General features: G+C 37.7%; 187 protein-coding genes and 1 tRNA gene (2 of these 188 only partly in view). 59 read left to right on the forward strand and 129 right to left on the reverse strand.

Going from position 1 to position 230,686, the window contains the following annotated elements:
- The 8 genes from U9K52_RS06480 to U9K52_RS06515 form a co-directional block, all read right to left on the reverse strand.
- Positions 1-107, reverse strand: the 5' portion of a protein-coding gene (locus U9K52_RS06480; RefSeq protein WP_072882970.1) for a response regulator. The gene continues 256 nt to the left of window position 1, outside the view; 107 of the gene's 363 nt are visible here — the first part of the coding sequence; its start codon is at positions 105-107; its stop codon lies off the left edge, out of view.
- 38 nt (positions 108-145) lie between these two features.
- Positions 146-724 carry a chemotaxis protein CheB gene (locus tag U9K52_RS06485; protein WP_248393278.1) on the reverse strand — a complete coding sequence of 193 codons (579 nt, stop codon included), beginning with the start codon at positions 722-724 and terminating at the stop codon, positions 146-148.
- A complete protein-coding gene (locus U9K52_RS06490) occupies positions 724-1,554 on the reverse strand; it encodes a CheR family methyltransferase (protein ID WP_263603173.1) in 831 nt (276 codons plus the stop codon). The genes U9K52_RS06485 and U9K52_RS06490 overlap by 1 nt, the downstream gene beginning before the upstream one ends.
- Positions 1,554-1,919 carry a response regulator gene (locus U9K52_RS06495; RefSeq protein ID WP_322925693.1) on the reverse strand — a complete coding sequence of 122 codons (366 nt, stop codon included), beginning with the start codon at positions 1,917-1,919 and terminating at the stop codon, positions 1,554-1,556. Before U9K52_RS06495 ends, U9K52_RS06490 begins: the two co-directional genes overlap by 1 nt.
- Before the next feature lie 15 nt (positions 1,920-1,934).
- Positions 1,935-5,552, reverse strand: a complete 3,618-nt coding sequence (locus U9K52_RS06500; RefSeq protein ID WP_263603175.1) for a response regulator — start codon at positions 5,550-5,552, stop codon at positions 1,935-1,937.
- Positions 5,553-5,558: 6 nt separating this feature from the next.
- Complete coding sequence (locus U9K52_RS06505) at positions 5,559-7,034, reverse strand: ATP-binding protein (RefSeq protein ID WP_248393273.1); 1,476 nt, start codon at positions 7,032-7,034, stop codon at positions 5,559-5,561.
- A gap of 385 nt (positions 7,035-7,419) precedes the next feature.
- Positions 7,420-8,253, reverse strand: coding sequence for a cyanophycinase (locus tag U9K52_RS06510; RefSeq protein ID WP_322925694.1), 834 nt, complete (start codon positions 8,251-8,253; stop codon positions 7,420-7,422).
- 133 nt (positions 8,254-8,386) lie between these two features.
- Positions 8,387-8,545 carry a hypothetical protein gene (locus U9K52_RS06515; protein ID WP_322925695.1) on the reverse strand — a complete coding sequence of 53 codons (159 nt, stop codon included), beginning with the start codon at positions 8,543-8,545 and terminating at the stop codon, positions 8,387-8,389.
- Between the two features lie 248 nt (positions 8,546-8,793).
- Here U9K52_RS06515 and U9K52_RS06520 point away from each other — a divergent pair, with 248 nt between their 5' ends.
- On the forward strand, positions 8,794-9,390 hold the full coding sequence (locus tag U9K52_RS06520; RefSeq protein ID WP_248393266.1) for a Crp/Fnr family transcriptional regulator: 597 nt from the start codon (positions 8,794-8,796) through the stop codon (positions 9,388-9,390).
- Positions 9,391-9,437: 47 nt separating this feature from the next.
- Entirely contained in the window at positions 9,438-9,767 is a 330-nt protein-coding gene (locus U9K52_RS06525; RefSeq protein WP_322925696.1) for a multidrug efflux SMR transporter, read from the forward strand.
- A 127-nt stretch (positions 9,768-9,894) separates the two neighbouring features.
- On the opposite strand, the gene U9K52_RS06530 is transcribed toward U9K52_RS06525, so the two are convergent.
- From U9K52_RS06530 to gpmI, 5 genes are all read right to left on the reverse strand, one after another.
- The gene (locus U9K52_RS06530; protein WP_323673783.1) at positions 9,895-10,662 is read right to left on the reverse strand and encodes a class I SAM-dependent methyltransferase; all 768 of its coding nucleotides are present in this window, start codon (positions 10,660-10,662) and stop codon (positions 9,895-9,897) included.
- A complete protein-coding gene (gene map / locus U9K52_RS06535; protein WP_322925698.1) occupies positions 10,663-11,472 on the reverse strand; it encodes a type I methionyl aminopeptidase in 810 nt (269 codons plus the stop codon).
- A gap of 96 nt (positions 11,473-11,568) precedes the next feature.
- Positions 11,569-11,997, reverse strand: coding sequence for a BT0820 family HAD-type phosphatase (locus U9K52_RS06540; RefSeq protein WP_072882997.1), 429 nt, complete (start codon positions 11,995-11,997; stop codon positions 11,569-11,571).
- Between the two features lie 91 nt (positions 11,998-12,088).
- The gene (locus U9K52_RS06545; protein ID WP_248393257.1) at positions 12,089-13,069 is read right to left on the reverse strand and encodes an acyl-ACP desaturase; all 981 of its coding nucleotides are present in this window, start codon (positions 13,067-13,069) and stop codon (positions 12,089-12,091) included.
- A gap of 141 nt (positions 13,070-13,210) precedes the next feature.
- The gene (gene gpmI, locus U9K52_RS06550) at positions 13,211-14,752 is read right to left on the reverse strand and encodes a 2,3-bisphosphoglycerate-independent phosphoglycerate mutase (protein ID WP_322925699.1); all 1,542 of its coding nucleotides are present in this window, start codon (positions 14,750-14,752) and stop codon (positions 13,211-13,213) included.
- 153 nt (positions 14,753-14,905) lie between these two features.
- Between gpmI and U9K52_RS06555 the strand changes: the two genes are divergently transcribed.
- Positions 14,906-15,229, forward strand: a complete 324-nt coding sequence (locus U9K52_RS06555) for a translation initiation factor (RefSeq protein ID WP_248393254.1) — start codon at positions 14,906-14,908, stop codon at positions 15,227-15,229.
- 140 nt (positions 15,230-15,369) lie between these two features.
- On the opposite strand, the gene U9K52_RS06560 is transcribed toward U9K52_RS06555, so the two are convergent.
- From U9K52_RS06560 to U9K52_RS06570, 3 genes are all read right to left on the reverse strand, one after another.
- Positions 15,370-16,269, reverse strand: a complete 900-nt coding sequence (locus tag U9K52_RS06560; RefSeq protein WP_322925700.1) for a leucine-rich repeat domain-containing protein — start codon at positions 16,267-16,269, stop codon at positions 15,370-15,372.
- Between the two features lie 60 nt (positions 16,270-16,329).
- Positions 16,330-18,474 (reverse strand): alkaline phosphatase PhoX, encoded by a 2,145-nt coding sequence (locus U9K52_RS06565; protein ID WP_322925701.1) that lies wholly within the window; start codon positions 18,472-18,474, stop codon positions 16,330-16,332.
- Between the two features lie 357 nt (positions 18,475-18,831).
- Positions 18,832-20,658, reverse strand: coding sequence for a cytochrome-c peroxidase (locus U9K52_RS06570; protein ID WP_322925702.1), 1,827 nt, complete (start codon positions 20,656-20,658; stop codon positions 18,832-18,834).
- A 224-nt stretch (positions 20,659-20,882) separates the two neighbouring features.
- Between U9K52_RS06570 and U9K52_RS06575 the strand changes: the two genes are divergently transcribed.
- Entirely contained in the window at positions 20,883-21,737 is an 855-nt protein-coding gene (locus U9K52_RS06575) for a nucleoside phosphorylase (protein ID WP_263603184.1), read from the forward strand.
- A 38-nt stretch (positions 21,738-21,775) separates the two neighbouring features.
- Here the strand turns inward: U9K52_RS06575 and U9K52_RS06580 are convergent, their stop codons facing one another.
- Together U9K52_RS06580 and U9K52_RS06585 are read right to left on the reverse strand one after the other, a co-directional pair.
- Positions 21,776-22,600: a hypothetical protein gene (locus U9K52_RS06580; RefSeq protein WP_263603185.1), complete on the reverse strand. Its 825-nt coding sequence runs from the start codon at positions 22,598-22,600 to the stop codon at positions 21,776-21,778.
- Between the two features lie 213 nt (positions 22,601-22,813).
- Complete coding sequence (locus U9K52_RS06585) at positions 22,814-23,968, reverse strand: hypothetical protein (RefSeq protein ID WP_263603186.1); 1,155 nt, start codon at positions 23,966-23,968, stop codon at positions 22,814-22,816.
- A gap of 171 nt (positions 23,969-24,139) precedes the next feature.
- Here U9K52_RS06585 and U9K52_RS06590 point away from each other — a divergent pair, with 171 nt between their 5' ends.
- The 3 genes from U9K52_RS06590 (at position 24,140) to U9K52_RS06600 (ending at position 26,515) form a co-directional block, all read left to right on the forward strand.
- Complete coding sequence (locus tag U9K52_RS06590) at positions 24,140-24,439, forward strand: hypothetical protein (RefSeq protein WP_248393229.1); 300 nt, start codon at positions 24,140-24,142, stop codon at positions 24,437-24,439.
- 116 nt (positions 24,440-24,555) lie between these two features.
- On the forward strand, positions 24,556-25,368 hold the full coding sequence (locus U9K52_RS06595; RefSeq protein ID WP_248393225.1) for an enoyl-ACP reductase FabI: 813 nt from the start codon (positions 24,556-24,558) through the stop codon (positions 25,366-25,368).
- 64 nt (positions 25,369-25,432) lie between these two features.
- Positions 25,433-26,515, forward strand: coding sequence for a hypothetical protein (locus U9K52_RS06600; RefSeq protein ID WP_322925703.1), 1,083 nt, complete (start codon positions 25,433-25,435; stop codon positions 26,513-26,515).
- Between the two features lie 77 nt (positions 26,516-26,592).
- On the opposite strand, the gene U9K52_RS06605 is transcribed toward U9K52_RS06600, so the two are convergent.
- The 7 genes from U9K52_RS06605 to U9K52_RS06635 form a co-directional block, all read right to left on the reverse strand.
- Positions 26,593-28,032: a glycoside hydrolase family 30 protein gene (locus tag U9K52_RS06605; protein ID WP_263603188.1), complete on the reverse strand. Its 1,440-nt coding sequence runs from the start codon at positions 28,030-28,032 to the stop codon at positions 26,593-26,595.
- 60 nt (positions 28,033-28,092) lie between these two features.
- Positions 28,093-28,899 carry a family 16 glycosylhydrolase gene (locus U9K52_RS06610; protein ID WP_169230433.1) on the reverse strand — a complete coding sequence of 269 codons (807 nt, stop codon included), beginning with the start codon at positions 28,897-28,899 and terminating at the stop codon, positions 28,093-28,095.
- 79 nt (positions 28,900-28,978) lie between these two features.
- A complete protein-coding gene (locus U9K52_RS06615; RefSeq protein ID WP_322925704.1) occupies positions 28,979-31,201 on the reverse strand; it encodes a glycoside hydrolase family 3 N-terminal domain-containing protein in 2,223 nt (740 codons plus the stop codon).
- Positions 31,202-31,340: 139 nt separating this feature from the next.
- Complete coding sequence (locus U9K52_RS06620) at positions 31,341-32,810, reverse strand: glycoside hydrolase family 30 protein (RefSeq protein ID WP_322925705.1); 1,470 nt, start codon at positions 32,808-32,810, stop codon at positions 31,341-31,343.
- 19 nt (positions 32,811-32,829) lie between these two features.
- The gene (locus U9K52_RS06625; RefSeq protein ID WP_263603191.1) at positions 32,830-33,690 is read right to left on the reverse strand and encodes a hypothetical protein; all 861 of its coding nucleotides are present in this window, start codon (positions 33,688-33,690) and stop codon (positions 32,830-32,832) included.
- An 18-nt stretch (positions 33,691-33,708) separates the two neighbouring features.
- Positions 33,709-35,229, reverse strand: a complete 1,521-nt coding sequence (locus U9K52_RS06630) for a RagB/SusD family nutrient uptake outer membrane protein (protein ID WP_312172869.1) — start codon at positions 35,227-35,229, stop codon at positions 33,709-33,711.
- Positions 35,230-35,241: 12 nt separating this feature from the next.
- The gene (locus U9K52_RS06635; protein ID WP_322925706.1) at positions 35,242-38,142 is read right to left on the reverse strand and encodes a TonB-dependent receptor; all 2,901 of its coding nucleotides are present in this window, start codon (positions 38,140-38,142) and stop codon (positions 35,242-35,244) included.
- A 177-nt stretch (positions 38,143-38,319) separates the two neighbouring features.
- Between U9K52_RS06635 and U9K52_RS06640 the strand changes: the two genes are divergently transcribed.
- The 3 genes from U9K52_RS06640 to U9K52_RS06650 all read left to right on the forward strand — a co-directional run bounded on the left by U9K52_RS06640 (position 38,320) and on the right by U9K52_RS06650 (position 41,620).
- Complete coding sequence (locus U9K52_RS06640) at positions 38,320-39,507, forward strand: MFS transporter (protein ID WP_248393207.1); 1,188 nt, start codon at positions 38,320-38,322, stop codon at positions 39,505-39,507.
- 29 nt (positions 39,508-39,536) lie between these two features.
- Complete coding sequence (locus U9K52_RS06645; protein ID WP_248393204.1) at positions 39,537-40,322, forward strand: NUDIX hydrolase; 786 nt, start codon at positions 39,537-39,539, stop codon at positions 40,320-40,322.
- Positions 40,323-40,441: 119 nt separating this feature from the next.
- Positions 40,442-41,620 (forward strand): acyl-CoA dehydrogenase family protein, encoded by a 1,179-nt coding sequence (locus U9K52_RS06650; protein WP_322925707.1) that lies wholly within the window; start codon positions 40,442-40,444, stop codon positions 41,618-41,620.
- 42 nt (positions 41,621-41,662) lie between these two features.
- On the opposite strand, the gene U9K52_RS06655 is transcribed toward U9K52_RS06650, so the two are convergent.
- The 5 genes from U9K52_RS06655 to U9K52_RS06675 form a co-directional block, all read right to left on the reverse strand.
- Positions 41,663-44,356, reverse strand: coding sequence for a PD-(D/E)XK nuclease family protein (locus tag U9K52_RS06655; RefSeq protein ID WP_322925708.1), 2,694 nt, complete (start codon positions 44,354-44,356; stop codon positions 41,663-41,665).
- The gene (locus tag U9K52_RS06660; protein ID WP_322925709.1) at positions 44,353-44,889 is read right to left on the reverse strand and encodes a hypothetical protein; all 537 of its coding nucleotides are present in this window, start codon (positions 44,887-44,889) and stop codon (positions 44,353-44,355) included. Before U9K52_RS06660 ends, U9K52_RS06655 begins: the two co-directional genes overlap by 4 nt.
- 4 nt (positions 44,890-44,893) lie before the next feature.
- Positions 44,894-45,292, reverse strand: a complete 399-nt coding sequence (locus U9K52_RS06665) for a hypothetical protein (protein ID WP_248393184.1) — start codon at positions 45,290-45,292, stop codon at positions 44,894-44,896.
- A gap of 62 nt (positions 45,293-45,354) precedes the next feature.
- Entirely contained in the window at positions 45,355-45,990 is a 636-nt protein-coding gene (gene rsmG, locus U9K52_RS06670; protein ID WP_322925710.1) for a 16S rRNA (guanine(527)-N(7))-methyltransferase RsmG, read from the reverse strand.
- Positions 45,991-46,079: 89 nt separating this feature from the next.
- A complete protein-coding gene (locus tag U9K52_RS06675; protein WP_322925711.1) occupies positions 46,080-46,901 on the reverse strand; it encodes a GLPGLI family protein in 822 nt (273 codons plus the stop codon).
- A 142-nt stretch (positions 46,902-47,043) separates the two neighbouring features.
- On the opposite strand from U9K52_RS06675, the gene U9K52_RS06680 reads away from it, so the two are divergent.
- The 5 genes from U9K52_RS06680 to U9K52_RS06700 all read left to right on the forward strand — a co-directional run bounded on the left by U9K52_RS06680 (position 47,044) and on the right by U9K52_RS06700 (position 52,684).
- Positions 47,044-48,237, forward strand: a complete 1,194-nt coding sequence (locus tag U9K52_RS06680; protein ID WP_322925712.1) for a pyridoxal phosphate-dependent aminotransferase — start codon at positions 47,044-47,046, stop codon at positions 48,235-48,237.
- Positions 48,238-48,273: 36 nt separating this feature from the next.
- Positions 48,274-51,213, forward strand: coding sequence for a M16 family metallopeptidase (locus U9K52_RS06685; protein WP_312172849.1), 2,940 nt, complete (start codon positions 48,274-48,276; stop codon positions 51,211-51,213).
- 158 nt (positions 51,214-51,371) lie between these two features.
- Positions 51,372-52,004 carry a peroxiredoxin gene (locus tag U9K52_RS06690; protein WP_248393166.1) on the forward strand — a complete coding sequence of 211 codons (633 nt, stop codon included), beginning with the start codon at positions 51,372-51,374 and terminating at the stop codon, positions 52,002-52,004.
- Positions 52,005-52,130: 126 nt separating this feature from the next.
- The gene (locus U9K52_RS06695) at positions 52,131-52,436 is read left to right on the forward strand and encodes a thioredoxin family protein (RefSeq protein WP_072883076.1); all 306 of its coding nucleotides are present in this window, start codon (positions 52,131-52,133) and stop codon (positions 52,434-52,436) included.
- Complete coding sequence (locus U9K52_RS06700) at positions 52,436-52,684, forward strand: DUF6952 family protein (RefSeq protein WP_248393165.1); 249 nt, start codon at positions 52,436-52,438, stop codon at positions 52,682-52,684. The genes U9K52_RS06695 and U9K52_RS06700 overlap by 1 nt, the downstream gene beginning before the upstream one ends.
- A gap of 166 nt (positions 52,685-52,850) precedes the next feature.
- On the opposite strand, the gene U9K52_RS06705 is transcribed toward U9K52_RS06700, so the two are convergent.
- From U9K52_RS06705 to U9K52_RS06715, 3 genes are read right to left on the reverse strand one after another with little or no spacing between them, the layout of a single operon-like run.
- Positions 52,851-53,537, reverse strand: coding sequence for a Bax inhibitor-1 family protein (locus tag U9K52_RS06705; protein ID WP_263603201.1), 687 nt, complete (start codon positions 53,535-53,537; stop codon positions 52,851-52,853).
- Positions 53,538-53,587: 50 nt separating this feature from the next.
- Positions 53,588-54,037 (reverse strand): hypothetical protein, encoded by a 450-nt coding sequence (locus U9K52_RS06710; RefSeq protein ID WP_322925713.1) that lies wholly within the window; start codon positions 54,035-54,037, stop codon positions 53,588-53,590.
- Positions 54,038-54,074: 37 nt separating this feature from the next.
- Entirely contained in the window at positions 54,075-55,109 is a 1,035-nt protein-coding gene (locus U9K52_RS06715) for an acyl-CoA reductase (protein ID WP_322925714.1), read from the reverse strand.
- Between the two features lie 59 nt (positions 55,110-55,168).
- On the opposite strand from U9K52_RS06715, the gene U9K52_RS06720 reads away from it, so the two are divergent.
- From U9K52_RS06720 to U9K52_RS06750, 7 genes are all read left to right on the forward strand, one after another.
- Positions 55,169-55,519, forward strand: coding sequence for a 4Fe-4S binding protein (locus U9K52_RS06720; protein WP_034682968.1), 351 nt, complete (start codon positions 55,169-55,171; stop codon positions 55,517-55,519).
- 118 nt (positions 55,520-55,637) lie between these two features.
- The gene (gene serC / locus U9K52_RS06725; RefSeq protein WP_322925715.1) at positions 55,638-56,702 is read left to right on the forward strand and encodes a 3-phosphoserine/phosphohydroxythreonine transaminase; all 1,065 of its coding nucleotides are present in this window, start codon (positions 55,638-55,640) and stop codon (positions 56,700-56,702) included.
- Positions 56,703-56,822: 120 nt separating this feature from the next.
- A complete protein-coding gene (locus U9K52_RS06730; protein WP_263603204.1) occupies positions 56,823-57,785 on the forward strand; it encodes a D-2-hydroxyacid dehydrogenase in 963 nt (320 codons plus the stop codon).
- 3 nt (positions 57,786-57,788) lie between these two features.
- Positions 57,789-59,033 carry a DUF1015 domain-containing protein gene (locus tag U9K52_RS06735; RefSeq protein WP_312172818.1) on the forward strand — a complete coding sequence of 415 codons (1,245 nt, stop codon included), beginning with the start codon at positions 57,789-57,791 and terminating at the stop codon, positions 59,031-59,033.
- A 52-nt stretch (positions 59,034-59,085) separates the two neighbouring features.
- Entirely contained in the window at positions 59,086-60,492 is a 1,407-nt protein-coding gene (locus U9K52_RS06740) for a M28 family peptidase (protein WP_322925716.1), read from the forward strand.
- 130 nt (positions 60,493-60,622) lie between these two features.
- Entirely contained in the window at positions 60,623-61,087 is a 465-nt protein-coding gene (locus U9K52_RS06745) for a hypothetical protein (protein ID WP_312172812.1), read from the forward strand.
- Between the two features lie 161 nt (positions 61,088-61,248).
- A complete protein-coding gene (locus tag U9K52_RS06750; RefSeq protein ID WP_322925717.1) occupies positions 61,249-62,604 on the forward strand; it encodes a M28 family peptidase in 1,356 nt (451 codons plus the stop codon).
- 48 nt (positions 62,605-62,652) lie between these two features.
- Here U9K52_RS06750 and U9K52_RS06755 read toward each other — a convergent pair whose 3' ends face one another.
- The 7 genes from U9K52_RS06755 to U9K52_RS06785 form a co-directional block, all read right to left on the reverse strand.
- Positions 62,653-62,865, reverse strand: a complete 213-nt coding sequence (locus U9K52_RS06755; protein ID WP_322925718.1) for a hypothetical protein — start codon at positions 62,863-62,865, stop codon at positions 62,653-62,655.
- A 1,878-nt stretch (positions 62,866-64,743) separates the two neighbouring features.
- A complete protein-coding gene (locus U9K52_RS06760; protein WP_322925719.1) occupies positions 64,744-65,907 on the reverse strand; it encodes a retropepsin-like aspartic protease in 1,164 nt (387 codons plus the stop codon).
- 135 nt (positions 65,908-66,042) lie between these two features.
- On the reverse strand, positions 66,043-66,618 hold the full coding sequence (locus U9K52_RS06765; RefSeq protein ID WP_322925720.1) for a hypothetical protein: 576 nt from the start codon (positions 66,616-66,618) through the stop codon (positions 66,043-66,045).
- 179 nt (positions 66,619-66,797) lie between these two features.
- Positions 66,798-68,210 (reverse strand): FG-GAP repeat domain-containing protein, encoded by a 1,413-nt coding sequence (locus U9K52_RS06770; protein ID WP_322925721.1) that lies wholly within the window; start codon positions 68,208-68,210, stop codon positions 66,798-66,800.
- A gap of 75 nt (positions 68,211-68,285) precedes the next feature.
- The gene (locus U9K52_RS06775; RefSeq protein WP_322925722.1) at positions 68,286-69,323 is read right to left on the reverse strand and encodes a peptidylprolyl isomerase; all 1,038 of its coding nucleotides are present in this window, start codon (positions 69,321-69,323) and stop codon (positions 68,286-68,288) included.
- A gap of 81 nt (positions 69,324-69,404) precedes the next feature.
- Positions 69,405-69,914: an FKBP-type peptidyl-prolyl cis-trans isomerase gene (locus U9K52_RS06780; RefSeq protein ID WP_248393131.1), complete on the reverse strand. Its 510-nt coding sequence runs from the start codon at positions 69,912-69,914 to the stop codon at positions 69,405-69,407.
- Positions 69,915-70,684: 770 nt separating this feature from the next.
- Entirely contained in the window at positions 70,685-71,755 is a 1,071-nt protein-coding gene (locus U9K52_RS06785) for a branched-chain amino acid aminotransferase (protein WP_248393130.1), read from the reverse strand.
- Between the two features lie 84 nt (positions 71,756-71,839).
- Here U9K52_RS06785 and mnmD point away from each other — a divergent pair, with 84 nt between their 5' ends.
- Positions 71,840-72,514, forward strand: coding sequence for a tRNA (5-methylaminomethyl-2-thiouridine)(34)-methyltransferase MnmD (mnmD, locus tag U9K52_RS06790; RefSeq protein ID WP_322925723.1), 675 nt, complete (start codon positions 71,840-71,842; stop codon positions 72,512-72,514).
- Between the two features lie 87 nt (positions 72,515-72,601).
- On the opposite strand, the gene U9K52_RS06795 is transcribed toward mnmD, so the two are convergent.
- Genes U9K52_RS06795 through egtD form a run of 3 tightly spaced genes read right to left on the reverse strand, consistent with a single transcriptional unit; the run spans position 72,602 to position 75,262 of the window.
- Positions 72,602-73,084 carry a DUF4385 domain-containing protein gene (locus U9K52_RS06795; RefSeq protein WP_322925724.1) on the reverse strand — a complete coding sequence of 161 codons (483 nt, stop codon included), beginning with the start codon at positions 73,082-73,084 and terminating at the stop codon, positions 72,602-72,604.
- A 2-nt stretch (positions 73,085-73,086) separates the two neighbouring features.
- Entirely contained in the window at positions 73,087-74,259 is a 1,173-nt protein-coding gene (egtB, locus tag U9K52_RS06800) for an ergothioneine biosynthesis protein EgtB (protein ID WP_322925725.1), read from the reverse strand.
- 10 nt (positions 74,260-74,269) lie between these two features.
- Positions 74,270-75,262 (reverse strand): L-histidine N(alpha)-methyltransferase, encoded by a 993-nt coding sequence (gene egtD / locus U9K52_RS06805; protein ID WP_322925726.1) that lies wholly within the window; start codon positions 75,260-75,262, stop codon positions 74,270-74,272.
- 215 nt (positions 75,263-75,477) lie between these two features.
- Here egtD and U9K52_RS06810 point away from each other — a divergent pair, with 215 nt between their 5' ends.
- Both U9K52_RS06810 and U9K52_RS06815 read left to right on the forward strand, forming a co-directional pair.
- Positions 75,478-76,482, forward strand: coding sequence for an SDR family oxidoreductase (locus U9K52_RS06810; protein WP_248393120.1), 1,005 nt, complete (start codon positions 75,478-75,480; stop codon positions 76,480-76,482).
- Positions 76,483-76,517: 35 nt separating this feature from the next.
- Positions 76,518-76,838 (forward strand): hypothetical protein, encoded by a 321-nt coding sequence (locus U9K52_RS06815; protein ID WP_248393119.1) that lies wholly within the window; start codon positions 76,518-76,520, stop codon positions 76,836-76,838.
- 87 nt (positions 76,839-76,925) lie between these two features.
- Here U9K52_RS06815 and U9K52_RS06820 read toward each other — a convergent pair whose 3' ends face one another.
- Positions 76,926-79,079: a glycoside hydrolase family 97 protein gene (locus U9K52_RS06820; protein WP_322925727.1), complete on the reverse strand. Its 2,154-nt coding sequence runs from the start codon at positions 79,077-79,079 to the stop codon at positions 76,926-76,928.
- A gap of 170 nt (positions 79,080-79,249) precedes the next feature.
- Here U9K52_RS06820 and U9K52_RS06825 point away from each other — a divergent pair, with 170 nt between their 5' ends.
- Entirely contained in the window at positions 79,250-79,756 is a 507-nt protein-coding gene (locus U9K52_RS06825; RefSeq protein ID WP_322925728.1) for a hypothetical protein, read from the forward strand.
- A 211-nt stretch (positions 79,757-79,967) separates the two neighbouring features.
- Here U9K52_RS06825 and U9K52_RS06830 read toward each other — a convergent pair whose 3' ends face one another.
- A complete protein-coding gene (locus U9K52_RS06830) occupies positions 79,968-80,129 on the reverse strand; it encodes a hypothetical protein (protein WP_248393111.1) in 162 nt (53 codons plus the stop codon).
- 138 nt (positions 80,130-80,267) lie between these two features.
- Positions 80,268-81,032, reverse strand: coding sequence for a hypothetical protein (locus U9K52_RS06835; RefSeq protein WP_322925730.1), 765 nt, complete (start codon positions 81,030-81,032; stop codon positions 80,268-80,270).
- 237 nt (positions 81,033-81,269) lie between these two features.
- Here U9K52_RS06835 and U9K52_RS06840 point away from each other — a divergent pair, with 237 nt between their 5' ends.
- Positions 81,270-82,769: a PAS domain-containing protein gene (locus U9K52_RS06840; protein WP_322925731.1), complete on the forward strand. Its 1,500-nt coding sequence runs from the start codon at positions 81,270-81,272 to the stop codon at positions 82,767-82,769.
- A gap of 2 nt (positions 82,770-82,771) precedes the next feature.
- Positions 82,772-83,140: a response regulator transcription factor gene (locus U9K52_RS06845; RefSeq protein ID WP_248393105.1), complete on the forward strand. Its 369-nt coding sequence runs from the start codon at positions 82,772-82,774 to the stop codon at positions 83,138-83,140.
- Between the two features lie 71 nt (positions 83,141-83,211).
- Here the strand turns inward: U9K52_RS06845 and U9K52_RS06850 are convergent, their stop codons facing one another.
- Positions 83,212-84,063, reverse strand: a complete 852-nt coding sequence (locus U9K52_RS06850; protein ID WP_322925732.1) for a cyanophycinase — start codon at positions 84,061-84,063, stop codon at positions 83,212-83,214.
- Positions 84,064-84,304: 241 nt separating this feature from the next.
- Between U9K52_RS06850 and U9K52_RS06855 the strand changes: the two genes are divergently transcribed.
- Together U9K52_RS06855 and U9K52_RS06860 are read left to right on the forward strand one after the other, a co-directional pair.
- Positions 84,305-84,901: a Crp/Fnr family transcriptional regulator gene (locus U9K52_RS06855; protein WP_322925733.1), complete on the forward strand. Its 597-nt coding sequence runs from the start codon at positions 84,305-84,307 to the stop codon at positions 84,899-84,901.
- Between the two features lie 39 nt (positions 84,902-84,940).
- Positions 84,941-85,540 (forward strand): DNA-3-methyladenine glycosylase, encoded by a 600-nt coding sequence (locus tag U9K52_RS06860; protein WP_322925734.1) that lies wholly within the window; start codon positions 84,941-84,943, stop codon positions 85,538-85,540.
- Between the two features lie 86 nt (positions 85,541-85,626).
- On the opposite strand, the gene U9K52_RS06865 is transcribed toward U9K52_RS06860, so the two are convergent.
- Positions 85,627-86,244 (reverse strand): DUF4142 domain-containing protein, encoded by a 618-nt coding sequence (locus U9K52_RS06865; RefSeq protein WP_322925735.1) that lies wholly within the window; start codon positions 86,242-86,244, stop codon positions 85,627-85,629.
- A 194-nt stretch (positions 86,245-86,438) separates the two neighbouring features.
- On the opposite strand from U9K52_RS06865, the gene xth reads away from it, so the two are divergent.
- From xth to U9K52_RS06895, 6 genes are all read left to right on the forward strand, one after another.
- Positions 86,439-87,209: an exodeoxyribonuclease III gene (gene xth, locus U9K52_RS06870; RefSeq protein ID WP_263603227.1), complete on the forward strand. Its 771-nt coding sequence runs from the start codon at positions 86,439-86,441 to the stop codon at positions 87,207-87,209.
- Positions 87,210-87,355: 146 nt separating this feature from the next.
- The gene (locus U9K52_RS06875) at positions 87,356-87,745 is read left to right on the forward strand and encodes a Fur family transcriptional regulator (protein ID WP_322925736.1); all 390 of its coding nucleotides are present in this window, start codon (positions 87,356-87,358) and stop codon (positions 87,743-87,745) included.
- A 91-nt stretch (positions 87,746-87,836) separates the two neighbouring features.
- The gene (locus U9K52_RS06880; RefSeq protein WP_248393087.1) at positions 87,837-88,202 is read left to right on the forward strand and encodes a response regulator transcription factor; all 366 of its coding nucleotides are present in this window, start codon (positions 87,837-87,839) and stop codon (positions 88,200-88,202) included.
- A gap of 142 nt (positions 88,203-88,344) precedes the next feature.
- A tRNA-Ser gene (locus U9K52_RS06885) sits at positions 88,345-88,432 on the forward strand.
- 749 nt (positions 88,433-89,181) lie between these two features.
- Entirely contained in the window at positions 89,182-91,302 is a 2,121-nt protein-coding gene (locus tag U9K52_RS06890) for a patatin-like phospholipase family protein (RefSeq protein WP_322925737.1), read from the forward strand.
- Positions 91,303-91,312: 10 nt separating this feature from the next.
- Entirely contained in the window at positions 91,313-91,981 is a 669-nt protein-coding gene (locus U9K52_RS06895; protein ID WP_322925738.1) for a hypothetical protein, read from the forward strand.
- 162 nt (positions 91,982-92,143) lie between these two features.
- On the opposite strand, the gene U9K52_RS06900 is transcribed toward U9K52_RS06895, so the two are convergent.
- From U9K52_RS06900 to U9K52_RS06925, 6 genes are all read right to left on the reverse strand, one after another.
- Entirely contained in the window at positions 92,144-93,943 is a 1,800-nt protein-coding gene (locus U9K52_RS06900; RefSeq protein ID WP_322925739.1) for a hypothetical protein, read from the reverse strand.
- A gap of 203 nt (positions 93,944-94,146) precedes the next feature.
- Complete coding sequence (locus U9K52_RS06905; RefSeq protein WP_322925740.1) at positions 94,147-95,142, reverse strand: SDR family oxidoreductase; 996 nt, start codon at positions 95,140-95,142, stop codon at positions 94,147-94,149.
- A gap of 103 nt (positions 95,143-95,245) precedes the next feature.
- Positions 95,246-95,476 carry a glutathione synthase gene (locus tag U9K52_RS06910; RefSeq protein ID WP_263603232.1) on the reverse strand — a complete coding sequence of 77 codons (231 nt, stop codon included), beginning with the start codon at positions 95,474-95,476 and terminating at the stop codon, positions 95,246-95,248.
- A gap of 380 nt (positions 95,477-95,856) precedes the next feature.
- On the reverse strand, positions 95,857-96,075 hold the full coding sequence (locus U9K52_RS06915) for a hypothetical protein (RefSeq protein WP_248393081.1): 219 nt from the start codon (positions 96,073-96,075) through the stop codon (positions 95,857-95,859).
- A gap of 124 nt (positions 96,076-96,199) precedes the next feature.
- On the reverse strand, positions 96,200-96,811 hold the full coding sequence (locus U9K52_RS06920; RefSeq protein ID WP_322925741.1) for an alpha-ketoglutarate-dependent dioxygenase AlkB family protein: 612 nt from the start codon (positions 96,809-96,811) through the stop codon (positions 96,200-96,202).
- Between the two features lies 1 nt (position 96,812).
- Positions 96,813-99,704 carry an AsmA-like C-terminal region-containing protein gene (locus U9K52_RS06925; RefSeq protein ID WP_322925742.1) on the reverse strand — a complete coding sequence of 964 codons (2,892 nt, stop codon included), beginning with the start codon at positions 99,702-99,704 and terminating at the stop codon, positions 96,813-96,815.
- Between the two features lie 154 nt (positions 99,705-99,858).
- On the opposite strand from U9K52_RS06925, the gene U9K52_RS06930 reads away from it, so the two are divergent.
- Complete coding sequence (locus U9K52_RS06930; RefSeq protein ID WP_248393075.1) at positions 99,859-100,089, forward strand: hypothetical protein; 231 nt, start codon at positions 99,859-99,861, stop codon at positions 100,087-100,089.
- 10 nt (positions 100,090-100,099) lie between these two features.
- On the opposite strand, the gene U9K52_RS06935 is transcribed toward U9K52_RS06930, so the two are convergent.
- The 3 genes from U9K52_RS06935 to U9K52_RS06945 form a co-directional block, all read right to left on the reverse strand.
- Complete coding sequence (locus tag U9K52_RS06935) at positions 100,100-100,561, reverse strand: NUDIX hydrolase (RefSeq protein WP_322925743.1); 462 nt, start codon at positions 100,559-100,561, stop codon at positions 100,100-100,102.
- A gap of 5 nt (positions 100,562-100,566) precedes the next feature.
- Complete coding sequence (locus U9K52_RS06940) at positions 100,567-101,316, reverse strand: NUDIX hydrolase (protein ID WP_322925744.1); 750 nt, start codon at positions 101,314-101,316, stop codon at positions 100,567-100,569.
- 302 nt (positions 101,317-101,618) lie between these two features.
- Positions 101,619-101,777: a hypothetical protein gene (locus U9K52_RS06945; protein WP_248393069.1), complete on the reverse strand. Its 159-nt coding sequence runs from the start codon at positions 101,775-101,777 to the stop codon at positions 101,619-101,621.
- Positions 101,778-101,858: 81 nt separating this feature from the next.
- Between U9K52_RS06945 and U9K52_RS06950 the strand changes: the two genes are divergently transcribed.
- The 6 genes from U9K52_RS06950 to U9K52_RS06975 all read left to right on the forward strand — a co-directional run bounded on the left by U9K52_RS06950 (position 101,859) and on the right by U9K52_RS06975 (position 113,235).
- Positions 101,859-104,123, forward strand: coding sequence for a hypothetical protein (locus U9K52_RS06950; RefSeq protein WP_322925745.1), 2,265 nt, complete (start codon positions 101,859-101,861; stop codon positions 104,121-104,123).
- Positions 104,124-104,133: 10 nt separating this feature from the next.
- A complete protein-coding gene (locus U9K52_RS06955) occupies positions 104,134-106,425 on the forward strand; it encodes a glycoside hydrolase family 3 protein (RefSeq protein WP_322925747.1) in 2,292 nt (763 codons plus the stop codon).
- A 266-nt stretch (positions 106,426-106,691) separates the two neighbouring features.
- A complete protein-coding gene (locus U9K52_RS06960) occupies positions 106,692-107,858 on the forward strand; it encodes an esterase (RefSeq protein WP_322925748.1) in 1,167 nt (388 codons plus the stop codon).
- 235 nt (positions 107,859-108,093) lie between these two features.
- Positions 108,094-108,972: an alpha/beta hydrolase gene (locus U9K52_RS06965; protein WP_322925749.1), complete on the forward strand. Its 879-nt coding sequence runs from the start codon at positions 108,094-108,096 to the stop codon at positions 108,970-108,972.
- 177 nt (positions 108,973-109,149) lie between these two features.
- A complete protein-coding gene (locus tag U9K52_RS06970; protein ID WP_322925750.1) occupies positions 109,150-111,606 on the forward strand; it encodes a glycoside hydrolase family 3 C-terminal domain-containing protein in 2,457 nt (818 codons plus the stop codon).
- 207 nt (positions 111,607-111,813) lie between these two features.
- Positions 111,814-113,235, forward strand: a complete 1,422-nt coding sequence (locus tag U9K52_RS06975) for a sugar MFS transporter (RefSeq protein WP_322925751.1) — start codon at positions 111,814-111,816, stop codon at positions 113,233-113,235.
- A gap of 67 nt (positions 113,236-113,302) precedes the next feature.
- Here the strand turns inward: U9K52_RS06975 and U9K52_RS06980 are convergent, their stop codons facing one another.
- Together U9K52_RS06980 and U9K52_RS06985 are read right to left on the reverse strand one after the other, a co-directional pair.
- Positions 113,303-113,653, reverse strand: a complete 351-nt coding sequence (locus U9K52_RS06980) for a hypothetical protein (RefSeq protein WP_322925752.1) — start codon at positions 113,651-113,653, stop codon at positions 113,303-113,305.
- A 182-nt stretch (positions 113,654-113,835) separates the two neighbouring features.
- On the reverse strand, positions 113,836-114,387 hold the full coding sequence (locus U9K52_RS06985) for an REP-associated tyrosine transposase (RefSeq protein WP_248393057.1): 552 nt from the start codon (positions 114,385-114,387) through the stop codon (positions 113,836-113,838).
- 579 nt (positions 114,388-114,966) lie between these two features.
- On the opposite strand from U9K52_RS06985, the gene U9K52_RS06990 reads away from it, so the two are divergent.
- Both U9K52_RS06990 and U9K52_RS06995 read left to right on the forward strand, forming a co-directional pair.
- Complete coding sequence (locus U9K52_RS06990) at positions 114,967-115,650, forward strand: DUF6261 family protein (RefSeq protein WP_322925753.1); 684 nt, start codon at positions 114,967-114,969, stop codon at positions 115,648-115,650.
- Positions 115,651-115,861: 211 nt separating this feature from the next.
- Entirely contained in the window at positions 115,862-117,448 is a 1,587-nt protein-coding gene (locus U9K52_RS06995) for a sigma-54 interaction domain-containing protein (RefSeq protein WP_322925754.1), read from the forward strand.
- Positions 117,449-117,460: 12 nt separating this feature from the next.
- Here U9K52_RS06995 and U9K52_RS07000 read toward each other — a convergent pair whose 3' ends face one another.
- From U9K52_RS07000 to U9K52_RS07075, 16 genes are all read right to left on the reverse strand, one after another.
- A complete protein-coding gene (locus U9K52_RS07000; RefSeq protein WP_322925755.1) occupies positions 117,461-118,099 on the reverse strand; it encodes a TMEM175 family protein in 639 nt (212 codons plus the stop codon).
- Positions 118,100-118,255: 156 nt separating this feature from the next.
- Positions 118,256-119,608 carry a sigma-54-dependent transcriptional regulator gene (locus U9K52_RS07005; protein WP_263603246.1) on the reverse strand — a complete coding sequence of 451 codons (1,353 nt, stop codon included), beginning with the start codon at positions 119,606-119,608 and terminating at the stop codon, positions 118,256-118,258.
- The gene (locus tag U9K52_RS07010; protein WP_322925756.1) at positions 119,608-121,896 is read right to left on the reverse strand and encodes a histidine kinase dimerization/phosphoacceptor domain -containing protein; all 2,289 of its coding nucleotides are present in this window, start codon (positions 121,894-121,896) and stop codon (positions 119,608-119,610) included. The genes U9K52_RS07005 and U9K52_RS07010 overlap by 1 nt, the downstream gene beginning before the upstream one ends.
- A 31-nt stretch (positions 121,897-121,927) precedes the next feature.
- Positions 121,928-122,608 carry a YoaK family protein gene (locus tag U9K52_RS07015; protein WP_263603248.1) on the reverse strand — a complete coding sequence of 227 codons (681 nt, stop codon included), beginning with the start codon at positions 122,606-122,608 and terminating at the stop codon, positions 121,928-121,930.
- Positions 122,609-122,612: 4 nt separating this feature from the next.
- On the reverse strand, positions 122,613-123,086 hold the full coding sequence (locus tag U9K52_RS07020; protein WP_263603249.1) for a Dps family protein: 474 nt from the start codon (positions 123,084-123,086) through the stop codon (positions 122,613-122,615).
- Between the two features lie 4 nt (positions 123,087-123,090).
- Entirely contained in the window at positions 123,091-123,516 is a 426-nt protein-coding gene (locus U9K52_RS07025) for a DoxX family protein (protein ID WP_263603250.1), read from the reverse strand.
- A gap of 9 nt (positions 123,517-123,525) precedes the next feature.
- Positions 123,526-125,415 carry an amidohydrolase gene (locus U9K52_RS07030; RefSeq protein WP_322925757.1) on the reverse strand — a complete coding sequence of 630 codons (1,890 nt, stop codon included), beginning with the start codon at positions 125,413-125,415 and terminating at the stop codon, positions 123,526-123,528.
- 2 nt (positions 125,416-125,417) lie between these two features.
- Positions 125,418-126,164, reverse strand: a complete 747-nt coding sequence (locus U9K52_RS07035; RefSeq protein ID WP_322925758.1) for a M17 family peptidase N-terminal domain-containing protein — start codon at positions 126,162-126,164, stop codon at positions 125,418-125,420.
- 170 nt (positions 126,165-126,334) lie between these two features.
- Positions 126,335-127,720: an alginate export family protein gene (locus U9K52_RS07040; RefSeq protein ID WP_322925759.1), complete on the reverse strand. Its 1,386-nt coding sequence runs from the start codon at positions 127,718-127,720 to the stop codon at positions 126,335-126,337.
- Positions 127,721-127,734: 14 nt separating this feature from the next.
- Positions 127,735-128,367 (reverse strand): hydrolase, encoded by a 633-nt coding sequence (locus tag U9K52_RS07045; protein WP_322925760.1) that lies wholly within the window; start codon positions 128,365-128,367, stop codon positions 127,735-127,737.
- An 80-nt stretch (positions 128,368-128,447) separates the two neighbouring features.
- Positions 128,448-129,386 carry an alpha/beta hydrolase gene (locus U9K52_RS07050; RefSeq protein ID WP_322925761.1) on the reverse strand — a complete coding sequence of 313 codons (939 nt, stop codon included), beginning with the start codon at positions 129,384-129,386 and terminating at the stop codon, positions 128,448-128,450.
- Positions 129,387-130,377: 991 nt separating this feature from the next.
- Entirely contained in the window at positions 130,378-131,091 is a 714-nt protein-coding gene (locus U9K52_RS07055; protein ID WP_322925762.1) for a lycopene cyclase domain-containing protein, read from the reverse strand.
- A complete protein-coding gene (locus tag U9K52_RS07060; protein ID WP_248393024.1) occupies positions 131,092-131,547 on the reverse strand; it encodes a sterol desaturase family protein in 456 nt (151 codons plus the stop codon).
- Between the two features lie 21 nt (positions 131,548-131,568).
- A complete protein-coding gene (locus U9K52_RS07065) occupies positions 131,569-132,405 on the reverse strand; it encodes a phytoene/squalene synthase family protein (RefSeq protein ID WP_248393023.1) in 837 nt (278 codons plus the stop codon).
- Positions 132,406-132,410: 5 nt separating this feature from the next.
- Positions 132,411-133,880, reverse strand: coding sequence for a phytoene desaturase family protein (locus U9K52_RS07070; protein ID WP_322925763.1), 1,470 nt, complete (start codon positions 133,878-133,880; stop codon positions 132,411-132,413).
- 2 nt (positions 133,881-133,882) lie between these two features.
- Positions 133,883-134,551: a MarR family winged helix-turn-helix transcriptional regulator gene (locus U9K52_RS07075; protein ID WP_248393020.1), complete on the reverse strand. Its 669-nt coding sequence runs from the start codon at positions 134,549-134,551 to the stop codon at positions 133,883-133,885.
- Between the two features lie 162 nt (positions 134,552-134,713).
- Between U9K52_RS07075 and U9K52_RS07080 the strand changes: the two genes are divergently transcribed.
- Complete coding sequence (locus U9K52_RS07080) at positions 134,714-135,163, forward strand: PA2169 family four-helix-bundle protein (RefSeq protein WP_263603259.1); 450 nt, start codon at positions 134,714-134,716, stop codon at positions 135,161-135,163.
- 158 nt (positions 135,164-135,321) lie between these two features.
- On the opposite strand, the gene U9K52_RS07085 is transcribed toward U9K52_RS07080, so the two are convergent.
- The 3 genes from U9K52_RS07085 to U9K52_RS07095 form a co-directional block, all read right to left on the reverse strand.
- Entirely contained in the window at positions 135,322-136,374 is a 1,053-nt protein-coding gene (locus tag U9K52_RS07085) for a UDP-glucose--hexose-1-phosphate uridylyltransferase (RefSeq protein ID WP_322925765.1), read from the reverse strand.
- Positions 136,358-137,548: a galactokinase gene (gene galK / locus U9K52_RS07090; protein ID WP_322925766.1), complete on the reverse strand. Its 1,191-nt coding sequence runs from the start codon at positions 137,546-137,548 to the stop codon at positions 136,358-136,360. Before galK ends, U9K52_RS07085 begins: the two co-directional genes overlap by 17 nt.
- A 79-nt stretch (positions 137,549-137,627) precedes the next feature.
- Positions 137,628-138,500 carry an AraC family transcriptional regulator gene (locus tag U9K52_RS07095; protein WP_263603262.1) on the reverse strand — a complete coding sequence of 291 codons (873 nt, stop codon included), beginning with the start codon at positions 138,498-138,500 and terminating at the stop codon, positions 137,628-137,630.
- 161 nt (positions 138,501-138,661) lie between these two features.
- Here U9K52_RS07095 and U9K52_RS07100 point away from each other — a divergent pair, with 161 nt between their 5' ends.
- Positions 138,662-139,258, forward strand: coding sequence for a hypothetical protein (locus U9K52_RS07100; RefSeq protein WP_248393011.1), 597 nt, complete (start codon positions 138,662-138,664; stop codon positions 139,256-139,258).
- A 140-nt stretch (positions 139,259-139,398) separates the two neighbouring features.
- Here the strand turns inward: U9K52_RS07100 and U9K52_RS07105 are convergent, their stop codons facing one another.
- From U9K52_RS07105 to U9K52_RS07130, 6 genes are all read right to left on the reverse strand, one after another.
- Positions 139,399-141,432 carry an alpha-glucuronidase gene (locus U9K52_RS07105; RefSeq protein WP_322925767.1) on the reverse strand — a complete coding sequence of 678 codons (2,034 nt, stop codon included), beginning with the start codon at positions 141,430-141,432 and terminating at the stop codon, positions 139,399-139,401.
- Between the two features lie 136 nt (positions 141,433-141,568).
- Complete coding sequence (locus U9K52_RS07110) at positions 141,569-142,543, reverse strand: glycoside hydrolase family 43 protein (RefSeq protein ID WP_322925768.1); 975 nt, start codon at positions 142,541-142,543, stop codon at positions 141,569-141,571.
- A 172-nt stretch (positions 142,544-142,715) separates the two neighbouring features.
- Positions 142,716-143,834, reverse strand: coding sequence for an endo-1,4-beta-xylanase (locus tag U9K52_RS07115; protein WP_322925769.1), 1,119 nt, complete (start codon positions 143,832-143,834; stop codon positions 142,716-142,718).
- A 7-nt stretch (positions 143,835-143,841) separates the two neighbouring features.
- On the reverse strand, positions 143,842-145,287 hold the full coding sequence (locus tag U9K52_RS07120) for an MFS transporter (protein ID WP_322925770.1): 1,446 nt from the start codon (positions 145,285-145,287) through the stop codon (positions 143,842-143,844).
- Between the two features lie 122 nt (positions 145,288-145,409).
- Positions 145,410-147,317, reverse strand: coding sequence for a sialate O-acetylesterase (locus tag U9K52_RS07125; protein WP_322925771.1), 1,908 nt, complete (start codon positions 147,315-147,317; stop codon positions 145,410-145,412).
- Between the two features lie 10 nt (positions 147,318-147,327).
- Entirely contained in the window at positions 147,328-149,715 is a 2,388-nt protein-coding gene (locus U9K52_RS07130) for a glycoside hydrolase family 127 protein (protein WP_322925772.1), read from the reverse strand.
- Positions 149,716-150,238: 523 nt separating this feature from the next.
- Between U9K52_RS07130 and U9K52_RS07135 the strand changes: the two genes are divergently transcribed.
- Entirely contained in the window at positions 150,239-150,925 is a 687-nt protein-coding gene (locus U9K52_RS07135) for an NUDIX hydrolase (protein ID WP_248392996.1), read from the forward strand.
- A gap of 3 nt (positions 150,926-150,928) precedes the next feature.
- Here U9K52_RS07135 and U9K52_RS07140 read toward each other — a convergent pair whose 3' ends face one another.
- From U9K52_RS07140 to U9K52_RS07290, 31 genes are all read right to left on the reverse strand, one after another.
- On the reverse strand, positions 150,929-151,285 hold the full coding sequence (locus U9K52_RS07140; protein ID WP_263603269.1) for a DUF4260 domain-containing protein: 357 nt from the start codon (positions 151,283-151,285) through the stop codon (positions 150,929-150,931).
- Positions 151,286-151,342: 57 nt separating this feature from the next.
- Positions 151,343-151,924 carry a Crp/Fnr family transcriptional regulator gene (locus U9K52_RS07145; protein WP_322925773.1) on the reverse strand — a complete coding sequence of 194 codons (582 nt, stop codon included), beginning with the start codon at positions 151,922-151,924 and terminating at the stop codon, positions 151,343-151,345.
- 38 nt (positions 151,925-151,962) lie between these two features.
- Positions 151,963-152,553 carry a hypothetical protein gene (locus U9K52_RS07150; protein WP_248392990.1) on the reverse strand — a complete coding sequence of 197 codons (591 nt, stop codon included), beginning with the start codon at positions 152,551-152,553 and terminating at the stop codon, positions 151,963-151,965.
- Positions 152,554-152,685: 132 nt separating this feature from the next.
- Entirely contained in the window at positions 152,686-154,413 is a 1,728-nt protein-coding gene (locus U9K52_RS07155; protein WP_322925774.1) for a sodium:solute symporter family transporter, read from the reverse strand.
- A gap of 3 nt (positions 154,414-154,416) precedes the next feature.
- The gene (locus tag U9K52_RS07160; RefSeq protein ID WP_322925775.1) at positions 154,417-155,577 is read right to left on the reverse strand and encodes an aldose epimerase family protein; all 1,161 of its coding nucleotides are present in this window, start codon (positions 155,575-155,577) and stop codon (positions 154,417-154,419) included.
- Between the two features lie 21 nt (positions 155,578-155,598).
- Complete coding sequence (gene araA, locus U9K52_RS07165) at positions 155,599-157,095, reverse strand: L-arabinose isomerase (RefSeq protein WP_322925776.1); 1,497 nt, start codon at positions 157,093-157,095, stop codon at positions 155,599-155,601.
- 144 nt (positions 157,096-157,239) lie between these two features.
- Positions 157,240-157,938, reverse strand: a complete 699-nt coding sequence (locus U9K52_RS07170; RefSeq protein ID WP_100375308.1) for an L-ribulose-5-phosphate 4-epimerase — start codon at positions 157,936-157,938, stop codon at positions 157,240-157,242.
- A 223-nt stretch (positions 157,939-158,161) separates the two neighbouring features.
- Positions 158,162-159,859, reverse strand: coding sequence for a ribulokinase (locus U9K52_RS07175; RefSeq protein WP_322925778.1), 1,698 nt, complete (start codon positions 159,857-159,859; stop codon positions 158,162-158,164).
- Positions 159,860-160,077: 218 nt separating this feature from the next.
- Complete coding sequence (locus U9K52_RS07180) at positions 160,078-162,060, reverse strand: alpha-L-arabinofuranosidase C-terminal domain-containing protein (protein WP_322925779.1); 1,983 nt, start codon at positions 162,058-162,060, stop codon at positions 160,078-160,080.
- 167 nt (positions 162,061-162,227) lie between these two features.
- Positions 162,228-164,855, reverse strand: a complete 2,628-nt coding sequence (locus tag U9K52_RS07185) for a glycoside hydrolase family 3 C-terminal domain-containing protein (RefSeq protein WP_322925780.1) — start codon at positions 164,853-164,855, stop codon at positions 162,228-162,230.
- Between the two features lie 229 nt (positions 164,856-165,084).
- Positions 165,085-166,059 carry an aldo/keto reductase gene (locus tag U9K52_RS07190; protein WP_322925781.1) on the reverse strand — a complete coding sequence of 325 codons (975 nt, stop codon included), beginning with the start codon at positions 166,057-166,059 and terminating at the stop codon, positions 165,085-165,087.
- Positions 166,060-166,140: 81 nt separating this feature from the next.
- Positions 166,141-166,710 (reverse strand): Crp/Fnr family transcriptional regulator, encoded by a 570-nt coding sequence (locus U9K52_RS07195; protein WP_322925782.1) that lies wholly within the window; start codon positions 166,708-166,710, stop codon positions 166,141-166,143.
- Positions 166,711-166,901: 191 nt separating this feature from the next.
- Positions 166,902-169,622: a T9SS type A sorting domain-containing protein gene (locus U9K52_RS07200; protein WP_322925783.1), complete on the reverse strand. Its 2,721-nt coding sequence runs from the start codon at positions 169,620-169,622 to the stop codon at positions 166,902-166,904.
- 251 nt (positions 169,623-169,873) lie between these two features.
- Positions 169,874-172,396, reverse strand: coding sequence for a glycosyl hydrolase 115 family protein (locus tag U9K52_RS07205; protein WP_322925784.1), 2,523 nt, complete (start codon positions 172,394-172,396; stop codon positions 169,874-169,876).
- A gap of 85 nt (positions 172,397-172,481) precedes the next feature.
- Entirely contained in the window at positions 172,482-174,425 is a 1,944-nt protein-coding gene (locus U9K52_RS07210; protein WP_322925785.1) for a glycoside hydrolase family 97 protein, read from the reverse strand.
- Between the two features lie 2 nt (positions 174,426-174,427).
- Positions 174,428-175,801 (reverse strand): glycoside hydrolase family 43 protein, encoded by a 1,374-nt coding sequence (locus tag U9K52_RS07215; RefSeq protein ID WP_322925786.1) that lies wholly within the window; start codon positions 175,799-175,801, stop codon positions 174,428-174,430.
- Positions 175,802-176,005: 204 nt separating this feature from the next.
- A complete protein-coding gene (locus U9K52_RS07220; protein WP_322925787.1) occupies positions 176,006-177,412 on the reverse strand; it encodes a glycoside hydrolase family 43 protein in 1,407 nt (468 codons plus the stop codon).
- Between the two features lie 8 nt (positions 177,413-177,420).
- Positions 177,421-179,445: an NPCBM/NEW2 domain-containing protein gene (locus tag U9K52_RS07225; protein ID WP_322925788.1), complete on the reverse strand. Its 2,025-nt coding sequence runs from the start codon at positions 179,443-179,445 to the stop codon at positions 177,421-177,423.
- Positions 179,446-179,454: 9 nt separating this feature from the next.
- Positions 179,455-180,828 (reverse strand): glycoside hydrolase family 43 protein, encoded by a 1,374-nt coding sequence (locus U9K52_RS07230; RefSeq protein WP_322925789.1) that lies wholly within the window; start codon positions 180,826-180,828, stop codon positions 179,455-179,457.
- Positions 180,829-180,844: 16 nt separating this feature from the next.
- Complete coding sequence (locus U9K52_RS07235) at positions 180,845-183,289, reverse strand: TIM-barrel domain-containing protein (RefSeq protein WP_322925790.1); 2,445 nt, start codon at positions 183,287-183,289, stop codon at positions 180,845-180,847.
- Positions 183,290-183,396: 107 nt separating this feature from the next.
- The gene (locus U9K52_RS07240) at positions 183,397-185,331 is read right to left on the reverse strand and encodes an alpha/beta hydrolase-fold protein (RefSeq protein WP_322925791.1); all 1,935 of its coding nucleotides are present in this window, start codon (positions 185,329-185,331) and stop codon (positions 183,397-183,399) included.
- A 59-nt stretch (positions 185,332-185,390) separates the two neighbouring features.
- Positions 185,391-186,998: a glycoside hydrolase 43 family protein gene (locus tag U9K52_RS07245; RefSeq protein ID WP_322925792.1), complete on the reverse strand. Its 1,608-nt coding sequence runs from the start codon at positions 186,996-186,998 to the stop codon at positions 185,391-185,393.
- Between the two features lie 65 nt (positions 186,999-187,063).
- Positions 187,064-188,767 (reverse strand): glycoside hydrolase family 43 protein, encoded by a 1,704-nt coding sequence (locus tag U9K52_RS07250; RefSeq protein ID WP_322925793.1) that lies wholly within the window; start codon positions 188,765-188,767, stop codon positions 187,064-187,066.
- 177 nt (positions 188,768-188,944) lie between these two features.
- The gene (locus U9K52_RS07255) at positions 188,945-191,407 is read right to left on the reverse strand and encodes a glycoside hydrolase family 95 protein (protein WP_322925794.1); all 2,463 of its coding nucleotides are present in this window, start codon (positions 191,405-191,407) and stop codon (positions 188,945-188,947) included.
- A 144-nt stretch (positions 191,408-191,551) separates the two neighbouring features.
- Entirely contained in the window at positions 191,552-192,367 is an 816-nt protein-coding gene (locus U9K52_RS07260; protein ID WP_322925795.1) for an SDR family oxidoreductase, read from the reverse strand.
- An 81-nt stretch (positions 192,368-192,448) separates the two neighbouring features.
- On the reverse strand, positions 192,449-193,627 hold the full coding sequence (gene uxuA / locus U9K52_RS07265) for a mannonate dehydratase (protein ID WP_248392947.1): 1,179 nt from the start codon (positions 193,625-193,627) through the stop codon (positions 192,449-192,451).
- A 91-nt stretch (positions 193,628-193,718) separates the two neighbouring features.
- Positions 193,719-195,674 carry a RagB/SusD family nutrient uptake outer membrane protein gene (locus U9K52_RS07270; protein WP_248392944.1) on the reverse strand — a complete coding sequence of 652 codons (1,956 nt, stop codon included), beginning with the start codon at positions 195,672-195,674 and terminating at the stop codon, positions 193,719-193,721.
- A gap of 12 nt (positions 195,675-195,686) precedes the next feature.
- Positions 195,687-198,581, reverse strand: coding sequence for a SusC/RagA family TonB-linked outer membrane protein (locus tag U9K52_RS07275; RefSeq protein WP_248392941.1), 2,895 nt, complete (start codon positions 198,579-198,581; stop codon positions 195,687-195,689).
- A gap of 96 nt (positions 198,582-198,677) precedes the next feature.
- Positions 198,678-200,006 carry a xylose isomerase gene (xylA, locus tag U9K52_RS07280; RefSeq protein ID WP_263603295.1) on the reverse strand — a complete coding sequence of 443 codons (1,329 nt, stop codon included), beginning with the start codon at positions 200,004-200,006 and terminating at the stop codon, positions 198,678-198,680.
- Between the two features lie 96 nt (positions 200,007-200,102).
- Complete coding sequence (locus U9K52_RS07285; protein WP_322925796.1) at positions 200,103-201,587, reverse strand: xylulokinase; 1,485 nt, start codon at positions 201,585-201,587, stop codon at positions 200,103-200,105.
- Between the two features lie 18 nt (positions 201,588-201,605).
- Complete coding sequence (locus tag U9K52_RS07290; protein ID WP_066438240.1) at positions 201,606-202,331, reverse strand: NUDIX hydrolase; 726 nt, start codon at positions 202,329-202,331, stop codon at positions 201,606-201,608.
- 602 nt (positions 202,332-202,933) lie between these two features.
- On the opposite strand from U9K52_RS07290, the gene U9K52_RS07295 reads away from it, so the two are divergent.
- On the forward strand, positions 202,934-203,362 hold the full coding sequence (locus U9K52_RS07295; RefSeq protein ID WP_248392936.1) for a hypothetical protein: 429 nt from the start codon (positions 202,934-202,936) through the stop codon (positions 203,360-203,362).
- Positions 203,363-203,445: 83 nt separating this feature from the next.
- Here the strand turns inward: U9K52_RS07295 and U9K52_RS07300 are convergent, their stop codons facing one another.
- The 14 genes from U9K52_RS07300 to U9K52_RS07365 form a co-directional block, all read right to left on the reverse strand.
- Positions 203,446-204,609: a DegT/DnrJ/EryC1/StrS family aminotransferase gene (locus U9K52_RS07300; RefSeq protein WP_322925797.1), complete on the reverse strand. Its 1,164-nt coding sequence runs from the start codon at positions 204,607-204,609 to the stop codon at positions 203,446-203,448.
- Between the two features lie 400 nt (positions 204,610-205,009).
- Positions 205,010-205,615, reverse strand: coding sequence for a sugar transferase (locus tag U9K52_RS07305; RefSeq protein ID WP_248392933.1), 606 nt, complete (start codon positions 205,613-205,615; stop codon positions 205,010-205,012).
- Positions 205,608-206,786: a glycosyltransferase family 4 protein gene (locus U9K52_RS07310; RefSeq protein WP_322925798.1), complete on the reverse strand. Its 1,179-nt coding sequence runs from the start codon at positions 206,784-206,786 to the stop codon at positions 205,608-205,610. Before U9K52_RS07310 ends, U9K52_RS07305 begins: the two co-directional genes overlap by 8 nt.
- Entirely contained in the window at positions 206,776-207,831 is a 1,056-nt protein-coding gene (locus U9K52_RS07315; RefSeq protein ID WP_263603300.1) for a glycosyltransferase family 4 protein, read from the reverse strand. Before U9K52_RS07315 ends, U9K52_RS07310 begins: the two co-directional genes overlap by 11 nt.
- A complete protein-coding gene (locus U9K52_RS07320) occupies positions 207,806-209,020 on the reverse strand; it encodes a hypothetical protein (protein WP_263603301.1) in 1,215 nt (404 codons plus the stop codon). The genes U9K52_RS07315 and U9K52_RS07320 overlap by 26 nt, the downstream gene beginning before the upstream one ends.
- Before the next feature lies 1 nt (position 209,021).
- Positions 209,022-210,083 (reverse strand): right-handed parallel beta-helix repeat-containing protein, encoded by a 1,062-nt coding sequence (locus U9K52_RS07325; RefSeq protein ID WP_263603302.1) that lies wholly within the window; start codon positions 210,081-210,083, stop codon positions 209,022-209,024.
- Positions 210,080-210,934: a glycosyltransferase family 2 protein gene (locus tag U9K52_RS07330; protein WP_248392922.1), complete on the reverse strand. Its 855-nt coding sequence runs from the start codon at positions 210,932-210,934 to the stop codon at positions 210,080-210,082. Before U9K52_RS07330 ends, U9K52_RS07325 begins: the two co-directional genes overlap by 4 nt.
- Positions 210,931-212,040: a polysaccharide pyruvyl transferase family protein gene (locus U9K52_RS07335; protein ID WP_248392920.1), complete on the reverse strand. Its 1,110-nt coding sequence runs from the start codon at positions 212,038-212,040 to the stop codon at positions 210,931-210,933. Before U9K52_RS07335 ends, U9K52_RS07330 begins: the two co-directional genes overlap by 4 nt.
- Entirely contained in the window at positions 212,024-212,590 is a 567-nt protein-coding gene (locus tag U9K52_RS07340) for an acyltransferase (protein WP_282569132.1), read from the reverse strand. The genes U9K52_RS07335 and U9K52_RS07340 overlap by 17 nt, the downstream gene beginning before the upstream one ends.
- Positions 212,572-214,038, reverse strand: coding sequence for an oligosaccharide flippase family protein (locus U9K52_RS07345; RefSeq protein WP_263603303.1), 1,467 nt, complete (start codon positions 214,036-214,038; stop codon positions 212,572-212,574). Before U9K52_RS07345 ends, U9K52_RS07340 begins: the two co-directional genes overlap by 19 nt.
- A gap of 30 nt (positions 214,039-214,068) precedes the next feature.
- A complete protein-coding gene (locus tag U9K52_RS07350) occupies positions 214,069-215,361 on the reverse strand; it encodes a nucleotide sugar dehydrogenase (RefSeq protein ID WP_322925799.1) in 1,293 nt (430 codons plus the stop codon).
- Positions 215,362-215,380: 19 nt separating this feature from the next.
- Positions 215,381-216,349 (reverse strand): SDR family oxidoreductase, encoded by a 969-nt coding sequence (locus U9K52_RS07355; RefSeq protein ID WP_248392916.1) that lies wholly within the window; start codon positions 216,347-216,349, stop codon positions 215,381-215,383.
- Positions 216,350-216,351: 2 nt separating this feature from the next.
- Positions 216,352-218,691, reverse strand: coding sequence for a GumC family protein (locus U9K52_RS07360; protein ID WP_322925800.1), 2,340 nt, complete (start codon positions 218,689-218,691; stop codon positions 216,352-216,354).
- An 8-nt stretch (positions 218,692-218,699) separates the two neighbouring features.
- On the reverse strand, positions 218,700-219,488 hold the full coding sequence (locus tag U9K52_RS07365) for a polysaccharide biosynthesis/export family protein (protein ID WP_263603305.1): 789 nt from the start codon (positions 219,486-219,488) through the stop codon (positions 218,700-218,702).
- Between the two features lie 1,016 nt (positions 219,489-220,504).
- Here U9K52_RS07365 and U9K52_RS07370 point away from each other — a divergent pair.
- From U9K52_RS07370 to U9K52_RS07415, 10 genes are all read left to right on the forward strand, one after another.
- Positions 220,505-221,335 (forward strand): helix-turn-helix domain-containing protein, encoded by an 831-nt coding sequence (locus U9K52_RS07370; protein WP_322925801.1) that lies wholly within the window; start codon positions 220,505-220,507, stop codon positions 221,333-221,335.
- 53 nt (positions 221,336-221,388) lie between these two features.
- Complete coding sequence (locus U9K52_RS07375; protein ID WP_322925802.1) at positions 221,389-221,808, forward strand: hypothetical protein; 420 nt, start codon at positions 221,389-221,391, stop codon at positions 221,806-221,808.
- Positions 221,809-222,101: 293 nt separating this feature from the next.
- Positions 222,102-222,626 carry a hypothetical protein gene (locus U9K52_RS07380; RefSeq protein ID WP_322925803.1) on the forward strand — a complete coding sequence of 175 codons (525 nt, stop codon included), beginning with the start codon at positions 222,102-222,104 and terminating at the stop codon, positions 222,624-222,626.
- A 78-nt stretch (positions 222,627-222,704) separates the two neighbouring features.
- Positions 222,705-223,520: a hypothetical protein gene (locus U9K52_RS07385; RefSeq protein WP_322925804.1), complete on the forward strand. Its 816-nt coding sequence runs from the start codon at positions 222,705-222,707 to the stop codon at positions 223,518-223,520.
- Complete coding sequence (locus U9K52_RS07390; protein WP_322925805.1) at positions 223,513-224,538, forward strand: hypothetical protein; 1,026 nt, start codon at positions 223,513-223,515, stop codon at positions 224,536-224,538. The genes U9K52_RS07385 and U9K52_RS07390 overlap by 8 nt, the downstream gene beginning before the upstream one ends.
- A gap of 6 nt (positions 224,539-224,544) precedes the next feature.
- Positions 224,545-227,343, forward strand: a complete 2,799-nt coding sequence (locus tag U9K52_RS07395) for a hypothetical protein (RefSeq protein WP_322925806.1) — start codon at positions 224,545-224,547, stop codon at positions 227,341-227,343.
- Positions 227,344-227,461: 118 nt separating this feature from the next.
- Positions 227,462-227,821 carry a prevent-host-death protein gene (locus U9K52_RS07400; RefSeq protein ID WP_248392899.1) on the forward strand — a complete coding sequence of 120 codons (360 nt, stop codon included), beginning with the start codon at positions 227,462-227,464 and terminating at the stop codon, positions 227,819-227,821.
- A 367-nt stretch (positions 227,822-228,188) separates the two neighbouring features.
- Positions 228,189-229,235, forward strand: a complete 1,047-nt coding sequence (locus U9K52_RS07405; RefSeq protein WP_322925807.1) for a linear amide C-N hydrolase — start codon at positions 228,189-228,191, stop codon at positions 229,233-229,235.
- A gap of 33 nt (positions 229,236-229,268) precedes the next feature.
- Positions 229,269-230,420: a porin gene (locus U9K52_RS07410; RefSeq protein ID WP_322925808.1), complete on the forward strand. Its 1,152-nt coding sequence runs from the start codon at positions 229,269-229,271 to the stop codon at positions 230,418-230,420.
- A 15-nt stretch (positions 230,421-230,435) separates the two neighbouring features.
- Positions 230,436-230,686, forward strand: the 5' portion of a protein-coding gene (locus U9K52_RS07415; RefSeq protein ID WP_322925809.1) for an anion permease. 1,180 nt of this gene lie beyond the right edge of the window; 251 of the gene's 1,431 nt are visible here — the first part of the coding sequence; the start codon lies at positions 230,436-230,438; its stop codon lies off the right edge, out of view.

Raw genomic sequence — 230,686 nt, forward strand, 5'->3', positions numbered from 1 at the left:
GAAGTTTCGGAAATTTCCACCTGATAACCATTTTCTTCAAAAATGATGCTGATCACCTCAAGAATCGTAGTGTCATCATCAAAAATCAGGATTTTCTTTTTGTTCATATTCTTACTTAGTTGTTAGGGATTACTTTTTATATTTATTATAACTGATTGATATATTCGGATAGATTTTCGGGTTTTATAATTTTGTCATACGGTACTGCTTCTATGGCATGCCTGGGCATATAATCAACCTCTGCTGTTTCCGGATCCTGAATCCATACTTTCCCCCTGTTTTTTTTGATATAAGATAAACCTTCCACACCATCGGCATTGGCGCCCGACAAAAGTACACCGATTAGATGCTCACCATAAATTTCAGCAGCAGATTTAAAGGTTACATCAATAGACGGACGGGAATAGTTCATTTTTTCCGAGCTGTCCAGCGACATCACTTTTTTATCCTCAAAAAGGACATGATAATCTGCGGGGGTAATATATATTTTATTGTTTTCAATCTCTGTTTTATCATCTATCTCTACAACATCCAGCGGCGATAACTGCTGCAGTAATGCCTGAAGAATATTGGTAGAATGTGCTTTCCGGTGAAGCACCAGCAAAACAGGAACAGATATTACATCATTTAGTTTTTTAATCATATCAAGAATAACCTTGAGGCTTCCTGCGGAACCTCCTATAATTACTAATTCTGTTTTTATATTTTCGTTATTCAATATCATTAATTATGATCTAATTTTTTCCAGATTCTCTGATCGTCAACCTGATGATAATTTTCATCTAATTTAGAAAATCTTAGGGTTTCTTTCGCACCTAATGCTAAAAAACCTAAATTTTCCAGACTATTATCAAATAAACGGAAAACTCTTTCCTGCAAACCCCGGTCAAAATAAATCAGCACATTTCTGCATATAATCAGCTGAAAACTGTTAAAAGAGCTGTCTGAAACCAGGTTATGAGTTGAAAGAATTAATTTTTCCTGTAAACTTTTATCAAATTTTACACTGTCGTAATTCGCTGTATAATAATCCGAAAAATCCTTTTTTCCTCCTGATAATATGTAATTTTCAGAATATAATTTCATCTGCTGCAGCGGGAAAACTCCCGATCTTGCCTTTTCAAGTACTGAGGGATTCAGATCTGTTCCGTAAATAAGGGATTTGTGGTAAAGATTGGCTTCTTTCAGAAGAATCGCGATTGAATAGGCTTCCTCTCCCGTAGAGCATCCTGCCACCCAGATTCTTATCAGCGGATATGTTCCCAGCTGGGGCAATATTTTTTCCCTTAATGCTTTAAAAAATAACGGATCCCGAAACATTTCCGTAACGTTTACGGTAATTTCTTCGATGAAGCGCTTCAGATATTCCGGATCATTCAGAATGGTATAGCGCAGTTCGGCAAAACTGGTAAAACGGTCTATTAAACAGATACGGTTTACCCTGCGTTTAAAAGACGCCCTGCTATACTCTGAAAAGTCGTAGCCATACATATCATAAACATCTTTAATCAAGTATTCTACCTCTTCATCTTTTATGATACTAGGTTCCAGCATTATGGTAATTTTTCAATGGCATTTATTAACTGATCCACATCAATCGGTTTTGATATGTAATGATTGGCTCCTGCATCAATACATTTCTGACGGTCTTCCGGCATAGCCTGAGCCGTAACGGCAATCACCGATACTTCACTGATGGCGGGCGTGCTTCTGATGATCCTGGTGGCTTCATAACCGTCCATCTCCGGCATCATCATATCCATAAGTACAGCAGAAAACTGATTGTCTTTTTTAAGAATATTAATAGCTTCCTGAGCCATGGTACAGCTTTCTATCTGATACCCCCTGGATTTCAGGGTCAGTTTCAGGGCAAATATGTTTCGCGGATCATCGTCCACAATCAAAATTTTTTTATTCATCAGAATTTTAGCTGTTTACATTTCATATAACCAAACTCTAAGTAAGGATAATAACTGATCAATATCTACCGGTTTCGAAATATAGTCCGAAGCACCGGCAGTGATGCATTTTTCACGTTCCCCGATCATTGATTTTGCGGTAATGGCAATTATCGGCAACCTTGTATACATCGGCATTTTTCTAATCTGCTTTATCGTTTCGTAGCCATCCATTTCCGGCATCATCATATCCATCAGAATAACATCTACATCAGGATGTTCCTTGATCTGCTGCAAGGCGTGTTTTCCGTCCATTGCCACAACTACTTCCACTTTATATTTTTCCAGTGCTTTTGTTAAAGAGAAAATATTTCGTACATCATCATCGGTAATCAGTATTTTTTTACCGCTTAATACTTCAGTTAAAGATCCCAGTGTTTTACTTCTTACGGTTTCAAGAGAATTATTTTTTTCTTCAACCAAATGCAGGAACAATCCTACTTCGTCCAGAATTCTCTGGTAAGAGTGTGCCGTTTTTACAACGATAGAATCTGCATATTGCTTTATTTTCAGTTCTTCTGACTTAGACAAATTCCGTTCCGTAAATATGATAATCGGAAGATTTTCCAGACCGTCATAGCTCTTTATGGATTCAATAATCTGGTATTCATCTCCTTTTGAAGATCCGATATCTAAAATTACACAATCTACATGACTGGCGGTAAGTGCTTTTACACTATCTTCCACATTCGTCTGCACCGATAACGAGATATTAAAATTGCTTAAGAAATACGAAAGTGCACTCGCATGCTTCGCATTTTCTTCAACAATAAGTACTTTCTGCGGAGATTTGCTGAGTACTTCTTCAATCTTTCTGAACACTTCAGTCATCTGATCTAATGCAACCGGCTTGTTGATGAAATCAATAGCTCCTTTCATCAGACTTTCCTTTTTTACATGCAGCACAGACATCATATGTACCGGAATATGTCTGGTTTCAGGGTTGGACTTCAGTTCATCCATTACCTGCCATCCGTCTTTTACCGGTAGCTGAACATCAAGGAGAATCGCGTGCGGACGATATTTCAATGCCGCAGAAATACCGTGATCTCCCCTTACCACTACAACAGCTTTATATTTCTGCATCCGGGCATATTTTAAAAGCGCTTTGGCAAAATTGGTGTCATCTTCAATAATAAGAATTACTTTGTCACCATCCTGGATACTCTCTCTGTCATCAGCTACATCTTCCGGAATTTCCAGGGAATTGATGGCGTTATAATACTCTTCTTCTCCGTCATCCAGAATGTTTTTTATTTCCTCCACATCTTCTCGGATGATCTCTACAAGATCCTGATCAGTTTCCATTGGTGCTATTTCAGATTCAGTTATTGCGCTTACCGGAATACTAAGACAGAATTCGCTTCCTTCATTTACTTTGCTTTCCAGGGTGAGTTCACCACCTAAAAGCCTTGCAATTTCTCTGCTGATGGACAAACCGAGACCTGTACCTCCAAATTTTCTTCTTGTGGAACCATCTGCCTGCTGGAATGCTTCGAAGATAATTTTCTGCTTGTCTTCTGCAATACCTATTCCCGTATCTTTTACAGAGAAAACAATAAAGTCTTTCTTCTTATTATCTTTTTTAATATTTAAATTGATACTTCCTTCTGTGGTAAATTTCAGAGCGTTTGACAATAAATTCCTTAATACCTGATCTACTCTTAAACGGTCAGTTTCAATGGTATTGTTCAGCTCCCTGTCAATCTGTACGTTAAACTGAAGCTTTTTCTCCTGGAAGACCGGGTTAAAGAGGTTCTTTAAATCTTTAACGATATCATTAATTTCCACATCCTGATATTCCAGTGTCATTTTTCCGGATTCTATTTTTGCAAGATCAAGAATCTCATCAATCAGCGTCAGAAGGCTGCTTCCTGAGCTTTGAATTACTTTAGCCGATTCAATCTGATCTTCATTCAGGTTTTCTTCCGGATTTTCTGCCATCAAACGGGATAAAAGCAGAATTGAATTAAGCGGTGTACGTAATTCGTGAGACATATTTGCAAGAAATTCAGATTTATATTTTGTGCTTAAAGCCAATTCTTCTACTTTTTTCTGAATTTCACTGTTACGTTCTGCAATCAGATGATTTTTTTCTTCCAGCAATCTTGATCTTTCTTCCAGCTCTGCATTGGCCTGCATCAGCTCTTCCTGCTGCACTTTCAGTTCTTCTTCAGAAGCCTGCAGCTTTTGGGTTTGTGCTTCAAGTTCCGTATTCAGGTTTTCAAGTTCCGAATGCTGCACCTGTAATTCTTCGGACTGTGCCTGTGTTTCTTCCAGAAGCTGCTGTTCTTTTTCGCGGCTTTTCGCAGCGTTGAGCGCAACCCCGATATTTCTTGTACATTCAATGAAATAATCAATTCTGCTTTCATCAAAATTATTGGTAGATCCCAGTTCCAGCACCCCGATAATGTTGCCGTCTGCAAAAACCGGCAGTAGTAATATTCCGTAAATTTTTATGGTACTGCTGGCAAAGGTTACTACAAAATCTTCTTCATGAAGATTATTATAAACCTGTGTTTTTTTGCTAATGAAAGTTTGTCCTACCATTCCTTCTCCGGGTTCAAAAACTTTTTTCATATTGTTTTCCAGTCCGAAAGCAGCTTTCAATTTCAGCATTCCTTCATCATAAAGATAAATTGATCCGTTGATGCATTTTCCATATTCAATGATCTGTTTCAGGGCATTATCTGAGACTTCCTGTACCGATTTGTTCCCCATAAGAGATTCATTAAGCAAAGCAAGACCTTTCTGGCGCCAGTCGCTGGCATTAATTTTATCGAAAGAAATTTTCAATGATTCGGTCATGTGATTAAGTGACTCGGCAAGATCTCCAAGATCGTCCTGGGAGTTATCTGTCGCCCTTTGGTTATAATCTCCGTTGGCAACCCTGTTGGCAATTTCACGGATTGCACTTACTCTTTTGCTGATTTCAATATCTTTAGCCTGAAGCGCCCTTTCAAGCTTGTCCCTGCGAATAAGGTCTGCCCGTAATTTCAGATAAAAGAATGTGGTTACTACAATGGCAGCAATGGCAGAAAAGATGATGAATAAAACCGTAGTGTTGGATGATCTGGTAAGGTCTTTGTTTTTGATAGCGAGCTGTGACTCTTCGGTTTGTACAAATTCCTGAACAATTTTCCGGCATCTGTCCATATATGATTTACTCATAAGAACCTGCTCCTGGCTCATGACAATGCCTTTTTTCCTGTTGTCTACAAAATGTTTCAGATTTGAAATGTTCGTGTTAACATTTCGTTCAAGCTCATGTAAAAGTTTCACCTGATTTTCATCGGTAATATCAAGGTTTTTTGCCCGCTCTATTGCTTTTGGAAATTCAATAAGGCTGCGATTGAAAGGATCGAGGAAATTTTCCCGGCCGGTAAGCTGATATCCCCGGCTCCCGGTTTCAGCATCCAGTAAAGAAATCAAAACATCTTTAACGGCAGTGATGGATCTCCGGCTTTTTGAAAGGCTTTCCCGATTTTCCATCTGTTTTTGTATGCTTACATAAGAGGCAATTGAACTCGCAATCAGTATCACTAAAGAGAGTCCTACTCCAAACTGAAGATTTCTTATAATTTTTTTCGGCATTGAAAATTAGTTTAATGGTAATGTGAAATAAAACGTAGATCCTTCATCTACTTTACTGGAAACACCAATACTTCCATGATGCTGCTTAATGATTTCAGAGCATATGAATAATCCTATCCCCATCCCCTGAAACTGGAGGGAAGATTCTTCAACACGATAAAACTTCCTGAAAACAGCTTCCTGCTTGAAATCCGGAATACCGATTCCAAAATCGGTGACATTTACCTTTACTTCCTGCTCTTCTTCATCTACGAAAGTGGTAACAATTACCTGATTGTTTTTAGGAGAATATTTAATAGCGTTCGTTAAAAAATTGATGAGGACCTGCTCAATGCGGATTTCATCAAGCGGAATAAGAATATCGGGCTTCACGCCGTCGCGTTTTATTTTCACACGATTTTCATCATGAGTCTGAAGAATGGTATCGATCGCATTGCTGATAACACTTTCCAGATTGGTTGGTTTTTTATTAATTTTAAGCTTACCGTTTTCTATTTTGGAAACATCAAGCAAATCGGTAATAAGGGTATTAAGTTTTTCGATCTGGTCCTGAACTTTAGTCACGAAACCTGCTTCGGCACTTTCCTTATCAAGCTTAAGTTTCCTTTCAAGAAGCTGAACATATGCTTTGATACTTGTTAAAGGAGTTTTGAGTTCGTGGCTGGCAATACTCAGGAATTCATCTTTTTCCTTTTCTACTTTCTTCTGATCGTCGATATCCGTAAAAGTTCCCACCCAGTTTTTGATTGAGTCTCCGTCATAGACAGGAGTTACCCTAAGAAGATGATAACGATACTTACCGGATTCCATTTTCTTGATTCTGACTTCAAGTTCTAAGGCGGTTCCTTTTTTTCTGCAACGCTTTAATTCTTCTTTGATATTGAAATCATCAGGATGGGTCTCGGGAAATTGTTTTTCAGATTGGGAATATTCGTACCACTTGCCATTTACAAAATCTATGACTCCTTCTTCATTTAATGTAAAAGCGATCTGCGGAAGTGATTCCAGCATCAGATGAAAATGATCGATCTGTGACTTCATGGTAACCTGGGATTCCCTTCTGCCTTTTACTTCAAGCTCCAGGCTTTGCTGCGCTTTCTTCATCGCGAGATTCTGTTCCTGAAGACTGTAGAACGTTTTCACCTTCAGCATAAGAATTTCGGGGTCTACCGGTTTTGTCACGTAGTCTTTACCTCCTGAAGCGTAACCCCGTGTAATAAATCTTTTCTCAGTATTTACCGCAGACAAAAATATAATAGGTACTTCTTTGGTTTTGCTATAACCGGCAAGTGTTTCGGCCACTTCAAAACCATCCATATCGGGCATCTGTACGTCTAAAATAATTAATGCATAATCATTCTTCAGTGCTTTTCCCAACGCTACTTCACCGGAGTCAGCCGTATCCACCTGAAAATCTTTTGATTCCAGTAGTTTTTTCAGGGAATAAAGGTTGCTCTGGTTATCATCAACAATTAAGATCATAGAAATATAAAATCAATAATTAATTATATTTAGTTCAACATCAAAAATACTCACAATATTCCGAAAAACAGTAATGTTTTAGCGATTATAGTTGTAGGTACCACATTACTGTGAATATTATTTAACATTAAAAAAATTGTAAAGGACGAAGCAATATTTATTCCACTGAATCAATATTTTAGAAATATTTTTAATTTAAAATGAAATAAACTTAGAAAATTTTCCTTTAAAATTATAATTCACGGCACAGTGTTTGAATATTGACTGGCAACACTTTTTCACTTAAATATATACTTTCAAATTATAAACCCCTGTATTATCAGGGGTTTATTGTTTTTCAAGTGTGATTATAACCTACGGTACATATTCTTCTATACCTGTAAGTTTACTCTGCGCCTTTAAAAATTTTCTCGTTAAAATCAAACATACAATTGTCTGTTAAGATATGTACTTTAAGATTTTCAGCATAAATAGGCGATCCTTTTTTCACCGTATCAATATTTGTTTGTCCAATATTTTCAGCGTTTAGCAGCCAAACCATACCAGATCCGCGACACGTTGCTTTATATCCTTCCTCAATAAGCAGTGCCGTATCTTCACCTAGACCAATTCCCCAGCAATGCTGATGAAGGATAACAGCGTGCGCAAGCCTTCCGAACCTGGCGCGATGCACGAAATGAGTATCTATAATGCAGTTATCAATAAAGCCCAATCCGGAATTCAGTTCAATGTCATGTTCAAGCATTGCTTCACCATTTACGGCTTCCATAATGATGATTTCCGGAATACACATGGCGCCGGCACTGGTACCTGCAATGGTGAAATCTTTCTCATTGGTGTATTTTTCCTTAAGTAAATATTTCAATGCAGAATCTTTTAATTTTTCATAAATCCTGCGTTGATCTCCACCCGTAAAAAATACTGTTTTTGCTGCTGAGACTCTTTTAAACTGATAATCAGTATGCAATTGATCATCGCAGAGATCCAGAAAGTCAAAATTAGTATATCCAATTTCAATAAATGTTTTGGTATAGGTCTCCCGAATACTTTCCGGCTCGGAGCTTGCGATTGTAATAACCTCAATCCTCTCATCTTTTGAAGCAGTGAGAAGCTTTAAAATTTCATGTGGTGAAAAATCTTTGTTTTTTTTCTCCATTTCGGAGTCGTTCCCGTTTTTATCTTCCTTCCCTCCTATGATTAACAATCTTCCTTTTGCCATATTATACTATTCTGCAGTTGGTGTAAAGTATTTTATTTATGTACGTATTCAGAACTTCCCCGTTTTTCAGCGGACAGCCTCAAGAATATTACCTTTAAGGTTTCCACGAATAGGATGTTCATTTCTTAAATTGTTATTCATTATCCGTCGGTACATTCTTAAGATTATCATGGTTCTGCAGCGTGTCAGAGCGTTGCTCAAGGGTATTAATGGTGTCAGATTGGCGGTTGTTAACGGTTTCCCCTTTGTTTTCCTGATCAGTATACTGCGTTTCTGATTTTGTGCAGCCCATAGTGACTGTAAAAATAAACACTGTGAAAATTATTTTTTTCATATTTAAAAATTTGGTATTCTCAAACTTATTGAATAATCGATGAGCTTTTTATGACGGTAATCACAATCTAATAATGGTGAAATTTCTATAACCTTATCAAAATATAACTGTATATTTATGATCAGGATCATAATTGAAACGTTTTTCAATTTGATAAATTTAAAAATGTGGTATACCCCTAATTCCAATTAAAGAAGATTATTATTATGTTAATTGAAGAACAACTCTTACTGTCTTACGGTGCAGAAATTGAAGACCTCGATTCTTCGTATGTCATTTTCGAGGAAGGCAGCACACCGAAATTTTATTACCAGATCATAAAAGGCAGAATAAAACTCAATCACTACGATGAAGACGGAAAAGAGCTTATTCTTGCGATCCTAAGTAAAGGACTGAGCGTGTGTGAGCTTCTTTTATTTATTGATGAGAAATATCCCGTTAATGCCATTACTTTCGAAGAAACCAGTGTACTGAAACTTCCTAAAAGTGATTTTATCAGACTCCTGGATGAAAATGTCCAGATTTCCAGGGATATCAATAAATTTTTATCCGAACGCCTTTATTTCAAATATATCATGCTGGAAAACAATACTTCCCTGAGGCCTGATGTCCGCATAAAAGGTGCCCTTAATTATCAGAAAAGTTTCAGTGATAATCAGGAACAATTTTCATTTGAAGTTCCGCTTACAAGAAAAGATATCGCATCCATAACCGCTTTACGGGTTGAAACAGTGATTCGCACCATTAAGAAACTCGAAAAAGAAGGTTTTTTGAAAATTATTAACAGAAAAATATTTATTTAAAGCAAAATTGCTTTTTAATGCTGAAATTTGCAGAAGAAACTTAAAAAATGAATTGGATCATCTTAATTATTGCAGGATTATTTGAAGTTGCTTTTGCGTCATGTCTGGGAAAGGTAAAAGAAACAAGCGGAACCACTATGTACGTTTGGTTCGGGGGTTTTCTGATCTCTCTTACCATAAGTATGCTGTTGCTCATTAAGGCTACCCAAACCCTTCCTATCGGAACGGCATACGCCGTGTGGACAGGTATTGGCGCAGTGGGAACGGTATTAATGGGGATTTTCTTTTTTAAAGACCCGGTAAGCTTCTGGAGAATCTTTTTTATTGTAACACTAATCGGTTCTGTTGTAGGTCTTAAAGCAGTTTCTTCTCATTAAACTTTATTAAAAAATAGGTATGAGCTTAAATAATTTAAATCTATTTAAATATTACTGAACCCAAGCGGAAAAACCCCTGAAATTTATTAAAGAATAAATAACTAAAAACGTCTCCGGTTTGGAGACGTTATTTTTTATAAACGATGGGTAAAATTTCACTTTTCCTGAGTCCGTATTTTTCAATTTCTTCATCTGAAAAACGCTGGGAATAGAAATTGGCATCTGTTTCAAAGCCTGCTTTCTGAAGCCTTTCGAAATAATCCATCCCGTACCAGCGTACGTGGTCATACTGCCCGAAATGTTTTTGTCGTTCTTTGGGATCCGTGATGGTAAAATCTTCATACGTTTTTTGCAACGTGTTTTTCATCGGAACCTGTAATATTCCCCATCCTCCTGGTCTTAGCACCCTGTATAATTCGCTCATTGCTTTAGCATCATCAGCAATATGCTCCAGTACATGATTACAGAAAATGATATCGAAACTTTCATCTGCAAACGGAAGGTCGAGAATATCCGCTTTTACGTCCACAATGGGAGAAAAAAGATCCGCCGAAATATAATCCAGATTACTCATCCTTTTGAATTTTCTTAGAAATTCCTGTTCGGGAGCAATATGCAAAACTTTATGGTTTTTAATAAAAAAATCCGTTTCATTCTGGAGATACAGCCACATCTGGCGATGTCTTTCGAGACTTAAAGTCCCTGGCGATAAAGCATTTTCTCTTTGTTTACCATATCCGTAAGGAAGAAACTTCCTGTAGGACCGTCCATCGATAGGATCAACAAACCGGTCTCCTTTAAACAGCTGGTAAATAAGCGGCCTCGCCCAAATGCTTAACCTAATAAGCATAGGACGCGGAATTTTATTTAATAAAAATTTGGCTGCCTTTTTCATTTAAAAATCCAGTTGAAAAGCTTTCTCTTCATCACTTTCAATACCCAGGGCATCGTAAATATACTGGAAGGTGGAAAGCAATACAGGTTTTCCGTTGATCACGGCAACATCATGCTCAAAATGTGCGGATGGCTGATTGTCAAGAGTAGTGACTGTCCAGCCATCATTATGGAATTTTACTTTTTCCGTACCGAGATTAATCATGGGTTCAATGGCAATTGTAAGTCCGTCTTTGATTACTTTTCCGCTACCCTGTCTTCCGTAATTGGGAACCTGAGGATCTTCATGCATCTGTCTTCCGACACCATGTCCCACAAGCTCTCTTACAACACCATATCCCTCTTTTTCACAGTGCGATTGTATGGCATGAGAAATATCTCCGATTCTTTTTCCCCTGACACACTGCTCAATTCCTTTGTAAAGAGATTCTTTAGCAACTTTCAGAAGCTTTTTGGTTTCCGGTTTTACTTCACCGATTTCAAAAGTGTAAGCATGATCGCCTACAAAACCATTCAAAACAGCACCACAATCTACGGAAAGCACATCGCCTTCTTTGATTTCTTCTTTGCTGGGGAAACCGTGAACCACCTGTTCGTTTGGTGAAATACAAAGGGAATACGGAAATCCTCCATATCCTAAAAATGCAGGCTCCGCGCCATGATCTTTAATAAAATCATGTGCCAGTTTATCCAAATATAAAGTGGTAATTCCCGGTTTGATTTCTTTTGCCAGCATTCCTAATGTTCTGGAAACCAATCGGGCACTTTCTTTCATAAGACGAAGCTCGTCTATTGTTTTTAATTGAATCATTTTTTAATTATAAAATGTAACAATATAACAGTGTATCAGTGTAACAATGTTCTGATTGGTAGATTGTTATATTGGTAAATTGTTACATCGGATATTCTACCAGAACAATCCTTTTTTCTTTTCTTTTTTAAGCTTTGAATAAGCCAGGACTTCTTTTCCTTCAACCCGGAATTCTATTCTCTCCTGAATAATATTGTAGATTTCACCCCAACCCGGAAATCCTCCCAGATTTCTGTCATCTATGAACCAATCCGCATCAATTTTTCTGGATTGATTTTCGGAATCAAAAACTTCTCCTTCAAAGCTGGAATTTACCGCATAAAACTCAACACCGTTTTTCATACAGAATTCTACGGCTTCATCCAATGCTCTTCCGTGACGGTAAGTCCAAAGGATAAGTCTGTATCCTTCCGACTGAAGTTTTTTTAGTGTTTCAAAAGCAAAAATCTTCGGTTTGCCAATCGCGGGATAAGCATCATCAACAATAGTTCCGTCAAAGTCAACTGCAATTTTTTTATTATTCATTCTGTGAATTTGTTTTTAAAAATGCAAAGATACAAAAAAGAACGCCCAAGTATACTCCGGCGCTCTTACTTTTATAATTTAATAATATAGATTAACTTTTTACCCAGCTGAACTGGAACTGCAGATCCGGAGTTGATATTCTGTCCGTAATTTTCTGAAGTCTTGCCGGAAGCTTCATCAGGTATTCCTGAGCTTTTTCGGCTTTTTCATTAAGACCTTTAACGTGTTCTATTTTCCATTCGTCAAGAAGTTCTTTCATAATGTTGATGTAATCCTGACCTGTGTACACCATACATCTTTGTGCCGCATCTGAAAAATGTCCCCAAAGTTCACCGGCTTTTTGTCCGGACTGTCTCATCATGTGAGCAGGCATTACAATTTTCTTGCGCATCATATCTTCAAAAGCAAGGATCATTTCCGAAGGATCGATTTCCAGGATCTTTGCCACAAAATGCTTGTAAGCTTTGGCATGTCTTGCCTCATCGGCGGCAATAACGCCACACATTTTAGCCAGCTTCCCGTTTCCGGATTGTTTTGCCAGCGTCCCTACTCTTCTGTGAGAAATATTAGTGGCTGTTTCCTGAAAACTTGTGTAGATAAAGTTTCTGTACGGATCCATACTTGTTCCCAAATCAAAACCGTCATTAATCAGGTATTGGGTGGTTACTTCCACTTCTCTCATATTTACTCTTCCGCACAGATAAAGATATTTGCTCAAAAGATCACCGTGTCTGTTTTCTTCAGCAGTCCATGCTCTTACCCAGTGTGCCCAGCCTACTTCTCTTTGCTCCTGATCTACACCGTCTACGCCCATCAGCCAGGATTCGTAGGAAGGTAAAGCTTCTTCCGTAATACAGTCTCCGATAAGGGTTACAAAAAGATCATAAGGCATTTCTCTTGCGAACGTCTGAATTTCTTCAAGATCATATTTAAATTCTGAGCTTGAAGGATCCGGAAGATAATCAGAAGGTTGCCAGATCTTCTCGATTGGCGTTAAAAATTTATCCAGAAAAGAGCCTACTTCCTTTTCCAAAATTCCCATTACTTCTTTCCTAACAAGCTTTTGATACATTTTATAAATTTAGGTTTAATTTGCAAATTTAAGTTTTTATTTATTATTTAGAACATAATAAACTGTTAATTGTTCTAATATTAATCATAAAAATGCCGCTATACATAATTATAACGGCAATTTATCTCTTATATTATTATTTTAGCTTACTAATATATCTCCGGTCATTATTTGTGGTATTTCCACACCCATTACTTTTAAAATGGTAGGTGCCACATCACCAAGCTTGCCAGGTTTCAGATTCCAGGTATGGTCTTTATCCATCACGATAAAAGGAACCAGATTGGTTGAATGCTGCGTGTTTGGTGATCCGTCCGGGTTAATCATAACATCCGAATTCCCGTGGTCGGCAAGAATGAAAACTGCATAGCCATGATCATACGCTGTAGTCGCTACTTTTTCAATACATTGATCCACTGTTTCCGCTGCTTTTACAGCCGCTGAAAATACACCTGTATGACCTACCATATCGGTATTGGCAAAATTTAAACATATAAAATCCGCAGTCTCATTTTCAAGTTCCGGAAGAATGGCATTGGTAATATCGTAGGCTGACATTTCCGGTTTAAGATCGTAAGTAGGAACATCTTTAGGACTCGGGCAAAGCAGTCTTTTCTCTCCGTTAAAAGGTTCTTCCCTTCCTCCTGAAAAGAAGAATGTTACGTGAGGGTATTTCTCAGTCTCTGCAATCCTGATCTGTGTTTTATGATTTCTTTCCAGGATTTCACCCATCGTTTCATGCAATACTTCTTCATCAAAAACCACGTGTACGTTTTGGAAGGTTTTATCATAATTCGTAAGTGTCACATAATACAATGGCAACTTTCTCATGAAATATTCCGGGTTATCATGCTGTGTAAGCACTTCTGTGATTTCACGGCCTCTGTCTGTACGGAAATTGAAACAAATAACAACATCATGATCTGTGATTTTAGCCACCGGAACCACATTTCCAATTGCGGTGGAATCAATCATGATAATCGGTTTCATGAATTCGTCGGTAATATTTTCGTCGTAGGATTTTTGAATTTCCAGCAAAGCATTGGTTGTCTGCGCTCCTACACCTTCCACCATTGCATCGTAAGCAATTTTTACACGTTCCCATCGTTTATCTCTGTCCATCGCGTAATATCTTCCTACAACAGAAGCAAGCTTGCCTACCGTTTTTATCATATGTTCCTGAAGATCTTCAATAAAACCTTTTCCGGAATGCGGATCGCAGTCGCGCCCATCTGTGAAAGCATGAACAAATACATTTTCACGTAGTCCGAATTCGTGTGCCGCCGTAAGAAGTCCTTTAAGGTGATTGATATGGGAATGCACACCTCCATCTGAAACCAGACCGATAAAGTGTACTTTCTTATTTTCTCTTTTAGCATATTCAAATGCATCCTGAATAACTTTCTGCTGGCCTAGAGAACCATTTTCCACCGCCATATTCAGCTTTACCAGATTCTGATATACCACTCTTCCCGCACCAAGATTCATATGTCCTACTTCGGAATTTCCCATTTGTCCCGCCGGTAATCCTACCGCCAGACCGCTTGCTTCGAGGGTTGTATGCGGAAAGTTTTTAAGGCAGTTATCTATAAATGGTGTATTGGCTTTATCAATGGCTGAAACATCAGGATTCATTCCCAATCCCCATCCGTCAAGGATTGCTAATATTGCTTTTTTCGACATTTTGTATAAACTTTTGTATTACAAATTTATTTATTTTGAAATGAATTGAAGAATTGAAGGACTTAAAATTTATTTAAAATTGTTTTATCTAAACCTTGAAGGTTTGAATGGGCTGGTATTTTTCTGCCTTAAATATTTTATTAATTTTGCCTTATGGATTTAAGAGATCAACTGAAAAACCTTTTTCCTGATCATGATGAGCAGGATTTTGAAATGCCTGAAGAGAAATTTAAGCAGAAAGAACCTCTGGTATGTAAATTTGAGAAGAAAGGCAGAAATGGCAAGCCTGTGACCGTCATTGAGGGCTGGGAAGGTACCGAAGAAGAACTGAAGAAAATTTCAAAAAAAATAAAAACCACCTTGGGAATCGGTGGCTCTGAAAAGGATGGAACGATCATCATTCAGGGGGATAACCGTGATAAAATAATGGATATCCTTAAAGAAATGGGATATAAGACCAAAAGAGTCGGCGGATAGTTTGCAATTTTTAAATACTTCAAACGCTATGACCGCAAAAAGTTTTTTAATTAAACTTGAAAACATTTTTTGTTCGCAATGGCGCTTCACTCAGCTAAGACTTTTGTGCATATTTCGCTAAAAATATTTTAATTTTCCTTTTAAAAGTAAATCTGCGTTTGCGGAATCATTTTCTTTAGTTTTTCAAGGATTGATTTTTTTATCGGATTGCCCGTTAATATTAAAGTTTTAAGATTTTTCAACTCAGAAAATTCCGGAGGCAGATCAGTAAGTTGATTATTGGCCAGATTCATACTTACCATATTTTTTAGCCCTTTGACTTTAGGGGAAATTTCCCTGATGTTGTTCTGGCTTAGATTTAAAAATTCCAGTTGCTTAGATTTAAATAAACCCTCGGGCAACTGAGCAATAGAATTTTGTTGTAATTCAAGATATTTCAACTGTTGCGGAAATTCCAGTTTTCCCAGATCATTAATCTGATTGGAAGATAAATTCAATGATCTCATGTTTTTAATTTTATCTAAATCTTTAGCAATGAAGCTGATCTGGTTTCCCTGAAGGTTAATTTCTTCCAGTCCCGGAATTTGCAGTAATGCTTCCGGAAAAACGTTCAGATTATTGGCATCAAGATGAATGGTTTTTAACTTTTTAAGCTTACCTAAATTTGGATTGATACTGGTCAGATTATTTAAATTAATGGAAAAACTTTCAAGTTTCTGAAGTTCTGCAATTTCATCGGGAATATATTTGATGCTGTTTTCATTGAGGTTCAAAATCGTAAGTTCTTTCAGTTTAAAGATAGATTCGTCCATTTTCTCAAATTTATTTTCCATCAGATTCAGAAAGAAAACAGAATCGAACTTCTGAATTTCAACAGGAAGATTAAACATTGTTTTCCCCCGAAAACTCATGCTGTAAACTGTTTTTCCACTTTTCAACGCATCATCTATATTGGTGTATGTTGGGTATTTTACAGGATCAATCTGTGCTTTTGCCTGTAAAAAAATGATTAACGGAACAGAAAAAAATAACTTTTTCATAAACTAAAAAAACTACCGGCAACCCATGGATTACCGGCAGTTGTGTAAAATATTAATAATTTATTTTTTCAGCAATTTTACGGTCTGCTGGAATCCTCCTTCCGCTTCAATGTTCAGAATTAAAACTCTTGAAGTATTAAGCTGATTGGTAAAATCAAGGTCTAAAACTTTGTTTAATCCTGAATATTTCTGGGTGAAAACAATTTTACCATCAATACTGTAAGCTGTTACCATAATGTTTTTCAGTCCTTTTGGAGAATTGATTTTTACGATTCCTGAAGTAGGGTTCGGAGCAACGGTTATTGTGTTTTCCGGCTGTGTTTCGATGGTTCCAAGAGAACCTGCCGTACCCAGATTGTTTTTCAGGGCTACTACTATTGTTGCAGATTTCCCTCTGTAGTCAATCGTATTTCCGGTAGCGTCAACATCTGTAGAAATAGTAGAATCCGGATGCTGGATAGAGAAGAATCCGAATTTGTGATCTGGCGTGAAAGTAAGTCCGGTCGGTTCTGATCCTGCCGGCATGGATGCAAATAATTTCACTTTAGGATTTGCCTGCGTATGATCCGGAGCCACTACCCAGATATAATTTTTCCCACCATCCTGAAGAACCCACAGGTTCCCAAGCTCATCAAAAGTAAGGTTGTCGTTCCCGTCTCCCCAGGCTTCAGTTTTTGTTCCCTGTGCCGTGTCGAAAGAATAGTTAGTCGTAAGACCTCCCACGAAAGTTTCCACCTGAGAAGCGGTTGCTCCGTCGTCTTTTAACCGGTATACTTTATTCAATCCCTTTGCTGTAAAATATACTTTGCCATCAAGCGGACTGATTTCCACGTCTTCTATTCCATTGAAAGAAGTTCCACCAAGCGATTGCGCCAAAGATGACGTATTGTTCTGATCTGCTTTTGTTTTATTAGGCACCTGAACCCAGGTTGCAGTTGTCGCTACAGGATCCCCGCTGCTTAATCCCTGATCTAATTTCAATACATAAAGATTTCCTGAAGAAAGGTTATTCGGCGTATCCATTACATATTTGTACACCATATGTGTTCCGCCATCTTCACCATAATAGGCCACCGTTCCGGCATTGTTCACCACCACATTTTCGTGGTTCATGATTCCCATCTGCCAAAGTTTTCCTTTAGAACCGTCCGTATTCTGAGTAATTACCTGTGCAGTAACCGGATCAATTTCTACCAGCCAGCCATAATCCTTCATTCCATCGGCATTAACATCATTGGAAGTGGTCTGTTCTTCAGCTGTAATGATCGTTCCCCAAGGCGTTACTCCTCCTGAACAGTTTCTGATGGTCTGAACCAGGCTTGGTGCAGAGAAACTTACGGCTCTTGATCTTGTAAGCTGCCACAATTTGGTTGTTCCGTTATAATTGATTTCCGCCATTGTAACACCTCCAGGATTGGTTTCGTGGTTTACGGAAAGATAACCGTTCGTGCTGCTTGAATTTTTAGCCACGTATCCTGTGAAGTCATTCTGGCCTCCTACTAATCCTCCTCCTTCTGTATAGCTGTCTCCTTCTTTAAGGATCAATTGATATTTATGTTCTGTAGGAATGATTAATTTATTCGTTTGTGCTGTAGGAACAATGGATGTAAAGCAGCTGATATGAGTTGCGTTACAAGGTACGGGAGTTACCGTAGCTGTTGTTTTCAGATAAGCATCAATTCTTAAATCCGAACTTGAAGCGCCTCTGTTATGTAATTCGATGGAAATCCTGTTGTTTCCGTTTACAAATTTAGATTTTGGAATAGAGAATACGTTATATACGCTTTCTGCAGCTCCGTCTATGGTTGTTGAAGACAAAGTAGTGAAATCAATTGTTCCTGAAGGCATATTGTCTCTTACCACTTCTTCCCCATTCAGGTAAACTACAATTCCGTCATCTCTCATCACACCCAGTTCCATCGTTGAGGAAAGGTCGTTTAAATTAACCGTGAAATCTTTCGCAAAATAGGCGGTGATTAATCCTGTATTGGTTTGAGTGGTTACAGGATCTCCGTATCCTAACGGACCATTTCCCTGCTGCCATGCCGTAACATCATAGTTTGCATTTTTCCACTGGTCTGCCAACGCGGTGTTGGTATCATTGTACTTCCATGAAGAATTTTTGTTGAAGATAAAAGTCTGGGCATTCAACAGCGTACCCGAAACCATTGCAAGAGCTGCAACTGTTAGTAGTTTTCTTTTCATTTTAAATTTCGATTTATTAGACTCTGCAAATCTATTTTATTGCTGTGAAGAGCCTATTAATAGGAGTTTAAATAATTCTTTCGAAATATTAATTAATGGAAAATTTAATGTTAATCAGGTTAAGGAAATGTTACATTAATTTTTAACCGCAAAAAAACAAAGAGTATTTAAACTATAAGCTGAAATACAAGATTGCCGCTAAAAAATCGCAACATGTAATATCTCAAGATAAAAATCTGCGAAATCCGTGCAATCAGCGGGAGGAAAAATTTAACCGCAAAAAGGAATAAAGATTATATATATCAGCCTAAATTATCATGACGTTGAGATTTTCCAGAATGACAAAAGGATGCTTTTTTATTTATTGCTGATATCCGTTAAAGAATTAAGAAAAGCAATAACCTGTTTGATTTCGGTTTGAGTGAGATTTAATTTATCCGGAGCAAGCGTCTGGTTTTTCATTTTTAATCCTAATCCTTCTCCACCTCCTTCATTATAGAACTCAAGAACTTCTTCCAGGCTGTTGAAAGCGCCGTTGTGAAAGTAGGGTTTGGTTAGGGCAATATTTCTTACGGTTACGGTTTTGAAAGAATTTTCGTAAATCCATGAATTCTCTTTTTTCACCGGGCTGTTTACTCTTCCTTTATCTGCGTCAAGTTCAAGAGGTTTTTGATCAATCGGTTTTGCGGTTATTCCCAATACTTCAGATTCATTTTCATTAAAAAATGGCGGCACAAGACCTGAAAAGTTCGGTGCAAAATGGCAGGTTGCGCAATTGGCTTTTCCCATAAACAGGTTGAAACCCTTTTTTGCATCGTCAGAAATTTCTTTTTCACTTCTCATAAATTTATCAAAATCACTCTCGTAAGAATAGAGGGAAGCAACGTAAGAACTCAACGCTTTTGAAAAATTTTCCCGGTTGATATTTCCTTTTTTAAAAGCTTTTTTGAAGGCCTTCTTATATTCCGGATCTGCGTTTATTTTCTTAATAATATTATCATAACTGGTATTGAATTCGTCTTTGTTGTAAATAACATGTTCGGCCTGCTGCTCGAGGTAAAAAGCCCTTAAATCATAGAAAAATCTTTTGGCAAAAACAGCGTTGTAAAGTGTAGGAGAATTCCTCAGTACTGTTTTTCCGTCTACATTGCTTGGCGACTTGGATTTAAGATCCGTGAATGCATTTTCGGGAAGATGACATGTAGCACAACTCATTTTACCGTTGCCGCTTACATTCTGATCATAGAAAATTTGTTTGCCCAGCTTTCTTAACGCTTCATTATCTTCATCCTTTTTCAGCAAAGTATAAAAATAAGGATCAAGAAAATCGCTGCTGAAAAAATCTTTGCTTCCGGGATTCCATCCGGAAAATTCTTTCAGATCATCCGTTCTTCCGTCCCAGCTTCCCAGTTCCCGGTATAAAGGCTGAATATATTTTTTGTAAAACTCTATCCTGTCGAAAGTTTCAAATTCTTTATTTTCTGAAAGGTAAGTGATGCCTGCGGAAAACAACTGATCTGCTTTTTCCGTGTTGTAATTTTTAAAATAAGGATCATCCTGAATATACTTTTTCATTCCTGAAAAGGCATGCAGGGTTTCTTCGGAAATATTTAAAGAGCCCGGCGTATCAAAGCCTGTCACGCCGAGGCTATATATTCTGATGAGTTCAATTCTCAACGGCAATGTTTTATTGCTTCCTTTACTTAAACCGTTTTTCAGTGAGCTTAAATAGAAACTTGAATAACTGTTGAAAAGAAAATCGGCAATAGTCTTTATTTCTTCTTTTTTGGTTTCTGCTTCATCAGAAAACACCAGTTCATCCAGAACCTGAAGACCTTCCGGAGGAAGTGTATAAGAAGTTGTTCCAGCCGCTTCAATATGAAATAAAGGAGCAGCGTTAAGGTGTGTTTTTGTAAATTCAGGATAATGATAGGCTACATAAAACTCTATTTCTTTGAATGAATTTCTTGTTTCCTTTAAAGTTTTGCGCAAATCTTCAAGCGTTATTTTGTTTTCGGAAAAACCATAAGCATCGGATTTCAATTGGCTGAGTCTGGTTTTAAAATCTGATAAACCTTCATGGATCACAGAATTTTCATTTTTAAAACCTTTATGAGAAGGATTGAAAGACATTACAGCAAAACCTAACAACACAAACAGAACAATCAAAGAATAAAACTTCATTAATTTTTTTCTGCAAAACTACCGATAGGAAAAGCTTTACAGGTTATCCCAACTTTAAATTTGAATTAACTAATCTTTACATTTCAGATAATGGAATTTTTACTAATTTTAAATCCCGAAATCACATTCAGAACTAAACTAACGGTTTCTATACCGATGTTTTAATAATGAAGAGGATATTTGGGACAGATTTAATACAACTTTAATTCAAATAAAAACATATTATGCTCAATAAACTTGCTGCTTCAGAACTTGTTCTGAACGAAGACGGAAGTGTCTATCATCTGAATCTTTTACCTGAAGATATTGCTGAAAAGATTATTCTCGTTGGGGATCCCGATCGTGTTGCCAAAGTTTCAAAATATTTCGACACGGTGGAAATCCGCAAAAATAAAAGGGAATTTTATACCCATACCGGAACACTTCGTGGTGAAAGAATCACTGTAATGTCAACAGGAATCGGGACGGAGAATATTGATATCGTAATGAATGAGCTGGATGCTTTGGTGAACATTGACCTTAAACAAAAGGAATTCAAAACCGAACATACTTCTCTGAAGCTTTTCAGAATGGGAACCTGCGGAAGTGTAAATCCGGATGTTCAGGTGGATAATATGCTGGTAACACAAAATGTGGTTGGATTAGACGGTTTAATGCATTTTTACCAGGATTACCATTTTGAAAACGAATTTTCCAGAAACTTTTATAAAAAATTCCCGTATGAAAATATAAAACCGATGCTTTATTTTTCAGAATGGTCAGAAGAACTGGGTGAATTATATAAAGACGCGAAATACCACGGAAATACAGCGACATTTCCCGGCTTTTATGCACCTCAGGGCAGACAGCTTCGTTTAAAAGCTCTGGATGATCAATTCCTTGAAACATTGAATGATCTGGGCATCACGAATTTTGAAATGGAAACTTCCGCAATTTATGCGTTTTCAAAATTATTAGGGCATCAAGCCATTACCGTAAATAATGTCATTGCCAACAGAAGACGCGGCGAGTTTTCATCAGATCATCACGCTTCCGAAAAGAACCTCATTGAATGGGTTTTGGAAAGAATTATCAAATAAATTAAAAAAGGATTGCGTTTCCGCAATCCTTTATGTTTTTAGTACGGACAATTCTTTTCGTATTCTTTTATAATGCCGCCATAGAATTCCAGGTAAGCCTGAAGCATATAATCTCCGAGCAAATCCTGAGTTGCATTATGACCCAGTTTATTTTTTTTGCCTTCATCAAAAGCCTGTTTTCTGATATCTTTAAATTTCGTATTCAATGCTTTTTTGAAATCTTTATCTTGTAGTTTTGCCTCAAAAGTATTCATATATTTCTGGAATTCCGGGCAGTCGCGGCCTGCATACCTGAAGGCTTCCACCATTTTGTCATATAAAGAACCCGCAAACAAGCCCAACTTGTCATAATCTACAGGCATAACGGCAAAATCATCTTTAGCATTCCTGATATAAAGCTGAGAATAACCATAATTACAGATCGCAGTGCTGCACATTTTTATATTTGAACCATAGATCTGGATTTTCCCATCGTAAAGTAATGGCTGAAATGACCTCTTCTTTTTATCGCTGACTTTACCGTCTTTATCAACATATTTCATGTCGAGTCTGTTTATTTCATTTGTTACGTCGCCATATTCATCATATATTTTTACGGATTTTACTTCATCTGCACCAAATTTCTCATCTTCGGAACTTTTCGTTTTCTTATAAATGAAATTGTAGATATTATCTTTGTCAAAAAATGCAGGATATGTTCCGTTGGGATAAGTAAATCCCACAAAAAAACCATCGGCCTTGGAACCGTCCGTTAACAGAAACTCCACTTTAGGTAAATCTTTAGTACCTTGTTTTCCATAAGGTTGAGAAAATAATTTTGTACTTGTGATACAAATTAATAAAAGAAGTAATTTAAGTTTCATAAAGTATTATTAGTTTAATCTTTCGAAGCTCAAACATACTAAAATTTATTATATCTCAAAAATAAGTTAGAATTATTAAAAAATTACTATTGTGAAATCAATTTAGATCAAGAATATATTACAAATTCACTTTTGAAACTGAAAGACAGTAATTATTGTAAGACATTTGATTTTAATCTTGACAACATACGAAACAATAAAGCAATATATAATCTAAAATTCATTAATGGTAACATAAAAATGTGCTGAATTTAAGCTTTCGGCGCTACCTGCAATATTGGTAAGGTTAATGGTAATGTTTGAAACCGAGGTCAACCTGGGATTTGATATCGAGAAGGTAGAATTTCCTGCAAAATCATTTGCCGGTGTAACGACAATAGTTGCTCTTGTAGAAGTCATGACCAAAGCCGGCGGAACAGGAATATCCATCGTTGTAGTTTTTCCTGAGGGAAGGTTGGTAATAGACACCGAAGGAAATACTTCAAAACTGATTTGATTCTTTTGCACCGTTCCTTTATTTCCCAATTTATACTGTCCACTAACATCTAGTTTCGCTGCAGTATTGGGTGTACCGGTTCCGATACCCACATTTGCATTGATGTCTCCTAAAACAATTGCATTAGGTTGAGATGTTGAAGCGTTATAACCTATTGCCGTAGAATTCTGCCCACTTGCAGAAGCTCCGGAACCCAATGCCGTAGAGTTTTGTCCTGATGTAAGTGTATTATTGCCCACTGCTGTTTCGTTATTGCTGTTAGTTTTTGCTGCAAAACCTAAGGCAAGAGATCTATAGCCTCCTGAAAACGCATTTTTCCCCACTGCGGCAGCTTCGTTATTATCTGCAACAGCATTGTATCCGATAGCTGTTGACTGATATTTTGAGCTTGCCGAATTACCGAAGCTTATTGATCCATCTACACTTAATTTCCCAATATTAGAAGCGTTTACTTTAAAGATGAGGTCATCATAAGTTGCTGTTCCTATGGAAAGATTGGTAGCATTGCCACCATAATTTCCCGCATTATTTCCTGATGTGCTCCAGTTTCCCGAACTTGGTAAAACTGTAGAGACCGTAGCAATCTGGTTCCATTTTGAATTGCTCCAGAAATAAAATCCGGAAGGAGAAACACCGCCAAGGCCGTTGTTCCATATCAGTAAACCTTCTGCCGGCGATGATATTGTAGTAACATCTGTGGTTGACAGGAGAGTGATTCTTGGTATAAGAACTCCTTTGTTTCCGGAAGTGATATCCAGGATAGAAGAATTGGCAGGTGTGGTTGTACCTATTCCAACCTGAGTGAAGCCGTAAGTAGATTTAAATAATAATATACAAACAGATATTACTTTAAAATAAGTGCTTTTTTTCATCTTTTGTGTTTTTGTATTGAATCACAAATATAAATATTCTCAATAAATTACAAATCAACTATATGAAAATATTTATGAATAAATTTATTGTTTTTATGAAAAATTTAACAGTGTACCACTATTTTAGGAATAGTTATTGTTTTACTAGTAATATCACTAAAATATTTTATTATGAACAATTCAGAATACAACAAAGCAGAAAACGCAGTAGATAACACTGAAAACTCTTTAAAAAATGCAGCTGACAAAACAAAATGGAAAGTTGAGGAGTTTGCAGACAGAGCAAAAGATTATATCAACGAAAAAAGAGCCAATGATGAAGAGGCAAGACATGAAGACTGGCTGGACAGAGCAAAAAACAATGCTTCCGACGCTTGGGAAAATGTAAAAGACAAAGCTAATGAAGCATGGGAAAAAACCAAAGATGCAGCAGAAGATGTGAAGGCAGAATGGAATAAAAAAACAAATTAATTTCAGTCATATAAATATTTTCAAGAAAAACGGAGTCTTTTTACAAGAGGCTCCGTTTTTTATTATGTAATAAACACAAATATTGCTACATTTGTAAACTAATAAACATTAAAAATATGTCATACGGTTTACTTAAAGGCAAAAAGGGAATTATATTTGGAGCCCTTAATGAACAATCGATCGCTTGGAAGGTTGCAGAAAGATGTCATGAAGAAGGTGCTGAGTTTATTTTGTCTAATGCTCCTATCGCTATGAGAATGGGCGAACTGAACGCGTTAGCAGAAAAAACAGGATCTGAAGTAATAGGAGCTGATGCCACTTCCATTGAAGATTTAGAGAAACTTTTTGATGCCGCTGTTGCAAAATTTGGTAAAATCGATTTTATCCTTCACTCTATCGGAATGTCCGTGAATGTGAGAAAAGGAAAACATTATACGGAAATGAATTATGACTGGTTGGAAAAAGGCTGGGATGTATCCGCCGTTTCTTTCCATAAAGTAATGCGCGTGGCATGGGAAAAAGACTGTATGAATGAATGGGGAAGTATTTTGGCCCTTTCTTATATTGCAGCTCAGCGTACCTTCCCGGATTACAACGATATGTCTGATAACAAGGCTTATCTGGAAAGTATTGCAAGAACATTCGGAAATTACTGGGGTGAAAGAAAAGTTCGTGTAAACACGGTTTCACAGTCTCCTACTCCTACTACGGCGGGAAGCGGCGTGAAAGGCTTCGGAGGATTCCTTGGATATGCTGAAGACATGTCTCCTCTTGGAAATGCCACGGCTCTTGACTGTGCCAACTACTGTGTTACTTTATTCTCTGATCTTACGAAAAAAGTAACCATGCAGAATCTTTTCCACGACGGTGGATTCAGCAGTTCCGGCGTAACGCAGAAAGTAATCAATAAATATGATACTGAGCAATAATTAAATTATTTTAAATATATAAACCAAAGTATAATTTACTTTGGTTTTTTTATTGCAATCAACAATGAAAAATATAACACAAATACTTATTGGATCGGTAATTCTTGTATGCTGTACTAAAGAACAGAAAGTAATATCAGAACCGATTGTTCAAAAGGAAATCGTAGGTATTAAAAATTTAAAACATTTTCAGGTTGGGCTTGAAGAAAAGTTTGAAACGCTGCCCTTATTAGATTTTACAGAGATTACTAAAAATGAATATGATAATCTGAAAAATACGGCCCATATTATTACAGATTTACCACTCCAGGCCAGAAATGATAATTATGAATTAAAAATAAACGATAAAATTGTTCAGTTAAAAAAAGGAGACAATACATTAAAAGAAGGAGAAACCCAATATGATTATTTAGGATTTTATCCATCTTTAAATATGTACGCATTTTCTGCAAACAGTATAAGCGATAATTTAGGCTTTAGCGAACTTTACCTGATTAATGCAACGAATCCTTCTGTTTACAGCATTGTATCGCCGGGCGATGACAAAGTAGAAAATCCTGTTATTTCTCCTGACACAAAATATGTAGCATACTATTATAATTACGTTTACGGTACAAATGAAAGTTTTTTAGGTATCCTTAAAATTAACAGCAACAAGACATTCACTGAATTTCGGAGCTTTTCTTCAGATAATTTTAATATTAAAGATGTAGTCTGGTTCGGTGATGATTATATCGGAATAAAAGTTACCGATGATGATTCAAAAACGTTTAAATACTATAAAGCAAATCTGTCATTGAGTAACAATAATAAAAGTTCCAATCTTTCAGGTATTGACGGTAATTATAATATTCATGTAGAAACAGAAACTACCTCTACAGGAATGGCTTCCATCAGTTATTCATTTAAAATAAGAGGCAATGAAGCGATATTGGAAACAAATACTTATCATGAACCTATAAGATGTAACGGAAAATACCTTGTAAGAGAAAATAACAATATATTCGAATTATCTTACAATGATAAGGAAGACAACTGTACATCTTCTGGTATATTTTACCTAAAAAAAGATAGAGAAAAATATTATATTAAAGGAGTTGGAGGTGAAGCCACCGTACAGGATTGGCTGGAATTGAAGAAGGAATAATATTAATTCTGAAAAACAGAATCGGCGGCACCTTTGGTGCCGCCGATTCTTTAAAAATAATGTTAATATGAAGAGTTTTATAAAATTACGGTTTGTATAGAATGTGCCGGAGCAGATAGTTTTGCTGCCATTCCTTCAATCCAGAGATTGGTGTCAATATCAGTATCGGAGTCGTTCATGATTACCGTTACCAGCTGTCCGTTTTCATTCATAAATGTTGTGGAAGTAAGTGCCGCACGATTCGATGAGGTTCCGATGCGCTGTGCATTTGGCTTTATGAATTTAGAAACATGACCGATATAATAATATTCGTAAGTATAATGAACTTCACCGGTTTTGGTATCTGCAATGATAGGAGCAAAACAGAAATTACCGACATGGTTCGGGCCACCTGTTTCATCCAGGAGAACATTCCAGTCTGTCCATAAAGCTGTTCCTTTGTTGAAGTCGTTCAGCATATTTCTTCCGTAGAGTTCGCCCAGTTTCACATCATCGATTTTAGATAGGTCAAACTGTTCCTTACAGCCTTCCGTAAAGGCAAGAAATTTATCCGGAAAAGCCTTATGTGTTTCAGAAAGATTATCAAAAAGCTGCGTTTTGTTGTTCCAGGTTTCATACCAGTGATATCCGATTCCTGAAGCGTATTTTGAAGTTTCGGGATCGCTTAGCGTGGTAGTTGCTCTTTGGTAGATCAGGTCACGGTTATGATCCCAGATCATCACTTTTTTATCTTTATAGCCGTTTTTCCAGAGTGTCGGTCCCAGATTATTTTTAAGGAATTCGCCTTCCTCTTCTGCCGTGTAAATGCATGATTCCCAGGTCTGTGTAGCCATAGGCTCATTCTGCACTGTTAATCCCCAAACATTGATGCCTCTCTTTTCGTATTCTTTGATGAATTTAATATAATAATCTGCCCAGCTCTGGTAAAAAGCATTTTCAAGCCTTCCTCCTTTCAGCATACTTTTGTTGGATTTCATCCACGCCGGCGGGCTCCATGGTGAAAAATAAAAAGTGAAATCCTTACCGATCATTTTCTGAGCTTCCTTAATCATCGGAATTTTATATTTCTCGTCATGTGCCACGGTAAAAGTTTTCAACGCATTGTCGTTATCCTGCACGTAAGTATAAGAATCGCTTGAGAAATCACATGAATTCATATTGGCACGAACTACAGTGTAACCAAGTCCGTTTTTTCCATAATATGCTTCCAGAATTTCTTTCTGCTTATTCTTTGGAAGTTTGTACAGCGTCTCAGCGGATGCATCCGTAATTGCTCCTCCGATTCCTATTAATTTCTGATATCTGAAATCAGGATCCACGAAAATACAGGCATCCGTTTCTTTAGGCTGAGGCATTTTTTCAAACTTCACCATTCCCTTATCAACCATTTTTTCGTTGGTTTCAGAATGGGTAAAAATAACTTTTGCCGATTTTCCCGCATTCTTCTTCCAGTAGCTCTGTGCATTTATATTACAGGCAATTCCTATCACAAAACAACTTACAATTAGCTTTTTCATTTATTTCTTCTTCTTTATCTATTCACTTTTAAATTCTGAGAAATCTTTTCACTGAAGAATTTATTTATCCTGATATACCCTTACGTAATCGATTTCAAATTTTTGAGGGAAAACGGTATCATCAATACCTTTTAATCCACCCCAAAATCCTCCTACCGCAACATTCAGAATCAGAAAGTAAGGCTGGTCAAAAGGCCATGCGCCGTAGGTCTTTTCTTTGTTTTCGTAGGTGAAAAACTTTTTATCATCTACGTATACTTCAATTTTTTCCGGAGTCCAGTTTGCTTTATAGACATGAAATTTTTCGCTGACATCTTTTACAAAGATCGTATCGGTTTTCTGAGTATTGATCTTGTGATTGTAATTTTTGGTGTGTGCCGATGCATGGATAAATCCCTGATTATAACCTACATGTTCCATAATATCCAGCTCACCGTCGTCCGGCCAGGTTTTCATTTTTTCGCTCATCATCCAGATTGCGGGCCAAGTGCCGCGGCCTTTCGGAAGTTTGGCTCTTACTTCAACGGTTCCGTATTCAAATGAGAACTTTCCTTTTGTAAGAAGTCTTGCAGAAGTATATTTGCTTTCTTCCCAATTTTCTTTTTTAGCTTCAATGATGAGATTTCCTTTTTCTACCCTTGCATTTTCCAGTCGGTTTTTGGTATAAAACTGAGATTCCTCGTTTCCGAAACCATGTCCGCCAACATCATAATTCCACTTGGTGGAATCCGGCAGACCTTTATAATTAAACTCATCCGACCAGACCAGCTTTTTACCGGGATATTTGTTAGCCGTACAATTTACCATAGTAAAAGCGAGCGTTCCCCCGATAATAAAATTAAATATATATTGAAACGTAATTTTCATAGTATGATTTTGTAAAAACATTCAGTTTTATACTGCCAAAAGCGGGTTTTATCCCGCTCTTAGTAAGTAAACTATAGTATTATTTTAACCAATTAATTCTTTTCGTCTGAACATCCCGTGAATTTGTTCCTACCATGATATCAAATTCGCCGCCTTCCCAGTCAAAATTTAATTCATCATCATAGAATTTAAGATCTTCCGGAGTCAAAGTAAAACTGACGGTTTTGGTCTCTCCTTTTTTAATAAAAACTTTCTGGAATCCTTTCAGCTCTTTTACAGGTCGTACCACTTTTCCAAACAGATCTCTGATATACAGCTGAACCACTTCTTCGCCATCATAACTCCCATTATTGCTGATGTTGACACTGATTTTTAAAGTCTGATTTCCTTTAAGGTTCGTAGAACTTAAATTCATATCAGCATATTTAAACTGTGTATAGCTTAAACCATAACCAAATGGAAATTTTGGATCATTATCCAGATCAATATATGCCGAAACATAATTTCTGTCGGTATTGTTTTTTGCAGGTCTTCCGGTGTTATAATGATTATAATACACAGGAATCTGTCCTTCTGTTCTTGGGAAAGTCATTGGAAGTTTTCCTCCTGGATTTACTGTTCCGAAAAGTACGTCTGCAATAGAATTGCCGGCTTCCGTACCCAGCCACCAGGTGTATAAGATTGTCGGAATATTGTCTGCTGCCCAATCAAACACCAAAGGTCTGCCCGCATTGATCATTAAGACAATCGGTTTCCCGGTTTTGGCAACTTCTTTTAAAAGTTCTTCCTGAACTCCTGAAAAATGAATATTGCTTCGGCTTTTTGCTTCACCACTCATCGCATGGCCTTCACCTAATGTCATAATGACAACGTCCGCTTTTTTCGCAGTTTCCACTGCCTCTGCAAACATTGATCGGTCCTGATCATCAGCATTGGCGCCTTTTGCGTATAATAAGGTTGAATTTTTATCCAATTGATTTTTAATTCCGTCAAACTGCGTTACAATTCTTTGATTATCATCTTTAAATGCCACCGACCAGAATCCGTGATTGGCAGAAGTCTCTTTTCCGAAAGGCCCGATTAAAGCAATGGTTTTTGTTGATCTTGAAAGCGGAAGAATATTTTTTTCATTTTTCAGTAAGACAATACTTTTTGAACCGAATTCTCTTCCGAATTTCCTGTTTTCCTGATTATTCGTCTGCTCCTTTTGTCTTTTTTCGTCGCTGAAACGGTAAGGATCATCAAATAATCCCATCTCGAATTTTTTAACCAAAATCCTTCTCGCAGCATCATCAATAAACTTCGGATCCACTTTTCCTTCCTGAACCAGTTTTGGAAGTTCTGCCATGTAAGCACGGCTTTCCATATCCATATCGCTTCCTGCAAGAATAGCTTTTTCCGCAGCTTCTTTATTGTCTTTAGCGTAACCGTGAGGAACCATTTCTCCGATACTTCCCCAATCTGATACAACAAAACCTTTAAAATTCCACGATCCTTTTAATAAATCTCTTAAAATATATTTGTTGGCTGTAGCAGGAATTCCGTTAATATCATTAAAAGAGTTCATAAATGTGGCAACCCCGGCTTCTGCTGCAGCCTTGAAAGGAGGTAAATACGTTTCATTCAGCTGTCTCAAGCTCATATCTACCGAATTATAATCTCTTCCGCCCACTGCTGCTCCGTAAGCCGCAAAATGTTTCGCACAGGCCATGATGGCATCAAGATTTCCAAGACCTTTTCCCTGAAAACCATGGATTCTTGCCAAGCCGATCTGCGTTCCCAAATAGGTATCTTCTCCGGAACCTTCCATCACCCTTCCCCATCTCGGATCTCTGGCAATGTCTACCATGGGTGCAAAAGTCCAGTGAATTCCGTATGCGGAAGCTTCCGTTGCTGCAATTCTTTCTGATTTTTCGATTAATCCTAAATCCCAGCTTGCTGCCTGACCTAAATTTACCGGAAACGTTGTTCTGTATCCATGAATAACATCCTGCCCGAACAATAAAGGAATTTTTAACCTTGACTGTAAAGCTAATGCCTGAAACTTCCTGGTTTCACCGGCTCCGGCTACATTGAGCATAGAACCGACTTTACCTTGTTTTATTTCGTTTAAAACACTTGCAGAATTGGAATTCTGAGGCCCCGTTGCGTATTCAAAACCACTGTACTGAACCAATTGGCCAACTTTTTCTTCCAGCGTCATTTTAGATAACAGCTCAGAAACTTTCTGATCAATGGTCTTTTGCCCGAATGCATTCATTCCAAAGGCTGTAATTGCCAATAATAAATAAACTCTTTTCATTTATAATTATTTTTGACTATCTGTTTTTTGCTGTTTGTTTTAATGCAAAACCGCAAAGATTTTTAAACTAAATGCTTTTTCTACTTAATAAAGACACAAAGTTCTTATTCTTTACAAATTTCAGATAATCATATTAAACTTAAAAAATATAGGTCGCCGTTGAGCTTCCTGAAATGGTAACAGGAGCCGTTTTCTGATTATATTTAATATTAAATGCTTTATCCGTTGAATTGCCGTTCTGAACAATTAAAACCGTTTTTCCTGCCGGAGTTTTGAAAGCTGCGGTTGAGAGGTTATCCCCTTGCGTAGATTCAATTCTCTGAGAATTTGCAGGAACAAATTTCGAGGCGTGAGCAATAATATAATAGGCAACATTTTTATCATACGCTGCAGATCCGGTAATGGTAACCGCACCTTTACACTGCGTACAACCACCCGGTGTATGAGGCCCGAATGATGCATCATTGGCTACATTCCATTCCAAAGCTGTCCTGCTCCAGTTTCTCATAGATCCAATAATAATGTTTTTTGTGTGCCAATCCAAATCTCCGCCGAAATTTCCTGTAGAGCTTGTCCACTGTTCTGTAAAATAGACATTTTTATTAGGAAATAAATTGTGAACGGTTCCCAATGCTGAAATATCTCCGGCATATAAATGAAATGCAGATCCATCTACATAAGGATTTGCTGCAGCATCATTCAATATGGATAAAGGATAAGCCGGATTATCACAGTTGTGATCGTAAGCAATAATCTTTGTTGTAATATTTGCAGCCTGGAATGCCGGGCCTAAATTGTTTTTAATGAAAGTTGCCTGATCTCCCGCACTCATGTACATGCTGGGATTATTACCCGGGTGTAGAGGTTCATTCTGAGGAGTTATGGCATCAATCCTGATTCCCTGGGCCTGCATTGCCTGAATATATTTCACGAAATATTGTGCATACACCCCATAAAATTCAGGTTTTAAGCTTCCTCCCATGCTGTTTCCGTTATCTTTCATCCAAACCGGTGGCGACCACGGAGTAGCCAATATTTTAATATTCGGATTAATTACCAGAATGTCTTTTAACATCTGAATAACTGCCTGGTCTTTCGTAAGGCTAAACTGTGCCAATGTAGGATCTGTCTGTCCTGCCGGCATATCATCATAGGAAAAAACTTCACTGTTAAGGTCTGAAGCGCCGATGCTGATTCTTAAATAGCTGACTCCGATTCCCGAGCTGCTGAATAAATCGTTTAGAAGCTCCTGCTTTTTAGCAGCATTCAGCTGATTGATCACCTGCACACTTCCCCCGGTTAAGGTGTACCCAAAACCATCAACAGTCTGGAATACCTGTGAAGCATCAACTTCAATGGTTGTTCCCGAGTTTTGATTTCCTGAAAAGTAGGCGGTACTCTGTTGTTGTAATTTTACAGACTGGTCTCCTTTGGTAAGCCATACCTGTACAGGATCTCCCGTGGCACCTCCCCCTCCGTTGTTCCCGGAGTTATCATTATTATTTGCCAGATCCGAAGATGTGCTGCTACAGTTTAAAAAAGAAAGAAGCGCTACACCGCAAAGTGCAGCACTTCTGAATAAGAAACTATATGAATATTGTGAGTTCATATCAAATTTTTGGAAAAGTTTATTGTGTTCTTCTTAGTTCAACCTTATCAATACTCAGACCGTTGACTGTAGTTCCTCCGCATTTAATAACAAGATAAACTGTTCCGGTTGTTGTTGCTGTGTATATTCCTCCGTTTTTGTCACCGTTACATCCTATTGACGAAACTCTTCCTTTAAAAGCCGATTTTCCACATCCGTCCCATGTATTAATATTTCTGTACACTTTTCCGCTTACGTCCTGTCCCGCAGGAGGAATGCTGTTCAACATATACACCTCAAACCACGTATCTACCAGAGCAGAGTTGGATGATGCTACCATATCGATGGCATATTTCTGCCCTGCAACGACATTCACAGCCTGATAGATTGCCTGCTGATTTCCGCCGTTTGCTACGATAGTTGCTACGCCCGTACCATTTCCCATTATCCATTGAGCCCCCGAAGCACTTATGGGATGTATCGTCCATTTTGAAACATCATCCGCTGAATCAAATCTTCCGCCCTGAATAATGTTTCCGGCCACAGGATCATCTGCAGGAACGGTAATTGTCTGGCTGGCCGTACCTGCAAGGGTACCACCTATACCATATGCCTGATGCTGTATTACATAAGTTCCTTTATCCGGAAGAAAAATATCCTGAATGTTTTTTCCTATGTTGTATCCTTCATCATCTATATTCCATTTTGTGGTAATATAGTTATTGGCATTTGTTGTAAGTCTGTATCTGTTTTCAGCTGTTTTAGATACTTTAAAAGATGCATCCACACTGCCTTGAGTAAGTCCGTTTCCGTTATCATCCAAAGTATCCGGTGTACAACTTGCAAGAAATAATGCAGCTGCTCCTAATAAGAATGATTTACAAATATATTTAGTTGTCATGTTTATATAATTTTTAAATTAATATCCAGGATTTTGTTTTAGGATTGTTCCTGTAAGCTCTGTATAAGGAATTGGAAGGATTTCATTTTTACCTGTGATAAATCCTCTTGAACCTAATTTAGAAGATGCTTCTCCCCATCTTACCAGATCAAACCATCTGTGTCCTTCTCCTGCAAGTTCTCTTCTTCTTTCATCTTTTACCGCCTGTAAAGTTACCGGTACTGAAGACAGTCCTACTCTTGCTCTTACTGCATCAAGAAGAGCCTGTGCTCTTGCTCCCGTTCCGTTAAGTGCTTCAGCTTCCATTAGGTAAGTATCTGCTAATCTGATATAGATGTAGTTCTGGCGGTAATTTAGCTCTGAAGCTCCGGGTAATGTAGTCACTTCATCTTTTGTAGGCATAAACTTATTAAGGAAGTATCCTGAATCCATGTAAGCAGGTGAATAATCTGCTTTACCTTCCTGTTTCAACTGTTTTACATTTAATATAGTAGCACCCATTCTCGGATCCCCCAGCATGAAATTATAAAGATCCGGTGTAACAGGATTGAATGCCCAGCCGGCAACTACATCCGGAGCTGTTGTTGCAGATTTGCTGTATCCTCTTGGTGCAACCATAATATTAATAGAGTTTCCTTCATCATTTCCCTGTCCCCAGAAGCCCCAGTCCGAGTTTCCTTTATTGGTATGCATCACTTCGAAAATAGATTCTGACGTGAATTTATTATCGGTTACCCAAAGGCTGGCAAAGTCCGATACTAATTTGTACCCGTACTGGCTTGTTCCTCCCGGCGTTCCGTTTACTTCCGCAAATTGAGCTGCTGCCTCCGTTTTTTTATTCTCATATAAGTATACTTTTCCAAGTAAAGCTCTGGCTGCCCCCTGCGTAAATCTTCCTCTCTGATCTCCCGAAACAGTCATTGGAAGATCCGGAATAGCAGCAAGCAAATCTGCCTCTATCTGTGCGTAAACTGCCGTTTTTGCTGCCTGAGGAATATTATAATAATCGTCATTAGCTTTAATTTCATTAAGAATCAACGGAATATTACCAAACATTCTCACCAGTTCGAAATAATATAATGCCCTTAACGTTTTGGATTCTGCTACAAATCTTTTTTTAATGGCATCACTCATATTTGCCAGAGGAACCTTTTCAATCAAGACATTTGTTCTTGAAACACCCTGATAGTAATCTCTCCAATAGCTTGCAGGCATTGTATTAGGATTCAGCTGATAGTTTGATAATCCCTGAATTCCTGCCCCGTCTGTGGCACTTCCTCCTCCAGCGTAGAAATCATCGGAACCTGCGTTGAAAAAAGTAACCATATTTTCAAATCCTCCGGCATATTTTCTTACAGGATCATATGCTCCTACAAGAGCAAAGAAACATTCCTGTTCATTTCTGAAAAAATTATTGGTATCGAATGCACCCAGGTTTTTTACATCTTCAAGATTATCGGTAGTACAGGCAACATTGATAAGCCCTGTCCCTATTAATAATGATGCTGCTATACTTATTTTATATATTTTATTTTTCATTGTCAGTAAAATTTAGAATGTGATATTTGCTCCAAAAAGGAAAGTCTTTGCCTGTGGATAGTATGCCCTGTCAATACCAAAGCTGTCACCCGCAGCAATTTCAGGATCATATCCTGTATACTTTGTAAATGTGAAAAGATTTTCCGCAGTTATATAAAAACGCAGTTTGCTTACTCCGAAGTTTTGCGTCATTGTCTGTGGAAGAGTATATCCTACCTGAACTAATTTTATCCTTACATAATCTCCTTTTTGCAGATAGTAATCGGACATCCATGTATAGTTATGGTTGGTGTCATTAGTTGTTACTCTTGGTGTGGTGTTGGATGTACCTTCACCCGTCCATCGATCTAAGATAGCAGTCTGGTAGTTGGCATTTAAGATATCAAGACGTCTAAGTCCCTGGAAAATCTTATTACCAGCCTGTCCTTGTGCAAATACCATTAAATCCCAGTTTTTATAATTCATATTAACCGTCATACCGAAGGTATATTTCGGAACCGAATTTCCTAAATTTACTTTATCCAGATCAGTTATTTTCCCATCACCATTGGTATCTGCCCAGATGAAATCTCCAGGTTTCGCATCAGGAAGGATCAATTGGCCGCCTGCGTTTCTGTATGCATTAATCTGATCCTGGTTTTGGAAAATTCCTAATGTTTTATATCCATAGAAAGAACCGTATGATTCTCCTACCTGAATTCTGGAAACAGGTCCCATAGACTGGAAACCTGGTCCGTCGATATATAATCTTCCGGATTCCAAACTTGTAACCGTGTTTTTAAGGTATGCAAAGTTTCCGTTAACAGAAACACCAAAATCTGTCCAGTTTTTTTTGTATCCTAACTCAACTTCTACCCCTTCGTTTTCCATGTCACCAATATTGGCCGTAGGTGCAACCGTTACTCCCACATATCCCGGGATCTGAACCTGTCTTAAGATATCTGAAGTTTTCTTTTTATAATAATCAACTGTTAAATTAAAGTTATTCAGGAATTTAATATCCGCCGCAACGTTAAGCTGTGATGTTGATTCCCATTTCAGATCAGGATTTGCAAGTGTATTTGGGATATATCCCGGCATAATTACATTGTTTCCATTGGTATAATTCGCTCCCGGTACATAAAAGTTTGCAAAAAGGAAATCACCGATACCATCATTTCCTAATACCCCGTATCCTCCGCGTAATTTTAAGGTATTAACAATTTTATTTTCCGGCCAGAAATTTTCTTTATCTACATTCCAACCCAAAGAGAATGCAGGGAATGTCCCCCAATGATTATTTGACCCGAATTTAGATGATCCGTCACGTCTTATGGTTCCGGTGAATAAATATTTATTTGCATAATCATATACAACTCTACCAAAATAAGATGCTTTGTGAGTATTGATGTAATCCCATGCATTAACATTCTTTTGATCCTGAGGAATAAAATAATTAAAAGATGCATCTTCATAACTGCTGATAGGAAGATTGGTGTGCGTCACTGTTTGTCCGAATCCGATATTATATTCGTAATATCCGGTACCCGCCAAAACATTAAGGTTATGCTCTCCGAATCTCTTCTGCCAGTTTAATGTATTTTCAAAACTCCACTCCAGTTTTTGCTGGGTAGTTCTGCTTAAGCTGTTAAAATTTAGATTACTGTAGTTAGGGTTTAGATAAAAAAGCGGTGTAAAGCTCTGGTTGCCCCAGTATGCTTTTTTACCATTGATTGATGATTTAAATGTAAAATCTTTTAAAAACTTCACTTCTGCAAAAATATTGGCGATGAAATCATCAGACCATCCTGAATTTCCTAATTGCGTATATCTGAAAGCAAGCGGATTAGACATTTCCTGTCCCACCAATGTTGAAATACCGTAAGGATTTCCATAAGGATCTCTTACAATATTTGGATTTGAATAGGTGTTGCTGTTGGCTACAGCAGGATCTGTTACAACTACGGGTGTTGTAGGATCCAAATTTACGGCAGAGCTTAAAGGCCCTCCGAATTCACCGTTGGAATTAATTCCCTGAGACTTTGTATGCGTATAGGCAAAGGTCTGTCCTACCGTCAACCAGTCTGTTAATTTATGTGTTGAATTTAAACGTCCTGTTAATCTTTTGTAATAAGAAATGTCACTTAAAACAATCCCGGTCTGATCAAAATATCCGAATGAACCGTAGAATGTAGATTTTTCATTTCCTCCGCTGATGCTTACTTCGTGGTTTGATCTTTCTCCTGTACCAAAAATGACATTCTGCCAATCTGTTCCGCCACCCAATGATTGTGGATTCTGGAATACAGGGTTTTGCCCTCCGTTTACATAAGCTTCATTCAGGATTGTTGCATACTGTGTTGCATCTAAAAGGTCCAGCTTCCGTGATGCTCTCGCCGTACCGTAAGAACCATTATACGAAAGATTTAGTCTTCCTCTTCTTCCTTTTTTGGTTGTTACAAGAATAACTCCTCTTGCAGCTGAAACCCCGTAAATGGCAGAAGATGCACCGTCTTTCAGTACTTCCATGCTTTCAATGTCAGATTGATTCAGCCATCCGATACCATCCACAACAATACCGTCTACCACCCACAAAGGATCGTTATTGGAATAATAACTGGTAATACCTCTTACCCGAATCGTAGCTGATGATCCAGGCTGTCCTGAATTGGTGATTACATTTACCCCTGCAGCTCTACCCTGAAGTACCTGCTCAGGTTTTCCGGCAGGAATATTTTCGATATCACTTGCCTTGATACTTGAAATAGCACCGGTAACATTACTCTTCTTCTGAGTTCCATAACCGATCATTACAACCTCTTCGATTTTCTGCTCTTTCTCGAGGGTGTCATTCTTTGTGTTCTGGGCATTGAAATTGGCAGTAAAATAAAGCACTGCAACCATTCCCAAACTTCTAGATATTCTTACATTCATATACAGTTAGTTTTTTAATTCTCAAATTGAGACAATAAAAATATATTTTTTTTCTTTTATTTAACATTTTATTAATAATTATTTTAATTTTTCGTTTATTTTTGGGGGTTTAAAGGCATAATTTTTATCTTTAAAAAGCTGATTTTTGTTAAAATTTTAATGATAACCGTCCCCAAAATGACAACCAAACTTTCAAAAATTTCACTTCCGCTGCGACTTACTTTTCTAATTTTTTCGATGGTGCTGAATTGTATGGGTATCGTTATCCTCCAGCTTTCAGAGGCAAAAGTTACCTATGAAAAACTTGGTTTCTTAGAATCATTCAAGGATCTTCCGATTGCATTTATTTCACTTTTTGCAGTAAATTTTATCAGCAGATTCGGAACGAAAAAATCACTCATTCTGGCTTTAACAATTGTTGGGATCTGCTCGCTTATTTTACCATTTGTGGAAGTATTTTGGTTTTACCGGCTGTGGTTTGCAATCATCGGGGCCTGTTTTGCGATTGGCAAAATATGTGTTTTCGGGATTATCAGGAATAATATTTCAGAAGAAAAAGCACTCGCCAAAACCATGAACAGCGTAGAGGCGTCTTTTATGATAGGAATTTTTGTGGTGAATACAGGTTTCGGATGGCTTATTTCCAGTCAGTATTCACAATTCTGGAAATTCGGATTTTTATCAGTTTCCCTGCTATGTGCTGTTACGATCTTTTTATTTTCAAAACTTCCCGTTTCAGAGCCGGAAAGAATAAGGAAAGATAATATTATAAAAGATCTTGCGGAAATTTTTAATCCGATATTAATCATATTTTTGGCGGTTATTTTTTCTACCGTATTTCTTGAACAGAGTTTTAATTCCTGGCTGCCTTCTTTCTATAAGAAACATTTGAAAGTCAATTCTTTTTTTGCATTGCAGGCTTCATCATTTTTAGCACTATTTTCTTATTTGGGAAGAACAATTACGGCAAATATCATTCACAGATTTTCACTGTCAAGATATTATATTTTTTGTATATCACTTATCATAATGGTACTGATCATCATCATAGGAATACAGTTTTTTGACACCGAAGATTCAAGGGCGCTTTTGTTCCTGTTTCCTGTAATAGGATTATTTCTAGCCCCGCTCTACCCTGTTATCAATTCAAAAATGATTGCAAGGATAGATAAATCCAGAGCAAACCTTTTTACATCGCTTATTGTTATTTTTTCGTCTTTAGGAAGTTCTGTAAGTTCTATTATTATGGCCCTTTTATTCGGAAACGAACTGCTGTCTTTCTATCCGCTGTATATCTTATCTGCTGTTATTGTGATATTTATAATTAGTTTAATTTATTTTAGATTTGCAGATAAAGAAATTTAGAAAATAATTTTATTTTTACCACCATGAAAATGAATACCGAAAAAAATAAGGAAACACTCCGGGAACTTATTGATACAAAAGATTTTGTAGCACACGTATCTGTCGACTGCACCATATTCGGTTTTCATAACAATATTCTTAAAGTTTTGCTTTTAAAATACCATGATCTTGATTTGTGGTCTCTTCCGGGAGGTTTTGTATTCAATGATGAAGATCTTCGCGAAGCGGCAGAAAGGGTTTTACATGAAAGAACGCATCTTAAGGATATTTTTCTGAAACAGTTTCACACGTTTGGAAGAATCGACAGAACAGAGAATAATGTGCATCAGATCCTGCTAAAAAATAAAGGTATTGAAGTTCCGAAAGACCACTGGATTTTCCAGAGATTTATCACAGTGGGCTACTGCAGCCTTATCGATTTTTCTATTGCAAATACTTTTCCCGATGCTTTCAATGAAACCTGTGAATGGTTTGAAGTCAACAACTTACCTAAAATGGCTTTCGATCACGACAGAATTATTGAAACCGGACTGGAATATTTAAGAATGAATATCAATACGGAAGTGGCAGCAAGTAACCTTCTTCCCGAAAAATTCACCATGAAAGATCTTCAGTGCCTGTATGAAACAATTTTAGGACAGAAATTCAGAAGAAATAACTTTCAGCGCAAAATCTTAAGCTTAAATATTTTAGACAGGCTTGAAAAACTGTATGACGGATCTGCTAATAAAGCGCCCTATTTATACAAATTTAAAAACAGAATTTACAATCCTACCAATCAATACCCTATTTCAAACGAAGAAGAGGAAAACTGATTTATTGTTTTTAAACCGATACATCAACATAAACTATTAAAAATCAGCTTATAAAAAGACATTCAAAAAAATTTCTCTGAAATAGTTAAAAGTCTTATTTTTAGGAAAATTAAAATATAATGTCATATTATTCCCTTACAAGCATTCCCGATTATTACGGGATTGATTCCTTACTTACCGAAGAACACAAACTTATCCGCCAGTCTGTAAGAGATTGGGTAGAAAGTTTTGTAATGCCACAGATTGATCATGCTGCACAAAACCACACTGATATCCCGAACCTGATGAAAGAATTGGGACAGATCGGAGCTTTAGGACCTTATATTCCTGTCGAATACGGTGGTTCCGGACTGGATCAGATTTCCTACGGGCTGATTATGCAGGAGCTTGAAAGAGGTGATTCTGCCGTGCGTTCTGCGGCTTCCGTACAAAGTTCGCTGGTAATGTTTCCTATCAATGAATTCGGTTCTGAAGAGCAGAAGAAAAAATATTTACCTAAACTCGCAGCCGGAGAAATGATCGGATCCTTCGGTCTTACCGAGCCTAACCACGGCTCTGATCCCGGTTCTATGGAAACCAACTTTAAAGATATGGGAGATCATTATCTTTTAAATGGTGCCAAAATGTGGATTACCAATTCGCCATTGTGCGATATTGCTGTAGTTTGGGCTAAAAATGAAGAAGGCAAAGTACAGGGATTGATTGTTGAAAGAGGAATGGACGGTTTTACTACTCCGGAAACCCACAATAAATGGAGTTTGAGAGCCTCCAAAACAGGAGAACTTGTTTTCAATAATGTGAAAGTTCCAAAAGAAAATTTACTTCCGGGAGTTACCGGATTGAAAGGACCTTTATCTTGTTTAAATTCAGCGAGATATGGTATTTCATGGGGTGTCATCGGTGCTGCTATTGATTGTTACTGTACTGCAGTTCAATACTCTAAAGAAAGAAAGCAGTTCGGGAAACCAATCGGTTCTTATCAGCTGCAACAAAAAAAATTAGCAGAATTTTTAACGGAAATCACGAAAGCTCAGTTACTTTGCCTGCAGTTGGGGACTCTTAAAAATGAGCATAAAGCTACCCCGGCACAGATTTCAATGGCGAAAAGAAACAATGTGAAAATGGCCATTGATATTGCAAGAGAATCCCGACAGATTTTAGGAGGAATGGGAATCATGGGAGAATTCCCAATGATGAGGCATGCTGCGAACCTGGAATCTGTAATAACTTATGAAGGAACTCATGATGTACACCTTCTTATTACAGGTCTTGATATTACCGGAATAAACGCATTTTAAATAATCAAAAAAGGTGGCTTCGATAATCTCAGCCACCTTTTTTTAATTTGAATACGTCTTAATTTCTTCAATAAAATTAATATTAGGATTCAGGATTTCTTCAATCAGGCTCTTTACGGATTTCATAGCATCCTCAATATTTCCTTTCTCAAACTGAAGAGAAACTACTCCTTTTTTAGCTTCGGCAAAACTCCAGATTCCTGTTTCTACAGGCATTCCCCAGAACTCGGGGAGATTTTCAACCACATATTGATAAATGCAAAGCTGCAAAGCCTGCTTTCGGTCACTGTTATGGAAATATTCATCAATTTTATCTTCATCGATTTTTACAACGAGATTTTTGATTTTAGCTGTTTTATAATCTATAATTCTAAGCGTTCCGTTGAGCCTGTCGATTCGGTCTATAAAACCAAAAAAAGAGATTTTATCGTTTTCATTTAAATAAAAATCTACTCCTTCAAAGCGTTTTTCAATATCAATAATTTCTAATGAATTTCCACTTTTCACCAACTCTAGATCATACGTCAGAATTGTTTCGATTACTTTTTTAGCAATTGCCCGATGAATAAAATTCATTCCTTTTTCATAAAATTCCGGCTGGTGTTTCAGTTTGTCAATAGCAATCTCTATATACTGATCTATTGCTTTAATTGAATTCTTTAAATCATTTTCTTTTAATACTTTACCTTTTAAAGATTCATAAACTTCTTGAAGTGAGTAATGAACAAGATTTCCATAATTTTTCACAGAAAGTTCTTCTTCAATCTCATCCGTTTCAGAGGTGTTCAGAATTTTTGAAAGATAAAAATCAATAGGGTTATACAGGTAACTGGTAAGGTGGGATGCCGAAACTTTTGCTTTCCATTTTGCCAGTCTTTCAAGAACGATATCCGTTTTCTTGATTTCAATGGGCTGTGTAATGATAGGCTCCGAAGAATTCTCTATAATAAGATGTTCAATTTCATGGGAGCTTTCCATTTCGATCTGCGTAATAAATCTACTTTTTTCTCCGGTATTTACACCCGAACTTAATGCATTAAACAACAGATGAACATTCTTAGAATCCTGAATAAGCCGGTAAAAATGATAGGCATAAATACTGTCGTTTTCTAAAAAGGTATGAAGGTCAAAGAACTTTCTTACATCAAAAGGAATATAGGTGTTCTGCGAATTTCCAAGTGGAAGCTTACCCTCATTCACGGAAAGTAAAATAACATTTTCAAAGTTGAGAAGACGCGTTTCCAGAAGTCCCATGATCTGAAGCCCTCGTAAAGGTTCTCCCTGAAAGTCAATACTTTCTGAATTAATATGCTGATTGATCAGGATTTCCAGTGTCTCCATTTTTATCTCAAACAGATACGGAGAAAGCTGATTTTTAATAATCCTGAACGCATTCTCAAAATGGGAAACATTCTCATACTGAATATCATCAATGTCAAGCCATTTTATTTCCTGGCAGAAAGCAATCAGTGCATCAAGATAATCGTTGGTAGAGTTTGCTTTCTGGAGTAAATTAAAGTAGGAAAGACTGCTCAGCAGTTCATTCAGAAGTTTTTTAGAAATATAGACGATATTTCTTTCCTCAATTTTAGTTTTAAAATTATTGATAACCAATTCATCTTCAGCAGATTTCGGCAGTTCTTCAAGAATAGGAAAAATATCGCGGTAATAATAAGAAGATTTATTTTTTTCCAATTGCTTCTGAAGATAAAAAAGCTGTTTGACCGCATTTGAAAAAGAAAGGTTTTTCAACGGAAAACCCATCGTAATGTTCAGGTTCTGAATCCCATACATCACATCAAGGCTTGCAGGCAGGAGATTTTCATCCAGCAAGACTACAGCTGTATTCGAATAGGTTTTATTGTCAATTTCTTTAAAAATTTCCGGTAAAATCTTGGTTTGGGTAATATTTCCGGAAACTTCATACACTTTTATATTTTTGGGCTGGTCAAAATCGTCCTCAATCCATTTAAAAACACGACTGTCATTAAACTCTTTCCATGTTTTATGATCTCTGAGGAACTTTCCTGCTTCCTGTCTTTCATCATCAAAATAGTATCTGTCTGCCTGAAAGAAACACTGTGCTTTATTCCATTGCAGAAGGCTTCTCACCAGTTTTTCCTCTACCGGAGTAAATGCATTGAAACCGCAAAAGACAAATTCTTCTTTTGTATTTTTAGAATACTCATCAATGTGCTTTCTTGCCGTCTCATGAATCATTCCTGAGGTTGCCCAGTTTTTTTCCAGCAATTTTTTCTTTAATACCGGAAGAAAAACATTCATATTTTTCCAGAAATTGAGGAATTTCTTTCTGGGAACATCTTCTTCATCACCAAGATTTTGCGCCCAGTCTTTTATTCTTTCTTCATCAAACATGTAATGAAGCACCGCCTGGTCGCTCTCTGAGAATTTCATCATGTCGTCCCAATCCTTCTGCAAAGTAGGAAACCATTTCAGAAATTCTGAAAAATCGTCATTCGGAATAAGATTAAGGCTTTTATAAACATCAAAAGCAAAAAGCCAGAGTGAAATTCCCTGGATTTCCTGTGTATCGGCAATACGATGAATGAGTTCTTCGATCGTAAAAAAATTGGGTAAAAAACCGGAGTAATTTCTTTCTTTTAAAATCTGACGTATAAAGACAATAGGCCGTTTTCCGGGTAGAATGACATTAAACCCGGACAGATCCGTGTTTTGCCCAAGAAGTTCATCAATGATTTTATTCAGGAATTTCAAGACGATTTATAGCTTTTGTAATTTTCTAATCCTTCAGCAATAATACGATTATATTCCGATTGTTTGTCTTCAAGAATTCCGTTTTTTGTTTCACTGTCGTATTGTCGCTGGAAATCCTGATATTCCTTGAGAATTCTGTTATAAATTGTTTTAAAATGCCTGTCGAAATCCGAGGATGTTTTTATATTTTCCGCCACTTCTTTGCGAAGTTTACGTGCGTATACTTCGGCTACATCAAAATGTTTTTGTTCATGAAGAAGCACATAATCGTTAATCCTTTTAACATCTTTCCATGATTTATCTTCGTTAAAAACCGTATTGATTTCTATTTTAATCGGTGCTTTCGGATTTGATGATTTTACATAGGAATAAATCCAGCCGCAATTGGTATAGGCGACTACATTGGTTCCTCTCTGGTTATTTATTTTACTTTTAAAGTTACTCCAGTCTAACTTTACATTTTCATTCCAATAGATTTTCTGACTGAATAATACATTGGAAATCAGAAAACAGGCTAAAAAAATCCATTTCATTTATTTACTCAACTACAATTGTCTTGGTGATCCAGTTATTACCTCCGTTCCAGAATTTAAAAGTATAAATACCCGTTTTACGAGGACTGAAATTTATCTGGTTGGCAGAAGTGTACGTGGCTTGGGTACAAGGTCCGCTGGTTATATATTTATAAGCGGTAACCGTTCTGGTAAGATTGTCGTTATGAACATAATCGTAGCCATAAAATCCCTCACAATGAGACGGATAGGTAGAATACGTTTTAATGCTCTGAATACTGAAAACATCCATCGTGTCATTCACTATTTTTACGCTGTCTATTTTAATTTTATCGATGGATTCAATTGTCTGATAATCGTCGTCGTCATCACAGGAAGTAATGGACAATCCTAAAATCAGCACAAAAAACAGAAGCTTTTTCATAACAACAAATTTTGATTATCAGTATATTTTGAGCAAAAATTATTCCTAAAATATGTTAAAATTTAAGAATTAAAATTGCCTTTTGACACGTAAACCACTCTTTTCGTATCAAAAAATTCTTCATCAAAATAGTTTTTAAGATTGAAAATTTCACATTTGATTCCGGCGAGCTCTTCCGCAAGATCTCCACCTTTTAAATATAAAATTCCGTTATGCTTGGGATTAAATTGTTCTTTTTCAAATTTGCCTTTCAGCCATTTCAGAAATTCCGGCATCTGGGTTACCGCACGGCTTACCACAAAATGAAATTTCTCTTTCAGCTTTTCTGCCCTTCCGTGAACGGCATTCACATTCTGCAGTCCTACACCTTCCGCAACTGCTTGTACAACAGTTATTTTCTTTCCGATAGAATCAATTAAAGTAAATTCTGTTTCCGGAAACAAAATCGCCAGTGGAATTCCGGGGAAACCGCCGCCTGTTCCGATATCCAAAACCCTGGTTCCGGGAGCAAACTCCATTACTTTGGCAATCCCCAGAGAATGCAAAATGTGCTTCTCATAGAGTGATTCCATATCTTTCCTGGAAATTACATTAATTTTTTCGTTCCATTCATGATAAAGATTTTCCAGTTTACCGAACTGTTCAATCTGTTTTTCTGTAAGATGCGGAAAGTATTTTAGTAGTAACGTTGTAGACATGTAAAATATTATAAAAAGCAAAAATAAGTTTTTATAAGCTTTATTCAAATAACATTAACTAAAGATTCTCAGATATTACTTTTTTAGAGTTATTCTCTTTCAATATTATTATTGGTTCTTCGTAACCTTTTTGTCATTTCTTCATCCATCTTCTTCATCTTCTTCATTTCATCCGTTCCGATCCTTGCAATATATCCGTCGTTAAGCTGAAGATCAACCCTGCCTTCCTGCTTATTAACACTCATATTTTCAATATCTTCACTATTAAAAATATAACCACGCATTATTTTTTTATATTCCGTAAAGGTCATCTTTTTTACAGATTTTGGAAGCAGTGAAAAAATTTTGTTAATCTTCTTAACCTGAATTAAATTGAAAACGTGATCGTTTTCAGAATCTTTAATGCTGACAACAATTCCGGGAAGGCCTGAAAATTTATACGGACCATCGTTGATGGGATACTCTTTACTGAACCATGCTTCCCAGACTCTTCCTTTATAACGCGCGGTGGCTTTCTGGCAGCTGATACCATTTATCTTCATAAATTCCTTTTCGATCTTCCATTTCGGAACATCATTTTCCTGAATTACAAGATGTACGGTTTTAAATTGATCATAAAAATTTATCTCCTTTTTTGTATAATTCTTTTCTACAATATAGCTTAAATTCTGATCATAAGATTTTGCCTGAAGTAAATCACCGAAATTCCTTGTAACAATATAGGAAGAATCTCTTTCATACTTGGCGGCATTATAAAAATAAGATTTCATGCCATCTGTATCAAGATTCATATAATCGGTAATCACAGAATCTTTTTTACCTGCATCAGGTTTCATCTGGTAAGAATACGTAAAACGGTACTGCTGAGCCGAAACAAAAGAAACAATGAGCAGAAAGAGTAATTTATACATTATTAATATTTTAGCAATCAGAATCCAATCGAATAACTACAAACATAGTGATAAACTTTCAGCCGGACAAAAAAGTTTACTTATATTTTAATTTTCCATAAAATACTTTTTATTATATATTTGTTAAATTAGAAATTATTAAATGGAGAAACTTTCAGACAGAGTAAAACGACTTGGTTACTCACAGACTTTTGTTATGTCCAATAAGGCACGGGAAATGAAGGCCGGCGGAATAGACGTTATCAGCCTTACTTTAGGTGAACCGGATTTTGATGTTCCGGATAATATCAAACAGGCAGCTTTCGATGCCATTAACCAGAATTACAGTCACTACTCTCCTGTTCCCGGATTTTTGGAACTTCGGGAAGCAATTGTCCACAAACTGAAAAGAGACAATGAATTAGAATACAAATCGTCACAAATTTGTGTGTCAAACGGCGCAAAACAGTCTATTTTAAATGTTTTGGCCGCTTTGCTAAATGACGGTGACGAAGTGATCCTTCCAAACCCTTACTGGGTAAGCTATGACGAAATGGTAAAAATGATGGGCGGAACTTCAGTGATGCTTCCCACTTCCTATGTAACGGATTTTAAGATTACAGCCGAACAGCTGGAAGAAGCCATTACTGAGAAGACCAAGGCGGTGCTTTTCAGTTCACCATGTAATCCATCAGGTGGATATTATACCTATGATGAGTTGAAATCCATAGCGAGAGTTATCGCAAAATATCCTCATGTCACAGTAATCTCGGATGAGATCTACGAATATATCAATTACGAAACGAAAACCACTTCGATTGCTCAGTTTCCTGAAGTATATGAGCAGACAGCCGTTATCAACGGGATGTCAAAAGCTTTCGCAATGACAGGATGGCGGATCGGGTATTCCGCATGTCCGGAATGGCTGGCAAAAGCCTGTGAAAAAATTCAGGGACAGATGACGAGCGGAGCCAACACAGTAGCACAGCGAGCTTCCATTACCGCATTAAAAACAGATCCTTCGGAATATCAGTATATGATTGACGCTTTCAGAAAAAGAAGAGATCTTGTGTATGATTTAATTAAACAAATTCCCGGATTCAAAGTGGTACTTCCAAAAGCTGCTTTTTATTTCTTTCCGGACATCTCATTTTATATAGGAAAAACATTAAACGGAACAGAAATTAAAGACTCTGACGATTTTGCCATGTTCCTTCTCGAAAACGCCCATGTTGGTTGTGTAGGCGGAGTGTCATTCGGGAGCCCGGAATGCATTAGATTTTCTTATGCAGCTTCTGAAGAAGACCTCATTGAAGCAATGAAGAGAATCAAGAATACATTAGAACAATTCAGTTAAATATAATTACAATAAAAAACTAAAACTATTTCTACAATGAATTTTTTTAAAAGAATTACCATCGCTACAAGCATTGCCGCGGCCAGCTACTGCGGATATGCTTATGGACAGGATTTCCAGTGGAAAGAAGCAAAATCAAACGGTTACACTTATAAATATGTAACCAATGATCCTACTGCTGCAAGATATTACACCCTGAAAAACGGGCTTACCGTGATTTTAAGTCCAACCAAAAAAGACCCTAGGATACAGACTTTTATTGCTACCAAAGCCGGAAGCAAAACAGATCCGGCAGATCATACGGGTCTTGCTCATTATCTTGAGCATATGCTATTCAAAGGAACAGATCAGTTCGGCTCCAAAGACTGGGCAAAAGAAAAACCTCTTTTAGATCAGATTGACGCTCTTTATGAAAAGTATAACTCTACGAAAGACGAAGCCAAAAGAAAAGAAATCTATAAAGAGATTGATAAAGTTTCCGGGGAAGCTGCAAAATATGCCATCGCCAATGAATATGACAAAATGATGTCTGGAATGGGTGCGGACGGAACCAATGCCTTTACGTCTTATGAACAGACCGTGTATACGGAAGATATTCCTGCCAACGTAACGGATAAATTTCTTGCTGTACAGGCAGAACGTTTCAGACAACCAATCCTGAGACTTTTCCACACCGAGCTGGAAGCCGTTTATGAAGAAAAAAACAGAGGTCTGGATAACGATGGAAGAAAAGTATACGAAGCGATGTTTGCGGCGATTTTTCCTAACAACAATTACGGAAAACAAACCACAATAGGAACCATTGAACACCTTAAAAATCCTTCATTAAAAGCGATCAGGGAATATTACAATAATTATTACGTGCCGAATAATATGGGAATTATCATGTCCGGAGATTTTAATCCTGATGAAATGATTGCCAAAATCGATAAAGCATTCTCTTATATGAAGCCTAAAACGATTCCTGATTATAAAGTTGGCCAGGAAAGTCCGATTACGGCACCTATTACAAGAGAAGTCTACGGCCCGAATCCTGAAAATATAATGATCGGGTTCCGTTTTCCTGGAGCAACAACGAAAGACGCAAGAATGCTGAATTTCATCGGAAGTATGCTTACCAACGGCCAGGCCGGATTAATCGACCTTGATCTTGTTAAAAAACAAAAACTGCTCAGCGCTTATGCTTTCCCATATGTTCTGAAAGATTATTCCGTCCTTTTATTGCAGGGTAATCCTACGGAAGGACAATCTCTGGACGAGGTGAAAAGCCTTCTGATTCAGGAAATTGATAAGCTGAGAAAGGGTGAATTTTCAGATGATCTCATGCAGTCCATTGTTAACAATGAGAAGAAGAATATTATTCAGAAGTATGAAAAATATAATTCAAGAGCAGAGTCTCTCATGGATGAATTTACCTCTGAAGTAGATCATAGAACACAATTAGAATATATTGAAGAAATCTCCAAGATAACGAAAAAAGATATTATGGATTTTGCTTCAAAATATCTTAAAGATAACAATTACGTAGCAGTTTACAAAAGAAAAGGAGAAGATAAAAATATTCTGAAGGTAGACAAACCTGCTATCACTGCAGTTTCCGTAAACAGAGAAGATCAGTCGCCGTTCCTGAAAAAAGTTGATGAAATGCCGGAATCGCCGATCGCTCCAATGTGGCTTGATTTTAATAAAGATATTGATAAAGGCAAGCTGAAATCAGTTGATGTTCTTTCGGTAAAGAATACGGACAATCAGCTTTTCAGACTATATTATTATTTTGATTCCGGAAGATGGAATAACAAAATGCTTCCTTTTGCTGCAGAGTATCTGCAATATTTAGGAACAAAAAACAAATCTTCGGAACAAATCAGCAAGGAGTTTTACAAACTGGCTTCAAGCTTTAATGTAAGTGCAGGAAATGAAGAAACCTACGTTTCGCTGGAAGGTTTAAATGAAAACTTCGAAAAAACGGCTGCGCTATTCGAAGATCTTATTAAAAACTGCCAACCGGATCAGAAAGCCCTGGATTCCTATAAAGCAAGAGTAAAAAAGTCCAGAGCAAACGCAAAACAAAATAAAGGTGCAATCATGAGCGGACTAAGAAGTTATGCTCAATACGGTGCACAGAATCCATTCAATAATGTTTTAACGGATGCTGAGCTTGATGCATTAAAAGCAGAAGATCTGGTGAATATGCTTCATGATTTATTTAATTATAAACATAAAATCCTTCACTACGGGCCAAAATCTGCGAATGAAGTATCATCTTCTTTAGCATCCATTCATAATGTTCCGGCCTCGCTTAAAGACATGCCGAAATCTAAAACGTTCACACAGGTTTCAACAGATAAAAATCAGGTTCTATTTGCTCATTATGACATGGTTCAGGCAGAAATCTTCTGGGTACGAAACAGCGATCCTTATAATGTAAGCATTACACCAACGGTAAGTTTATTCAACAACTACTTCGGTGGCGGAATGGGATCAGTAGTGTTCCAGACGATCAGGGAGTCTAAAGCTTTAGCGTATTCTACATATTCTTATTTTTCTCTTCCGGGAAAAAAAGAGGATAAAGATATGATTATGGCCTATGTAGGAACTCAGGCTGATAAATTCAATGAATCTACAACAGCCATGAATGAACTGCTTACTACCCTTCCGAAATCTGATCAGCTATTCGAAACAGCAAAAAGCGGATTGAAAAAATCTATTGCTGCAGAAAGGATCACTCAGGACGGTATTATCTTTAATTATCTGAGAGCACAGAAACTCGGGAACAATTCAGACGTGAGAAAGATCGTTTACGAACAGGCTCCTAAACTTACTTTTGCAGACATCAATACTTTCCACAACAAAGAAATGAAAGGCAAAAACTATACGTACTGTGTTGTAGCTTCTCAGGATAAAATACAAGAGGCTGATATGCAAAAACTCGGTGAAGTAAAAAAATTAAATCTTACGGAAATATTTGGTTATTAAAATTCACCATAAATAACAAAAAGCCCTGAATTCAGGGCTTTTTTATTTGTATTAAGGCTAAAACAATTATAGATTTTATTTATCAAAACTTGTTTGTTTGATAGACGAAGTATTTCTATATTTGCAACAGAAAAATTTAAATAAAAAAACAAGAAATTATGTCTTTAGTAGGAAAAAAATTCCCGAATGTAACCATTGACGCAATGTCTGAAATGGGTGATGATCTTAGAATCAATGTTTTTGAAGAAGCAACTGCAAATCAGCAAAAAGTTCTTTTGTTCTGGTATCCGAAAGATTTTACTTTTGTATGCCCTACCGAACTTCACGCTTTCCAGGAAGCTTTAGGAGAATTTGAAAAAAGAAACACTAAAGTAATCGGTGCTTCTTGTGATACAAACGAAGTGCACTTTGCATGGCTGAATGTTTCAAAAGACAACGGAGGTATTGAAGGAGTTACTTATCCAATTCTTGCCGATACGCACAGACAACTGGCAAACCTTTTAGGAATTGTTGATCAGGATTTTGAATACAATGACGAAGGTGAAGAAGTTTTCACAGGTTCAAACGTTACATACAGAGCAACTTATCTTATTGACGAAACAGGAAAAATTTTCCATGAGTCTGTAAATGATATGCCTTTGGGAAGAAATGTAAAAGAATATTTAAGATTAATTGACGCTTATACTCACGTTCAGAAGCATGGTGAAGTTTGCCCTGCCAACTGGGAAGAAGGAAAAGATGCAATGAAAGCTGACAGAACTTCTACCGCTGAATATTTAGCTAAAAACTAGTACAATGTGTTAATTTAAAAATGAGATAATTTGAAAATTAATCCTATTGATTGTTCAAAATTATCTCATTTTCTATTTTACCATCATTTTCAAATTATTAAATTACCAAATTTTCAAATTAATAAAATGTATACAGAATTAACAGAAGATACGCTGCAGAATATTGTTAGCGAAAATGAAAAAGTAGTGGTGCAGTACGGTGCAACATGGTGTGGAAACTGCAGAATAATGAAGCCGAAATTCAAAAAATTAGCTTCTGAAAATGACAGTATTCCTTTCTTATATGTAGATGCCGAAAAATTGCCGGAAAGCAGAAAATTGGCTAAAGTAGACAATTTACCAACGTTTGCCATCTTCAGAAACGGTGAGCTGGTGAATCAGGTTCAAACCAATAAAGCAGAGAGTTTAACCGAATTATTTAACGAATTATAATGAAGTTACCCATCATAAGACAGTTTTATCAGAATCAGACGCCTGAAAACCTTGAAAAAACACTGGAAGTACTGGAAAGTTTCTGTGAATTCAGAGGAACAAGCGAGGAAGACCTTAATGTTGCCGGAGAATTGATTACCAATATCTGCGGAGCCTTGGAAGTTCATGCCAACGTACAAACAGGAATGAGTGAAAAAGATGCTTTAAACTCTTTTGCTCAGAAGGTTTTAGGATCGATTGATAAATAAATCTGATTTAAAATTGAAAGATTTTAAACTAAATTTTTGCGAAGTTCACCCATAACTTCCAAACAAAAATCCCGATGAAAAAACATCAGGATTTTTTTTATAAAAAAGTTAACTTCTTACCTTTTACTTCTAACTTCTCACTTTTTACCTCTCATTTCTCACCATCTTAACTTCTTCTGCTCATCAGAATACTTAAGATATACCAGAATAAAAGCATGATTGAAGCAAAAAGCTGTAAAGAAGCTCCTACATATTGGTTCGTACTGTAAGAATCCTTTAATTTACTTGTTTGATAAAGAATGGTTGCAGAAGCCAGAATTACCATTCCTACCGAGAACCAAAGTCCAAGATTAAATCCGAATAACATTCCACCAACAATCAACCCAAGAGATATAAATCCTCCAATCACAATGATGTTTCTAAGGAAAGAAAAGTCCCTTTTTGAAGTAAATGCGACGAATGAAATCCCTGAAAACATGGCAATCGTAAGCATTGCTGCCTGGAAAATCACCTGCGGCCCGGTATAAAGCGTTGCAATTTTAATCAGCGGAAGAAAAATAACTGCTTCCAGCAAAATATAAAATCCTAACCCGAAATATTGTGTCGATTTGCTCAGTGAAAGCGACCATTTTGTAGCCAAAACAGAAGCAATCCAGAATACTCCGATAATTAAAAGCCAGATGTAGCGCTGAGCAAACATGGCAAAGATTAACTGATCCGGCACAACCTGCAGTAAAACAGTTTCCACACCGATAAACGCAAGAATTGCTAATGCAACGTGTAAATACGTTTTTTTGTAAAAGTCGGCTTTTTCAATATCTGAAGAATGCGCAACCAAAACGTCTGTCATCATAGTTTATATATTAATTTATTACTCATTATTTATTGCTCATTACTCATGAGCTACTCTGCATATTCAGGTTTTACCCCAAGAATTTTACCATCATTTTCAAAAATTACATTGATAATATCCCTCGGCGGACTCTGCTGATCATCGGCATATTTATATTGAATGATCGGATAGGTTTCATTTTCGTACAATTTCTGATAGCCGGATTTGTACACTTCCATTTTCCGTTCAAAGCTTATTCCGCCTGATAATCTTGAAATTATATCATCAGACATGTAATAGGCTATTTTATCAGAAACCAGAGTTTTGATTTTTCCTTTGTCCGAAGATTTCAGCGCAGCAACAAATTTCATGAAGGCCTGATTATATAAATCAACTTTATCCTTACTTAATTCCGAGGTAAGCTCTATCTTCTTGCTCTCAACAATCTTTATACTGCTCTTTTGCTGGGAAACAGCCCAGTGAAAAGCAAAAAACGCACCTATAAAAAGTATTTTTTTCATGTGAATCTATGATTGGTTGATAGCAAGATACGAAGAATTATATTACTGATAAAAATTTCATCGTATCAACATTATCGGCGTACGTATCAAGACCCGGGTTTTGAGCTTCACCCAAAGCAACGGAGTTTAATCCCAATTCTTCCTTCGCCACAACACACTGAATATTTTTTTCATTTTCAGCAATGAAGTCCTTTACTTCATCCAGAGAAGAATATCTGCTGAAATTAATAACCGAAAGCGGACTGAACAGCTTATCGTCTTCTTTCAGCATCACAAAATTATTATCCCAGAATTTTTCCTGGTTTAAAAGATAAACCGCCCTGTTATAATCGTAATTATTCGCGTATTTATTATGATTGATAATATCCTGAAAACCAATGAAACTTTCAAAAAGCCTGTCAATAACATAATCCTGTGGAATTAAAAGGCGGGTTACATTTCTGCAGCCTAACCCGAAATACCGGAAAATATCTTCAGCCAGAAGCTTCAGTTCATCTTCCGTTTCATCACCTTTGATTACGGCAACAGACGTTCTGTTCTTTCTGATGATGTGAAGATGATTTTTAAAGTAATACTCGAGATACCGTGCCGTATTGTTGCTTCCCGTAGCAATTACCGCATCAAAATTTTCGAGCCTTTCCACAAGTTCAAATGTTACATTTTCATCGGAAAATTCTTTCCATTTTTTAAGTAAAAAAGGAATCATATAACGATCTTTTGAAGACAGTTTTATTATTGGAATATGATTGCTCAGTACCACGGAGATCACATCATGAAATCCCACAAGAGGAATGTTGCCGGCCAAGATGAGCCCTACTCTTTTTGATGTTTTGGAAATGGAATATTCTTTAAGCCAATTATTTATATTTTCATCCGTCAGCAGATCAGCCCATTGTTTCAAAGCAAATTTCTGGTTCTCAACCGTAAACCAGGGGTTTTCAATTTCAGACTTCTTTATCAAAAGTTCAAAATCAACATCATTTTCGTTATAATTTTCAGATTTTTTTGATAAAAATGCTTTTATATAATCACTAAGCCGTATAAGTCCTAAAACTTGATTTTCAATATTCATAAGTACTGCAAAATTGGGGAATATTTTGTAATTTTGTGCAAATTTAAAAAAAATTAGCGATGGCTATTAAAATAACTGATGAATGCATTAATTGTGGAGCCTGCGAACCGGAATGCCCGAATAATGCAATTTATGAAGGAGCAGTCGACTGGAAAGCTTCAGAAGGTACAGAACTCAAAGGTACCGTAACATTACCATCAGGTCTTACGGTAGATGCAGATGCACCGCAGGAACCGGTAAGTGATGATGTCTATTTTATTGTAACAGACAAATGTACGGAGTGCAAAGGCTTCCATGAAGAGCCGCAGTGTGCTGCAGTATGTCCGGTAGACTGCTGTGTTCCGGATGAAGATCATGTAGAATCTGAAGAAGCACTGCTTAATAAAAAAGCATTCTTACACGGAGAATAAAAACTGCCGTCTCATTCATTATGAGACGGTTTTTTATATCCGAAACCCTATATTTTATCAATACATTATAAATGAAGCCGTAAGATGAATCTGTTGCGGCAGCCAAAAAATCAATAATATGAGCAAAAAACACAACTTTAGCGCAGGACCATGTATTTTACCTCAGGAAGTTTTCGAAAAATCGGCACAGGCCATTTTAGATTTCAACGGAATCGGCTTGTCTCTTCTGGAAATATCCCACAGAAGCAAGGATTTCGTGGCGGTAATGGATGAAGCACGCGCCATTGTAAAAAGACTGATGAATCTGGGTGATGATTATGAAGTGTTGTATCTGGGCGGTGGTGCAAGCCTTCAGTTTGCTATGGTTCCGTATAACCTGATGAAGGTGGGCGGAAAAGCAGCCTATCTTGATACGGGAACCTGGGCGGCAGGAGCCGTTAAAGAAGCCAAAAAAGTAGGAACTGTTGATGTAGTGGGCTCTTCCAAAGAAGAAAACTATTCTTTCATTCCAAAAGATTACACAGTAGGTTCAGAATACGATTATTTTCACTGTACATCCAATAATACCATCTACGGGACTCAGATGAAATCCTTTCCGGAAGTAGATACTTTAATGGTCTGTGACATGAGCTCAGATATTTTCTCAAGACAATTGGATTTCTCAAAATTTGATCTGATCTATGCGGGAGCACAAAAAAATATGGGCCCTGCAGGAGTGACTTTAATAGTAATCAAAAAAGAGATCTTAGGTAAAACAGGAAGAGAAAACATGTTCTCCATTCTGGATTATTCGCAGCATATTGCTAAAGAATCAATGTACAACACCCCTCCGGTTTTCCCGGTATATGCGTCTTTGCTGACTTTGCAGCATCTTGAGCAAAACGGCGGAATTGCAGGAGCTGAAGCCCGAAATGAGGCAAAAGCAAAATTATTATACGACGAAATAGACCGCAACCCGCTTTTTGAAACATTCTGTGTAAAGGAAGATCGTTCCCTGATGAATGTTTCCTTCAAGATTACCGATGAAAGCAAAAAAGAAGCATTCGATAACGCATGGAAAGCTGCAGGAATAAGCGGATTAAACGGACACAGAAGCCTTGGAGGTTACCGTGCAAGCCTTTACAATGCTTTACCGATCGAAAGTGTTCAGGTATTGGTAGATGTCATGAAATCGATCAAGTAATTAAAGATTAAAAATTCAGAGATTAAAAAATGAATACCATTATTTTAAATTTTCTTAATTTGCGAGCCGATTTGGAATTTTTAAATACATTAATTTTTTAAATCTTAAATCAAATAAAAAATGAAAGTTTTAGCTAACGACGGTATTTCCAAAGCAGGTGAACAGGCATTAAAGAATGCAGGAATTGAAATTCTGGATAACAGGGTTGCGCAGGATCATGTCATCAATTTCATCAACGAAAATAACGTTGATGTTCTGCTGGTAAGAAGCGCTACCAAAGTAAGACAGGATCTGATAGATGCCTGTCCAGGCCTCAAAATCATCGGAAGAGGCGGTATCGGAATGGATAATATCGACGTGGAGTATGCGATTGATAAAGGACTGTATGTCATCAATACGCCGACTGCTTCATCGAAATCCGTTGCAGAACTTGTTTTCGGGCATTTTTTTTCACTGGCAAGATTTCTTCATGAATCCAACAGACTGATGCCGCTGGAAGGGGAAACCCATTTTGATGCAATGAAAAAGTCGTTCAGCAAAGCACATGAACTTTCAGGAAAAACATTAGGAGTAATCGGCTTTGGAAGCATAGGTCAGGAAGTAGTGAAAATGGGAATTTCTCTGGGAATGAAAGTCATTGTTCTCACAAGAAAACCAAAAACAAAAGTTCTTACGCTTGAATTTTTTGACGGTCAGACTTTAAATTTTGAAATTACTTCTACCAACGATATGGATGCATTCCTTAAAGAAGCAGACTTTATCAGCATCAATACTCCGAAAACAAATGAATATATCATAGATACTCCCCAATTTGAAAAAATGAAGGATGGAGTCTATATTGTAAATACTGCAAGAGGCGGTGTCATCAATGAAGTATCCCTGATCGATTTTATCGAATCCGGGAAAGTTGCCGGCGCTGCACTGGACGTTTTTGAAAAAGAACCCAATCCGGAAGTTCTTCTGCTGATGAACCCTGCTCTGTCCCTGTCTCCGCACGTGGGCGGAAATACGGTAGATGCCCAGGAAAAAATCGGGGTGGAACTTGCAGAACAAATTATCAAAATAAAAGAAACTATACAATAAAATATGCCTGTTTTTAAACCTTTTCGCGGAATAAGACCTCATAAAGACTATGAGAGTACTTTCCCTACTCACCCTCTTGATAACTTCACCCAGGAAGAGATAGCGGAAAAAGCTCAAGTTGAAGATACTTACATTAATATGATAAAACCTTATGTTGTAAGTAAATCCAAAGATATTGATAGGAATTTAAGAAAAATCCGTTCTACATTTGAAGAACTGATGGACGAAAATAAGCTCGTTCAGGACAATTCGGCCTATTATCTTTATGAGCAGATCTATCCCAACAAACAGGTTTTCAGAGGACTTTTAGGATTGGCTAGTATTGAAGATTTCTGGAACGGAAAGATTAAAAGGCACGAAAGTACCATTCCGCAGAAAAAAGAAAAGCTTGCGCATTACCTGGAAAAAGTAAACCTTCAGGCAGAACCGGTATTGCTTACCTACCCTGCTAATTCGAAGATTGAGCTTCTCATGAACCATGAGGAAAAAAACGTTCCGATCTTTAACCACGTTGACACCAAAGGAATCAGGCATAAAATCTGGAGGATCGACAACCGTCTTAAATTACAGCAGTTCAAGGAAGTGATTGATCAGATCGATTCTTTTTACATTGCAGACGGCCACCACAGAATAGGTTCTACGGCACTCAATGCCAAACATCAGAAAGACAAAAACAAAAGACATAACGGAACAGAACTTTACAACTTCGTCTACAGCTTTATCGTTTCCAACCAGTCTATTAAAATCCATGATTACAACAGAATCGTAACGGATCTTAACGGACTGTCAAACGAAGAATTTTTAAAAGAGCTGGAAACCTACTTCCTCATCCACGAAAAAGGAGAAACGGCCTATTTCCCTTCGCAGAAATTCCATATCTCAATGTACATGGATGGTAAATTCTACTCACTTCACGTAAAACATGACCTGCGTTCACAGGAAATGTCTCTTGATAACCTGGATCACCACCTTCTTGATAAATATGTTTTCAAAAATATTTTGAAAATTGAAGACCCGGACAGCTCTGAAAAAATCGATTACATCAAAGGAACATCGAATATAGAAGGAATCGGCCATCTCAAAGAAAGAATTGATAGCGGTGGTGGCAAAGCGGGATTCGGAATTTATCCCGTAAGCTTTAACGATATGATTAAAATTTCAGATTTAAAGCTGAGCATGCCTCCGAAATGTACATTCATTGAGCCTAAATTGGTTACTGCACTCCTGATGTACGATATGAAACAATAAATGCTAACCATTTTTTCCTTACTTTTAGCATGGAAAAAGAACGGTAAAATAAATGAAAAAGATCTTCATTATCATTCCACTCTTTTTGGGTGGATTTTTATTTTCTCAGAAAAAACCGGTAAAAAAACCGGTAAAAAAGACTGCCATCACCCAAAAACTCAACTATCATGATGAGTTTAAAAAAATTTCGGATGAAATCATGGTGAACGGTATGGCCTATAACAATCTGGGAGAACTTACCAAAGGGATCGGTCCACGCTTCAGCGCTACTCCGGGATATATGAAAGCAGTGGAATGGGCTGAAAGAAAGCTGAAAGAAATAGGTGTGGAAATGATCTGGAGGCAGCAAGCAAAAGTTCCGGTCTGGATAAGAGGAAGAGAATCTCTTCAGATAAAAGCAGGAAACGGAGACTGGAAAAATATCAGGATGCTGTCTTTCGGCAACTCTGAAGGCACCGGAGGAAAAGATCTTACCGGAGAAATTATATTGATCAGCACTACTTCAGAATTGAATGCCATGTCGATAGGTCAGCTGAAAGATAAGGTCGTTTTTGTAAACCTTCCTATGGACCCGAAAATTATCAATACAAGTGATTCCTATCTTATTGCCGCAAAATCAAAGCTGATTTCACCTTCTGTGATAGCCAAAACTGGAGCAAAAGCATTAATCATACGGTCATTAACCACCGCTAGCGATGATACGCCACATGCAAAGATGATTTATTATGAACCGGATGATAAAGTAAAAATTCCGGCTCTCACCATAGGAGCCAAATCGGCAGATGAACTTGAAAACCTGCTGAAAAAGCAGAAAGTTACCGCTAAAATCAACATGACCTCAGAATCGAAAGGCGAAACTACCAATCCCAATATCATTGCGGAAATTCCCGGTAAAAAAGATTCTAAAGTAATCGTTCTGGGTGCTCAACTTGATTCCTGGGATTTTGGAGAAGGTGCAATTGACGACGGTACCGGTGTTGCGCAGTGTATTGAAGTTTTAAGAACCTTCAAAGCTCTGGGTATTGAAAATAATCACACCATAAGAGTTGTATTGTATGCAAACAGTGAAAATGGCGGACAAGGCCGTGAAATGTATGCTGCTTATGTGAAAAAGAAAGAGGAAAAACACGTTTTTGCGTTAGGAACAGATGCCGGAGGATATTCCCCAAGAGGATTTTCACTGGATATGTCTCCTCAGAGGCGAAGACAGATCTTTGAATGGAAAAACTATTTCCTTCCTTACGGAGTCTATGATTTTGACCAGACAGATGCCATTCAGGATATTTCGCCATTGAAAAAGCTTGATATTCCACTGGCTGAACTGGTGGTTGATACGCAAAGATATTTCGATTACCATCATTCCGTAGAAGATACCTTTGATAAGGTAAATAAAAGAGAACTTCTTCTCGGCGCTGTCGCCATGACACAGATGATTTTTATAATCGACAACAACTGGTAGCAATAAAATGGAAATTTAAATAACTCTTATATCGCAGTAAAAAACGAAGTTTCATACAAAATTTGTATCTCAAATATAAAGAACTTTGTGCAACCTTGCGTTTTATAAAAATAACCACTATAAATATTACATGGAAATCATCAAACCTGACCTGAAACCTGAACTTCTTGCCGATACCAAAACCAAAGCACTCTATGACCAGCTGCAACACCTCCTGAATGAGCTTGATAAAAAGAAAATTTCGGAAGAAACAGTACAAAAGATCAACAGCGAGACCGCAGCAATCAGCGCCACTTCTTTAAGGGATAAAGATTTATATAAAATGCTGAAACAAAAGCAAACCGGCATCATCAAACTTCTTGAAAAAGAACATAAAATCGTCCCTAAAAACTACTACCGCAATTTATGGTTGGCTGCAGGGATGGGCGCGTTCGGGCTTCCAATTGGTGTTGCATTCGGGCTGCTGATGGGAAACATTGCACTGCTCAGTATCGGATTACCTATCGGGATGGGCATTGGCGTTGCCGTCGGCACTTCTCTTGATAAAAAAGCGGAAGCGGAAGGAAGACAGCTGGATGTTGAAATTAAAGCTTAACAGGAAAGACATCAACAGATAACTAATTTATTTATAACATTAAAAAATATAAGATTTTAAATATTAGTTTAATGATTTTAATAAATTAATTTAAAATTATTATATGCTTCTTTCACTAAGAAGTTCCCCATCAAACCAATTATAATTAGTATTGAAAATATATGAAAAATATTTTAAGCACCATTCTTTTAGCCGGAAGCATCGCTGTTTCCGCACAGGCAAAAGAAGACTCCATACAGTTTGCAAAAATTTCCACGGAAATTTTAAATAAAGGAAAAGGATATACGGAATTAAGAGAGTTAACCAAAAATATCGGTCACCGTCTCAGCGGTTCAGAATCCTACGAGAAGGCCGTACAATGGTCTGCACAAAAACTTCGGGAAGCCGGAGCAGATAAAGTGTGGCTCCAGGAAGTGATGATTCCGGTCTGGGTGAGAGGAAAAGAATCTTTGTACATCAAAACAGCAAAAGGAAACTGGAAAAGCTTAAAAATGCTTTCGTTGGGTAATTCCGAAGGAACCGGCGGCAAAGACGTTACCGGCGAAATCATCATGGTGCGCTCGATGGAGGAATATCAAAAACTTTCTCCGGAACAGGTGAAGGATAAAATTGTTTTCTTCAATTATCCTTTCAGCCAGTCGTATATCGAAACGTTCTTAGGATATAGCGATGCTGCGAAATACAGAACAACTGCCGCTTCTTTAACTGCAAAAAAGGGCGGTAAGTTTGCCATAATCCGTTCACTTTCCTCGGCATTTGACGACGTACCGCATACCGGGGCAATGCGTTATGCAGATGAACAAAAAATTCCTGCCGTTGCCATCGGAAGCACTACTGCAGATGAACTTGCCGAACTGCTGCAATCCCAAAAAGTTACGGCAAAGCTTAATTCCAACTGTGGGATGAAAGGCGAAAGGCGCTCCCACTCTGTTATCGGAGAAATTACCGGTAAGAAAGATCAAAGTGTCATTGTCGTCGGCGGACATCTCGATTCCTGGGATGTGGGGGAAGGAGCCCATGATGACGGCGCCGGAATTGTCCAGAGCATCGAAGTATTGAGGACTTTTAAAAACCTGGGAATCCGGAATAACCATTCGATCCGGGTGGTGTGTTTTGCCAATGAAGAAAACGGAGTTAGAGGCGGTGTTCAGTACGGAAAAATTGCCAAAGAAAGCAATGAGAAACATCTTTTCGCCATAGAATCCGATGCGGGCGGATTTACCCCGAGAGGAATTTCCCTGGATATGGATCCGGAAAAAAGAAAACAGATCCAAAGCTGGTCGGAACTTTTCTTACCGTACGGAATTTATGATTTTAAAAACACCTATTCCGGAACGGATTTATATCCGCTTCATGATATGGGCATTCCGGCTGCAGAGCTGGTTCCGGATTCTCAGCGGTATTTTGATATCCACCACACAGAAGAAGACACGTTTGAAAAGGTAAACCGCCGGGAACTTCTGATGGGCGCAGTAGCCATGACCCAGCTTATTTATATGATTGATAAAAACTGGTAAATATATTCAACCGTTCTTTTTTAAGAGCGGTTTTTTTGAGATGATTTCTTAGCATACTTTCCCGAAAACCTGTCGCACCCTAGTAATGAACTTTCGGGTGTTACCGAAAGGCTGCTGCACCCTGCAGTGAACTTTCGGGAACACCCGAAAGGCTGCCGCACCCTGCAGGAAGCTTTCCGGTAACCGGGAAAGGTTGTTGCACCCCTGCAGCAGATTTTCCGGATGATTGATTATAACATTAACGCTAAGTCCGCAAGGCAATATTTTATTGTTTGTTAATTTACGCTCGCAAGGGCACTCTGTTCAGCAAGTGATAGCAATGCTGATTCAAAATTGTTAATCTTTAAAATACATCTGTCATTTGCTAAGTAGAACGTTTTTGCGAACGGAAATAGACGCAAGATATTAATTAATAACCAAGCGTTCTTTGCGATAAAAAATAAAGTTTTCTTATTTTTAATACTATGATCGCAATACAATGTTTATTCTGTATGAATTCAATCGAAGATGATGATAAATAACCGTATCATTTAAGGAGCAAAGAGTAATCAACAGGTTGATTTGAAAGCTCATGATTTAATCTGGATTATCTGTAGGATCTGCTGGACTAATTAAAAAATGATTGATATTATATACATTAATGCTAAGTCCGCAAGGCGATATTTTATTGTTTATTAATTTACGCTCGCAAGGGCACTCTGTTCAGCAAGTGATAGCAATGCTGATTCAAAATTGTTAATCTTTAAAATACATCTGTCATTTGCTAAGTAGAACGTTTTTGCGAACGGAAATAGACGCAAGATATAATTAATAACCAAGCGTTCTTTGCGATAAAAAATAAAGTTTTCTTATTTTTAATACTATGATCGCAATGCAATGTTATTATGTATGAATTCAATCGCAAAGATGATGATAAATAACCGTATTATTTAAGGAGCAAAGAGTAATCAACAAGTTGATTTGAAAGCTCATGATTTAATCTGGATTATCTGTAGGATCTGCTGGACTAATTAAAAAATGATTGATATTATATACATTAACGATACGTCCGCAAGGCAATATTTTATTGTTTGTTAATTTACGCTCGAAAGGGCACTCTGTTCAGCAAGTGATAGTAATGCTGAATTCAAAAATTGTTAATCTTTAAAATACATCTTTCATTTGGTGTGGAACGCCTTTGCGAACGGAAATAGACGCAAGATATTAATTAATAACCAAGCGTTCTTTGCGATAAAAAATAAAGTTTTCTTATTTTTAATACTATGATCGCAATGCAATATTATTATGTATGAATTCAATCGCAAAGATGATGATAAATAACCGTATTATTTAAGGAGCAAAGAGTAATCAACAAGTTGATTTGATAAAGCACATGATTTAATCTGGATAACCTGTGGGATCTGCGGGACTAATTAAAAAATGGTTGATATTATATACATTAACGCCACGTCCGCAAGGCGATATTTTATTGTTTATTAATTTACGCTCGCAAGGGCACTCTGTTCAGCAAATGATAGCAATGCTGAATTCAAAATTGTTAATCTTTAAATACATCTTTCATTTGCTGAGTAGAACGCCTTTGCGAACGGAAATAGACGCAAGATATTAATTAATAACCAAGCGTTCTTTGCGATAAAATAAAGTTTTCTTATTTTTAATACTATGATCGCAATGCAATGTTATTATGTATGAATTCAATCGCAAAGATGATGATAAATAACCGTATTATTTAAGGAACAAAGAGTAATCAACAAGTTGATTTGATAAAGCACATGATTTAATCTGGATAATCTTTGGGATCTGCTGGACTAATTAAAAAATGATTGATATTATATACATTAATGCTAAGTCCGCAAGGCGATATTTTATTGTTTATTAATTTACGCTCGCAAGGGCACTCTGTTCAGCAAATGATAGCAATGCTGAATTCAAAATTGTTAATTTTTAAAATACATCTTTCATTTGCTGAGTGGAACGCCTTGCGAACGGAGATAAGCGCAATATTTAATTAAATAACCAAGCATACTTTGCGCTAAAAATTAAAAAAGATTAATTTGTTTCTCCCGCTGATTTTGCTGATTTAGCAGATTTATGGTAGGATAAAAACTGTTCCGATTATTATAAGCATCATTAGAAAAACTACTTCAGATACACCTTTTTATTCATTTGTATATCAATAATCTTACCGCCTCGTTTTATCTGTAATTTGAGGCGATCCAGATCCTTTTCCACGCGGTTAATGAAATAATAACACGACTTTTCTTTATCAAGATTCTGGAAAGAAATTCCGTTCATGCTGAGAATAGCGTCCCCGATTTTCAGTGGAAAATTGTCTTCTTCGAAAACAAAAGTTACCATCGCATTGCCATTGACAAACCTATAACTGAAACCGAACGACTCAAGAGTTGAAGGACTTTTGGCGATTCTTTTCATGTAGATTTTGCTGTTTTTCCAGTCGAGGATGAAGGTGAAATCTTTAAAGAATTCATTCCCGATAAGATCCGTTTTTCCTGAGCCTATCTTTTCATCCTGAAACACTGTATTTCCCATTTTCAGGGAATCGGCACGGAAAATATATCCAGCTGCCGGAGTGGCGGTCCCGAAAGCGCCGGTAGTACGTGTCCCGAAAGTTTTGATCACATGCTGAAAGATTTTGGGATCAATGCCATCGCCGGAAATTTCCAGCCTGCCTGTAAACCCGGTATCGAAAGTCAGTTTTATATCTTTATGGAGAAGCGATGCGGTAATGACAGGCGTCTTTTGCGGCTGACTGTCAAAAGGAATCACAATGTCATAATCCTGAACGTTAAAATTGGAAAGATCTGCAGAAGCATCCAGGGTGTTTTCGGAATAGTTGACTTTCCAGAAGAGTTTTGCCATCTGATTGGCTCCGATAATGCCATCCACTTTCAGGCATCCCAGTTCCGCTGAGTTTAGATCAAGTACAATAGCGCCTACGTTTTTAAAAACAAGGTTGTCCACTTTCATTTCCGGAAGTTCGGTGAAGATCTGCTGCTGCACCTTTTCATCAGAATCTTTAATGGATCTTTTGTATTTTTTCCTGAGGTTGAGTTCTTTGTAAATCGCCTGGGAAATAACCGTCGGCGCCCCGGAATCGAAAATAAAATTGTAGGTTTTCCCGCTGATGTTCACCTTTACAAACGGCAGGTTGTTTTCATATCTCAGGCCGACTTTTTCAACAGGCTGCTGCAGCTGTACCTCCCCTTTTTCAAAAAAAATTTTCCCCTGTCCGAAAACCGTAACCGCTGAAAATAGAAATAAGGTGTAAAGGATTTTTATCATGGGCTTATTTTATGGCTAAAATAAGGTTTTTGTGGGAAATGTAAAATCATTAAAACTTACCTTTTTAGCTTAATTTCATCATTTATAATGTAAAAGCCATCCCAACGGACAGCTTTCAATAAAACATTTAAAATTCTAAATTTTATCTAATACTTTCTTCGGAAGCACTTTTACCAATTGCGGTTTGTATTCCTTTTCGACAATCACAAACTTCCAGTTTTTGCGGTCTTTGGAAACGGCGCAGGCCTGCATATTCGTATTGATGGTGTAGATACCTTCCTTTGACAGATATTTCACGTTGTTTTTCCCGTATCTTTTTTCCAGCATGGTGTTGACCTGTTTTTTCATATCGTCATTCAGGGAAGACATATTGCATTTCATGGTAAAATAATAATGGGCAATGGAGAAATATTCCCCGTTGATGAGTTCCGCCTTTTCAATATTCCCGAATTTCAGGTTGCTGACTTCAATCTTCATGAAGGGATTGTTGTACGTCATGTTCAGGATCTGGGTCATCTGTTCCTTCGGAACAACGGTAAAGAATTTCGGGTAAATATAGCCGACAGCCTGGTCGATCTTTTTAGTCATCACCGAATTCATGAAATAGGAAAGGCTTTTTTTAATGGCTGCATCGTCGGAATTCTGCTTTGCCTGAGCAAATGTTAAAGAGGAGATCAGGACGAATACAAACAGCAGTGATCTGGTTTTCATAATTTTATTACTTTTTATGTACGTCAGCTCGGTGTTTTTCATAATACAACTGAGAAATGCATCAACTTATTCAGATAATTAACTTCCCAATACGAACTTTCAAAACCTACCCGAGTGACGTTGGATTTTCGCTGATAGGTCGCGGAATTCGGTGGAATCGTTACAAAGTGATTTCTACATTATTTTTTGATAAAAGGGGTCATCACCTGTTTTGCATTCGCATTCCTGGATGCATGTAAAGCCAAAATGTATTTTCCGGCTGATAAATTCCTAATATCAATATCTTTGCTGTTCAGGTTACCGGATGTGATCATTCTTCCTGACATATCATAGATATTATACCTGTCAAACACTGAAACTCCTTTTATGCTAATATAATCGGTTGCAGGATTCGGATAGATCGTCAATGAATATTTTTTTTCAACTTCTTCGTTTGCCAGAACTGCACTTATATTATATAAAATATCCAAGCCTACATTATAATCAGCAATTACAATGTCTTTTTTGCCGTCATTATTAATATCACCAACCGCAATGCCATCTTCGTTATAACTCGTAGCATAAGCCACCGGAAATGACTGATAGCCGTTGGCATAATTCCCCGATGTATTTTGGGAATACACCGTTACTTTACTCCAGCCTCCGTGAGCAGCAATAATTTCGTTCTTCCCGTCATTATTGAGATCGGCAATTTTTACGGCATCAGGAAGTTCATAAACCGGAATTTCCCCCTGGTCTGCATAAAGTGCACTGCCGGAAACCTGATGTAATATCCTGATCTTAGAATTACCATTCGATCCTTTACAAAGAATCAGATCCTTCTTAGTATCATTGTTAATGTCTCCTAACGTCATACCGTCGTACGTCTGGCCTGTATCAAATACTACGGGATTGGGATTCAATGTATTTCCTACAGAAAAATAGGTATACACTGCATGCAGATTCGGGATATGGATTACCAGGTCATTGCTGGCGTCATTATTCATGTCAGCAATTTCTACCATCGGAGCCGGATGAAAATAAGCATTTGCAGGCTTAGGAATTGTAAAAGTCTGGAAAGTTCCGGGTGTATTCTGCTGATATAACACCTGAATATTCTGCCAGTTGGAAAGAACAATATCATTTCTGCCATCCCGGTTCATATCCGCAATTCTTACTCTTTCATTGGTTTCAGAGATGGGAAAGGTAATTATAGGATCCAACGTTCCGGATGCATTCTGGTAAAAGATCCCGTAAAAAGAGGATGGCGATTTGATTCCGACAATGATATCGTTTTTCCCGTCCTGATTAAGATCCCCGATGTCAATAGAACCTATGTTTTTAAAATCACTTGCGTAAGGATATCTGACCGGTGCATCCAGCGTTCCGTTTACATTTTGCAGATATACCAAAATCGAATGATTATTTATACTTGAACCGTAATTCTGCAACCCTAAAACTACATCATTAAGTCCGTCATTATTTACATCTCCTATTTTCACAACTTCCGGCCAGGATTCTGTCCATTTGTTTTTATAGGGCAAAAAGCTGATTTGTGAAAAAGCATTATTAAAAAACAATAAAAGGATGATTAAATAGTATTTTTTATTCATGGTTATTTTAATCTTGGGTTAAATCGTTAAAAAGCCATCCTTACGGACGGCTTTTCAATTATATAGTAAGTTTGATTATTTTACTTTTACCAGCTCAACATCGAAGATCAGCCATGCATTTGGCGGGATTACACCTCCTGCCCCTCTTTCTCCGTAGCCCATTGCCGGCGGAATCAATAAGGTAGCGGTTTCACCTTCTTTTAATAAAAGGATACCTTCGTCCCATCCTTTAATTACTCTTCCCATCCCGATCGGAATTTCAATCGGCTCGTTTCTTTTGAATGAAGAATCGAATTCAGAACCGTCAACCAATTTTCCGGCATAATGTACGGAAACATTATCACCTGCTTTCGGAGCTTTCCCATCGGTAGTTTTGGTGATTTTATAATACAGCCCGGATTCAGTTTTCTGCATTCCGGCTTTCATATCTTCCACCATTTTTTCCTGGTTGGCTTTGAATTCTTCTTCTTTTTTCTTCTTATCGGCTTCTTCTTTTGCTAAAAACGCTTTGTTGCTTTCTGCGATTTTTGCTTTTCCTTCCGTGAAGGTTTTTGCAGCGTCGTAGTTTTTATACTCGTCTCCTTTGCTGAAGACAGACACTTTTTCCAATACGATATCTGTTTTAGGCTTATCCTGAGGCCCTTTCTCTACATTGGCAATCGCATCAATTACTTCTTCTCCTTTTACTACTTTGCCGAAAATGGTGTGTCTTCCGTCTAACCATGGTGTAGCCACTTCTGTGATGAAGAACTGAGAACCGTTGGTATTCGGTCCTGAGTTGGCCATGGAAAGAATTCCTTTTCCGGTATGTTTAAGATCGTTTCTTTCGTCCTCGAATTTATACCCGGGATCTCCCATTCCCGTTCCCTGAGGGTCTCCTCCCTGGATCATGAAATCTTTGATCACTCTGTGGAAAATAGTTCCGTCATAGTAAGGAACTCCTTTGGCTTTTGCCTTGTTGTCGATTTTCCCTTCTGCAAGACCAATAAAATTGGCTACAGTTACAGGAGCTTTCTTGTCTTCAAACTTCACGATCATATTTCCTTTCGTTGTCTGAAGATTTGCATACAGTCCGTCATTAAGACCTTCGTAAGTTTCTTTGTCTACGTTCATTTTTTTATAAATTGGTGTACAACTCATGAGCGAAATGCTTGCCGCTGCCAGAATTATATTCTTGTTAAACAATTTCATTGATTATAATGCTTTTAATTTTATGATTAAAGGGATATCATTATCGATCTTCTTCTCATCTCCGTATGTACCGTAGGCAAGCGCCGAAGGAACCAAAAGTGTAACTTCTTCCCCATCATGGATAAAACGCAAAGCATCTTCTACCGCTTTCAGCTCATCAAAGTGTCCGAATCTGGCATCTCTTCTCTGCACCGGCTGGTCATAGATCTTTGTCTGGTCGAAATCATAAAGATCGTACGAATACGAAATGAAAGTATCATCCTGCCTTCTCTGTCTTTGATCAAACCCCTGAACATTCACCCAGTAATTCAGCTGGGTAGGATAATATTTTACCGGCTGGCCGCTGATCCATTCCTGGATGTGATATCTTTCCTGGCTGTTAAGGTTTTTCATCCTTTGTTTGGAGACATCAAGATCATTTTTGCTGAGCACACCTCCTACGGGTGGATGCGTCTGCGTATTCTTGCTGCAGCTGAATAAGCCAAGAATCGATATGAAGAGTATTTTTTTCATAAACTTTTGCGAAAATACACATTTCGGAAATGATTAACAAAACTTGTAAAGTAAAGTTTAAATATTTCACAAATATGAAGAGTAAGAATTTTTGACGTTTCTTATTAATACATGTGCCGTTTGATTTTTTCAGGAGCTTTTTCACGCTTTCCGCACTCGCTATTTTTTAGTTTTGGGCGCGGCGGCTTCGCCGCCGCGCCCAAAACTAAAAAATGAGCTCAGACAATTGCTGCAATCGCGGCTAGAATTGGGTGAACAGTTAATTTCTGCAGGTGAATCTTCAATTTAATATCGTAATAAATGTGAAATGTCAATCGTGAATTGACCATTGACTAAAGAAGTGAAACTCATTATTCACTAGTGTTACTTTTCAGAACCACCCCGTCAAATTCTCAGGAATTTTGACACCCATCCAAGGGAGGGGAATTTTCACGTTCATTATGACTCGTTTAAAATTAATTCCAATTTGTAAGGATCTAAACCAAGTAAAGGCTTTATAAAATCATGTTGAGATGCTTTCAGCATGACAAACTTGAAAACATGTATACATTGATTGTAAATTAAAACTTATTCTTAATGCTTTTACACTCCAATTGTCATTGTGTAAGGATCTAAGCAGGCAAAGTATTTATAACAAGTCATATTAAGATACTTGAACTACTTCCACCTAAAGGTTTTGGCATAAACAACCTCATGAAAAACAAATAACAACATAGTTAAAGCAATAAAGCCGGGAAATCCCGGCTTTATTTATTTAGAATTTAAAAAAATTAAACAGTTTCTAAAACATGGTCTACCTGCACTCTCCATCCGAAAGGATCTTCCGAGAGGTTATTCTGAAGGCTTACCAAATCATTTTTAAGCAATTCCGCATAACTCTCTTCACTGGATAATTTTGGCAATTCAAGCTTTTCTCCCTGATATCCTAGCGCTTCGAAAACTGTTGTTACTACAGCTGTTCCTACGCCCCATACTTCTTTCAGGGTTCCGTTTTTCTGAGCTTCAATAACGTCTTTTACTTTAATAGGCTCAATTTTCACTTCAATACCTCTCTTTTTAGCCAACTGGATAAAACTGTCTCTGGTAACTCCGTCCAGAATTTTCTCTGAAGTCGGTGGTGTATAGATGGTATCGTTAATTCTCACAAAAACATTCATCGTTCCGCTTTCCTCGAAGTATTCGTGAGTAGCATCATCTGTCCAGATAATCTGCTCATACCCTTCTTCAATGGCAAGTTGTGTAGGATAGAAAGATGCAGCATAGTTTCCTGCTGCTTTTGCAGAACCTACTCCTCCGCTGGCCGCTCTTGAATAGTGGTCTGAAATTTTTACGGAAACCGGAGCTGTATAGTAGCTTTTTGCCGGTGTTGCAACGATAGCAAACATATATTTATTCGATACTCTTGCTTTCAATGCTTCTTCTGTTGCAAAAATTAAAGGTCTGATATACAAGGACATTCCCTCTCCGTGAGGAATCCAGTCTCTGTCAATATCAACCAAAGCTTTTAATCCATCAAGGAACATTTCTTCCGTTACTTCCGGCATAGCTAGACGTTTTGCCGACTTATTGATACGTTCAAAATTCTTTTCGGGCCTGAAAAGGAAAACCTGTCCGTCTTTGTCTTTATAGGCTTTCATACCTTCAAAACAAGCTTGTCCGTAGTTTACCCCCATCATCGCAGGCGTAAACATCAGTGGACCATAAGGAACCAATTTTACATCACCCCATTTTCCGTCTTCATACTCACAGATGATCATGTGATCAATAAAAGTATTACCGAAAGAAAAATTGTTTGGATCGAATGTAGAAATTCGGGAGTTTTCAGTTTTTTGAATTATCATTTCTAAAATTTTTTATGATGTTCTACAAATTTAACATAATTTTCTAAATATAAAAATTTTAGAGTAATTTTGTAAAAAAATAGTTTGAAAAGAGAAATTAAGACCACAAACGACGGTAGTAAAACATTGTTTATCAATGATTTAAATGAAAACTACCATTCTCATCACGGAGCGCTTCAGGAAGCGGAACACGTGTTTATCAAAAATGGATTAAATTTAATAAATGATTACGAAATTAATATTTTAGAACTGGGTTTTGGAACAGGTTTGAATGTTTTGGTAACAATTAATGAATATTTAAAAACTGACAAAAATCATATCATCAACTATTTTACATTGGAAAAATATCCCATAAATGAATCTGAAATGAACGATTTGGAATATTTTGACCTGTTTGATAACCCGGAATTCAAAAATATTTATCATAAAATTCATCAGACTGAGTGGGAAAAAGATATTGAAATTGTTAAAGGTTTTCATCTAAAAAAAATAGAATGTGATTTTTTTCAACTGAAAAACATAGACTTACCAAAAATAAACCTGGTTTATTACGACTGTTTTGGCGCAAGAGTACAGCCTGATCTTTGGGAAAAACCTCTGTTTGAAATGGTTTCTGACAAAATGGCGGTTAACGGTTTGTTAACAACCTATTCTTCAAAAGGAAGTGTGAGACGGATTCTTCAGGAACTTGATTTTATAGTGGAAAAAAAACAGGGACCTCCGGGGAAAAGGGAAATGATTAATGCGGTGAAGAAATAAATTTAATGTAACAATATATCAGTGTAATAATAACAATTCATTATTGGTAAACTGGTACACTGATATATTGTTACATTTTACTATTTGTTATCCAAAATTCTTTTTCCAGTCTTTTTTCATTTGTGCGTACTGTTCATCTGCTTCGGCTTCTTTCCATTTGCTAAAAAAAATAGCTGCTGATTTTTCTTTTTCGGGATCTCCTGTTCCGCGCTGTAAAGGTTTATGATTATTTTGCGAATCATATTTTTTTCCGCTTTTATAGTTGAAATACCGCCTTGCCCGGGTAAATCCCATTTGAAGATATTTCCGGGCCATATCGGCTCCTACAAAATCATCATTAGCAAGATATTCTTTGAACAGCTCAAAAATTTTCACCGAACTTTCTTTTGCGATATTCACATTTTTAAACCGCCAGTATTTTCCAATTTCAGACTTATATGGTTCACAGATCAATACACCCTGCTCTCCTTTTCCCACTTTATATTTTTCAGGATGTTTCCTGTAATCTATATCCGGCTTCCAGAAATACTTGTCGGAATCAAAATTTAAGTATGATGGTTGGTCTTTCATGTTTATTTTGCAAGCCTTATTCCGCTAAACTGCCATTTCAGCTCAGGCTGAAAAAAATTCCGGTATGTATGTCTGCTGTGTCCCGGAGGAGTGGCTACAGATGCTCCGCGTAAAACCATTTGATTAACCATAAATTTTCCATTGTACTCGCCTACGGCTCCCGCCTCTTTTTTAAAACCGGGATATGGAAGATAGGCGCTGTTAGTCCACTCCCATCTTTTCCCCCATGAAAAACATGATGAAGCGGCTTCCCATTCCTGCTCGGTCGGAAGTCGCATTCCTCTCCATGCTGCGTAAGCGGAAGCTTCGTAAAAGTTGATATGACAAAGTTCTTCATCCGGATCTACCTCCTGAAGTCCGCTTAAAGTATAATGCATCCATTTGTCGTCAATCTTATGCCAGTATAAAGGAGATTGTGCATCGTTTTCTTTTACCCAGTTCCAGCCGTCCGCATGCCAGTATTTAAAATCCGAATACCCTCCCGCTTCCATGAACTCAAGATATTCCCCATTGGTAACCAGATGATCCGAAATCGCAAAATCATTCAGATAAACTTTATGTTTTCCCATCTCATTATCAAAGCAAAATGCTGGTGCATCAAATCCGATTTCATAAATTCCCTCTGAAAAATGAAGCATTCTTTTTTCACCAGATAGATTTTGGTTTTCCTTAATCTCTTTTTTATAAGCCGGGAAAAGGGGATTATGTCCCAAAATATATTTAATATCGGTAATTAAAAGCTCCTGATGCTGCTGTTCATGATTAAGGCCTAATTCCAGAATCGGAAGAATTGCATCATTTATATGGTAACTGTTGAGAAATTCAGTCATTTTCTCATCAACGTATTTTCGGTATCGGTATACATCTGAAACAGACGGGCGGCTTAAATTTCCGCGGTCGGTACGGATCACTCTTGCCCCAATGGTTTCGTAATAACTGTTGAACACAAAATTATATTGCGGATCAAAAACTTCATAAGAAGGAAAATTCGGAAGTAATATGAATGTCTCGAAAAACCACGTTGTATGCCCTAAATGCCATTTTGGCGGACTAACATCCACAATAGGCTGCACCACATAATCTTCAATTTCAAGAGGCTTACAGATTTCTTCAGAACGCGATCTTACATCCATGAACTTTTTTAAAACAGATTTTGGCTTTGTAATGATTTCCATGCTTTTGTTTTTATTTGTTTACCTTCCAGATGCTGTCTATAAACCACTCTTTTGAATCACTGATGTTCCTAGTTATTGAAAATCCCGATTTTTCAGCGAGATATTCAATGTCCGATTTTGAAAACTTCTGTGAAACTTCCATATCAATCACTTCATTTTCAGCAAAATCAATTGTTTCTTCTTCAATTTTTACCTGCTGATTTTTTAAGCTTATCAGAAAACTTCGGCACGCTCCTGTAATCGGGTCGTACGATTCATAATGTTCAAATTGTTCAATATCGAAATTTCCACCCAGCTCACGGTTGATTCTCGTTAAAAGATTCAGATTAAATTCTGCCGTAATTCCTGACTTGTCGCTGTAAGCATTCAATACGGTAAAAGGATTTTTTTTAAGATCGAAACCGATAAGAACAATATCTTCACTATTCAATAGCTGATGTAGTGAAGTACAGAATTTTTCCGATTCCTTACTGGTCATATTCCCGATGTTTCCCCCTAAAAATAAAATTACTTTTCTTCTTGATGAAAGCTTCATTGCTTTTTTCAGCATCTGGAAATATTCTCCTTCAAGAGTTTTAATATTGATTTCAGGAAGTTTATCTTTAAGATTATTTTCAAGTACGGATAAAATATTACCCGAAATATCGATCGGCATATAAGTAAAATCGGCTCGTTTTTCACTTAAATATTTAAGCAGATATGTCGATTTCATGGCATCTCCTGCTCCGAGTTCAATCAGATCAAAAGGTTGCTCATCGGATCGGATAGCTTCTGCAAGTCCGGACGTTTTATTTTTAAAAATATCAAGTTCACATCGGGTAAGATAATATTCCGGCATTGCCATGATCTTCTGAAAAAGCTCGTCTCCTGTTTTATCATAAAAATATTTTGAAGATAAATGTTTAGGATTGCTTTGAAGACCGGTAAGAACATCATTCAGAAAATGATCCGAATTATTTTTTTCACTTCTTTTTTTTGGTTCTTTGGTTAATTGCAGGCTCATATAAATTGTCATTTGGGTATTAAAATTTAGCAACTATCTTGCCGCTGAGATATAAATTTAATAAAATATTCATTCAAAACTTGGTCTTTTTTAGATGAACGTCAAACCTTATCTGCAATTTCTGTTAAAAAAATAAAAGTTTGTGCAGCTTGGAATATTCATTGCTATACATTATTGAAAGGCATTTAAGGCCATACCACACCAAATCTGATATTATGGAAAAATCAATCACAAGAAGAAATGCTCTTGGAAAGATTGCGGCTACTGTTGCAGTTGCTGCTGTTTCTCCGGGAGCGTTTGCGCAATCACAAAATCAAAAACCAAAAAATTCTACAGGTCCTGATCTCACAGATCCTACAACAAAATATCCGCGGCCCCCTTTTAAAAGCCAGTCGCAGCCTTTCCCGGGATTGGCAAGCAAAATGGATCCCGTCCCTGATCATGGCGAGAAAAGCTATGTAGGGTCAGGAAGACTTATGGGTAGAAAAGCGCTAATTACGGGCGGAGATTCCGGAATAGGCAGGGCTGCAGCAATTGCTTATGCTCGTGAAGGAGCGGATGTTGCGATTAATTATTTACCTGAAGAAGAATCTGATGCAGCAGAAGTTATTGAACTTATCAGAAAAGCAGGAAGAAAAGCGATCGCTATTCCGGGAGATATCCGGGATGAATCCTTTTGTAAAAAACTTGTTGCACAGGCTGTGCAACAGCTGGGTGGACTTGATATCCTTGTCAACAATGCAGGACATCAAAAAACCCATGAATCAATCTTGGATATCAGTACTGAAGCATTTGAAAGAACGATGAAAACCAATATTTATGCACCTTTCTGGATTACAAAAGCTGCCTTGCCTCATTTAAAACCAGGTTCTTCTATTATCGGACTTTCTTCGGTTCAGGCTTATGATCCTTCTGAAAATCTCTATGATTACGCACAGACGAAAGCGGCAACAACAAGTTATGTAAAATCCTTAGCCAAACAGCTTGGTCCCAAAGGAATCCGGGTAAACGGTGTTGCTCCGGGGCCCGTTTGGACCGCTCTTGAAGTGAGTGGCGGACAGACACAGGAAAATCTTGTAAAATTCGGGGCGGATACCCCTTTGGGAAGACCTGGACAACCGGCAGAACTTGCTTCAATCTTTGTGCAACTTGCCGCGAATGACGCCAGTTTTTCTACCGGCCAGATTTACGGTGCTGCAGGAGGAAGCGGTCAGCCGTAACGGTTAACATTTAATTAATTAAAAATCATCATATTATGAATAACAAAATAAAAATAGCGCTAGCGCTTGTAGGAGCAGGAACAGCAGTTGCCTGGGGAATAAACAGAAAAAAGAAATCGAAAGTGAAAACTTTTACGGCTCCCGACGGAAATACCTATGAGGAGAATAAAATATACCGGACTTTTGATAATAAACTTTATAAAAATGGTAAAGAAATCCATTTTGAAACTCCGGTAACGGAACAGAATTTTTCGGGAAATCATGCATTTGATGAACAGTCCGGAAATATTCCAAAAAATTATGAAGCGGTAAATAAGGATATTAATTACCACCAAAAAGGTGTAAGACACCATTAAAGTTAAAAGCTCCGGTTAATCGAATTAACCGGAGCTTTTCTTTCTTCAGATCAGAAAATTAAAACTTTGACAAGTTTATGTATATGCTTACAATGGTTTTATTGAAATCGCGAAACCGCCACTTCTCACCATTTTAAAATTGATTTTAGACTTACTTGTGATCTGTTTTTTGTAGATATTGTAACTCTGTGGATTGTTGATGTAATCCGCATCTTTTCCATCTTCATAAATCGTGGCTTCGTATTTTTTTCCTTTATCTAAAAATGAAAAATCTACCGTGTAATCACGTTTGTTTTCGTCGGTGATTCCTCCTACGAACCAGTTTTCTGTGCCTTTTGCTTTTCTGGCCGTGATAATATAATCTCCCGGTTCTGCCGATAAAATCTTCGTATCATCCCAGTCTGCAGCGACATCTTTAATAAACTGGAAAGCATCCATATGCTTTTGATAATTCTCCGGTAAATCTGCAGCCATCTGAAGCGGCATGTACATAACCACATACAAAGCGAGTTGTTTTACCAGCGTTGTTTTCACAAAACGTTTATCACCCGGAAAATAATAATCCAGTTTCGTCTGGAAAATCCCCGGTGTATAATCCATAGATCCTCCCATCCATCTCGTGAACGGAAGAATCGTCTGGTGATCCGGATTATTACCCTGAAAAGCTTCATGTTCCGTTCCTCTAGCTGCTTCTGCTGAAATCCAGTTTGGGTACGTCCTGCTCTCTCCTCCCGGTCTTACCGATTCGTGAGAATTCACCATGATTTTGTATTCATTCGCTTTTTCTGCAATTCTATAGAAATGATTGATCGTCCACTGGGAATAATGATGTTCACCTCTTGGAACCATATCCCCTACATAACCCGTTTTCACGGCATCATAACCATATTTGTTCATCAGCTGAAATGCCTGATCGGCCCACCTTTCGTAATTGGTTGCAGATGCTGAGGTCTCGTGGTGCATCACTAATTTAATTCCTTTTGAATGCGCATAATCGTTCAGCATTTTAATATCAAAGTCAGGATAAGGTGTAATGAAATCGAAAACAAATTCTTTATTATGACCGATCCAGTCTTCCCAGCCGATGTTCCATCCTTCGATAAGTAATCCGCCAAAACCGTTGGCTGCTGCAAAATCGATGTATTCTTTTACTTTTGTATTGTTGGCGGCATGCTTTCCGTTTGGGGTGAGCTTTGTAAAATCAGTTTCTCCGATGTGCACATTATTGGCTGTAGAATACGCCCACTGTGATTTTCCGATGATCATTTCCCACCAGACACCCATGTATTTTGTAGGGTGAATGTATGAAGTATCGGTATATTTTGTAGGTTCATTCAGGTTAAACATCATTTTAGATGCTAAAACTTCTTCTGCTTTAGGAGAAACGATGATTGTTCTCCACGGGGAAACGGAAGAGGTTTGGATGTATCCTTTTGCACCCTGCTTATCAGGAGTAAGATGTGTTTTAAATTTAAAATTAGCCGGATCTACTTCAAGATGTGAAGCAGGATAATTTAACACCGCTGCCTCTCCAACATTTACGTACAAAGGATCTTTACCTTCTTTTTTCAGCATTAAAGGAGACTGTACGGCATTTTTTATTAAAGTCTGGGAAGAATGTTTATCAAATGCCTGATCCCATCGACCGGTAATTTCAGAGATTTTTGTTGTCTGCGGCTGGTATTCCTGGGAGTCATAATCAGCAACAATCCACCATGCTTTCATATCCGTTGGAAAATCAATTTCCGAGTCTTCTTCACGGATCACAAAATAATTCAGGTTTTTCTGCTGGGGAAATTCATACCGAAATCCTAATCCGTCATTGAACAGCCTGAATTTAACCACAATATTTCTATCTGTAGCGTCCTGATGAAGAGTTACCGCCAATTCATTGTATTGATTGATATAATTTTTTTTCTCTCCCAACACAGGCTGCCAGGTTTCATTTTTAGAATCCCTTTTTTCTTCTGTTTTGGTAAAGCCGTTGTTGAGGTCAAATTTGGCATCTTCGGGTTTTGCGATTTCCGAAGCAAATTTAATGGCGGTATCTTTAAATAATCTCAGCCCCAATTTAGAATCCTCCACCACTACATTTCCGTTGTATTTCAGATTGTAATACGGAATTCCCTGCTTCAACTGAAAGTTCATCTCAAACTTTCCGTCAGGAGATTGTAAGGATTGGGCATTAATACCAACAAACATTGTTGAGAACAACAATGCTCCAATGGTATATTTTTTCATATCAGTAATTTGGTATGATAAAGGTAAATAAAGTTTTAACCAAGGACAATGTTTTCAAGCATAAATCATTTAAGCTTCTATAATATTAAACTTTAGTAAAGAAGTGTGGTATATTCATAATTTTCATTAATTTTATTTAAAATATACACCATTCTAAACTCAATATTATTATGAAAAAACTATTTTATTCTTCTATTTTCGTTTTAGTTACCTCTTTTTCTTTTGTCAGTGCACAGAAAATAACAGATGGTGAAGCAGTAGATGTTAACGGACTTTCCGTTATCTTTAATATCCTTAATAAAGAAGCGATAACTGTTGGCGGCAAAGAATTCGACCGTTATAAGGTATCTGCAAAATTGGTGAACAATACTCAAAAAAGCTATAATGTCCGGCTTAGTAATGCTCCGCAGCTCGTTCCCAGCAATACACTAGTGGAAGTTAACTGTATTAATGCTACAGGAGCTAAACTTACATCAAAAAAAATTGATCTTAAACTTAAGCCTCAAAATGTAAATGTTACTTACTGGGCTTACACCAAGGATGGTAAATACCAAAGCTTTATCATTCCTATTGTTGCGGGATATTACCTTGACAGCGGCGATTCTGTAAATGATGATGCAATCTTTATCGTACCGAAAGGAGAAAGTCCGAATGTGAATGTCAGAAGCTTACAATAATTAATTTTGCAGATTTAAATAATATCTTCAGATCCTACAAAAGATTTACCGGCATTAATTTGTTCCGGAAAACTCATATCGATTATCATTTTTTCACGGTCCTTGTTCATTTGACTTTGTAAAGCCTTGTTTAAACAAATGACCATAACAGAAACTGCTATGGTCTATTGTATTGTTCGCAATATAAATAAAATCTTTTTAAATAGATACGTTAAAAAATATCGTTCAATCTTGCATTTCCTGTAGCTCCTTTAGGCAGGAAAACAACTTTTCTTTTTATCATTTTTGCTTTTTCAAGAACTTTAAGGGCTTTTTGGCGTTCAATTTCTCTGTTAAGCGACGGGGAATTTTCCCATTGTGTAAATTCTTTCATAATTTAATATTTTAAGGTGTTTGATTATGGTGTAAGCTTTTAACCAGCTCACTATTGTCTTAGCATAAAGCAGACCATTTTTTAGCAAAACCTGAAAATATTTTCTTATATAAATGAATTTACATTAAATTAATATTATTAATCCAGATGAAAGTTTTTCGGATCAGGATGTATAAAGGTAAAATCTAATTCAGTAATGAGTTTTTCAGACGAGATGATTCTTTCTTTATTATTATACTGCATATCATCAGTATGTTGATTATTCTGAGCGGCAATCACTTCCTGTTTTAAAGGATGAAGCGGCGCCACAACATTATAAACTTTCCTACGAACATCCTTTTCAATCATTTTCAGGATCACTGCTGAAACATCTTCATAATGAACATGATTGACAACTCCGGACAGATCCGAGATCTTAAAATTCTTCAGTAACCTTGAATCTCCCATCAATCCGCCAAGCCTCAGAATGTTAATCTGTGGAAAAGCTTCTTTAATTTTATTTTCTGTAAAAACATTTTCTGAAGGCAACATTTCTTCTTTAAAAATACCCGGTTCGTCAGGGTAAACGCTTGTGGTACTCATAAAAAACAGTTGTTTTTCAAATTTTCCTATGAATGAAATTAAGTTTGAAAGCTTTTTTTGCAGTATTTCCTTTGATGTTCTTCTTTCTGAAAAAGGAACCGTGATAATAATGACATCAAGCTCCGGAGCAATATTCCATGGATCCGGAAATTGCTTTTCATCTTCATTAAAAACTGCAAGATCCGCCTGAATTCCTTCAGAGCGAATATTTTTGAGCTTTTGCGGTGATGTTGTGGTAGCATGCATCTCAAAATTTTCAGCAAAGTTTCTGCTTATTCTTGACCCCAACCAACCATAACCTATAATTCCGACTTTTTTCATGTTTCAGTATAAAGCACAAAGATATATTCTTCTGAGATTAATCATACACCAATTATAATTCAAAGTAAAAAACAATTATTTTTTTTAAGATTAAATTTAAAAAATATATTAAAGGCATATTATTTGCGAATAACCTTGTAGCATTTATGGAAATTTGCAAAACATTTTGCTTTTTCTCATATTTGCATATCAATGAAAGTTTAAAGCTTGGAAACTTTACAAAACAGCTATAATCCGATGAATAACAACATTGACATCTATATACAGGCACTGAACTCGGCCAACTGCGGAATTATCATCACCGATAATACCCAGCCGGACAATCCAATTATTTACTGTAACAAGGCCTTCGAAACCATAACAGGATATTCACATGACGAAATCATTGGGCACAATTGCCGGTTTCTTCAGGGACAGGACAGATCTCAGCCCGAAAGAGAATTCATTAAAGAATGCATCAGAAAAGGAAAAGACAGCAAACTTGAAATAAGAAATTACAAAAAAGACGGAAAACTCTTCTGGAATGAACTTTATATTTCTCCTGTAAAAAATGAAGAAGGCATTATTACTCATTTTATCGGAGTGCAAAATGATATCACGGAACGTAAAAAAGCAGAGCATGAGCTGAGGGAAGAAAAATCTTCAGTAGAAAGAAAGATCCTTGAAAGAACAAAAGAACTTGTAGACAGTGAGACTTTTCTTTCAAGTATTGTTCAGACCGTGAGGGAAAGTCTGTTGGTACTTGATGCTGATTATAAAGTATTAAGTGCAAATACGCATTTTTTAAATTCATTTAAAGTAACTTCAGAAGATACCGTAGGAAAAATCCTTTTTGAACTGGGTAATCATCAATGGGATATTGATCCTCTGAAAAAACTCCTGACGAAAATATTACCGACCAATAATCCGGTAATTGATTATGAAGTAGAACACGATTTTCCACATATTGGTAAAAAAGTAATGCTCCTGAATGCTTATCGTATTGAATTTGAAGGTCAATATAAAGACAGAATTCTTATTGCAATTGAAGATATTACAGAAAAGAAAGAACTTGACCGAAGAAAAGATGATTTCCTTTCCATTGCAAGTCATGAGCTTAAAACACCTCTGACCACTATAAAAGGTCTTGTACAGCTTTTACAGAGAATGGTTCCGGAAAATTCTCCGGAGAGATTCAATACAACTCTTGATAAAGTATCGGTATATGTAGACCGTCTGAACGTGCTTATTTCGGATCTTCTGGATACCTCCAAGATACAGTCGGGAAATATAGAACTCCATCTTGATCCTTTTGATATTGACAAAACCATTCGCGATACCGTTGATAATCTTTCCGTATCTGCACCGAGTCACAACATCTCATTAACAGGATCCACCAATGCTACGATTATGGGGGATGAGCTGCAGATCTCACAGGTTATTAATAATTTGATATCGAATGCCATAAAATATTCTCCGGGATCAGATAAAGTAGATATTTATATCAACAGGGTTGGAAATTTCGTGAAAGTTTCGGTCACAGATTACGGAATGGGAATAAGTGCTCAGGATAAAGCAAAAATTTTCGACCGATTTTTCAGGGCACGAGAAATACAGAAAAAATTTCCGGGACTGGGAATCGGACTCTATATTTCACATGAAATTATTGCCAACCACAGCGGGACACTTTGGGTAGAAAGTGAAATCGGGGCAGGTTCTACGTTTAGTTTTACATTACCCATTATGAAAAATCACTAAGAATGAATAGCAAAAAAATAATGGTCTGTGATGATGACCAAGGTATACTTGATGTCCTGGAGATGCTTCTGGAATCTGAAGGTTTTACCGTCTTCACCGAAATCAACAGTACGAACCTCATTAAGCAGATCCAGATCGACAAACCGGATCTTATTCTTCTTGATCTTTGGATGCCCCTTTTGTCGGGTGACCAGGTTTTAAAGGCAATCAGAAACACACAGGACATTAAAGATCTTCCGGTAATCGTACTTTCCGCAAGCGTGGACGGAGATGATATTGCAGCAGATGCGGGAGCAAATGATTTTGTTGCGAAACCTTTTGATCTTGATCATATTGTTTCAAAAATAAATGGCCTGCTGGTCTTGAAATAAGTAATTTTTAAAATATAAATAAAAAAGGAATCTGCTGAAATTGCATATTCCTTTTGTTTTATTCCTGAGTTTTAGGAAGCCCTGAATTCTCCGGATTCCAGATTGATGGAACAGCCGTCCGTAATGATATGAACTTTTATATTTTCTGCATATACAGGATGGCCCTCTTCCACTGTTTCTATATTTGTTTTTCCGATTTCTTTCGCACTCATTGCGATCACCATCCCGGATCCTTTACAGATTGCCTTCTTTCCTTCTTCAATTAAAAGTGCAGTATCTTCCCCCAAACCAATTCCGAAACATTCACGGTGAAGCATTACGGCATGTGCCAGCCTTCCAAACCTTCCTCTGTGAACAAAATGAGTATCTACAATGCAGCCCGATAAAAGTCCAAGTCCTGATGCGAGTTTAATATCATTTTCCAAAATCGCCTCATCATCTTCGGCTTCACAAATAATAATTTCAGGCATGCACATTGCTCCTGCGCTGGTTCCGGCAATTATAAAATCCTTTTCACCGAGGTATTTCTCCATCAGTACATCGCAGATTTCGGTATTTTTTATTTCATTACAAATTCTGTTCTGATCGCCTCCGGTGAAAAAGACAGCTTTACTTTTTCTGATTCTTTGAACATATTCATCTTCAGCTTTACCGGTGAAATGAATAAATCCGAAATTAGTATATCCTATTTCTTTAAATGTTTTGGTGTAGGTTTCGCGCATGCTTTCAGGCTCTGAACTTGCCGTGGTAATGACTTCAATTCTGTCTGCCTTATCATTTATGAGAAGCTGAAGAATTTCGTGAGGGATGAAATTTTTATTTTTATCCTTTATTTCCACTTCTGTTCCATCACGGTCTTCTTTTCCCCCGATAATCAACAATTTTCCTTTTGGAACTGCCTTGTCTTTCGTTTTGCTGTTCATATGATAATCAATATTTTGTTTTCTGCTTCTATCGAATTTACGAAAGAACTCTAACAATATGATTGATTTTAATCAATGCAAATACAATTTGTTTTATTATGATGGTTATATGAAATTTCATATTAAAGAAAATGAGGGTGATATGATATAGGTCATAATCTTTTTGCTTTTATAATAATAACTTCGAAGGATAAGATGTCAAGAATACATCTTCACAGCTTTTTAACCTTAAACCATATCCATGCTAATTGAAGAAGAACTTTTGCTATCGTACGGTGCAGCAGTTGAAGACCTGAAAAATTCTGAGATTATTTTTAACGAAGGAGATACGCCGAGACTGTTTTACCAAATCAGAAGAGGACGGATAAAGCTAAGCCATTTTAATGAAGACGGCAAAGAACTTATTCTTGCTGTTCTGCATAATGGTTTCAGTGTCTGTGAACTTTTGCTTTTTATTGATAAAAAATATCCCGTAAATGCAGTTGCCATTGAGCCTACAAGCATTATTACTCTTTCTAAAGAAAAATTCATGAAGCTTTTGGATGAAAACCCCAATATTTCAAGGGATATCAACAGTTTTTTATCCCAACGGCTGTATTATAAATACATCATGCTGCAGAACAATTCGTCGCTTCATCCCGAAATCAGGATTAAAGGCGCTTTGGAATATCATAAAAGTTTCAGCAACAATATGTCTAAATTTGCTTTTGAAGTTCCTTTTACCAGAAAAGAACTTGCTGCAATCACGGGTTTGCGAACCGAAACCGTGGTAAGATGCATCAAAAAGCTTGAAAAGGAAAATTATCTTAAAATTATTGAAAGAAAAATATACGTTTAACAGTAAAAAAATTATTACATTTCAATCAAACGCTGTTTTATGGCAAAGCTAAAACCAGAATATTTTCATAATAAAGATGTTATTTTCCTTGCCCAGGATCTTTTAGGCAAAATACTCTTCACAAAGAGAAACGGAGAAATCACCGCCGGAATTATTACTGAAACAGAAGCGTATTTCGGAGAAGAGGATAAAGCTTCTCATGCTTACGGCGGACGGCGGACATTGAGAACAGAAGCCATGTATCAGCCGGGTGGATATTCTTACATTTATTTATGTTATGGCATTCATCATCTTTTTAATATTGTGGTTTCACTAAAAAATGATCCTAAAAGTGTTCTTATAAGATCTGTCGAGCCATACCAGGGGTTCTCTGTTATAGAAAACAGAAGAAACAGGTCTTCATCCGACAAATCCATTTCTTCAGGTCCCGGATCTGTCTGCAAAGCTTTGGGTATCGATATGACCTTCAACATAAAATCGTTGACAGGAGAAGATATTTGGATTGAAGATTCGGGATTACAGTATCGTACGGAGGATATTGCTTCTAGCCCACGGATCGGGGTTGCTTATGCTGATGAACATGCCCAACTGCCGCTTCGGTTTTACCTTAAAAACAATCGGTATGTAAGTAAAAAGTAATTAAATAATTGATAAAAAAATTACGGAAGAGTTTTGATCTTCCGTAATTAAATTGGATTTATAATAAATATTGAATATGTTTATATTTATTTTACAGCAGTCTTTGCTTTTTCGGATTCCATCAGATGATGCTCCAATGTAGGAAGAGTACTGCTTGCAAAAGATTTCAGAGATGCTTCAGATCCTTCAGAAGCCTGCTTTTTAAATTCAGCAATATCTTTCTGGTGATCTGTTACCATAAGATCTGCATACATACGGTCAAATTCTGCTCCTTTTTTAGCTTTAAGCTCGTCGTGTTTTTTCTGTTGGTCAGCGTTCAAATTTGTCGGTAAGGTATATCCGGACGCAGAAGCCCACTTTTTAAGTTCATCATTGGCTTTTCCATGATCTTTTACCATCATTGCTCCCAATGATTTTACAGTTGCACTAGAAGCATTGGTTGAAGCAAGCTGTCCAAGCATTACTTCCATCATACCACCTGTCGCTGCTGCGTCTGCAAATTTTTTATCCTGAGCACTTAATGTGCTGTTCGCAGCATTGGAATCCGACATCGCTGTAGTGGCAGAATCTCCCCTATTCATTGAGGTATCTGCAGGAGCAGACATTGTTGTTGAATCTGCAGACTGGTCGGAAGTTGTAGTTTCATTTTTCTTACAAGCTACCATTGCAGCAACCGCAAGAACTGTTAAAATTGAATTTTTCATAATATTATTGTAAAATGGTTAAAGATAAATAGCAATTATATTGCTCACGCTGATAGTAACAATTTATTTGCCAAAGTTTAACAAATAAGTTATTTATGATACCACAACTTATTTTTTATAATAAATTACGCATTAACATAGCTTTCATATGGAACAAATATTGTGGATATGAAAAAAATAAATCCCTGCAGCTTATGAAAATAGCAACTTATAATGTAAACGGAATAAACGGAAGACTTCCTGTCCTACTTCGCTGGCTGGAAGAAGCTCAACCTGACATTGTATGTCTTCAGGAGCTGAAAGCTCCGCAGGAACGATTTCCTGTAAGTGAAATCAATGCTGCAGGCTACAACGCAATCTGGAAAGGACAGAAAAGCTGGAATGGTGTTGCAATACTGGCAAAAGATATGGAAATCACCGAAGTTCAGCGATCTTTACCCGGAGATCCGGAAGATGAACAAAGCCGGTATATTGAAGCAATCATTAACCAGACCGTTATATGCTGTCTCTATCTCCCCAATGGAAATCCATATCCCGGACCAAAATTCGATTATAAACTTTCATGGATCAAACGTCTAAAAAAAAGACTGAATCAGCTTATAGAAATGGATCTTCCCGCAGTTGTCATTGGAGATTTCAATATAATTCCCACCGCATCTGATGTATACAAACCTGAACGTTGGGAAGATAATGCTTTATATCGGCTTGAGGTAAAAAAAGCATACCAGCAAATTCTAAAAAAAGGCTGGACAGACTCTATCCGTACGCTTTATCCCGAAGAAACTGTTTATACATTTTGGGATTATCTTTATAATTCCTACAGCCGGAATGCGGGAATGCGGCTGGATCATATATTGCTGAGTCCTTATCTGTCTAAAAATCTGAAATCAGGAGGCGTGGATAAGCATGTCCGCGGATGGGAGAAAAGCAGCGACCATGCTCCGGTGTGGATTACCCTTGATTAATTTTTCACGCGATTATAGACTAAAATCTATCTGATGTTTAAGCATGTCATCATATTAGGCACTATCATTTTATATATTAAGATTATATACAAATTCTTATTGTAACTTTGTTGCATATTACATCATATTTTCATTAGCAATTCAATATGAAACAGGTACGGAATACCCAGGCAAAAACAGAAATACTCCATCTCTTAAGCAATGCTACCAGTGCTTTATCACATCATGAAATACAGGAAAAGCTCAATGGTCTCTGCAATCGGGTAACGATATACCGTGTTTTGGAAAGGCTTGAAAAAGAAGGAAAAATTCATAAAATTATCAATATGGACGGGGTTGTCAATTATGCGAAGTGCAACCATTGCCATAAGGAAAGACACTCACATAATCACTTACATTTTAATTGTGAAAATTGTAAAGAAGTGACCTGTATTGAAAATGTGGTTCCTGAAATTAATCTTCCTGAAAATTTTACGGCGCATAGTTATAATTTTGTCATCAGCGGAATATGCCCCAAATGCAGTCAGATTCAATAATACACTTTATTCGAAAATTAAAATCTTTAAATAATTATTATAAAATTTTCCGTCATTAATGATTTGGCTTTGTTTTTGCGATGCAACCGTTATGAAAACAATTTTTATACTTGAAGATGAGACAGGCATCAGAGATGCATTACAGCTCCTCCTGTCATTCGAAGACTACGACGTTCGCTCTTTCTCTACAGTAGAAGCATTCAACAACAGAGATCTTTCTGTAGTTCCTGATATTTTTATCCTGGACGTGATGATGCCCGACGGAAACGGGATTGATGTTTGCAATGAATTGAGAACACGTCCTGAAACGTCAAATATTCCTATTATGATTATGAGTGCACACGCAAAAGATCATGAAGTAATCAGCAGATGCAACGCCGATGAATTTATCAGTAAACCGTTCGATATTGATGCTGTACTGCTGAAAATTGATAACCTGTTGGTTCCAAGCAATTAATCTAAAGGGGGTTCAATTTCCAAAACATTTATCTGACAGCTGAAAAATATGGTGCATAAATATGATATAAAAAATATTTTGCAGGTATAAAAAATATTTCTATATTTGCACCACTGAAAACGACGATATAATCGGAGTTTCTGGAGAGTTGGCAGAGTGGTCGATTGCGGCAGTCTTGAAAACTGTTGACTGTAACAGGTCCGGGGGTTCGAATCCCTCACTCTCCGCCAGTTGGGAAACCAAAATAAGCTAAAACGCTGTAAACATCAATGTTTACAGCGTTTTTTGTTTTAGCGCAGTATCAAAAAAAAACAAAATAGGTCACGATTTATATGTCCTATTTCGTGTCCCATTCAAAAAAGAAAAAATGGGTCACGAAAAATCAAGGAAAGCCTGACCAATAGGCAGTTTAACGATTGTACATCTTGCAAAAAGTGGTAACAAAAAGTAAATTACTAAAGCATTAAAGTTATCACACAAAACATTCCATCTGTTATCTTCATCAAAAAGAATAAAATCAGAGCACAATAATATTTTTTGGTACTATAATATTCATTTACAAATATCTGAATAATTCCTTCTATAGTTGATACATGTTAATTTTCTAAACTAACTAACATATACATATTTAAATGGAAAGAATTACCTGCTTAATAAACTAATATTGAAGATGTTAAAGCAAAATACTACAAAAGTGTTATTTTACATACCATCCGTTTTAATTATCTTTATATAAACTAAAAACCATTATTATGAAATTATTCTTTTGCATTGAGGATACTTAAAAAACTATCCTATATTTTTCTAAAAGACCAGATTCACACTCATTTGGTTTCGAATTAAGACATTTACTCTCATCATGGTTATAAAGAAAGATCAGCTTCCTTAAGTGATTGTTTCCAAATTATAAACCATGCTAAGATGTTTTTCGGTTCATCCGATCTGAACTATTATAATCACAAATAAAATTATAAATACCATGAATGTATCAGATTTCACTCAAACTGTTGAACACATGCTGGATCATCTCGAGAAACTTTATAGTAATGATTCCTTACATGTTTCTGATATCAGAGATAATATCAACTGGGAAGATTCTAAAAAAGACCTTCTCAAAAAATACGGAATTAATCCAAAATCATCAAGGCAATATGTGGATTTGATTCAAGAAGGCGGAGGTGTCCACGGCATTGCACTGGCGGGCTATACCTATATTCTAGAAAAAATGGGAATTTCCTTTTTAAACAGCGCAGGCACAAGCGCAGGAGCAATCAACACCATGATGCTCAACTGCGTATATTCCCGCCGAGATGCTATTATGATGGGTATGAAAGAAGAATTTACCAGACAATGTTACGAAACCCGTTCGGAAAAAATTATTGAATATTTATCCCAAAAAGATTTGCGGGAACTGGTAGACGGGCACCCCTCTTGGAGATCTTTTATTTTACAATTTTTTTCAAATAAAGAAAGAGGACCTCTTCTTAAGAGAATTAAAAACAGGCTGAGATTAACCGTTATCTTTTTGCCTTTATTATTACTGCTAATTATTGTTAGCGGTACCGGAGTCGGAATTCTAACGCATTATCCCGCTTCATGGCAAATATGGATTAACCGAACTCTTCTGGCGGCCATTATAGGGTTTATGATTTGTATAGCCTTGCTTATTAGAAATATTACAAGTTTACGGCTATTATACTTCAATAGCGAAAAAATGGGTATTAATCCGGGAAATAATTTCAAAGAATGGATTCAGGGGCTCATGGAAAATAATGGCATTAAGACCGTTAGTGATCTTAAAAGGAAAATGCTTACAGAAAATGATCTTTACCGGTGTTATTATGTCCCTGATCATCCTCATTTTGAAAATACAGATTCCAATGGTAATGAAAGTACAGAAAAATTAGTAAATACTACTAAAGAAACAACAAATTCCTCTGATGGTGGTGCTGAAAATAAAATAGGAGAACAGAATACGCCGCACGATTCAAAGAATGATTGGCATGAGCTAAAAGACAGAATGATAGATATACAGCTTAAAGAAATTTTTGACGATTACCTAACAAAAAATAACTTGGCTGCCGAAGATCAGAAATTCGTCGATCATCTCCTTATCCAATTAATTTGTGGGATTTCCAATTTTAGCCAAATTAATTGGCAGGATCTTAAAATAATCAACGAATTTCTCACTACCAAAAAATTTATTTCTATTAATAATAACGATAAAATAATTGAGGAAATACTAAAAAAACTTTTTATAAACACAAAAAATATCGTAAATGCATGTGGTAACAGATTTTTTCAGCAGCTTGTGGTTGTTGCGGCAGACATTACCAACCAAATTAAAGTTGAATTTCCCGGAATGCATGAGTTTTATTGGGGAACCGACGAATCCATCTCGCCGGCAGAGTACGTAAGAGCTTCTATGTCAATTCCTTTTTTCTTCAAGCCTTATAAAGTTACGATGTCTAATACCCAACTTATTAATATCAATGAAACCTGGAAAACAAAATTGGGCTCTTATAAGAATTTTATTCAGGGAAATAATGAGATTCTCTTTGTAGATGGCGGAGCGCTATCAAATTTTCCTATCAATGTTTTCTATGACAGCAATCATCACACAATACCTACCCGACCTACTTTCGGCATTAAGTTAGAGTATGATAATGACGATTTATATAAACTGATAGATAATGAATCCAAGCTTGCCCTATCCATGATTTCAACGATGCGCTATTTTTATGATCGTGATTTTTTAATCAGAAACAGCAACTTCCGAAAAACGGTACGAAGTGTAGATACAGGAAAAATAAGCTGGCTAAATTTTGCACCAAAATCGTATGAGCAGATTGAACTGTTTTACAGAGGCGCACTGGCCGCTACGATCTTTCTGTCAGGCAAAAAATTAAATTTTGAAGATCGGGATAAGCTCCTTCAAAAAGCAAAATCCGATTTCGGAATTACTGATTTTAAGCTAGAAGATTTTGTATATCCTGACATTTTCTTCGACTGGGAAAATTATAAAAAGGAACGCGGAATGGCAGAGATTTATAAAAATCTTAGTCCTAAACTAAAAGAAAAATCCAGTTTTACCAACTAAATTTCCAATTATGTTATTTATATATATTTTTAGAGAAACCTTTGACCTGTGTATTGAAAATTTTGACCAGGTTATTTTATGGCTTTCAATACTTATGATATTTGGCACCATTATTACAAGTGCATGTCTTTCTTCGTTTGCACCAACCCTCTATTATGAAGTCAAATCGGGGAAAAAGGAAAATTGCGTGATCTACTTTTCTATATTTGATCTCCAGCTTCCGTACAAGAGTAGAATGTTTAACGAAATCATTCTTAAAATCAACCCGAAAACCCAAAAAATTATTACAAAATCACTGAAAATGGATAATATTTTTATGCCATTTGCTTATACAAGTATTTTTTTGCTGATTACGCATTTTTACCTTCTTTCAAGAGAGTATAATTCGGCTATATTCCCCATGTTTCCTTTTCTGCAATATGCACTTATACTTCCTTTTATAGCTTATCTATGCGATATCGGTGAAAACCATCTCACTAAAAAGTTAATATATCGGGTCCAGAAGCTACAGGCTGAAGAGGTTGGCCATATTGATGAAAGACTCGAAATAGAAAATTCACTGAACAGATTGATTAACCACTCAAAGTTAAAAATTTATGCAGCATCAAGTATAAAATGGATTACTGTGATATATTGTATTTTAGTAATCTTTTGTTCATTTTTCCTTCAGTTTTTTTAATTTGATATTAAAGGTAATTTCAAGCTAATATAAAACAAAAGTGCTACAATTTCCTGTAGCACTTTATATATAGAATAATTTTTAATTAATTAAATTGATGTGACTTTAAAGATTTTAGATTAAATATAATCACATAGACAATTTCAATTAATTTTCTGTTGACTAATTTTCAGGAATTACAATGCCTGATAGTATTGATTTATTGTATTGTAGAAGACATTTTATATTAAGATCTGTTTTGAAAAAATCTGTTTTTTTCAGTAAGTTCTCATAATATTCAATGCCTTGAAGTAGATTTTCCTTAAAATTTTTCCACTTTTTTATCTGGCCTGCTGTTATATTTCCTGAAAACTCTTCAATCTCCTTTTTCAGATAATCAATATACATTTTCATTTCGTTGACGAAAATATTTGGCCTGTTTTTATGTGAAATAACATTAGATCTACCATAAATATGCTTTACCATTTCCAAAAGTGAAACTTCCTTATCAAAGTACGCCAGATTCGGGCCGGGGCAGATCACAACGCCCTGTTGCTCCCCTTTTATTTCAATACCGTTTTCAAGATATGCGGAATTTACTAAACCAACACACAGACATGCTTTTTCGGTTATATTGTGTCTTTTTCTACGATATATTTCGGAACTAAACTCATATTTTTGCGATTCAAGTTCCTGTAATTTCAGTTCCTGATATTTTTTCGATGCCGTACAAATTCCTTCCGGTGAATATTCTTTACTTAAAGCCAGCAGCTTTTTAGGACAAGAACTTCCATATCTGCCTCTCGACTGTTTCTGACGTCTGATGATTTCATTGGACGAATCTCTAACCGTATTAAAAGGCACACCAAGCGGGGATAGATTACTGATATAGAAATCTTTTTCTTTTGATTCTGAAAGAAGTTTCCTGGTTTCGTGATCCACTGAGGTCGCTTCAGGAACCAGTAAAAAAGGAGAGCCCCAGCCAATGCTATCAATATTATAGGCATTTAAAAGAAATTCATGTTCTTCAGCTGTTCCTACTCCACCCTGAACCGTAATTTTTAATTCTAAAGGCTGGACAACAGGAGCTTTTTCTTTCTGCTCCAATGCTTTATTCATTAAAATATGGGAAGATTCAATAAGTTCATGTTTTTTATTTTTAAACTCTTCAAGAATAGGTCCCAGTAAAAGTCCTTCCGTTGCAAAGGCGTGTCCGCCGCAATTCAGCCCGGATTCAATCCTGTATTCCGATACCCAGAGCCCTTTTTTAGCTAAAAAATTCCCCTGAATCATCGCAGAACGGAAATCACTTACTTTAAGAATAATTTTCTTTTTAATGCTTCCTTTTTCATCAGGATAAAAATCTTCAAATTCTTCGATATAACTGTAAAGTCTGGGATTCATTCCTGCCGAAAGCACTACCGATGAAGACAATTTGCTATTTGCGAATCCACGCAATGAGGCATGTGCATCATTATAGGTTACTGGCAGCTGTTGTTTGTTTTTAAAATTATCCTTATCAACTTTCGTCATGATATTGACATCAATATTTCCCGGAGAAAGATGTTTTTCGATAAAGTTTTTAATAGCAGAAGCAATTCCTTCTTTCTGGGTCATGAAATGCTCAAGACCGGCTTTCAGTTCCGAAGTGTTGGGAAGCATATCCGCAAAATTGGCAAGTACCATTCTGTTTTTTGAAAGTTCCTCTTTGAAGGCTTCAAATTTTTCGGTTACAATATCATCCAGCATATTGAGATACGCAGTAATTCTCTTGGCACGGTAGTCCTCAACCCTTGTCGAAATACTTGCATAATTCAGGTTGAACCGGTTGCTGTAAAAATTTTTCATTTTTTCTATAATCTCATCATCAATTATAGAAACTACGGATGAAATTCCGTACTGCGCCACACGGACAGGACTGTCAATAGTGTACGCCAATCCCATTACGGGAATATGGAAATTGTGTAAAGGCTTTTTGATCATTTTTATATTGATTAAAATAATTGCTTACCTCTAAATTCCCATCAACTTATTCACTGGACACAAAAATATCAGTTTTAAATTAATTATGCTTACAATAATAGATTAATTTGTGTGATTATGTCTAAAATCATCAGAAAGTAAAAAAAGTTTCGGGCAAATCAAAGATTTGCCCGAAACTTTTATAAAATTAAATTTATTCTGATTTAATTTTCGTTGGATGATTTTAATTTAAGAAACATAAAAGCCAGTCCTAATCCAAGTCCTGCCATTACTGCCAATCCTGTTTTCCTGGAAGGAACAGGAAACATGGTATCACCGTAAATCCGATGCGGTTCGGGTGAAGGCGATAAGATATTCCCAGAATCTGACGGTGCCTTTTTCATTTTCATCATCATTCTCATTCCGGCAGAAGCGGTATTGATAACGGGTTTTGGAAAAAGTTTATAAACTCCCGTGAGAAGTCTGGAGGTAATATCCGGGAATAATTCTCTTTGTGGATTTTTAGCAAGCTGTACAAATTTCGCAGCGGTATCCCGGGGATCTGCAGCAAAAGGAGGAATTTTAAAATCCAGTCCGGAAAATTTAGCAGAATGCATGTTTCCGGTAGACCTTTGAATCTGCGGATACAGATTGCATATGTGTATATTCGGGAAATCTGAAATCTCACCGTGAAGGCATTCCATCATCCCCCGAATTCCGAATTTGGTAGCAGAGTACACTGCACTGTAAGGAGCCGGCATAAAACCTCCTATTGATATATTGTTGATTAAAATTCCGTCTTCCTGTTTTTTAAAAATCGGCAGAACACTGTATGCACCGTGCATATATCCGAAAAGATTGGTTTTGATCACCTGTTCGTTCAGATCCATAGGAATTTCTTCAAACTTACCGCTTGCCATTACTCCTGCATTGTTGATCCATATATCTATTCTTCCGTTAAACTGTAATGCCTTATTAGCAAGGTTCTGAACATCGGCAGCGATGGATACATCAGTAGGAACGCCCAGTGCAGGAACTCCCAGATCACGGCATAAAGAAACGGTTTCGTCAAGTGCATCTTTTCCGCGCGCTGCCACAACGATAGTACAGCCCTCCAGAGCGAATGCTTCAGCTGCTGCTCTCCCTACTCCGCTGCTTCCGCCGGTGATGACAACTGTTTTACCTTTAAGGCTTTCGTGAATTTCGTTATTGGATTTCATTTTGTAATTGGTTTTGGTTAATTATCTATAACTCACCTATTATTATGCCACATCCCTCAAACACTTATAATAAACAAAAATCCCGGAAATTAGCCGGGATTTTTTATTCGTCGAAAATTACTCTACCGTTGAAAGGTTCACTCCAGCAGATAAAAATACGATCATTGTGCCTCCTGATTTCTGCCTGAAGGTTTTCGTATTCTCCATCTTCTTTTTGTCTTTCAACAATTAAATCAGCTCCCTCGCCTATATTTCCTTTTCGGAATTCCACCTGGTAAAGATCTGAACCTTCATCTTTAACAAAATCTTCTTTTCTGAAATTTTTATGTGCCATATTTATATTTTTGTAAATACTGAATAAACCGTGCCAAGAGCGACTAATTCCGAACATTAAAATTCGTGTTTTAAATTTTTCTCCAAATTAAAATCAAAAATTATATTTTTTCTTAAAAACTCATAAATAATATTAAAAAATCCGGCCGGACAAGCTTAGTGGCATAATATTTTAATATATACTAGTACTCATGTTTAATTTGAGTTTTCATGGTTATTAGTTTTTATCCTCAGATTTCTGAGGATTTTTTTGTTTTAAACAATTTTCAATATTAATATGATAAAAATTCGATGTTGTTAATTTTCCAATCCTATTAAAACAAAATAAAAGAGCAACTTATTTAAAGCTGCTCTGCATTATTTCCTGTCAGTTTGTGTTACTTAGATCGCGTACGCTCCTTTATTCTGGAATACATTAATTCCTTCAATTTTATTATTCTGAACATTGTAAATCATTTCAACCGTAAAATGAGATATTTCGTAAAGAACATACTTAAGAGTATTAATTGTTCTTTCGTTCATAACACGTCCTTCATTCATCACTAAGCTGAATTGATCCTGATTAGGCATATTTTTAAAATCGTAATAAGAAATATTCATAGCGGATGTTTTAATACTTTGGTTATCAATACACAATTTCTTTGCCAAATTATGTTAATGCCTTTTATTTTTTTCACTTTATTATTATAACCATGAAAATATTTTCAAGAATAAATATTCCAAGCTATATTTCACGAATCAGCCTGAAGGTAAGATTGATTCTCGGATTCATTTTCTTTACAGACTTTGCAATCCGATGTTCCCAGTTGACCTGCAAGTCCCCCTTCATGATCAGGAGCGATCCGTGATCTAAAGCAAGACTGTATTTCTTTTGATGATCATTAATATTTCTGAAATCAAAATTCCTTACCTGGCCCAGACTAACAGAAGCAATTACGGGCCGATTTCCCAGTTCGCTTTCCTTATCCCGATGCCACGCAACCGAATCATTCCCGTCCCGGTAAAGGTTAAGGAGTACTGAATTAAATTCATACCCCGAAAATGTTTCGATTTTCTCTTTTAAACCAATTAATTCCGGAGACCATTCATTGACATGAAAATCGTTATTTCCCAAATGATACATTTTACTGCTATCGCCGAACCATGACGTTAATCTTGGAGTAACAACTGTTTTATCATACATCTTCTGGGTGTTCTGCTTCCAGGGTGTTGTAGCTATAAGCTGATTAAAAAGTTCCGAAGCTTCCTGTTCAGATAAAAAACTCTTTCTATATTCCAACAATTCTTCCGGAAATTCATAATATCCATCTGCTTCAAACAGGCTTAGCTGGCTCATTTTATTTTTCTTTTAAGTCTTTAGTAATCTGTTTTTCGGCATTTTTAGCGCGTTCTTCCTGCGCTTCTTTTTCTTTACGCTGCTGTCTTTTTGTTTTTTTCTCAGCCCTTCTCTCCTGTCGGATTACTTTATTGAGTTTTCTGTTGTAAGCCGCATCCAGAATTCCCTGTCCTTTTTTACTGAAAATCTTAATTTTCGGATTTTCATGGGTTCCGGTTACCACAATAGGAAACCCGATCAGTCCGCCCGGAAGAATTCCTATTCTCACTCTGAGATCAAGGAGACCATTAAAGCTGGTAGTTCCGCTGATGCTTGGTCTTAAAATAGAAACCCTGAATGTAAATTTATCAACATGAATCAGATTATTCTTAATGTGGGTCTCAATATTGACGCCTTTCATATCAGGATTATTGAAGGCTTTTGCACCAATATTGTCACCTACCGCAGAAAGCATTTTTAAGTTTTTAACTTCCACGTCCCGGAGATTAACGATTCCGCCGCCTTCAAGAGAGGGATAAATCGGTTTCATGTTCCGGTCGAAATCTCCCTTTAATTTGTAATCAACAGAAACAATTCCTTTTACATTTTTCGCTGCCGTTGCCATTTCACGTACCATATCAATTTCTTTGTAAGCACGCTGTACATCAAAATCCAAAACCTTCAGGGCAACATCATAATTTGCGGTAAGCGGAGATTCATCCTGGTAACGGGCATCAATATTCATTTTACTTCCGATGATATCAAAAGACGTATTTTTGAGATAAACCTGGCCTTTTTCCACGGAAGCCTTACCTTTAACATGATTTAATGCCAATCCTTTAAATTCTACTTTCCTGATATTCGTCTGTAAAGAAACGTCAAGATTTTTAGGAATGATCACTACGCCGCTGCTTTTAGGATTTTCTACTTTTGCATACTCTACTTCAATCGATTTTCTTGAATTATCGCCATTTTTTAAAGCCATAAATTCATCAATGAGGACATAGTTGGAATTCAGGTTGAACTTACCATGCAGCGTCCCTTTTCTTTCGATAAAATAATTGATCGTATTCAGCAGATATCCGTTCAGAGAAAAATCTGATTTTCCATATGTCGCAAAGAATTTACTGAACCACATTTTCTCATTTTCAAACCGGAAGTTTCCTTCTTTAATAAAAAATGATTTCGGTAAAAATTCTGTTGTTGCTTTTATATTTTTTAAAATCAAATTACCCTTATTGTCAAGCTTGCTGTACTGTCCGGTAGTCGCATAACTTTGTCTTCCGTTCAGGGAAAGGTCGGCCATAATTAGTCCGCTCACATCAAAGCCTTTCTTCGCAAAAACGCGGTAAATTCTTCCTACATTCAGGACTCCTTTTGCACGGACTTTATACAAAACATCTTCAAAATTCTGCAGATCTGCATTTACAAAAACAGGATTTCCTTCAAAATCAAACCGGAAAGGATCCAATTTCACGCCAAGGCTTTTAAAAGTCCCGTCTGTATTGGTAATGTTGGCTACAATGTTGATATCCTGAATAGGATTCGGATAATATTTTGTTTTAAGCCAGCCATTTTTAAGATTGAGGTAACCATTGGTTTTTGGGAATAACTTTTTGTCCAGACTGAAAACTCCGTTGGCTTTAATATTGGTATCCATTAGGCCGCGCATATCAATATCTTTCAAACCTAATGCCTGATCCAGTGTCTGCAAATCCACTGCTCCTTTTATATCGGCATTGATCTGCATTTCATCCAGACCTTTTGTTTTTACTACCGCTTTGAAACTGTTCTTCGGGCCGAGATCAAAACCGAGATTTTTAAGATCGATTGCCAGTTGATTCGTATCAAGAGAAGGCAGATCAACATTCAGATCCATGTTAAGATGATTCATCGGAACCGGCGCTTTTCCGTTAGAAACAAATCCGTCCCTTACGAGTAATCTTGCTTTAAGTCGCGGCTTTAGGTTTTTCTGCTCGCTAAAACGACCTTTCAGGTTGAAGAAGAGGTCGCTCTTGCCTTCAATTTTAGTATCCTTTGCCCAATCCAGATATTGTGGCGGAAGGACAGAAATCATATCCCGAATGGTTGTTTTCTCAGAAGCTGCTTTTACATCAAGATTGTAACCATCTTTGAGAATACTTAAAAAACCGGTAAATTTTAAAGGAAGATCATTAATTCGTAATTCGTTTTTTCTCAATACAAAAGTCAGCGCATTCGTATTGATCCTTGTAATAAGATCCGCATGCAGTGTCTTTTGTTTAGCATAATAAATTCTATTGAGGCTGAAATCAAGTTTATCAATATCCAAATCAGTTTCAAGATCAAAAATATCTTCACTTAATCCACCGCGTCCTGTGTAATTAAGCCCTTTCGCATCTACCAAAACTCTTGCTGCATGGTCTCTGTAGGTAATATTCCAGTTTTTAAGTTTGATAAGATCAAGTTTTATCGATGTTCCTGAACCCGTGGTATCTTTAGGCTTTTGTGAAGGTTTTGAAACATATACGTTATAATTAGCTTCACCTTTACTGTTAACAAAAACATTTCCGTAGGCATCCGTTACGTAAATTTCATCAATTTTAACTTCACGGTCGAAGATCAGGTTTTTTAGATTAATTCCTACTGCAACTTCACGTGCAGCAAGTAAAGTATCTTGCTGAAAAGGTTTTGATCCTTTCAATAAAAAATCATCTACCGAAACAGTAAGCGAAGGAAAGTGCCTGAAAAATGTAAGGTGGGTTCTTCTGTAATCAAGCTTTCCGGCAAGATGCTGATTGGCAAATATTTTCACCTGTTCCGAAATGGTTCCCGGAAATAAAATAGGGATAATAAACATCAAAAAAAGAATGGATGCGATTGAAATCCCCATCCATTTCAGAATCTTTATAACGATTCTTTTAAACCTTTCCATCTATTTTCAATTTTAGTTTAATAAATTACACTTATCTAAAATCAAGCCATTACTATTGAATTTATTCTATCATAATTCTAAAAATATTTACTTATTAAACAAAAATATCTGTGATGGCATAATTTATTCATTAGCCAAAAACAAAAATATTAGTATGAACTTTAACGAAGCAAAAGAACATAAAAAGGAATCGCTGAAAAATGCAGACGAATCTGTACTGAATCTTTTTCATGTAATAATCACACCCGCGAATACGGATGAAAGTGCAAAATTTATTGAAGATTTTCTGAAATCCCCGGAGTCTTTCGACGATGAAAGCTGTAAAAAATATTGTACCGACGGAAATTATGAAGTGGTAAGTTTCAAAAAAGAAACCACTGAATAAGTAAAAACGATTATTCGGATGAAAGAATTTTTTCCAACTGAACAATAAATCCTGCCTGTGCGGGATTTATTTTTTGCTTTGCCTCTTCTGAATAAAACCATTCCCAACGATCTACCTCAGGGATTTGTATGGTCTTTCCTGATTTTGGCGGCCAACTGATTGTGATCATGTTACTGCTTAATCCGGATGTTTCAAGATCCTGTTCCAGCGCCCATGCAAAAACTTTCTTGCCGGCTTTTTGTGTAATCGGCATCAGTTCAATAAAATTTCCGTTCACAACTTTTCCAGTTTCTTCCAAAAATTCAGTTTTCGCACGGTCCAGTAAACTTTCATCTTCTGCGGCTTCTCCTTTTGGGATAGACCATGCTCCCGAATCTTTATTTTTCCAAAACGGTCCGCCCGGATGAACAAGAAAATAAAAAGTATGTTCTTCTGATCTTTTGAACAGCAAAATTCCTGCACTTATTTTCATGATAATTACCAGCTGTTGAGTCCGTTTTCCAGAGCTTTCATATATTTTCTCTTATCGAATGAGTATAAATCAGGGGCTTTGTGAGCGCCTCCTTTTCTTTGTTCATTAAGCTTTTTAAGAATCCCCATATTTTTAATCTTCCGGTAAAAATTTCCTCTGTTGAGTTCTTTCCCGAGAATCACTTCATACAGTTTCTGCAATTCCGAAAGCGTAAATTTTTCAGGTAAAAGATTATAACCTATTGGTTTATGTGAAATTTTTTCTCTTAATGTTAACAATGCTTTTTCAATAATATCCCTATGATCCATTGCCAGCTCGATTTCAGGAAGTTTACTTAGGTAAACCCATTCACAGGTTTCACTGTATTCATCGGCTATAAGCTTAAAACGGTCCGGATTATAGAGTGCATAATAGCCTATTGTGACAAATCTCTGCTTGTGAAAAAGCGTTTCATCAAAATCCTCAAAATAAAACTCACTTCTGTTCTTTTTGCCGAAAATACCGAATTCTTCAAGATATACTCCCGTGATTCCGGCTCTTTCCTGCAAAATACGCACGACAGCTTCATCAAGATCTTCGTCTTTTCGTACATATCCTCCCGGTAAAAGCCATTGTTTTCTATAATTCATTTTAAGAAGAAGAACCTTGAGCTCATTTTGATCAAAACCGAAAATGACGGGATCGGCAGAAAGGTGAGGTAAAAAAACCTCTTTCAGCTCATTAGATTTATTTAGAATTTGTTGTTTGGAATCCATTCGGGAATTTGGGAAAATTTTATTAAACAAATCTAGTAAAAATTTTGAAAAAACTTAAAAAGGGCCGTATCGTGATACTTTTTCGGGAACAATTTGGTTATTTATAGTCATTGTTTCTTGTTGAAACAATGACTATATTTTTAAAATAAAAATTTCAAATAATTGATTATCAATCAACTAAATTACATTATTAAATTTTATTAACATTTTTTTGGATAATTGAACAAAAGAATGTAGTATTGTATTGCTTCGTACAGAAGCAATGAATTTAAACACTAATCTGAACGAAATTGCTTCGACGATTACACTTTAGAAATAAAGAATTGAATCGAAAGACAACCGTCTTTACACTGAATCGAAAGCAGATCAGTAAAAGCAAAAGCTGCTGACCCATTTTCGAGAAACCCGATGCTGAGGAATACCGGCTGTAAAAATAATTCCGGTACTGAAATAAGTTTCATCCATACACTTTTTGGATGCAGGATGAGCTATGCCTTTAAACATGTACGATAACAACTATATAGAATTTAGAAAACTAAGCAATGAGAAAATCAACTCTTAAGATTTCAGCATTGGCATTGATGCTTTCCTTCGCAACAGCTTTTGGACAGGAAACCGACAGTGCTTCAGTGAAAACAGCAGTAAAAGCAGTGGTTAAAAATGAAGAAGGCGTAAAAACGGTTACCACTTCGTCAAAAGAAGATAACAACAGAAATGTAATGCTGAACGCAGCAAACAATACAAGTCCGCGGGATGTAAATATCGGATTACCTTCCACCGTAGGCGGAATTACGATTCTTGAAAATGATCTTCCCGCTGTCTATTTCTTTTGGCCGGAACTTCCCAACAAAACATGGAGACAAAGTGTAGCTTTAGAAAAAACCGGGCTTTTAAAAATGGATCAGCTCGCCAATACGATGGGTGATCTCGGTTTTGCAGTTAATTCTTATTCTCAGACAGGAACAAAAGATCTTAAAGTAAAAGGAAAATTTACAACAAGTACATTTGGATGGCTTCAGGGAGATGTTAATGTTTCCGGACCGGTTTCCAAAAACGGATGGACGTATACCGTAGGTGCTTTTGCCAACTTTGACCCGAGTACGTACAAATTAGGCTTCGCAAGAAATGCTGATGAAACCAAAATTTTCAGAGCAGGTATTACCAAATATTTCAATAATGATAAGGGTAAAATCTCGGTTTTATATAAATATGCAGATTCTTACAGTATAACCAATTATGCCGTTTTCCAATATGGAGCGGAAGGTAAAGTGACCGAACTCGATAATTTCAAAATCGGAAGAGATTCTTATGTGGTAAGAGACGGGCTGATGAAAGTAAAAGATATTCTTACCGGTGAGTATTCGTGGCGCTCGATGAGTGGAAATGATAACAGATCAACATCGCATAATATCGATATTTTCGGTAATTATCTTTTAGACAACGGCTGGAATTTTAAATTCTCAACAAGAGCGCATTTTTCTAAAGTGAAAATGTCTAATATGATCCCTTTAAGTATCTTCAACACTGATTCTGCAGCCGGATATACTTTGGCTTCCAATGGTCAGTCTTATTCAGGTCCGGTAGGAACAATTCTGGGAATGTACACGCCGGAGACTCCGATCACCAGCGTTGCGGGACGTTTTTCTTTAAATAAACAGCTTGGAAATCACAATGTAACCTTCGGAGTGTTGGAACAATTTTACCACGTTAACAAATTCACATCCGACCGTACCTTCTTCTTTCAGACTGTTGAACCGCAGCCGCAAAGACTGATCGGCCCAAATACAGATGCAGACGGTTTCTACAATTATAATGCAGGCGGAGAATATCACAGCGGAACAGAAAACAAATTGTCAATCTATGGAACGGATGAATGGAAAGTTACCGACAACTTCAATGTAAGCTATGGATTGCATTTGAGAAATCACATCCTTGACGGTGAATATTCTCTGACGCCAAGAACAATTGGTTTCAACTTCACAGATCCTGCTCAGTTTGATCATATCAGTCAGAGTTTCTTCCAGATTGCAGGAAGCCTGAATGCAACGTACAACATTACCAAAAACTTCGGAGTTTTAGCCAACTTCTTATACACCGAAGAAAACAGAAGACTGGAAAGTTATTCTCAGGCTTTCGAACCGAATACCAATAAAATTAAAAGTCCATTGGGAGCATTCGGGGTTTTCTGGAACACCAACTGGATCCAATTGATTTCTCAGGCGACTTATCTTAAGAAAAACAACAACCTTAACAGATATAATCTTGTAAACCCAGCCAATAGTTCTCAGGCTCAAACGACAACGGTTTATTATGATATTCAGACATTAGGCTGGACCACTGATTTTGTTTTAAAACCATTTAAAGGATTCAATTTACATTATTTGGTGACGTTCCAGAATCCGGTATACAAGAAATTTAATTTCAATGCTTTCGGAAAAGATTACAACTACAGTGATAACAATGTATTGGGCGTTGCTAAAGTGTTGATGGAAATCGACCCAAGCTATACCGTTGACAAATGGAGATTCTGGGCAAGTTTCAGATATTTCTCAAAACAATATGCAAACCTTACCAATGCACTGTATTTCGCTCCGAGATGGGAAACTTTTGGCGGTGTGAGTTATACGGTTAATAAAAACATCAACGTTGGCGCAACGGTGATCAACTTCCTGAATCAAAGAGGAGCCAGCGGAACAATTAACGGTGCCGAACTGATCACCGATGCAAGTCCATACTACGGAAAATTGTTGACGGGAACTTACATTATGCCATTAACAGGACAATTCTCAGTAAGCTTTAATTTCTAAATGTAAAACAATGAAAAGGACAGTTTTAAATGTGGCTGCACTATTTTTCGGAATAACAGCATTTTCACAGAATATTCAAACGGTTACCAATTCTAAAGGTCCGGTTTTAGGATATTCCGCAGATTCGGGAGTAAAAATTCTAACCATTGGCGGAAATAAATTCAAAGATTTAAACAAAAACGGAAAACTCGATAAATACGAAGACTGGAGACTTCCTGTTGATGAAAGAGCGAAAGATTTAGCTTCAAAAATGACCATCGAGCAAATTGCAGGTCTGATGCTATACAGCGGTCACCAGTCTGTTCCTGCTCCAGCAGACGGCTTCAGAGCCGGAAAATACAATGGAAAATTATATAAAGAAAGCGGTGCCAATGCATGGGATCTTACGGATCAGCAGAAGAAATTTTTAAAGGAAGATAATTTGCGTCATGTGCTGGTAACAACAGTAGAATCACCGGAAGTTGCCGCGAAATGGAGCAACAACATCCAGGCGTACATTGAAGGCTTGGGATTGGGAATTCCCGCCAACAACAGTACGGACCCGAGACATTCTGCAACAGTAACAGCAGAATTTAATGAAGGTGCTGGCGGGCAAATCTCTCTTTGGCCGGATGGTTTGGCTATGGGCGCGACTTTTGACCCAGAATTGGTGAAGAAATTCGGAAATATTGCCGCACAAGAATACAGAGCGCTAGGAATTTCAACCGCTTTATCTCCTCAAATCGATTTGGGAACAGAACCTCGTTGGTACAGAATTGCCTATGTCTTTTCTGAAAGTCCTGAATTGACAGCAGATATGGCGAGAGGTTATATCGACGGTTTTCAGACGACAGTTGGAAATAAAAACGGCTGGGGAAATAAAAGTGTGAATGCCATGGTGAAACACTGGCCGGGAGGCGGACCTGAAGAAGGCGGTCGCGACGCTCACTGGGCGATGGGAAAATTCGCGGTTTATCCGGGAAATAATTTCCAGAACCACGTAAAACCTTTTACAGAAGGTGCTTTCAAACTCAATGGAGGAACGAAAGAAGCTGCCGCGGTAATGCCTTATTATACGATTAGTTTCAATCAAGATACCAAAAACGGAGAAAACGTCGGAAACGGATACAGTAAATATCTAATCACCGATTTACTTCGTGGTATATACAAATACGACGGCGTAGTCTGCACCGACTGGCTAATTACCGCTGACGAACCAAAATCTCCGGGCGGATTTGCCGGAAAACCTTGGGGTGCAGAAAAATTATCCATCGCTGAACGTCATTACAAAGTCTTGGAAGCGGGCGTTGACCAGTTCGGAGGAAATAATGATAAAGGACCTGTTTTAGAAGCGTATCAGATGGGCGTAAAAGAACACGGTGAAAAAGCATATCGTGCAAAATTTGAGCAGTCAGCCGTTCGTTTGCTGCGAAATTTCTTCAGAACCGGATTGTTTGAAAATCCTTACGTCAATGTTGAAGAAACCAAGAAAATCGTGGGTAATCCTGAATTTATGAAAGCTGGTTATGAAGCTCAGGTAAAATCCATCGTGATGTTAAAAAACAAAGCCAATATTCTTCCGATTAAAGAAAGAAAAACGGTTTATATTCCAAAGAGATATTCTCCGGCAACGTTTAACTGGTGGGGAATTTACACGGCACCGTCTTTAGATTATCCTATCGATATTGAAAAAGTAAAGAAACATTATAACGTCACTGAAGACCCTTCAAAAGCTGATTTTGCCTTGGTTTTCGTAAAAAGTCCGCACAGTGAAGAAGGCGGATACAGCGACATTGATGTGGCAGAGGGCGGAAACGGTTACCTCCCGATTTCGCTTCAGTACCAGACTTATACTGCAACAGAAGCCCGTGAAAAAAGTATTGCAGCGGGAGATCCTGTGGTAGCACCGAATGTACACGACAGAACGTTTAAAAATAAAACTTCAACAGCAACCAACTTTACAGATTTATTAACCATCCAGAACACTTACAAAGCAATGAACGGAAAACCTGTGATTGTTTCTGTAACCGCATCAAAACCGATGGTTTTTAATGAATTTGAAAAGCACGCCGATGCGATTCTTATGAATTTCAACGTATCCAATCAGGCCGTTTTGGATATCATTACAGGAAAGTATGAACCTTCCGGATTGCTTCCGCTTCAGATGCCAGCAAATATGACAACGGTGGAAAAGCAGAAAGAAGACGTGCCTTACGATATGGAAACGCATAAAGATTCTGAAGGTCACAGCTACGATTTCGGATACGGAATGAACTGGTCTGGTGTTATCAAAGATGCAAGAACAGAGAAGTATAAAAAATGATTCATCATAAATTGATTCGTAATTGATGTCTTAAACCGGGCATTTTTTGTCCGGTTTTTTTTAGATTAAAATTTAAATAAAACACAAAAGAATTATAGCTGTAAATAATACTTTAAAATAGTTAACAAAATGGAAATCCAATATTTTCAAAACTTCTGTGTTCTAAGATTTTTCAGCATTTTAAAATTAAATCTAAAGTGACTAATGTGTCAAAATCAAAAACTTTTGTGTTTTTTTTGCGGTTAAAAAGATAAAAACAATTTAATATGAAAATCAGATACACTTTATATTCATTAATGCTGGGTTCACTCATGTTTGCTCAGGAAAGCCTAGATTTCAGCGGAAAGAAAAATTTAATTTCTCCGGAAATCAGCGGTCAGAATGTTACTTTTCGCCTACTCGCACCCAATGCGAACAGCGTAAAACTCCAGGGCAACTGGTTTCCGTCGAAAGGAATGGAGCCAGGTTCCGTGGATTTGCAGAAAGACAAAGACGGCATTTGGTCGTTCAGTAAAAATGATTTCGCACCGGATTTATATACCTATTCATTTATTGTGGATGGCGTAAAAGCCAATGACCCGAACAATTCTTATCAGGTACGCGATGTCGCTTCGGTGATGAGTATGGTTTTGGTGGACGGAAAGCAGTCGGAAAATTACAAAGTTCAGAACGTTCCTCACGGCACCGTTTCCAAAAGGTGGTACAAATCAAATGGACTGAAAGAAGACCGAAGATTAACGATTTATACACCACCGGGTTACGAAAATTCCAAAGAAAAATATCCTGTTCTGTACTTGTTGCACGGAATGGGTGGCGATGAAGAAGCATGGATGACATTAGGAAGAGCTTCCCAGATTTTAGACAACCTTATTGCTCAGGGAAAAGCAAAACCGATGATCGTCGTAATGCCGAACGGTCACACCAGCAATTCCGCTGCACCCGGAGAATCTTCGAAAGGTTTTTATAAAATCGATATGAGAACACCGGATATTTTCAGTGGTGATATGGAAACGTATTTCAAGGAAATTATGAATTTCACCGAATCTAACTACCGCACAAAAGCCGATGCCAAAAACCGTGCGATTGCCGGACTTTCAATGGGAGGTTTCCATTCATTATACATTTCTGCCAATCAGCCGAAAACGTTTGATTATGTCGGTCTTTTTTCTCCTGCCATTCTTCCGCCGGATGAAAAGAAAAGCTCGGTTTACCAGAATTTAGATTCAAAGCTGAAAGCCCAGCAGAACAATACTTATAAACTGTATTGGATCGGAATCGGAAAAACAGATTTCCTGTACAAAAATGTATCGGATTACCGTCAGAAACTCGACAAAATGAATTTCAGATATCAGTATGTTGAATCCGAAGGCGGTCACACCTGGAGCAATTGGAGAACATATTTAAATGAATTTGTTCCTCAATTATTTAAGTAAAATAAATATTTGGGCAGCTATTTCCGCCCTCCGTTCCCGCTTTTTGCCTCCGCTTTGCTGCGGCAAAAAGAGCTCCACTCAGGTCGGGCTGCGTGAGATTCGCTGTTAAAATCAATAACAAAAATAACTGTTATTTAATTTGGTCCTTAGCTGAGTGCCAACGCCTTTGCGAACTTTAAAACAGTTTAATAATCAAAAAAACTTTGCGCTCTTTGCGTTAAAATCTAAAATCAAAATGAAAAAATTAATTATAGCAAGTATCTTCCTATTCGGATTAAATAGCATTAATGCTCAAAAATCAATTCCATTATATCAAGGAAAAGCACCTGGTTCAGAAAACTGGACGTATTCTGAAAAAGAAATGGATTCCGATTTGTTCAAAACCCATTTGGTGTATAACGTTGCCGCTCCCGCAATAGAAATCTACGAAGCCCCAAAGGCAAAAGCCAATGGTACCGTAATCGTTATTGCTCCCGGTGGTGGTTTTCAGAGTCTTTCTATTAATAAAGAAGGAAGAGATTTAGCAAAAATTCTCCAGGAAAAAGGAATTACAGCGGTTGTTTTAAAATACCGTTTGCTGGAAACCAAAACCGGAGATCCGGCTCGCGAAATGATGGAAAACATCAAAGACAGAAAAGCTTTTGACACAAAAACAGCACCGATCAAAGTAATGGCCGGTGAAGACATCAAAACTGCAATTTCCTACATCAGGACGCATGCAAAAGAATTAAATATCAATACAGAAAAACTAGGCGTTATCGGGTTTTCTGCAGGCGCAAGTGTGATTCTGGAAAGTGTACTTCATAGCAAAGATGCTTCCACATTACCAAATTTTGCTGCTTCCATTTACGGAGGACCAAGTGAAGAAATTCTAAATACAGAAATCCCAAACACTACCCTCCCGCTGTTTATCTGTGCAGCCAGCGACGACCAACTGAAGCTGGCTCCAAAATCAGTTTTGCTTTACAGTAAATGGCTGCAGGCCGGACAACCGGTCGAACTGCATATCTACGAAAAAGGCGGTCACGGATTCGGAATGGCAAAACAGAATTTGCCTGTCGATAAATGGTCGGATATCTATCTGAATTGGCTGAAATTCCACAAGTTCTTATAGTTTTTATTTCCCACAGATTAAGCAGATTTTTCATCTGCAAAATTTGCAAGATCTGCGAGAGCTTATAATCAGAAAATCAAAATCAATTTTAATATATAGTTTCTTTTTTTACGGCAATGACTGTATCTGCACAGTTTGTTGCCGTGATTTTAGAATGTAATCAATAAAAAAAGAATTATGAAAAAGAATATCTCAACATTAACAGCACTTTCTCAGAAAGCAAAATATGCAGGATTATTCCTGGCATTATTAGCAGCTTCACCAATTGTTAAAGCACAGAATAATCCAACGGTAACGGTTAACGGAAAAACATTCAGAGACCTCAACGGAAACGGAAAACTTGATGCTTGGGAAGATACCCGACTTTCAACAAACAAAAGGATTGATGCCATCATCAAACAAATGACCAATGCAGAAAAGGTGGACCTGCTGATAGGAACCGGAATGCCCGGTATAGAAGTTCTTACCGGGCCTGTAGGAGATTCCAAACAAGGGCTCGTTCCTGGAGCTGCGGGAGGGACTGCGGAATTGACAAGGTTCGGAATTCCGGCAACGGTAGTAGCAGACGGCCCTGCAGGGCTTAGAATTGCACCGACCAGAGCAAATGATTCGAAAACCTATTATGCGACTGCTTTTCCGGTGGGAACTGCTTTGGCTTCAACATGGAACAAAACACTTCTGGAGCAGGTAGGAAAAGCAATGGGTAATGAAGTAAAGGAATACGGCGTTGATGTATTACTCGCTCCTGCTCTTAATATTCACAGAAATCCTCTTAACGGAAGAAACTTCGAATATTACAGCGAAGATCCTTTAATTTCAGGGAAAACAGCAGCAGCAATCGTTAATGGAATTCAATCTGAGGGTGTGGGAACTTCTATTAAACATTTCGCAGCAAATAATGAAGAAACCAACCGTTTGAAAATTAATGCTCACGTTTCCGAAAGAGCAATGAGAGAATTGTATCTTAGAAATTTCGAAATCACTGTTAAAGAATCCCAGCCCTGGACGGTAATGTCATCGTATAACAAAGTAAATGGTGTGTATACCTCAGACTCAAAAGATTTGCTGACTCAGGTTTTGAGAAACGAATGGGGCTTCAAAGGAATCGTAATGACCGACTGGTTTGGCGGTTTCCCGGGATTTGAATCTATCCGGAGTGGTGGAATTTCTGATGTTGTTAAACAGATGAATGCCGGAAATGACCTTTTAATGCCGGGAATTCCTGCACAGAAAAAGGTATTGCTGGAAGCTCTTAATTCTGGTAAGCTATCACAGCAAGTGGCAGATTTAAATGTCAAAAGAATTTTAGAATACATTTTTAAAACACCAACTTTCGCACAGTACAAATACAGCGACCAACCAAATCTGAACGATCATGCTGAGGTAACAAGAAATGCCGCCACAGAAGGAATGGTTTTACTTAAAAATGAAAATAATGCGCTCCCTTTTGCCGATAAACAAAAAGAAGTTTCGTTATTCGGGGTAACTTCTTATGCCTGGATTACCGGAGGAACAGGAAGCGGAAGTGTGAATAACAAGCACACCGTTTCTCTTTTGGAAGGTTTAAATGCTGCCGGTTATAAATTAGATAAAGAATTAGTTGATTTGTACAGACCTCATGCTGAAAAAGAGGTTGCTGCCGAAAAGGAACGAAGAAAAGCAAGAGGAATTCTGGCTTTACCTGAAAGACTTCCTGAAATGAAAATGAATGACGCATTTATCGCTAAAAAAGCAGAAACTTCAGAAATCGCTTTTGTAACACTGGGAAGAAATTCCGGGGAAGGCGGCGACAGAGTTGTAGATAACGACTTTAATCTGGCAACAGAAGAAATCGAAATGCTGGACAAGATCTCAAAAGCATTCCATGCAAAAGGAAAAAAAGTTGTTGTGATTTTAAATATTGGTGGCGTAATCGAAACAGCTTCATGGAAGGATAAGGCAGATGCTATTTTGCTGGCATGGCAACCCGGACAGGAAGGCGGACATTCCGTGGCAGATGTAGTTTCAGGAAAGGTAAATCCTTCAGGAAAACTGACGATGACGTTCCCTGTGAAGTACTCAGATCATGCTTCAGCCAAGAATTTCCCGGGAGTACCTGCAGATAATCCGAAAGACGTAACCTATCAGGAAGGTGTTTATGTCGGCTACCGTTATTTCAATACGTTTGGGGTAAAACCTTCGTATGAATTCGGATACGGAAAATCGTACACCGATTTTGCTTATTCCAATATTAAAACAAGTTCAAAAACTTTTAATAATAAATTAGAAGTAAGTATTGATGTTAGAAATACCGGAAAAGTAAACGGAAAAGAAGTTGTTGAATTATACCTTTCTGCACCGAACAAAAGTATCGATAAACCAACATCTGAGCTGAAGGCATATGCTAAAACCAAAGATCTGAAACCGGGAGAATCTCAAACGATTACTCTGACATTGAATCCGAAAGATTTAGCATCCTATGAAACTGCAAAATCGGCTTGGGTTGCTGAAGCGGGAAATTATAAAGTTTCTGTCGGAGCGTCTTCTTTAGACATCAGACAGACAGCGGAATTTTCTTTACCGAAAGAATTGGTAGTTGAAAAAGTTCAGCATGTATTTGCTGCAGATACACCATTTGAAGATATGAAACCATAAAGATTTACATATAAGGAGCTATAGATATAGAATGCATACATTCATATTTAATTCAAAAATTAGAACCCAAACACTTTTCTGTATTTTATTTCAAGGCTCCTTTATGTTTAAGAAACATAGAATTTTCATGATAAGTTTAATGTCTCAAATTAAGATTTTATCTTTAAAATAGGTATCTTTAACCACTTTTTTAAATAAATGAATGTTATGATCAATGATGTAAAGGCTAAAGGCAGGAATTATACAGTTCCTCTCATTACCATCACCCTCTTATTTTTCATGTGGGGATTTATTACCTGTATGAATGATATCCTTATTCCTTATCTGAAACAGCTTTTCAACCTTTCGTTCTTTGAATCGATGCTGGTGCAATTCTGTTTCTTCGGTGCCTATTTTATTGGTTCCCTGATCTACTTCTTAATATCGAGTACACAAGGTGACCCGATAGATAAAGTGGGTTATAAAAAAGGAATCCTTTTCGGGATCTTTCTTGCGGCATTAGGCTGCGTACTCTTTTATCCTGCAGCAAGCTTTGCCTCATACGGATTATTTTTAGGAGCACTGTTCATTTTAGGATTAGGATTTACCGTCCTGCAGATTACAGCGAATGCCTATGTTTCTTTGCTTGGTCCGGAAGAATCTGCATCCAGCAGACTGAATATGACGCAGGCTTTCAACGCCTTCGGAACAACGATCGCCCCGGTGTTGGGCGGACATCTTATTTTTGAATTATTTTCTGCACCGGACGGTTCTTTCTCTGCGGCAGCAACTAAGATTCCTTATCTGATCTTTGCCGGAATTCTTTTACTTGTAGCTTTATTAATTTCAAGAGTGAAGCTTCCTGACTTTCAGGTAAAAGGTGAAGAAATCGTGAAAGGTTTCGGAGCATTGCAACACAACCACCTGAAATTCGGAGTCTTGGCGATGTTTTGCTATGTTGGCGGAGAAGTAGCCGTGGGAAGTTTCATTATCAGTTTCCTGGAGCAGCCACAGGTGATGAACTTATCTGAAGTGGTAAGCAAAAATTATCTTTCCTTATATTGGGGTGGCGCCATGATTGGACGTTTCTTAGGCGCTATATCATTAAACCAATCGATCAGTCAGGGGAAAAAAGCATTGTATATGCTGGGAGCAGCGGCCGCTGTGTTTTTGGTGATCTTCAGTATTGTAAATCTTACTTTTGCACAGATCAGCTTCTTCCTTGTATTTATAGCGTTGAATTTTGTGGCATTCTTCATCGGGAAAGCAGCTCCGGCAAGAACCTTATCCATTTTCGCAGCAGTAAATGTCGTTCTCTTAATTTCCGCTATGTTAAATCATGGTGAAATGGCGATGTACAGCATTCTGGGAATCGGAATCTTCAATTCCATCATGTTCTCGAATATCTATACACTGGCGATTTCAGGACTGGGTAAATATACGAGTCAAGGCTCTTCGTTAGTTGTAATGGCTATTTTAGGAGGAGCTATCGTCCCTATATTCCAGGGATATCTGGCTGATGTTTTCGGAGTGCAGCATTCGTTTATTATTCCCGTATTCTGCTATATCGTGATTCTGATTTTCGGAGCTTACTGTACCAAGTATCTGGCGCATGTAAAGCAAGATGCCGATGCAAAATCGGGACATTAAATATTATTTTTTATATAAGGGAAAAACCTGCCGCTGGGCAGGTTTTTGTTTTTTATATTTAATAAAATTATATCGAAACTGTTTTTGTTTTGGTATTGTAAACAATGACATCCTCATCCGGCTGTTTTCCTGTTTTCATTAAACCGTCAACATGAATAATCTTAAAATTCTTTGGCTTATAAATTTTTACTTCATTTGTTATTTCATCAACAATTACCTTTTCCGCATTTTCAAAGCTGATGGCCTTTGATGATAAAGAAACATTTCCGGTAAAAACGGTTATCTTTTTCTGCAGATTTCTATGGGTATTTTCACTTTTGAACTTCAAGGCATCATCATCTGATTTTTGCTGAGAGAAGATTTGTTGTGAACAAAGCAAGAGCAGAACTACTCCCGTAATTTTTAGACTTTTTATCATTTTCCTATTTTTATTTTCTACAAAAGAACAAATAAATTTGATCACGGATAAAAAAATAACTTTTTTTAACGTATCTATAATTGTTCCTCAATGCTGGCGCGAGCGTCTCGCTCGTGTCTATATTTTAATAATGGTTTTATAGTGAGCACGAGCGGGACGCTCGCGCCAGCGGAAAACCAATATTATAAATTAACATCAATCTTTAAAATACCATCATAATCATCACAATAATTGCGGGCACTGCTGTATTTCCATTCCCATGGTTCCATTACAAATCCTGCCTCGACAGGATTTTTATGAGTGTACTCAAGTTTTTGCTCAAATACTTTGAGTGACCATATTTCTATGGGATGATTATGCTGTTGCCAGAATTGATATTCCGTAACATTAGATTTTTTACTTCCTGCTTTTTTAAACATCCACAGCATCCAATCTCTTCTGCTTTCCTGTTGATTCTCCTTTATAACATTTAGCATTTTTTTAGAGGTAAATCCTTTAAAATCTCTTATTAATTCTGATGGTTTACCATTTTCAGACCGAAATATCAAATGAATATGACTTGGCATAATACAATATCCGAAAATAATCATGCTTTTATTTTTTCGGCAATAGTCTAAAGATTCTATAATAATATCAAAGTACTCGATTCTGGTAAAAACATCAATCCAGAAAACTGTTGCAAAACTTATAAAATAAGCTCCCTCTTTTTCGTTAAACTTATATTTTCTACTCATTTGTATTTTTCAGTAAATATATAATATAGTCAGGAAATTTTTATTAATGGTAAACTCTTTTATGTTTAAACCTGCAATGTTAGTGCGAGTCTTGCTCATGTTAAACATAAATATTTATTAAAAACATAATAGATATTCAGCACGAGCGAGACGCTCGCGCTAGCGCCAGCGGAGAAGAATTTATTTTTATTGGACAGTATATCCTGATACGATGCTGGCGCGAGCGTCTCGCTCGTGTCCAATATAAAATATTTATAAAAAATAACAAATCTAAGCACCAGCGGGACCCTCGCGCTAGCGAAATGAGTCTTACAAATACCATTTCATTTCAAACCGCCATTTTAAACAAAATCACAACTGTGTTTTAGTCTAAACTGATAGATTAAACAAAAACAAAACTTGTGGAGAGTCTAATCTACCAGATTAAACAAAAGCAAAACACTGTGAAAGTCTAATCTTCCGGAATAAAAAGAAATACAAAACTGTTTTAGTTTAAAATACCAGATTTGGTTTAAAATGACATTTTATTTATATTTAATTTTCAAATTCAATAGTATTTACAAGCTCAACACGAATGTTATGAAAATTACATTAGCAAAACTCAGCACAAAAGATTTAGCTACATTAGCACAAAGAATCATTGTTGCTTCCGATTCAGGGAAATATGATATCATCTCCGGTCATCCATTACTTTCAGAAGTTAAAACCATATATGCAGATTATGATGTGGTCTATACAAAATCTACATTCAGCGGGAAAGGTAATGACGTAGCGCGCGCAGACAGGGATAGAGATATTAGTTTCAGAGCTTTTAAAAATTATGTGAACGCCTACCGGAAAATGCCTTTATTACCGAATTATCAGTTGGCGGAAGAGCTGTTTCAAATTTTTCTGCGGTATGACCTGAGTCTCGACAAGATGAGCTATTCTTCTCAAACTGCCCGGATGAAAAAACTGGTTGAAGATCTTGAGAAACCCGAAAATATTCAAAAGCTTAATGCACTTTCTTTATTTCCCACTTTTGAAGATATGAAGTCCAAACAAAATGCATTTGAACAAATTTTTGCGGGACAAGCAGAAGCGAATGCGAACCTTCGAAATATGAAAAGTGCCTCTGCAATCCGCAGGGATCTGGAGAAGACCTTAAAATCTTATCTCAATCTTATTAGTGCCATGAAAGAAATCACAGGCTGGGAACTCTTGTATGCAGAAATCAATGAATTGGTAAAAGCAGCAAAAAACTCTACGATTGCAGATCATTAAAAGAAATAACTTTAGCCTGAACTAAAAATCAATAATAAGGTTTAGAAAAATTTTCATCTCTTTTTTATTGACGTTTTATTGTTCAAATTATTTATTTGATGCTGACCTAAATTGTTAATAATTCCTAAACATAAATTTAAACTACTCTATCTCTTTAAAGCTGTCGAATAAAAAGCAATTTCATTATCTTTAACCTTTCAATTCCGGACAAATGAATACATCTGAGCAAAATCTCATCCTCATCAAGCGGCTTCAGGACATGCAGAAAGAACATCTCGGCATATCTTCTGTGAATATGGCGGTATCAAAGGTTATGGATTTGTTTCAGTTTGGTATGGCTCTGCAAAATCACTGTAAACCGGTTTTGAACTATGATGAAATTATTATTTTACATGGTGACCGCGATGCTAAAAACTTCAGAATTTTCCACAGCAGTTTCGCAGACAGGAAATTCGGATCTGACACCGTATATTCTTCCAAAGATGAAATCCTGATGCAGTGCCAAAGATCTGCAGAGCCTATTGTCTTTGATCTTAAGAATTTTAGTGACCGGAAAAATCAGGAATTTTCATCGCTTTTGTCCTCCGGAAATACGGGAATGCGTATGGCGGCCGGACTAGCGCTTCCTTCCCTTCATGATCATGAAAGCATCCTTTTTCTACTGTATAAAAATTATCTCACCCCAGAAGATATTCCTGAAAGAATACTTGCTGCCGTTTCCACACAGCTGGCTGTAAGCATGCGCACGATCCAGATTCTCCGGATGGCCGGTTCTTTAAAAATTCCTGCACGGGAAACCGAAACCGTTGAACCGCAGGAAAAAATGATTCAGAAAGGTTTTAATGGAATTATCGGAGAAAGTGCGGCAATGAAAAAAATCTACGAAAAGATTGCACAGGTAGCACCTTCTCAATCGGGAGTCTTAATATATGGTGAGACGGGAACCGGAAAAGAACTTATTGCGCAGGCTATCCATGATCTTTCGCCTTCATCGCATAAAAAAATGGTTAGGATCAATTGTGCGGCCATTCCTTCCAATCTCATCGAATCTGAACTTTTCGGTCATGAAAAAGGAAGCTTTACGGGAGCGACGGAACAGCGTAAAGGAAAATTTGAACTGGCCAATAACAGTACGATCTTTTTAGATGAAATCGGCGAGCTTCCGCTGGAACTTCAGGGAAGGCTACTTCGGGTGCTGCAGGAAAAAGAAGTGGAACGTATCGGTGGAAATAAAAGGATAAAGGTAGAAGTACGTGTTATTGCGGCCACGAACAGAGATCTGGAAAAAGAAGTAACCGCAGGTAAATTCAGAAGTGATCTGTATTACCGTTTAAATATCTTCCCGATAGAATTGCCACCGCTTAGAGAACGAAAAGAAGATATTCCTCTTCTGGCGAACTTTTTCCTGGAAAAACATGGCCGGAACAGCGGAAAAAAAATTACCGGATTTTCACAGAATGTACTGCAGCAGATGTGCCTGAATTCATGGCCGGGAAATATCCGCGAACTGGAAAATATGGTCCAGAGAAGCATTATCACCGCAAAAGACAATATGATCAAAGAAATGGCTTTTCCGAAAATCACTGATCTTCAGCAGGAAAATTCACAGGAATGGCAGGTTAAGACTCTTCAGCAAATTGAAAAAGAACATATCCTGAAGGTTGTTGAAAAATGTAATGGCCGGATTTCAGGAAAGCAGGGAGCTGCAATATTGCTGGGACTTCCATCCACAACACTGATTTCCAAGATGCAGAAATTAGGCATCCATAAGCAACATTATTTTAAAGATAAAGATTAAAATTTTTAAACATTAAAGCTCAGATTCCAGTTCTTTTTTAATTCCCATTTCTATTTTTCCTGATGATAATGCCCAGAAAATCCATAATCCTAAAATAATAACAAGAGCCACTGCGGGAGCTTTGAAAGAACATATCAATGCAATCAAATACACAGGAAATCCAAACAGATAATTGTTTTGAATTTTCCTGATCGCTACATCGCTGATGCCCGGACGTAAAAGATTTTTATTACGGCTGGCCAGAAACCACAACAGATTATACGCAAGATTGATTAATACAAATATCCCCGTATAAATTGCCACTACAGCTGCGGAAGCTTCTCCATTAAAGAATCTCGCCAGCAAGGAAGTAGGATATGAAACTGCAGAAACCAGAAATAAAATCAGCCCGTTGGAAAACATAATTCCGGAATTCCTGCTGTAAATCTGTTTAAAAATTTTATGATGGTTCACCCACATAATAAAAATACTGAAAAAAGACAGGAAGAATGCTAAAAATGCCGGCCATTGGTTTTTAAGAAAGATGAGCAGATCATTGCTGTTTTTCACAGAATTTTCTTCCGGCATATGAAGATCCAACACTAAAAGGGTAATGGCAATGGCAAAAACGGCATCGCTGAAGCCTTCGATTCGTACGGTTTGTTTTTCCATAATTGATGTGATTTAATATTAATGTTTATATACAGGATAATGCTTCACTTATTGAATAAGTGAGTTGTTAAAGCTTTTTATTTTACGTTTAATGGTAGTCGCCATCCTTCGACAGGCTCAGGATAATGACCTATTGAATGTGTTAATTGTCACTGCTTATCTGTACCCTTTATCAATTCCCAGTTTTTTCATTTTAGAGTATAGGGTTTGGGGTTGCATTTTTAACAGCTCTGCTGCACCACCAATGCCGGAAACTTTCCCGCCGCTGCTTTCGAGTGCATTCATAATGTGTTCTCTTTCCATTTCTTCCATTGATTTTAATACTCCCGAACTGATATCAGATTTTACTTCAGTGTTTTTAGGAAGATCAAAATTTTCAATTTCTGAAGTTTTAGCAAGAAGAACGCTTCTTTCGATAAGGTGTTCCAGCTCCCTGATATTTCCCGGCCAGTAATAACCCAGGAGCTGTTCCATTGCTTTGCCGTTTATTGAATTAATATTTCTCTTAGAAGCTGATGCATATTTTTTAAGGAAAAAATGGGCAAGCAGTTCAATATCTTCTTTTCTTTCTCTCAACGGCGGAAGTTCTACCGGAAATACATTTAAGCGATAATAAAGATCCAGCCTGAATCTTCCTTCTGCGACTTCTTTTTCAAGGGAACGGTTTGTTGCCGCTACAATTCTGACATTCACTTTCAGGGTTTTATTTCCTCCCAGGCGTTCTATTTCTTTTTCCTGAAGGACCCGGAGAAGCTTTACCTGGGAATCCAGAGGAAGCTCACCAATTTCATCTAAAAAGATCGTTCCGCCATTGGCCTGTTCAAATTTCCCGATTCTCATGGAATTTGCTCCGGTAAAGCTTCCTTTCTCATGACCGAAAAGCTCGGATTCTATGAGAGAATGCGGAAGAGCAGCGCAGTTTACAATAACAATCGGGTTTGATTTACGGTCTGACAGTTCGTGCACGGCATGAGCTACTTTTTCTTTTCCGGTACCGCTTTCGCCAACAATAAGAACCGAAGTATCGGTAGGGGCTACTACTGTTATTTTTTCAATCACTTCCTGGAGCGAATCACTTTTACCAATGATTCCTTCTATTTTCTGAGGAGCCGGAACATCTGCAATCCCGGATTTTTTTTCAATATCGTAACGGTATTTTGCGATATCCAGCATCACCATCAGATCACGTTCGCGGAAAGGTTTTACCATAAATCCGTAAGGCTGTGTTTCCTTTACTGCTTCCAGTATTGACTGGTTGGTATTGGCAGAAATGTAGAGAAACGGCAGATTAATTTTTCGCAGTTCCCACGCAAGATCAATTCCTGTGAGATCGCCTTTCAGGATAATATCAATCAGTACCCAGTCTGGTCTTTTTTCCTGTATTGATTTTCTGGCCTGCTGCACGGAAGAGGCTATTCCCGTCACCTGATAGCCCGCCTTTTTAAGCATGATTTTAAGATCATTGGCTACGATAAATTCATCTTCTACAATTAAAATTTTTTCTTTCATTATTGTCTTACGATATTGATATTCTGATCATCAACATCTGTAGTTTTTCTAAAGTTGACTGTAATTTTTAATCCGTTTCTGCTTTCTAAGGTGAAATTTCCTTCCAGCTGATCGGTAAGTCCGCGCATAAGATTCATTCCGAGAGATTCTGTTTCATCAATATTGAAATCATCAGGAAGTCCAATTCCGTTGTCAGAAATCATCAGTTTGTATTCTCCATTTTCTGATTTTTTAAATGAAACCTGCACTTCTCCTCTCCTGCTGTCCGGAAAAGCATATTTAATGGTATTGTTTACTGCCTCATTAAGAATAAGCCCCAATGGAACTGCCTGAGCAACATCCAGAAATATTTTATCCACATCCATTACAAAGCTGATATTTTTTTCTGACGAGTAACATTCTTTAATGTAATTGATAAGCTCATAGATGTACCATGACATATCAATTGTTGCCAGATTATCAGACTGATAAAGTTTCTGGTGGATCAAAGACATGGCATGCATTCTGTGCTGACTGTTCTGAATAGCCATTAAAGCATCTTCATTGTCAAGATATGCAGACTGCGTATTCAGCAGACTGATAACAATCTGTAGATTATTTTTTACCCGGTGATGGATTTCCTTTAGGAGCCATTCTTTTTCACCAAGAAGTTTTTTAAGCTGTTCATTCTGCTCATCGATCTGCTGACGTTTTAGTTCCAGTGTTTTATTCGCCCGGTTTTTAAGCCTTGAACGGTTATACAAAAGCGCTGCAAAAAGGATAAGGACAATGATACTTCCGATAAAAACATATCGCAGAATACTGTCTGTACTGATGCGTGCTTCCTGCAGTTTCCCTTTTTGAGTCAACAGCTGAATATCCTTGTCTTTTTTTTCAGTATCAAACTGAATCTGAAGGCTATTGATCTGCCTGCTTTTTTCACCATTAAAAGCAGAATCCGAATGTTTTTTATACAACTGATAATGTTTAATGGCGTCCAGATATTTACCTTGTGTACTGTCTGCTTTAAACCAAAGCATAAAATTTTGTGCCCGCACCATGTCATTTCCCGTTTTAGCATTTATGGAATCTAACAATTTTACACTTTTATAAAATGCCTTATAATCTTCTTTATACAAACGATACATCGCAAAACTGAGCAATACCGTTGTCTGGCCTCCTCCGTATTCACCGTATTCACCGTAATATTCTATCAGTTTTTTATAATATTTATCCGCATTTTTAAGCTGTCTGAGAGTAGTATACGTGTGAAATAAAATATAATTTTCTCTCATTTCAAATACTTTATCATCAAGCGGATAAAGCTTTTTGTACTCTTTAATGATCGCAATACCTTCATCAAACTTTTTCTGCCGGATCAGCATTGTGGAAATATTGGAAGCAATTAATCTCACCGATGGTTTATCTTTATTCTTTTTCGCGACAACCAATCCTTTTTCCCAATAGTCTAAAGCCAGCTGATTTTTTTTCAGGTAGTAATAAACAAGCCCTATCTGATTATAAATAGAAGCGAGCTCCGTAGAATAATCACCTGCTTTTTCCGCTGTTTTTTCTGCTAAATGTGCATATTTCAGTGCTTCATTATAATTACTTTTCTGGGCTTCTGCAAGGGACAAGAGCTTATACACCGTGTGTATATCTTTGTATTTGGCCGACTGATAAGCTGACAGGGACTGCTTAAGGAGTTTTATCGCCTCATCCGGATTATCTATGACACTATAAAGTTCAGCTAAATCTTTAAGGACCGCTGCTTTCTTAACCAATACACCAGATTTTCCGAAACATTCGATCGCCTTTTTCTTTAGTCCTACCTTAGTTTCAAAACTTCCGGAATCATTGGTATACATATAAGAAAGTTCATTATAGGCATCTCCGGCCTGCTCCTGCATATTTTGAGCAAGAAAATAGTTTAATGACTTTTTCATTTTAGAAATAGCGAGGTCCCATTTTCCTCTGTCTTTATCTATTTTGGCATCCAGAAGCATCACTTTTCCAAGGCTTAGTTTATCATTTAGTTTCAAACTTAGCTTTTGCGCTTGTTTGTTGCTGATTGCGGCACTGTCCAGATCTTTTTTTTCCTCTAATGCTTTTGTTACATAATATTCTCCCAGCCTTAGGTATAATTTAATTTTTTCCTTATCATTCTGTGAAGAATTAATCTGTTTTGATAATAGATAGGGATTTTCTTTCGTCTGGGCCTTCAAAGAAATACTTAAAAGAACAAAAACCAATGGTAAACGGAATATCGCTACCGGAGATTTAATAAAAAAATAAGGATTGGACTTCATTTGCTAAAGATAATTGATTATCAAATCTAATCTAAATTTTAAACTCTGAATTGTTACGATGGTAAAAATAACAGATCAGCATTCCTATTCCCGGAGCAATCAGTGTTATCAACCCGAACTGCTTCCCCGCAAAAGCTCCCAGGAAACATCCGGTAAGAAAGCCAAAGATGGTTATCATCTGTTTTTTCAGGCTGGTTATGGCATCAGGATTTTTGAAACCGTTTTTTAGTAAATTTCCGAAATCCAGAGAGGCCTGCGTCACATTTCCCGTCATCATGGTAGTTGGCCCGTAAGTTTCTTTAGCGTAAAGCTTTCCGAATGCATTTTGCAACCCCATCGCAAATACGGTGGCCATCACTACGGCATACATCATCCATTTTTCAAAAATTCCCAGATACGTAAATACGGCTACAAAAATTCCGCTTAGAAGCAGCAACAAACCTTCCCAAAACATAATAAAATAATGATTGGTAAATCTGTATGCCATTCTTCCGCCTGTAATCACAGCCATAATGAATATGGGGAAAGTCAGCAGTTTCACCCATGCATTCAGCTCAGATCCTTTTATCAGCTGATAGGCAAACACAATAAAGTTACCGGTCACGTGTGCGGAAAAAATAGAATCTGCTGAAACAAAGGTTACCGTATCGCAATACCCTGCAATCATGGTCAGCAGCAGAGTTACCCAAGCTATATTTGATTTGGTCTCCATAAGGTTATTTTAAATGTGAACGCAGCATCCAGGCCATTTTCTCATGAGTTTCCATTAAACCTGTGATATAATCGCTGGTTCCCGCATCATGAAATTCAGAAGCAAAATTATTGATATTTTCTCTAAGATGAATTAAAACACTTTCATGATCAGAAAGAAGTTCTTTGATGTAAGTAAAACTGTCATTAGCATCAAGATGATGTTCCGAAAGATGTGTCAATTCAAGATATTCTCTCAGAGTAGCCGGTGCATAATGTCCTAAAGTTCTTATTCTTTCTGCAAGGCCATCGATCATTTCATCTAATTGTTGATACTGGGCTTCAAAAAACAGATGTTTGTTGTAAAAATCTGCGCCTTCCACATTCCAGTGGGCTTTTCTTGTTTTGGTGTACAGCACGAATTCGTCTGCCAATACTTTTACCAATACTTCAGCAACTTTTGCTAAATTTTCATTTTTAATTCCGATTGAAGTTTTCATTTTCTTAAAGTGTATTTAATAAGTAATAATCAAGTGAATATGTTCCTGCACCTAAAGCAAGAATTAACAATAAAGATAAGGTGTACATGAAAGGAACATCCCGTACTTCCAGAGAATCTTTTCTGTGAACCACGAAATATCCGATAGCTGTCACGCCAATTGTCGGAAGTACCGCGAGCCGCGTTCCCAAGCCGAGAATAATTAAAAAAGGTACTACCAGATCGGCAAAAGAAGCTACGAGAGCATTCAGTTTCGTTGGCAATCCCAAAGGATTGGGAATGACTTCCTTTTTTCCGTTTTCCAGTCTGAATTTTTTCAGTCCGTGTACTCTGAAGAGTTCAAATCCCAGCAGTATTCTGAAGGCCAACAACGATACGTTATTAAATGATGATCCTACATCTGAATGGAGAATCTGTTGTATAATTTCCATAATTTTAATTTAAAAAGCAAAACATGAACATCCTAAAGCTCCCCAAAACGCATGATAATTATTAACGGGAAGATTACTCATCCTTGCCTGATCATGATTGTGGGAATGAACACCACAACTTCCTGCACAACTGTGAATCTGGGAAGTCAGCGGTACTTTATGTGCTGACTTTGAATTCTTTTCAATTTCCTTCTGAGTGTGTCCTCCAACAGGATAATAGCCGTTATACAGATTCGTCGGCGACCATTCCGGAAGAATGGGAACAGAAGGTGGCGCAAATGATGAAAATTCTCCTTTTGCGTAAACAATATTACCGTCTACCATCGTCATTTCAGCTTCAATATTTTTAATATCTTCTTCATCGATGGTGAAATAATCCTTATCAAGAACTGCCAGATCGGCAAACATTCCTACTTTGATATCTCCTTTTTTATGATGCTCCTGAGAAAACCAAGCGCTTCCTTTGGTATAAAGTTCTAATGCTGTTCTTCTGTCCAGCCTTGATTCCTGATACAGCTGAAGACCGCCAACCGTTTTACCGGCTGTTAACCAATACATAGAAACCCAGGGATTATAGCTGCTCACTCTTGTGGCATCAGATCCTGCTCCTACAGGTACTTCCATGGCAATCATTTTCTTTACCGGCGGTGTATTTTCTGCAGCTGCTGAGCCATAACGATCGGTAAAATATTCTCCCTGATAGGCCATTCTGCTTTGTATGGCGATGCCACCACCAAGATTTTTGACTCTTTCAATATTTCTTTCGCTGATCGTTTCCGCATGATCGAAAATCCATGGCAGCCCATTGAATGGAATTTCCTGATTGATCTTTTCAAAAACATTTAAAAACCTGGAGATACTTTCATCATAGGTAGCATGCAGCCTGAAAGGCCAACGATTTTCAACGAGCAAACGAACAACCTTTTCGAGTTCTTCCTCCATATTTTCCGGAAGATTGGGTCTTGGCTGTAAAAAATCTTCAAAATCTGCCGCGGAGAAAACCAACATCTCCCCGGCACCATTGTGGCGGTACATATCGTCACCCTGATAGAGTTTTACCGTATCAATCCATTCACTGAAATCCTCAAACTCATGTTTTGGTTTTTGGGTGAATAAATTATAGGCAATTCTTACCGTCAGCTGTTTCTTCTGATTCAATTCATTCACCACCTGATAATCATCCGGAAAGTTCTGAAAACCTCCGCCGGCATCAATAACACTCGTTATTCCGAAGCGGTTGAGCTCTTTCATAAAGTGTCTCGTAGAATTCAGCTGATGTTCGTAAGAAAGCTTGGGACCTTTAGCCAGTGTTGAATACAAAATCATGGCATTTGGTGTTGCGATGATCAATCCTGTCGGCTCTCCATTAGAATCGCGTTCGATCTGTCCTCCGGGAGGAGCTGGTGTATTTTTAGTATATCCCACTTCTTTCAGAGCTGCTCTGTTCATCAACGCTCTGTCATAAAGATGAAGGATAAAAACAGGCGTTTCAGGAGCTATGGCATTAATCTCTTCCAGCGTCGGCATTCTTCTTTCCGCAAACTGAAACTCTGACCAGCCACCAACGACACGCACCCATTGCGGAGAAGGCGTACGGTCTACCTGCTCTTTCAGCATACGCAACGCATCGGCTAATGACGGAACACCGTCCCATCTCAGCTCAAGATTATAATTCAGTCCGCCGCGGATCAAATGAATATGCGAATCATTGATTCCCGGCACCACTCTTTTCTTTTTAAGGTCGATGATTCTGGTCGTTTCACCGACAAACTGATCAGTCAATCCGTCATTTCCTACTGCGATAATTTTTCCATCTTTAATGGCAACTGCTGAAATATCCTGAACTTCATTGCTGAAACTGTGGATTTTTCCGTTATATAAAATAAGATCTGCTGTCATGGTTATTTAGCATTAAGTTGATCAATCGCATCTTTAATTCCGCCCCCGGCAACCGTAAAAAATGAAGGGCCGGCCAATAAGATCAGCTTTTTCACGGTCATTTTTTCTGATACATGCTGAGTATTAAGGTAAGCCTGAGCGCGGTAGGCATCAAATGCGCCTAACACAACATTTCCGGCAACAAGTGCTGTAGGAGAATCGATTCCGGCATCTTTAATGTCGCTGGCAAATGATACGGTCTGAACTTTCAGCCTCAATGCTTCCCTCATTGCTACAGCGCCTACTTTTTTCATTAATTCCGCATCGAAATTATTTCTGTCTCCAAGCCCGATGAGCAGGAGTTTTTTAGAACCCATACTTCCTTTTGGCGGATCCATCAGTAATGTTTCTAAAGCATAGCCTTTGAATTTTCCGGTTTTTCTTACTTCAGTGATGATTCCTTTTAATGCTTCGTCGAGATGTACCATCCCGTTCAGTTCCGCAGGAAGCGCGGGAGATTTAAAAATATCGCCTTCTGTATATTCAAAAACGCAGGCAATCTGGAGATCTGCCACGGCTGCTGAAGGACCGTTCACCAGACCTTCAATGGTCACGCCATCTACTGTTCCCCATACTTTCTTTGTGCCGACAGCCGTTTTTGCGTCTGCTGTTTGTTGAGCCGAAACATAATTTGTTATTGAACCTCCTATAAGTACTGCTACAAGCAATACTTTTGAGATTCCGAAATATTTTGATATTATATTTTGCATAATAAAGTAGTTTTTAGTGATTTTACCTTTTAAACTAATTTGATTTTAACCGCAAAAGAGACAAAAGATTATTTTAAAGTTTAGATAAACAAAGATCTCAAAGAATAAAAATCAAAGATTTTTAAATACTGTTGTGGTTAATTAGAAAGTTTATTTTTTTTAAGTGATAATTAAAATTTAAAGCCTAAACGGATATTATAAAACACGCCGCTTTTAGCTCCGGGAATAATGTCTTCAATGAAAGCTCCTTTCCTGAAATACTGGATACCGCTTACCAATGCCATATATTTGTTAAAACTGTACGTAAAATTGGTTAAATATGCCGTCCCGATATATCTTTTATCAGAGCTGCTGCCCGGACGATTCAGAACTCCGCTCGGTCTGTAGACCCCATCCTGAAGAGAATATCGCCAGTTGAACACAACATCTGCCTGCATTTTAAGCTTTGAAGAAAGATCTAACGTAACATAAGGATGAATATCAATAAGATTCACTGGTCCAACCTGCGGACTGAACCCGAAATACCCGCCTTTCGGATACAGAGGATTAAAGGTCTGAAGCGTATTGTCATCTTTGGAACGGTCTCCCGAGATATAATCATTGCGGAGATTAATGCTGGGTTTAAACTTTATATTTTCAAATAAATATCCGAAATCTACCGAGCCTGTCCATGCCCGAATCGCCTTATCCCCGAAAGTTCCTAACTGGTAGGCAGCTTCCAGGTTGTAGATGAATCCTCCGCCGTATTTCCAGAAACGTGCGCCAAGCGTATGTCGTTTTTCTTTGGCAATTCCTGCTTCGAAAACCGCATTATCCCTGCGGATTCCCAGATAATACATATCCAGATTCCCGGCTTTCTGAAAGATGATTTTAGAATATACTCCCCAGAGATTAAGCTGTTTCGATATTGTATTATCAAAAACTCCGGCGTTAATGCTGTCTGCCATCATCACAAAAGCATCCACCGAAAAATCCTTCTGCTCATACATCAGTTTAGCTCCGGTGAATGAAAGTCTTACATTTGGGCCTTCCCTTACGGATATTAATCTCCCGGAACCGTAATCCAGTTCCTGTCTTCCTACACGAAAAACGAGATTTTTATCCTGGCTTTTAAAAGCTTTAACATCAACAAAGAGATTCTGAATATTCAGCTCATCTTCGTCGATTCCTCGTGGACCATTTTTTCTTCCGTTCTGCAAGGCACTGCGCACTTGTGAAAATATTCTGACACGTTCTCCCAAATGAAGATCTGCATGAAGATCATACCGTTGAAGAAAAAAGTTATTGTGTCCGAGATTCAGCCTGCCCCAGTCTTCATTGTTGAAATCTACATATTCATATCGTGCTTCTCCCCCAAAAGATAAATAGATATTTTTCTCATTATTGAGCGGGAGAAATTTCACCTTATTATAAAAAGTGTCTGCAGAATCTTTGAGATATTCATAGTTTTCATCGTATCGCAACAGCTTAAAAGACTGCGCAGAGATCTTTCCCGAAAACAAGATAACCATTAAAATTCCGGAGAGGCAGGATATGAAATATGAAGACTTCAACATTTTAATTTTAAATATTAATGATTCAGCATATTGTGAGCATAGTGAATTCCCAGTCCGTACGATCCTCCGTACTTTTTCATCAGGTCGGTTACCGCTACATAAGTTTCCTGACGGGCCCAGTCTCTCTGAAGCTCTAACAGATACTGTACAGAAGTTACAGGTTTCACACCAGCGTGGATCATACGTTGTATAGCTCTTTCATGAGCCTCATAGCTTACATCACCGCAGGCATCTGTAATGACATATACATCATAATTTTCTTCCAGCGCAGACAAGGCTGGGCCTACGATACATACCCCTGTCCATAAACCTGCAAGAACAAGTTTCTGTTTTTGAGTTCCTGTAATGGCTTTGTAAGCCGCTTCATCTTCCCAGGTATTCATGGTAGTACGGTCGATATAATTTGAGGTTTCCATAGGATAGGCTTCCTGAACTTCAGGAAATGCAGGACCCGAAAAACTTTGTTCGGCAACGGTTGTTACAACAGTGGGAACATTGAATATTTTTGATGCTCCGCAAATGATGGCTACATTATTTCTTAATTCGCTGATGGCGATACTTTTTGTGGCAAATGCCATTTGTCCTTCAAAATCAATCAGTACCAATGCGTGATTCTCCGGTGATAATAAGTTTGTAGATGGTTTCATAAAAGTTTATTTTGGTTAAATATGTATTTAAATCTTAAAAAAAATTGCCCGCAACTTCAGCCACAGGCAATCGGGGCTAATTATTGTTTTAAAAACTTAAGGAGTTCTGCGTTGAATTTATCCTTTTCTTCCAGGAATAATGCGTGTCCGCTGTTTTCAAAAGGAATTAAGGTAGATCCTTTGATGGCTTTGTTCATTTGCTCTGCTAAAGCATACGCCACAATCCGGTCCTGTTTTGCCTGCATGATAAGCGTTGGAATTTTAATTTTCGGCAGGTCACCTCTTAAATCTTCATCCCGTAAAGCGATTAATGCCTGTTCCATGGCATATGCCGATGACTGCATTTCGATTCCGCCTAACCAGGCACCGATACCGGGTGAAACAGAAGTTGGAGATAACACGAATCTTTCACCAATGGTGTTCAGTAATCCCGGCCGGTCTACGCTGACAAGGTCTACCCATTTGGTGATTTCTTCTTTGGTAAATAATGGATAAGGATAATCCGGTTTTTTGGTGTGAACAGGTGCAGCAGCAGCGAATAAAGCTAATTTGCTAACGTGAGCAGCGTTATATTTTGCCACGTAATGCAAAGCAATAGCACCGCCCATTGAGTGCCCGCCTAATGTAGCATCTTTGATATCCAATTTGTCTAAAACCGTTTTAATATCAGAAGTAAACTGGTCGTAATTGTATTTTCCGTATGGTTTATCCGATTGTCCGAATCCTCTCAAAGTAATCCCGATTACACGGTATCCTGCCTTGATTAAAGGAAGATACTGATATTCCCATGAAGCGTCGCTCACCGGATATCCGTGAATTAAAACAACCGGTTTTCCTTCACCTAGGTCGGTTACGTGAAGCCTTACATTGGGCTCAACTTCGATGTATTCTGCTCTTGCCTGGGTAGTAGTCTGTGCTGCATCCTGGGATTGATTTTCTGATTTGCTTGCCTTTGTGCAGGAAACAAACATAAGAGCCGATAAAACAGCAACTGCGATAATGGGTTTAGTTTTTTTCATGATAAAATATTTTAAAGGTTATATTTATTTCCCTGACTAATGCCAAAAAACAACCTAAAGATTTAAAATATTGATTTATAATACATTAAATAAAACCCAGAATAGAATATTTTACGTAATACCGTAAATTTATTAACTCCTTATTCGCTTTAATAAAGAATTGTGTATTCCTGAAAAAGAAATTGAGTTCGAATTTGTGTAAAGTTTATTTTTAAATTTTGGTTAAAACCGAATGTAGTGTTTGGTAGAGAAAAGCGGGCTAAGCCCGCCCCTATTGAATTGAGGATATTTTTTAATTTTGAAGCACCTTTACATTATATAGAAGCGGATTCCTGAGTTTTTTACTGCATTTCGATCCATTAAAAATATTTCCAAACAGGTTCCGGACCTATCGAGAGACGTTGTTTAATGGTCCGGAGACGTTATTTACCGTAACAGATAGGTCGTATAACCTCTCAGACCATCTTAATAACGTATCCGGCGGGGTTCAGGACGTATATTTTGGGGTTATATAACGTATTGTGAGACGTTGTTCACCTATCCGCACAAGTTATTTGATGATCTGGAGATGTTTTTCACCTCAACAGATAGGTTGTATAACCTATCCGACGACATTTAGTAACCTGTCCGGCGGGGTTCAGGACGTGTATTTCGGGGTTGTATAACGTATCGCGAGACATGGTTTATCTGTCCGGAGAGGTTTCACATTCATCACGACCTATTTCAGAATGCTTCGGATGAGTAATTCGCGATAATATATAGGTTTACACAGCCATCTGGTGGCATAGTATAATGATCCGGTAAGGTAAATAATGTGTCTTTTGGGGTTGTTTAACCTCTTGCGATACGTTGATCATCACTTCAGAAGTGTTATGTAAATATCCGGAGCATTAAAAAACGTCATCGATGGACCTGAATACCTGCCCGTAACATTACGGAGTGTCATCGGTTCATTATTTTAACTGTTCAAATATGATTTAAACCTGCTGAATTATGCCTCCACTTCAACCAAGGAGTTAGTTTTAGATTTTTTAAACATTTGAAAAAGAAAAATATTCCAAAGAATAAGTTCATAGCCATACACCGTATCTTCCACAGGAATAGTTAATATTCTGATCCCCATAAACTCTTCGGGATTGTAGTTTACGATGGGAGATTCCAGTCCGGTGCCTGTCAATATTCCGTTGACCATCAGAAAACCCGGCATTAGAAGAAGGTAAACGAAAGAAACTTTTCCGATCCATCTTACTTTCAATAAAAATTTTAAAATAAAAAGGCTACAGGCTGTTGACAGAAAAGTAATAAAGGTATAAATCTTTTCCCTGAACCAGAGTGCAATACATAAAGCAATAATAATACTTATTATTACAAAAACTTTCTCCGGAAGCGGCTTCCAGTCGAGTTTAAAAAATTTATCCAAACAGAAATAGGTAAAAAGACAGGCAAAAGGAATACAGATAAAGAAAAGCAGCTCTTCCAGGGGAAGTCCGGCAAAACGTATTGCTAAAAGATATTGGTCATTGAACCACCACACTCCTATTTTTGTAAACCATGCATCCCAGACAACAAATACCACTCCGACAATTAATGAAGCAGCTAAAAAAGCACCGAAATACCTGTTGAATTTAATCTTATGATGAAATGAAAAAATAAAACAGACGATGACCGTAAAAAAATTAATAAGAAGATAGGTATATTGCTGCATCTATTTATTTTTATTAAAATATAATTTAAAATATTTTACAGGCACCCAAAGAAAACCGAAACACTCCCCCTTCTCCTTTCCGATATGCTTATGATGCTGTTTGTGTGCTCTTCTGATAGCAAGTAAATACGGGTTTTGTGTATCACGTAAAAATTTTATCCGCTGATGAATAAAAATATCATGTACAAAAAAATAGGCCATCCCGTAAAGGGCAATGCCTATCGCTATATAGAACCAGTAATTAAATCCCTGAACAGTCCCGTAATACATCAAAAGAATAGTCGGAACTGCAAAAATTACAAAAAAGTAATCGTTTTTTTCCATATGGCCGTCATTGCTGTGGTCATGATGGTCTTTGTGCAGAGACCATAAAAATCCGTGCATAATATATTTGTGTGTGAGCCAGGTTATTCCTTCCATCACAAAAAAAGTTGCTACTACAATGAGAAAATTCATTTTTTAGTGTATTTATTAATCTTAAAATAAAGAAGTTTTGTACTGAACATAGCAGCTCATCATTAAAGAAATTTTCGCGCCGTTGGATATTCTTATTCTTCCGTTTAATATATTCTGGGCAGATTTTCTTTTGATTTTCCTGAATAAGGATATGTAATATCTGTATGCAAGATACACCCCGAATCTAGAGGAAGGCGGAAGCATTTTAATACCGATCAATGCCTGTCTGAATTCTTCTTCGATTTCTTTTTCAATTGATGATTTCACATTGTTGTCAAAGTATGTCATGTCCAGTCCCGGAAAATACACCCTTCCCAACGTGTAATAATCATCCTTCATGTCCCGTAAAAAATTTACTTTCTGGAAAGCCGATCCTAAAATCATAGCATATGGCTTAAGCTTTTCGTACTGTTCCTTGTCTCCATTTACAAAAATCTGAAGACACATTAATCCCACCACTTCTGCAGATCCCAATATATACTCTTTGTAAAGATCCGAATTATAATCTATTTTCTGAAGATCCATTTCCATACTTTTCAAAAACTGATGAATAAGGCTCTCATCAATATCATATTGATGGACAGTTTCCTGAAAAGACTGGAGAATAGGATTTAGAGAAATCCCGTCTTCCAATGCATTAAAAGTATCTTTTTTAAACTTACGGAGCAGCTTTTCTTTGTCATAATCATGGAAGCTGTCTACAATTTCATCAGCCAGACGTACGTATCCGTAAATAGCATAGATAGGATTTCTGATAGCGGAAGAAAGAGCAAGGATTCCCAGCGAAAAACTGGTGCTGTACTGTTTTGTGGTCTCTTTACTTACTTTGAAAGAAAGTTCGTCAAATAATTTTTTCATAGCAATCAATTTTTTATGGCTTCTGTTGCAGCTATTTTTCCTGATATGATGGAAGGCGGTACGCCCGGTCCAGGTACGGTAAGCTGCCCTGTATAAAATAAATTTTTTATTTTTTTGTTTCTGAGTGAAGGTTTTAAAACGGCGGTTTGAGATAAAGTGTTGGCAAGCCCGTAAGCATTTCCCTGATAAGCATTGTAATCTTCCTTAAAATCTTTTACGCAATAGCTTTTTTTATAGTCAATTTTCAGCAGGAGATCTGTTGCTCCTGTATGTTTTTCGAGCCTGAGAATCATTTCCATAAAATACCTTTCTCTTATTTCTTCAGAATCTTCAATTCCCGGAGCTACGGGCATTAGCAGGAAAACATTTTCACAGTTTTCGGGCGCTACGTCCGGATCTGTTTTTGAAGGACAGCAGGCATAGAATAATGGTTTAGTAGGCCACTTTTTATCTTTATAAATTTCATGGGTATGAAGTTCCAGATCGTTTTCAAAAAATAAAGTATGATGTTTCAGTTTCGGGATTTTTTCTTTAAACCCGAGATAATAAATGAGACAGGAAGGAGCAAAAACACGTTTCTCCCAATAACTTTCATCATAATTCCTGAATTCTTCCGGTAAAAGTTTTGTTTCCGTGTGATGATAATCTGATGATGCAATAATTACGTCAAAATCAATCTGTTTCTGATTGACCGTCAGCGAAGAAGCCTCTTTTTGATTAATATTAATTTTTTCAACATCCGCATTTACATAAAAACGGGTTCCCTGCTCTTCAGCAATATTTTTCATTGCCTCTATAATTTTTGAAAAACCGCCCATTGGATACCATGTCCCTAACTTATATCCTCCGTAGTTCATTAAACTGTACAACGCAGGAATATCCTTTGGAGCAGCTCCCAGAAAAATAACAGGGAACTCCATTAAAACAATCAGTTTAGGATTATTGAAATATTTTCTTACAAAACGCTGAAAATTGGTGAGGAGATCCAGTTTCAGTGCGCTTTTGGCTATTTTCGGAGATACGAATTCAAACCAGGAGTGGCATGGCTTATTCACAAAATCCTGCATCCCGACCTCATATTTATACTGTGCATCTTTCATAAATGCATCCAGTTTTTTTCCGGCTCCGGGTTCTGTTTTTTCAAACAGTTCTTTCATTTCTTCATAGTTGTGAGGAATATTCATGGTGCCGTCTGAAAAAACCATTTCAAATTGCGGATCCAAAGGAACAAGCGTATAGAAATCTGTGGCTTTTTTACCAAAATCATTAAAAAATGATTCTATAATATCGGGCATCCAGTACCAGCTGGGCCCCATATCAAATGTGTAGCCGTTATCTGTTGTAAATTTTCTGGCTCTTCCTCCAATGCTGCCGTTCTTCTCAAAAAGATGAACTTCATGGCCTTCCTTTGAAGCATATGCCGCAGCCGAAAGTCCTGAAAATCCAGATCCTATTACCGCAATCTTTTTTTTCATAGTTAATTTTTAAATGAATGTTCTTCGTAAACTGTTTTAATAAGATCTTTACTGTCAATATTTTTTGAGAAAATAGGATAATGAAATCGATCTAACTTATTAAGCATTCTGATAAGCTCCATTTTTTCACTGTAGGTAAGATTTCCTGAAACAATATCCGTGGCCTGCCGAATCTTTGTCATCTGTTTTTCAAGGGCTTCATTACCTTTTTCAGAAATTTTTATCAATTTATTTCTTCGGTCTATATCAGATTCTGTCTGCTCAATCCAACCATTCTTAAGCAACCTGGTGATAATGAGCATTCCTACAGGCTTATCATGAATATTCTTTTTAATAAGCTCCATTTTGGTCATTTGTCCAAAAGCTCTGAGATTAATAAGATAAATAAAATCTTCCTGTGTCACAAAATCAGAATCCGAAATGGCAGATTTCGAATAGTTTTTGGCATATCTGTTCAAATGTAGCAGTAAAGTAGTAATAGCGCTTTCAGGAGATCTTCCTTTTTCTTTTCCTTCCCAATAAGGCTCGTCTATTTGTGAATTTCCTGAGGATGTGCGATCGCAAACCCATTCTTTAAAACCATTGATATCAGCAGTATAATACTGTTTATCATTTTCTTTTTCAAACTTTTCGAGAAGATCAATGACTTCTTTTGTCATTCTGTAATTCATGATATTGAATTTTTATATAAATATACTAATTTTTTAGATCTTAGTACAATAATATACTATCATCATTTTTTATGCCAAAAAACTTTTAAAAAAAAATTTAGAAAGTCCCTAAACAAGGCATGTTTATTGTAACCTACAAAGGACACCAATTAAAAATTTAATATGAACAACGAAAAAACAGTATCAGTACTAAATGATTTACTGAACATCACGAACGACAGAATTGAAGGATTTTCTAAAGTAGAGGACAAAGTATGGGACACCCATTCTGCTCTGAAAAATGATTATGACCAAATGGTATCACAGTCTCAGACTATGAAATCTGATCTTATCAGGCTTATTAATGAAAAAGGAGGTGAGGCTGACAATTCAACAAGTACCGCAGGTGCCGTGCACAGAGCATGGATCGACATCAAAAATTCTTTTACCGGTAACAAAGATGAGTCTACCCTTGAAAATGTTGTATTTGGGGAAAAAGCGGCAATCAATGCTTATGAGGATGCTTTAGAAAGCGGAGATCTTTGTCCGGAAAGTTCACAGGTGGTTTCTGATCATCTTCATCATTTGAAATCTTCTTATTCAAGATTTGAAAATCTGGAAGAATTAAGTTAATACCTACTGTTTCAGTAATATTAGAAATAAGAGAACTCTTTTTAGGGTCCTCTTATTTTTGTTTTAATATTCAAGAAATTAAATTTAAAGATTTTAAAATGGAAACTAATCTTAATTTCTTAGAATTTTAAAGATATAATTTTTAAAGCATTAACAACTTAGTTTCTGCTTTTATAGTGTATGGTAGAAAGATTTTTAAGTACTTCTGCGCTTTGTTCCGGAGTTATATCTCTTTGTGCTTCGGCGAGCATTTCATAACCCACCATGAATTTTTTAACCTCTGCATTACGAAGAAGCGGCGGATAAAAATGCATGTGGAAATGCCATTCGGGATGTGAAATTCCATCAGTTGGAGATTGGTGAATTCCTGCAGAATATGGAAACGAAATTTCAAAAAGATTATCATATTTAATGGTAAGATCTTTTATTATTTCGGCCAAATCATATTTCTCGTCTTCTGAAAACTCAAGGATATTTCCGGCTTTCCTTTTGCTGATGATCATCGTTTCATAAGGCCAAACCGCCCAAAATGGAACCAAAACAACGAAGCTTTCATTTTCAAGTACCATTCTTTCACCGGATTCAAGTTCTTTTTTAAGGTAATCTTCCAACAGTGATCTTCCGGATTTTTCAAAATAGTTTTTAAGATTTTCCTGAGTTTTTACCACGGCAGTCGGAATCGACGATTGAGCCCAGATCTGACCATGCGGATGAGGATTACTGCACCCCATGATCTGCCCTTTATTCTCGAAAATCTGTACATGATTAATGAATTCTTTACTTCCGAGTTCATCATACTGCTGCTGCCAGACGTCAATTACCTCTTTAATAGCGTCCTTTTCCATCTCAGGCAACGTAAGGCTGTGATTTTCAGAAAAACAGATTACTCTATTAATTCCTCTTTCAGGTTTTATGGAAAAAAAATCTGAATTGTTAACAGAAAAATCCACCTTATCGCTGAGCAAAGATCCGAAGTCATTTTCGAAGACATAGACCCCCTGATAGTCGGGATTTTTTTCACCGTTTGCCCTTTCATTTCCCGGGCAAAGGTAGCATCCGGAATCATAAGCCGACAATTCTTCCTGAACCGTTTTTTCGGTCTGTCCCTGCCACGGTCTGTTGGAGCGTTGCGGAGAAACCAGAATCCATTCGTCGAGAAGCGGGTTGTATCTTCTGTGAGGGTGTTTTTTACTGTCAAATTCTACATTCATTGTTGGTATATTCTTTTATTCCTTCGGAAATTTTAACCTGATACACTTTTAGCTGAATATTGAATTCAGCTTCGTATTTTTCACGGATTCTGCTGATTACATTTTCAACACAATCTTCTTTGATAAGATTGATACTGCAGCCGCCAAATCCGCCTCCCATCATTCTTGCCCCGATAACGCCTTTTTCCTGTAAGGTCTGCTCCACCAGAAAATCAAGTTCATTACAGCTTACCTCAAATTCATTGGAAAGTCCGGAATGGGTTTCGGTAAGCAATTTTCCGAGACGTGCGGCATTATTTTCAGAAAGTGCAACAGCAGCCTGCTCTACCCTTCCGATTTCTTTCAGGAGGTAGAAACATCTTTTGTATGAAATTTCTCCTATTTCTTCGCGCACTGCATCAAGCATATCTACACTGAAATCCCGGAATTTTGTAATTTCCGGAAACTTTTTCCAAAGTGCATTTTTTCCGTTGTCTACCTCTCTGCGCCTGTCATTATACCCGGAATTAAGATGCGTATGCTTGACACAACTGTCAAATAAAACCAGGCTGTAGCCTTTGAGATCCGCGTTAAAATATTGATGATCCAGCGAGTGACAGTCGAGCATGATGACTTTTTCCTCTTTTCCGAAAACGGACGCAAACTGATCCATAATTCCGCACTTTACTCCGACATAAGTATGTTCTGACTTCTGCCCGATCAAAGCGAGTTCTTTTTTAGAAAAACCGAGGTTAAAAATCTGATTGAGAATATAGGCAAAACCACATTCCAGCGCTGCAGATGAAGATAACCCCGAACCCATAGGAATTGTGCTGCTGAACGCTATATTTAACCCTCCAATTATTTTTCCTTCTTCCTGAATGGCATTAAAAACTCCCAGTAAATAGTTAACCCAGGTCTGCGAAACCGGCGATTGTTTTTCTTTAACATTAAAACTGAAACTGTCGTTAAAATCTACCGCGAAAAAGGTGCACATATCAGAATTTCCTGCTTTTTCAACAGCAAAACAAATGTATTTGTCAATGGCTGCCGGCAAAACAAAGCCATCACTATAATCTACATGTTCACCGATAATATTTATTCTTCCGGGAGAAAGGAAAATATGCTCCGGTTGGGTTTGAAAGGCTTTTCGAAAAGCCTCTTTCGTATTATTAATTAATTTTTCCTGGATCAAAATAAGAGTATTGTAATGAATTTTATAAATGTTAAATGTACACGTATATTTCAAATAAAACAAGGTTGTTTTTTTAAAACTATTCCATAAAATAATTAAATTCTTTACGGTATTGTGACGGGCTTTTCTTGATATATTCTTTAAACGTTTTATTAAAATAGCTGAAATTGTTGAATCCGGATTCAAAACAGACTTCGGTAATGCTTAACGGCTGTTCCGCAAGGAGTTTCAGCGAATGGGTAATCCGGTATTCATTGACAAACTGGGTAAATGTTTTATTGGTAATTTTCTTAAAATAACGGCAAAACGATGGCACTTTCATATTGGCAAGATCCGCTATTTCTTCCAGCGTGATCTGTTCTTTAAAGTGGTCCTTCACATAATTAAATATATGGTTGATTCTCTCATTATCCTCCACTTGTGTCTGTAGATAATATTTCCCGGCATTCAGTATTCTGTAATCCTGTGTAGTGGCAAGTTCATCTAATATTTCCAGGAAGTTCAGCAGCTTGTTGAGCGATGACATTTCGTGCATATCAGCAATTTTCTTACCCACTGTTTTTTTTATATTTTCGTTAAAAACAATTCCGGCTTTTGATTTTTCAAGCAGGGCAGAAATCCGCTGCATTTCAGGAGTTTCCCATATATTTTCTCCTAAAAAATCCGGCTTGAACTGGATGACCATTTCGTAATCGTTATTGGTATTTTCGTTGGTAAGTCCGCAATGTGGAAGATTGCTCCCGATCAATACGAGATCTCCATCCGAAAAATAGGAGATATTACTCCCGATCTGTCTCTTTCCGGAACCTTTGCAAACAAATATTAGTTCTACTTCCGGATGATAATGCCAGACGTGAGATTTTATATTTTCATTACGCTGAAACTTCAGACTTGTAAAACTGCTTCCGATATTAGGTTTTATGGCTTCAAAAGCAGGATTGGCATGTTTCATATGCTGTTCAATTAATTATATGTAAAATTAACAATTAATATTTAATTAATATAACAATTAGGTTAATATTGTACATATATGTGAAAATTGTATTGTAGAATTGAAAGATGATCTGCTGTAGATTTGCAGTATAAATTATTGATAACAAAAAACTTGTCATTATGAATACATTTTTAAAATCTACATTTCTTGCAGGATTCTTATTAATCTCAGCAAGCCTGATGAGTAAAGACAGAGACTTTTCTATTGCTTTAGGAACGGTGAGTGCAAAAACAATAAACTTTGAGATATCTAATGCTAAAAATGTTTCATTGTTTGTATATAACGATATAGACGGCGAAATATTTTCTGAAAAACTTGATGCGGAAAACGTTATTTCAAAATCTTACGATCTTAAGGAACTTTCTACAGGTACTTATTATCTGGTGGCGGAATCTGAAGGAAAAGTTGAAAAATACAGAATCAGCATTAACAAAGATAATGTGATGGAAGTTGATAAAACCCCTGTAAGTGTTATCAACAAACCGGAATATAGTGTTTCAGGTAACTTTGTAAAACTTCATATGTCTGCTGTAAAAAATCCTGTAATGATTTCTGTAACAGATTTTTCAGACAACAACTATTACACAGCAACCAAGCAGTCTGAAAACGGAGATCTGAATGTTACTTTTGATCTGGACAAAAATACATCAGAAAATTACATTATCCGGGTAGAAGAAAACGGAAATGTTTTTAATAAGATCATTTCATTAAAATAAAGAACATTTAGTGTAATACTAATTATTCCATATACTAATTATTATATAGTTATTCCGATTAATACCGGATAAAATTTCAAGTACAGTTATTTTTTATAAGGCAACTCTTCTTTCAGATACAGAAAAGAGTTGCCTTATTTTTAATTATGGTGGCCCATATTCAGTTTGATTTTTTTCAAATCTTCCAGCTCATGCACAGGTCTTTCAATATCATACGGGATAGGCATTTCAGAGAAAGTCTGGAAATATAATAGACAAGCATCTTTCCACCAGACAGCATCTTTCGCCTGGATTTTTAGTTTCGACTGTACTTCCGTAAACCTTTGTTCGTCGATATAAGGTTTCATCGTGTCCCAGAGTTTCTGGTAATCCCTCACCTTATGAACTCCTGAATCATATTTGTAGCAAAGTTCTTCCCATAATGTTTTCCCATCTTTCATTTTATACTCCCACGGAACATGATGAAACCAAAGGATAAGATTTTCCGGACACGTTTTAATATTTCCATAAATGTCATTTAATGGAGGAAAATATTGTGAAACCGCATTACTTCCTGTTACGGTTCTGTCAAATCCTACTCCATTTTTATCGGCCTGATGATAATATACCGGCGACCAGTCGGGTCTACCGCCTTTGTAATCTCCCCAAGGTTCGGGACCGTAATGATGTCCTCCTGCGAAAATATGATGAAGTCCTAAGGGCATCATGTAGTCAACAACCGTTTCCCTTGAAGTAAGCATCATTTCTTTCACCGGGTTAACGAATTTTTCATTATTCGTAAAGGTCATTGTAATCCATTCGTCGGCAATCTGTTCTGGCGTAAGCTCATGATTCCACGCAAGGCGTCCGAATGCATACCAGTTGGCCTGTGCAAAATGATGGCCTGTCCAGTTGGTATCTTCTCCGATATTGGCCACAGCAGAAATGGCTGTGATTTTTGCGGGTCTTAATGTGCCGTCGGTAATTTTAGCAATAGTTGAGCCTTTGCCATCAGAATAAGTATCGCTTTCCAAAGTTTCTTTGAATAAAGGAGCGAGATAAGCCAGATGATTAGCCTGTCCCAGATATTCCTGTGTGATCTGAAATTCCACCATTTCAGGAGTTTTCTTTAATGCACCAAACAAAGGATTAAATGCTTCACGAGGCTGAAAATCAACAGGTCCGTTTTTAATCTGAATGATCACATTATCCCTGAATTTTCCATCAAGAGGAACAAATTCCAGATAAGCCTGCTTCGCGCGGTCGTCTTTGCTCGGACTGTATACGAAAGCCCTCCACATTACGATTCCTCCGTATGGTTTTAAAACATCAGCCATCATATTGGCTCCGTCGGCATGCGTTCTTCCATAATCCTGTGGTCCTGGCTGGCCTTCTGAATTGGCTTTCACCAAAAATCCGCCGAAGTCAGGAATTAATTTATAAATTTCAGAGGCTTTCTCTTTCCACCACTTCTGAACATTTTTATTTAATGGATCTGAATTTTCGGTTCCTCCCAACACTTTTGGCGAGGCAAAATTGACCGAAAGATAAACCCTGATGCCATACGGTCTGAAAATATCGGCCAGTATTTTTACTTTTTTCAGATAATCTTCACGAAGCATGTTCGGAGAGGCATTAACATTATTCAATACTACAGCATTGATCCCGACAGAGGCATTCGTTCTCGCATATTCTTCATATCGGGGAGAAATTGTATTCGGAAGATCTTCCCATTTCCAGAGAGAATGTCCTGCATAACCGCGTTCAATCGTTCCGTCCAGATTATCCCAATGGTTTAGAATTCTTACATCGTACGAAGGTTTTTCTGTAATATTTAAATTGGTAGTGGAAACGTTGGTTTGCTGAAGCCGTAAAATATGATACACCCCATACAATAATCCGATTTCCTTTCCTGAAGCAATGACAATTTTATTCTGTCCGGATTTTATGGTGTAACCGTCTTTCAGGTTTTTTAAGGTTTTATCTGTTCGCAGCTCCACGGTTTGGCCCTGCCAGTGACTGCTCAGTTCTTTTCTGGCAATATTCAGCGTCGCACTGTTTCCTTTAGCAATAATATGATCTGCAGAAATTCCGTTTTTTGCTGGAAAGCGAAGCCAAAGCTGGCTTCCGTCTTCCGCGAAGGTCATTAACGGAATCATTAGAAATGCGATAAAATAAATTCGGAAATGCTGCATGGCAATTTTTTTACATTTAATTTAAATTCCATAGGTTTCACCTACGGCTATTGTTATTGAACCCTTCGGGTTCCGCGTGTGAAATTGGTTTAAAAACTTTGTCAAGGTTCAGAATTTTGACAAAGTTGATTGCATTTTACTGATTTTCGTCCAATCCTTCGATGGTTTTTATTTTACCGTTTTCATCATATTCAAGTTCTACAACCTTCATGCTTCTGAGCCATGTTCTTCCTCCGCTCGGAACACTGTCGTGAAAAAACAGGTACCATTTCCCTTTAAATTCAACAATACTATGATGGGTAGTCCAGCCTACTACCGGTGTTAAAATTTCACCCTGAAAAGTGAATGGTCCGTAAGGATTATCTCCGGTTGCATAACAAAGCAAATGAGTGTCACCGGTTGAATACGAAAAATAATATTTACCGTTGTATTTGTGCATCCAGGAAGCTTCAAAGAAACGGTGTTTGTCTCCGTGAAGAAGCGGATTTCCCTTTTCGTCGAGGATAAGAATGTCTTTAGGTTCTTCACCAAATTCCAGCATATTGTCGCTTAACAAGGCAACTTTGGACGGAATGGCAGGCTCATCATCCTGAGGAATTACAGCAGATTCCAAGGCTTTATTATTTCGGTAACGCTGAAGCTGTCCGCCCCAGATTCCTCCGAAATACATATAATGTTTTCCATCTTCTTCAAAAATACAAGGATCGATGCTGTAGCTTCCCATCATCGGGTGTTTTTCAGGGACGAAAGGTCCGTACGGTTTCTCGCTTACTGCAACCCCGATTCTGAAGATATCGTTTTTGTCTTTCAAGGGAAAGTACATAAAATATTTGCCGTTTTTAAAAGCAACATCGCAGTCCCAGAGCTGTCTCCCCGACCATGGAATATCTTTAACGGAAAGCACTACACCATGATCCGTAATTTCTCCGTTTTCTACATTATCTAAAGAAAACACATGGTAATCATTCATATCAAAGTGATCTCCGTTGTCATTTTCTTCAATTCCGCTTTCGCGGTCGTGGGAAGGATAGATATAAATTTTATCCTCAAAAACATGTACGGAAGGATCTGCCATATAGTCGTTCGGGAATAGATATTTTGCTTTGTTCATTTTAGTTTAGACTTTTAGATAATAGATTTTATTTTTAACCACAAAAGTCACAAAAGATTTTTTTTAATAAGTTTTCCAAAAGTTCAAAAAGTATTAGTGTAATAAATATTCCGCTTTTTGTTCTTCTAATTACTCTGTTTCCAATTATTTCTTTTGTGGCTTTTGTGGTTTGTTAATATTTTTTCTCTTTTGTTAATTGAATAATTTTTTCAACCACTGGTTTTGCTTTAAAATTACGGTCGAAAAGTAAAGGATAATCGGTTCTGCCTTTTACCGGGAAATCATTTTTCCATGATTGTTTATCGGTAACACCCCACAACGTCACTCTTCTGATTTTGTCTTCGTGTTTGATAAAAAGACGGAAGAAATCAAGATAACGATTTTCCCATTCTTTCTCTATATTTTCAGGAAGACCTTTGGTGTAGGGATTCATCTTCGCCTGATATTCTACCGTATCTGAGACGTTAGCAGAAGTTCCCCAAGGTGAAGGCAGCGCACTGATGTCCATTTCAGTAATATTTACTTTTACTCCGGCGGATGCATAATCTGTTATCGCTTTTTCATATTCCGCCAGTTTCGGAGTATCCAGGCCAACGTGTGTCTGCATTCCTACATCATCAACTCTTATTCCTCTGGATTTCATTTTTTTAACGATATTAATAACTGTCTTTACCTTTTCAGGATACCATTCATTATAATCATTGTAATACAGTTCAGCATTCGGATCAGCTTCCTGAGCATATTGGAATGCCAAAGGGATAAATTCCTCGCCAAGGATTTCATAAAACTTACTTTTTCTGTACGTTCCGTCTTCCATGATGGCTTCATTGACTACGTCCCAACCTTTCACGCGGCCTTTGTATCTTGAAACAACGGTTGTAATGTGATTTTTCATTCGTTGTTTCAACACCTCAGCAGAAACATCTTTCCCGTCTTTGTCCACAAAAAACCATTTTGGCAACTGTGAATGCCAGATCAGGGTATGACCGATGATAAACATTTTATTCTTTTCACCAAAAGCCACAAAACGGTCGGCGTCATCAAAAAAGAATTTTCCTTCCCGAGGCTGCAGAAACATAGATTTCATGCAGTTTTCCGCCACAATAGAGCTGAATTGTGAAGCGATAATCTGATCTGATTTCACATCCGTTCCGTTGATTTGCGGAAGACTCATGGCTGTACCGATATAAAATTTATCTTTAAAAGCTTTTTTCAGAGAATTTCCTGTTTTTTGAGCGACTGCATTTGATACGGCCAGCATTATTAAGCCTAATGTAATTATTCGTTTCATAGTCATATTATTTTCTTCTTTCCGCCAGATCTTTTTCAATCTGAACTTCCATTTTTTTATTGATTTTATAGAATAAAAGTAATCCGCATGCGATGAAAAAAGGAATCGAAGGAAAAACGCTTACCAGCATTTTAGCTCCTGCAGCCACGGTTTCAGGCTGAACCACATTTTCCGTACCCTCCGTAGAAATATATCCGTACTTACCGATAATCAATGCTACCAATGAGCTTCCGATGCTTAAACCTACCTTCAAACCTACCATCATGGCAGAAAAGATAATAGCGGTGGCTCTCCTGTTGTTTTTCCATTCTGAATAATCGGCTACATCTGCAATCATAGCCCAAAGTAAAGGAGTACTGATACCATAAAAGAATCCGTGCAAAATCTGAGAAAGGAACATTATTCCTACTGCTTTCGGAGGATAAAAAACAAAGAACAGAACAAATAAAGTGGAAATAAACAGCGATGCAATGAAGGTGTCACGCTTTCCGTATTTATCGGCAAACCTTTTGGAAAAAGTAATTCCAACGATCATCATAATGATACCTCCCGCATTAAACAATCCGAAACCGGCAGATTTTGGATCTTCACCGAAGAAATTCATTCCAATTGAGTTGAAAAATGTAGTGATCGGAGAAATAAAGCTTTTAAGAGAAGCTTCATCCACATAATTATTAAAATAATATACGTATGATCCTCCTTTCATCGCCAGGGTTATGAAAATGAAAGCCGTCACCGTCAGCATAATGATCCATGGCCTGTTTTGGAAAACATCTTTTAAATCTTCTTTTAAGGTTGATTTTTGTTCAGGTTTTGGGATGATTCTTTCTTTGGTAGTGAAAAAGGTGATCAGCAACATTACGGAGCCAATTATCGCAAGCCAGGTCATTACCGTTTCGATACCGGCAGCTTTATCTCCATTTCCTACAGATAAAATGATTGGCAACATAAATACCTGAACGAAAAACTGGGCAAACATCACCGCCACAAAACGGTAAGAAGAAATACTGTTACGTTCTGACATATCTCCCGTGATAACACCGCTTAGTGCTGCGTATGGCAGGTTATTCGCTGCATATAACAACAGTAACAAGGAGTACGTTGCTGCAGCGTAGATCATTTTACCTTTATAAGAAAAATCGGGTGTACTGAAAGCTAACAAAGCAGTAATCCCAAGCGGAACAGACGTGAAAAGAATCCACGGACGGAATTTCCCCCATCTTGTTGCAGTACGGTCTGCCAAAGCTCCTACCATCGGATTGAACCCGAAGCCGGCAATTAATCCTACTATCAATGTTATGACTGATGCATCCTCTGCTTTTAGTCCGTAAATATCCGTATAAAAATAAGCGAGATAGGTTACCAAAGTCTGAAAAACAAGATTGGCAGCAAGATCTCCCAGGCTGTAGCCTATTTTTTCGATGACAGATATTTTCTGTGATGGATTGTTCATATCGTTGTAGATGTATTAGTAGATGATTGATTAATGATAAATGATTATAGATGATAGACTGACAGATCATAGATTTTCTAATCTGTTTCTCAAACTATAAATTCTATATGATTTTTTTCATTTTATTCTGTAGTGAAGGATGAAGCCGGAAGACCTGATTTGTTTTTTAAATTTCCGTCAGGATTGTCTGCCCAGTCGTAGCGAACTGAAACGGGATCTTTAATTTCATCATTCCAAACAATGATATTTTTACCTTCTGTTTTCGCTTTTGCCCACTGGTATTTTCTGTCTTTACCTGCTATTGCAAAACCTTTTAATTCCGAAACAGGAGCAAAATCATCGGTTCCTTTTTTAAATGAGAGTATAATCTTATTTCCTTCAATTTTCATGGTCTGATAAACAGGTCCGTCTGCAACAATATCTTTTTTATCAGCAATTTTCAATGCCTGCAATGCTAACCTGTCGCCCACTGTTTTTTTATCAAGCGGATGAATATCGTTCCATTCTCCAACATCGATGATTACGGCAAGTCCGGTTTGCGGAACATTGAGGGAAACTTTTCGCTGCTGATCTCTGAGTTCCGCCCAGTTGCTTTCCACCGGCTGACTTTTTGCTTCCATAAAATTTGCAAGCTGAACGATCAGGAACGGTGCGTCTTTCTCTTCCCATTTAGAACGCCAGTCGTTGATCATCGTGGTTAAAAGATCACCATATTCTTTCGGTTTTCCGGTATTGCTTTCTCCCTGATACCAGAGAAATCCTTTTACTTTATAGTTAATTAACGGATTGATCATAGAATTGTACAGCCCGGTCGGTTTCCAGCGGATGAATGTCTGGCCCGGAGCCATTTTCTCCATTTTTGCACCTATTTTATATTTCCATGAACCTGTAAGATCGATTTTCTTTCCGCCGATTTCAAGATAATACGGTTTGTCAGCGATAAACTGTCCTTTTCCGCTTCCGTTGGTGATTCTTACGGCAATACTATTTTTACCTTCTTTTAAAATACCGGACGAAATATCATACCATCTCGGTGGATATTCATAGGTAACATTTCCTACTTTCACACCGTTGATATAAGTCACATCCGCATCTTTTATTCTACCAAGATTCAGGAAAGCTGCTTTTCCTGCTTCACTTTTTGACAATGTGATCTCTTTTCTGAACCATACCGAACCTTCAAAGGGTCCTTCCTGATCCTCCCATGATCCAGGAATATTCATGGTTTTCCATGATGAATCATTAAGATCAAAATTTTCCCAGTGCTGGTTTAAACCAATATCACTCTGATCAAGCTCTGTATACCAGGCTTTGCTTAAAGACTGTTCGTTGGATTCTGTAGATTTTATCAAATCATCATTTTTCCATTTTTCAGCTTCTTCCAGATATTCAGGATATTTTTTAAGGGAATTCACATCCATCCACGCCTGAACCGGAGAACCTCCCAAACTTGTGTGAATGATCCCTACAGGAACTTTATTTCTTTCATACAGATTTTTAGCAAAAAAATAAGCTACACCCGAAAAATTCTGAATGGTCTGTGGATTGGTGCTTTCCCATTTTCCGCCGTCAAGATCATTCTGTGCTGCTTTAAAATTGTATTTCTGCGGAACCGTAAAAAACCTGATATTCTGATTATTTACTGTTTTCATTTCCTCTCCATACAGCGGTTTTAGACGTCTCATCGGAAGTTCCATATTCGATTGTCCGGATGCCACCCAAACGTCGCCGATTAAAATATCTTTAAGCGTAATGTCGTTGATGGTCATAACAAATGGTCCACCGGCTTTAAGTTCAGGAAGCATAATGTTCCAGTTTCCTGAATTATCTGCTGTCGCTGAATACGTTTTATTTAAAAATTTAATATATACCTTTTCTCCTGCATCCGCATAGCCCCAGATTTTAAGCTTCTGGTTCCTTTGGAGTATCATTCCGTCTGAAACCAGTGCAGGAAGCCTTACTTTAGCATCAAATAAGCAGGCGCTGAAAATGGCTATTATTAGAAATAATTTTGAGCAATATCTTTTCATGGGTTAATCTTTAATTTTTATTGACAGACTTTTGATAGTTCTGCGTCAGCAAACGTACTTCAATGATTTTTGAAGTGGTCATCTGTTCTTCTGCAAAAAATTTTACACTAAGGATTTCTTTATTCTTTTCTGTTTCAGGAATCGGTAAAAGCAGATATTGAGTTGAGTTTCCGGCTTTTCCTTCCAGTTTTTTTGCCGATACATTTTTGCCGTTGATCTCTACATTCAAAGACCGGTTGGCATTCGCATCAAAATATAAAATGTACAAATAAGCAGCATTCTTACCCGGATTTTTCATTCGGTAACTGAACCATCCTTTTGCATCCCGGAAATGACGGTCTTCCATATATCCTGTGTTGGAATCTTTGCTTTCAAAATAGTGATCAGACTCCGGCTGCTGCTCACCCAACTGAATTTTATCGACCGTAATGAGATCAAGTTTTCGGGTTTCAGCTTCTTCTTCCGCTTTCTTTTTCTGGATAGATTCAATTTTATCCTGATCAGCCTGCGGCCAGTACAAAATATATCTTTCTTCCTGAATCTTGTAAAACGGCACCAGCTGAAAACCTTTACCAAATTTTTCTTCCGGATATAAACCTGTAAGACTGAATGTAAGATTTTTATTTTCAACCGGTTTTACATGATTAATAACTTCCTGATTATTTCCTAAAATAACCGGAATTTCATTCAACGGAATCTGCGGACCGTGCGCAATATGTCCGCCGCGGCTGTCATCAGCTAATAATCCTTGTTGATTTTCGGTTCCATATGTCGCAGCAAGAACAACAGGCCCGTATTTAAAGGCATAATAATCTGATTTATCAGGCAATTGCTCTGCAGAAAGATGCATCGGAAGATTCATTTCGATCACATCTCCTTTTTTCCATTTCTTAGTTAAAGTAAAATAACCGTTGACATCCGGCTGTACATTTTGCTTTTTCCCGTTAATTGAAATGTTTACTTCAGAAGGATTTGTCCATTGCGGAGATCTTAGTTTCAGGTTAAAATTTCCTTTTCCGGCCAGATCAACAATCAGTTTGGTGGACGGAGTTTCAGGAAAGTTATTTTCCTGTCTGATCAGGATTTTCTTTTCTGCCCATTTGAGTGTTGATGGAATGAAAAGATTAACATAAAGATCATTATCAGAATGTGCATAAATCATTTCACCATACTTGGCGTGATTTTCCAGTCCGGAACCTACACAGCACCAGAAACTTGTCTGCGGCTGTGAGTATACACGGTAATGACCGGGACGCATCGGTGTAAAATATACAAATCCTCCTTTATCATAATTTTCAGTAGAAAGAATATGATTATAGAGCGCGCGCTCATAATAATCCATATAATATGACTTGGGCAAAGTTGCGAAAAGCTCTTTGGTAAGTTTCAGCATGTTGTAGGTGTTGCAGGTTTCGGGACCTTCAATGCTTTTAATCATGCTGCTGAAATCATTAACAGGATTAAAATGCTCACTGACACTGTTTCCACCGATAACGGAAGATCTTTTTTCAGTGACATTGTGCCAGAAAAAATCTGCAGCATTGCTCCACTGCATATTGTTTTCGAGATCTGCAATTCGTTTGTAGCCGATTACTTTTGGAATTTGGGTATTGGCGTGAATTCCTGTAAGCTTATCTTCTCCTAAAAGCAGTGGATTTAGAATGGCCTGATGTGAAAATCTGTGGGCAAGCTGAAGATATTTTTTATTTCCGGTAATTTCATACACATCAGCGAAAACTTCATTCAGTCCCCCATGTTCGCTGCGAAGCATCTCCTGAATCTGTTCATCTGAAAGTCCGGAAACTTCATTCATCATCCAGTCGGTAAGTTGTACCAACATTTTTTTTGCCTTTTCACTTCCGCCATACCAATAGGCATCGCGGAGCCCTGCATAAATTTTATGAATATTGTATAAAGGAACCCAGCGGTCGTTCAATCCAAAACCTGAAGCGCGAATATTTCCCTCCGAAATTTCTTTCCAGATTTTTTTACCCGAAGGTACCCCTGAAAGATAACCGTTTACGGATGATTGCTGGCAACGGTCAAGCTCATCAATCATATAATCGAGTCTCTGCTTAACCTTTGGATCTCCTGTTGAAGCATACATTAATGAAAGTGCAGAAATATAGTGTCCTCCGATATGCCCGTCCAGGCCTGTATTTTCCCAGTTCGGATAATTTTCCGCTTTTGGCTGCAAGCCTGCTTCCCTGAGATAAGGAGCCAGCAACCTGTCTGGTTCCATAGACATCATATAATTTTTATCAGCCTTCATGGCTTTGTTAAAAACACTTTCCGACAGCTTTACATCTCTCAGCGGGAAATACTGAATTTTCTTATTTACCTGTGCAAAAGTAAATGATGAAAATGCGAATACGATAATGGAGATTTTTCGGTTCATTAATAAATGTTATTTCAACATTTCTAAAATAAAAGAAAGAATTTATATATAAAACATTTTTAAAAATATGAACCGGAGATTGCATATAAAAACAAGTTTTAACAAACTTTAAAAATTATAAACCGATTAAAGCTTATCATAAAAAATAAGATTATTGATGGTATAGAAAATCAGGAACATAAAATTAAATGTTTGTGTACAAAATGAATACATAACATTTGAAAGAAGAGGAAAATAATACATGTAAGAACTTATCGTATTTTTAATAGTAAGGTTGAAAATTTATTTTTTTTTAATCCGGTAAAATCAGACTCAAAAATTAACATAATTTTAACATTAATTTTATATTTGATTAATCAATTTTTGGGAAATAATTACGTCTAAAGACAACATATTTTCTCCCGAAATGTACTTCAGCATTGCTTTTTTAACCGAAAGAAAATAATTTCATTAAAAAAGTGTGAAAAATACATTTATATATAATCATAAGGGTAAATAAGTTACCTTTGTATAAAATATAAAGATGACCCAGGATTATTCTCAATATCCAAGACATTTGGTAGCCGTTGACTGTATTATTTTCGGCTTTGATGGTGAAAATCTTAAAATTCTTCTTGTGCAAAGAAACTTCGAACCCAAAATGGGAGAATGGTCTTTAATGGGAGGGTTTATCGGGAGCGATGAAACCTCTGATGAGGCTGCACAGCGTGTTCTTAAAACATTGACAGGCCTGGAAAACATTTATCTTGAGCAGCTTAACTGTTATACGCAGATTGACCGTGAGCCTACCGCACGAATCATGTCAATTTCTTATTATGCCCTGATTAATATTGAAAAGAATATCCGTATCAATCAAAAATATAATGCAAAATGGTTTGATCTTCAGGATTTTCCTACTCTCATTTTCGATCATAATGAGATGGTAAAAGATGCTGTTTTAAGATTACGAAGAAGAGCTTCCACAAGACCGATCGGCTTTGAGCTTCTTCCGGAGAAATTCACCATGAAAGATCTGCAGAGTCTTTATGAAGCCATTTTTAATGAACAATACGACAAACGGAATTTCATCAGTAAAATCAATGCACTGGATATTCTGGTAAAAACAGAGGAAAAAGATATGACCTCGTCTAAAAAAGGATCTTTCCTATATCGTTTTGATGAGGATCAATATAAAAAAAAGCTTGCCGAAGGATTTATGTTTAAGATTTAAACATTATAATTTCTTCCCAATCCAGTCTAAGTGGGTATGCTTAAAATCATCCTCAAATTTCAATCCGTATCCGAAAATCCTGTCCATCGCAGCATGTGCAAATAAAATAATTCCAATGAATTCTACAGTCTGAATTTTGAGGTAGAATCCTAAAACCAAAACAAAGATTGCGAGCAATTTATGATGGAAAAAATTGTAGAGCCAGGCTCCAACCTTAGGATTGATTAAATAGCCAACCATCGAAACGTCGGGAAGCAAGAGGCAAAGTGGAAAAAGCCACCACTGAAATCCTATCTGAGTAAAAAGAAAAATAGCAAGACCAAATTGTCCCAATTCTTCGAGCTGTAAAAGATGTTTCATGTCTAAGATTTATAAGACAAATGTCTGACAATTCAACACATGTTCTCTTGACAAAAATCAAGAATTTTGTGCCTTTCGTTTTCTTATTCTACTGAATGTTTCCGGCGTCATTCCCAGAACTGAAGCAATATACTGCAACGGAACCAGATGAAATAATTCTTTATGCTGCTCAAAATACCGATTATACCGTTCTTCCGCCGTCATCGAAAGATGCGAAAAAATACGGTCTTCCATCATTGCAAAACATTTAATAATAAATTGTTTCTCAATTTCAATCCATTTTGGAAATTTCCGGCAAAGTGTTATATAATCTGTTTTTGAAATGGATAATAATTCTGTATCGGTGAAAGCCTGTATTGTCCAGCGATTGGGTTGATTAAAGAAAAATCCCATCAATTCAGTTACGAAAAAATCTTTGGTCGAAAGCCATTGTGTAATTTCTCTGCCATCTTCCGACAAAGCATATACCCGAAGAATTCCTGATTTTACGATACTCAGTTTATTGCAAATCTGTCCGGATTCTGTAAATTTTTCATTCCGGTTCAGTTTTTCTTCTTTAAAGTACGAATGAATAACTGCTAAATCATCCTGACTAAGCGCCCCGAAATGTTCCTGTACTAACCGGCTGAAATCTTTCATTTGAAAATTCTTCTGCTGCTATTATAATTCAAATCATATCATTCCTGATTAAGATCTCGTTTTAAATTGTCTAAAATATCTTTTGCTGAAGGAATATTTCCAAGATTATTTTTTATCTTTTCAAACAAATCACTGAATCTCGCTTCACCGTTTAGCACTTTTAATGAATATTCAAATGGATACAACGAGAGTACCCCGCCGTCCCTGTCATATTTTAATGTCATAAATCTCAGCGGAAATTCAGGTGTTTTATCATTAAAAAGTTTAAAATCCCACTCATTAACTAAGAAATAAGAAAATGCGATGGTGATTATTAAGCCAATCTGTTTGTCGTCCTGATCAAATTGTTTGCAATATTCATAAAATCCCATTCCTTCCTGCACAGCCTGATCGATATTCAGCGGATGGTAAACCGGCTGATCTATAACGGGCTTAATTTTATTGTCAATGAAAAAACTTTCAAGCATTTTAAAGGAGCCGTCTACCAACAGATCATTTTCAGAAAGCTCCTGCTCTGTGTACCTTCCTTTGAAGTATTCTTCAGTATAGACTTCTTTTAATCCCTGAACTTTATGATTTTCGTTGTTTGTCACCTTATTTTTTGAAAAAATTTTTCTGAAGAAACTCATCTAATTTATTTTTATAGTTAACAGTTTTGCGCCAAATATACAAAAGTATTATACAAAACAACTGCAATTTGGATTAAAAATAAAACAGGATATCAAAGACTGATATCCTGCTTATTTTCAAATATTTAAATTTTACCAAAACCTTACATAAAGCGCAGTCAGCAAAAGTAATGTTACCACAATCAGAACCAGCGTTCTGTTGTCTACCTTGAACATAGAGGCATCGATAACAAAAGCTTTCGGATTCACTTTCGGGCCGGCAAGACTTATAAGAATCATTACAGCAATGGTAATTACAAACGACCATCCCATGTTGATCAGAAACGGAATTTCCGTAATGGTGTGAACAACTCCTCCTTCTAACTTTTCATAGGTGAAAGCGGTATACAGCCATGTTTCCTTGCCGAAAATATCCACTGCAAAACTGTTGAAGAAAATCGCCAGAACAAATCCTAAGATTACCCCAACTAATGCCGCCGTTCCCGTTGTTCTTTTCCAGAACATTCCTAAAAGGAACATGGCAAAAACTCCCGGACTGATAAATCCTGTATACTTCTGAATGAAGGTAAACCCACCTTCTCCACCGATACCTAAGACATCGGTCCAGGTAAACGCTAATGCCAGGAACATCGCAATAATGATCGCCCATCTTCCGGTTCTCACCATCTCAATTTCCGTAGCATCTGCTTTCAGGTATTTTTTATAAATATCCAACGTAAAGATCGTTGAAATACTATTCACTTTTCCAGCCAGCGACGCTACAATTGCTGCAGTAAGAGCGGCTACGGCAAGACCTTTCAGACCCACCGGCAAGAATCCTAAAATAGCAGAATAAGCACCGTCTTTCACTCCATTGAAGCCAGGCAGATGCCCTTTCGTATACAGAACATAAGCTGCAATTCCAGGAAGCATTACGATAATCGGCATAAATAATTTCAGGAATCCCGCGAATAAAATCCCGGTTCTTGCTGTTTTCAGATCAGCTCCTAAAGCTCTTTGTGTGATGTATTGATTGCACCCCCAATAATTTAAATTTACAATCCACTGTCCTGCAAAATACATTGCCAATCCTGGTAAAACTACATATTTCTGAACATTGAGGTTTTCAGGCATAGCCAACGTTGTGGTAGTCGCTTTCGGTTTTTCAAGAATAAGTTTAAAATGCTGCGGCGCTTCATTAATCAGGGTGTTGAAACCTGCTAGTGCATTTCCTACCGCCGCGCCGTTGATTCTCTGGTCAACAATTTGCAAAGCCATATACACCGTAGCAAAACCTCCGATGATTAAAACGGCTACCTGAATTACATCTGTGTAACCGATTACCTTCATCCCGCCAAGTCCGATCAGTAAAGCCATTAAAAGCAATCCGATCATGATGATATGCAAACTTCCTCCGCCAAGCAGTGTATCAATGGCCAGAGCACCCAGATAAAGAATGGAGGTAAGGTTTACAATGACATACAAAAACAGCCAGAATACCGCCATAATCAACGAAACCGATTTGTTGTAACGGGTTTCGAGGAACTGTGGCATTGTGTAGATCTTATTTTTAAGATAAATCGGAATAAACCACACGGCAATGATGATTAAGGCAATTGCAGCAATCCATTCGTAAGCTGCCACTGCAATTCCTACGAAAAATCCTTCTCCGGACATTCCGATGAACTGTTCCGCAGAAATATTGGAGGCTATTAAACTTGCGCCGATTGCCCACCACGTGAGTGACCCTTCTGCCAGGAAATAATCTTTACTGCCTGTTGCTGTAGATTTTTTTCTGTTATAAATCCAGATTCCGTAGCCTGCAACGACTACAAAATATACCAAAAATATAATGATATCAAGAGTTGCTAAATTCCCCATACTTTATTTTTTTACTGAGAATTTATAAATTGTTTTCGACTGGTATTTTTGTTCCGGCTTCAACTCTGTAGAAGGGAAACTCGGCTGATTTGGTGAATCCGGGAAATGCTGTGTTTCCAGGCAAAACCCTGTTCTCAATTCATTTTTACCACCGGTTTTCGTATCAAACTTTCCATCAAGGAAATTCCCGGAATAAAACTGAACTCCCGGTTCATCGGTCAAAACCTCCATTACTCTTCCGGATTCCGGATGATAAACTTTGGCAATGCTTCTTAATCCGCTTCCGTTAAGAATCCAGTTATGATCGTAGCCCTTTCCTTTTTTCAGCTGGTCATCATCAGAATTGATATCTTTTCCGATTGGTTTTGAAGCCGTGAAATCAAATGGAGTTCCTTTTACTGATTTTTGTTCACCTGTGGGAATCAATGTTTCATTCACCGGTAAGAATTTATCGCCGTTAATCTGCAGTTCATGGTCTGTAATTTCTTTTGTGAAATTTCCGGAAAGATTAAAATAGGAATGCTGTGTAAGATTTACGATTGTTGGTTTATCTGTTTCAGCTTCGTAAGAAATTTCCAGAGCGTTATCGTCTGTTAGCGTATAAAGAACCGTTGTTGTTAATTTTCCAGGAAAGCCTTCCTCTCCATCTGCACTCGTATAAGTCAGCTTCAATGTTGGAAATTTAGCATCTTTTACAGGCTCAATATTCCAGAATTTGGTGTGGAATCCTTCTTTCCCGCCGTGAAGGCTGTTCGGTCCATCATTTTTATCGATATTAAAAGCTTTTCCTTCCAAATTAAAATGGGCGTTGGCAATTCTGTTTCCATAACGGCCAATTAAAGCTCCGAAATAATATGGATTTCCATTAAAATAATCTTCAGACCTGGTAAATCCTAGTACAACATCTTCATACTTTCCGTTTTTATCGGGAGCGGTAAGTGAAGTTATAATTCCACCGAAATTGATGATTTCCACCTTCATTCCGTTTTTATTGGTAAGTGTATATCTTTTAATGGAATCCCCTTTTGAAGTTACTCCGTAATCTGAAACCTGTATGTTTTCCATGGATTTTGAATGAGTTTTTGATTGATTTTCCTTTTTATTACAGCCGAAAATACATAAAACGGCAAAAAGAATTATCAGGTTCCTACCTGTTTTTTTCATTTTTCTGAATATTTTGCAAGTTTAACGATAATATATTTCATTCCAGCGAAGTGTATTCTTGAAATCACGGATTTTTGTGTTTTCATCAATTACCAACGATTCAATACCTGCAATCTCAGCAAAATCTTCCAGTTGCTCCGCACTGATATTTTCGCTGTAGCAAGTATGATGCGCGCCACCTGCCAATATCCAGGCTTCAGCAGCGGTATATAAATCAGGAAGTGGTTTCCAAAGCACTCTTGCAACGGGAAGTTTTGGCAATTCTTCGGTGATTTCCAACGCTTTTGTTTTGTTGATTAACAGTCTGAAATGATTTCCAAAATCCATCAACGCAGCATTTAAAGAATCAATATTTCCTCTTGAATTAAATACCAAACGGACAGGATCTGCTTTTCCGCCAATTCCTAACGGATGAATTTCACAAGAAGGTTTGTCAACCGCCAAAACAGGGTCAACTTCAAGCATATGCGAACCTAAAATCGAAGGATTTGAAGGATTTAAATGATACGTATAATCTTCCATAAAAGCATTTCCACCTTCAAGACCTTGACCCATTGTTTTCATTGCACGAACTAATGCAGCGGTTTTCCAGTCGCCTTCACCGGCAAATCCATATCCTTTTTCCATTAATCTCTGAACGGCAATTCCAGGGAGTTGCTCCAAGCCGTGAAGGTCTTCGAAAGTATCAGAGAACCCTTTGAAATTTCCGTCTTTCAGGAATTTTTCCAAACCTAATTCGATTCTTGCGGCAACTTCCAGAGATTTTCTGTTTGAACCTCCGGAAAGAAGAGATTCTGCCATTTTATATGAAGCCTCATATTCTTCAATTAATGTTCTGATTTCACCATCACCAATCGAATTAACAACGCTTACCAAATCCCCGATTCCCCAAGTATTAACCGAAAATCCGAATTTAGTTTCTGCTTCCACTTTATCGCCATCCGTTACGGCTACAAATCTCATATTATCACCAAAACGGGCAAACTTCGCTCCTTGCCAGTCGTCCCAACCAGCCGCAACTCTACTCCATTCTCCGATTTGTTTCTGAACTCTTTCTTCAGCCCAATGTCCTACGACGACTTTTCTGTTTTTGCGAAGACGGCTCACCATAAATCCGAATTCTCTGTCGCCGTGAGCAGCCTGATTCAGGTTCATAAAGTCCATATCCATCGTAGACCACGGAATATCCTGATTGAATTGCGTGTGAAGATGCAACATCGGTTTTTGTAAAGCGGTTAGTCCGCGAATCCACATTTTTGCGGGTGAAAATGTGTGCATCCAGGTTACAATTCCGATACAATCTTTTGCAAAATTGGCAGCGGTAAGTGTTTCAAAAATTTCTTCTATCGTTTTTACCGTTGGTTTTAAAACAACTTTTACAGGAATCTGTGACGAAGCATTGAGCGCTTCCACGATTTTTGCTGAATGCTCGGCAACCTGTGCTAATGTTTCAGGACCGTACAAATGCTGGCTTCCGGTGATGAACCAGATTTCTTTCGTATTGAGAGGTGTTAACATAGTTATAATTGATAAATGATGATTTATAATTAATTTTTATTTTTTCGTTTTTCCATAGGTTTCACCTACGGCTACTGATGTTGAACCCTTCGGGTTCGTAGTCTTTTATTGAACGATGACAATTGCCAAAAGCTAAAAGCCAACTTACTGTCCGTAATAGGCATTTTTGCCGTGTTTCCGTTCGTAATGCTTTTTGATAAGTGAATCTTTTAATCTCGGTGCATTCGGGTTGATTTGTCTTGTGAGATAAGCCATTTCGGCGATAGTTTCGAGAACTTTGCTGTTGTAAACGGCCTTCTCTGCATTTTTACCCCAGGTAAATGGTCCGTGGTTTCCGATGAGCACCATTTCGACTTCTTCATAAGACAAGTTTTTTTCTTTAAAACAATCGAGAATCTGAATTCCGGTATTGTATTCATAATTGCCTTCGATTAAATCATCCCGCATTGGCGGCGCACAAGGAATATCTGTTGTCAGATGGTCTGCGTGGGTCGTCCCAAAAATCGGGATGTCTAATTGTGCCTGTGCCCAGGCTACGGAATAAATAGCGTGTGTATGCGATATTCCACCAATGTTTTCCCAGTTTTTATATAAGTAAGCGTGGGTTTTGGTATCGGAAGACGGTCTTAGATTTCCTTCAACAACATTGGCATCATAATCCAAAATGACAATATCTTCCGGTTTTAATAATTCATAAGGAACACCACTCGGTTTGATAGCAAAAATCCCTTTGTCACGGTCAACCGCGCTTACATTTCCGAACGTATAAACGACCAGCTTCAATGCATCGAGCTGCATATTGGCTTCATAACATTCTCTTTTTAATTCTTTATAGATGCTCATTTTATTTACATATTTGTTGGAAAATCTGTCTTTTAAATTCATAGGTTTCACCTACGGCTATTTATATTGAACCCTTCGGGTTCTCTCCTACGAATCAATCGCGCCTGCTTGGGCAGAACAAAAAAGCGGAGTCCTTTGACAAGGATAAACTACAGACGGATTAAGCTCCCATAATTATTTTAGTTGTTAGTTTTTTGGTTGATGGTTATTAGCTTTAAAATTGCTATAAACTATCAACCGTCAACTTTTTCTTTGATTTGATATTATTTTCGGTAAAATCTGCCAGTAGCTGATATTGCTTCATAAATTCTGCATATTTTTCTACCTTTTCTGTTTGAGGGAAATACTCTGCTTCGAAATCGGAGCCCATTTTCTGACTTGCTTCCTGGACAGTCGGATAAATTCCTGCCGCAACGGCTGCATAAATGGCTGCACCTAAAGCCGGAGCCTGGTCTGAAGCTGCCACTACAATCGGCATATTCAGGACATTAGCCAACGTCTGCATAATGAACGGTGATTTTCTGGCAACACCTCCAATTCCTATTACTTTATTGATTTTAACGCCTTCATCCTCAAACCGATCGACGATTTTCTTGGCTCCAAAACAAATAGCATTCACCAATGCTTTGAAAATATGCGGTGCTTTTGTTCCCAACGAAAGATTGCTGATCGCCATTTTCAGTTCCTGATTGGCATCGGGAGTTCTTCGTCCGTTGATCCAATCCAAGGCCACCGGAACAACTTCTGAAAGTGGAATTTTTTCCGCTTCCAAGGTGAGATTGCGGATAATATTATTTTCTATTTCTTCTTTCAGCAATTGTTTTTGGTTTTCATCAATCACATTGGAATTCATCAGAATATTGTGAGTCGGCCAAGTTAGAATATCTTTATACCACGCAAGAACATCGCCAAATGCAGATTGTCCCGCTTCTAATCCCATCAATCCGGGAATCACTGAACCATCGACCTGTCCGCAAATCCCTTTCACGGTTTTATCGCCGATAAGTTCGTTGGGAGCCACCATAATATCGCAGGTTGATGTTCCCATAATTCTAATCAGCGTATTCTCCTCGACTTTTGCACCAACCGCTCCGGAATGTGCGTCGAAAGTCCCGACAGCAATTACCGTGTTGGTTGTTAAGCCCAATTTTGTTGCCCACTCTTGATTCAGATTTCCTGCAACTTCGTCGGAAGTGTAGGTTTTATTATACAATCTGTCACGAAGTTCTGCCAGCGAAGGATCCAGCTGACCAAGAAAATCTTTGGAAGGAAGACCGTCCCATGACTCGTGCCACATGGCTTTGTGACCCGCAGCGCAACGGCTTCTTTTAAAAGTTGCTAAATCTTGGTTATCGGAAAGTAAAAACGTAAGGTAATCGCAATGTTCCATCCAGCTGTATGCCGCATTTTTTACGGTTTCATCTTCTCTGTTGATGTGAAGAATTTTAGCCCAAAACCATTCAGAAGAATAGATCCCGCCTTCAAATTTTGTGTAATCTTCGCCACCCCAGTTTCTCGCCAGATGATTGATTTCTTCAGCTTCGTTAATTGAAGTATGATCTTTCCACAACACCATCATTGCATTCGGATTTTCTGAAAACTCAGGTAAAAGGGATAGTGCGACCCCTTCTTTATTTACGGGAAGCGGTGAAGAGCCTGTCGTATCAATACAAATGCTAACAATATTTTCAGGCGTAATGCCACTTTCTTTTACAACGGTTGAAATGGTTTTTTCCAATCCTTCGATATGGTCGAGCGGATGCTGACGAAATTGATTTTCTTCCGGCTTACAGAATTTTCCTTCTTTCCATCTTTTGTAATAGCTTACGGAAGTCGCCAATTCTGCCCCATTTTCCGTATTAATCAAAACGGCTCGAACAGAGTCTGTTCCGTAGTCTAAGCCGATAACGTATTTTTTCATTAACGAAAGTGATTTATTTGATTATTTGTTTTAGCTCTTTTTAAAATAACAGATGCAATGGATTACATTATGCAAAGATCTTTCACTAAGTTTTAATTTACCTTAAAGAATTCTTCAGTTTTCTATTTAAGAGATAAAACAAATATAAGATTCTATTTTAAATAAATGTAATATTTACACTTAATTTTAAATTTTACTTTATCCATGGTGTTTCACAGCTATTTCATTTTCAAAATAACCAAAGAATTTGCCGGAATTTCAACAGAAATTTTTCCTCTTTTAATGGTCTGCGTTTCTTCTTTTGGCGAAATGGTTTCTGACTGGAAATTATTTTCATCTGAAAGTCCTGTAGAAGTCAGTACAATTTTTGTGAGTTGACTGCCTATTTTAATATTTTTTGAGTTAATTTCAACCGAAGTTTCCTTTGGATTTGAATTGACTATTTTAATGATTATTTCTCCTTTTTTAAGATCACGAACTGCCGATGCATAGAGATTATTCTCCCCTTTCAATGACTTTCCGTTTTCGGATATTTTAATTAAATCAGTTCCTTTATTATTTGAAAATAATTTCTGAACGTAATAATTCGGAGTTGCGTAAGATTTTAAATTATTAAACCAGATCAAATCCGGCGTCCATTGCCATCCTTCTGCGTGGGCAAAAAGCGGTGCGTAGGAAGTCATTGTCACAACATCTGCATTGCGCTCCAGTCCGGTCATAAAAGCAGCTTCCGAAAGTGCGGTAAGCCAATTGTTTTTGTTATCAGGTTTTACAACGCCAACCGATTGAGCTGCATATTCACCGGCGAACACTTTGGGTCCCGAACGGTCGTACTTATCATATCTTCCGGCATTTTCCATAAACCATTCCGGGGAATTATAGTAATGCTCGTCAACGATCTGAGCATTGAGTTTTTTAAGCTCTTTCCAGCCATAATCGAAAAATTCTCCGTCAGGTGACGGTCCGCTTCCGGAAATGATTTTGATATCTGGATATTTGGTGTGAATGGCTTTTTCAAAAACTTTATAACGTTCTATATAATCTGCCCCCCACTGCTCATTTCCAACACCAATGAATTTCATATTAAAAGGTTTCGGATGTCCCATTTCAGCACGAATTTTCCCCCATTTCGTACTGGAATCACCGTTTGCAAACTCTATCAAATCCAAAGCGTCCTGAACATATGGATCTAAATCTTCCATTTTTACGAGTTCGGCAGTATTGAATTGGCACGCCATTCCGCAGCTTAAAATAGGAAGTGGCTCTGCGCCTAAATCCTCCGCCAATTGGAAATATTCAAAAAATCCAAGCCCGAAAGACTGCCAGTAGTCCGGCGTTAGGCGGTGCGCAAATCCATTGTTCCATTTGTTGATGAGATTTTCGCGGTCTTCTACTTTACCAATTGTTTTTTTCCATTGGTAGCGTTCTGCCAACGTTCTTCCTTCGACGATACAGCCACCCGGAAAACGTAAAAATCCCGGCTGCAAATCATATAATTTCTGAACTAAATCTTTTCTCATCCCGCCTTTTCTTCCTTTCCATGTGTCTTGCGGAAACAGTGAAATCATATCCATATTTACGATGCCTTTCCCGGTAAAAGTGATATGGAGTTTTGCTTTTTCAACGGTTTTGGAAGGTGTGAAAACAGTATTATATTTTTGCCAGCCTCCACCTTTTATGATGGTAGAAACTGAAGAAATTACTTTTCCATTTTCATCAATCAGGCTTGCGTTGACCGCAGAAATATTTCCTGAAACATTTTCGAGATTAAAGCTTAAATCGTATTTCTCACCCTGATGCAAACCAATTCCCCTGAACCCTTCGTTCTCAAGCGAATAATTTTTATCATTCCAAACCGTGATTCTTGCGTAGTTTTTATTGGTTTTGGATTTATCGGTGATTATCGTCAGAAAGCCGGAATCTAAATTAGGAGACAATGTCTTTGTGTTGGGCTGTTTCCAGCCAGTCAACGGTTCATCGAATTCGAAGCTGCGATTTTTAATGAGTTCCGCATACAAGCCACCATCTGCCGCAAAGTTGATGTCTTCAAAGAAGATTCCGTACATCGTTGGTTGGATTTTGATATTAGTGGAAGCCCCGTCTAAATCAAGGAAATGCTTTTTTACATTTCCGTTTTGCGCTGAAAAGAGGGCGACGCTTAAAGAAAATGCGGTGGCGAATATTTTGGATTTTGTTTTCATTTACTAATTTTATTTTGGAGGACTTAGATAGAACTCCTATGGAGTTCCGCTTGACCTTAAATCATAATTTCTACACAGATGGCGCTCCTACGGAGCGGAAGTGCGCTTTTTTGATTTCAAGTAATTAATTTCAGAATATAATTCCACGATTATTTTTTCATCAAAAATTATTTAACTTGTAATTTTAGATTTTTCAAACCTGACTCATCAGAAGTTCCGCCGTAGAAAATCGTATAATTTCCTGCTTTTGGAGCCAGATCATCTACCTTTTCATCATAAAATTTAAATGAATCCTGAGAAATAGTAAGCTGAACATTCTTGGTTTCACCAGCTTTAATCAAGATTCTTTCGAAAGCTCTCAAAGTCTTTACAGGAGCTGAAGCATCATTATTTCTTTTCACATACACTTCAATCACTTCTTCTCCATCTACCTTTGAAATATTCTTAACAGGAATTATAATGTTTAAATTTTCATTCCTATTGATGATATTTTTACTCAATTTAGCATCACCATAATTAAATTTTGAATAACTCAACCCGTGTCCGAAAGCGTACAAAGGTTTTTCGGTCATATAACGGTAAGTTCTTCCCTGCATATCGTAATTCTCAAAGCCCTGATGTTTGCTGGTTTTAGACAAATTATTGTCGAGCTGTTCCAGATTTTTGTAGAATGTGATTGGCAATTTTCCGGACGGATTGTAATCTCCTGCCAAAACGTCCGCAACTGCAGTTCCGCTGGATTGTCCGCCATACCATGCGTTCAGTAATGCATCATAATATTTTTCGTCTTGTTCTAATCCCAATGAACTTCCCGTACAAAGCACGAAAACGACAGGTTTTCCGGTTTTTCTTAATTCAGCGAGCAATTCACGCTGAACTTTCGGAAGATCAATGGAAGTTTTATCACCACCTTTGAAACCTTCTGCATTCACCATCATTTCTTCGCCTTCCAGACTTGGAGAAAGTCCGCCTGCGAAAACGATAACATCTGCATCTTTCACTTTTTCCCTAACCGCAGCAAAATTTACAGGGTCTTTTCTGTAAACATCGAAAGTGATGCTCACATATTTTCCTTTTTGGGTGTGGCGTAACTCGATCTGATATTCTTTGCCTTTTTCCATTTTCACAGGAAATTCTGAAGGATGTCTCGCATCGGGACCTTTTCTGGTTGCGATTTCTTTTCCGTCAACGAAAAGTGTGTAAACATCAGATGTTGAAGGTGAAAGAATAACATCACCAGTGTAAGGACTTTTGAAAATACCGGAAATAATCGCCGAAGTATTTTCCCTTCCGACATTCGGGGCAAGCTGGGTTCCGCCGAAACTGTTGTAGTTGATCCCTGCTTTATTAACTGAAATATTAGCCGGAGTACCTTTGAATTCATTATTGTTGAAAAATGCTACTTTCATTCCTTTTTCGCCTTTTTTCTGACTTAAAAAGTTTTGGTAAAGCGAAGTTCTGGACGATGGATCGGCCACTTCGGTTCCCTTTTCATAAATGATTTCAGCGTTTGGAAATTTGGTTTTAATTCCATCCAAAATAGTAACAATTGAAGAAGGTGTTCCGTTGTAATTTCCCAGCTGCATTAGTCCGTCATCAGCATTTGGACCGACAACCGCGATTCTTTTGATGTTTTTATTTAAAGGCAAAACATTATTCTCATTTTTCATCAGCACAATTGATTTTTGCGCCATTTTTAAAGCCTGCTTTTTATGTTCTTCAGAATCCACAACAGAATATGGAATTGAGTTCCAGTGAACGGAAGATTTAGGATCAAGCATTCCCAACTCAAACCAGCCTTTCAGAATTCTTCTCATCGAAATATCGAGGTCTTTTTCGGTGATTAATCCGCTTGCTAAAGATTTATTTAAATTATTATACGTGTCACCACACTCCAAATCTGTCGAATGTTTCAAGGCATCTGCAGCGGTAGTTTTTTCGTCAGGATGTGTTCCGTGGTATTGTTTCTGATAGAAATCTGCCAACGCCCAGCAATCTGAAACGACCATTCCATCGTAGTTCCATTTTCCGCGAAGAATTTCTGTCAGCAAAGTATTATTGGCGCAACACGGCTGTCCGTCAAAAGCGTTATAAGCGCACATCACTTCTCTCACATTTCCTTCCAACACCAATGCTTTGAAAGCCGGAAGATAGGTTTCGTACAAATCTCGTTTGGAAACTTCGGCATTGTAGGAATGACGGTTCCATTCCGGGCCGCTGTGAACGGCGAAGTGTTTGGCGCAGGCGTGGGTCTTGAAATATTTCGGATCATTTCCCTGTAAGCCTTTTACCGCAGCAACGCCTAAAACGGAAGTCAGATACGGATCTTCACCATAGGTTTCCTGGCCTCTTCCCCATCTCGGATCACGGAAAATATTGATGTTCGGCGTCCAGAATGTCAAACCTTCGTAACGGCCTGTTTTCTGGGATTCATCGAAAGACTTATTGTATTTGGCACGGGCTTCATCGGAAATCATTTCAAAAGTTTTGAGATGTTCCGGAACATCCCAAGTTGCCGCCATTCCGATTGCCTGTGGAAAAACGGTAGCCGTTCCTGCTCTTGCTACGCCGTGAAGCGCTTCATTCCACCAGCCGTAACCGGGGATATCCAATCTGGGAACTGCTTTGGAATTGTCCATCATCATCCCGATTTTTTCTTCCACCGTTAATAATCCGAGAAGATTTTCGATTCTCTGATCGACCGGAAGTTTGGGGTTTTGAAAAGGATATTTGAAATTCTGTGCAGATGAGACAGCGCAGATGAAGATTGATATATTTAACAGAATCTTTTTCATGGAATTTTTTTTAATTCTTTTTGTTAAATCATAACCCATTTAGATTATCATTAATAATTTGATAAGAAAAACAAATATAAGATTCTATTTTAAATAAATGTAATATTCACACTTAATTTATTGAAATTAGTTCATTTCATCGCCATCAGCATACATAAAAAAGAAACCCAACAGAATCGATGGGTTTTTAATTTATTACAAATGTAATTTCGATAAAATTCAAAATCTTCTATTTCCTTTCTGCAGAATCCCGCATATATGCAGGATATCTTTCGCCCACAATTTTAATAGTTGCCAAAGCAGAATTTATTTCTTTCAATTCTTCATTTGAAAGTGAGATGCCTGTTGCACTAATATTCTCCTGTAAGCGATGTAATTTTGATGTTCCCGGAATTGGGACAATAAAAGATTTTTGAGCAAGCAACCAACTTAATGCAATTTGTGCAGGTGTTGCGTTTTTGCCTGTCGCAATCGATACAACCAAATCCACCAAAGCTTGATTGGCTTCTCTGTTTTCTCTACTGAAACGTGGCAGCATATTTCGGGTATCCTCTTTAGCTAATTCAACATCAGCGTTGATTGTTCCCGTCAGAAAGCCTTTGCCTAAAGGGCTGAAAGGGACAAAACCAATTCCTAACTCTTCCAATACAGGAATGATTTCTTTTTCAGGTTCACGATAAAACATCGAATACTCGCTTTGCAAAGCCGTGACGCACAGAACAGAATTTGCTTTACGAATGGTTTCTGCATTGGCTTCCGACAATCCGAAATGTTTTACTTTTCCTTGCTGTATCAAATCTTTTACGGTTCCTGCAACGTCTTCAATCGGAACATCCGGATCGGGTCTATGCTGATAAAACAAATCAATGACATCGGTTCTCAATCTTTTCAAAGAAGCTTCTGCAACTGCTTTTATGGTTTCCGGGCGACTGTCTAAACCGAATTTCACATTACCATCTTTAAAACCAAACTTTGTTGCAATGACAACTTCATTTCTTAACGGTTTGAGTGCTTCGCCAACTAAAATCTCGTTTTCGCCGTAACCCTGAGCCGTATCGAAAAAAGTGATTCCGTTTTCAACTGCCGAACGAATCAGTTGTATGCTTTCATCCTTTGCCGGTGCATTTGGGAAACTTAATCCCATACAGCCAAAACCCAATTCTGAGACTTCTAATCCGCTCTTGCCTAATTTTCGTGTATTCATTATTTTTTGATTTAAAATTTAACACATCAAAGTTGGTTCAAAGAAAAATGAATGGATTTGTCATTTGGCAAAAAAGTGACTTTAACGGATATTTTTTCTTATTCTGCTCAATGAAGACTGGGTAATCCCAAGATAAGAAGCGATGTATGATAAAGGAACACGGTTGACCAAGGTTGGAAATTTCTGAATAAAATCAAGATAGCGTTCAGTTCCATCCTGTGAGACCAATTCACTTCTCCGAACGATCTTCTCACTGTGATGTTTGGTAATTATTTTCTGAATAATATGGTCCCAATTTATTATTGTCTGGGAGATTTCTTTCCAGTCCTGTCTTGAAAAAACAACCAGCTTGCAGTCTGTAATGGCCGACAAATATTCTGAAGGCATATAAATTTCGTCAATTGTATTTCCTGACAAAATCAAATGTTTTTCGTCAATGAAATATCGCGTAATTTCTTCGCCTTTATTGTTGTAATAAAAAACCCTAATGATACCATCTTTAAGGAACCCAATCTGTTTAACTGTTTTTCCGGCTTCCCAGAAAAACTCATCTTTGTGGAGTTCGATTTCACGGGCTTTACTTTTTATAAAATCCAGCTGTTGACTGTTCAGATTATCAAATTGCAGGATATAATCAAAAAATTTTTCCATTTTATAAAATTACAAATTGTTAACTGACGGTTATTTGCCATTTGACAAAAATTAGAACTTAAGATTGCTAACCAATCGAATTTTAAATAAAAAATCTATTAACTGATTTGTAATGTATGTTTTAACCTTTAAAGCAATAGGCTGTTTCAGAAATGAGACAGCCTATGGGATAAAATTAATTGATACAGAGCTTACTGCCTTATAAATTTATGCGTAAAGACCTTATTGTTTTCATCAGATAATTCAATAAAATAGACTCCTGAAGTAAGTGCTGAAACATCAATCCTGTTTTTACCTGAAGTCATTTTCAGACCTGATCTTATCAAACTTCCTTTTGAGTCATAAATAGAAGCCGTCGAATTACTGGATCTCAGTTCTATAAAGATTTCTGTTTTTGCAGGATTAGGATATATTTTAGACTGATTTAATTCTGTCTCTTTTGCCAAAAGCACTGAGAAATTTAACGGAAGAATATTGGCAGCATATGTATTTTCTTCACTCACGTAAGCTCTGAAAGGATTAATCATCGGTTCGCTGCCTGCTGCAACTTTATAAAATCCTGTTAGTCCGTTTTCTGTTTTTAAAACATAAGCATTGGCAGGAACTTTAATTGTATGATAAACACCATTCATCTGGCTGACAGTGATTGCTTTCGGGGTAGAGACATTTCCCGTACCGGTAAATGTAACGTTTCCTGTAGCGTTTACAAGCACCGGAGTATTGGCAGGAATAATTCCGTTAGAAACCGGAGTGCAGGAAATGGCCGTTATTCCGGGTGATATCAGATATACATTCACGCCGGAAGGAATATTGGCTTCGAAAGGCATCAACAGTATATCATAACCATTAAATACCCTGCTGTAGGAAGCTGCTCCTGCTGTGAAATTAAATGGTACCTGAAAATCTTTTCCTGAATCTGAAAGAACAAGGTTTGAACAATTTGTCCCCGAAATGACATTGTTAGCGGTAGAATTTACATTTGAATTCACATAAAATATATTGTTTGAATTAACGCTTAAAGGCTGCCAGTTGGTGGCGGTGATTCCTGAAACTGTTCTGAAATCCAAAGATGTATAATATCCGTTTTCCAGCGCATCCATCATATTGCTGTCGCTGTCCGAATACGTGCCGTTAAACTTTGATGCAATTTCATTTCCCACATTAAAATAAACATCTCCCAAATTCAGCGTAAGTACAGAACTGTAGTTTGAATTTCTAAGTCCTAAAACGCCTTTGCATCCGTCCGTAAGAACCTGTCTTGAAATATCTAAAGTGATATCAAAGTTTCCGCCCGAAGGAAAATTAATTCTTCCATAATTATAGGATTTGGCCATTCCCTGACTGTTAATGTAGTATAAAGTCGTATTATCTGAATAGCTCTGTCCTGCCGTTGTATAACTGTTAACATGCAATATCAGTTTATTAAACCGGTCATTCAGCTGAAGATAACCATTGGAAGCGGTCATATTATTACTGAACAAAGGGCTTGGATTGGAGAAAGTAACGGTTGTGTTGCTGATGTTAAATGCTGTTCCGAAAGCTGAATTTGTTGCTGTCTGCGTTTCTATTTTGTTGTAACGAATATTTCCTCCTGTCATTGAAGAAACAGGCCTGTCGGCGCTTTTGTTAAAAACGAAAGTCATTACGCTGGACGGAGTTATTTCCACTCCCGGCCGGAAAGTCTGGGTACTGAATGAAACCGGAGTTGTAAGCATATCAGACGAAGAATTCGTTAATATTTTTGTTCCTGAAGTCGTATAAAAAGGCAGATCCACTTTAAGATTATAAGTGTTTGATGAAGGATTAATGACCATTAGAACCACCTGATTCCCGTCTGAAGAAATGTAGGAAGACCCTTGAAGCGCACCCGTACTGTCTCCCCAGGTTGCTGCAATACGCGTTTTTCCTGTTGCATATTTGGCAAAGTGAGAAAGAATATATCCTCTTTTCGTTATTACTCCTGCCGCAGTTCCGTTGGTACCGTCTCCCATCAGTCCGTAATATCTTTTGGAAGCGTAATGAATCCAGGCATTGATATTCCCCAACATCGAATTATTGATACTTGAAGCGAAGTTGAAAGCATCCAGATTCCAGTTAAAATCGCGCGGCGTCTGACTTCCTGAATTCCAGTTGATGAGATATTCCGTCTGCCATATTTCTTTATTATAATTCTGAAATTGCTTGTAAGCAGACTGCATCAATCCGTACTGATGTCCACCGTACACTTCAAAATTAGCCATTGTAGCGGTATTCAGCATAGCGTTGGCAAAATTATCAGTAAAACCTACACTTTCCGGAGCAATCACCTTACAGTTGATGAGATGACCGTAATCTTTTACGAAAGTCGCAATTTGCGTCGGAGTCCAGATGCATCCCTGGTATTGTGCCATTTCATCAGGTTCATTCTGAATGGAAATATAGTCCAGATCCACACCGTTAGACTGAAGATAAGTTACGAAACTATTGAGATATAAAGCATAATCCTGATAGTTTTCCGGTTTTAAATAACCAATTTGTTGTACGCCGTTTGCATCGGTATACACTGCATTTACGTGATTGTTGGTTTTCCATGCTGCGGGCATCGTCCACGGACTTGCGAAAATGGTTAAACCCATTGATTTTGCAAGCTGTGCAGTAGGTAATACCACATTCCAGTTATTGCTGTCTTCAGGAATATATAATCGCATAATGTTATATCCCGCTGTACTTCCCGATCCCCAAAGTGTTTGGATTTCAGATGTTGACATATGATTATACGCAAACTGAGGGCTGCAGACAAATCCACCAAAACCTTTTATATTCTGGTAGGTAATATTTTTATCGATCTTAACAGTGGTTAGCTGTCCGTAACACAAGCTGCTAAAAAGCATGCACAGCGCATGAATAGTAAAAAGGCTGACTAGTTTTTTCATAATGTTTTAGTTTTAATTTTGTGATGTTCAGGTATAAAGTTTTGGGCAAAGAATCCCCTTCAAGACAGTCTGATTAAAAAAACCGCCAAGAAAGATCTCCTGAAATGATTCAGGCAACCATTATAAATAAAGTAATATCAGGTCTTTTGCTGTTATCTTTTCATTTTGATAAAACAATATTTAAATGAAATTGAGATTAGAGATAATTATTTCATAGGCATATTTGATAGTGGTTACTATTTTTTGAAATTTCATTGAAGGATTTCGCTTTCGGGTGCACCCAGATAAGAAGGTTTTAAACCTCCGGTATTGATCATGATCTTTTCCAGAACAATTCCCGGTTCCAGAACACGGAATCGTAATCTATGCTTTCCGGGCTGTGAAATAAGATGTTTTGTAGCTGATTTAATAATGTGTTCTGACTGCCATCTTCCCAGTTCTCCTTTATAATGACCGTTGAAATTAACCACCTGCGGAGCCTGTCCGTCGAAAGAAATTTCGTAACGCAACCCTTTATTATGATTAAAATTCAATGTCGGAGCCAGTAATAACTGAACCTCAAATTCCCCTTTGGATTCAAAGTTAATATCATATTCAAGATATATATTTTCATCAGCTTTTGGGTAAGCATTTTGAGGAAAAGTTGTTACTCCAGATTTGGTTTTTCCGAAATTAGGAATCACTTCCCAATGGATCCGGTCTGAATTATTCAATCCTGAAAAATTTTCGGCTTCCATCGAAATGTAGCCATTCTTCTCCTGAAAGACTTTTTCTTTTGAAGCATTATCGTCATAAACATATGTTACTTCAGGCATGATGTTTTCTTTGCTATCATTCCATGATTTGTAACCAATACGCATCTGATCCATCATATGCTGCCATTTTCCGCCGGCAATCTCAGTATTGTATTTACGATCCAGATAAGCATTTCTTTCAAAACATTCTTTTACCCTGTCTGCATAATAATTTGCCTGCAAATCATATTTTGCGGCCAGTTGCCTGTTTTTGGCAACAGCATAGTACATTTCATACAAATTGCTGCAGGCATCAATCGGGTACAAAACCAGCTGGTAATAAGCATCCTGATATTCTTCGGGAATTTTTTCTTTTAATCGTAAAGCATCGATTGCCAAAGCTCTGTACTCATTCAGAACCCTTTCAAATTCATAATAATTTTCCAGGCTGTAGGTTTTGCTGTCCAGTGTTTCCGGCGTTACTCTGCGGTTGTATTTTGCATACAGGTTGATCATCCTTGCAATTTCCTTAGCATATTTTTCGCCGAACTGTTGTGCAGACCAATTTTCGGTATATTCCAAAAGGTTTTTTGAATTAAACTGTTTCGGATTCCAGGCCATTTCCATGAAAAAACTGATTGGGAATTCCATGGGTTTCAAATCTCCTACATTTACGACCCAGAGCTTATCTACTTTATGTTCATAAGAAAGATTCATCTGCTCCCAAACCCGCTGGATGGGACTGATATTGATCCATTTTGAATTTCTAGGCCCTCCCACATAATCAAAGTGATAATACATTCCGTAGCCGCCTTTATGCAGAGGTTTCGAAAGGTCCGGAAGCTTTCTTACATTGCCCCAGTTGTCATCACAGAATAAAAGGATGACATCATCCGGAACTCGCATTCCTTTATCGTAATAATCCTGCACTTCTTTGTATAATGCCCACACCTGTGGTGTTTTTTCCGCTTTTTTCCCGGTAACATCTGTAATAATTTTCCGCTGATCTTTTACGATTTTTTCCAACAGAGTAATATTCGTTCCCTCTCCCATGGCTTCATCGCCGTCGCCACGCATTCCCACCGTTACAAGTCTTTCCCAGTTATTACTTCTTTCAATCCCCGATTTCCAGAATTTCCGTAAAACTTCACTGTTTTTATTATAATCCCACACGTTTGGAAGATTATTTTTTTTGATATACCGATGCCAGTCGGTTTGTGCCAAAGCCATCGGTTCGTGGTGTGAAGTTCCCATAATAATTCCCATTTCATTTGCCAGCGGTCCGTTCAACACATCATCGTCATAAAATGCTTTTCCCCACATGGCAGGCCAGATGTAATTGCCTTTTAAACGCAGGATCAGTTCAAAAACTTTCTCATAAAATTTAGAGTTGAATCCGCCAAAAGTAGCTCTCGCCCAGCCTCCAAGTGAAGGTTCTTCATCATTCAGGAAAATCCCGCGGTATTCCACAGCCGGCTCTCCATCGGTATAGATTCCTTTTTTAAAATAGATATTTTCTTTTACCTCAACCGGAACATCTGCCCAGTAATACCACGGCGAAACCCCGATCTGCCGGGACATTTCGTAAATTCCGTAAATCGTTCCGCGCTTGTCGCTTCCGGCAATTACGATGGCTTCGGAAATTCCCGGATATGGATTGCTTACATTTTGGATAATGTATTTTTCTTTCTTTCCTGTTAATAATTTTCCGTCAATTTTTTTTTGCCTGATTAAATCATCAATTATCGATTTTGTTCCTGCTGTCCCAATGATAATCAAAGGTGATTGCTGTGCGGAAAGCTGATTCAGCAAATTCGGCTCGGCTCCGGACACTTTTTGGAAATCGGATTGCAGACTTTTAACAGCCCTGAGAATTCCTTTGTCGATTCCCGGATTGGTAAAAATCGAAAATCCTGAATTTTTCTCTTTTAAAACAATGGTTTCAGAATTTTTTTCCGTGGTGATGAATGGCTGTGCTGCTTTGATGTGCAGGCAGAATCCGAATAGCATGACCAGAATATAGAATTTTATATGCTTCATATTTTTTATTTTCTTTTTGCTAAACCATAGGTTTTACCTACGGCTATTGATATTGAACCCTTCGGGTTCTCTTTGATTTCAAAATCTAATTTCTTAAAACAAAACCTCCATTAGGCTGGATTTCTATCGTGAAATCACCGTTTTTATTAACTTTGATTTCTTTTTCGGAAGAATTTTCCTGAGCATCATCATTGATTAATTTCACTGTTTTTCCTGCGAACATCGGAAGTCTGATCTTTAATTTCTTAGCCGTTTTTTCTGCATTTATTCCGGCAATATACCATTGATCCTGATGTCGTCTCCCTATCACAGCATATTTTCCGGGATACCCATCTATGAAAACCGTTTCGTCCCAAAGCGTGGGAATGTCTTTCATAAAATCCAGCTGGAATTTCGGGGCATCCGTCAGGTTATTCGGCATTACGGCGAACATCTGAACAGGATTCTGGAATAATACTGCTGTTGCCAGCTGAAAACCGTCTGTGGTATATCTTTTATTTTTATCCTTATTGGATTTTGTTAAAAACTTGTTGAGGAAAGTCCCCCCAAATTCCATGCTTCCGACCGTGTTTCTGATAAACGGATGTAACGAAGCGAAAAAAGCTTCCTGTTTACGCACATCTTCAGAAAAATACAGCATTTCGGATGCTAAAACGGCTTCGCTTCCGGCATAATTCGGGTACATGACTTCCCAGCCTCTCGGTAAGGTAGTTCCGTGGAAAATAATCGTTAAACCAAAATCATTCGCATCCGAGAGAATATCTTCATAAAGACGCATGGTTTCCTGCTTATCGCCGCCGAAGAAATCGACTTTTAATCCTTTTACGCCAACTTCCTTCAGCCATTTCATCTCTTTTTTGCGTTCAACGGAGGAACTCATTTTATTTCTCGGTCCCATTGGTGCATCATTGGCCGCGCCATTGGAATTGTACCAAAGCATAACCCCAACATTTTTGGATTTTGCATACTGAATGAGTTCCTTCATCTGGTCTTTGCCGATGTTTTTGTCCCAAAGCGCATCCATAAGGATATATTGGAAGTTTAATTCAGCAGCAAGATCAATGAATTTCACCTGATCATCATAATTCATACTGTTATCCTGCCAAAGAATCCAGCTCCAGGTAGATTTTCCGAACTGATATTTCCGGAAGGATTCATACATCGGTTTCACTACATCAAACGGAACCGTAGTTTCTACAATCGGTTGTAAAGATGCACCAACGGTAATGGTTCTCCATGGTGTTGATCCGGGCAGGGAAATGGCTGCCCCCGTACTTCCGAATCCGTTGTTTTCAGCCATATTGGGATAAGCAACTTTATACAGACTCTTTTCAGAAGTCGTTTCCAGATGAGAGGCACAGTATAAACTGTTCACACCTGTTTCCGAAAGCAATATCCAGCCGTTATTTCCGAGGTGAAATAATCCCGGGAAAACATATCCGTAATCAGCTTTGGCTCCGAGTTCCGCATCTGCTTTATACCCGCTTTCATAGCTTGGCGCCGTACGGGCAAACCCGGTCATCGGCTTCATCATGGGAGAAAGAAAGGTAGTGGTCTGAACGGGAAACCGGTAACCGGTAACTTCTGATTGTACAACTGCGCTCAGGCAGCCTTTCATCGGTAAAAGATGATATCGGAATGCGATATTATTATTGCTTACCTGAAATTCAATACTGATGCTGAACTGATCTGCATTGGTGAAATTAACTGTTAATGTATTGGCTTTATAATCGACCTGTGATTTTTTAATTTTTTCGTTGGTATACGTTTTTGAAACCTGATCTTTTTTACTGTCGGTGAATTTTAAATTTTGAGAAAAATCAGATTCATTGGTGATTAAACCCAGCGGAGATTTCTCCAGCATAACTTTTTCCTGATACGATATATTGTACAGAGCTTTTCCGTTTTCTGAAAAGACATTCAGCCTCAGTTTCCCATCGGGACTGATAGCCTCTGCAACCTGGGCAAAAACTGAAATTCCGCTCAACAGGCATAATAGTAGTGATACGTAAGATATTATTTTAATCATAATCATTTATTTTCAAGAAAAGTCCAGTAATCGAAAAACATGACATCCTTTGCTGCTTTTCCGTTAAATACAAAATATACATCGTGAATACCGGTCATTTTTTCTTTTAATTCTGTTTTCACGGTTTCCCAACGGTCATCCCCGCCGGTCAAGGGAACTTTTATTGTGGCTACTACCGGTCCGGTAACACTGTCCAGATGAACATCCATCGTTACCTCGCTGTTGTGTGTGGTTCCTACTCTTGCGGAAAATACTTTGGCACCATTTTTTCCAAAATCCACATTTTTCACACTGGTGTAAGCACCGCTTTTTTTGGCTTTAATAAAAACACCGGCTTCTTTGTTCTGATACGACTTTACATTTTCAGACCATGCGATGGTTTCCGCCTGATTAAAGCTGTAAGGATTTACTGTTGCGGTGGCTTTGGTAATTCCGTTGGTCATTGTAAATGGTGAAATAGAACCATCTTTGTTGAATTCCAGTTCCTGAACGCTGACAGAACGTGTAAATCCGCTCCCGCCCTGCAAAGCACCATTATGATAGAAGAAATATGTTTTTCCTTTAAAATCTATGACTCCGGGATGGTTGGTAAATGATTTTCCTTCGGCAGGCATAATAACTCCACCGTATTTCCATGGTCCCTGTGGATTTTTACTTGTAGAATATCCTATGAATTCGGGAAGCGGACCACCCGGCCAGAAAAGGTAATATAAATTTTTCTTTTTATACAGCCAAGGCCCTTCCTCATATTTTGAGGGTCTTTCGGGATTGGGTTTTCCGTCTCTTTTTCCGAATGATTCTTCGGTCATGGGTACTTCAATAATATTTCCTGAGTAGGAAATCATATCTTCATTTAATTTAACATATTTCAGTTTCGGATTTCCCCAATACATATAGGCTTGACCGTCATCATCAACGAAAACGGTGGGATCAATATCACCCCATTCGCTCTGCACCAGCGGTTTTCCCAACGGATCATGAAACGGCCCGAACGGACTGTCGCCAACGGCAACACCAATCGCTCCTTTATTGTTGGTTTTAGACCACATCGGAACATACATAAAGAATTTGCCGTTCCTTTCCACGCACTGAGCAGCCCATGCATCTCGTTTTGCCCATTCAAAATCGTTATATGAAAGAATGGTTCCGTGGTCGGTCCAGTTTACCATATCATTGGTGGAATAAACTTTCCAGTCATTCATGGTAAACCATGTTGAATCGTCTTCATCATGCGTGGTATAAACATAGAGCCTTCCATTGTAAACCATAGGAGCCGGATCTGCGGTGTAGTTGGTCTGTATGATAGGATTCTGGGCAGAAACTGCTCCTGAAATCATTAAAAACAAACCCAATATAGATTGTATCGTATTTTTCATATTTTTATTTGTAGCTGTTGTTCAGACATCATTTAAGAATGAACTTATCTTTTATATCTATCTAAAATTTTACAAAGTCTATCCACAAAGTTTTTTGCACATGAACACATTAGGTTTTAGTTCCAACTTTGCGCATATTTCAGATCACAAGATTTTTTATGTTTGAAAATTTCATATTCGTCATTGATACTTTGTGGTAGCGCTCTATTTTTTCTTAAAGCTCCAATAATCGAAATTAAATAGCTTTCTTCCTGCCGTAATATTTTTCCCCTGAAATACAAAATAGACATCGTGAACACCGGAAACCTTTTCTGAAATTTTTGATGATATTGTTTTAAAGTCTTCCCAGCCACCGGTTCTTGGAATATCAATTGACGCTATCTTTGGTCCTTTTACCTCATCAAGATGGACTTCTAAAATTCCGCCGTCCACGCCTGCAGCTACTGAAGCTGAAAATTCTGTAGCGCCAGTTCCGAAATCCACTGCACGGACTTTCATAAATCCGCCCACTCTGGTATCGGAAACAAAAACTCCGGTTTTTTTATTTTCTGAAGTGCTGCATTTTTCCGACCAGGCCATGGTTTCCGCCTCATTTCTTTTGTAAGGATCTAATGTTCCGACAGGGCTTACTCCTTCACTAGTCATTTTTATTTTTGGAATATTTCCATCTGCATTGTATTTAAATTCTTCAACAGCAGTAGAGCGTCCGTAACTTCCGCCGTTTGGTAAAAGTCCGGTATGGTAAAACAAGTAGGATTTCCCTTTAAAATCGATAATTCCGCCGTGATTGGTAAAGCTGTTTGTGGGCTGATCGGTCATAATTTTCCCCTGATATTTCCATGGCCCGGTTGGTGATTCGCTGGTTGCATATGATAAACACTCCGTTTTTCCGGTCATACCTGCATACATCATATAATATTGATTGTTTCTTTTGTACAGCCACGGACCTTCTACATAAACATCATCAAACTTTTCCTGTTTTTGTAAAACCTCATCACTTCTTCCGGGACGTCTCAATCCGCCGAAAGATTCCGCCGATTGTGGAATTTCTGTAATTTTCCCGGCATAAGAAATCATATCCTTATTTAGTTTAGCATAAAATAATTTGCTGTTTCCCCAATAGAGATAAGCCTGTCCGTCATCATCAATAAAAACGGTAGGATCGATATTATCCCATGTTCCGGTTGAAATCAATGGTTTTCCGATTGCATCCTCAAAAGGACCGACAGGACTATCCGAAACAGCAACACCAATCGCCATATTATTATCAACAGTTTGAGCACAGATATACCAGTAAAATTTACCATTTCGTTCGATGCATTGTGCTGCCCAGGCTCTGTCCCTCGCCCAGCTGAAGGATTCTAAAGAAATGGGAACACCATGATCCGTCCAGTTTACCATGTCATCAGTTGAATGAACCCGCCATTTGGTCATCGTATAAAAATCAAATCCAAGCTGATCGTCTCCCGTGTACACATACAGTTTGTTTTTATACACCATTGGTGCCGGATCGGGTGTAAAATGCGTCTGAACAACCGGATTCTGAGCAAAAATAGCAGTGGTTGCCAACAGAAAAGGTAATGTAATATATTTTAAATTTCGATGAATCATAGTTATTATTATTTTGTTGGAATAAATTTATAGTACGCAACGCCGTGCGCGGGAATATCCAATGAAAGGCTTTCTTTATCCGTATTGATGTCTGCGATGTTTTTCTGTCTCCAGAGATCTCTTACAGTCTGAGTTCCTGAAATTCCTAATTTTTTGAAATCTTTATATGGCAACTTTACTTTTTCCCTTCCGAAATTGGCGAAAGCGACAGCCTTTCCTCCGTCTTCCAGTTCTTTTACATAAATTCTGAGTTCGCCGATGGTATGTAAGCAAACACCTTGTTTTCCCAAAGCATCCTGATTAACGGCAATCACCTCATCGTTTGTCAGAAGGTTTAAGGTAAAATCATCCAGTTTTTCGAGATCACAGCCAATCAGCAATGGTGCCGAAAAAATACTCCAAAGGCTGATGTGGAGGTATTGTTCATCCGGTTTTAAACGGCTCTGGTGCGGATTACCCCAACCCACTACACCCACCACCAGCATATCGGGATCGTTCCAGTTACCGGGTTTTGCGTAAGAAGCAGCTTTCTCCTGAGCCAATGCAATATTTTTCACGCTTGCCCAGGTGTCCGTTATATCGTTGGTAGTACGCCATGACTGAGCATGAACTTCATCACCCCATTTCCAGACATCACCCATTCCGTATTGGCAAAGATTGTATACGATATCTCTAGGCTGTTGTTTCAGCAAATTTCCCATTAACCGAAAAGGTCTTACGCCTTTCTCAGGATCACCGCCGCCCTGAAAAGCAAGAGAAGTAACTTTATTGGCATCATTACCCGGTAACCCGTCAATGACACCGCCGTAGCTGCACCAGTCGTATTTCAGGTAATCGACACCCCATTTTGCATAACTTTCGGCATCCTGCTTTTCATAGCTGTAGCTTCCTGCACATCCTCCGCAGGTCCATGGTCCGGGAGAAGAATAAATTCCCATTTTCAGTCCTTTTCCGTGAATATAATCGCCCAGATTTTTCATATCCGGAAATTTGGAATTGGTTAAAATATAACCGTTTTCATCGCGCATCTTTCCTTGAAACAAAGGGTCTTTTCCGTCTCTGTTAAATTGCCACGAATCATCGATATTGATGTAATTCCAGCCGTGGTTTACCAATCCTGTTTTAACCAAAGCATCGGCAGCACGTTTCACTTTGTCGGCAGAAACTTCGTGTCCGAAACAGTTCCAGCTGTTCCAGCCCATCGTTGGGGTAAGTGCAATTCTGTCCCCTGCTTCTATTCTTAATTTTTTTGAGACTGAACCTTTTGCATTTTTTGCAGATAATTCTACTTCATACGTTCCTTTCGAATCTATTTTTCCGGTAATGATTCCCGTTTCGGGATCCAGCTTTAATCCTTCGGGAAGCTTTTTTGCAGAGAAAATCATTGGCCGGTCCCCTGTTGCTGCAATTCTGAAAAGGAAAGGCGAACCAGGACGAACACCATAAACACCTGCTGAGTTGATACGGGGCGTTGCTGGAGGTTTTGGAGTTAAAATATAAGGTTCCGAAGCAATCGGATTGAATGTTTCCAAAGTAGCAATTCCGTTGGTTTCGAATTTTGCATTGACCCAGTCTGCGTGATCATAATAAGGACCATTTCCGCCATCCGTTACTACAAGTTCGAGCAGCTTTATTCCTTTTAAAGATACTGAAACGGGTTTTGCCTTATCGCCCAAATGCATGATTCCGCTGGACCAAAGCTTTTTGTTGTCTCCGTAAATTTCAAATTCCACGGCAGGATCATGGCCTTTCATTTCATCATCTAATCCCACTAATGCTGAAAACTTGTGGGCTTTACCATTCAATTTTATCAATAAAGAACTTTCGGCGTGAGTGCCGAAACCCCTGTCGAATGTCTCTCCGGCAATCGTCAGTTTTTTTCCGTCCACCGAAGTATTGATGCCCGGTTTTCCGTTTCCCTGTGTAGCAACGCTGAGATCGAGCTTATCCAGCCAGACTACTGACTGAGATTTGTAAATATTGACCGACAATAAAAAGGTTACTGCTGTAAGGAGTATTGTATTCTTCAACATTATTTTAGATTAGATTTCATTAAACTTCCACCAGTCGAAATAGAAAAGGTCTCTGTCTCCTCTGAAAACAAAATATACATTATGAATGCCTTTCATATTCTTAACCGGCGTCTTTATGGTTTTGAAAATATCGCCTTCGGCTTTTCCGTTTACTGTTACCGTTCCCAGAACAGGTCCGTCGATCGCATCGGTACGAATTTCTATTTTTCCGCCGTACAATGCTGCTACAGACACTTCTATAGAATGGGTTCCTTTGGAAAAATCTACGCCCTGGACTTTGATATAATCTCCATTGTTGACCGACGATACAACGATACGATCGGTGATTTTTTTACCTGTATCATAAGGATTATTTCTTTCCCATTCGGTCATTTTCTCGGTTTTAAGACCTTCGCTAAAAGCTATGGTTTCGGCTTCTACTCTTTGATATGGATTAAGTGTTGCAATTCTTTGCACGCCTTCCGAATCCCAGAACGGAAGCTTCTGAATGGTACCATCAGCATTGTATTTCATTTCACTTACGCAGACAGAACGTCTCTCGTAATGTTTGCTCATTGTCTGTTTTCCTATATTGTAATTGAATCCGAAAACGTAAGATTTTCCTTTATAATCAATGATTCCCGGATGATTTCCGTTGGAACGTTTGTCGCTGTCCATAATCATTCCTTTAAATTCCCAGGGTCCTGCTGCCGATTTTCCCATCGCATAACCGATTCCTTCGGGACAGCAGGTAGATGCATAGGCCATATAATATTTCCCGTTTCTTTTCCACGCCCAGGGTCCTTCCTGATAATGAAAAGGGTCAGGAGAGCCTTTGATCTTGGCCACAGATGGATCTTTTACAATATTGCCATTTACCGAAATCATATCTTCGTTCAGCTTCACATACCAAAGGTTTGGATTTCCCCAATACAGGTAAGCTTGCCCGTCATCATCAATCAGGACCGTAGGGTCTATATCGTCGCTTGAATTTTTAACCAAAGGTTTTCCAATCGGATCTTTGAAAGGACCGTACGGACTATCAGCGACCAGAACTCCAATTCCTCTTTGTCCGGGCATCGGGCAGTACATATAAAATTTCCCGTTTCTTTCGATTACCTGCGGCGCCCATGCTCCGTTTTCCGGATCGGTCCATTTGAAATCTTTAAGGGAAGCCACAACGCCGTGGTCTGTCCAGTTGACCATATCCGTGGAAGTATAAAGCAGCCAGTTTTTCATTTTAAATCCGAAAGCATCATCTTCATCATGACTCGTATACAGAAAAACCGTGTCTTTGTAGACCATCGGTGCAGGATCTGCAGTGAATTTGGTTTGGATAATGGGATTCTGGGCGAATGACATCTGAAAAAATCCTAAAATTGTTATTAGAGCTAAATATTTCATCGTTATTATTTTAAGATTATTTAAATTTTACACTTACGCTCTTGCCGGAATAACTGACTTTTTTCTCCCGCCCATCCGGTAGAATTATATGAAAAGTCCTTTTCGCAATTATTCCCTGATATCCGCCTTTCCGGGCACCAATCGTAAGTATTTCAGCTTTATCATTCCAGTGAAAGGGAATTTCTGTATACTTTCCTTTCTCATAATTGTAATTATCAAATTCATCTTCGTATAAGATGAAATCCGAGTTAGCTCCGGGATAAACTTTAATGGTAAGATTGTCCCATTTTTTCTCAGTCGCATATTGTACATCGGGACCAAACGGAATGATGCTTCCCGCTTTTATATATAAAGGAATGACCTGAAGATTAAGCGTTTTCTGAATTTCATGACCTCTGTTGTGTTTTTCATTCGTCCAGAAATCAAACCAATCTGCGCCTGCCGGAAGATAGACTTTCACCGTTTTATTTTGTGAGAAATCTACATTGGAAAGTGAATTTTCTTTTTTGTTGGCATCAGTTTTATTCCAGCCTTCATTTTCATCGGTTTTTACTATTTTTTCAGGAGTATACTGTGCATTCAGAATCGGAGCAACTAAAAATGACTTTCCGAAAAGATATTCGTTATTGATATCCCAGGTTTTTTTGTCTGCCGAAAAATCCATTGAAAGAGCACGCAGAAAACTTGAATTATTTTTAGAAACGTCCCAAGAAACAGAATAGATATAGGGCAATATACTGTAACGCAACCTGATGAATTTCTCTATTGCATCATAAACCGGATCACCTTTCTGGCCAAACTGATAAATTTCTCTCGGCACATCGGTTCCGTGTGAACGCATCATGGGCGTGAAAGTTCCATACTGCAACCACCGAACGTACAGTTCCTGAAACATTTTGTTTTGGGGGCCTCCGTTTCTTTTATAAACCCCGCCGAAAAACCCACCAATATCTGAATTAAAATTCGGATTGCCTGTCAGACTGAAATTCAGTCCTGCAGGAACCTGGTTTCTCAACGATTCCCAGGAAGAATTGATATCGCCGGACCAAGTATTGGCAGCATATCTTTGCTGGCCGGCAAAAGCCGATCTTGTGAGAATAAAAACTCTTTTATCACTTGTGGTTTCGCGCTGGTGATCGTAAACTCCGCCTATTGTCATCAAAGGATAGGCATTTCTCACTTTGCGGAAGGAACCGAGATACGTTTTGGTATTTAAATCTTCGGGGTTCTGGCTAAGATGGTCCGGTTCCGTAGAATCCATCCACCAGCTGTCTACTCCAAGGCTGAACAACCCTTTATTTAAAAATTTCCAGTAAATTTCCCGGGCTTCAGGGTTGTAAGCATCGTAAACACGGACACCTGAAGGATAGTTCAGATCCGGAGGCCAAGTGTCTCTTCCTGATTCAGGCCAGGTTTTGAAATTGAAAAGCATCCCTTTTTTATCCATTTCACGGTACTGATTGGTCATTGGTCCGAAAGAAGACCAAATAGAAACGGAGAGATGTGCATTCATATCGTGAATATCCTGTATCAATTTTTTGGCATCGGGAAAATCGGGGCTGATGAAATCCATCGCGTTCCACTGATAATTATTCCCCCAATATTGCCAGTCCTGGATGATTCCATCTAAAGGAACTTTTAAATCGCGGTATTTTTTTATCACCTCTACCAGTTCCTCCTGACTTTTATACCGCTCTTTGCTTTGCCAGTAGCCGTAGGTCCATAAAGGAAGCATCGGCACATTTCCTGTGAGGCTGCGCATTCCTGCAATCACTGCGTCGGCATTTTTTCCGTAGATAAAATAATAATCTATCCCGTCTCCTACTTCCGAAGAGAACGATGTTTTCTCCGGTGTATCGGTAAACTGCGTGGGAGATGCATTGTCCCAAAAAATACCATACCCTTTTACAGACTGAAAAAACGGCACAAAATCCCAGGTGTTATTCTGAATCATTTTCACGTCTGTATTCCGTTGGGACATTTTTCCGTTTTGTAAAATTCCCAAGCCATAAATGGGTTCATTTTTTTCAAGCTGAAAAGACTGTGAAACAGAAAGAGTCTGATTTCCGGCATCGTCAAAAGGTTTGAATGCGCTTCCCGATTCTTTAAGAAGCTCTTCTCCTGATGGCAGCTGATAGGTTATTTCTCCTGTTGTATTGTTTATAGAAAGCTGAAGATCTTTTGTTTTTACTAAAATATTGTTCTTGCCTTCCGAAACCGAAAATTTGGTTTTCTGTTCTTTTTGAATGACGGAAAGACTATTTTTTATGAATGTTTTTCCAGATGGATACTTAATGATTCTTACCGTATTTTCACCATACCATTTTAATTCAACAGTTGCATTTTTTACAGTAACGTTGATGCCTGAGTCTGTTTTTCTGTAAGACTGTGCATTGAAATTTCCCGAAAGTAATACAATCGTTACGATAAACGCTTTATTTCTGATGGTATTGAAATTCATTTTGTGATTTGGATTGTAATTAAATTTTAAGCTTTCATTTTTTTATCATCATAATAAAAAATATATTGTCTCTTTTAGATTTTCCCGGCTGTGTAACTGCTAAAAAACTATTCAGAATCTTTAAACAGCAGCTGAGCAAAATTGTACAGGTTGTTTCTCCAGACCGGCCAGGTGTGGCCTCCGGGATACTCGGAATACGAATACTTAATGCCTAACTCATCCAGTTTTTTCATCATAACCTGACAATTTTTATAGGCAATATCTTCTTTTCCGCCCATTGAGATCCAGAAGTTTTTTATATTGGAATTGATTTTTTCTTTGTTGTCATTCATAAACTTATATTCACTATCAGCTACTTCCTGAAGAGACGGGAGAATCCATCCTGAACTGAAAACGCCCAATGAAGAAAACATATCAGAATTCTGAACGCCTGTATGTAATGTGTAAATTCCGCCCATTGAAAGTCCGGCAAGTGCTCTGTTCGCTGCATCTTTTTTAACCCTGAAATTAGATTCGGTAAATGGAATAACAGATTCCTTTAATTCTTTATCAAACATCTGCAGATTCCTGGTTCCGAAACTTCCGAACCCGGCAGGTCCGATATTGGCATCCGGCATTACGATGATCATTGGTTTTGCTTTACCTTCAGCAATTAAATTGTCCAGAATAAAATTCGTTTTCCCCTGCATTGCCCAGCCGCTTTCGTCTTCGCCGCCGCCGTGCAAAATATAGAGAACAGGATATTTTTCATTCTGATTTTTATCATAACCGGGAGGCGTGTAAATGAAAACTCTTCTCCATGAATTGGTTACTTTCGAGAAAAAACTCTGAATTCTGATCTCTCCATGCGGAACATCTTTCATTGCGTAGTATCCATCACCCGCAAAAGGTACTTCTATACCGCTGGCATATCTTCCCATTCCGTAAAATGTTTTGCTGGAAGGATCGGCAACAGCAACGTTATCAATTAATAAGGAATAATAATGAAACCCTTCACTTAAAGAATCTGTTGTGGCTTTCCAGATACCGTCCTGGTCTTTTGTAAGATCATATTTTTTTCCGAGATCAATCTGCACTTTCTGTGCTTCCGGCGCTTTCACCCTGAAAATAGCCTTTCCGTTGGGTAAAATCTGTGGAAACTGAGCATTCCTTATATTAGATTCAGCAGGAATTCCCAACACGGTAAAATTGGGAAATGCACTCTGATCTACGGGTTTAAAAATGAGCTGTGAAAATATGTACAAATCATTTTTCCAGACTTTAAAATCATGTCCGCCCGGTTCAATGTAGAATATGTGTGGAATTTTGTTTTGTCTGAGATAATCGCTGGTTCTTTTGCTAAACGGCATCAATCCGTCGGCATCGCCGCAGGAGATCCAGATCAGTTTTAATTCTTTTGCTTTTTGAGGATCCGGAAGTAAAACCTGAGGTTCTTTTGTATTGGGAGCAGATGAAAAACCACCTACCCAGGCAAATTTATCAATATTTCCCAGTCCGAAATTCAGGGTTTGTCCGCCTCCCATTGAAAGTCCGGCAATGGCTCTGTTTTCACGGTCTTTTTTTACCGGAAATTTCTTTTCAACAAAAGGAATAAGATCATTCAACAAATCTTTTTCAAAAGTTGCGAATGCTTCCACCTTATCTTTTGCCATGATATTTCCCGTTGCACGATCGTTTTTCATGGCTCTGCCATTAGGCAAAACAACGATCATGGGTGTTAATTTCCCTTCGGAATAAAGATTGTCAAGAATGATTTGGGGCGTTCCGTTTTTATACCATTCTTTTTCGTCGCCTCCGATTCCGTGCAGCAAATACAGAACAGGATATTTTTTATTTTTATTAAAACCCGGCGGTGTATAAACCAACGCTTTTCTTACCGTTCCTACCGTTTTGGAAGGATACTGAATGCTGTCAATTTTTCCATGGGGAATATTTTGTTTTATCTGGTCAAAACCGACAGGAGCCTGCTTTTCAAAATTCTGGGCTGATGCAAAAATTCCTGTGAGTGAAAATGCGATTGCAAATACAATTGAATTTTTCATATTTTTATTTGTATTTTATACACTTATTAGTTTGGATAAAAAATTTTATTAAGATTGATTTAATCTTTTCGTTTAAATTCAAAAAAGTCTACATCTACAAATCCTCCTGAAGTTTTTGTTGCATAGTTGAACACGGCAAATTTGGACCCCATAAAGAACCTTCTGTAATCGAAAATCATTCTGTAATCTTTTGCCATTTCCGTCCAGTTTTTCTGATCCGTGCTGTAATAGAAATCAGCTGTGTCTTTACCTAAATTAAAATCGGCATCAATCTTCAAGAAAACTTTGTCCGAATTTAGCGGAATACGTTTTGTTTCCTGCGCTTTTACATCGGTAATGGCTTTTGTTTTATTGTCCAAACTTACCGAAGCAGAAGTAAAAACGATGAATTTTTTGCTGCCTTCTTTCACAACAGATAAAATTCCGGAATCTCCGTTGAAAGCACTGAAACCGGCTACATCACCTTCTTTCATCCCTTTAACATCCAGGGAAATAATTCCGCTCGATTTCGGGCCTTCCATTCTTTGAGTTAAAGTATTGGGAGCGGCAAACAGATTATCTACAACCCTGCTTGTTTTCAGTCTTAAAAATCCTTTTCTTTCAGATAGAGACCAGGCTTCATTTACCGGATTATGATTCCATTGCCACTGTATTTTCATTTTCTTTCCGGAAAAATCGTCGCTTTCGATCAGGTGATTTTTAGGTTTAAAAGGTGGAATCGGAATTTCTCCATGCAAAGGAACTTTTCCGTTATCTCCCAACACCGGCCAGTCGTTTTGCCACTTTACAGGAAGCAAAATGGGCACACGCCCCACTCCGTTTCGATCCTGGAAAATTAAGGAATACCAGTTTCCATTTTTATCGTCGATCAAAGCACCTTGCCCTGCGTAAGAAAACCCCAGAAAATTATCTTCAAGAATTACTTTTTTTTCGTAGGGTCCCGTTATTTTATCAGCTCTGTAAACGACCTGTCGGCGTTTTTCATTTCGCGGCCAGGATATCATCATCATATAATATTTTCCATCTCTTTTGATGATCTGGTTGCCTTCCAGAAGTCCGGTTTCTTCAGCATCTTTCTGAAAAATCTCCGTTCCGTTCTGATCTCCGATAACATTTTTAAAATCAGGACTGAGCTCAAAAACTTTATTGGACGTAAAAACATACACGCGGTCATCATCGTCAAAAAACAAGGACGCATCATGAAAGTGTTTTGTTCTGGTGATTAATTTCCAACTGTCTTTTTCGGGATTTTCCGTTACGTAAAAATAAGATTTGAACGGCTCGTCATTGGGAGAAAACAGTACGTAATACTTTCCTTTGTGATAACGGATGGAAGAGGCCCATTGTCCGCGTCCATAGACTGTTCCGTTTAATAAATCATATTTCGAATTGTCATTTAATGTATTGAAAACATAGCCAGACATTTCCCAGTGTACGAGATCTTTGGAATGCATCACCGGTGCTCCCGGCATGAGATGCATGGTAGTGCTAATGAGATAAAAATCATCACCGTTTCTGGTGATGGACAAATCCGGAGCATCAGCCCAAATAATGGGATTGGTAAATTTTGTAACGGATTTCTGAAAAGGGTTTATCTGGGCTGAAAGATGATTCAGCCCGATAAATCCCAAAAAAGAAACTATATAAAATGATTTTTTGATATTCATGGTGATATGGTTATTTTACAGCATTCAAGGTTTTGAAATCCTGAAGATTTAGAATCAGTATTTAATTAATTCGGAACAATATCATTTGAAGAGGTACTGTATAATCCTATTAAACTTCCTGTAAAGCCACCCGCAACATCTGTAGAAAGAATATCTCCCGAAACCGGTTCTCCAAGACTTTTAAAATTTTTACCATCCGCAGAATAACTGAAACCGAGCATATCTTTTTCACCGGTTACTTTTAGTGTAAAAGCTTTCGACCAGGAAATTTTTTCGCTTGCTATCAATTTAGATTCCCCTTTTTCAGTTCTTTCCAAGACCATATAAAAATCTTTATCTTTCTTCGTAATTCCGAAAACATAATTGAATCTTTCGCTCTGATAGCAGGTGATTCCGGCAAGTTCTTTTTCAGATTTAGGTTTAAAATCCAAACTGACAGATGTTTCAAAATCCTCATGCTGCAATCTGTGGAATAAAGCCGAAACCGGTGCTAATGCTTTGATATTGGTTTGAAAAGGATTCACCTTTACTCCGTTTTTTGTTATTGTGATAAAATTTTCACGCGGTCCTCTCATAGCGATCCATCGGAAATCCAGATTTTTATCGGTTAATTTATCCGAATATGTAAAATTTCCGTTCGGGAAAAAGCCATTTTTCCCGGTTTGATTTTGCGCACCCTGAGGCAGTTTCAACTTTGGTTTCATGGGAACCAGTCCGTTTTGGAAAACAGGATACGTCCCGCTCCAGTCAACCGGAAGAATGAATGTTTCGCGGCCTTTGTTCACACGGTTGTTTACATTCGGACGAATGGCCAGAAAAACCCCGTACCATTGTCCGTTCGGGCCTTCCACCAAGTCGGCGTGACCTGCCCAATCTACTTTCTCTTTTCGGTCTTTCGGAAAATAGCGCTGTGTAAGAATCGGGTTATTTTTTGCAGGAATAAAAGGGCCTTTCGGAGAATCGGCCATAAAGATTACCTCGCTGTGATTGCCACCGGTTCCTCCTTCTGCACACATCAGGTAATATTTCCCTTTATATTTGTAAAGATGCGGACCTTCAATCCAGATTGGTTTTTGGGTAAGGTCAACACCACCGTTTACTATAATTTTATCTGTACCCGGTACCACCTGGTCTTTTTCCAGATCGTAATCCCAGATTTTGATCACGCGGTGTCCGTTGTATTGTTCGGTTCCTTTTGGCGGTGCATCATTATGAACGATGTAGGCTTTTCCGTCTTCATCAAAGAAAATCGCAGGATCGATTCCGTCGAAATTAAGCTTCTGAACTTCGCTCCAACCTTTTGCGGGATCTTTCGTTTTTACGACCATATTTCCTACTCCACCAGCAATCTGGGTCGTAATCATATAAAATGTATCGTTGTATTTGTTGTATTTGATATCCGGTGCGTAAATTCCCTGCGAGACTCCTCCTTTTTCAACTTTCAACTGAGAAGGTCTGTCCAGAACGTGCCCTACCTGCTTCCAGTTTACCAAATCTTTGGACGTAAAAATCGGAACTCCCGGGAACATTGAAAATGAAGAATTTACCAGATAATAATCTTCACCTTTTTTAGTGATGCTCGGATCCGGATAACAGCCCTGAAGAATCGGTGAGTAAAATTCATCTGACTGTAAAGAATTATCATTGTATATTTTATCGTTTCCACGGTAATTGAAATTGGAGAATGTCTGTGCGGAAATATTGCTTATGGAAAGCAGGACCGCTGCTGCCAGAATATTAGTCCTGTTCTTTAAAAAATTTGGATTCATGGGTTTCTTTTTCATATATAAATTTCTTAATTTCTTGTTTTAAACGTTGAACCCTTCGGGTTCTTTATTATTTTGTCATTATCCACAGGTTTCACCTGTGGCTATTTTTGTTGAACCCTTCGGGTTTGTTTTTCATTGTTTAATAGGATTTCATCCTATTCTGATTAGGTCGTCCTTTCAGGACTTTATTTTTAAGATGTATGTTTTTCCCGGCTCTGTTTGGAAATCATATATCAACGATGCTTTAATTTCAAAAGGATTTAATTTTGCATCTGCCGAAATTAAAGGTGCTTTGATTTCAGGAATTTCAAAAAACGGGTTCGGATTCTTACCTTGTGCTTTTTTAAGTTTTGAGCTTCCTGAAAGCTGCATTTCATTCGGAATTCTTATTCTGCAATTCCCGCCAAGTCCTGACTTTATCATTACCTCTTTTGCCTTATTATTTTCCCATATAATACTTATTTCAAAACCTCCGTATGTTTTTAAACCGGAAATTTTCCCGTTTTTCCACTCATCAGGAAGTGCAGGCAGCACGTCGATAAAGCCATTCTGTGTCTGCAGCAACATTTCCGTAATTCCTGAAGTGCAGCCGAAATTTCCGTCGATCTGGAACGGCGGATGCGCATCAAAAAGATTCGGATAGGTTCCTCCTTTTTTCCCCCAGCCATCTTTTTCGACCAAGGTAAGCTGGTCTTTGATCAATTTATTTGCATGATTTCCATCCAAAAGTTTTGCCCAGAGATTTACTTTCCAGCCCATTGACCAGCCTGTGGAAACATCGCCGCGATGAATTAAAACCGTTCTCGAAGCATCCGTTAGTTCAGGAGCAGTAAACGGATTAATTTGGTTGGAGGGAAACAATCCGTATAAATGGGAAACGTGCCTGTGATTATCTTCAGGGTTATCCAGATCTTCCATCCACTCCTGCAGCTGTCCATATCTTCCGATTTTCATGGGTGGTAATTTTGAAATAACAGAATTCCAGACCTGAACTTTTCCAGCATCCACATTGAGAATTTCTGCTGCTTTTTTTGTTTTTGTAAATAGGTCGAACATTAGCTGATTGTCCATGGTATTTCCGGCTGCCAATGCACTTCCCTGATGCCTTTGAGGAATGTTCTCTGGAGACATGGACGGACTTACCACGAGCCATTGGCGCGTAGGCTCTTCAATTAAAAAATCCTCATAAAACTCTGTAGCTGATTTAAGTACAGGATAAACAGATTTTAAATAATTTTTATCACCATTGTATAAGTATTTTTCCCAAAGATGCTGCGAAAGCCACGCTCCGCCCATCGGCCACATTCCGGCATTCGCAAAATCCACAACCCCTGTTATTCTCCAGATATCGGTATTGTGATGAGCTACCCAGCCTCGGCTGTTGTACATTACTTTCGCCGTTTCTTTTCCTGTATTGCTTAAATCTCTGACCATCTGAATCAGAGGTTCGTGCATTTCAGAGAGATTGGTTTTTTCGGCAGGCCAGTAATTCATCTCCGTATTGATATTGATGGTGTATTTGCTGTCCCATGCCGGTTTATTCGAATTGTTCCAGATTCCCTGAAGATTGGCAGGCTGACCGCCGGGCTGTGATGAAGAAATTAAAAGGTAACGCCCGAACTGATAGTATAATGAGATAAGTTCCGGATCGTAACCTGATGCAAAATTTTTAACACGAATATCAGTAGGATTTTTTGCGGCTTCAGAAGTTCCTAAATCAATATCAACTCTTTTGAAGTAGTTTTGATATGTCTTTAAATGATTTTTAAATAAGGTTTTAAAATTTTTATGTTCTGCTTCCGAAATGTATTTTCTGCTTTTCAGAACTTCGTCTGTATTTAACGTTTTATAATCTGTAAAGTTTGTAGCGATTGATATCAAAATGGTAACTTCATCTGCATTGTTTACCGAGATAGATTTTCCTGAAATAGAAATATTTCCACCTTTTGTAATAAATTTTGCCACGGCATTAAATTTCACTCGCCCCTGTACACCGTCTAAAATTGAGGATAAACCGTTCATTTGCAATGTAACACCATCAGCCTGAGTATTTTTTTTGAGCTCACTGTCGAAATTTGCTGTGAAATTCAATGCATTTTTTTTGTCAGTGCTGAGTTTAACCACCATTATATTATCCGGAATTGAGGCAAATACCTCTCTTTTAAAATGAACTCCGCCGGAAATGAAAGTTGTCGTCGTAAGTGCTTTCTCAATATCTAATTCCCTGTAATAATCTTTAATGTCATCAAGATTATGAAAATCAAGTGTGAAATCACCAATATTCTGAAATGCTGAGCCGTGAAGTGTTTTTGCCGTCAGACCTTTATCAGCAAGAATCTGTGCTTTTTTATAATTTCCCTTGAAGAGATAATATCTAATAGAATCCAGGACTTTAGGGCCGTCCGGATTATCATTTTGGGAAGGTCCTCCCGACCAGAATGTAGCTTCATTAAGCTGAAGTTTTTCTTTGTGAGGATCTCCGAAAACCATTGCAGCAATTCTTCCGTTGCCGATAGGTAAAGCTTCAACCCATTGCTGGGCGGGCTTGCTGTACCACAGCTTATATTTTCCTCCTTTTTGGGCAGAGGAAAATATACTGATCAAAAGACAGATTGCGATATTGCAAAGTTTAGATTTCATTTTTACTTTTTTAATACTTCAAACTGCAAACTGATATTAAGCTGTTTCGTTTTTATTTATCACTTTAATAATCTGATATTATAAAGGATATACATTTCCTGCATGTATTTCTGTTACTTTAACATGAAGAAAATCAACTCAAATTTAAACTCCGCTGAAAGCGCTGAAACCACCATCAACAGGCAATAATGCACCGGTAATAAAACTTGCTGCATCTGAACAGAGAAATTGTATTACCCCGTTTAGTTCTTCTACTTCACCAAAACGCTGCATCGGCGTTTTAGCAATTACTTTTTTGCTTCTGTCCGTAAGAGAACCGTCCGGATTTAACAAAATCGCCCGGTTCTGGTCACCAATAAAAAAACCGGGAGCTACTGCATTCACACGGATTTTATCTCCGAATTTCAATGCTACATCTGAAGCCAGCCATTGGGTAAAGTTGGTAATTGCGGATTTGGCCGCAGAATATCCTGCCACTCGGGTAATCGCAGAATAAGCTGCCATAGATGATATATTTACGATGCTTCCGCTTCTCTGCTCTGCCATTGCTTTTCCGAAAACATAGCTCGGGTAAACGGTACCGTTGATATTGAGATCGGTAACCTCATCCCAGCCTTGTATATTCATATCAAAAAATGACTGTTCCGGAGATAATGTTGCGGAAGGAATGTTTCCACCGGCGATATTCAGCAGAATATCAATTCTTCCGTATTTTTCCTTAATTTTTTCTGAGGCCGCTTCAAGACTTTCAATGTTCAACACGTTTGCTTCTACGGCAAATGCTTCACCTCCTGATAGCGTCAGTTCTTTTACAAGAGCATTCAGTTTTTCCTGATTTCTGCCCAATGCTACTATTTTTGCTCCTGCTTCTATGAAACTTTTGGCAAGACTTCCTCCCAAAACGCCTGAAGCACCTGTAATGATCGCAACTTTATCTTTAATGCTGAATAAATCTTTCATGACTATAATTGATGATAAATGATGATTGATATATTTTCCACAGGTTTCACATGTGGCTACTATTATTGGATCCTTCGGATCCTATTTTTTCTTCGATATTTCATTTTGTACAGCCGCCATCACGCCTTCAATCTGTCCTAAAGCCAGCATTCTTCCTAAGAAAGAGTAACCGGGATTATAACCTTTTCCGATATCTTCAGTTAAAAGTCTTCCGTGGTCAATTCTCATCGGCAACTCAGGATTTTCCTTTTCAAATATGCGGACTACGTCAATCAATTTACCTCTTCCTCCAAGGTGGTGTGCCTCTATGAAATCTCCGTTTTCAAAAACATTTGTGCTTCTCAGGTGAACAAATTTTGTCCGGCGGGCAAACTTCTCAGCCAGCTTTGGTACATCATTATTCGGGTTGGCACTTAAAGAGCCGGCACAAAAGGTCAATCCGTTGTGAGGATTGTCCACGGCATTCAGAAACCACTCTATATCTTCTTCATTGGTTACGATTCTTGGCAAGCCTAAGAGCGCAAACGGAGGATCATCGGGGTGTACACACATCTGGATGTTCCATTCTTTGCAAACCGGCATTATTTTTTCAAGGAAGTATTTAAGGTTCTGGCGAAGCTGGTTTTTATCAATTCCATCATACAAAGCCAGTAAATTATTGAACTTGTCGACAGGGTTTAAATCACCTTCTTTAATGTTTCCATTAACAAATCCCTGGGTTTTTACAATAACCGAATCAATGAGAATGTTTTTGTCTTCTTCGGTAAGCGTGCTTTTCAGCTCTTCCACTTTCTGAAGAATCTCCGGTGTATAATCGTTTTCTGCGTCTTTCCTTTTCAGAATATGAATTTCAAAATAAGCAAATTTAGCTTTATCAAAATATAATGATGATGAACCGTCTTCCCATTCGTGGAATAGATCTGTCCTTGCCCAGTCGAGCACTGGCATAAAGTTATAGCATACTGTTGTTATTCCTGCTTTTCCAAGATTTTCGAGACTTTTGATATAATTATCTATTAAAAAATCCCGGTCTTGACCTCCGTATTTTATTGCTTCACTTACCGGAAGGCTCTCCACAACAGACCAGCGAAGACCGTGACTTTCTATATAGTTTTTGTAATCATTAACAGCCTCTAAACTCCAGATTTCTCCGTTCGGAATATCATGAAGTGCAGAAACAATTCCTTCTACCCCGATTTGCCGGAGTGTGCCAAGCTTTATTTGATCATTCTTCCCAAACCAACGCCATGTTTTTTCCATAATATTATATTTTAATTTTATTAAAACAAAGCAGGTGCTTTTTGGTAAACACCTACTTTGCTGTTAATATGAATGTAAGAATAAAAATCAATTAATAACCAGGATTCTGGTATTTTGCTTTTACATCTGCAGACACTTCCATCGCATCCAGCTGATTCTGAGGAATCGGTCTCAGATAATGGAAAGGTTTTATTGTTCTTGTTACCGTCTGCGGCGTATGGTCTCCGTAAGAAGCTCCTGCGATCTGGTAGGTAGCTGCATACTGCTCCCATTTTTGGGTACGTACCAAATCATACCATCTGTAGAATTCTCCATAATATTCTCTGGATCTTTCTGCAAGGATATAATCAATAGTGATTGTTGAAGGCGTTGCGGCGATCATAGCTGCGCTGTTATCAGCGATATAAGAAACATTCTGCGCATTATTGAACTTCCATTTTCCTGCTCTTGCACGGATAACGTTGATGAGATCTCTTGCGCTCATCGCTCCAGAAGCTCCTTTTACGGCTGCTTCCGCTGCAATGAAGTAAAATTCGGAGAATTTCGCAACATTAAACGGACGGGTAAGGCCTGCATTCGGATAACCTAAGCCATTCGGATCATCCGTACGGTAAGTTCCGATTTTCCAAAGACCAGGATAAACAATTCTGCTGATACCGTTCGGTGCAATTACCCAGTCTGCTCTTCCTGGCAGTGTTCCTGCTCCTACTCCGCTTTGTCCTGCCCCTGAAGGATAGGCAGGAGTTTGAGAATCGTCGTTCAGGAAGCTGAGAATAGCTCCTCCAGGCTGTACCGGAAGGCTGTTTGCGTTGTATAGAACCGGTACTGTTGTAAGTCCTGTTCCGTTTTTATTCCAGTTTCCTCTATACGTGGTTACAAAAGTACCATCGTAACGGGAATCAAGGGTTTTATCGGCAAAAGTATTTTTAATAACACCTAATGTAGGACACATACGAACCCAAGGTCTTCCCAGTGACTGAGCTGCTTCACGCTGAATAGAACTCACAGCGTCATTCGCGCCCCATGCTGCTGTTTTGCTGCTTTTGATGGCCGTATAGTTCCAGGTCTGCATCCAGGCTGCAAAGTTATCAGGAGCCCATCCTGAACCAAATCCTACAGGATCACTTTCATTATAATATGTGCTGGATGAAGTATGGTCTGCATACAGCATGCATTCATTATTTCTATCATTGGAACCTACATTTACATCATAAAAAGTAGCCTGTAAACTGTACGGTGCAGGATTGGTAATTCCCGCCATTGCCACGTCATAAGCCTGCTGGAAATACCATTGTGCATTGTGACCGTCCGGATCAGTTCTGGGTGTTTCCGGATAGGTAGGGATATTGTTAGGGTTCTGCAACCACCAACCGTAGGTAAGATATGCTTTAGCCAAAAATAATCTAGCTGCATTTTTCGTAACTCCTCCCGTTACACGTGGTGAAATTGGCAAATTGTCTACCGCCTTTTTGAGATCCGGGAAAATTACTTTTGAGTAAACTTCCGGTACCGTATTTCTTGTGGAAGTAGCTACCGGTGCTGTATTAAATTTAAGTTCTCCCGAACCGAGATCCAAAGGAACACCTCCGTAGGTCTGAACAAGCATAAAATAATCAAACGCCCTGAAAAACCTGGCTTCAGAAATCATGGCTTCTGCAACACCTGCAGCAGGCCCTTTTTCAATAATTCCGTTGGCTGTATTTATGTATGGAAAAACAGAACCCCAAACCATGCTTGTAGGAAATGTATTGGAATTGATATTCCCCTGTCCTGACATATCCAGTTCTTTAAAATTACCATCCGCACTTTGTGCCCAGGTAGATTCATCGGTACCATTCTGACAGTTGCTCATAAAGTAACCGTTACCATATAAAAGTCGTAATTGTCTGTATAAAGAAGTAAAACTCTGGTTGATACCGTCTGGTGTACTTAAGTAATCAACAGTATAGACGGACCTTGGCTGCTCGTCAAGAATCTCGTTACATCCTGTAAATGTTAATGATAAAAAGATTGCTCCCAATATCATTTTTTTGTTAAAATTTATCATGACTGTACAGTTTTAAAAAGTTAAATTAAGACCCATTAAATAATTTCTTGTAGACGGATTATTGGTTCCGATAATAAGCTGACGGCTCTGATATCCGCTAACCGCCTGGTTTTCATTTCCGAAAGAGTTAGGTTCCGGATCCATTCCTGAAAACTTATGATATGGTGAAAACAGGACTAAAGGATTGGTAACCGTTACATAAATTCTGAAACTTGTAATTTTCAGATCTTTTAAGAAATCTTTATCGATGTTGTATCCTAAAGTAATAGTACGAAGCTTAAGATAAGAAGCATCAAACATAGCTAACGTGGAAGAATACTTCGGGTTGTCACCACTTAAATGGCGTCCCGGACGAGGGAAGTATGCTTCTGTATTATTTTCCGTCCAATAATCTACATCTACGTTGTTTCCTCTACCTGTTAATCTGTTCAGGTAACTTGCAGATCCGTACAATGTACTGATTAAAATTCCGCCGTGCTGGAAAGCCCCAACGGTGCTAAGTTCGAAATTTTTATATGCCAGACGAATATTAAATCCGCCCTGATATTTCGGTGCCGTATCAAAAATCTGCCTGTCATCCGGGCCAATAGCACGTACAGGAGTTCCGTCCGCATTATATCCTCCGGTATACAGCACTTTAATAGAACCCACCACATCTGCTGCCGTTCCCGGCTCAAGAATATTCTGGTATGGGTCTCCTGCCTGCCAAAGACCAATATACTGATAATCATACAGAGAGTTAATATTATGGCCTACAAACCAAAGGTTGTTTACATCTCTGTCGATTCCTGAAGCGAGTGCTAAAATCTTATTTCTGTTGGTATAAAAGTTAACTCCTGCATCCAAAGAGAAACCGTCCGGATTGTCTAAAATTGTTCCGTTTAAAGAGAATTCCCATCCTTTATTTTCTGTTTCCGCAACATTTTTCGTTACAAAAGAAAGACCTGAAGATGGTGGCAACGATTTATTAGATAACAGATCATAAGTATGTGTTCTGTAATATTCTATACTACCGGTAATACGGTTATTGAATAATCCGAAATCTGCTCCGTAGTTTTGTGTTTTAGAATATTCCCATCCGAGATCAGCGTTGGGAGCCTGATTTACGTAAACCCCTGTACCATTTGAACCTCCGAAATTATAAGGCGTTACGGTAAGTGATCCTAATGTTGAGTAAGGAGCTACTGCCTGATTGGAAGTTTGTCCCCAACCTGCTCTTAGCTTGAAAAGATTCAGCGCCTTGATATTCTGCATGAAAGATTCATTCGTAATGTTCCATCCTAAAGACAGTGCCGGATAGGTATGCCATTTATTTCCCGGAGCAAGTCTTGAAGATCCGTCTGCACGAAGCGTTGCGGTCAACATATATTTATTGTCATAAGTATACATTACTCTTCCCATCGCTGAAAGAAGACCTGTCTGCTCATACCTCTGATCTTCCGGTCTTACGGTAATGTCCGCCTGAGGAGACTGTCCTAAATTATAATACTGGAAAAAGTCTGCAGGTACATTTTTTGCACTCATGTAGGAACTTGTAAACCTGTTTCCTTCTGCCGAATATAATCCTACCGCGTTTACCTTATGTTTGCCAAATGTACGGTCGTAAGTTAAAAGGTTTTCCACTACCCAGTGATAGGTCTGGTTATTCCCTCTTCCTGCAGATGACGGCCCGAGCGGATTGGTATTGAATACTCCAACTCCCGTGTAATTTCCGTTATTGGCTGTACGGAAGTCTAATCCAACATTCAATCTGTATTTAAGACCGTTCAGAGGAAGACTTACCTCACCGTAAAGGTTATTGTACGAGGCAAAAGATTTGGTTTCATCTACATATTTATCGTTTAATCCTTCTAATGTTTTACGGGTATAGATCCAGGTCTGATCTATTCCTCCTGCAGTACTCATTACTCTTTTGAAGGTGCCGTCTGCATTATAAGGATCCGCAAGCGGTGAATACCCCAGAACAGCTCCCGGATTTACTCCGTTTCCTTCTGAAACCGAATAATTGGTATTAGTGGTGAATCCGAATTTAAAGGACTTTCCTACCTGCTGATCTATTGCCGTACGCAAAGAGAATCTTTCGTAACTCTGAAGCGGTATTAATGCATCTTGTTTAAAGTAAGACAATCCTACATTATAATTTCCTCCTTCCGTACCTCCTGAAACACCGACATCGTGGCTGGTCATCATTGCCGGTTTGTAGTAAAGGCTTTGCCAGTCGGTATTGTTATTATTATTTTCGTCTGCACCATTGGTGTACAAAGGCGTTGTGTTTCCTGCAGGTGTGGCATAGGCACGAAGCTGGGCAAATTTAGGCCCATCCATCATCGGGTATTTTGAAAACAGAGTCTGAACTCCGGTAAAAGAGTTGTAGGTAAATCTCGGTTTTTGTCCTTTTGATCCTCTGTTTGTTGTTACGAGTATAACTCCGTTTGCACCTCTTGAGCCATAAATTGCCGTTGCAGAAGCATCTTTGAGGATGTCTATACTTTTAATGTCACTTGAGCTAATATCGCTCAAAGATCCTACGAACGGAATCCCATCAAGAACGATAAGCGGGTTGTTGTCCCCTGTTAATGATCTTGTTCCCCTGATCCGGATCTGCATGGCTGCTCCAGGTTTTGTAGAAGTCTGGGAAATATCTACCCCGGCAGTTCTTCCCTGTAAAGCCTGTGTAATGTTTGCTGAAGGCACTTCACGAAGAACATCTCCTTTTACGGTAGCCACAGATCCCGTGACAGCTTCTTTTCTTTGTGTACCATATCCAATAACAACAACTTCATCTATCTTTCTCTCTTTTGTTACCGAATCTTTTTTAACCTGGGCATACGCGAAGCCGGAAGGTAATAAGGCCATGGCAAAAAACAGGGCCGCCTTATTGGTTTTAGCTAAATAAAATCGGTTCATAATTATTATTTTTAAATATTAGGGTTGAATAAAAGGCTATTAATAATTATAGTTCTGGTAAATCCCTAGTGTTAGCAGCCTTTTCATTTTTTAAGATTAGATATACATGTTTACGATAGCTTCAAACAATTCCTGTTTTCCGCTTTTTGGCTGAGGTTCCCCTATTTCATGCGCTATTCTCTGAAGATCTTCCAGTTTAAGGTTTCCTTCTTCGAATGCCTTTCCGTTTCCGTTGTCAAAAGAAGCGTAGCGGTCTGTTCTTAATTTTTTATAGTCTGAGTTTTCAAGAATATCAGCAGCGGCCAGAAGTCCTTTTGCAAAAACATCCATTCCTGAAATATGAGAGATGAATAAGTCTTCCGGATCAATAGAATTTCTTCTGATTTTTGCATCAAAGTTTACCCCTCCGGTTCCCAGTCCGCCTGCCGGAAGAAGCACCAGCCATGCCTGAACCATTTCCAGGTAATCTACCGGGAACTGATCTGTGTCCCATCCGTTCTGATAGTCTCCTCTGTTGGCGTCAATACTTCCTAAAAGTCCGGCATCCACCGCTACCTGAAGCTCATGTTCAAAAGTGTGTCCTGCCAGCGTTGCGTGGTTTACTTCAATATTTAATTTAAAATCTTTGTCAAGTCCGTAATGTCTTAAAAACCCGATTACCGTTTCAGAATCGTAGTCGTACTGGTGTTTTGTAGGTTCCATTGGTTTAGGTTCGATCAGGAAAGTTCCTTTAAAACCCTGCTGACGCGCATAATCTCTGGACATTGAAAGGAAACGGGCAAGGTGGTCTTTTTCACGTTTCATGTCTGTGTTTAGAAGGCTCATATATCCTTCTCTTCCGCCCCAGAATACGTAGTTTTCTCCACCTAAAGCAATGGTTGCATCGATAGAGTTTTTCACCTGAGTTCCCGCGCATGCTACTACATCAAAATTCGGGTTGGTAGAAGCTCCGTTCATGTACCTTTCGTGGGTGAAAACATTGGCGGTTCCCCATAAAAGTTTAATTCCGGTTTCTGCCTGCTTTTGTTTGGCGTACTCAACCACAGTCTGAAGGTTTTTCTCATAATCTTTCCAGTTATTTGCCGGGTCTACAAGGTCGATATCATGGAAACAGTAGTAGCTGAATCCCATTTTAGACATGAATTCAAAGCCTGCATCCATTTTGTGCATTGCTCTTGTTACGGCATCATTTCCGATATCCCACGGATGATGGATGGTTGCCCCTCCGAACGGATCGCTTCCGTTTGCACACAGAGTGTGCCACCACGCCATTGCAAAACGGGTCCAGTCTTTCATGGGTTTTCCCATTACTACTTTTTCTGCATCGTAGTAGCGGAATGCCATTGGATTTCTGCTTTCTTTCCCTTCAAACTTAATCTTTTCGATCCCCGTAAAAAACTCTTTCGTACCAGTTAAAGTGTTCATATTTTTTATTTATTTTATTTTTTTTTTTGCGTAGAAATCCCCTGCTCACCGGCTTTGAGAGGTCGGTAAGAGCTATGGAAAACTTCTGTTGATTTTTTAGATTATTTCATTAAGATGATGTTTCCATCTTGTGTAAGCTTCCAGATATTGTTCTTGTTTTTCGTGTTCAGGCTCTATCACTGCTATTTTTTCGAGTGATGAAAAAGCTTCTTTAGAATCTGCATAAAACCCGATTCCTATTCCCGCAGCTCTTGCAGCTCCTACGGCTCCGTCGGTATCATAAAGTTCAATAACCGCATTGCTGACACTGGAAAGTGACTGACGAAATATTGAACTTAAAAACATATTGGCATTTCCTGCACGGATTACCTGAATATCCATCCCGATATTTCTCATGATATTCATTCCGTATTCATAGGAAAAGACAATTCCTTCCTGCGCCGCACGCAGAATATCTCCTTTAGTGTGAATGTTAAAATTAATTCCGTGAATTGAGCAGTTGGTTTCTTTGTTTTCCAACACTCTTTCGGCACCGTTACCGAAAGGGACAATGCTAAGACCTTTAGATCCTACAGGCGAAAGCGAAGCCAGCTCATTCATGTCTCCATATGAAGATAATGACGTTGCAAAATTATGCTTCAACCATGAATTCAGAATTCCTGTCCCGTTGATGCAGAGTAAAACGCCCAGCCTGATCTGTTCCGGAGTATAATTAACGTGGGCAAACGTATTAACTCTTGATAATTTATCATATTCCAGCTGATCAAGCACTCCGTAAACAACTCCTGAAGTTCCGGCAGTGGAAGCGATTTCTCCAGGATTAAACACGTTCAGTGAAAGTGCGTTGTTCGGCTGATCTCCGGCTCTGTAGGAAATCGGGGTTCCTTCTTTAAGGCCTAATTCCTGGGCTGCTGCTGCAGAAACCGAAGCCTGGATTCCAAAAGTAGGAATAATCTCAGGGAAGAAACTTTTCGGTATTCCGTAGTGGCCAATCACATCTTCTGAAATACAGTTGTTTTTAAAGTCCCAGAAAATCCCTTCCGAAAGGCCTTCAATGGTCATTCCTATCTGTCCGGAAAGTCTCATGGCGATGTAATCTCCCGGAAGCATTATTTTATCAATTTTATCAAAAATTTCCGGTTCGTTTTCTTTTACCCAGGCTAATTTGGATGCCGTAAAATTACCCGGTGAATTCAGCAAATGCGACAGGCATTTTTCTTCTCCTATTTCTTTAAAAGCTCTTTCGCCATACTGTACCGCACGGCTGTCACACCATATAATAGACGGTCTCAATAAATTCTGATCTTTGTCTACCAGGATAAGACCGTGCATCTGCCAGGTAATTCCGATTCCTTTGATGTCTTCAGGATGAATTCCTGATTCGTGCATTACGGCTTCGTGTGCCAGTTTAAGGTTAGTCCACCAATCAACAGGGTTCTGTTCTGCCCATCCCGGATTCACAGCGGTGATTTTCATTTCCTTTTTCGGGGAAAATTCTGAAGCAATCACTTTTCCGCTGGATGCCTCGATGAGACAAACTTTTACAGAAGAACTGCCGATGTCATAGCCTAGTAAGTACATAATTTTATTGAGGAGCTTTTATTTAATGAGTTTAGTATTGTTTTTCTTGTAGATTTTCGCATCGAACTTATAATATCTTGCAGCACGGTGCGAAACATTTTTTTCAATTTCGTCCAGCGGCACGATATAGTTGAATGATGATATTTTTTTATGAAAATTTTTAATGTCAATATATTTTTCACTTAATGCGCTGTAGAGCTGATAAAGCTGTCTGATGGTGAATCTTTTCGGCAGCAGTTCAAAAATGATAGAGAAGTCTGATTCTATCCATTTTCTGATTTCCACCAGTGATTCACTGATAATCTTATTGTGATCAAATGGCAGCTCCGGCACTTCATCAATCGGGAACCAGTCTACATTATCATACTTGGTACTGTTGATCTTATGATCAATCTTGCAGAGTGAAAGATAAGCCACCGTAATAATCCTGTCGATATGGTGTTTATATTCTTTACCCATCCACGTGATATCATGTTCATTATTTGCACGTCCCGGATCTGCAAAACATTTAAACTGTTTAAGAACCATTTTACGGATTCCTGTAAGTTCATGAAGTACTCTTTCTGCAGCATCATCTACATCTTCGTTGCTAAAGATCAGGCTTCCGGGCAGTTTTCTTCTTCTTTCCAAAGGGATCTCATCTACATGTCGCTGAACCAATAAAATGTTCAGGCGGTTTTCGAGATCAAATCCGAATACTACACAATCTACAGACACGTATGTATGAATAAAGTCAGGGCTCATTTAATCGTTAACATTTATGTAACATCACAAATATAAAAATTCAATTGAATAAAAAAAATAAATTTACTGCTAACACTTACATATCAACTATTTACATATCGATTTTTTATGATAACAATTGTATATATTTTATGATAAGGTTATCATTAAAATTACACTTATGTCAATCTTAAAACATGAGTTTACAACACCTTGGAAAAAAAATAATTAAAAAAAGAGATTGAAATTTTGTTTTAAAATACTATGATAAGAAACGTTAAAAAAAAGATTATTTTTTTTATTAAAAAGTGTAAAAAAAACACTTTTAGACATAAAAATTCGTTAATTTTTTGATTTTTCCTTAACCATTTTTATATGCAAGACGTAAAAATTATAGCAAAAAGAAAATCGGGAGAAAATTTGGAGATTAAATTTATGATAACCGAAAATTAAATAAAAAGAAATTATTATTGATGAAGATTCACCGGAGTTTTTCTTTACGTAAAGTCTATTCTGATATTATTTGCCATCTTCCTGATGTGGTTTATTAATTTTTATGTGAGATTTGCACCTATGGCACAACTTCTGATATAGCAAAGAGAATCACTTTAAATCCTAATATTATGTCGATAAAAATACAAGTTGCCAAGTGTACTGACTGCAATGGTTACTACTCATCCGCACCACTAGAAAATAAAGATATTTTTAATCCTGAAATTACCGATCATTATTTTTATCATGGCGAACCCTGGTTTACCCTTGATCTGAATGCTTTTGAAAAATTCAAAAAGTATGAGCGTACTGAGATTAAAGTTGTTGAACTTGATGAGCACAGAAAACAGGACCATCTGCACTGCCATTGTCCTAAGAAAAAAACAGTTTCCAAAAAGAAATACGCTTACAGCGCATCCAAGAAGCAGCACACTCTTCCTGCGATCGAAAAGTATGATGCCGATACGGATATTTACTTTAAGGATCTTTATTACACCTACAATAATTTCCACGGAATAAATGCCGGTAATTACAGCAATTCTAACCGGAAATTCAGATAACAGATACTTGTATTTACACTATAAAAAAGCAGAGATAATATCATCTCTGCTTTTTGTTTTTGCCTTATAAATTATTTAGGATTTTAAGGTACAATACTATCTGAAAGTTTTTTGTTTGAAAAAACGTTTACCATTACTTTTTCAATTCTTGCTCTGTCAGCATCAGAAAGATTAGATCCCGATGGCAGGCACAGGCTGCTTTCAAAAAGCTTCTCTGCAAAATCTCCTCCGTAATAGGGTGCCTCTTTAAAAACGGGCTGCATATGCATCGGTTTCCAGATTGGGCGTGATTCTATTTTATCTTCCAAAAATGCAAGACGAAGATCTTCCCGGTTTTTAGATGCTTTTGCTTCATCAATTGTTATTACCGACAGCCAGTGGTTGCTGAAAAAATCTGTGTCCGGCTCGCAAAACAGTTCTACACCATCCATATTTCTGGTAATTTCAGCATAGAAGTCGTGCATTTTTCTTCGGCCTTCTACCCGGCTGTTCAGGACTTCCATTTGCCCTCTTCCTATTCCTGCTGAAACGTTACTCATTCTATAGTTGTATCCTATCTCTGAATGCTGGTAATGCGGTGCCTTATCCCTCGCCTGTGTAGAAAGGAAAACGGCCCTGTCTTTGTCTTCCTTTGAATGGCATACCAATGCTCCTCCGCCGGAAGTTGTGATAATTTTATTTCCATTAAAAGATAAAATTCCAAAACGTCCGAAAGTACCACAAGATCTTCCTTTGTAAGTAGAACCAAGTGATTCGGCAGCATCTTCAATAAGAGGAATATCAAATTCTGTAGCGATGGCTAAAATCTCATCCATTTTTGCCGGCATCCCATAAAGATTAACCGCAACAATAGCTTTTGGTTTTTTATTTTTGGAAATTCTGTCTACTACTGCCTCCCTTAATGCGACAGGACACATATTCCAGGTATCTTTTTCTGAATCAACAAAAACAGGGGTCGCTCCCTGATATACAATAGGATTGGCCGAAGCTGAAAAAGTAAGAGACTGACAAATCACTTCATCGCCGTAACCAACATTGCATTCGATCAATGCTAAATGCAGGGCTGCTGTTCCGGATGAAAGTGCCGCAACTTTTACTTCCTGGTTCAGAAATTTTTCCAGATCAGTTTCAAAGCCATTTACGTTCGGACCTAAAGGAGCTATCCAATTGGTATCAAATGCTTCGTTGACATATTTTATTTCTGTTCCACCCATATGAGGGGAAGAGAGCCATATTTCAATGCTCATAATTATTTTTTTTAATTTATTACTATCTCAAATCTGGTGATTTATAGTCTTCCCATTTTTTGCTATTGAAACTTCTTACTGTATCAGCAACATTAATTAAAACTTGGGACAACTACAAGCACACTCATTTTTATGTACTATTTTTGAATATTCATGATTGGAGGGTCAGGTAAGCTCAAATAATTAATAACAGTTGATCAATTACTTTTTCTTATTTGTCTTTTCTGTCGCAATAACGACTTCTATATTTCTTATGTAGTTTATAACGTACAGAATAATCAGGAATTTTATCTGAAATATCTTCATTTATGGATGCTTCAATATGAATCCGTTTTATTCTGCAGTTTCAGCAACTACCTTGCCATGACGCTTACTCCCATATAAATATACTGCTACACTTTTAATTATTTCCGTTAAAGGCTTCTGTTGTTGCCTGCCCTTCTTTATTGATTCCTTCTTTTTTAAAAACTTTTTTAACAGTAAGGAGTACAATTTTACAATCCAGGACAAATGAAACATGATCGATATACCACACATCCAGTTCAAATTTCTTTGCCCATGAAATAGCATTTCTTCCATTGACCTGAGCCCAACCTGTGATTCCCGGACGAACTTCGTGTCTTCTTTTCTGAGATTCATTATACAAAGGCAGATACTGCGGTAATAAAGGTCTCGGACCAATGATGGCCATATCTCCTTTAAGAACATTGATCAGCTGCGGAATCTCATCAAGAGAAGTCTGGCGTATAAAACTTCCCATTGGCGTAAGTCTGTCAGCGTCCGGCAGATAATTTCCTTTGCTGTCTTTTTTATCCGTCATGGTTTTAAACTTAATAATGTTAAACATTTTTTCATTAAGTCCCGGCCTTCTCTGGAAAAAGAACGGTTTGCCGTCATTCTGAAAATACAGCACCACAAGTACAATAAGAAAAACAGGTGACAATAAAATCAAACCTGAAAAAGCAATCAGAAAATCAATTACTCTTTTCAATAAGTTCTTATACATCTATATTATTTTCTTTAAGCAGGGTTTTATATTCCTTTAATAATTCATTCCAGATCACAGACTGCTCGTACCGCGACTGAATCATAGGCCTGGAATTTATTTTCAGCTTCTGATACAAATCTGTATCCGAAAGTATTTTCTCCATGGCTACTTTGAGTTTATCACTATTTTTTACCGGAATAATCATTCCGTTTTGTCCTTCAACAATGATTTCGTTGCAGCCGTTGATATCGGAAACGATGCTTGGCAATTCCATCGCTCCCGCCTGCATAACAACATTAGGGAAGCCCTCACGGTAGCTTGGAAAAACCAGCGCGTCTGAAACCGCAAAATAGGGTCTCACATCTTTCTGAAATCCTAAATCCAAAATATCAGGATTGTTTTTTATCTCTTGCACTGTTTCCGGCTGCAAGGGATCAAGGTGTTCTTCCAAAGGGCCGATCAGTAAAAGCTTTACCGATTTTGACCGATTTGCATTCTTACTGATCTGTGAAAAAGCCTGAACCAGTTCATTAATGCCTTTATCACCTACCAAACGTCCTACAAATACAAAAACAAAATCTGATGCAGTGATGTTGAGCTCTTTTTTTAGCTGATCTTTTTGTTCATCATTAATATTTTCAGGAGAAAAAAAGCGGGTATCGATTCCGTTGGATGATCCATTGCCTATAACCTTCAGTTTTTTGCTTTGTGTTAAATTATTTTTAAGGATGAAATCATACAATCCTTTAGAATTCGGGTACACTTTTGTTGCGGAAGTGTAGGTGAGTTTTTCAACAAAATCCAATATTTTACGCTTGGTTCCCTGTGCTTCCATTAAAGGCAGTCCAGCCACAGTATGAAGCCTAAGCGGAACTTTTGCCAATTTTGCAGCCAGCATTCCTATAATTCCCGCTTTCGGAGTATGCGTATGAACGATCTGTGGTTTCTGTCTTTTTAGAAACTGATAGGTTTTCCAAAGAGATTTTAAATCGCTGAGAGGAGTAATTGCCCTTGACATTTCAATAGCTACCACATTAATACCTTCCGAATCTTTTACATCATATAGCTCTTGTCCTGATGAAGAAACGCCCGTTACATCAAAATATTCTGACATAAATTTATGCTGCCCCTTCAGTAATACTTTCAGAGAAACCGGAACTGTTGTTATACGTACTAATTTAGTTTTCAAACGCTCTAATTATTTTTTTCAAGTTATTATCTGTATTGTATGTTGAATCTATCAACATTCTTCCTTCATGACCTTCCTGAATTGTTACCTGCTTATTTTCTATGTATTTTTTTATGGCATTATACCAATCATCTCCGTGTACAAAATCTCCGTTTTTCCCCGGATTTACGATATCGTTATTCATCCCTACAGGCGATGCAAGAACCGCGATACTGCATCCCATATACTGTATGAGCTTGTAAGAACATTTGCCCTGTTCCCAAGGTGTGTCATGTAAAGGCATTATTCCAAGATCAAATTTATTGATTTCTTCAACCTCTGTATTTTCATTCCAGGGAATAAAGCTGATAAATCCATCTGTTTCCGGAGATTGCCTGGCCCCGATAATATTGACCCTGAAATGCGGAAATTCTTCGTTAAGTTTTTTGAATACAGGAAATAATTCTTCAATATATTTATAGGTAGATGGTGAACCGATCCAGCCTAGTGTAAAATGGGAAAGATCCTTATTATCTATTTTATAATATTTATTACGATTAATTACCGTTGGTAAAAGAATTATTTTCCTGGCGCCCGCTTTTTTTGCTCTGTCTGCAAGATAGCTGTTACCGGCAAATACACATTTACTGTTTTTCATCACGATATCTATTTTATCAGACAAAAATTTTCGCAGCCATTTGTTTTTGCTAAGATCATAGTTGTGAAAAATAGCATCATCATAATCTGCGAAATATCCGATTCCGGCTTTATTTAAAGCGACCTCTGCCCAAGCCGGCAGGTAAGGGAATAATTCTTTTTCTATAACAACAATATGATACTTTTTGACGGAAAGCAGCACAAGCATCCGCTTAAAATATCCTGCAACCAAATATAAAAACCTACTTTTCCTGTTATCATACAAAGCCGAGAGATATCGATCCCCAAGAAGACAAGAATGGCTTACTTCAAATCCTTTTTCCTGTAAAGAAGAAAAGAACTGAAAGCTCCTGAGCCTGCTGCTTGCACCCAAAGAAGAATATTTAGTGAAGTAAACTATTTTTTTCATTAAAAATTTTATCTCTTTTTACAAAATATATGAATGGTATCACATAAAATATATTAAACTCGAAAGATTCCAGATAAGGATTGGTAAAGGTGGCTACAAGCATCGATATAAATCCTACCAGCATATAATGATCGTACGGATTTCTTGATTTTAACGTCACGTATTTATATACCGAATACAGAAAAGGAATAGAATAAATTAAAAATCCGAAAAGCCCTACTCTGAAAATGATTGCAAAAGGCACATTTTCATAACGCCAGGGGAATTTTTTACTTCTAATATAGTCAACACCTACGCCGTGCCCGGCTCCGAAAATATTTCTGTTAATCCCTTTAATCAGTGCCTCGGTCTGCTCTGCACGAACCTTATCTCCTCCACCGAATAATTTATCATAAAAACCTTCCAATACGTTGAATACATTTACCCCATAACTGTTTAATATAAAAAACAGTAAGACCGCCAATAAAAGCCCGAGAAAAATATACTTTACAATTTCAAAGGAGGCATTAATCATAACATAAAAAAACAATCCTAAAAAAACACTTAAAAGAAGTGCGGATCTTCCGGAAACAATTGCTGTACTTATCGTTAAAAGAAGGATCACAAAAAACAGGATTTTTCTCGGGAAAATTTTCTGTATCTGTATAAATGCAGGAATAAAAAAGATCAGTGAACCATAAACGAAAAGCTTCATCTCCACAATACCTTTTTTAGTAAAGGTCATATTCGGATCTTCTATAATGAGCTCCAGAATCTGTCTTTTTCCGTTCATGAAAAGCCAGATGGCCACAAATACGGAAATACAGCCCAGAACCATGTATATATTGAGGTATCTGATGATTTTTGGTAAAGGAAATTTCTCAAAGCAGTAATTCATAATAACCGTCCACATGATCGGTGTAAAAGCATAAACAATGAGAACCTGACTGAGTGCTTCCATAGGATCTTTAGACTTATTGACCCCGATCACAAGATAAATAATGGTGATCATCAGACTCAGCAGAAGACTGAAAACAACTACCCTTTCAATCTTATGTATCTGAGAAAGACCAACGATAAAAAACAACAGTAAAAACGGCAGTTTAATATTCCTAAATGAATTCGGAAAGACAAAGAGCATGAATGCTACGATGACGATCAGGACATTTAGCAGATTAAAAAACGTTTTATTTTTATAAAGCTTTATCAATTTATTTAGTTTTCAGTTGTTTAAATTTAATTCGCTGATCGTTTTGGTAACTGTTGATGGTATTCTGTAGTTTTCTATAGCTTTTTGAATCTACGGTGAGCTGGTTTACGGAAACGTTGATGGCATTATCATTAGTTCCGTAGTATTTTACAGGTTCTTCCGTATTATTAAGCAAGCTTACATTATTCAGGGTGATACTACCGGATATATTTCTGGAATAGTTATTCTTCCTGTTCAGCCACATAGACATTCCGTACTTTGATCTGTTGTCAGAAAAATTAGTAATGGTAATCGAAATATCCTTATTAATGGAGTTATCTTTTCTCAGGTTCACAAGATTCAGCAGCAGTCCCCAATTTTCATTATTTGCAGTAGAAACATCGCTGATGGTAATGTTTTTAAGCTCATCCTGCGCATTGTTGGGTTCAATATCGATGCCACTTGAAGGTCCTTTACCGCTGGAATTCATAAATTTGGAATGATAGACCTTAATATTGGTTCCGGAAGTTATTGAAAGTCCGTTTCTCCTGCTGTTGGATACCAGAGTATTGGTAATAGTAATATTATCCGATATTTTATTGTTAAGACGGCCGATATAAATGCCATCCCCGTAACAGTCATAAATTTTGGCTTTGTTGATGGTAATATTTTTTGATCCTCTTACACTGATCCCGAATCCCCACTCTCCCTGTTTGCCGAGATGTGTATTTTTATCTCCAACCAGTACAGCATTGGTAATTGTAATATTCTCTTTATTATTACAATCCAGCATATTGTACCCGGACTTCAAGGAAGGTTTTAAAATAAGTTTGGAATTAGCCTGGAATGTATAAGAGCATCCGTTTTTTAACTTAAGTCCGTTATCATTAATTAAAACCGGAAAGTTGGGAAAGGTAATATCCCCGCTTTGATCAATTGCCTTCTGAAGAACTTCGGTATAATCTACACTTCCGTCCGTTACATATCCTTTGGGAAGTACTTTCGTAAGGTCAAAATATTTAACCTGGGCAAAAAATAATGAAACAGGTATTAAAAACAGAAAGATCGCCAGATATTTTCTCATTTTAATTTCTTTTTAATTAATCCTATAAAGTACAGCATCACTCCAACCATTCTTGAAGCATACATTTTTAAGATGATTCCAGCCTGTTTGTAGGCCTTTTGATTGAAATAATCCAGTACAATCAATGCAACAAGCTTATCAAGATATCTTTTTTCGGAAGCTGTTTTACCTGCATAATCAAACTGGTGAAATCTTCTTTCCAGAGGCATTACATAATGAACACTCCTGTTTTCCGCCGCTATGAAATAGATGGTGGTAACAGCTTTGTTATAGATCAGTTTATATTTTGAAAAAAGCCGGTACCAGAAATCTACATCTTCACCGTATTTCAACTGCTCATCAAACAGGCCTGTCTCCAGTACCTTATCCTTTTTTACCATCAGTGTTGAAGAATTGAATCTGGGAGCTGAGGAAGACATAAAATTGAAATAATCATCAATAATTACCGCCTCTTCTCTTTTAAACTTTGATCCGTCAAATTCTTTTGAATTTGATTTATAAAAGCTTGATCCCACCCCTCCGATTTCATCATTGTCCAGTATTTTCATAGAATCTGCGAGGATCCCCAGATGCTCGGGATGCCAGATATCATCACCGTCCAAAAAAGCGATATAGTTGTTTTTAGCGGCCAGTATACCGGCATTTCTTGCCGATGAAACACCCCCGTTCTCTTTATCTACAATTACCACACGGACATCATTGATGCCTTGTACAACATGGAGACTGTTATCCTTCGATCCGTCATTTACAATAACCAGCTCAAAATCCTTATAAGTTTGGGCCAAAACCGAATGTACTGTATCTAAAATACTTCTTTCTTTGTTATATAAAGGTATTACTACTGTAATCATATGGTTTTATAGGTTGCGGTAAAATTCAGCCGGGCACGTTCTGTTGTTTCCCGAATGTATTGAGGAGCCGTAATTTCTTTATTGAACACAATTTTTTCTATTTCCGCAACGATTGATTCTACTTCCGCATCACCATCAAAGACCCTGTATTTTTCGGGTTGTCCTACATCGTTCAGAAAATCGGTACATTTCCTGTGATATTCCAGAAGGAAAAAAGGTGTATTGCTGTAGCACGCAAAAATGCTCGCATGTAATCTTGTTGAGATCACAGCATCACATTCCGCAATTTTCTCAAAAGTATCTTTTACAAGAGGATTGTACGCTACTACTTCAAAATTCAATGTGTTATCTGTATTAAGATTTCCGATTGTTTCCATCGTAAGCTTATGATCACCTTTCATAGAATTACCATTAAAAACGAAAAAACGAAACTTAATATTGTGGTATTTCTTTAAATTTTTAATTACATTCTCGATGAACTGATTTCTTTTACGTTCCCTGTTCAGATCACCGTTTGTATAAGATTCATACTGACAAACACTGATCCCGATGACAAATTCTTTTTTGTCTGCATTCTTATCAGGATTAAAATGGTATATTTCCGGAAGCAACGCCGCCAGATCAAATGCTCTCACCGGTTCATAAGGCAGATCATAAGTAAGTGCGAGCTTATGAGAAACATCATCCCGTAATGCAAGAAAATCCAGTGTTTTTAAATACTCCTGTGTATTTTTTTCTGCAGCGGCATTCACAAAAGGTCCTAATGAAATTCCTATGGCGCCGGTTTGGCCTTTCATTCCCAATTTTTTCTTAAGCTTTGCATAAGTACGGAGATCCGTTTTTTTCAATGCCGAATGGAATGTAGATCCTCCTGCAGACACAAAGACATCGCTTAACATAATATCTTTGGCTGCCCGTGCAAAAGAAAGATAGTTTTTATGCGCAAAATAGTGGTCTGCCGGTGTTAAAATTGTAGGCAATTCAGCGGCGAAGAAAAGCTGTTCTGTTGAATTCCAGTATTTCCGGCTTCCCCAGGCTGAAACTTCCACAAAAGCATCGTCCCCTGAATTTTTCGCACCATAATATCCACTAAATATTGCTTTCATAATTTTTCACAACCATTTTTAAGTTTGTTTTCGTTTTTTCCTGCAGATAAATTTTTCCTTCTTGTTTTAATTTATCATATTTTTCAAGATCTCTGTATTTCAGGATTTTCGCAGGATTTCCGCCTATAATAGCACCTTTAGGAACATCTTTAGTCACTACCGAAGAAGCTCCTACAATGGCTCCCTCTTCTATAGTTATACCCGGAAGGATTGTTACATCACCTCCAATCCAGACGTTTTCTTTTATAGTAACATTTTTTGCTATGGTAATTTCATCATAAGGCAAAAGTCTATCACTGTTATAATTGTGATTACCTGTATAAATTTTTAATCTCGGTCCTATGATCGTTCCAGTCATTATTTGAACGGTTCCATATGTTGAAATCCAAGCATTCGGTCCTATATAAACATGATTTCCTAGCTGAAGGTTTTCTGGTTTGGTTATATCTATAGGAGTTCCAATAATAACATTCTCGCCTCTTTTTCCAATTCGGTTTATTATTTTAGAACTTGATAATTTCCAGTATAAATTTATAATTTTTGCAAACATACCTTATACAGTTTAAAAATTGAAAATAATATGATCAGTAATATTATAACAGAAATAATTATTCTAAGAAATAAAACATCGAAATAATAAACATTTACTGCAACAAGCGATGCTATCATTAGCCATAAAATCATATTCCATTTGTTGTAAAATATAATTCTGGGGGATATTCCTTTGTTAATAAAATATGGAACAAAAACCAAATAATTAATTACATAAGAAATCATATATGAAAAGGCAAATCCCCATGCTCCAAGATCTTTTAAAAAATAAAATATAATAAGATTCGTAATTGCCCATTGTCCCATACTGAAAACACTGAGCCACATTTTATTTTTTACGATCAAATCTCTTGAAACACCCGCTCTGTTGGTAATGATAAGAGTTGTTATTATAGACATGCCTAAAATAGGCACAATTTGTTCTATACTAAACTTTTTACCCAAGATAAGTGAAGTTACTTCAGGAAATAAAATCAGCGGAATAGCAATCATAATGGAAATAATCCATGAACCGAAATAATTGAAGAACTCTTTTTTCGGCGATTTTCCTTCTGACTTGGAAAGAAAAATAGGCAGCAGAACATTCCCGATAGCACCGTTAAACATCTGAATAGCAGTGGAGAAAATAATTACCGCGCTATATAGCCCAAGTTCCTTATAACCATTCGGCTGATTAACCAGCATGGTATTTAAAACCCATATTGTCGGCGCAACGATAATGGTGCTTAATGAAGCCGGAATGGCAAATTTGTAGATCTTCCGTACACTAGCTTTCCATTCTTTAAAGCTTACACTGATAGACTGTTTTTTACTTTCATCCCTTACCAGTTTCTGCAAAGCAATCGATACTAAAAATATTGCAATCAGGTTTCCCAGTAAAGCTCCTTTTACGCCACCAAGATATCCTCCTATCACTAAACCTAAAAACAGAAACAAACCCTGAAGGATATTTGCAGTGGAGTTCTTGCGATATGCCTGAAAACCAAGCAGCGCGCCCATCTGCGTTCCGTTCAGAGAAATAAAAACCAGGGTACCTCCTCCTATGATAAGCGGGATCTGGAGATCCTGATTGTTTAAAAAGGTTCCGGATATCGGTCCGGAAAACAGCATGATAATTACTGCAACGGCTGAACTGAGCAATACTACGAGTGACAGCGATGCTCCGAGCATGGAAGAAGCTTCCTGCTTATGATCGTCCTTCAGCTCAGAAATATATTTTGTTGTCGTTAAGCCGATTCCCAATGAAGCAAATATCAGAAAATTATCTATGGTTGATTTTATCATTCCGAATTCCCCGAATTCAGAAACAGTTAAAATCCTTGCCAATACTATCGACGCTAAGGAAAACAATCCTCTGGACATCAATGATCCGAAGGTCATCCAAAAAGTACCTAATACGAGTTTTTTAACGAAACCTGAACCAGATATTTTAGACTTTATTGACATTAATGGCATATTATCGTCTTACTGCTTTTGTTATAATCTGGAATCACAATCTGCCAGAATTCCTTTCACATCGTAGATTACACCGTTTTCTTTCAGGTAATCCTTGAGATTAAGATTCATAAATTCTTTATGGGCAACGGTAAGAATCACCGCATCAAATTTCTTTTCCGGAATTTCGTTCACTACCTGAAGACCATATTCATGATCCACCTCCTCAGGATTTGCCCACGGATCGAAAGTAGTTACTTTCAATGCGTAATCTTCAAGTCCGCAGATTACATCTACGGCTTTCGTATTGCGTACATCAGGACAGTTTTCTTTAAATGTTATTCCCAAATTCAGAACTTCCGCACCGTTGATGTTGATATTTTTCTTGATCATGCATTTCACAAGTTCAGACGCTACATATTGTCCCATAGAATCATTAAGTCTGCGTCCTGCAAGGATGATTTCGGGATGATAGCCGTTTTCCTGTGCTTTCTGTGCAAGATAGTAAGGATCCACTCCAATACAGTGACCTCCAACCAATCCCGGCTTGAAAGGCAAAAAGTTCCATTTTGTTCCTGCCGCTTTCAGTACTTCATGCGTATCGATTTCGAGAAGGTTGAAAATTTTCGCCAGCTCATTCACGAATGCAATATTGATATCTCTCTGGGAGTTTTCAATCACTTTGGCCGCTTCAGCAATTTTGATGGTAGGTGCAAGATGGGTACCTGCTACAATAACAGATTGGTATAAACTGTTTACAATTTCGCCGATTTCCGGTGTAGAACCGGAGGTTACTTTTAGAATTTTTTCTACTGTATGTTCTTTGTCTCCCGGGTTGATACGCTCCGGAGAATAGCCTGCAAAGAAATCTTCATTGAATTTCATGCCCGACACTCTTTCCAGTACAGGAATACATTCTTCTTCAGTGGCACCGGGATAAACGGTAGATTCGTAAATTACAATATCACCTTTAGACAAAACCTTTCCTACGGTTTCAGAAGATTTGTAAAGCGGAGTAAGGTCCGGACGATTATGCTTGTCTACAGGTGTCGGTACAGTGACCACATAGATATTTGCATCTTTAATATCTTCAATATCAGCTGAAGCAAAGAATCCTTTTCCCTTTTCATCATTAAAAGGACTCTGATGGACTAAAACCGACTGTAAAACATCAGCTTCGACTTCGAGCGTACTGTCGTTTCCTGTTCTTAATTCTTCAATTCTTTTCTGATTGATATCAAATCCTACTACAGGATATTGTGTTGCAAATAAACGGGCCAGCGGTAATCCTACATACCCAAGACCGATAACGGCAATTTTATATTGTTTTTCCACAAAAATTCTTTTAAATAGTTTATTTTAAATTTTCCCAATACCATTTAATAGCCTCTTTCAGACCATTTTCAATAGTATGGCTGGGATTGTATCCCAAAAGGTTTTTAGCTTTTTCAATTGATGCGAGTGAATGGGGAATGTCTCCTACGCGGTTCGGGCCATGTACGATTTCGATATCAGCTATATTTCCGTCGTATTCACTCAGGTATTTTTTAATATAATGTACGAGATCATTTAATGTGGTACGGTCTCCCACTGCCGTATTATAAACGGTATTTACAGCTTCCGGATTTTCGGTAAGCATCGCCAGCTCATTCATCTGGATCACGTTATCAACGTAAGTAAAGTCTCTGGAATAATCTCCCGTACCGTTGATTTTTGGAGACTGGTGATTCATCAGCTGTTTTACAAACAACGGAATTACGGCTGCGTAAGTACCGTTCGGGTCCTGTCTGCGTCCGAATACATTGAAATATCTTAGCCCGATGCATTCTATCCCGTAGGTTTTAGAGAAAACATCTGCGTACAGCTCATTAACATATTTTGTAATCGCATAGGGAGATAACGGTCTTCCGATCACTTCTTCCACTTTCGGAAGTGCAGCCGAGTCGCCGTATGTAGAAGATGATGCAGCATACACGAAACGTTTAACTTTTGCGTCCCTCGCTGCAACAAGCATGTTCAGGAAACCTGAAACATTAACTTCATTACTGGTAATGGGATCGTTGATTGATCTTGGAACAGACCCTAATGCCGCCTGATGCAACACATAATCTACATTTTCCATTGCGGTTCTGCAGACCTCAAGATCGCAGATGCTTCCTTCAATCAGTTTATAATCCGGATTTTTTAAGAAAGGCTCGATATTGTGGCGGTGTCCGGTTGAAAAATTGTCCAGACAGACTACCTGATAGCCTTTATTTAAAAAGTACTCCGTAAGGTTGGAGCCTATGAACCCTGCTCCTCCCGTAATTAAAATTTTACCCATTTTTATGATTTAAAAATTTTATTCCACCAACTTTTTTCAGTTTCTTTATTATTATAGCCATAACCATAGCCATAATTATAACCATATCCGTATCCTCTTGCTTTCTTGGAAACATCATTTACCACAAACGATACGTTTCTTAGTTTTGATTCTTTTACCAGATCTTCCGCAAAATCAATAAGAACATTTCTTGAAACTCCCGATCTTACTACATACAATGTAGCATCAGCAACATCTGCTATGCTCAGGGTATCTGAAACCAGCATAAGCGGAGCCGAGTCTATAATAATGTAAGCATATTGAGATGCCATCTGAGCAATCAGCTTCTGATATCTTCCATTGGAAAGAAGTTCCTGAGGATTCGGAGGAATGGTTCCTGCGTAAACTACATCACAGTACGGATTGGTATAAGACGTATGAATGAGATCTTCCACATCTACAGATTCATCGTATAAATATTCTGTAAGACCCTTTCTTTTTACAGGCTCACTGTCATATCTCTGAATCTGCGGATTCCGGATATCTGAACCTATCAGCAGGGCTCTTCCGTTTTTATTGGCAATTGTTAATGCCAGGTTAACGGATACAAGGGTTTTCCCTTCCCCTTTTACGGAAGAAGTAACCATAATCACTTTAGCCGAATCTTTTTTAGGCAAAACAAATTTAAGGTTGGAAACCAACACTCTGAATGATTCTGCAAGTTCTGAGAAGTCGTTTTTTTGTACCAGGTGGTTTTCATCTTCGTTTAATGAAGGGATATCTACCAGTACGCCCAAGCCTGAACGGGCTTTTATATCATCTCTGTTATAAATCTTATCATCTACGATAAATACGATATAGAAGACAGCGAATGGTAATAATAACCCAAGGAAGAAAGCTCCCATAAGAATAATATTTCCTTTAGGAGATACCGGTATATCATCTGTAAATGCAGGGTTAACAATTTTAGCTTTAGGAACATCCACGGATAAGTTTATCGCATTTTCTTCCCTTTTCTGAAGAAGGAATAAGAAGAGCTGTTCTTTAAGATTCTGCTGACGTTCAATTCCTCTGTATACTTTCGATTGTCCGGGAACTTTTTCTATAAGGCTGTTGCTTGTTGTAATCTGATTCTGGATTTGTGAAATAGTAGCTTTTACCGCATCTTTCTGCTCCCTGATATTATCTCTGATGATATCTTTTAAAGAAGCAATTTCCCTGTTCATTTCAATAACAGCAGGGTTTTCGCTGGTAGCCTGCTTCAGCGTTTTATTTCTACTGATAAGCATCTGATTGTATTGCGCAATAGACTGTTCCAGTGATGGATTAAGCCCAAGATTGGAAGGCATCAGCTGATTATTGCCTTTTGCGGCTTCCGCAGTAAGAGAGTTCAGAAGATCAAGCTGGGCCTGCTGCTGAAGAAGTGATTTTGTATTTTCACTGGTATTTTGCAGAGCCAGTTCTGCCTGTGCCTGAAGGTCAACAATACGATTACGGTTCTGGAAATCTTCCTTCTGATTTTCTACTCCTGACAAATCTCGGGTAATCACTTCCAGTCTTTTATCGATAAACTTCTGGGTATTTTCAGCCTGCAGGTTTTTATCTTTCTGCCCATCTAAGTTATACTGACGGGTAACTTCATTAAGGATTCTCTCCGATTTATCCGGCACTGTACCAATCAGGGTAATATCCATAAGAAGAGCCTTTTCATCGGGTAAAGTAACCTGAATTGTTTTTTCAAGTTTTTTTACTTTTTCGATCGGATTCCAGAAAATAACTTTGTAATCCGGCTTAAGAACGAGCTGTCGGTTTCTGGTTAAAATAACAGTTCCGAAATCGAGTTTTAAAGGCACATCAAATTTTCCCGTAAATTTACCGTGCGCTTCGCTCGTCAGGGTGAACTCATCGCCATTAATTTTTCTTATATAATATTCTGATGATACAAAATCTTTTTTAAAATTGAGAATTCTCCCGGATATGGGCAGTTCTGTAAACAGCTGGGAATCTTTAATCTCACCGGTATTGAAATACTCTACATTGAGATGAAGGTTTTTCACAACCTGCATTAAAATTGGTCTTGAAGTAACTACAGCTGCCTCACTTTTTAATTCATCTGAATTTCCGAGGCCTGTACCCAGGTTGGAAAGATCGGCTAACGCGGAAGTAAGATCGCTTTCTTTTTTATCAAATTTAAGGGTAGTCTTTGTCTGGTATTTAGGAACACTATATCTGAGATAAATATAAGCACCTAATATGCAAATCAGGACAGATGCAACGAACCATGGCCATTTGTTGAGATATTTGGCGATGGTTTTTCTTAGATCAACTTTCTCTTCTTTCTCTTGTAATTCTAACTGCTGCATATTTACATTTATCTTTTTAGAGCAACAATTAGAGTAGCTGCTGTTAATATTGCACCAATAATCTGGAAGGTAAGAGCTCTGTTCGGATTAGAATTAGCCTGGATCTGTTTGTTTTTATCAGGCTGCACATACAATATGTCGTTTTGTTTCATATAATAATAAGGTGAGCTTACAATGTCTGATCTTGTAAGATCCAGATTAACAATTTCGTCATTACCATCATCTTTTGTACGGATAAGCTTTACTTGGGTACGGTCGCCGAAATCCGTCATATCTCCTGCCAAACCAAGCGCTTGAAAAATGTTAATTTTCTGAGAAACACTTTCCTTTTGTCCGGGCTGTTTAACTTCTCCAAGAATACTGACGTTGAAGTTTTTAAGTGTGATGGTAACCAAAGGATCAGTAAGATATCTTTTCAGACGGGACTCCAGATCCTGCTTCAGCTGGATTTGCGTCATACCTTTCGTAAATACAGGTCCAAGAACTGGAAAATTGATATACCCTTCTTCATTTACAAGATATTCACTTGGCTGCACATATTGGTTAATTCCTGTGCTGTTCTCACTTCCAACTTTATTGGCGGTGTTAAGATTGAAGGGTTTCACTGCAGCTTCATCAAGTGCGGAGACAAGGACGAGAAGTACATCTCCTTCCTGAATGCGCAGTCCGTCGTATTTCGCTTTTGCAACTTCTTCTTCCATGTTGCTTTTAGACATATAGACCATGTTCTGCTTGGGCTTGCAGGAAAGTAAGGTAATTGATATCAATAATAGATACGTAATGATATTTTTATTCATATTCATTCACTCTGCTAAGACGGCACTCTGTTTAAGAGAGCCATCTTATTTTAAAAGTTTATATTATAAATCCATTATCACACTTTATGTGTGATTTTTTAATGCTTTCTTATATCAATTTTTCTGCCGAAATGCTATAATAAGAAGAATATTATTTATCATAAAATGGAATTATCAGATTATCAGCATAATTAAATTGTATTATTTTTTATTCAATTATAATATACTCCCATCAAAAATTCATTTATATTTTTTCATATAAATATATGCTTTCTTTTCTTAATTTAATATAGCATTAAAATTAAATGATCATCAACATTTCATCATTATAATTATATATAACGAATAACAAAAAAGCAGCAGCTACGGTTAGAAACATTGATAACAGGTCAAGAAAATGCGTATCAATTATACAGTATGTATTTTATGCAAATAAATGAAAACGGCATTAAAAACAACCAGAGCGCAGCAACTGCAACCCGGAATTACGGCTTAAGCTCTAACTCTCTGAAGTTAAAAACATTTCTTTTTTTGAAAGAGCTATTGCAGTGTCACACACCATTTTCATTTTAAATACAATACAATTTCAGCACGCCAAAGATAATAAATTATGTGTATAATAATTGCAAATAATTCTACGCAGCAGGAATATCCATACGATATCTCACGCTTTAGATCAATAAATAAATAGCATTCAGCATAATACTCTTACAACTTTTAATACCGCAATATTGTGGATAATTAAAATACTTATTGATTTTAGAAATGAATGTCAGCTGTTTATTTTTAAGAGAATATTGTATGACTACTGATAAAAATTATTTGAAATTATCATTAATTGATTAACTATATTTTAATACCAACAATAACATCATTTTCTTTTCAGGACCAGTTTTTGATATAAAAAATACTATATAATTCCATACTAATTATAGAATTATTTCTAATCTAATAATATCGATATAATCTTTGTAAAAAATTATCTTAGCCCATTATTAAGTCTACTAAAACATAATATGTATATTATTACAGATCAGTTAAGGGAAAATGGTTTCAGCATCAACCGTTTGGATCAGATTATAAAGAGAAACAATAATAAAAGACAGTTTAACACGCTTGAATACTTTTGCATCTATATTATTATGGAAGATCTTCAGCTGATAGTAGAAAATAATTCATATGACATAACCGCCGGAAATATCGTTTTTGTAGGACCTCAAAAAAATGTACAGTTTTTAAAAGCACGAGGTTCCGATACCTTCCTCATTACATTTTCTTCTACTTTCTACGAAAGGTCTATAAAAGACAGCTTGTTTATAAATTCACAACTGTTTTTCAATTATAATTCCGACATCTTCATCGCTCCTTTTATTAATATAAAAGAAATGCGGGTGGTCTTCATGGACAGAATGGATACTTTCCGCAAAAAAGACAAAAGTCTTTATCTTTCTGCTGCCCACAATGCAATTGAGAGATTAATGCTGGAAGCGTTTATTCATATTCCCACCGAAGAAGTAAAAAAAGATGTAAAATTTGATTATCTTTATTGTGTAAATAAGTTCAAAGTTACTTTACAGAGAGATTACAAGACTGCAAAAAAAGTTTCCCATTATGCATCCGAGCTAAATGTTACCCCAAGAAAACTCACTGAAATGACTGAATATGTTTTGGGAAAAAGCGCGAAACACGTTATCATTGAAAAACTTATAGCAGAATCTAAAAAAATGCTCAGCTATACCAACTATACGATTTCTCAAATCGCTTATGAGCTGGGATTCAGCGATGAAGGCAACTTTACAAATTTTTTTAAAAAACACACAAAAAAAAACCCTTCAGAAATGAGATAATTGAAAAATATTTGTATATTTGATTAAGTAACCACACGGTGATAAATCAGAAAATGTACATCAAATATTTTTTCATAGTATTTTGTCTTCTGGCCTTTACTTCTGTCAGTGCTCAACACGACGGAACTACTGTGAATGTACGTTTATACCCTGTTCAGATGCTGGCTATAAACCCTGCGGTTATAAATTCACCCGAAACAAAAGTTAATAAGGAATCCAGTTTTGTTGTTATCTCAAGTCCTTCCGGATTTGAAATTATCATGCAGCAAAATATGCAAAATCAGTTTGCGGGTTTAAAAAATTCAGACTCTGGACATCTTTTTGGGGAAAAAGATAAAGCATACAATCTTATTAACTATGAAAAAGGTGTTATTGAAAAAACATTTGAAATTAATCACCATGCTAAAGAAGAAAAAAATTATACTTCAAATACGGACAACAACTACTATATTTTAACAATGATGTCCAATTAGAAGAAAAAATTAATATTAAAAATAAAATTTTATAGAATTAAAGATTTATTAATTTTCCACTCATAATTAATTAATGATTATTTAACGATAAAATAATCGTCATTTGTGGAGTTATTTCCACTTTCATAAATAATTTTTATTGAATATTCAATAAAAGTATATTCTTATGTTGCTTATTATCAGCGACAAAAATCACAAAAAAATAGTCTTTTTTCACAATAACGCTACTCAAAGAAGTATATACATTTGCACCATAATTTTTGAATTAAAAATTAAAAAACAATAATCAATTTATGAAAAAGTGTATTCTAGCTTCTGCTGCGTTATTAGGGTTCATAACTGTAGGAGCACAACAAACTGTTACGTTAAACGTAAGATTAAAACCAATCCAGACTTTGGTAGTTAACAATTCTCAGAAAATTGTAAACTTAGACTATGTAACGAAAGATGATTATGCAAACGGAGTTTCTTCTCTTAATGCAGATCACTTAACAATCTACAGTACAGGAGGATTCCAGGTAAAAGTAAAAAGCGCCAGTGCAGCTTTACAAAACGGCGGTAAAAACATTCAGGCTAATACCATCCAGATTAAAGCGTCTGCAGGTACAGATGCTGTAAACGGAGCACAATATGCACAAGGCACTACTCTTTCTGCCAACGAAACAACATTGGTAACATCTGCAGCCGGAGGTGTAAACAAAAAAATCAGTGTTGAATACAAAGGTGCAGGAGGAAATGCTTACCTTGACAATTATATCGCAGGACAGGATCCTACAGTATACAGTACTGAGCTTACCTACACCATTATTGCACAATAATATTGTAGATCTATTTATAAAATAAAAAATGCTACAAGAAATTGTGGCATTTTTCATGCTGTTTTAGTCTTAAATTTCATGATGAACAAGACCTATACAATACATCATCGCATTTACTTTTTTATATTCGTTTTGCTTTTCTCCCTGAATTACGCACAAACAGGTGTTTCCGTGTCTCCCCCAAGATTGTATTTCGAATCTACTGCGGGAAACAGTAACACACAAACTATTACCATTACCAACGTAAGTACAAAAAATACGCTGGATCTTGCGGTAAGCCTCGGAGATTGGGAATATAGCGAAAAAGGTGAAAATCTTATGTACGCAGCCAATACCTTGAAAAATTCCTGCGCGGGATGGATCAGTGTAAAAAAAGAAGATAATTATTTTTCACTGGCACCGGGAGAAAGAAAAGACATAGATGTCACCATTACCGTACCCACAAAACCTACGGATACATTGGCGGCACACACCGCTGTTTTGTTTGTAAGCCAGATGAATCCTGTAGATGATGTGGATAATAAGGGCGCAAAAATCAAAGTAAGTATCCGCTCTGGTATTAAGGTCTTTCATAAAATTCCATCAGCGAAGACTAAAAAAATCGAAATCCAGAACCTCATCTTTGATAAAACTAAAAAACAGCTTAACCTTTTTTTTGAAAATCAGGGAAATATCTGGACAGACGGTAAAGTATACGCAGATTTTGTAAATATTGAAGACGGCAAGAAGTTTTCCATAGATCCTATCATATTTTATACCTTACCCGGTAATAAAAGAGAAATGGGGATCTCACTTCCTGCAGATCTTCCGAAAGGAAAATATACAGCTTCCGTAATGATTGATTACGGAGATAATAACCTTGAACTCGGAGAGTTAAACTTCACGTATGATTAAAATAATCACAGTATTAGTACTGTTATTAAGTCAATATTGCTATTCACAAATTTCATATTATTCTTGGGTAAATAGTTACATTCAGATAAATTCCTACGAAGGAAACACAAATCCCGACGCTTACACCGCCATGTTGAGCGGAAACGGCAATTTTAATATTCCTTCATGGCGTCTGTCTGCAAAACTGAAACAGCCCATAAAATCTACTGATGGTAATTATACCATTCCGGGAAACAAAATATCACTTCATCCTGTAGCCTCTTCAGGACAGGGAGAGCCCGGGCCGGTTCCTACCATTCCGCAGATTGGGATGCCCCTTAATGTTATTCTTCAGGATGGCCAGGAAGTATTTCTGGTTCCGGATTCTAATGCACCATTGTACAATCAGCCTTCACAGCCGAACGGATATTATAACCTGCAGATAAAATTCAGCCTTACCGTAATGGGAGGAGCTTATCTTGGTACATACCCTGCGTGGATGAAATTCTATGCCCCGGTAGAATTTACCATGTATGATAAATACAACAATGTTATCGGTAAAATGAACCATAACTTTGAAATCCAGATTGGTACATTATCCGGAACTCCCCCTGTGGATATTCCTGAAATGTCACTTACTTTTGCACCGAATGCACAAAATGCGTTACTGGAATTCAAAACCATGGATGATTACACCAACGGAGTAAGTGTAATGTACAACAATGCTTTGATGGTGAAAAGCAATACCAATTATCAGATTAAACTGAAATCACTGCAGTCTCAGTTTACTTCGTCTTATGGTAATACCATTCCGATAGATGCTGTAAAACTGGCACTTTCTTCAGCGACACCCAATATAAACGTGTATCCTATCTCATTAAGTGCAGCGTCACAAATTGTTGCCAAAGGAAATGCTACGCAGGGAAATATGATTTATTATGATGTGAAATATTCTACCATTCATAATGATGAAATTTTTATCAATGCAAAATCAGACGATTATACCGCAACTCTTCAGTACGAGATAACACCTCAATAAAACAAAATGTTTTCAAGCCAATTCCGGAGAATTTTATTTGTATTTCTTATTTCCTTCATTTCTGCACTGGTTTCCGCACAAACCGGTAATGGAATTACCATGGAAATCCGGAACGATTCCAATTTAGGACAGGATCGTATTATAAGTACCATTGCTGAAATTAAAAATGATTCTCAAAATCCTTTTAAAGGCAAACTGAATATTATTGTTCCAAAAGGTTTCAGAAATATCTCAGTAAATGCTTCAGACATTGAAATACCCGCAGGAGGAAATTTATTTTTGCCCCTGAAAATACTTGTAAACAGCAATGCCGATTTCGGAGAAAGCAAAATAGAATTTACCCTTACAGACTTACAGAATAATGTTATAAAAACACATACCCTTTCTCACACCATTGCAGAAAACAATTCCATGGCGATTAGTACGGATATTCCTGTTATCTACATGAGTAATGTGAACGATTCTATAGAAATAAGAGCGAGGGTATCGAATTTAGGCAATAAAAAACAGAATGTTACTATTGTATTTAAAATTCCGGAAACAGACCAGGGAAGTTTTTTTGCAGAGCAAAAAGGAAGCATCTCGGTACAGAAAGATTCGGTGTTTATTTACAGGTTCAGACCTTCCGCTAATATGGTTAAAATTCCTCAGTTCAGTGTAAATGTCGTTGGTTTCAGAGAACCTGATAAAGAAATATTCGGAAACAGTACGGTCTCCATTCAGAATAACTCTTCCATGCAACGGTATCACTCTTTAGACAACAATACGCTCAGCTACACCAAAAACAGCATTACAACGAGCTTACGCTATCTGGGGAGGGAAACGTATTTATATCAGGTTATTGGTTCGGGAGGCTTTAACCTTCCTTCCGGATATGTTTCAATCAGAGGAAACATTTACAAAACCAACGGGCCGGAAGATCCTGTAGTGAACAATACTTTTATAACGTATAAAAGAGAGCAGAATGAGTTTACCCTCGGAAACATTACCAAAATCATTGAAGTCTCGCTGTACGGAAGAGGCGCAGAATATGCTTTTACGTCTGCGGATAAAGACAAAAAGCTTGAATTCGGGTTTATAGACCAGAGTTTCAGCCTTATCGACAGGACCCGTTTTTTGAAACTGGGATATGGATTTTATGTACGCGGCACACTGGGAGCAAGCAATGCAACCCGCAATATTTCAGCAGCCTATATCTTTAAAAGTGATCCTTTCGAACATGTAAAGCATAATCTTTTGGGAACCGATTTCCAGTATGCTTTTAATAAAGAATGGAAAATGAGCGGTAAATTATTCAGCGGGATGAGCATTTATGAAACGATCAATACTACAAAACCATCCGGTGCAATAGAAACACAATACTCAGGAACCATCAATAAAATTAACCTGAGCGGTAACTATTCTTTCAGCTCCAACTATTATCCGGGAAACCAGAGAGGAATATTCCAGATTCAGCAGAATATTTCCAGCAGTTTATTTAACGACAAATCTATTTACGCCAACTTCATGGTGTCCAATTTTTCTCCTAAATTCTATTTTTTCGATAATAACCTGGAGACCAACAGCAGCAGGCTGGAAACGGGATTCAATTTTCCTAAAAGAAAAAATTTCGGATTAAGCATAAGCCTTCAGTATCAGAATGAAAATTCCAATACTTATAATTCTTTTTTAGGGCTTGCCCAAAGCAGGGATCTTAAAGAAATGAGCGCGAAAAGGCTGGTGGAACGTGTAAGCTGGTCCAGCCCGGACAGGAAGCATTCATCCATATTGGGTATTGAAACGGGACTTGTAAATTATCCTGACAGCGATGCCAATCAATATCAGATGCGGTTTACCGGAACATATGCTTACAAGTGGCTTAATTTCCAGTTTATTTACCAGTATGGAAGCTATTACCTTTCAGAATTTGCATTTTCTAAATTATTAACCATTAACAGCAATTATGAAAAATCTTCAGCTTCAGCATTTGTTACCCACAATATGCTTCATGGAAAGCTGAGCATCAATTCCGGGCTGTCTTACACAGAAGATACACTTTATGGAAAATCTCCTTCAGGATTTGTCAATCTGAAATACTCAAAAGAGCAGTACGGGTTCTATCTGAATTCTTCATGGTTTAATTATTCCCTTAATAATTTCACCAATAATCTTTTCACAATAGAAGCCGGGGTTACGATTAATTTAAGAAGCAATAACCTCGATCCGGGCAAGAAAAGTAATATTAAAGCTTTTGTATATTATGACCGAAATAATAATAATGTTTATGATGACGGAGACGAAAAAGCTGCAGGATATATTATTATGATTAACAATATATCATTTAAAACAGATGACAATGGAAATATTGAATATCGTGCGATTCCTTATAACAAATATAATTTGCGACAGGTTATTCAGCAGGGGTGGTATTATGATGAAGCAGCCTTTGATGTAACTACGCACAACCATTCTTTAGAAATTCCGCTGCATCAGAACGGAACGGTTCACGGGAAAGTAACTTATGATTTTGATGCCAAAACCTCACTTGAATTCGATCCCAAACTGGCGGCTATTGCTTTCGACATCTATAAGGATGACACACTTGTAAGACACACAATATCAGATGACAACGGGGAGATCATATCATTCATAGAATCCGGCAATTACAAGATAAAACTGAATGAAAATTCGCTGCCTTCCAATACTTATTGTGAGAATATCCTTCAGGAATTTAATGTTGAACCGGGAAAAATAGCCGAACTCAGTCCGTTCACTATTAAAGTGAAAGAAAAGAAAATCCGGGTGAAGAAATTCGGTACTCAATAGTGTTGCCTCCTACCCTTTTCTGAAATTAAAAACAAAATTGATATAAATGGTACATTAGTTGATCAAATTATTTTGAATTTTTTCAGCTTCTGATTACATTTGTACTAAATTTAAACTTATGAACTACACGCTTGAGCTCAACACACAGGAGTCTGGCTCTAATCTTATTTTTAACACCATAAAATTTGATACATTTAAGGTAAATATTATTGAAAGATATACCGGTAAAATGAATTTTAATCCGAAATTATGCGAGGTTATCTTTAAGCTAAGAACACTGGATGATGAAATTATTAAAAGAAGAGATGGAAATCTAAGGGTAAAAATCAAAGATGACAAATTTGATGCCTATCAGCAATTATCAAAAGTGCTAAATTCTTATGATTATAAAAATAAACTGATCAATAGAAAAGAAGCGGACCAGAATTATATCCACTTTATGTTGAGCATGATTATTTCCAATTACGAACTTAATTAAATCCTTACGTATAGAGTTTGGTCAGTAAGCATAGGAAAAATCTTCTTATGAATTTCAATTTGCTTTTTGGTCACTGAATGTAATATCAATGGCTGAACTTCTATACAACATTCTTATCATCCGTCAAGAATAACTTTTCATGATTTTTTCTGCAGGAATTCCTGTTCCTGATTAATTTTTACAATAACCTTTTTAAAAACGTTACCTTTTTTAAAAACATTACCCAATCATTCCTTGATCGTTTGATCTGGAAAATTATGTCAACAGGTATGCAGGGATTGTAAAATTATTTCATTACATTTATTTCACCAATTGGATACTATTTTATAACTGCATAAAATAATGTCATCACACAAAATACTATATCATGAAAACATTTTATCTGAGTCTGCTGTCAGCTGCTCTTTTTGGAGCATGGACCCATTCCAAAGCCTGTACAAGGATCGTTTATAAAGGTCCGGAAAACACAGTAATCACTGCCCGATCAATGGATTGGCGAGATGAAATCCCTGCCAACATCTGGATTCTTCCCAAAGGAACAGAAAGAAATGGTGAAGTAGGACCGCTTTCTATGAAATGGAAGTCGAAATACGGCAGCGTAGTAAGTACTTCCTGGGATATTGCCTCCTGCGACGGAATGAATGAAAGCGGACTTGTAGCCAATCTTCTCTGGCTTGGAGAGTCACAGTACCCGAAATTTGATCCAAAAGGAAAGCAGAAAGGAATAGCCATCTCTTTATGGGCACAATACTTTCTTGATAATTTTGCAACAGTGAAAGAAGCCGTGGAAGCTGCGCGAAAAGAAAGCTTCGTCATTGTAAGCGATTATATTCCCGGAACAGAACGTTTTACTACCGTTCATCTTTCCATTTCAGATGCGTCCGGAGACAGCGCCGTTTTCGAATATATCGGAGGCAGGCTGGTAATTCACCATTCTTCAGATTACACTGTAATGACCAACTCGCCTGTTTTTGATCAGCAGCTTGCGCTAAACAATTACTGGAAAGGAATTCCCGGAACAATAATGCTGCCCGGAACCAACCGCGCCGCCGACCGTTTTGTAAGAGCTTCCTATTATATTAATGCCATTCCGCAGACATCGGATACAAGAACCGCTGTAGCAAGCGTATTCAGTGTCATCCGAAACTGTTCTGTTCCGTACGGAATTACCTCCGAAACAGAACCTAATATTTCCTCCACAAGGTGGCGTTCCGTTTCCGATCAAAAAAATCTGACGTATTATTTTGAAACCGTTTTTACTCCGAATACTTTTTGGATAAATCTTAAGGAATTTGATCTCAGCCCAAAAGGTAAGACCATGAAACTGGACCTGAGCAATTTTCAGACATACAGCGGCAAAGCCAATACGAGCTTTAAAGAAACAAAACCCTTTACATTTTTAGGGTTAAAGTAATTCGGATATCTTATTAATCAAATACAATACGATATGGCTTTACTTACAAAAAAGGCTGCCACCTCTTTCTTTATCATATTTTTTTGTTTAACTGCCGCTCAGAAACCGGATTCATTATACACCAAACCGGAACAGGAAAATATAAAATATCCCCAACTACAGGTAAAAGGGCTTTTCCAAGCCCGATATCTGGTGGGAATGAGTAAAGACGTGGATGTAAACGGACTCCATCATTCTGATCACAGCGGCACTGATAATAATTTCATGATCAAATATATGAGAGTTCAGATGCGTGCCCAGATCAGCAAACGTACGGAAGTTGTGGCGCTGGCTAATCTTGCGGATTTTAAAAATGACCCTAAGTCGAGAGTGCTCGAGAATGCATATTTAAAATACACTTTTAATCCTAAGCTGGCATTCACTGTAGGGCAGTTCCGCCCATGGTTCGGGATCGAAGAGACCTACCCTATCGATATTATTAAATCGTTGGACTGGTCCAATCAGTATACCGAATTTGGTAGACTGGGCTGGACGAGCTTTCAGATTGGTCTTTCAGCAACAGGCCAGCTCAATCTGGGTAAAATTCCTTTTCAGTATGCCGTTTCTGTAGTGAACGGTAATGGTAAAAACCAGGTGAATGACAATGATAACGGTAAACAATATTCCACAAGGCTTGTTTTCGGTTTCTCAGAAAAATATAATCTGAACCTGGGCTTAAACGGTGGCATCGGAGAAGTTTTTGGACAAAAAGTATATGCATTGGGAATAGACATCAGCTCGTTAATTCAGTTTGATTCCAAATGGAGCCTGGATATGCAGCTTGAGGCAAAACAGGCAACGAATCATACTCTTTATTTTTCGGAAGATCCCGAAACAAGACCCCGGAATCCCGATGAATACCTGATCAGAGGAGCTTATTTCCTTCCGAACATCCGTTATGAAATCAACCACAGAAATCTTAGTGCCTTTGAGCTTTCCTGCCGGTACGAATATTTAGACAGAAGCTTTAGAGTTCATTCAAACCCGAGGCAAACCATTACTCCCATGTTCGGCCTGGAATTTCTGAAAAATTACGGAGCCCGAATTCAGATTGGGATGCAGATTGACCGTTATAAATATCAGGTGGAAAATACCACGCAATACAATAATAATCTCTTTATCATTCAGGTACAGAGCCGGTTCTAAAAAACTTAAATTATCATGAAAGAAATAAATATCAAAAATGTTGCAATTACTTTTGCAGTAGCACTTATCCTTTGGTTCATTCCCGTACCGGAAGGTGTAAGTGAGAACGCATGGCATCTTTTTGCGATTTTTGCGGCTACTATTTTAGGAATAATTCTTAAAGCGGCGCCGATGGGCACGATGTGTATGATGGCTATCGGCTTTACTGCACTTACGCAGGTAATCGCTCCGGGAGATGCGGGAAAATCTATTACCAAAGCGCTCTC

Origin of the sequence: Chryseobacterium sp. MHB01 (assembly GCF_034651565.1) — a bacterium.
Classification (GTDB): Bacteria; Bacteroidota; Bacteroidia; order Flavobacteriales; family Weeksellaceae; genus Chryseobacterium; species Chryseobacterium nepalense.

What these genes read in the sequence shown, in the direction of transcription:
- U9K52_RS06485 (WP_248393278.1), bottom strand. Translation starts at nt 724, where the DNA reads ATGATATTGAATAACGAAAATATAAAAACAGAATTAGTAATTATAGGA.
- U9K52_RS06490 (WP_263603173.1), bottom strand. Translation starts at nt 1,554, where the DNA reads ATGCTGGAACCTAGTATCATAAAAGATGAAGAGGTAGAATACTTGATT.
- U9K52_RS06495 (WP_322925693.1), bottom strand. Translation starts at nt 1,919, where the DNA reads ATGAATAAAAAAATTTTGATTGTGGACGATGATCCGCGAAACATATTT.
- U9K52_RS06500 (WP_263603175.1), bottom strand. Translation starts at nt 5,552, where the DNA reads ATGCCGAAAAAAATTATAAGAAATCTTCAGTTTGGAGTAGGACTCTCT.
- U9K52_RS06505 (WP_248393273.1), bottom strand. Translation starts at nt 7,034, where the DNA reads ATGATCTTAATTGTTGATGATAACCAGAGCAACCTTTATTCCCTGAAA.
- U9K52_RS06510 (WP_322925694.1), bottom strand. Translation starts at nt 8,253, where the DNA reads ATGGCAAAAGGAAGATTGTTAATCATAGGAGGGAAGGAAGATAAAAAC.
- U9K52_RS06515 (WP_322925695.1), bottom strand. Translation starts at nt 8,545, where the DNA reads ATGGGCTGCACAAAATCAGAAACGCAGTATACTGATCAGGAAAACAAA.
- U9K52_RS06520 (WP_248393266.1), top strand. Translation starts at nt 8,794, where the DNA reads ATGTTAATTGAAGAACAACTCTTACTGTCTTACGGTGCAGAAATTGAA.
- U9K52_RS06525 (WP_322925696.1), top strand. Translation starts at nt 9,438, where the DNA reads ATGAATTGGATCATCTTAATTATTGCAGGATTATTTGAAGTTGCTTTT.
- U9K52_RS06530 (WP_323673783.1), bottom strand. Translation starts at nt 10,662, where the DNA reads ATGAAAAAGGCAGCCAAATTTTTATTAAATAAAATTCCGCGTCCTATG.
- map (WP_322925698.1), bottom strand. Translation starts at nt 11,472, where the DNA reads ATGATTCAATTAAAAACAATAGACGAGCTTCGTCTTATGAAAGAAAGT.
- U9K52_RS06540 (WP_072882997.1), bottom strand. Translation starts at nt 11,997, where the DNA reads ATGAATAATAAAAAAATTGCAGTTGACTTTGACGGAACTATTGTTGAT.
- U9K52_RS06545 (WP_248393257.1), bottom strand. Translation starts at nt 13,069, where the DNA reads ATGTATCAAAAGCTTGTTAGGAAAGAAGTAATGGGAATTTTGGAAAAG.
- gpmI (WP_322925699.1), bottom strand. Translation starts at nt 14,752, where the DNA reads ATGTCGAAAAAAGCAATATTAGCAATCCTTGACGGATGGGGATTGGGA.
- U9K52_RS06555 (WP_248393254.1), top strand. Translation starts at nt 14,906, where the DNA reads ATGGATTTAAGAGATCAACTGAAAAACCTTTTTCCTGATCATGATGAG.
- U9K52_RS06560 (WP_322925700.1), bottom strand. Translation starts at nt 16,269, where the DNA reads ATGAAAAAGTTATTTTTTTCTGTTCCGTTAATCATTTTTTTACAGGCA.
- U9K52_RS06565 (WP_322925701.1), bottom strand. Translation starts at nt 18,474, where the DNA reads ATGAAAAGAAAACTACTAACAGTTGCAGCTCTTGCAATGGTTTCGGGT.
- U9K52_RS06570 (WP_322925702.1), bottom strand. Translation starts at nt 20,658, where the DNA reads ATGAAGTTTTATTCTTTGATTGTTCTGTTTGTGTTGTTAGGTTTTGCT.
- U9K52_RS06575 (WP_263603184.1), top strand. Translation starts at nt 20,883, where the DNA reads ATGCTCAATAAACTTGCTGCTTCAGAACTTGTTCTGAACGAAGACGGA.
- U9K52_RS06580 (WP_263603185.1), bottom strand. Translation starts at nt 22,600, where the DNA reads ATGAAACTTAAATTACTTCTTTTATTAATTTGTATCACAAGTACAAAA.
- U9K52_RS06585 (WP_263603186.1), bottom strand. Translation starts at nt 23,968, where the DNA reads ATGAAAAAAAGCACTTATTTTAAAGTAATATCTGTTTGTATATTATTA.
- U9K52_RS06590 (WP_248393229.1), top strand. Translation starts at nt 24,140, where the DNA reads ATGAACAATTCAGAATACAACAAAGCAGAAAACGCAGTAGATAACACT.
- U9K52_RS06595 (WP_248393225.1), top strand. Translation starts at nt 24,556, where the DNA reads ATGTCATACGGTTTACTTAAAGGCAAAAAGGGAATTATATTTGGAGCC.
- U9K52_RS06600 (WP_322925703.1), top strand. Translation starts at nt 25,433, where the DNA reads ATGAAAAATATAACACAAATACTTATTGGATCGGTAATTCTTGTATGC.
- U9K52_RS06605 (WP_263603188.1), bottom strand. Translation starts at nt 28,032, where the DNA reads ATGAAAAAGCTAATTGTAAGTTGTTTTGTGATAGGAATTGCCTGTAAT.
- U9K52_RS06610 (WP_169230433.1), bottom strand. Translation starts at nt 28,899, where the DNA reads ATGAAAATTACGTTTCAATATATATTTAATTTTATTATCGGGGGAACG.
- U9K52_RS06615 (WP_322925704.1), bottom strand. Translation starts at nt 31,201, where the DNA reads ATGAAAAGAGTTTATTTATTATTGGCAATTACAGCCTTTGGAATGAAT.
- U9K52_RS06620 (WP_322925705.1), bottom strand. Translation starts at nt 32,810, where the DNA reads ATGAACTCACAATATTCATATAGTTTCTTATTCAGAAGTGCTGCACTT.
- U9K52_RS06625 (WP_263603191.1), bottom strand. Translation starts at nt 33,690, where the DNA reads ATGACAACTAAATATATTTGTAAATCATTCTTATTAGGAGCAGCTGCA.
- U9K52_RS06630 (WP_312172869.1), bottom strand. Translation starts at nt 35,229, where the DNA reads ATGAAAAATAAAATATATAAAATAAGTATAGCAGCATCATTATTAATA.
- U9K52_RS06635 (WP_322925706.1), bottom strand. Translation starts at nt 38,142, where the DNA reads ATGAATGTAAGAATATCTAGAAGTTTGGGAATGGTTGCAGTGCTTTAT.
- U9K52_RS06640 (WP_248393207.1), top strand. Translation starts at nt 38,320, where the DNA reads ATGACAACCAAACTTTCAAAAATTTCACTTCCGCTGCGACTTACTTTT.
- U9K52_RS06645 (WP_248393204.1), top strand. Translation starts at nt 39,537, where the DNA reads ATGAATACCGAAAAAAATAAGGAAACACTCCGGGAACTTATTGATACA.
- U9K52_RS06650 (WP_322925707.1), top strand. Translation starts at nt 40,442, where the DNA reads ATGTCATATTATTCCCTTACAAGCATTCCCGATTATTACGGGATTGAT.
- U9K52_RS06660 (WP_322925709.1), bottom strand. Translation starts at nt 44,889, where the DNA reads ATGAAATGGATTTTTTTAGCCTGTTTTCTGATTTCCAATGTATTATTC.
- U9K52_RS06665 (WP_248393184.1), bottom strand. Translation starts at nt 45,292, where the DNA reads ATGAAAAAGCTTCTGTTTTTTGTGCTGATTTTAGGATTGTCCATTACT.
- rsmG (WP_322925710.1), bottom strand. Translation starts at nt 45,990, where the DNA reads ATGTCTACAACGTTACTACTAAAATACTTTCCGCATCTTACAGAAAAA.
- U9K52_RS06675 (WP_322925711.1), bottom strand. Translation starts at nt 46,901, where the DNA reads ATGTATAAATTACTCTTTCTGCTCATTGTTTCTTTTGTTTCGGCTCAG.
- U9K52_RS06680 (WP_322925712.1), top strand. Translation starts at nt 47,044, where the DNA reads ATGGAGAAACTTTCAGACAGAGTAAAACGACTTGGTTACTCACAGACT.
- U9K52_RS06685 (WP_312172849.1), top strand. Translation starts at nt 48,274, where the DNA reads ATGAATTTTTTTAAAAGAATTACCATCGCTACAAGCATTGCCGCGGCC.
- U9K52_RS06690 (WP_248393166.1), top strand. Translation starts at nt 51,372, where the DNA reads ATGTCTTTAGTAGGAAAAAAATTCCCGAATGTAACCATTGACGCAATG.
- U9K52_RS06695 (WP_072883076.1), top strand. Translation starts at nt 52,131, where the DNA reads ATGTATACAGAATTAACAGAAGATACGCTGCAGAATATTGTTAGCGAA.
- U9K52_RS06700 (WP_248393165.1), top strand. Translation starts at nt 52,436, where the DNA reads ATGAAGTTACCCATCATAAGACAGTTTTATCAGAATCAGACGCCTGAA.
- U9K52_RS06705 (WP_263603201.1), bottom strand. Translation starts at nt 53,537, where the DNA reads ATGATGACAGACGTTTTGGTTGCGCATTCTTCAGATATTGAAAAAGCC.
- U9K52_RS06710 (WP_322925713.1), bottom strand. Translation starts at nt 54,037, where the DNA reads ATGAAAAAAATACTTTTTATAGGTGCGTTTTTTGCTTTTCACTGGGCT.
- U9K52_RS06715 (WP_322925714.1), bottom strand. Translation starts at nt 55,109, where the DNA reads ATGAATATTGAAAATCAAGTTTTAGGACTTATACGGCTTAGTGATTAT.
- U9K52_RS06720 (WP_034682968.1), top strand. Translation starts at nt 55,169, where the DNA reads ATGGCTATTAAAATAACTGATGAATGCATTAATTGTGGAGCCTGCGAA.
- serC (WP_322925715.1), top strand. Translation starts at nt 55,638, where the DNA reads ATGAGCAAAAAACACAACTTTAGCGCAGGACCATGTATTTTACCTCAG.
- U9K52_RS06730 (WP_263603204.1), top strand. Translation starts at nt 56,823, where the DNA reads ATGAAAGTTTTAGCTAACGACGGTATTTCCAAAGCAGGTGAACAGGCA.
- U9K52_RS06735 (WP_312172818.1), top strand. Translation starts at nt 57,789, where the DNA reads ATGCCTGTTTTTAAACCTTTTCGCGGAATAAGACCTCATAAAGACTAT.
- U9K52_RS06740 (WP_322925716.1), top strand. Translation starts at nt 59,086, where the DNA reads ATGAAAAAGATCTTCATTATCATTCCACTCTTTTTGGGTGGATTTTTA.
- U9K52_RS06745 (WP_312172812.1), top strand. Translation starts at nt 60,623, where the DNA reads ATGGAAATCATCAAACCTGACCTGAAACCTGAACTTCTTGCCGATACC.
- U9K52_RS06750 (WP_322925717.1), top strand. Translation starts at nt 61,249, where the DNA reads ATGAAAAATATTTTAAGCACCATTCTTTTAGCCGGAAGCATCGCTGTT.
- U9K52_RS06760 (WP_322925719.1), bottom strand. Translation starts at nt 65,907, where the DNA reads ATGATAAAAATCCTTTACACCTTATTTCTATTTTCAGCGGTTACGGTT.
- U9K52_RS06765 (WP_322925720.1), bottom strand. Translation starts at nt 66,618, where the DNA reads ATGAAAACCAGATCACTGCTGTTTGTATTCGTCCTGATCTCCTCTTTA.
- U9K52_RS06770 (WP_322925721.1), bottom strand. Translation starts at nt 68,210, where the DNA reads ATGAATAAAAAATACTATTTAATCATCCTTTTATTGTTTTTTAATAAT.
- U9K52_RS06775 (WP_322925722.1), bottom strand. Translation starts at nt 69,323, where the DNA reads ATGAACGTAGACAAAGAAACTTACGAAGGTCTTAATGACGGACTGTAT.
- U9K52_RS06780 (WP_248393131.1), bottom strand. Translation starts at nt 69,914, where the DNA reads ATGAAAAAAATACTCTTCATATCGATTCTTGGCTTATTCAGCTGCAGC.
- U9K52_RS06785 (WP_248393130.1), bottom strand. Translation starts at nt 71,755, where the DNA reads ATGATAATTCAAAAAACTGAAAACTCCCGAATTTCTACATTCGATCCA.
- U9K52_RS06795 (WP_322925724.1), bottom strand. Translation starts at nt 73,084, where the DNA reads ATGAAAGACCAACCATCATACTTAAATTTTGATTCCGACAAGTATTTC.
- egtB (WP_322925725.1), bottom strand. Translation starts at nt 74,259, where the DNA reads ATGGAAATCATTACAAAGCCAAAATCTGTTTTAAAAAAGTTCATGGAT.
- egtD (WP_322925726.1), bottom strand. Translation starts at nt 75,262, where the DNA reads ATGAGCCTGCAATTAACCAAAGAACCAAAAAAAAGAAGTGAAAAAAAT.
- U9K52_RS06810 (WP_248393120.1), top strand. Translation starts at nt 75,478, where the DNA reads ATGGAAAAATCAATCACAAGAAGAAATGCTCTTGGAAAGATTGCGGCT.
- U9K52_RS06815 (WP_248393119.1), top strand. Translation starts at nt 76,518, where the DNA reads ATGAATAACAAAATAAAAATAGCGCTAGCGCTTGTAGGAGCAGGAACA.
- U9K52_RS06820 (WP_322925727.1), bottom strand. Translation starts at nt 79,079, where the DNA reads ATGAAAAAATATACCATTGGAGCATTGTTGTTCTCAACAATGTTTGTT.
- U9K52_RS06825 (WP_322925728.1), top strand. Translation starts at nt 79,250, where the DNA reads ATGAAAAAACTATTTTATTCTTCTATTTTCGTTTTAGTTACCTCTTTT.
- U9K52_RS06830 (WP_248393111.1), bottom strand. Translation starts at nt 80,129, where the DNA reads ATGAAAGAATTTACACAATGGGAAAATTCCCCGTCGCTTAACAGAGAA.
- U9K52_RS06835 (WP_322925730.1), bottom strand. Translation starts at nt 81,032, where the DNA reads ATGAAAAAAGTCGGAATTATAGGTTATGGTTGGTTGGGGTCAAGAATA.
- U9K52_RS06840 (WP_322925731.1), top strand. Translation starts at nt 81,270, where the DNA reads ATGAATAACAACATTGACATCTATATACAGGCACTGAACTCGGCCAAC.
- U9K52_RS06845 (WP_248393105.1), top strand. Translation starts at nt 82,772, where the DNA reads ATGAATAGCAAAAAAATAATGGTCTGTGATGATGACCAAGGTATACTT.
- U9K52_RS06850 (WP_322925732.1), bottom strand. Translation starts at nt 84,063, where the DNA reads ATGAACAGCAAAACGAAAGACAAGGCAGTTCCAAAAGGAAAATTGTTG.
- U9K52_RS06855 (WP_322925733.1), top strand. Translation starts at nt 84,305, where the DNA reads ATGCTAATTGAAGAAGAACTTTTGCTATCGTACGGTGCAGCAGTTGAA.
- U9K52_RS06860 (WP_322925734.1), top strand. Translation starts at nt 84,941, where the DNA reads ATGGCAAAGCTAAAACCAGAATATTTTCATAATAAAGATGTTATTTTC.
- U9K52_RS06865 (WP_322925735.1), bottom strand. Translation starts at nt 86,244, where the DNA reads ATGAAAAATTCAATTTTAACAGTTCTTGCGGTTGCTGCAATGGTAGCT.
- xth (WP_263603227.1), top strand. Translation starts at nt 86,439, where the DNA reads ATGAAAATAGCAACTTATAATGTAAACGGAATAAACGGAAGACTTCCT.
- U9K52_RS06875 (WP_322925736.1), top strand. Translation starts at nt 87,356, where the DNA reads ATGAAACAGGTACGGAATACCCAGGCAAAAACAGAAATACTCCATCTC.
- U9K52_RS06880 (WP_248393087.1), top strand. Translation starts at nt 87,837, where the DNA reads ATGAAAACAATTTTTATACTTGAAGATGAGACAGGCATCAGAGATGCA.
- U9K52_RS06890 (WP_322925737.1), top strand. Translation starts at nt 89,182, where the DNA reads ATGAATGTATCAGATTTCACTCAAACTGTTGAACACATGCTGGATCAT.
- U9K52_RS06895 (WP_322925738.1), top strand. Translation starts at nt 91,313, where the DNA reads ATGTTATTTATATATATTTTTAGAGAAACCTTTGACCTGTGTATTGAA.
- U9K52_RS06900 (WP_322925739.1), bottom strand. Translation starts at nt 93,943, where the DNA reads ATGATCAAAAAGCCTTTACACAATTTCCATATTCCCGTAATGGGATTG.
- U9K52_RS06905 (WP_322925740.1), bottom strand. Translation starts at nt 95,142, where the DNA reads ATGAAATCCAATAACGAAATTCACGAAAGCCTTAAAGGTAAAACAGTT.
- U9K52_RS06910 (WP_263603232.1), bottom strand. Translation starts at nt 95,476, where the DNA reads ATGGCACATAAAAATTTCAGAAAAGAAGATTTTGTTAAAGATGAAGGT.
- U9K52_RS06915 (WP_248393081.1), bottom strand. Translation starts at nt 96,075, where the DNA reads ATGAATATTTCTTATTACGATTTTAAAAATATGCCTAATCAGGATCAA.
- U9K52_RS06920 (WP_322925741.1), bottom strand. Translation starts at nt 96,811, where the DNA reads ATGAGCCAGCTAAGCCTGTTTGAAGCAGATGGATATTATGAATTTCCG.
- U9K52_RS06925 (WP_322925742.1), bottom strand. Translation starts at nt 99,704, where the DNA reads ATGGAAAGGTTTAAAAGAATCGTTATAAAGATTCTGAAATGGATGGGG.
- U9K52_RS06930 (WP_248393075.1), top strand. Translation starts at nt 99,859, where the DNA reads ATGAACTTTAACGAAGCAAAAGAACATAAAAAGGAATCGCTGAAAAAT.
- U9K52_RS06935 (WP_322925743.1), bottom strand. Translation starts at nt 100,561, where the DNA reads ATGAAAATAAGTGCAGGAATTTTGCTGTTCAAAAGATCAGAAGAACAT.
- U9K52_RS06940 (WP_322925744.1), bottom strand. Translation starts at nt 101,316, where the DNA reads ATGGATTCCAAACAACAAATTCTAAATAAATCTAATGAGCTGAAAGAG.
- U9K52_RS06945 (WP_248393069.1), bottom strand. Translation starts at nt 101,777, where the DNA reads ATGAAACTTATTTCAGTACCGGAATTATTTTTACAGCCGGTATTCCTC.
- U9K52_RS06950 (WP_322925745.1), top strand. Translation starts at nt 101,859, where the DNA reads ATGAGAAAATCAACTCTTAAGATTTCAGCATTGGCATTGATGCTTTCC.
- U9K52_RS06955 (WP_322925747.1), top strand. Translation starts at nt 104,134, where the DNA reads ATGAAAAGGACAGTTTTAAATGTGGCTGCACTATTTTTCGGAATAACA.
- U9K52_RS06960 (WP_322925748.1), top strand. Translation starts at nt 106,692, where the DNA reads ATGAAAATCAGATACACTTTATATTCATTAATGCTGGGTTCACTCATG.
- U9K52_RS06965 (WP_322925749.1), top strand. Translation starts at nt 108,094, where the DNA reads ATGAAAAAATTAATTATAGCAAGTATCTTCCTATTCGGATTAAATAGC.
- U9K52_RS06970 (WP_322925750.1), top strand. Translation starts at nt 109,150, where the DNA reads ATGAAAAAGAATATCTCAACATTAACAGCACTTTCTCAGAAAGCAAAA.
- U9K52_RS06975 (WP_322925751.1), top strand. Translation starts at nt 111,814, where the DNA reads ATGATCAATGATGTAAAGGCTAAAGGCAGGAATTATACAGTTCCTCTC.
- U9K52_RS06980 (WP_322925752.1), bottom strand. Translation starts at nt 113,653, where the DNA reads ATGATAAAAAGTCTAAAAATTACGGGAGTAGTTCTGCTCTTGCTTTGT.
- U9K52_RS06985 (WP_248393057.1), bottom strand. Translation starts at nt 114,387, where the DNA reads ATGAGTAGAAAATATAAGTTTAACGAAAAAGAGGGAGCTTATTTTATA.
- U9K52_RS06990 (WP_322925753.1), top strand. Translation starts at nt 114,967, where the DNA reads ATGAAAATTACATTAGCAAAACTCAGCACAAAAGATTTAGCTACATTA.
- U9K52_RS06995 (WP_322925754.1), top strand. Translation starts at nt 115,862, where the DNA reads ATGAATACATCTGAGCAAAATCTCATCCTCATCAAGCGGCTTCAGGAC.
- U9K52_RS07000 (WP_322925755.1), bottom strand. Translation starts at nt 118,099, where the DNA reads ATGGAAAAACAAACCGTACGAATCGAAGGCTTCAGCGATGCCGTTTTT.
- U9K52_RS07005 (WP_263603246.1), bottom strand. Translation starts at nt 119,608, where the DNA reads ATGAAAGAAAAAATTTTAATTGTAGAAGATGAATTTATCGTAGCCAAT.
- U9K52_RS07010 (WP_322925756.1), bottom strand. Translation starts at nt 121,896, where the DNA reads ATGAAGTCCAATCCTTATTTTTTTATTAAATCTCCGGTAGCGATATTC.
- U9K52_RS07015 (WP_263603248.1), bottom strand. Translation starts at nt 122,608, where the DNA reads ATGGAGACCAAATCAAATATAGCTTGGGTAACTCTGCTGCTGACCATG.
- U9K52_RS07020 (WP_263603249.1), bottom strand. Translation starts at nt 123,086, where the DNA reads ATGAAAACTTCAATCGGAATTAAAAATGAAAATTTAGCAAAAGTTGCT.
- U9K52_RS07025 (WP_263603250.1), bottom strand. Translation starts at nt 123,516, where the DNA reads ATGGAAATTATACAACAGATTCTCCATTCAGATGTAGGATCATCATTT.
- U9K52_RS07030 (WP_322925757.1), bottom strand. Translation starts at nt 125,415, where the DNA reads ATGACAGCAGATCTTATTTTATATAACGGAAAAATCCACAGTTTCAGC.
- U9K52_RS07035 (WP_322925758.1), bottom strand. Translation starts at nt 126,164, where the DNA reads ATGCAAAATATAATATCAAAATATTTCGGAATCTCAAAAGTATTGCTT.
- U9K52_RS07040 (WP_322925759.1), bottom strand. Translation starts at nt 127,720, where the DNA reads ATGTTGAAGTCTTCATATTTCATATCCTGCCTCTCCGGAATTTTAATG.
- U9K52_RS07045 (WP_322925760.1), bottom strand. Translation starts at nt 128,367, where the DNA reads ATGAAACCATCTACAAACTTATTATCACCGGAGAATCACGCATTGGTA.
- U9K52_RS07050 (WP_322925761.1), bottom strand. Translation starts at nt 129,386, where the DNA reads ATGAAAAAAACTAAACCCATTATCGCAGTTGCTGTTTTATCGGCTCTT.
- U9K52_RS07055 (WP_322925762.1), bottom strand. Translation starts at nt 131,091, where the DNA reads ATGCAGCAATATACCTATCTTCTTATTAATTTTTTTACGGTCATCGTC.
- U9K52_RS07060 (WP_248393024.1), bottom strand. Translation starts at nt 131,547, where the DNA reads ATGAATTTTCTCATTGTAGTAGCAACTTTTTTTGTGATGGAAGGAATA.
- U9K52_RS07065 (WP_248393023.1), bottom strand. Translation starts at nt 132,405, where the DNA reads ATGAAAAAATTATTTGACGAACTTTCTTTCAAAGTAAGTAAAGAGACC.
- U9K52_RS07070 (WP_322925763.1), bottom strand. Translation starts at nt 133,880, where the DNA reads ATGAAAAAAAAGATTGCGGTAATAGGATCTGGATTTTCAGGACTTTCG.
- U9K52_RS07075 (WP_248393020.1), bottom strand. Translation starts at nt 134,551, where the DNA reads ATGAATTACAGAATGACAAAAGAAGTCATTGATCTTCTCGAAAAGTTT.
- U9K52_RS07080 (WP_263603259.1), top strand. Translation starts at nt 134,714, where the DNA reads ATGAACAACGAAAAAACAGTATCAGTACTAAATGATTTACTGAACATC.
- U9K52_RS07085 (WP_322925765.1), bottom strand. Translation starts at nt 136,374, where the DNA reads ATGAATGTAGAATTTGACAGTAAAAAACACCCTCACAGAAGATACAAC.
- U9K52_RS07095 (WP_263603262.1), bottom strand. Translation starts at nt 138,500, where the DNA reads ATGAAACATGCCAATCCTGCTTTTGAAGCCATAAAACCTAATATCGGA.
- U9K52_RS07100 (WP_248393011.1), top strand. Translation starts at nt 138,662, where the DNA reads ATGAATACATTTTTAAAATCTACATTTCTTGCAGGATTCTTATTAATC.
- U9K52_RS07105 (WP_322925767.1), bottom strand. Translation starts at nt 141,432, where the DNA reads ATGCAGCATTTCCGAATTTATTTTATCGCATTTCTAATGATTCCGTTA.
- U9K52_RS07110 (WP_322925768.1), bottom strand. Translation starts at nt 142,543, where the DNA reads ATGAACAAAGCAAAATATCTATTCCCGAACGACTATATGGCAGATCCT.
- U9K52_RS07115 (WP_322925769.1), bottom strand. Translation starts at nt 143,834, where the DNA reads ATGAAACGAATAATTACATTAGGCTTAATAATGCTGGCCGTATCAAAT.
- U9K52_RS07120 (WP_322925770.1), bottom strand. Translation starts at nt 145,287, where the DNA reads ATGAACAATCCATCACAGAAAATATCTGTCATCGAAAAAATAGGCTAC.
- U9K52_RS07125 (WP_322925771.1), bottom strand. Translation starts at nt 147,317, where the DNA reads ATGAAAAGATATTGCTCAAAATTATTTCTAATAATAGCCATTTTCAGC.
- U9K52_RS07130 (WP_322925772.1), bottom strand. Translation starts at nt 149,715, where the DNA reads ATGAACCGAAAAATCTCCATTATCGTATTCGCATTTTCATCATTTACT.
- U9K52_RS07135 (WP_248392996.1), top strand. Translation starts at nt 150,239, where the DNA reads ATGACCCAGGATTATTCTCAATATCCAAGACATTTGGTAGCCGTTGAC.
- U9K52_RS07140 (WP_263603269.1), bottom strand. Translation starts at nt 151,285, where the DNA reads ATGAAACATCTTTTACAGCTCGAAGAATTGGGACAATTTGGTCTTGCT.
- U9K52_RS07145 (WP_322925773.1), bottom strand. Translation starts at nt 151,924, where the DNA reads ATGAAAGATTTCAGCCGGTTAGTACAGGAACATTTCGGGGCGCTTAGT.
- U9K52_RS07150 (WP_248392990.1), bottom strand. Translation starts at nt 152,553, where the DNA reads ATGAGTTTCTTCAGAAAAATTTTTTCAAAAAATAAGGTGACAAACAAC.
- U9K52_RS07155 (WP_322925774.1), bottom strand. Translation starts at nt 154,413, where the DNA reads ATGGGGAATTTAGCAACTCTTGATATCATTATATTTTTGGTATATTTT.
- U9K52_RS07160 (WP_322925775.1), bottom strand. Translation starts at nt 155,577, where the DNA reads ATGAAAAAAACAGGTAGGAACCTGATAATTCTTTTTGCCGTTTTATGT.
- araA (WP_322925776.1), bottom strand. Translation starts at nt 157,095, where the DNA reads ATGTTAACACCTCTCAATACGAAAGAAATCTGGTTCATCACCGGAAGC.
- U9K52_RS07170 (WP_100375308.1), bottom strand. Translation starts at nt 157,938, where the DNA reads ATGAGCATCTATAAAGAATTAAAAAGAGAATGTTATGAAGCCAATATG.
- U9K52_RS07175 (WP_322925778.1), bottom strand. Translation starts at nt 159,859, where the DNA reads ATGAAAAAATACGTTATCGGCTTAGACTACGGAACAGACTCTGTTCGA.
- U9K52_RS07180 (WP_322925779.1), bottom strand. Translation starts at nt 162,060, where the DNA reads ATGAAAACAAAATCCAAAATATTCGCCACCGCATTTTCTTTAAGCGTC.
- U9K52_RS07185 (WP_322925780.1), bottom strand. Translation starts at nt 164,855, where the DNA reads ATGAAAAAGATTCTGTTAAATATATCAATCTTCATCTGCGCTGTCTCA.
- U9K52_RS07190 (WP_322925781.1), bottom strand. Translation starts at nt 166,059, where the DNA reads ATGAATACACGAAAATTAGGCAAGAGCGGATTAGAAGTCTCAGAATTG.
- U9K52_RS07195 (WP_322925782.1), bottom strand. Translation starts at nt 166,710, where the DNA reads ATGGAAAAATTTTTTGATTATATCCTGCAATTTGATAATCTGAACAGT.
- U9K52_RS07200 (WP_322925783.1), bottom strand. Translation starts at nt 169,622, where the DNA reads ATGAAAAAACTAGTCAGCCTTTTTACTATTCATGCGCTGTGCATGCTT.
- U9K52_RS07205 (WP_322925784.1), bottom strand. Translation starts at nt 172,396, where the DNA reads ATGAAGCATATAAAATTCTATATTCTGGTCATGCTATTCGGATTCTGC.
- U9K52_RS07210 (WP_322925785.1), bottom strand. Translation starts at nt 174,425, where the DNA reads ATGATTAAAATAATATCTTACGTATCACTACTATTATGCCTGTTGAGC.
- U9K52_RS07215 (WP_322925786.1), bottom strand. Translation starts at nt 175,801, where the DNA reads ATGAAAAATACGATACAATCTATATTGGGTTTGTTTTTAATGATTTCA.
- U9K52_RS07220 (WP_322925787.1), bottom strand. Translation starts at nt 177,412, where the DNA reads ATGATTCATCGAAATTTAAAATATATTACATTACCTTTTCTGTTGGCA.
- U9K52_RS07225 (WP_322925788.1), bottom strand. Translation starts at nt 179,445, where the DNA reads ATGTTGAAGAATACAATACTCCTTACAGCAGTAACCTTTTTATTGTCG.
- U9K52_RS07230 (WP_322925789.1), bottom strand. Translation starts at nt 180,828, where the DNA reads ATGAAATATTTAGCTCTAATAACAATTTTAGGATTTTTTCAGATGTCA.
- U9K52_RS07235 (WP_322925790.1), bottom strand. Translation starts at nt 183,289, where the DNA reads ATGAATTTCAATACCATCAGAAATAAAGCGTTTATCGTAACGATTGTA.
- U9K52_RS07240 (WP_322925791.1), bottom strand. Translation starts at nt 185,331, where the DNA reads ATGAAAAATTCAATTGTATTTGCAATCGCATTTTCACTCACAGGAATT.
- U9K52_RS07245 (WP_322925792.1), bottom strand. Translation starts at nt 186,998, where the DNA reads ATGAATATCAAAAAATCATTTTATATAGTTTCTTTTTTGGGATTTATC.
- U9K52_RS07250 (WP_322925793.1), bottom strand. Translation starts at nt 188,767, where the DNA reads ATGAATCCAAATTTTTTAAAGAACAGGACTAATATTCTGGCAGCAGCG.
- U9K52_RS07255 (WP_322925794.1), bottom strand. Translation starts at nt 191,407, where the DNA reads ATGAAATCTAAACTTTGCAATATCGCAATCTGTCTTTTGATCAGTATA.
- U9K52_RS07260 (WP_322925795.1), bottom strand. Translation starts at nt 192,367, where the DNA reads ATGAAAGATTTATTCAGCATTAAAGATAAAGTTGCGATCATTACAGGT.
- uxuA (WP_248392947.1), bottom strand. Translation starts at nt 193,627, where the DNA reads ATGGAAAAAACATGGCGTTGGTTTGGGAAGAATGATCAAATAAAGCTT.
- U9K52_RS07270 (WP_248392944.1), bottom strand. Translation starts at nt 195,674, where the DNA reads ATGATAAATTTTAACAAAAAAATGATATTGGGAGCAATCTTTTTATCA.
- U9K52_RS07275 (WP_248392941.1), bottom strand. Translation starts at nt 198,581, where the DNA reads ATGAACCGATTTTATTTAGCTAAAACCAATAAGGCGGCCCTGTTTTTT.
- xylA (WP_263603295.1), bottom strand. Translation starts at nt 200,006, where the DNA reads ATGAACACTTTAACTGGTACGAAAGAGTTTTTTACGGGGATCGAAAAG.
- U9K52_RS07285 (WP_322925796.1), bottom strand. Translation starts at nt 201,587, where the DNA reads ATGTACTTACTAGGCTATGACATCGGCAGTTCTTCTGTAAAAGTTTGT.
- U9K52_RS07290 (WP_066438240.1), bottom strand. Translation starts at nt 202,331, where the DNA reads ATGAGCCCTGACTTTATTCATACATACGTGTCTGTAGATTGTGTAGTA.
- U9K52_RS07295 (WP_248392936.1), top strand. Translation starts at nt 202,934, where the DNA reads ATGTCGATAAAAATACAAGTTGCCAAGTGTACTGACTGCAATGGTTAC.
- U9K52_RS07300 (WP_322925797.1), bottom strand. Translation starts at nt 204,609, where the DNA reads ATGAGCATTGAAATATGGCTCTCTTCCCCTCATATGGGTGGAACAGAA.
- U9K52_RS07305 (WP_248392933.1), bottom strand. Translation starts at nt 205,615, where the DNA reads ATGTATAAGAACTTATTGAAAAGAGTAATTGATTTTCTGATTGCTTTT.
- U9K52_RS07315 (WP_263603300.1), bottom strand. Translation starts at nt 207,831, where the DNA reads ATGAAAAAAATAGTTTACTTCACTAAATATTCTTCTTTGGGTGCAAGC.
- U9K52_RS07325 (WP_263603302.1), bottom strand. Translation starts at nt 210,083, where the DNA reads ATGAGAAAATATCTGGCGATCTTTCTGTTTTTAATACCTGTTTCATTA.
- U9K52_RS07330 (WP_248392922.1), bottom strand. Translation starts at nt 210,934, where the DNA reads ATGATTACAGTAGTAATACCTTTATATAACAAAGAAAGAAGTATTTTA.
- U9K52_RS07335 (WP_248392920.1), bottom strand. Translation starts at nt 212,040, where the DNA reads ATGAAAGCAATATTTAGTGGATATTATGGTGCGAAAAATTCAGGGGAC.
- U9K52_RS07340 (WP_282569132.1), bottom strand. Translation starts at nt 212,590, where the DNA reads ATGTTTGCAAAAATTATAAATTTATACTGGAAATTATCAAGTTCTAAA.
- U9K52_RS07345 (WP_263603303.1), bottom strand. Translation starts at nt 214,038, where the DNA reads ATGTCAATAAAGTCTAAAATATCTGGTTCAGGTTTCGTTAAAAAACTC.
- U9K52_RS07355 (WP_248392916.1), bottom strand. Translation starts at nt 216,349, where the DNA reads ATGGGTAAAATTTTAATTACGGGAGGAGCAGGGTTCATAGGCTCCAAC.
- U9K52_RS07360 (WP_322925800.1), bottom strand. Translation starts at nt 218,691, where the DNA reads ATGCAGCAGTTAGAATTACAAGAGAAAGAAGAGAAAGTTGATCTAAGA.
- U9K52_RS07365 (WP_263603305.1), bottom strand. Translation starts at nt 219,488, where the DNA reads ATGAATAAAAATATCATTACGTATCTATTATTGATATCAATTACCTTA.
- U9K52_RS07370 (WP_322925801.1), top strand. Translation starts at nt 220,505, where the DNA reads ATGTATATTATTACAGATCAGTTAAGGGAAAATGGTTTCAGCATCAAC.
- U9K52_RS07375 (WP_322925802.1), top strand. Translation starts at nt 221,389, where the DNA reads ATGTACATCAAATATTTTTTCATAGTATTTTGTCTTCTGGCCTTTACT.
- U9K52_RS07380 (WP_322925803.1), top strand. Translation starts at nt 222,102, where the DNA reads ATGAAAAAGTGTATTCTAGCTTCTGCTGCGTTATTAGGGTTCATAACT.
- U9K52_RS07385 (WP_322925804.1), top strand. Translation starts at nt 222,705, where the DNA reads ATGATGAACAAGACCTATACAATACATCATCGCATTTACTTTTTTATA.
- U9K52_RS07390 (WP_322925805.1), top strand. Translation starts at nt 223,513, where the DNA reads ATGATTAAAATAATCACAGTATTAGTACTGTTATTAAGTCAATATTGC.
- U9K52_RS07395 (WP_322925806.1), top strand. Translation starts at nt 224,545, where the DNA reads ATGTTTTCAAGCCAATTCCGGAGAATTTTATTTGTATTTCTTATTTCC.
- U9K52_RS07400 (WP_248392899.1), top strand. Translation starts at nt 227,462, where the DNA reads ATGAACTACACGCTTGAGCTCAACACACAGGAGTCTGGCTCTAATCTT.
- U9K52_RS07405 (WP_322925807.1), top strand. Translation starts at nt 228,189, where the DNA reads ATGAAAACATTTTATCTGAGTCTGCTGTCAGCTGCTCTTTTTGGAGCA.
- U9K52_RS07410 (WP_322925808.1), top strand. Translation starts at nt 229,269, where the DNA reads ATGGCTTTACTTACAAAAAAGGCTGCCACCTCTTTCTTTATCATATTT.